241 protein-coding genes and 7 tRNA genes (2 of these 248 only partly in view) are annotated in these 219,435 nt (G+C 70.3%); 129 read left to right on the top strand and 119 right to left on the bottom strand.

Translation table 11 applies throughout. The features are described from left to right. A protein-coding gene (locus tag K6T36_RS18925; RefSeq protein ID WP_225935129.1) for a helix-turn-helix transcriptional regulator crosses the window boundary here: on the bottom strand, positions 1-1,208 show its 5' portion. Its footprint begins 265 nt before the window's first position; 1,208 of the gene's 1,473 nt are visible here — the first part of the coding sequence; its start codon is at positions 1,206-1,208; its stop codon lies off the left edge, out of view. A gap of 178 nt (positions 1,209-1,386) precedes the next feature. On the opposite strand from K6T36_RS18925, the gene K6T36_RS13065 reads away from it, so the two are divergent. Together K6T36_RS13065 and K6T36_RS13060 are read left to right on the top strand one after the other, a co-directional pair. Beyond that, on the top strand, positions 1,387-2,730 hold the full coding sequence (locus K6T36_RS13065) for a DUF7094 domain-containing protein (protein WP_222921657.1): 1,344 nt from the start codon (positions 1,387-1,389) through the stop codon (positions 2,728-2,730). Between the two features lie 72 nt (positions 2,731-2,802). Beyond that, complete coding sequence (locus K6T36_RS13060) at positions 2,803-3,360, top strand: type IV pilin (protein WP_225935128.1); 558 nt, start codon at positions 2,803-2,805, stop codon at positions 3,358-3,360. Positions 3,361-3,380: 20 nt separating this feature from the next. Here the strand turns inward: K6T36_RS13060 and K6T36_RS13055 are convergent, their stop codons facing one another. Further along, entirely contained in the window at positions 3,381-4,022 is a 642-nt protein-coding gene (locus K6T36_RS13055; RefSeq protein WP_222921656.1) for a methyltransferase domain-containing protein, read from the bottom strand. Positions 4,023-4,150: 128 nt separating this feature from the next. Here K6T36_RS13055 and K6T36_RS13050 point away from each other — a divergent pair, with 128 nt between their 5' ends. Then, entirely contained in the window at positions 4,151-4,915 is a 765-nt protein-coding gene (locus K6T36_RS13050; RefSeq protein ID WP_222921655.1) for a creatininase family protein, read from the top strand. A gap of 55 nt (positions 4,916-4,970) precedes the next feature. On the opposite strand, the gene K6T36_RS13045 is transcribed toward K6T36_RS13050, so the two are convergent. Together K6T36_RS13045 and K6T36_RS13040 are read right to left on the bottom strand one after the other, a co-directional pair. Further along, complete coding sequence (locus tag K6T36_RS13045) at positions 4,971-5,414, bottom strand: DUF5790 family protein (RefSeq protein WP_222921654.1); 444 nt, start codon at positions 5,412-5,414, stop codon at positions 4,971-4,973. Between the two features lie 93 nt (positions 5,415-5,507). Continuing rightward, entirely contained in the window at positions 5,508-5,858 is a 351-nt protein-coding gene (locus K6T36_RS13040; protein WP_222607024.1) for a dihydroneopterin aldolase family protein, read from the bottom strand. Between the two features lie 147 nt (positions 5,859-6,005). Here K6T36_RS13040 and azf point away from each other — a divergent pair, with 147 nt between their 5' ends. Continuing rightward, complete coding sequence (gene azf, locus K6T36_RS13035) at positions 6,006-6,809, top strand: NAD-dependent glucose-6-phosphate dehydrogenase Azf (protein WP_222607023.1); 804 nt, start codon at positions 6,006-6,008, stop codon at positions 6,807-6,809. Between the two features lie 40 nt (positions 6,810-6,849). Here azf and K6T36_RS13030 read toward each other — a convergent pair whose 3' ends face one another. Both K6T36_RS13030 and K6T36_RS13025 read right to left on the bottom strand, forming a co-directional pair. Continuing rightward, on the bottom strand, positions 6,850-7,587 hold the full coding sequence (locus tag K6T36_RS13030; RefSeq protein WP_225935127.1) for a DUF309 domain-containing protein: 738 nt from the start codon (positions 7,585-7,587) through the stop codon (positions 6,850-6,852). Positions 7,588-8,369: 782 nt separating this feature from the next. Beyond that, a tRNA-Arg gene (locus K6T36_RS13025) sits at positions 8,370-8,442 on the bottom strand. A gap of 130 nt (positions 8,443-8,572) precedes the next feature. Between K6T36_RS13025 and K6T36_RS13020 the strand changes: the two genes are divergently transcribed. From K6T36_RS13020 to K6T36_RS13005, 4 genes are all read left to right on the top strand, one after another. After that, positions 8,573-9,091, top strand: coding sequence for a hypothetical protein (locus K6T36_RS13020; RefSeq protein ID WP_222921653.1), 519 nt, complete (start codon positions 8,573-8,575; stop codon positions 9,089-9,091). A gap of 158 nt (positions 9,092-9,249) precedes the next feature. After that, positions 9,250-10,701, top strand: a complete 1,452-nt coding sequence (locus tag K6T36_RS13015) for a single-stranded DNA binding protein (RefSeq protein ID WP_222921652.1) — start codon at positions 9,250-9,252, stop codon at positions 10,699-10,701. A 99-nt stretch (positions 10,702-10,800) separates the two neighbouring features. Beyond that, entirely contained in the window at positions 10,801-11,235 is a 435-nt protein-coding gene (locus tag K6T36_RS13010) for a histone family protein (RefSeq protein ID WP_222921651.1), read from the top strand. A 2-nt stretch (positions 11,236-11,237) separates the two neighbouring features. Continuing rightward, on the top strand, positions 11,238-12,251 hold the full coding sequence (locus K6T36_RS13005) for a histone deacetylase family protein (RefSeq protein ID WP_222921650.1): 1,014 nt from the start codon (positions 11,238-11,240) through the stop codon (positions 12,249-12,251). Positions 12,252-12,306: 55 nt separating this feature from the next. On the opposite strand, the gene cca is transcribed toward K6T36_RS13005, so the two are convergent. Further along, positions 12,307-13,776 (bottom strand): CCA tRNA nucleotidyltransferase, encoded by a 1,470-nt coding sequence (gene cca, locus K6T36_RS13000; protein WP_222921649.1) that lies wholly within the window; start codon positions 13,774-13,776, stop codon positions 12,307-12,309. 159 nt (positions 13,777-13,935) lie between these two features. Here cca and K6T36_RS12995 point away from each other — a divergent pair. Together K6T36_RS12995 and K6T36_RS12990 are read left to right on the top strand one after the other, a co-directional pair. Next, positions 13,936-14,038: transfer RNA gene (locus tag K6T36_RS12995), tRNA-Asn, on the top strand. A 105-nt stretch (positions 14,039-14,143) separates the two neighbouring features. Further along, a tRNA-Ile gene (locus K6T36_RS12990) sits at positions 14,144-14,247 on the top strand. A gap of 256 nt (positions 14,248-14,503) precedes the next feature. On the opposite strand, the gene K6T36_RS12985 is transcribed toward K6T36_RS12990, so the two are convergent. Beyond that, on the bottom strand, positions 14,504-15,379 hold the full coding sequence (locus tag K6T36_RS12985) for a DUF6663 family protein (RefSeq protein ID WP_222921648.1): 876 nt from the start codon (positions 15,377-15,379) through the stop codon (positions 14,504-14,506). 84 nt (positions 15,380-15,463) lie between these two features. On the opposite strand from K6T36_RS12985, the gene K6T36_RS12980 reads away from it, so the two are divergent. Genes K6T36_RS12980 through K6T36_RS12970 form a run of 3 tightly spaced genes read left to right on the top strand, consistent with a single transcriptional unit; the run spans position 15,464 to position 17,060 of the window. Next, entirely contained in the window at positions 15,464-15,961 is a 498-nt protein-coding gene (locus tag K6T36_RS12980) for a phosphate-starvation-inducible PsiE family protein (RefSeq protein ID WP_225935126.1), read from the top strand. 58 nt (positions 15,962-16,019) lie between these two features. Next, the gene (locus K6T36_RS12975; RefSeq protein ID WP_222921647.1) at positions 16,020-16,760 is read left to right on the top strand and encodes a metallophosphoesterase; all 741 of its coding nucleotides are present in this window, start codon (positions 16,020-16,022) and stop codon (positions 16,758-16,760) included. 60 nt (positions 16,761-16,820) lie between these two features. Then, positions 16,821-17,060 (top strand): hypothetical protein, encoded by a 240-nt coding sequence (locus K6T36_RS12970; RefSeq protein WP_222607016.1) that lies wholly within the window; start codon positions 16,821-16,823, stop codon positions 17,058-17,060. On the opposite strand, the gene K6T36_RS12965 is transcribed toward K6T36_RS12970, so the two are convergent. Next, positions 17,061-17,969, bottom strand: a complete 909-nt coding sequence (locus K6T36_RS12965) for a metal-sulfur cluster assembly factor (protein WP_222921646.1) — start codon at positions 17,967-17,969, stop codon at positions 17,061-17,063. Next, the gene (locus tag K6T36_RS12960; RefSeq protein WP_222921645.1) at positions 17,969-19,039 is read right to left on the bottom strand and encodes an amidohydrolase family protein; all 1,071 of its coding nucleotides are present in this window, start codon (positions 19,037-19,039) and stop codon (positions 17,969-17,971) included. The genes K6T36_RS12965 and K6T36_RS12960 overlap by 1 nt, the downstream gene beginning before the upstream one ends. Positions 19,040-19,225: 186 nt before the next feature. On the opposite strand from K6T36_RS12960, the gene K6T36_RS12955 reads away from it, so the two are divergent. From K6T36_RS12955 to K6T36_RS12945, 3 genes are all read left to right on the top strand, one after another. Further along, a complete protein-coding gene (locus K6T36_RS12955; protein ID WP_222921644.1) occupies positions 19,226-20,266 on the top strand; it encodes an NAD(P)-dependent alcohol dehydrogenase in 1,041 nt (346 codons plus the stop codon). A gap of 87 nt (positions 20,267-20,353) precedes the next feature. Next, positions 20,354-21,553, top strand: a complete 1,200-nt coding sequence (locus K6T36_RS12950) for a thiamine pyrophosphate-dependent dehydrogenase E1 component subunit alpha (protein WP_222921643.1) — start codon at positions 20,354-20,356, stop codon at positions 21,551-21,553. Positions 21,554-21,655: 102 nt separating this feature from the next. Next, positions 21,656-23,341, top strand: coding sequence for a potassium channel family protein (locus K6T36_RS12945; RefSeq protein ID WP_222921642.1), 1,686 nt, complete (start codon positions 21,656-21,658; stop codon positions 23,339-23,341). Positions 23,342-23,439: 98 nt separating this feature from the next. Here K6T36_RS12945 and K6T36_RS12940 read toward each other — a convergent pair whose 3' ends face one another. Then, positions 23,440-24,759, bottom strand: coding sequence for an FAD-dependent oxidoreductase (locus K6T36_RS12940; protein ID WP_222921641.1), 1,320 nt, complete (start codon positions 24,757-24,759; stop codon positions 23,440-23,442). Between the two features lie 196 nt (positions 24,760-24,955). On the opposite strand from K6T36_RS12940, the gene K6T36_RS12935 reads away from it, so the two are divergent. The 5 genes from K6T36_RS12935 to K6T36_RS12915 all read left to right on the top strand — a co-directional run bounded on the left by K6T36_RS12935 (position 24,956) and on the right by K6T36_RS12915 (position 29,819). Continuing rightward, on the top strand, positions 24,956-26,134 hold the full coding sequence (locus tag K6T36_RS12935; protein WP_222921640.1) for a threonine synthase: 1,179 nt from the start codon (positions 24,956-24,958) through the stop codon (positions 26,132-26,134). Between the two features lie 155 nt (positions 26,135-26,289). Next, positions 26,290-27,039 (top strand): metal-dependent transcriptional regulator, encoded by a 750-nt coding sequence (locus K6T36_RS12930; protein ID WP_222921639.1) that lies wholly within the window; start codon positions 26,290-26,292, stop codon positions 27,037-27,039. After that, the gene (locus K6T36_RS12925; RefSeq protein WP_222921638.1) at positions 27,036-27,737 is read left to right on the top strand and encodes a TMEM165/GDT1 family protein; all 702 of its coding nucleotides are present in this window, start codon (positions 27,036-27,038) and stop codon (positions 27,735-27,737) included. The genes K6T36_RS12930 and K6T36_RS12925 overlap by 4 nt, the downstream gene beginning before the upstream one ends. Before the next feature lie 75 nt (positions 27,738-27,812). After that, the gene (locus tag K6T36_RS12920; RefSeq protein WP_222921637.1) at positions 27,813-28,499 is read left to right on the top strand and encodes a LysE family translocator; all 687 of its coding nucleotides are present in this window, start codon (positions 27,813-27,815) and stop codon (positions 28,497-28,499) included. A 273-nt stretch (positions 28,500-28,772) separates the two neighbouring features. After that, positions 28,773-29,819, top strand: coding sequence for an NAD(P)-dependent glycerol-1-phosphate dehydrogenase (locus K6T36_RS12915; RefSeq protein WP_222921636.1), 1,047 nt, complete (start codon positions 28,773-28,775; stop codon positions 29,817-29,819). A 57-nt stretch (positions 29,820-29,876) separates the two neighbouring features. On the opposite strand, the gene K6T36_RS12910 is transcribed toward K6T36_RS12915, so the two are convergent. Further along, the gene (locus tag K6T36_RS12910) at positions 29,877-30,656 is read right to left on the bottom strand and encodes a M48 family metallopeptidase (protein ID WP_222921635.1); all 780 of its coding nucleotides are present in this window, start codon (positions 30,654-30,656) and stop codon (positions 29,877-29,879) included. A 111-nt stretch (positions 30,657-30,767) separates the two neighbouring features. Further along, positions 30,768-31,283 carry an NUDIX hydrolase gene (locus tag K6T36_RS12905; protein ID WP_222921634.1) on the bottom strand — a complete coding sequence of 172 codons (516 nt, stop codon included), beginning with the start codon at positions 31,281-31,283 and terminating at the stop codon, positions 30,768-30,770. A gap of 109 nt (positions 31,284-31,392) precedes the next feature. Here K6T36_RS12905 and K6T36_RS12900 point away from each other — a divergent pair, with 109 nt between their 5' ends. From K6T36_RS12900 to K6T36_RS12880, 5 genes are all read left to right on the top strand, one after another. Continuing rightward, positions 31,393-32,034, top strand: a complete 642-nt coding sequence (locus K6T36_RS12900; protein ID WP_222921633.1) for a DUF420 domain-containing protein — start codon at positions 31,393-31,395, stop codon at positions 32,032-32,034. A 105-nt stretch (positions 32,035-32,139) separates the two neighbouring features. Then, the gene (locus K6T36_RS12895; protein WP_225935125.1) at positions 32,140-33,486 is read left to right on the top strand and encodes a M28 family peptidase; all 1,347 of its coding nucleotides are present in this window, start codon (positions 32,140-32,142) and stop codon (positions 33,484-33,486) included. Between the two features lie 55 nt (positions 33,487-33,541). Then, positions 33,542-34,267: an NAD(+)/NADH kinase gene (locus K6T36_RS12890; RefSeq protein ID WP_222921632.1), complete on the top strand. Its 726-nt coding sequence runs from the start codon at positions 33,542-33,544 to the stop codon at positions 34,265-34,267. A gap of 64 nt (positions 34,268-34,331) precedes the next feature. Further along, positions 34,332-34,784 (top strand): DUF7313 family protein, encoded by a 453-nt coding sequence (locus K6T36_RS12885; RefSeq protein WP_222921631.1) that lies wholly within the window; start codon positions 34,332-34,334, stop codon positions 34,782-34,784. A gap of 123 nt (positions 34,785-34,907) precedes the next feature. After that, entirely contained in the window at positions 34,908-35,900 is a 993-nt protein-coding gene (locus K6T36_RS12880) for an NAD-dependent epimerase/dehydratase family protein (protein WP_222921630.1), read from the top strand. Between the two features lie 121 nt (positions 35,901-36,021). Here the strand turns inward: K6T36_RS12880 and K6T36_RS12875 are convergent, their stop codons facing one another. Continuing rightward, positions 36,022-36,717 (bottom strand): HD domain-containing protein, encoded by a 696-nt coding sequence (locus K6T36_RS12875; protein WP_222921629.1) that lies wholly within the window; start codon positions 36,715-36,717, stop codon positions 36,022-36,024. A gap of 180 nt (positions 36,718-36,897) precedes the next feature. Between K6T36_RS12875 and K6T36_RS12870 the strand changes: the two genes are divergently transcribed. From K6T36_RS12870 to K6T36_RS12855, 4 genes are all read left to right on the top strand, one after another. Then, complete coding sequence (locus K6T36_RS12870; RefSeq protein ID WP_222921628.1) at positions 36,898-37,638, top strand: alanyl-tRNA editing protein; 741 nt, start codon at positions 36,898-36,900, stop codon at positions 37,636-37,638. A 133-nt stretch (positions 37,639-37,771) separates the two neighbouring features. Next, positions 37,772-38,230: a FlaD/FlaE family flagellar protein gene (locus K6T36_RS12865; RefSeq protein ID WP_222606997.1), complete on the top strand. Its 459-nt coding sequence runs from the start codon at positions 37,772-37,774 to the stop codon at positions 38,228-38,230. Between the two features lie 2 nt (positions 38,231-38,232). Further along, on the top strand, positions 38,233-39,306 hold the full coding sequence (locus K6T36_RS12860; protein ID WP_222921627.1) for an actin-like salactin: 1,074 nt from the start codon (positions 38,233-38,235) through the stop codon (positions 39,304-39,306). Between the two features lie 7 nt (positions 39,307-39,313). Beyond that, positions 39,314-40,192 (top strand): hypothetical protein, encoded by an 879-nt coding sequence (locus K6T36_RS12855; RefSeq protein ID WP_222921626.1) that lies wholly within the window; start codon positions 39,314-39,316, stop codon positions 40,190-40,192. 129 nt (positions 40,193-40,321) lie between these two features. Here the strand turns inward: K6T36_RS12855 and K6T36_RS12850 are convergent, their stop codons facing one another. Then, positions 40,322-41,464 carry a CBS domain-containing protein gene (locus K6T36_RS12850; protein WP_222921625.1) on the bottom strand — a complete coding sequence of 381 codons (1,143 nt, stop codon included), beginning with the start codon at positions 41,462-41,464 and terminating at the stop codon, positions 40,322-40,324. A 272-nt stretch (positions 41,465-41,736) separates the two neighbouring features. After that, positions 41,737-42,156, bottom strand: a complete 420-nt coding sequence (locus tag K6T36_RS12845; RefSeq protein WP_222921624.1) for a CopG family ribbon-helix-helix protein — start codon at positions 42,154-42,156, stop codon at positions 41,737-41,739. 208 nt (positions 42,157-42,364) lie between these two features. Between K6T36_RS12845 and K6T36_RS12840 the strand changes: the two genes are divergently transcribed. Next, the gene (locus K6T36_RS12840; RefSeq protein ID WP_222606992.1) at positions 42,365-42,727 is read left to right on the top strand and encodes a response regulator; all 363 of its coding nucleotides are present in this window, start codon (positions 42,365-42,367) and stop codon (positions 42,725-42,727) included. A gap of 14 nt (positions 42,728-42,741) precedes the next feature. Here K6T36_RS12840 and K6T36_RS12835 read toward each other — a convergent pair whose 3' ends face one another. Both K6T36_RS12835 and K6T36_RS12830 read right to left on the bottom strand, forming a co-directional pair. Then, on the bottom strand, positions 42,742-43,458 hold the full coding sequence (locus tag K6T36_RS12835) for a M48 family metallopeptidase (RefSeq protein WP_222921623.1): 717 nt from the start codon (positions 43,456-43,458) through the stop codon (positions 42,742-42,744). Between the two features lie 236 nt (positions 43,459-43,694). Continuing rightward, a tRNA-Val gene (locus K6T36_RS12830) sits at positions 43,695-43,769 on the bottom strand. Between the two features lie 103 nt (positions 43,770-43,872). On the opposite strand from K6T36_RS12830, the gene K6T36_RS12825 reads away from it, so the two are divergent. Then, positions 43,873-44,124, top strand: coding sequence for a ribbon-helix-helix domain-containing protein (locus K6T36_RS12825; protein WP_222921622.1), 252 nt, complete (start codon positions 43,873-43,875; stop codon positions 44,122-44,124). A 52-nt stretch (positions 44,125-44,176) separates the two neighbouring features. On the opposite strand, the gene K6T36_RS12820 is transcribed toward K6T36_RS12825, so the two are convergent. After that, complete coding sequence (locus tag K6T36_RS12820) at positions 44,177-44,443, bottom strand: DUF7553 family protein (protein ID WP_222921621.1); 267 nt, start codon at positions 44,441-44,443, stop codon at positions 44,177-44,179. A gap of 202 nt (positions 44,444-44,645) precedes the next feature. On the opposite strand from K6T36_RS12820, the gene K6T36_RS12815 reads away from it, so the two are divergent. Continuing rightward, complete coding sequence (locus K6T36_RS12815; RefSeq protein WP_222921620.1) at positions 44,646-45,650, top strand: hypothetical protein; 1,005 nt, start codon at positions 44,646-44,648, stop codon at positions 45,648-45,650. 21 nt (positions 45,651-45,671) lie between these two features. Here K6T36_RS12815 and K6T36_RS12810 read toward each other — a convergent pair whose 3' ends face one another. Beyond that, entirely contained in the window at positions 45,672-46,208 is a 537-nt protein-coding gene (locus K6T36_RS12810) for a cob(I)yrinic acid a,c-diamide adenosyltransferase (RefSeq protein WP_222921619.1), read from the bottom strand. A gap of 11 nt (positions 46,209-46,219) precedes the next feature. Then, positions 46,220-46,459 carry a glutaredoxin family protein gene (locus K6T36_RS12805; RefSeq protein WP_222921618.1) on the bottom strand — a complete coding sequence of 80 codons (240 nt, stop codon included), beginning with the start codon at positions 46,457-46,459 and terminating at the stop codon, positions 46,220-46,222. A gap of 151 nt (positions 46,460-46,610) precedes the next feature. Between K6T36_RS12805 and K6T36_RS12800 the strand changes: the two genes are divergently transcribed. After that, a complete protein-coding gene (locus K6T36_RS12800; RefSeq protein WP_222921617.1) occupies positions 46,611-48,809 on the top strand; it encodes a S9 family peptidase in 2,199 nt (732 codons plus the stop codon). A gap of 65 nt (positions 48,810-48,874) precedes the next feature. Here K6T36_RS12800 and K6T36_RS12795 read toward each other — a convergent pair whose 3' ends face one another. Both K6T36_RS12795 and K6T36_RS12790 read right to left on the bottom strand, forming a co-directional pair. Next, positions 48,875-49,738, bottom strand: coding sequence for an isocitrate lyase/PEP mutase family protein (locus tag K6T36_RS12795; RefSeq protein ID WP_222921616.1), 864 nt, complete (start codon positions 49,736-49,738; stop codon positions 48,875-48,877). Between the two features lie 141 nt (positions 49,739-49,879). Then, entirely contained in the window at positions 49,880-50,074 is a 195-nt protein-coding gene (locus K6T36_RS12790; RefSeq protein ID WP_222606984.1) for a cold-shock protein, read from the bottom strand. Between the two features lie 368 nt (positions 50,075-50,442). Between K6T36_RS12790 and K6T36_RS12785 the strand changes: the two genes are divergently transcribed. From K6T36_RS12785 to mobA, 6 genes are read left to right on the top strand one after another with little or no spacing between them, the layout of a single operon-like run. Next, positions 50,443-52,209: a nitrite/sulfite reductase gene (locus tag K6T36_RS12785; protein ID WP_222921615.1), complete on the top strand. Its 1,767-nt coding sequence runs from the start codon at positions 50,443-50,445 to the stop codon at positions 52,207-52,209. Continuing rightward, positions 52,202-52,396 carry a hypothetical protein gene (locus tag K6T36_RS12780; RefSeq protein WP_222921614.1) on the top strand — a complete coding sequence of 65 codons (195 nt, stop codon included), beginning with the start codon at positions 52,202-52,204 and terminating at the stop codon, positions 52,394-52,396. Before K6T36_RS12785 ends, K6T36_RS12780 begins: the two co-directional genes overlap by 8 nt. Continuing rightward, a complete protein-coding gene (gene nasA / locus K6T36_RS12775) occupies positions 52,393-54,621 on the top strand; it encodes an assimilatory nitrate reductase NasA (RefSeq protein WP_264083992.1) in 2,229 nt (742 codons plus the stop codon). The genes K6T36_RS12780 and nasA overlap by 4 nt, the downstream gene beginning before the upstream one ends. Next, a complete protein-coding gene (locus K6T36_RS12770; protein ID WP_222921613.1) occupies positions 54,614-55,972 on the top strand; it encodes an MFS transporter in 1,359 nt (452 codons plus the stop codon). Before nasA ends, K6T36_RS12770 begins: the two co-directional genes overlap by 8 nt. Beyond that, complete coding sequence (locus K6T36_RS12765) at positions 55,972-56,190, top strand: hypothetical protein (RefSeq protein ID WP_222921612.1); 219 nt, start codon at positions 55,972-55,974, stop codon at positions 56,188-56,190. Before K6T36_RS12770 ends, K6T36_RS12765 begins: the two co-directional genes overlap by 1 nt. Beyond that, positions 56,187-56,864 carry a molybdenum cofactor guanylyltransferase gene (mobA, locus tag K6T36_RS12760; protein WP_222921611.1) on the top strand — a complete coding sequence of 226 codons (678 nt, stop codon included), beginning with the start codon at positions 56,187-56,189 and terminating at the stop codon, positions 56,862-56,864. Before K6T36_RS12765 ends, mobA begins: the two co-directional genes overlap by 4 nt. Positions 56,865-56,888: 24 nt before the next feature. Here mobA and K6T36_RS12755 read toward each other — a convergent pair whose 3' ends face one another. After that, positions 56,889-57,275, bottom strand: a complete 387-nt coding sequence (locus K6T36_RS12755) for an acyl-CoA thioesterase (RefSeq protein WP_222921610.1) — start codon at positions 57,273-57,275, stop codon at positions 56,889-56,891. A 106-nt stretch (positions 57,276-57,381) separates the two neighbouring features. On the opposite strand from K6T36_RS12755, the gene K6T36_RS12750 reads away from it, so the two are divergent. Next, a complete protein-coding gene (locus tag K6T36_RS12750; protein WP_222921609.1) occupies positions 57,382-57,552 on the top strand; it encodes a DUF7838 family putative zinc beta-ribbon protein in 171 nt (56 codons plus the stop codon). Positions 57,553-57,752: 200 nt separating this feature from the next. Here K6T36_RS12750 and aceA read toward each other — a convergent pair whose 3' ends face one another. Both aceA and K6T36_RS12740 read right to left on the bottom strand, forming a co-directional pair. After that, on the bottom strand, positions 57,753-58,790 hold the full coding sequence (gene aceA / locus K6T36_RS12745) for an isocitrate lyase (RefSeq protein WP_222921608.1): 1,038 nt from the start codon (positions 58,788-58,790) through the stop codon (positions 57,753-57,755). Further along, positions 58,790-59,005, bottom strand: a complete 216-nt coding sequence (locus tag K6T36_RS12740; protein ID WP_222921607.1) for a hypothetical protein — start codon at positions 59,003-59,005, stop codon at positions 58,790-58,792. The genes aceA and K6T36_RS12740 overlap by 1 nt, the downstream gene beginning before the upstream one ends. A gap of 361 nt (positions 59,006-59,366) precedes the next feature. Between K6T36_RS12740 and K6T36_RS12735 the strand changes: the two genes are divergently transcribed. From K6T36_RS12735 to K6T36_RS12720, 4 genes are all read left to right on the top strand, one after another. Continuing rightward, the gene (locus K6T36_RS12735; RefSeq protein ID WP_222921606.1) at positions 59,367-59,759 is read left to right on the top strand and encodes a fluoride efflux transporter FluC; all 393 of its coding nucleotides are present in this window, start codon (positions 59,367-59,369) and stop codon (positions 59,757-59,759) included. Positions 59,760-59,833: 74 nt separating this feature from the next. Then, positions 59,834-60,196 carry a fluoride efflux transporter CrcB gene (gene crcB / locus K6T36_RS12730; RefSeq protein ID WP_222923456.1) on the top strand — a complete coding sequence of 121 codons (363 nt, stop codon included), beginning with the start codon at positions 59,834-59,836 and terminating at the stop codon, positions 60,194-60,196. An 80-nt stretch (positions 60,197-60,276) separates the two neighbouring features. After that, a complete protein-coding gene (locus K6T36_RS12725) occupies positions 60,277-60,717 on the top strand; it encodes a universal stress protein (protein ID WP_222606972.1) in 441 nt (146 codons plus the stop codon). A gap of 99 nt (positions 60,718-60,816) precedes the next feature. Next, positions 60,817-61,011 carry a cold-shock protein gene (locus tag K6T36_RS12720; protein WP_222921605.1) on the top strand — a complete coding sequence of 65 codons (195 nt, stop codon included), beginning with the start codon at positions 60,817-60,819 and terminating at the stop codon, positions 61,009-61,011. A 190-nt stretch (positions 61,012-61,201) separates the two neighbouring features. Here the strand turns inward: K6T36_RS12720 and gcvPB are convergent, their stop codons facing one another. Next, positions 61,202-62,764 (bottom strand): aminomethyl-transferring glycine dehydrogenase subunit GcvPB, encoded by a 1,563-nt coding sequence (gene gcvPB, locus K6T36_RS12715; RefSeq protein WP_222921604.1) that lies wholly within the window; start codon positions 62,762-62,764, stop codon positions 61,202-61,204. 52 nt (positions 62,765-62,816) lie between these two features. After that, positions 62,817-64,157: an aminomethyl-transferring glycine dehydrogenase subunit GcvPA gene (gcvPA, locus tag K6T36_RS12710; RefSeq protein WP_222921603.1), complete on the bottom strand. Its 1,341-nt coding sequence runs from the start codon at positions 64,155-64,157 to the stop codon at positions 62,817-62,819. A 177-nt stretch (positions 64,158-64,334) separates the two neighbouring features. Between gcvPA and K6T36_RS12705 the strand changes: the two genes are divergently transcribed. Next, a complete protein-coding gene (locus K6T36_RS12705; protein WP_222921602.1) occupies positions 64,335-64,532 on the top strand; it encodes a hypothetical protein in 198 nt (65 codons plus the stop codon). 9 nt (positions 64,533-64,541) lie between these two features. Here the strand turns inward: K6T36_RS12705 and K6T36_RS12700 are convergent, their stop codons facing one another. The 5 genes from K6T36_RS12700 to K6T36_RS12680 form a co-directional block, all read right to left on the bottom strand. Beyond that, a complete protein-coding gene (locus K6T36_RS12700; protein ID WP_222921601.1) occupies positions 64,542-65,570 on the bottom strand; it encodes a hypothetical protein in 1,029 nt (342 codons plus the stop codon). 136 nt (positions 65,571-65,706) lie between these two features. Beyond that, entirely contained in the window at positions 65,707-66,081 is a 375-nt protein-coding gene (gene gcvH / locus K6T36_RS12695; RefSeq protein ID WP_222606967.1) for a glycine cleavage system protein GcvH, read from the bottom strand. A 166-nt stretch (positions 66,082-66,247) separates the two neighbouring features. Continuing rightward, the gene (gene gcvT / locus K6T36_RS12690; protein ID WP_222921600.1) at positions 66,248-67,372 is read right to left on the bottom strand and encodes a glycine cleavage system aminomethyltransferase GcvT; all 1,125 of its coding nucleotides are present in this window, start codon (positions 67,370-67,372) and stop codon (positions 66,248-66,250) included. Between the two features lie 158 nt (positions 67,373-67,530). Beyond that, the gene (gene gap, locus K6T36_RS12685; RefSeq protein WP_222921599.1) at positions 67,531-68,589 is read right to left on the bottom strand and encodes a type I glyceraldehyde-3-phosphate dehydrogenase; all 1,059 of its coding nucleotides are present in this window, start codon (positions 68,587-68,589) and stop codon (positions 67,531-67,533) included. 25 nt (positions 68,590-68,614) lie between these two features. Further along, positions 68,615-70,561 (bottom strand): histidine kinase N-terminal 7TM domain-containing protein, encoded by a 1,947-nt coding sequence (locus K6T36_RS12680; RefSeq protein ID WP_222921598.1) that lies wholly within the window; start codon positions 70,559-70,561, stop codon positions 68,615-68,617. Between the two features lie 129 nt (positions 70,562-70,690). Here K6T36_RS12680 and K6T36_RS12675 point away from each other — a divergent pair, with 129 nt between their 5' ends. After that, positions 70,691-71,068 carry an Hsp20/alpha crystallin family protein gene (locus tag K6T36_RS12675; RefSeq protein WP_222921597.1) on the top strand — a complete coding sequence of 126 codons (378 nt, stop codon included), beginning with the start codon at positions 70,691-70,693 and terminating at the stop codon, positions 71,066-71,068. A gap of 63 nt (positions 71,069-71,131) precedes the next feature. Here the strand turns inward: K6T36_RS12675 and K6T36_RS12670 are convergent, their stop codons facing one another. Together K6T36_RS12670 and K6T36_RS12665 are read right to left on the bottom strand one after the other, a co-directional pair. Continuing rightward, a complete protein-coding gene (locus K6T36_RS12670; RefSeq protein ID WP_222921596.1) occupies positions 71,132-72,076 on the bottom strand; it encodes an ATP-grasp domain-containing protein in 945 nt (314 codons plus the stop codon). A gap of 127 nt (positions 72,077-72,203) precedes the next feature. Continuing rightward, on the bottom strand, positions 72,204-72,509 hold the full coding sequence (locus tag K6T36_RS12665; RefSeq protein WP_222921595.1) for a hypothetical protein: 306 nt from the start codon (positions 72,507-72,509) through the stop codon (positions 72,204-72,206). A 143-nt stretch (positions 72,510-72,652) separates the two neighbouring features. On the opposite strand from K6T36_RS12665, the gene K6T36_RS12660 reads away from it, so the two are divergent. From K6T36_RS12660 to K6T36_RS12640, 5 genes are all read left to right on the top strand, one after another. Continuing rightward, a complete protein-coding gene (locus K6T36_RS12660) occupies positions 72,653-73,306 on the top strand; it encodes an HVO_0476 family zinc finger protein (protein ID WP_222921594.1) in 654 nt (217 codons plus the stop codon). A 223-nt stretch (positions 73,307-73,529) separates the two neighbouring features. Next, a complete protein-coding gene (locus K6T36_RS12655; RefSeq protein ID WP_222921593.1) occupies positions 73,530-74,705 on the top strand; it encodes a sensor histidine kinase in 1,176 nt (391 codons plus the stop codon). Positions 74,706-74,927: 222 nt separating this feature from the next. Continuing rightward, complete coding sequence (locus K6T36_RS12650) at positions 74,928-76,004, top strand: hypothetical protein (protein WP_222921592.1); 1,077 nt, start codon at positions 74,928-74,930, stop codon at positions 76,002-76,004. A 57-nt stretch (positions 76,005-76,061) separates the two neighbouring features. Next, positions 76,062-76,718 (top strand): protein-L-isoaspartate(D-aspartate) O-methyltransferase, encoded by a 657-nt coding sequence (locus K6T36_RS12645; protein WP_222921591.1) that lies wholly within the window; start codon positions 76,062-76,064, stop codon positions 76,716-76,718. 98 nt (positions 76,719-76,816) lie between these two features. Continuing rightward, complete coding sequence (locus K6T36_RS12640; RefSeq protein ID WP_222921590.1) at positions 76,817-77,755, top strand: class I SAM-dependent methyltransferase; 939 nt, start codon at positions 76,817-76,819, stop codon at positions 77,753-77,755. 36 nt (positions 77,756-77,791) lie between these two features. Here the strand turns inward: K6T36_RS12640 and K6T36_RS12635 are convergent, their stop codons facing one another. Further along, positions 77,792-78,745, bottom strand: a complete 954-nt coding sequence (locus K6T36_RS12635) for an ABC transporter permease (protein ID WP_222921589.1) — start codon at positions 78,743-78,745, stop codon at positions 77,792-77,794. Positions 78,746-79,067: 322 nt separating this feature from the next. Here K6T36_RS12635 and K6T36_RS12630 point away from each other — a divergent pair, with 322 nt between their 5' ends. From K6T36_RS12630 to K6T36_RS12615, 4 genes are all read left to right on the top strand, one after another. Then, on the top strand, positions 79,068-80,264 hold the full coding sequence (locus K6T36_RS12630; protein WP_222921588.1) for an ABC transporter permease: 1,197 nt from the start codon (positions 79,068-79,070) through the stop codon (positions 80,262-80,264). Continuing rightward, positions 80,261-81,502, top strand: coding sequence for an ABC transporter ATP-binding protein (locus tag K6T36_RS12625; protein WP_222921587.1), 1,242 nt, complete (start codon positions 80,261-80,263; stop codon positions 81,500-81,502). The genes K6T36_RS12630 and K6T36_RS12625 overlap by 4 nt, the downstream gene beginning before the upstream one ends. Then, positions 81,499-82,815 (top strand): ABC transporter ATP-binding protein, encoded by a 1,317-nt coding sequence (locus K6T36_RS12620; RefSeq protein WP_222921586.1) that lies wholly within the window; start codon positions 81,499-81,501, stop codon positions 82,813-82,815. Before K6T36_RS12625 ends, K6T36_RS12620 begins: the two co-directional genes overlap by 4 nt. Positions 82,816-82,908: 93 nt before the next feature. After that, a complete protein-coding gene (locus K6T36_RS12615; RefSeq protein WP_222921585.1) occupies positions 82,909-83,220 on the top strand; it encodes a hypothetical protein in 312 nt (103 codons plus the stop codon). A gap of 64 nt (positions 83,221-83,284) precedes the next feature. On the opposite strand, the gene K6T36_RS12610 is transcribed toward K6T36_RS12615, so the two are convergent. Then, positions 83,285-83,590 (bottom strand): MarR family transcriptional regulator, encoded by a 306-nt coding sequence (locus K6T36_RS12610; protein WP_222921584.1) that lies wholly within the window; start codon positions 83,588-83,590, stop codon positions 83,285-83,287. Positions 83,591-83,749: 159 nt separating this feature from the next. On the opposite strand from K6T36_RS12610, the gene K6T36_RS12605 reads away from it, so the two are divergent. The 4 genes from K6T36_RS12605 (at position 83,750) to K6T36_RS12590 (ending at position 87,606) form a co-directional block, all read left to right on the top strand. Further along, positions 83,750-84,523, top strand: coding sequence for a protein-L-isoaspartate O-methyltransferase family protein (locus K6T36_RS12605; protein ID WP_225935123.1), 774 nt, complete (start codon positions 83,750-83,752; stop codon positions 84,521-84,523). Positions 84,524-84,603: 80 nt separating this feature from the next. After that, positions 84,604-86,337 carry an alpha-amylase family glycosyl hydrolase gene (locus K6T36_RS12600; RefSeq protein WP_222921583.1) on the top strand — a complete coding sequence of 578 codons (1,734 nt, stop codon included), beginning with the start codon at positions 84,604-84,606 and terminating at the stop codon, positions 86,335-86,337. 105 nt (positions 86,338-86,442) lie between these two features. Further along, a complete protein-coding gene (locus tag K6T36_RS12595; protein ID WP_222921582.1) occupies positions 86,443-86,925 on the top strand; it encodes a MaoC family dehydratase in 483 nt (160 codons plus the stop codon). Between the two features lie 90 nt (positions 86,926-87,015). Further along, positions 87,016-87,606, top strand: coding sequence for a flavin reductase family protein (locus K6T36_RS12590; RefSeq protein ID WP_222921581.1), 591 nt, complete (start codon positions 87,016-87,018; stop codon positions 87,604-87,606). 40 nt (positions 87,607-87,646) lie between these two features. On the opposite strand, the gene K6T36_RS12585 is transcribed toward K6T36_RS12590, so the two are convergent. The 6 genes from K6T36_RS12585 to K6T36_RS12560 form a co-directional block, all read right to left on the bottom strand. Further along, complete coding sequence (locus tag K6T36_RS12585; RefSeq protein ID WP_222921580.1) at positions 87,647-87,904, bottom strand: hypothetical protein; 258 nt, start codon at positions 87,902-87,904, stop codon at positions 87,647-87,649. Positions 87,905-87,978: 74 nt separating this feature from the next. After that, on the bottom strand, positions 87,979-88,167 hold the full coding sequence (paaE, locus tag K6T36_RS12580) for a 1,2-phenylacetyl-CoA epoxidase subunit PaaE (protein ID WP_222921579.1): 189 nt from the start codon (positions 88,165-88,167) through the stop codon (positions 87,979-87,981). After that, positions 88,167-88,664 carry a 1,2-phenylacetyl-CoA epoxidase subunit PaaD gene (gene paaD, locus K6T36_RS12575; RefSeq protein ID WP_225935122.1) on the bottom strand — a complete coding sequence of 166 codons (498 nt, stop codon included), beginning with the start codon at positions 88,662-88,664 and terminating at the stop codon, positions 88,167-88,169. Before paaD ends, paaE begins: the two co-directional genes overlap by 1 nt. Beyond that, complete coding sequence (gene paaC / locus K6T36_RS12570; protein WP_222923453.1) at positions 88,665-89,534, bottom strand: 1,2-phenylacetyl-CoA epoxidase subunit PaaC; 870 nt, start codon at positions 89,532-89,534, stop codon at positions 88,665-88,667. A 68-nt stretch (positions 89,535-89,602) separates the two neighbouring features. Beyond that, on the bottom strand, positions 89,603-89,944 hold the full coding sequence (gene paaB / locus K6T36_RS12565) for a 1,2-phenylacetyl-CoA epoxidase subunit PaaB (protein ID WP_222921578.1): 342 nt from the start codon (positions 89,942-89,944) through the stop codon (positions 89,603-89,605). Positions 89,945-89,946: 2 nt separating this feature from the next. Continuing rightward, positions 89,947-90,885 carry a Phenylacetic acid catabolic protein gene (locus K6T36_RS12560; protein ID WP_222921577.1) on the bottom strand — a complete coding sequence of 313 codons (939 nt, stop codon included), beginning with the start codon at positions 90,883-90,885 and terminating at the stop codon, positions 89,947-89,949. Between the two features lie 95 nt (positions 90,886-90,980). Here K6T36_RS12560 and K6T36_RS12555 point away from each other — a divergent pair, with 95 nt between their 5' ends. Next, positions 90,981-91,619 (top strand): helix-turn-helix domain-containing protein, encoded by a 639-nt coding sequence (locus tag K6T36_RS12555; protein WP_222921576.1) that lies wholly within the window; start codon positions 90,981-90,983, stop codon positions 91,617-91,619. Between the two features lie 149 nt (positions 91,620-91,768). Further along, positions 91,769-91,945 carry a hypothetical protein gene (locus tag K6T36_RS12550; RefSeq protein WP_222606941.1) on the top strand — a complete coding sequence of 59 codons (177 nt, stop codon included), beginning with the start codon at positions 91,769-91,771 and terminating at the stop codon, positions 91,943-91,945. A 28-nt stretch (positions 91,946-91,973) separates the two neighbouring features. Here K6T36_RS12550 and K6T36_RS12545 read toward each other — a convergent pair whose 3' ends face one another. Next, entirely contained in the window at positions 91,974-92,645 is a 672-nt protein-coding gene (locus tag K6T36_RS12545; protein ID WP_222921575.1) for an alpha/beta hydrolase, read from the bottom strand. Beyond that, positions 92,645-93,670 carry a ring-cleaving dioxygenase gene (locus tag K6T36_RS12540; protein ID WP_222921574.1) on the bottom strand — a complete coding sequence of 342 codons (1,026 nt, stop codon included), beginning with the start codon at positions 93,668-93,670 and terminating at the stop codon, positions 92,645-92,647. Before K6T36_RS12540 ends, K6T36_RS12545 begins: the two co-directional genes overlap by 1 nt. A 340-nt stretch (positions 93,671-94,010) precedes the next feature. On the opposite strand from K6T36_RS12540, the gene K6T36_RS12535 reads away from it, so the two are divergent. Further along, complete coding sequence (locus K6T36_RS12535) at positions 94,011-94,316, top strand: HalOD1 output domain-containing protein (RefSeq protein WP_222921573.1); 306 nt, start codon at positions 94,011-94,013, stop codon at positions 94,314-94,316. A gap of 16 nt (positions 94,317-94,332) precedes the next feature. Here K6T36_RS12535 and K6T36_RS12530 read toward each other — a convergent pair whose 3' ends face one another. Both K6T36_RS12530 and K6T36_RS12525 read right to left on the bottom strand, forming a co-directional pair. After that, a complete protein-coding gene (locus tag K6T36_RS12530) occupies positions 94,333-95,265 on the bottom strand; it encodes a hypothetical protein (RefSeq protein ID WP_222921572.1) in 933 nt (310 codons plus the stop codon). Positions 95,266-95,380: 115 nt separating this feature from the next. Continuing rightward, a complete protein-coding gene (locus K6T36_RS12525) occupies positions 95,381-95,854 on the bottom strand; it encodes an Ig-like domain-containing protein (protein WP_222923452.1) in 474 nt (157 codons plus the stop codon). Between the two features lie 123 nt (positions 95,855-95,977). Here K6T36_RS12525 and K6T36_RS12520 point away from each other — a divergent pair, with 123 nt between their 5' ends. Both K6T36_RS12520 and K6T36_RS12515 read left to right on the top strand, forming a co-directional pair. Then, the gene (locus K6T36_RS12520) at positions 95,978-97,108 is read left to right on the top strand and encodes an ATP-binding protein (protein WP_390182337.1); all 1,131 of its coding nucleotides are present in this window, start codon (positions 95,978-95,980) and stop codon (positions 97,106-97,108) included. Between the two features lie 22 nt (positions 97,109-97,130). Next, positions 97,131-97,295: a hypothetical protein gene (locus K6T36_RS12515; RefSeq protein ID WP_222921571.1), complete on the top strand. Its 165-nt coding sequence runs from the start codon at positions 97,131-97,133 to the stop codon at positions 97,293-97,295. A gap of 43 nt (positions 97,296-97,338) precedes the next feature. Here the strand turns inward: K6T36_RS12515 and K6T36_RS12510 are convergent, their stop codons facing one another. The 3 genes from K6T36_RS12510 to K6T36_RS12500 form a co-directional block, all read right to left on the bottom strand. Beyond that, complete coding sequence (locus K6T36_RS12510; protein ID WP_222921570.1) at positions 97,339-98,295, bottom strand: GAF domain-containing protein; 957 nt, start codon at positions 98,293-98,295, stop codon at positions 97,339-97,341. 82 nt (positions 98,296-98,377) lie between these two features. Then, positions 98,378-98,809 carry a group I intron-associated PD-(D/E)XK endonuclease gene (locus K6T36_RS12505; protein WP_222921569.1) on the bottom strand — a complete coding sequence of 144 codons (432 nt, stop codon included), beginning with the start codon at positions 98,807-98,809 and terminating at the stop codon, positions 98,378-98,380. A 295-nt stretch (positions 98,810-99,104) separates the two neighbouring features. After that, positions 99,105-99,177, bottom strand: a tRNA-Asp gene (locus K6T36_RS12500). Positions 99,178-99,467: 290 nt separating this feature from the next. On the opposite strand from K6T36_RS12500, the gene K6T36_RS12495 reads away from it, so the two are divergent. From K6T36_RS12495 to K6T36_RS12455, 9 genes are all read left to right on the top strand, one after another. Further along, positions 99,468-99,698 carry a DNA-directed RNA polymerase subunit H gene (locus K6T36_RS12495; RefSeq protein WP_222606934.1) on the top strand — a complete coding sequence of 77 codons (231 nt, stop codon included), beginning with the start codon at positions 99,468-99,470 and terminating at the stop codon, positions 99,696-99,698. Beyond that, the gene (locus K6T36_RS12490; RefSeq protein WP_222606933.1) at positions 99,695-101,260 is read left to right on the top strand and encodes a DNA-directed RNA polymerase subunit B''; all 1,566 of its coding nucleotides are present in this window, start codon (positions 99,695-99,697) and stop codon (positions 101,258-101,260) included. The genes K6T36_RS12495 and K6T36_RS12490 overlap by 4 nt, the downstream gene beginning before the upstream one ends. Before the next feature lie 3 nt (positions 101,261-101,263). After that, positions 101,264-103,093 carry a DNA-directed RNA polymerase subunit B gene (rpoB, locus tag K6T36_RS12485; protein ID WP_222606932.1) on the top strand — a complete coding sequence of 610 codons (1,830 nt, stop codon included), beginning with the start codon at positions 101,264-101,266 and terminating at the stop codon, positions 103,091-103,093. A 2-nt stretch (positions 103,094-103,095) separates the two neighbouring features. Further along, positions 103,096-106,047, top strand: coding sequence for a DNA-directed RNA polymerase subunit A' (locus K6T36_RS12480; RefSeq protein ID WP_222921568.1), 2,952 nt, complete (start codon positions 103,096-103,098; stop codon positions 106,045-106,047). Further along, positions 106,040-107,287 carry a DNA-directed RNA polymerase subunit A'' gene (rpoA2, locus tag K6T36_RS12475; protein WP_222921567.1) on the top strand — a complete coding sequence of 416 codons (1,248 nt, stop codon included), beginning with the start codon at positions 106,040-106,042 and terminating at the stop codon, positions 107,285-107,287. The genes K6T36_RS12480 and rpoA2 overlap by 8 nt, the downstream gene beginning before the upstream one ends. Before the next feature lie 2 nt (positions 107,288-107,289). Further along, the gene (locus K6T36_RS12470) at positions 107,290-107,715 is read left to right on the top strand and encodes a NusA-like transcription termination signal-binding factor (RefSeq protein WP_222921566.1); all 426 of its coding nucleotides are present in this window, start codon (positions 107,290-107,292) and stop codon (positions 107,713-107,715) included. Positions 107,716-107,808: 93 nt separating this feature from the next. Continuing rightward, positions 107,809-108,765: a mechanosensitive ion channel family protein gene (locus K6T36_RS12465; protein WP_222921565.1), complete on the top strand. Its 957-nt coding sequence runs from the start codon at positions 107,809-107,811 to the stop codon at positions 108,763-108,765. 228 nt (positions 108,766-108,993) lie between these two features. Next, on the top strand, positions 108,994-109,422 hold the full coding sequence (locus K6T36_RS12460) for a 30S ribosomal protein S12 (protein WP_073306653.1): 429 nt from the start codon (positions 108,994-108,996) through the stop codon (positions 109,420-109,422). Continuing rightward, positions 109,422-110,066 (top strand): 30S ribosomal protein S7, encoded by a 645-nt coding sequence (locus tag K6T36_RS12455; RefSeq protein ID WP_222921564.1) that lies wholly within the window; start codon positions 109,422-109,424, stop codon positions 110,064-110,066. Before K6T36_RS12460 ends, K6T36_RS12455 begins: the two co-directional genes overlap by 1 nt. Before the next feature lie 92 nt (positions 110,067-110,158). Here the strand turns inward: K6T36_RS12455 and K6T36_RS12450 are convergent, their stop codons facing one another. From K6T36_RS12450 to K6T36_RS12435, 4 genes are all read right to left on the bottom strand, one after another. Next, positions 110,159-110,494 carry a DUF7344 domain-containing protein gene (locus K6T36_RS12450; protein WP_222921563.1) on the bottom strand — a complete coding sequence of 112 codons (336 nt, stop codon included), beginning with the start codon at positions 110,492-110,494 and terminating at the stop codon, positions 110,159-110,161. A gap of 99 nt (positions 110,495-110,593) precedes the next feature. Continuing rightward, the gene (locus K6T36_RS12445) at positions 110,594-110,743 is read right to left on the bottom strand and encodes a zinc ribbon-containing protein (protein WP_222921562.1); all 150 of its coding nucleotides are present in this window, start codon (positions 110,741-110,743) and stop codon (positions 110,594-110,596) included. A 134-nt stretch (positions 110,744-110,877) separates the two neighbouring features. Further along, positions 110,878-111,534 (bottom strand): ribulose-1-phosphate aldolase, encoded by a 657-nt coding sequence (locus K6T36_RS12440; protein WP_222921561.1) that lies wholly within the window; start codon positions 111,532-111,534, stop codon positions 110,878-110,880. After that, positions 111,531-112,253 carry a ribulose-1,5-bisphosphate 5-phosphatase gene (locus tag K6T36_RS12435; RefSeq protein ID WP_222921560.1) on the bottom strand — a complete coding sequence of 241 codons (723 nt, stop codon included), beginning with the start codon at positions 112,251-112,253 and terminating at the stop codon, positions 111,531-111,533. The genes K6T36_RS12440 and K6T36_RS12435 overlap by 4 nt, the downstream gene beginning before the upstream one ends. 165 nt (positions 112,254-112,418) lie before the next feature. Between K6T36_RS12435 and K6T36_RS12430 the strand changes: the two genes are divergently transcribed. Then, positions 112,419-113,045 (top strand): GNAT family N-acetyltransferase, encoded by a 627-nt coding sequence (locus K6T36_RS12430; protein WP_222921559.1) that lies wholly within the window; start codon positions 112,419-112,421, stop codon positions 113,043-113,045. A 158-nt stretch (positions 113,046-113,203) separates the two neighbouring features. Here the strand turns inward: K6T36_RS12430 and K6T36_RS12425 are convergent, their stop codons facing one another. Continuing rightward, positions 113,204-113,740, bottom strand: coding sequence for a hypothetical protein (locus K6T36_RS12425; RefSeq protein WP_222921558.1), 537 nt, complete (start codon positions 113,738-113,740; stop codon positions 113,204-113,206). A 109-nt stretch (positions 113,741-113,849) separates the two neighbouring features. Beyond that, positions 113,850-114,614, bottom strand: a complete 765-nt coding sequence (locus K6T36_RS12420) for a DUF5781 family protein (protein WP_222921557.1) — start codon at positions 114,612-114,614, stop codon at positions 113,850-113,852. A 166-nt stretch (positions 114,615-114,780) separates the two neighbouring features. Here K6T36_RS12420 and K6T36_RS12415 point away from each other — a divergent pair, with 166 nt between their 5' ends. From K6T36_RS12415 to K6T36_RS12375, 10 genes are all read left to right on the top strand, one after another. Further along, positions 114,781-116,973 carry an elongation factor EF-2 gene (locus K6T36_RS12415; protein ID WP_222921556.1) on the top strand — a complete coding sequence of 731 codons (2,193 nt, stop codon included), beginning with the start codon at positions 114,781-114,783 and terminating at the stop codon, positions 116,971-116,973. A gap of 412 nt (positions 116,974-117,385) precedes the next feature. Continuing rightward, positions 117,386-118,015: an amino acid-binding protein gene (locus K6T36_RS12410; RefSeq protein ID WP_225935121.1), complete on the top strand. Its 630-nt coding sequence runs from the start codon at positions 117,386-117,388 to the stop codon at positions 118,013-118,015. Next, a complete protein-coding gene (locus K6T36_RS12405) occupies positions 118,012-118,986 on the top strand; it encodes a homoserine dehydrogenase (protein ID WP_222921555.1) in 975 nt (324 codons plus the stop codon). The genes K6T36_RS12410 and K6T36_RS12405 overlap by 4 nt, the downstream gene beginning before the upstream one ends. A 249-nt stretch (positions 118,987-119,235) precedes the next feature. Next, the gene (gene tuf / locus K6T36_RS12400; protein WP_222921554.1) at positions 119,236-120,501 is read left to right on the top strand and encodes a translation elongation factor EF-1 subunit alpha; all 1,266 of its coding nucleotides are present in this window, start codon (positions 119,236-119,238) and stop codon (positions 120,499-120,501) included. After that, positions 120,502-120,816, top strand: a complete 315-nt coding sequence (rpsJ, locus tag K6T36_RS12395) for a 30S ribosomal protein S10 (RefSeq protein ID WP_073306642.1) — start codon at positions 120,502-120,504, stop codon at positions 120,814-120,816. Positions 120,817-120,954: 138 nt separating this feature from the next. Continuing rightward, positions 120,955-121,563 carry a rhomboid family intramembrane serine protease gene (locus K6T36_RS12390; RefSeq protein WP_222921553.1) on the top strand — a complete coding sequence of 203 codons (609 nt, stop codon included), beginning with the start codon at positions 120,955-120,957 and terminating at the stop codon, positions 121,561-121,563. A gap of 63 nt (positions 121,564-121,626) precedes the next feature. After that, positions 121,627-121,698: transfer RNA gene (locus K6T36_RS12385), tRNA-Ala, on the top strand. 177 nt (positions 121,699-121,875) lie between these two features. Next, the gene (locus K6T36_RS19080) at positions 121,876-121,998 is read left to right on the top strand and encodes a hypothetical protein (protein ID WP_264083989.1); all 123 of its coding nucleotides are present in this window, start codon (positions 121,876-121,878) and stop codon (positions 121,996-121,998) included. A 178-nt stretch (positions 121,999-122,176) separates the two neighbouring features. After that, the gene (locus K6T36_RS12380) at positions 122,177-122,689 is read left to right on the top strand and encodes a PD-(D/E)XK family putative nuclease (RefSeq protein ID WP_222921552.1); all 513 of its coding nucleotides are present in this window, start codon (positions 122,177-122,179) and stop codon (positions 122,687-122,689) included. Then, on the top strand, positions 122,686-124,359 hold the full coding sequence (locus tag K6T36_RS12375; RefSeq protein WP_222921551.1) for a DUF7845 domain-containing protein: 1,674 nt from the start codon (positions 122,686-122,688) through the stop codon (positions 124,357-124,359). The genes K6T36_RS12380 and K6T36_RS12375 overlap by 4 nt, the downstream gene beginning before the upstream one ends. A 975-nt stretch (positions 124,360-125,334) precedes the next feature. Here the strand turns inward: K6T36_RS12375 and K6T36_RS12370 are convergent. From K6T36_RS12370 to K6T36_RS12355, 4 genes are all read right to left on the bottom strand, one after another. Then, positions 125,335-125,802: a hypothetical protein gene (locus tag K6T36_RS12370; protein ID WP_222921550.1), complete on the bottom strand. Its 468-nt coding sequence runs from the start codon at positions 125,800-125,802 to the stop codon at positions 125,335-125,337. A gap of 86 nt (positions 125,803-125,888) precedes the next feature. Continuing rightward, the gene (locus K6T36_RS12365; protein WP_222921549.1) at positions 125,889-126,038 is read right to left on the bottom strand and encodes a hypothetical protein; all 150 of its coding nucleotides are present in this window, start codon (positions 126,036-126,038) and stop codon (positions 125,889-125,891) included. Then, a complete protein-coding gene (locus K6T36_RS12360) occupies positions 126,035-126,409 on the bottom strand; it encodes a DUF7718 family protein (RefSeq protein WP_222921548.1) in 375 nt (124 codons plus the stop codon). The genes K6T36_RS12365 and K6T36_RS12360 overlap by 4 nt, the downstream gene beginning before the upstream one ends. 72 nt (positions 126,410-126,481) lie before the next feature. Next, positions 126,482-126,721: a type II toxin-antitoxin system HicB family antitoxin gene (locus K6T36_RS12355; protein WP_222923486.1), complete on the bottom strand. Its 240-nt coding sequence runs from the start codon at positions 126,719-126,721 to the stop codon at positions 126,482-126,484. On the opposite strand from K6T36_RS12355, the gene K6T36_RS12350 reads away from it, so the two are divergent. Beyond that, entirely contained in the window at positions 126,714-126,986 is a 273-nt protein-coding gene (locus K6T36_RS12350) for a hypothetical protein (protein WP_222921547.1), read from the top strand. The two genes, K6T36_RS12355 and K6T36_RS12350, sit on opposite strands and share 8 nt — an antisense overlap. 77 nt (positions 126,987-127,063) lie before the next feature. Here the strand turns inward: K6T36_RS12350 and K6T36_RS12345 are convergent, their stop codons facing one another. Continuing rightward, entirely contained in the window at positions 127,064-127,735 is a 672-nt protein-coding gene (locus tag K6T36_RS12345; protein WP_222921546.1) for an HAD family hydrolase, read from the bottom strand. A 174-nt stretch (positions 127,736-127,909) separates the two neighbouring features. Here K6T36_RS12345 and K6T36_RS12340 point away from each other — a divergent pair, with 174 nt between their 5' ends. Next, entirely contained in the window at positions 127,910-128,092 is a 183-nt protein-coding gene (locus K6T36_RS12340; RefSeq protein WP_222606859.1) for a hypothetical protein, read from the top strand. A 69-nt stretch (positions 128,093-128,161) separates the two neighbouring features. On the opposite strand, the gene K6T36_RS12335 is transcribed toward K6T36_RS12340, so the two are convergent. Both K6T36_RS12335 and K6T36_RS12330 read right to left on the bottom strand, forming a co-directional pair. Continuing rightward, a complete protein-coding gene (locus tag K6T36_RS12335; RefSeq protein WP_222921545.1) occupies positions 128,162-129,493 on the bottom strand; it encodes an RNB domain-containing ribonuclease in 1,332 nt (443 codons plus the stop codon). Between the two features lie 361 nt (positions 129,494-129,854). Next, positions 129,855-130,184, bottom strand: a complete 330-nt coding sequence (locus K6T36_RS12330; RefSeq protein WP_222921544.1) for a DUF7562 family protein — start codon at positions 130,182-130,184, stop codon at positions 129,855-129,857. 148 nt (positions 130,185-130,332) lie between these two features. Here K6T36_RS12330 and K6T36_RS12325 point away from each other — a divergent pair, with 148 nt between their 5' ends. After that, positions 130,333-130,827 carry an RNA-binding protein gene (locus K6T36_RS12325; RefSeq protein WP_222921543.1) on the top strand — a complete coding sequence of 165 codons (495 nt, stop codon included), beginning with the start codon at positions 130,333-130,335 and terminating at the stop codon, positions 130,825-130,827. A 67-nt stretch (positions 130,828-130,894) separates the two neighbouring features. On the opposite strand, the gene K6T36_RS12320 is transcribed toward K6T36_RS12325, so the two are convergent. Beyond that, on the bottom strand, positions 130,895-131,632 hold the full coding sequence (locus K6T36_RS12320; RefSeq protein WP_222921542.1) for a DUF1028 domain-containing protein: 738 nt from the start codon (positions 131,630-131,632) through the stop codon (positions 130,895-130,897). Between the two features lie 206 nt (positions 131,633-131,838). On the opposite strand from K6T36_RS12320, the gene K6T36_RS12315 reads away from it, so the two are divergent. After that, the gene (locus tag K6T36_RS12315) at positions 131,839-132,195 is read left to right on the top strand and encodes a cell division protein SepF (protein ID WP_222606853.1); all 357 of its coding nucleotides are present in this window, start codon (positions 131,839-131,841) and stop codon (positions 132,193-132,195) included. 30 nt (positions 132,196-132,225) lie between these two features. Here the strand turns inward: K6T36_RS12315 and K6T36_RS12310 are convergent, their stop codons facing one another. Next, the gene (locus K6T36_RS12310) at positions 132,226-133,242 is read right to left on the bottom strand and encodes a PrsW family intramembrane metalloprotease (RefSeq protein WP_222921541.1); all 1,017 of its coding nucleotides are present in this window, start codon (positions 133,240-133,242) and stop codon (positions 132,226-132,228) included. A 190-nt stretch (positions 133,243-133,432) separates the two neighbouring features. On the opposite strand from K6T36_RS12310, the gene K6T36_RS12305 reads away from it, so the two are divergent. After that, positions 133,433-133,807, top strand: coding sequence for a DUF7532 family protein (locus K6T36_RS12305; RefSeq protein ID WP_222921540.1), 375 nt, complete (start codon positions 133,433-133,435; stop codon positions 133,805-133,807). Continuing rightward, positions 133,804-135,306 carry a ribonuclease FAU-1 family protein gene (locus K6T36_RS12300; protein ID WP_222921539.1) on the top strand — a complete coding sequence of 501 codons (1,503 nt, stop codon included), beginning with the start codon at positions 133,804-133,806 and terminating at the stop codon, positions 135,304-135,306. The genes K6T36_RS12305 and K6T36_RS12300 overlap by 4 nt, the downstream gene beginning before the upstream one ends. Before the next feature lie 22 nt (positions 135,307-135,328). On the opposite strand, the gene K6T36_RS12295 is transcribed toward K6T36_RS12300, so the two are convergent. From K6T36_RS12295 to K6T36_RS12265, 7 genes are all read right to left on the bottom strand, one after another. Continuing rightward, positions 135,329-135,883: a sugar O-acetyltransferase gene (locus K6T36_RS12295; protein WP_222921538.1), complete on the bottom strand. Its 555-nt coding sequence runs from the start codon at positions 135,881-135,883 to the stop codon at positions 135,329-135,331. A gap of 48 nt (positions 135,884-135,931) precedes the next feature. After that, positions 135,932-136,252 (bottom strand): NifU family protein, encoded by a 321-nt coding sequence (locus K6T36_RS12290; RefSeq protein WP_222606848.1) that lies wholly within the window; start codon positions 136,250-136,252, stop codon positions 135,932-135,934. 113 nt (positions 136,253-136,365) lie between these two features. Continuing rightward, positions 136,366-137,937 carry an LVIVD repeat-containing protein gene (locus K6T36_RS12285; RefSeq protein WP_222921537.1) on the bottom strand — a complete coding sequence of 524 codons (1,572 nt, stop codon included), beginning with the start codon at positions 137,935-137,937 and terminating at the stop codon, positions 136,366-136,368. A 146-nt stretch (positions 137,938-138,083) separates the two neighbouring features. Beyond that, entirely contained in the window at positions 138,084-139,049 is a 966-nt protein-coding gene (locus K6T36_RS12280) for an ROK family protein (RefSeq protein WP_222921536.1), read from the bottom strand. 93 nt (positions 139,050-139,142) lie between these two features. Beyond that, on the bottom strand, positions 139,143-139,586 hold the full coding sequence (locus K6T36_RS12275) for a universal stress protein (RefSeq protein WP_222921535.1): 444 nt from the start codon (positions 139,584-139,586) through the stop codon (positions 139,143-139,145). A gap of 260 nt (positions 139,587-139,846) precedes the next feature. Next, positions 139,847-140,230, bottom strand: coding sequence for a DUF5611 family protein (locus K6T36_RS12270; protein WP_222921534.1), 384 nt, complete (start codon positions 140,228-140,230; stop codon positions 139,847-139,849). A gap of 146 nt (positions 140,231-140,376) precedes the next feature. After that, positions 140,377-141,720 carry a DUF7093 family protein gene (locus K6T36_RS12265; protein WP_222921533.1) on the bottom strand — a complete coding sequence of 448 codons (1,344 nt, stop codon included), beginning with the start codon at positions 141,718-141,720 and terminating at the stop codon, positions 140,377-140,379. Between the two features lie 139 nt (positions 141,721-141,859). On the opposite strand from K6T36_RS12265, the gene K6T36_RS12260 reads away from it, so the two are divergent. Both K6T36_RS12260 and ygfZ read left to right on the top strand, forming a co-directional pair. Continuing rightward, on the top strand, positions 141,860-142,159 hold the full coding sequence (locus K6T36_RS12260; protein ID WP_222921532.1) for a DUF6432 family protein: 300 nt from the start codon (positions 141,860-141,862) through the stop codon (positions 142,157-142,159). A 76-nt stretch (positions 142,160-142,235) separates the two neighbouring features. Beyond that, entirely contained in the window at positions 142,236-143,345 is a 1,110-nt protein-coding gene (gene ygfZ, locus K6T36_RS12255) for a CAF17-like 4Fe-4S cluster assembly/insertion protein YgfZ (RefSeq protein ID WP_222921531.1), read from the top strand. 289 nt (positions 143,346-143,634) lie between these two features. On the opposite strand, the gene K6T36_RS12250 is transcribed toward ygfZ, so the two are convergent. From K6T36_RS12250 to K6T36_RS12240, 3 genes are all read right to left on the bottom strand, one after another. Then, positions 143,635-144,714 (bottom strand): geranylgeranyl reductase family protein, encoded by a 1,080-nt coding sequence (locus K6T36_RS12250; protein WP_222921530.1) that lies wholly within the window; start codon positions 144,712-144,714, stop codon positions 143,635-143,637. Between the two features lie 235 nt (positions 144,715-144,949). Continuing rightward, positions 144,950-145,951, bottom strand: coding sequence for a WD40/YVTN/BNR-like repeat-containing protein (locus K6T36_RS12245; protein WP_222921529.1), 1,002 nt, complete (start codon positions 145,949-145,951; stop codon positions 144,950-144,952). A gap of 57 nt (positions 145,952-146,008) precedes the next feature. Then, positions 146,009-147,142 carry an RNA ligase gene (locus K6T36_RS12240; protein ID WP_222921528.1) on the bottom strand — a complete coding sequence of 378 codons (1,134 nt, stop codon included), beginning with the start codon at positions 147,140-147,142 and terminating at the stop codon, positions 146,009-146,011. Positions 147,143-147,254: 112 nt separating this feature from the next. On the opposite strand from K6T36_RS12240, the gene K6T36_RS12235 reads away from it, so the two are divergent. Then, positions 147,255-147,998: an RNA ligase partner protein gene (locus K6T36_RS12235; protein WP_222921527.1), complete on the top strand. Its 744-nt coding sequence runs from the start codon at positions 147,255-147,257 to the stop codon at positions 147,996-147,998. Positions 147,999-148,061: 63 nt separating this feature from the next. Here K6T36_RS12235 and uvrA read toward each other — a convergent pair whose 3' ends face one another. From uvrA to K6T36_RS12220, 3 genes are all read right to left on the bottom strand, one after another. Next, complete coding sequence (gene uvrA / locus K6T36_RS12230) at positions 148,062-151,088, bottom strand: excinuclease ABC subunit UvrA (RefSeq protein WP_222921526.1); 3,027 nt, start codon at positions 151,086-151,088, stop codon at positions 148,062-148,064. A gap of 258 nt (positions 151,089-151,346) precedes the next feature. Beyond that, the gene (locus K6T36_RS12225) at positions 151,347-151,664 is read right to left on the bottom strand and encodes a hypothetical protein (RefSeq protein WP_222921525.1); all 318 of its coding nucleotides are present in this window, start codon (positions 151,662-151,664) and stop codon (positions 151,347-151,349) included. Then, positions 151,661-154,111: a penicillin acylase family protein gene (locus tag K6T36_RS12220; protein WP_222921524.1), complete on the bottom strand. Its 2,451-nt coding sequence runs from the start codon at positions 154,109-154,111 to the stop codon at positions 151,661-151,663. The genes K6T36_RS12225 and K6T36_RS12220 overlap by 4 nt, the downstream gene beginning before the upstream one ends. A gap of 91 nt (positions 154,112-154,202) precedes the next feature. On the opposite strand from K6T36_RS12220, the gene K6T36_RS12215 reads away from it, so the two are divergent. From K6T36_RS12215 to thsB, 3 genes are all read left to right on the top strand, one after another. Further along, entirely contained in the window at positions 154,203-154,379 is a 177-nt protein-coding gene (locus K6T36_RS12215) for a hypothetical protein (protein WP_222921523.1), read from the top strand. A 55-nt stretch (positions 154,380-154,434) separates the two neighbouring features. Beyond that, a complete protein-coding gene (locus K6T36_RS12210; protein WP_222921522.1) occupies positions 154,435-154,842 on the top strand; it encodes a DUF7383 domain-containing protein in 408 nt (135 codons plus the stop codon). 210 nt (positions 154,843-155,052) lie between these two features. Further along, on the top strand, positions 155,053-156,696 hold the full coding sequence (gene thsB / locus K6T36_RS12205) for a thermosome subunit beta (protein WP_222923449.1): 1,644 nt from the start codon (positions 155,053-155,055) through the stop codon (positions 156,694-156,696). Between the two features lie 139 nt (positions 156,697-156,835). On the opposite strand, the gene K6T36_RS12200 is transcribed toward thsB, so the two are convergent. Continuing rightward, positions 156,836-157,345, bottom strand: coding sequence for a hypothetical protein (locus tag K6T36_RS12200; RefSeq protein ID WP_222921521.1), 510 nt, complete (start codon positions 157,343-157,345; stop codon positions 156,836-156,838). A 178-nt stretch (positions 157,346-157,523) separates the two neighbouring features. Then, on the bottom strand, positions 157,524-157,826 hold the full coding sequence (locus tag K6T36_RS12195) for a hypothetical protein (RefSeq protein ID WP_222921520.1): 303 nt from the start codon (positions 157,824-157,826) through the stop codon (positions 157,524-157,526). Positions 157,827-158,077: 251 nt separating this feature from the next. Between K6T36_RS12195 and K6T36_RS12190 the strand changes: the two genes are divergently transcribed. After that, positions 158,078-159,070 (top strand): ornithine cyclodeaminase family protein, encoded by a 993-nt coding sequence (locus tag K6T36_RS12190; protein ID WP_222921519.1) that lies wholly within the window; start codon positions 158,078-158,080, stop codon positions 159,068-159,070. A gap of 22 nt (positions 159,071-159,092) precedes the next feature. On the opposite strand, the gene K6T36_RS12185 is transcribed toward K6T36_RS12190, so the two are convergent. Then, positions 159,093-159,350 carry a DUF7535 family protein gene (locus tag K6T36_RS12185; RefSeq protein ID WP_225935119.1) on the bottom strand — a complete coding sequence of 86 codons (258 nt, stop codon included), beginning with the start codon at positions 159,348-159,350 and terminating at the stop codon, positions 159,093-159,095. A 108-nt stretch (positions 159,351-159,458) separates the two neighbouring features. Between K6T36_RS12185 and K6T36_RS12180 the strand changes: the two genes are divergently transcribed. Continuing rightward, positions 159,459-160,727: an ATP-binding protein gene (locus K6T36_RS12180; RefSeq protein WP_222921518.1), complete on the top strand. Its 1,269-nt coding sequence runs from the start codon at positions 159,459-159,461 to the stop codon at positions 160,725-160,727. A gap of 94 nt (positions 160,728-160,821) precedes the next feature. Here the strand turns inward: K6T36_RS12180 and K6T36_RS12175 are convergent, their stop codons facing one another. Together K6T36_RS12175 and K6T36_RS12170 are read right to left on the bottom strand one after the other, a co-directional pair. Beyond that, positions 160,822-161,418 carry a hypothetical protein gene (locus K6T36_RS12175; protein WP_222606826.1) on the bottom strand — a complete coding sequence of 199 codons (597 nt, stop codon included), beginning with the start codon at positions 161,416-161,418 and terminating at the stop codon, positions 160,822-160,824. A gap of 471 nt (positions 161,419-161,889) precedes the next feature. Beyond that, on the bottom strand, positions 161,890-162,360 hold the full coding sequence (locus tag K6T36_RS12170) for a hypothetical protein (RefSeq protein WP_222921517.1): 471 nt from the start codon (positions 162,358-162,360) through the stop codon (positions 161,890-161,892). 142 nt (positions 162,361-162,502) lie between these two features. Here K6T36_RS12170 and leuS point away from each other — a divergent pair, with 142 nt between their 5' ends. Further along, on the top strand, positions 162,503-165,202 hold the full coding sequence (gene leuS / locus K6T36_RS12165) for a leucine--tRNA ligase (RefSeq protein ID WP_222921516.1): 2,700 nt from the start codon (positions 162,503-162,505) through the stop codon (positions 165,200-165,202). A gap of 59 nt (positions 165,203-165,261) precedes the next feature. Here leuS and K6T36_RS12160 read toward each other — a convergent pair whose 3' ends face one another. Both K6T36_RS12160 and K6T36_RS12155 read right to left on the bottom strand, forming a co-directional pair. Then, on the bottom strand, positions 165,262-165,738 hold the full coding sequence (locus K6T36_RS12160; RefSeq protein ID WP_222921515.1) for a hypothetical protein: 477 nt from the start codon (positions 165,736-165,738) through the stop codon (positions 165,262-165,264). 238 nt (positions 165,739-165,976) lie between these two features. Next, positions 165,977-166,432: an Hsp20/alpha crystallin family protein gene (locus tag K6T36_RS12155; protein ID WP_222606822.1), complete on the bottom strand. Its 456-nt coding sequence runs from the start codon at positions 166,430-166,432 to the stop codon at positions 165,977-165,979. A 188-nt stretch (positions 166,433-166,620) separates the two neighbouring features. Here K6T36_RS12155 and hisH point away from each other — a divergent pair, with 188 nt between their 5' ends. Continuing rightward, positions 166,621-167,265: an imidazole glycerol phosphate synthase subunit HisH gene (gene hisH, locus K6T36_RS12150; protein ID WP_222921514.1), complete on the top strand. Its 645-nt coding sequence runs from the start codon at positions 166,621-166,623 to the stop codon at positions 167,263-167,265. 236 nt (positions 167,266-167,501) lie between these two features. On the opposite strand, the gene pheA is transcribed toward hisH, so the two are convergent. The 4 genes from pheA to K6T36_RS12130 form a co-directional block, all read right to left on the bottom strand. Then, positions 167,502-168,323: a prephenate dehydratase gene (gene pheA, locus K6T36_RS12145; RefSeq protein ID WP_222606820.1), complete on the bottom strand. Its 822-nt coding sequence runs from the start codon at positions 168,321-168,323 to the stop codon at positions 167,502-167,504. Between the two features lie 90 nt (positions 168,324-168,413). Continuing rightward, positions 168,414-168,755, bottom strand: a complete 342-nt coding sequence (hisE, locus tag K6T36_RS12140) for a phosphoribosyl-ATP diphosphatase (RefSeq protein WP_222921513.1) — start codon at positions 168,753-168,755, stop codon at positions 168,414-168,416. Beyond that, positions 168,752-169,435 carry a pyridoxal 5'-phosphate synthase glutaminase subunit PdxT gene (gene pdxT, locus K6T36_RS12135; protein ID WP_222921512.1) on the bottom strand — a complete coding sequence of 228 codons (684 nt, stop codon included), beginning with the start codon at positions 169,433-169,435 and terminating at the stop codon, positions 168,752-168,754. The genes hisE and pdxT overlap by 4 nt, the downstream gene beginning before the upstream one ends. Positions 169,436-169,529: 94 nt before the next feature. Continuing rightward, positions 169,530-169,691, bottom strand: coding sequence for a preprotein translocase subunit Sec61beta (locus K6T36_RS12130; protein WP_073306607.1), 162 nt, complete (start codon positions 169,689-169,691; stop codon positions 169,530-169,532). 134 nt (positions 169,692-169,825) lie between these two features. Between K6T36_RS12130 and K6T36_RS12125 the strand changes: the two genes are divergently transcribed. Further along, positions 169,826-170,092 (top strand): thioredoxin family protein, encoded by a 267-nt coding sequence (locus K6T36_RS12125; RefSeq protein ID WP_222606817.1) that lies wholly within the window; start codon positions 169,826-169,828, stop codon positions 170,090-170,092. A 75-nt stretch (positions 170,093-170,167) separates the two neighbouring features. Then, on the top strand, positions 170,168-170,317 hold the full coding sequence (locus tag K6T36_RS12120; protein ID WP_222606816.1) for a 50S ribosomal protein L40e: 150 nt from the start codon (positions 170,168-170,170) through the stop codon (positions 170,315-170,317). Between the two features lie 117 nt (positions 170,318-170,434). Here K6T36_RS12120 and K6T36_RS12115 read toward each other — a convergent pair whose 3' ends face one another. Then, entirely contained in the window at positions 170,435-171,061 is a 627-nt protein-coding gene (locus K6T36_RS12115) for an MBL fold metallo-hydrolase (RefSeq protein WP_222921511.1), read from the bottom strand. Positions 171,062-171,213: 152 nt separating this feature from the next. On the opposite strand from K6T36_RS12115, the gene K6T36_RS12110 reads away from it, so the two are divergent. The 3 genes from K6T36_RS12110 to K6T36_RS12100 all read left to right on the top strand — a co-directional run bounded on the left by K6T36_RS12110 (position 171,214) and on the right by K6T36_RS12100 (position 172,780). Next, positions 171,214-171,384, top strand: coding sequence for a DUF5786 family protein (locus K6T36_RS12110; RefSeq protein WP_222606814.1), 171 nt, complete (start codon positions 171,214-171,216; stop codon positions 171,382-171,384). Positions 171,385-171,445: 61 nt separating this feature from the next. Further along, complete coding sequence (locus K6T36_RS12105) at positions 171,446-172,141, top strand: endonuclease dU (RefSeq protein ID WP_222921510.1); 696 nt, start codon at positions 171,446-171,448, stop codon at positions 172,139-172,141. A gap of 30 nt (positions 172,142-172,171) precedes the next feature. Next, positions 172,172-172,780 (top strand): uracil-DNA glycosylase, encoded by a 609-nt coding sequence (locus K6T36_RS12100; protein ID WP_222921509.1) that lies wholly within the window; start codon positions 172,172-172,174, stop codon positions 172,778-172,780. 31 nt (positions 172,781-172,811) lie between these two features. On the opposite strand, the gene K6T36_RS12095 is transcribed toward K6T36_RS12100, so the two are convergent. From K6T36_RS12095 to K6T36_RS12085, 3 genes are all read right to left on the bottom strand, one after another. Further along, on the bottom strand, positions 172,812-173,498 hold the full coding sequence (locus K6T36_RS12095; protein WP_222921508.1) for a rhomboid family intramembrane serine protease: 687 nt from the start codon (positions 173,496-173,498) through the stop codon (positions 172,812-172,814). 120 nt (positions 173,499-173,618) lie between these two features. Next, on the bottom strand, positions 173,619-174,209 hold the full coding sequence (locus K6T36_RS12090) for a 50S ribosomal protein L15e (protein ID WP_222921507.1): 591 nt from the start codon (positions 174,207-174,209) through the stop codon (positions 173,619-173,621). Positions 174,210-174,425: 216 nt separating this feature from the next. Next, the gene (locus K6T36_RS12085; protein ID WP_222921506.1) at positions 174,426-175,349 is read right to left on the bottom strand and encodes a serine/threonine-protein kinase RIO2; all 924 of its coding nucleotides are present in this window, start codon (positions 175,347-175,349) and stop codon (positions 174,426-174,428) included. Between the two features lie 339 nt (positions 175,350-175,688). Between K6T36_RS12085 and K6T36_RS12080 the strand changes: the two genes are divergently transcribed. After that, positions 175,689-176,561: a lipoate--protein ligase family protein gene (locus K6T36_RS12080; protein ID WP_222921505.1), complete on the top strand. Its 873-nt coding sequence runs from the start codon at positions 175,689-175,691 to the stop codon at positions 176,559-176,561. 31 nt (positions 176,562-176,592) lie between these two features. Here K6T36_RS12080 and K6T36_RS12075 read toward each other — a convergent pair whose 3' ends face one another. Next, entirely contained in the window at positions 176,593-177,141 is a 549-nt protein-coding gene (locus K6T36_RS12075; RefSeq protein ID WP_222921504.1) for a peroxiredoxin family protein, read from the bottom strand. A gap of 102 nt (positions 177,142-177,243) precedes the next feature. Next, the gene (locus tag K6T36_RS12070) at positions 177,244-177,945 is read right to left on the bottom strand and encodes a DUF4396 domain-containing protein (protein WP_222921503.1); all 702 of its coding nucleotides are present in this window, start codon (positions 177,943-177,945) and stop codon (positions 177,244-177,246) included. 146 nt (positions 177,946-178,091) lie between these two features. Between K6T36_RS12070 and K6T36_RS12065 the strand changes: the two genes are divergently transcribed. The 6 genes from K6T36_RS12065 to K6T36_RS12040 all read left to right on the top strand — a co-directional run bounded on the left by K6T36_RS12065 (position 178,092) and on the right by K6T36_RS12040 (position 184,681). Further along, positions 178,092-178,943, top strand: a complete 852-nt coding sequence (locus K6T36_RS12065) for a deoxyribonuclease IV (protein WP_222921502.1) — start codon at positions 178,092-178,094, stop codon at positions 178,941-178,943. 58 nt (positions 178,944-179,001) lie between these two features. Beyond that, complete coding sequence (locus tag K6T36_RS12060; protein WP_222921501.1) at positions 179,002-179,421, top strand: hypothetical protein; 420 nt, start codon at positions 179,002-179,004, stop codon at positions 179,419-179,421. A 95-nt stretch (positions 179,422-179,516) separates the two neighbouring features. Beyond that, a complete protein-coding gene (locus K6T36_RS12055) occupies positions 179,517-181,046 on the top strand; it encodes a carboxypeptidase M32 (protein ID WP_222921500.1) in 1,530 nt (509 codons plus the stop codon). A 201-nt stretch (positions 181,047-181,247) separates the two neighbouring features. After that, the gene (locus K6T36_RS12050; protein WP_222921499.1) at positions 181,248-181,436 is read left to right on the top strand and encodes an HVO_0416 family zinc finger protein; all 189 of its coding nucleotides are present in this window, start codon (positions 181,248-181,250) and stop codon (positions 181,434-181,436) included. A 143-nt stretch (positions 181,437-181,579) separates the two neighbouring features. Next, positions 181,580-183,439, top strand: coding sequence for a UvrD-helicase domain-containing protein (locus K6T36_RS12045; RefSeq protein WP_222921498.1), 1,860 nt, complete (start codon positions 181,580-181,582; stop codon positions 183,437-183,439). After that, on the top strand, positions 183,440-184,681 hold the full coding sequence (locus K6T36_RS12040; protein ID WP_222921497.1) for a M24 family metallopeptidase: 1,242 nt from the start codon (positions 183,440-183,442) through the stop codon (positions 184,679-184,681). A 9-nt stretch (positions 184,682-184,690) separates the two neighbouring features. On the opposite strand, the gene K6T36_RS12035 is transcribed toward K6T36_RS12040, so the two are convergent. Together K6T36_RS12035 and K6T36_RS12030 are read right to left on the bottom strand one after the other, a co-directional pair. After that, positions 184,691-184,948 carry a DUF7533 family protein gene (locus tag K6T36_RS12035; protein ID WP_222921496.1) on the bottom strand — a complete coding sequence of 86 codons (258 nt, stop codon included), beginning with the start codon at positions 184,946-184,948 and terminating at the stop codon, positions 184,691-184,693. A gap of 69 nt (positions 184,949-185,017) precedes the next feature. After that, a complete protein-coding gene (locus tag K6T36_RS12030) occupies positions 185,018-185,668 on the bottom strand; it encodes a DUF502 domain-containing protein (RefSeq protein WP_222921495.1) in 651 nt (216 codons plus the stop codon). 84 nt (positions 185,669-185,752) lie between these two features. Here K6T36_RS12030 and K6T36_RS12025 point away from each other — a divergent pair, with 84 nt between their 5' ends. Continuing rightward, positions 185,753-186,427 (top strand): riboflavin synthase, encoded by a 675-nt coding sequence (locus K6T36_RS12025; protein ID WP_222921494.1) that lies wholly within the window; start codon positions 185,753-185,755, stop codon positions 186,425-186,427. Positions 186,428-187,216: 789 nt separating this feature from the next. Here K6T36_RS12025 and K6T36_RS12020 read toward each other — a convergent pair. From K6T36_RS12020 to K6T36_RS12000, 5 genes are all read right to left on the bottom strand, one after another. Further along, positions 187,217-187,298 (bottom strand) — tRNA-Ser (locus K6T36_RS12020). A 28-nt stretch (positions 187,299-187,326) separates the two neighbouring features. Next, a complete protein-coding gene (locus tag K6T36_RS12015) occupies positions 187,327-187,530 on the bottom strand; it encodes a DUF7981 family protein (protein ID WP_222606795.1) in 204 nt (67 codons plus the stop codon). 3 nt (positions 187,531-187,533) lie between these two features. Continuing rightward, positions 187,534-187,914 (bottom strand): Rid family detoxifying hydrolase, encoded by a 381-nt coding sequence (locus K6T36_RS12010; RefSeq protein WP_222921493.1) that lies wholly within the window; start codon positions 187,912-187,914, stop codon positions 187,534-187,536. A 92-nt stretch (positions 187,915-188,006) separates the two neighbouring features. Next, the gene (gene ilvA, locus K6T36_RS12005) at positions 188,007-189,218 is read right to left on the bottom strand and encodes a threonine ammonia-lyase (protein WP_222921492.1); all 1,212 of its coding nucleotides are present in this window, start codon (positions 189,216-189,218) and stop codon (positions 188,007-188,009) included. Between the two features lie 282 nt (positions 189,219-189,500). Next, positions 189,501-189,965, bottom strand: coding sequence for a gamma-glutamylcyclotransferase family protein (locus K6T36_RS12000; RefSeq protein WP_222921491.1), 465 nt, complete (start codon positions 189,963-189,965; stop codon positions 189,501-189,503). Positions 189,966-190,063: 98 nt separating this feature from the next. Between K6T36_RS12000 and K6T36_RS11995 the strand changes: the two genes are divergently transcribed. Continuing rightward, positions 190,064-191,467 (top strand): MATE family efflux transporter, encoded by a 1,404-nt coding sequence (locus K6T36_RS11995; protein ID WP_222921490.1) that lies wholly within the window; start codon positions 190,064-190,066, stop codon positions 191,465-191,467. A gap of 99 nt (positions 191,468-191,566) precedes the next feature. On the opposite strand, the gene K6T36_RS11990 is transcribed toward K6T36_RS11995, so the two are convergent. The 4 genes from K6T36_RS11990 to ubaA all read right to left on the bottom strand — a co-directional run bounded on the left by K6T36_RS11990 (position 191,567) and on the right by ubaA (position 194,570). Beyond that, positions 191,567-191,827: a hypothetical protein gene (locus K6T36_RS11990; protein ID WP_222606789.1), complete on the bottom strand. Its 261-nt coding sequence runs from the start codon at positions 191,825-191,827 to the stop codon at positions 191,567-191,569. Between the two features lie 109 nt (positions 191,828-191,936). After that, complete coding sequence (gene citZ / locus K6T36_RS11985) at positions 191,937-193,073, bottom strand: citrate synthase (protein WP_222921489.1); 1,137 nt, start codon at positions 193,071-193,073, stop codon at positions 191,937-191,939. 137 nt (positions 193,074-193,210) lie between these two features. Then, entirely contained in the window at positions 193,211-193,651 is a 441-nt protein-coding gene (locus K6T36_RS11980) for a PaaI family thioesterase (protein WP_222921488.1), read from the bottom strand. Between the two features lie 103 nt (positions 193,652-193,754). Beyond that, positions 193,755-194,570, bottom strand: a complete 816-nt coding sequence (gene ubaA / locus K6T36_RS11975; protein ID WP_222921487.1) for an SAMP-activating enzyme E1 — start codon at positions 194,568-194,570, stop codon at positions 193,755-193,757. 171 nt (positions 194,571-194,741) lie between these two features. On the opposite strand from ubaA, the gene K6T36_RS11970 reads away from it, so the two are divergent. After that, positions 194,742-195,089 carry a hypothetical protein gene (locus K6T36_RS11970; RefSeq protein WP_222921486.1) on the top strand — a complete coding sequence of 116 codons (348 nt, stop codon included), beginning with the start codon at positions 194,742-194,744 and terminating at the stop codon, positions 195,087-195,089. A 34-nt stretch (positions 195,090-195,123) separates the two neighbouring features. Here the strand turns inward: K6T36_RS11970 and K6T36_RS11965 are convergent, their stop codons facing one another. Then, positions 195,124-195,792, bottom strand: a complete 669-nt coding sequence (locus K6T36_RS11965; RefSeq protein WP_222921485.1) for a helix-turn-helix domain-containing protein — start codon at positions 195,790-195,792, stop codon at positions 195,124-195,126. 139 nt (positions 195,793-195,931) lie between these two features. Between K6T36_RS11965 and K6T36_RS11960 the strand changes: the two genes are divergently transcribed. Beyond that, the gene (locus tag K6T36_RS11960) at positions 195,932-197,602 is read left to right on the top strand and encodes an NADH-quinone oxidoreductase subunit D (protein ID WP_222921484.1); all 1,671 of its coding nucleotides are present in this window, start codon (positions 195,932-195,934) and stop codon (positions 197,600-197,602) included. 96 nt (positions 197,603-197,698) lie between these two features. After that, positions 197,699-198,712 (top strand): NADP-dependent oxidoreductase, encoded by a 1,014-nt coding sequence (locus tag K6T36_RS11955; RefSeq protein ID WP_222921483.1) that lies wholly within the window; start codon positions 197,699-197,701, stop codon positions 198,710-198,712. Between the two features lie 47 nt (positions 198,713-198,759). On the opposite strand, the gene npdG is transcribed toward K6T36_RS11955, so the two are convergent. Then, complete coding sequence (gene npdG / locus K6T36_RS11950; RefSeq protein WP_222921482.1) at positions 198,760-199,428, bottom strand: NADPH-dependent F420 reductase; 669 nt, start codon at positions 199,426-199,428, stop codon at positions 198,760-198,762. A 144-nt stretch (positions 199,429-199,572) separates the two neighbouring features. On the opposite strand from npdG, the gene K6T36_RS11945 reads away from it, so the two are divergent. Next, positions 199,573-200,052 carry a hypothetical protein gene (locus tag K6T36_RS11945; RefSeq protein WP_222921481.1) on the top strand — a complete coding sequence of 160 codons (480 nt, stop codon included), beginning with the start codon at positions 199,573-199,575 and terminating at the stop codon, positions 200,050-200,052. Positions 200,053-200,076: 24 nt separating this feature from the next. Here K6T36_RS11945 and K6T36_RS11940 read toward each other — a convergent pair whose 3' ends face one another. The 3 genes from K6T36_RS11940 to K6T36_RS11930 form a co-directional block, all read right to left on the bottom strand. Then, complete coding sequence (locus K6T36_RS11940; protein ID WP_222921480.1) at positions 200,077-200,388, bottom strand: DUF7534 family protein; 312 nt, start codon at positions 200,386-200,388, stop codon at positions 200,077-200,079. Between the two features lie 7 nt (positions 200,389-200,395). After that, positions 200,396-201,262, bottom strand: coding sequence for a TIGR01548 family HAD-type hydrolase (locus K6T36_RS11935; protein ID WP_222921479.1), 867 nt, complete (start codon positions 201,260-201,262; stop codon positions 200,396-200,398). A gap of 126 nt (positions 201,263-201,388) precedes the next feature. Continuing rightward, positions 201,389-201,853 (bottom strand): UPF0146 family protein, encoded by a 465-nt coding sequence (locus K6T36_RS11930; protein ID WP_225935118.1) that lies wholly within the window; start codon positions 201,851-201,853, stop codon positions 201,389-201,391. 40 nt (positions 201,854-201,893) lie between these two features. On the opposite strand from K6T36_RS11930, the gene K6T36_RS11925 reads away from it, so the two are divergent. Further along, positions 201,894-202,415, top strand: a complete 522-nt coding sequence (locus K6T36_RS11925; RefSeq protein WP_222606778.1) for an archaemetzincin family Zn-dependent metalloprotease — start codon at positions 201,894-201,896, stop codon at positions 202,413-202,415. A 196-nt stretch (positions 202,416-202,611) separates the two neighbouring features. Next, entirely contained in the window at positions 202,612-203,064 is a 453-nt protein-coding gene (locus K6T36_RS11920) for a ferritin-like domain-containing protein (RefSeq protein WP_222921477.1), read from the top strand. 383 nt (positions 203,065-203,447) lie between these two features. Here K6T36_RS11920 and K6T36_RS11915 read toward each other — a convergent pair whose 3' ends face one another. Next, positions 203,448-205,277, bottom strand: a complete 1,830-nt coding sequence (locus K6T36_RS11915) for a ribosome biogenesis/translation initiation ATPase RLI (protein ID WP_222921476.1) — start codon at positions 205,275-205,277, stop codon at positions 203,448-203,450. Next, positions 205,278-205,595 (bottom strand): EMC6-like membrane protein, encoded by a 318-nt coding sequence (locus K6T36_RS11910; RefSeq protein ID WP_222606775.1) that lies wholly within the window; start codon positions 205,593-205,595, stop codon positions 205,278-205,280. It abuts the gene before it with no gap. Positions 205,596-205,710: 115 nt separating this feature from the next. Here K6T36_RS11910 and K6T36_RS11905 point away from each other — a divergent pair, with 115 nt between their 5' ends. After that, positions 205,711-205,989: a MarR family transcriptional regulator gene (locus K6T36_RS11905; protein ID WP_222606774.1), complete on the top strand. Its 279-nt coding sequence runs from the start codon at positions 205,711-205,713 to the stop codon at positions 205,987-205,989. 214 nt (positions 205,990-206,203) lie between these two features. On the opposite strand, the gene K6T36_RS11900 is transcribed toward K6T36_RS11905, so the two are convergent. After that, positions 206,204-208,096: a PINc/VapC family ATPase gene (locus K6T36_RS11900; RefSeq protein WP_222921475.1), complete on the bottom strand. Its 1,893-nt coding sequence runs from the start codon at positions 208,094-208,096 to the stop codon at positions 206,204-206,206. Positions 208,097-208,282: 186 nt separating this feature from the next. Here K6T36_RS11900 and K6T36_RS11895 point away from each other — a divergent pair, with 186 nt between their 5' ends. From K6T36_RS11895 to K6T36_RS11875, 5 genes are all read left to right on the top strand, one after another. Then, positions 208,283-209,458, top strand: coding sequence for a M20 family metallopeptidase (locus K6T36_RS11895; RefSeq protein ID WP_222921474.1), 1,176 nt, complete (start codon positions 208,283-208,285; stop codon positions 209,456-209,458). Between the two features lie 63 nt (positions 209,459-209,521). Further along, positions 209,522-211,051, top strand: coding sequence for a carboxypeptidase M32 (locus tag K6T36_RS11890; RefSeq protein WP_222921473.1), 1,530 nt, complete (start codon positions 209,522-209,524; stop codon positions 211,049-211,051). 675 nt (positions 211,052-211,726) lie between these two features. Beyond that, positions 211,727-212,560: a class I SAM-dependent methyltransferase gene (locus tag K6T36_RS11885; protein WP_222923447.1), complete on the top strand. Its 834-nt coding sequence runs from the start codon at positions 211,727-211,729 to the stop codon at positions 212,558-212,560. A gap of 47 nt (positions 212,561-212,607) precedes the next feature. Then, positions 212,608-213,240, top strand: coding sequence for a hypothetical protein (locus K6T36_RS11880; RefSeq protein WP_222921472.1), 633 nt, complete (start codon positions 212,608-212,610; stop codon positions 213,238-213,240). Next, complete coding sequence (locus K6T36_RS11875; protein WP_222606768.1) at positions 213,233-213,397, top strand: hypothetical protein; 165 nt, start codon at positions 213,233-213,235, stop codon at positions 213,395-213,397. The genes K6T36_RS11880 and K6T36_RS11875 overlap by 8 nt, the downstream gene beginning before the upstream one ends. 4 nt (positions 213,398-213,401) lie before the next feature. Here K6T36_RS11875 and K6T36_RS11870 read toward each other — a convergent pair whose 3' ends face one another. Together K6T36_RS11870 and K6T36_RS11865 are read right to left on the bottom strand one after the other, a co-directional pair. Further along, positions 213,402-214,049, bottom strand: a complete 648-nt coding sequence (locus K6T36_RS11870; RefSeq protein WP_222921471.1) for a DUF7095 family protein — start codon at positions 214,047-214,049, stop codon at positions 213,402-213,404. A gap of 83 nt (positions 214,050-214,132) precedes the next feature. Continuing rightward, positions 214,133-214,594 (bottom strand): DUF4442 domain-containing protein, encoded by a 462-nt coding sequence (locus K6T36_RS11865; RefSeq protein ID WP_222606766.1) that lies wholly within the window; start codon positions 214,592-214,594, stop codon positions 214,133-214,135. Positions 214,595-214,718: 124 nt separating this feature from the next. Between K6T36_RS11865 and ncsA the strand changes: the two genes are divergently transcribed. Further along, positions 214,719-215,690, top strand: coding sequence for a tRNA 2-thiolation protein NcsA (gene ncsA, locus K6T36_RS11860; protein WP_222921470.1), 972 nt, complete (start codon positions 214,719-214,721; stop codon positions 215,688-215,690). Between the two features lie 196 nt (positions 215,691-215,886). Here the strand turns inward: ncsA and ftsZ are convergent, their stop codons facing one another. From ftsZ to K6T36_RS11845, 3 genes are all read right to left on the bottom strand, one after another. Then, positions 215,887-217,092, bottom strand: a complete 1,206-nt coding sequence (ftsZ, locus tag K6T36_RS11855) for a cell division protein FtsZ (RefSeq protein ID WP_222606764.1) — start codon at positions 217,090-217,092, stop codon at positions 215,887-215,889. Between the two features lie 2 nt (positions 217,093-217,094). Then, the gene (locus K6T36_RS11850; RefSeq protein ID WP_073306558.1) at positions 217,095-217,286 is read right to left on the bottom strand and encodes a ribbon-helix-helix domain-containing protein; all 192 of its coding nucleotides are present in this window, start codon (positions 217,284-217,286) and stop codon (positions 217,095-217,097) included. Between the two features lie 212 nt (positions 217,287-217,498). Further along, positions 217,499-218,161, bottom strand: coding sequence for a CopG family transcriptional regulator (locus tag K6T36_RS11845; protein ID WP_222921469.1), 663 nt, complete (start codon positions 218,159-218,161; stop codon positions 217,499-217,501). A 319-nt stretch (positions 218,162-218,480) separates the two neighbouring features. On the opposite strand from K6T36_RS11845, the gene K6T36_RS11840 reads away from it, so the two are divergent. Next, positions 218,481-219,435 carry the 5' portion of a metal ABC transporter substrate-binding protein gene (locus K6T36_RS11840; RefSeq protein WP_222921468.1) on the top strand. It continues 152 nt past the right edge of the window, so the window shows 955 of its 1,107 coding nt (coding positions 1-955); the start codon lies at positions 218,481-218,483; its stop codon lies beyond the right edge, outside the window.

The raw sequence follows: 219,435 nt of genomic DNA, 5'->3' as shown, positions 1-219,435 counted from the left end.
ATGGTTCCCTGGCGCATCCGGCCGCCGTGACCGTCGAGGAGCCGTTCGACGCGTTCCTCGTCCGAGAGGAGTTCAAGGTCCTCCTCGGGTTCAGTGGCGCCGTCGTCCCGTTCTTCGCCTGCGGCGGCAGTACCGTCGCCGTCCGTTCCGTCGGCCGTCGTCCCGTCGCCCGCGGCGGTCGCGCCGACGGCACCGCCGGTCGATCCCTCACCGGTCTCCGCTCGATCGGGCGCGGCGCCCGCGGATCCGCCATCGCGCCCGTTGCCGTCGTTCGGACCGGGGTCGGCGGCGGCACCCTCGGTCGACCCACGGGCGCCCCCGGGCGTCGATCCCGTCCCGGCGTCGGCGTTGGCGTCGGCGCTCCCGCCGGCACCGGCGCCGGCGACGTTGCCGCGGCGGTACGCCAACACCGCGACGACGAACAGCAACACGACGCCGGCGCCGGCGAGCAGTTCGAGCAGGAACGACGACTCCGGCTCGGGATCGCCGGGCTCGTACCGGACCGAGATGTCCCCGGCCTCGAACCGCTGGGGACCCTCGGCGACGATCCGGCGGTCGCTGATCGAGTAGCTGAACCCTTGCGATACGTCGCTGACCTCGTAGTCCGCGGGCGGCTCGATGACGAGCCGCTGGGAGGCCGACAGCGAGCCGAACCACGTGCCGTTGCTCGGTGTCCGGAACGCGTCCCCGAGCGCGAGGACGCCGTCGTCGCCCGGTTCGAGGAAGTTCGTCCAGGTGAACCGGAGCCGGAGGACGCCGGATCGGTTCGTCAGCGTCGCCGTCCGGTTCACCCGCTCGATCGACATCTCGCGGCCGGTCGCCTCCGCGGCCGCGGCCGCGGCGTTCTCGAACGGCTCGACCGTCGGTCCACCCTCCGCGTCGCCCGCCTCGTACTCGCTGGCGTACTCACGGAAGGCGTCGCGGGCGTGCTCGTCGTCGAGCCGGACCCGCGTTTCGACGGTCCACCGGGCCGAGCGGTCCTCCCGGAGGGAGACGGTGAAGTTCGTTCGCGGCGCGCCGACGGTCGAGGCGAGTTGGGGGGACGCAGCGCCAGGCGACGACGCGATCGCCTGACCGGTATCTGCCCCGCCGACGGGGAGGTCCGCGGGTGACGGCGAGTTCGCCGACTGGACGGCGCCCGCGGCCGTCGCGCCCGCGGCAAGCGAGACGATGAGGGCGAGCGCGGCGAGGAGGGCGACGTACCGCATGCTGTGTATGCGACTCTTGGCGTTTTGGCAAAACCCTTTCCATCGGGGGTCGCGATCGCGGCGCCAGCACCGACTTCCGGGCCGCGGTCGGGCCGTCCGTCGCCCGGCCGTCGGTCCTCGCAGCCACACCCGTTCGTGTGGACCGGTTTTTTATCGGATGGCTCGGTACTCACCAGCGATGCGAGTCATCCCCGTCCTCGTTGCGGTCCTCCTGGTGTCCGTGGCCGTCGGCGGCGCGCTCGCGGTCCCCGACCGGGGTGGAACGACGCCCACGGTCCCCGACAGCTCCGCCACGACAACGGCGACCGATACGCCCGCCGCCGCCGGATCGGCGTCCACGGCAACCGTGGCCGCGATCAACGGGACGGCGCCGATACGGGTCCTCTCGCTGGAGGGCAACGGCAGCGTCGCCTCCGACATCGACGTGGTGACCGTCGACGCGGGAACCGCGACCACCTTCGGCGCGAACGCCTCGGCCGCACGCATCGAGACGATCGCGTTGCGCGAGCGGATCGATAGCGCGAACACCAGTGACGAGCGGCAGATACGGATCCTCGACGGGCTGAACGAGGTCGACAAGGACCTCATCAGCCTCCACAGCCGTCACCGCGAGGCGGTCGCCGCCTACCACGCGGGCGAGATCTCCGCGCGGGAGTTCCTCGTCGAGCTGGCGCGGATCCGCGCCAGCGCGGCGGTTCTCGAGGAGCGTGTGCTCATGCTCGACCGGCTCGCCGAGGGGACGGACGACTTCGCCCTGGACGACAGCCGCGTGTTCCCGGTGGTGTACGATCTCCGCACGTTCGACGGGCCGGTTCGCTCGCGGACCGCCGCGGCGCTCGACGGCGAACCCGGTGCGTCGACGCGGGTGTACGTCGAGGCGACCGAGTCGGGGATCGTCCTCTCGACTGTTTCTGACGGCCAGTTCGTTCGTGAGGCGTTCCGCGGGGACCTCCGCGAGCGCGACGACACGAGCATCGACGAGGAGACCGCCCAGAACGTCACGGCGCGGAGCTACCCCGAGGTGTGGGCCGCGACCGGCGGCTCGGTCGCCGGGCAGGGGTCGGGCGGGACGTTCCTGTTCGATCTCGCGTATCCGAACGGAACCTTGACCGCGTTCGTCGGCGGCGGGACCGAGCGGGTGTTCATGGAGCACCAGCGCGTCGACCTCGCGGCGGTCTCCGGCGGCGAGGCCGTCACGAGGACGCTCGATCTCACGCTAACCGTGAACCGGACGTTCCCCGGCGGCCCGCTGCGCGTCGCCGTCACCGACCCGCAGACCGGCGAACCCGTCGACGCGGTCGTGAAGATCGGCCGCGAGGGCGGCGAGAGCACCGACGTCGGGACGACCGGCGAGGACGGCATCCTGTGGACGGTCTCCCCGCGTGGGGAGTTCGTCGTCACCGTCGTCGAGGTGGGCTCGACCGAGGTGTCGACGATCAACGTCGCGCCGACCGACGACGTCACCGTCGACGAGGCGTTCACCTCGGCCGACGATTCCGGGTCGTCGAACGCCACCGGGTGACGATCGGCGCCCGGTCGCTCGTCGTCCGCGGCGATCGTTTATCACCGATAGCGGCACCACCTTCCGCCGTCGATGGATCGAGACGCCACGGCGGGATCGACAGCACGCGGTTCCGCGGGCGACCGTGACCGGCGAGCCGCCGCTTCTTCGATCGGCGTCGTCCTGTTAGTGCTCGCCGCGGTCGCGCTCTCGGCGACGGTCGGGGCGGCGACGCTGTCGACCGCCGGGGTGACGGAGCCCGGCGCGGGCCCACAGGACCCGTCTACATCGGAACCGCGGTCGGCGCCGGTCGCCGCCGTCATCGGGCTCACGGTCGCGGACGGAACGATTACACTCACCCACCGCGGCGGCGACACGCTCGACGTGCGCCGACTGCGCGTCGTTATCCGCGTCAACGGGTCGAGCATGCGCCACCAGCCGCCGGTCCCGTTCTTCGCGGCGCGGGGGTTCGCGAGCGGGCCGACGGGGCCGTTCAACCTCGCGAGCGATCACGCGTGGTCGGCCGGGGAGTCGACGACACTGACGCCCGCCGGGACGAATCGACCGCGGATCCGGCCGGGATCGACCGTCGAGGTGACGGTGTTCGTCGGGTCCCAGCGGTTGGCCGCGCCGACCGCGGCGGCGACGTGAGCGAACGCGCGACGGGTAGTTCAGTCGTCGTTCGGCTCGTCCGACTCCGGCACAGTCGCGACGGACGTTATCGCCCGCGGGGAGCCGCGGTGGCGCTGCTGGATGAAGTGACGGGTCCCCTCGAAGCCGGCCTCGCTGAACATCTCCTCGGCTTCCTCGGCGTCGTAGAACAGCATGATCGCGTCGGCGAGCTTCTGGAAGACGCGCAGCTTCGGGTAGTCGGGGCCGACGACGAGCACGGTGCCGCCGGGCTTGACGACGCGGCGGAACTCCCGCAGCGCGGCGACGGGGTCGGGCCAGTACTCGATCGAGCCCGACGACCAGAGCTTGTCGAAGCTGTCGTCCGTGAACGGGAGGCGCTCGGCGTCGCCCATGTGGAAGTGGACCTTCCCGTGTTTGCCGAACTTCCGGAACGCCTGCTCGAACTGGCCGCGCGACTGGTCGAGCGCGTACACCTCGTCCACGTGATTGAGCAGCCCCTCGGTGGCGAACCCGGTGCCGGCGCCCACGTCGAGCACGCGGTCGTCGCGGTCGGCGTCGAACCACTCCAGCGCCTGGTTTCGCATCCGGTCGTCCCAGATGTAGGGGTTGATCGTGTCGTAGACGCGCGAGAAGTACCGGTAGAACAGCCGCGCGTTGTCCTTGTCCTCGAGGATACCCATTGTGCTCGCGTTGGGACGCGCCGGTCATAACCCCCACGGAACCCCGTCCGGGCGAGGGAACGTGAGCTATCGGCGGCTCGCACGTCGGCATAGCCGGCTACAAGTCGGACCGGGACGGAGGGGTAGTCATGAAGCTCTCGGAGGCGACGTGGACGGCGGTCCGCGACGCCGACCTCGCCGCCGCGCTGCTCCCCGTCGGGAGCACCGAACAGCACGGCCCGCACGCGCCGCTGGGGACCGACGCGCTGACCGCGGAGGCCGTCGCCGACGCGGCCGCCGACCGGTGGGCGGACGACCGCGCGAGCGACGCGGACGACGCCGTCGCCGCCGGCGACCTGCTCGTCGCGCCGCCGGTCCACGTCGGCGTCGCCGAGGAGCACCGCGCGTTCGACGGCACGCTGTGGGTGTCGCCCGACACGTTCCGCGCGTACGTCCGCGAGACCGTGGAGAGCCTCGCGAGCCACGGGATCGACCGGGTCGTCCTCGTCAACGGCCACGGCGGCAACGTGGAGGCGCTCGCGGAGGTCGCCCGCCGCGTCTCGCGCGACGACACGACCGACGCCTACGCGGTCTCGTTCACGTGGTTCGAGGCCGTCGGCGAGCACGCGAGCAGGATGGGCCACGGCGGGCCGCTGGAGACGGCAATGGTGCGCCACGTCGCACCCGATCTCGTTCGCGAGGACCGGGTCGAGGAGGCGCGCGACGGGGGGAGCGACCGCTGGGGGGAGTGGGTTCGCGGGGTGAACCTCGCGCACGACAGCGACGAGTTCACCGGGAACGGCGTCGTCGGCGACCCGACGGAGGGGACGGCCGAACTCGGGGCGGAACTGCTGGAGCGCGCGAGCGACGCGCTGTGTGACGTCGCCCGCGCGGTCGTCGACCGAGAACGCTGAGAACGGCGGGGAGGGCCGGCTGAGATCGTCGGGAACGGCCAGCCGAGGTCGACGGTTACGCCTCGGCCTCCTCCGCGTCGTCGGCGTCCGCGTCCGGGTCGACGCCCTCGGCGTGGGCGTCCTCCAGGTCGCCTTTGATCTGCGGGACGACGCTCGTCAGCTCGCCGACCTGCTCGTGTGCCTCCTCGAGGGTCTCGACCAGTTCCTGGAGCTCGTCGATCTCCGCGGCCAGTTCCTCGTCGTCCTCGAACGCGCCGGCGCGCTCGCCCAGCACGTACTGCTTTTTCGCCTGCCGGAGCTCCTCGACGGCGTCGCCGGTGTCCAGCGCCGACCGGAGCCCGTTGAGCGCGCCGAGCACGTTGTCGGCGTCCGTCTCCCAGACGGCGTCGGCGTCCGGCAGCGTCGCCTTCGCGGCCCGGAGGTGCGTCTCCACGTCCTCGCGCATCTCGTCGGCCGCCTCCCCGAACAGGTCGTCGTCGTCGAAGGTAGACTGCGGCATACCTCCGGATTCGCCGGGGACCTTCTTAAGCGGTCGCCCGAAAGTGAAAGTGAAATCGGCGGCGGCGCGGACCGAGCCGGTCGAATCCGGCCGTCAGTCGTCCGGTTCGACGACCTCGACGAGCTTCATCAGCGGGTAGCCGTCCTCCATCTCCATGCGCGTGCGGACGGTGACGCCCTCGTACGCGACGCGCATCTCGACCTCCATCAGGTGCCCGGACAGCTCGGTGTAGCCGTTCTCGTGGTCGATGTCCGCCGCGACGGCGTCGTCGTCGATGGCGACGGTCACGGACTCGCAGTACGGCTGGTTCTCGATCGACTCGGCGATCGCCGTCTCCAGCGAGCGTGTGCTCCGGGGAGAAACGGGCGTTCCCGCGAACTGATGGTACAGCGAGCCGAACTTGATGCCGGCCTCGAAACACGCCTGCTGGGCGTCGGTAGCCATGGCAGACGGTGGACGGGGCTCGGGCAAAGGCGTACCGAGTGACTGCGTCCGAACCGCGGGTCGTCCGTCCGAGCGACGTGTCAGCCGGGATGAGAACGCCGGTCGAACCGCACCTTACTTACCCGCGCTCGTCGGATATCTCACCGAATGGACGAACCGGTACTGCTCACCGGGGCGGGCGGCCGCGTCGGCCGCGCTATCCTCGCCGGCATCGGCGAGGCGTACGACTGGCGACTCCTCGACCGCGAGCCCGTCGCCGCCGACGCGCTGCCCGACGGCGTCACGGACGACGACGTGTTCGTCGCGGACGTGACCGACGACGCCGGCGTCCGCGAGGCCGTCGAGGGCGTCGGCGCGGTCGTCCACCTCGCTGGCGACCCGCGGCCGAACGCCCCGTGGGACTCCGTCCTCGCGAACAACATCGACGGCACGCAGACGATGTTCGAGGCCGCCGTCGACGCCGGCGTCGACCGGTTCGTCTTCGCCTCCTCGAACCACGCCGTCGGCGCCTACGAGACCGACGACCGGACCCCCCACATGTACCGCAAGGACGACGAGTTCCGCCTGGACGGCTCGGAGCTTCCCCGACCCTCGAACCTCTACGGCGTCTCGAAGGCCGCCGGCGAGACGCTCGGACGCTACTACCACGACACGCACGACCTGACGGTCGCGTGCGTCCGCATCGGCAACCTCACGAAGGGCCACCCGCCGAAGGAGTACGAGCGCGGGCAGGCGATGTGGCTCTCCCACCGCGACTGCGCGCACCTGTTCGACCGCTGTCTCGCGGCCGACTACGGCTACGAGATCGTCTACGGCATCTCCGACAACGACCGCAAGTACTACTCCATCGAGCGCGCCCGTGAGGTGCTCGGCTACGACCCGCAGGACAACTCCGCGGAGTACACCTTCGGCGGGGAGCCGCGGGAGGAAGTCGAGCCGGACTCGGCGTAGTCGCCCTCGATCCGCGCCGCCGTCCCCGACGCGACGACGCTCAGAACAGCCCCTCCACGTCCTCCTCCTTGCGCCGCTCCTGTTCGACCAACCCCGTGAGCCGGTCGTACACGATCCCCCGCGATCCCGCGTCGCCGGCGCGGACGAAGTCGAACAGCAGCGCCGCGAAGCGCGAACGGCCGGCCGCTTCCTCCTCGCTGGCGAACCGCGCCGCGTCCGCGACCGCGTCGGCGTCGAGCCCGTGCTCCTCCGCCAGCGCCTCGGCCGCCAGCGCGACCGCCTCCAGCGACAGCGATTCGGCGGCGACGCGCTCGCCCTCGTGGGTCAGCGGCGGCGCCGGCTCGCGCTCGACGCGTTCCGGGTCGGCCCGCAGTCGGGCGAGCGCGTCGCGCGCGGCCGCCACGTCGACGCCGCGGTAGTTGTCCGGCACGTCGGCGAGGTACCCGCGTCCGCTCTCGGCGAGGCCGACCGCGCCCGACCAGTTGCGCTCGCGGGCGTGGTACTGGGCGGCGGTGAACTGGATCAGCCCGTGAAACAGCGCCTCGTCGCGAACGAGGGTGTCGGCCGCCGCGTCGTCGGCGGTGTCGATGTCGGCGGACGCGTCCGGGTCGCCGGCGCCGTCTCCCGCGGCGGCGACGGCGCTCCTGATGTCGAGCCACACCGCCTCCCACGGGTCGTGGGCGGCGTGGTACTCGCCGGCCGCGTACAGCGCGAGGCCGGCACGCAGCGCCGCGACGCGGGCCGAGTCGTCCGGTGCCGGGGCGTCGCTGGTGGTCACAGCGGAACTCGGACGGGCGCGCGTTTCAGTCTGTCCGTGGCGGTCGCTCGCTGTGCAATTGTCCGTATGCAGAGCGACAACCGCGCCGCGTCGTGCGAGCGACGGAAGTCGCTCGCGGTGTGGCGGCGCGGTAAGAACGTCCGGACGGAGTTCACGCGAGCGGTGCGCGGTCGAACGAAGTGAGACCGCGACCGTGAACGGGGAGCGAAGCGACCCGTGAACGAGCGAGTGTGAACACGGCCGGACGTGACTGAACGAACGAAGTGAGTGAAGGAACGTCCGGACGGAGATTTGAACTCTGAACAGACGGTCCCGCTCGCTTCGCTCGCGGGCTGCGACTGTTCGATTCAAATCTCCGTGTATAGACTGAAATTCGGCGCGGACGACTCGCTTCGCTCGTCGTCGTTGCGCCTCGAAAACGTCCGGACGGAGATTTGAACTCACTCACTTCGCTCGCTGACGCTCGCTCGTTCGCTGCTCAAATTTCCGTATGCAGAGCGATAACCGCGCCGCGTCGTGCGAGCGACAGAAGTCGCTCGCAGTGTGGCGGCGCGGTAAGAACGTCCGGACGGAGTCCACGCGAACGAAGTGAGCGTGGGCACGTCGGACGTGACTGAACGAACGAAGTGAGTGAAGGAACGTCCGGACGGAGATTTGAACTCTGAACAGACGGTCCCGCTCGCTTCGCTCGCGGGCTGCGACTGTTCGATTCAAATCTCCGTGTATAGACTCCAATGGCGACACTGCTCCTCGCTTCGCTCGTCGCGTTGTGTCGCCGAAAACGTCCGGACGGAGATTTGAACTCCGGTCCCTGGCTCCGCAAGCCAAGAGGATAGTCCACTACCCTACCCGGACTCAACTCAACCGACGCCGGGGCCACGTAAAGGGATTCCGATCCGACCGACCCGTGCGACCGACCGCCGTGGCACAAAGGCCCGCTTGTGTCTACGTCGAACTTTTGCGTTCAGCCGAGGACCGGTGAAACATGGACAGACGCACCGTCCTCACGCTCGTGGCCGGTGCCGGGTCGACCGCGCTGGCGGGCTGTACCGGCGGCGGTGGATCGGGCGGCGGCGACGAACCGACGACCGAACCGTCGGAGACGCCCACGAAGACGCCAGCCGGGACGGGGCCGCCGACCGACACGGGGACGGGATCGCCGTCGGTCGTCGACCGGTCGTTCGCTCGCACCGGCGACGCGAGCGAGCCCGGTGAGTCCGCAAGCGTCGCGTTCGGCGGCGACGCGGTGACGGTATCGGGCGTCATCTCGGGCAAGAACGGCTGCATGCAGGCGTCGCTGAAGTCGGTCGAGTACGATGCCGACGCCGACGAACTCCGCGTCCGCGTGGAGACGGTCCGGGAGGGCGGGGACGTCTGCACCCAGCAGATCGTCTACCGCGAGTACGAGGCGTCCGTCACCTTCGAGGGCGGCCTCCCGACGAGCGTCGTCGTCGAACACGAGTCGATGGACGAGGTCCGAACCGTGACCGACGTGACGCGGTGAGCGCGTAGCCTCAAATACGATCCCGACACAGCCCGCGTATGACCGACGAGTCGCCGAGCGCGGGGGGCACCGACGACGCCGGGACCGGCAGCGCGAGCGAGGGATCCGGACGAACGAGAACCCTTATGCGCGGGAGTTGCCTGGGTCCCGGTACGACTATGGGCGCTATCGAGGACGTCTACGACGACCTGGACGCCGACGTCCCCTTCGAGGAGTTCGAGGCCGCCGTCGAGCAGAAGGTCGAGGACATGGGCGGGCTGGCCGACGAGGAGACCGCGGCGATGCTCATCGCCCACGAGCTGCGCGACGAGGAGGTCAACAGCGTCGCCGACATCGAGCCGGGGATGGACGACGTGAAGTTCCTCGCGAAGGTGATGACCGTCGGCGAGGTGCGCACCTTCGAGCGCGACGGCGAGGACGAGGACGGCCACGTCCTCAACGTCGAGGTCGCCGACGAGTCCGGCCGGATCACCATCTCGCTGTGGGACCAGGTCGCCGTCGACGCGAAGGAGAACCTCCAGGCGGGCGACGTGCTCCGGATCATGGGTCGCCCGAAGGAGGGGTACAGCGGGCTGGAGGTCGCCGTCGACAAGGTCGAACCCGACCCGGACGCCGAGGTCGACGTGGAGGCGGTCGAACAGTACCGCGTCGAGGACCTCACGATGGGCGCCTCCGACGTGGACCTGCTGGGCGTGATCCTCGACACCGACACCGTCCGGACGTTCGACCGCGACGACGGCACCGAGGGGAAGGTGTCGAACATGACCGTCGGCGACGAGACCGGTCGCGTGCGCGTCACCATGTGGGACGAGATGGCCGACCGCGTCGAGGAACTGGCGGCCGGCACGACGGTCGAGGTCGTCGACGGCTACGTCCGCGAGCGCGACGGCGACCTCGAGCTCCACGTCGGCTCCCGGGGCGCCATCGAGGAGGTCGACGAGGACGTGGAGTACGTCCCCGAGACGACCGACATCGACGACCTGGAGCTGGAGGACGTGGTCGACATCGCCGGCGGCGTCATCGAGACGAGCGAGAAGCGTACGTTCGACCGCGACGACGGCTCGCAGGGACAGGTCAGGAACGTCCGCATCAAGGACGACACCGGCGAGATCCGGGTGGCCCTGTGGGGCGACAAGGCCGACCGCGACATCGACCTCGCGGACCGCGTCGTCTTCACCGACGTGGAGGTCCAGGACGGCTGGCAGGACGACCTCGAAGCCTCCGCCGGCTGGCGCTCCTCGGTGACCGTGCTGGAGGACGCCGCCGGCGGAACCGCCGACGACGCGGCCGGGGCGAGCGGCCGCGACGCGGGTCAGGGCGGCCTCGATTCCTTCGAGTCGACCGGTTCGTCCGCCGACAGTTCGTCCGAGTCGACCGCCGCGGCGACGGCCGAGGCCGACGGCGACGAGGCGACCGGCGCGGACGCGAGCGACGACGGCGGCGTCGTGGAGTTCACCGGGACGGTCGTGCAGGCGGGCGACCCGGTCGTCCTCGACGACGGCACGGAGACGCGGTCGGTCGAGACCTCGGCGAACCTCCGCCTCGGCGAGGAGGTAACCGTCCGCGGCGTCGAGCGCGACGGGACCATCGACGCCGACGACGTGTTCTGACGGGAACTTGCGGATCGCCGCGCCGGATCCGCGGGCCGCGTGGGGGCGGTAACCACGCCAACGGAAAGCGTTATACACGCCACACACCGGCGTATGTGTATGACTGTCGAGTTGCCGTTCGCACCCGTCGACGACGTCATCCGACGGAACGCGGGTGACCTCCGGGTCAGCGCCGGCGCGGCCGAGGAGTTGGCCGGACGCGTGCAACGGCACGGGGCGTCGCTGGCGGTCGACGCGGCCGAGCAGGCAGCCGAGGACGGGAGAAAGACGCTGATGCCGGCCGACTTCGGCGTCGAGCAGGTGGTCGAGCGCTCGACGCTGACGCTGCCCATCGCGCCCGTCGACCGGATCGCGCGCCTCGACATCGACGACTCCTACCGCGTCTCGATGGACGCCCGCATCGCGCTCGCGGACATCCTCGAGGACTACGCCGACAACGTCGCCCGGGCGGCCGCCCTCCTCGCGCGCCACGCCGACCGCAGAACCGTCCAGGCCGACGACATCGAGACGTACTTCGCGCTGTTCGAGGGGTAGCGATGCGGTTCGGCTACAGCGAGGCGTGTCTCGACCACGACACCGGCGACCGACACCCCGAAAATCCGGACCGTCTCCGCGCGATCAGGGAGGGGCTCAAGCGAAAACACGGCGTCGAGTACGTCGAGGCCGACCCCGCCTCGCGCGCCGCCATCGACGCGGTCCACGAGTCCGGCTACGTGGACGAGGTCGTCGACTTCTGCGAATCGGGCGGCGGCAACTGGGATCCCGACACCGTCGCCTCCGGCGGCACCTGGGACGCCGCCCGCGCGGCAGCCGGCCAGGCCCAGTGGGCCGCCGAGGAGGCGCTCGCGGACGCCGGCGCCCCCGGTCGCGACACCCCGTTCGCGCTCGGCCGGCCGCCGGGCCACCACGCCGTCTACGACGACGCCATGGGCTTCTGTTTCGTCAACAACGCCGCCGTCGCCGCCCAGTCCGCGCTCGACGACGCCGGCGCCGACCGCGTCGCGATCTTCGACTGGGACGTGCACCACGGCAACGGGACGCAGGACATCTTCTACGACCGCGGCGACGTGCTGTACGCGTCGATCCACGAGGACGGCCTCTACCCCGGCACCGGCGACGAGACCGAGGTCGGCGAGGGCGCCGGCGAGGGGACGACCCTGAACGTCCCGCTGCCCGCCGGCGCCGGCGACGCCGACTTCCTGCTCGCGATCGACGACCTGCTCGACCCCGTGCTCGATCGGTTCGATCCCGACCTCCTGATCGTCTCCGCCGGCTTCGACGCCCACCGCCACGACCCGATCTCGCGGATGCGGGTCTCCTCGGAGGGGTACGCGCTGATGGCCGACCGCGTGCGCACCATCGCCGAGGAGATCGACGCCGGCCTCGGGTTCGTGCTTGAGGGCGGGTACGGGCTCGACACGCTGTCGGAGGGCGTCGCGATGGTCCACGAGACGTTCGACGGCCGCCCGCCGATCGACCCGGACAAAGACCCCGAGGAGAAGAGCGTCCCGATAGTCGCGGAGCTTCGCGAGCGGTTCGACCTGGACTGAGGACCGGTGATCGACGCGGGCACACCGCGATGGACAGACCCGGCGGTCGGGGGTCCTACACCGACGGCTCGAAGTACTCGCGCAGGTCCGCGCCGAACTCGTCGGCCAGGGTCGCGACCGCCTCGCCGGCGAGGACGTCGTACCCGCGCTCCAGCGCCGACTCCACGCGCGCGCCGAGGGCGGCCTCAAAGATCCGCTCGGATTCGAGGACCGCGACCGCGTCGCGCTCGGCGGGGTCGCGCTCGCGTTCGACGACGTAGCGGCCGTCGGCGACGAACGGGCCGTACGCGTCGGGGTCGTCGGCGTACTTCCCGTAGAAGCCGGCCGCGTGCTCGCGGACGTGGACCGGCGGCCCCTCGTGACGTTCGACGGCGGGGAGTTCGCGATCGGCGAGTTCGACGAGCAGCACCGCACGCCGGTCGCGTTCCCCCTCGTCCCCCTCGTCGCGCTCGGCCGCGAACGTCGCGGTCCGGAGCACGTCGAACCCCAGCCCGTCGAGTTCCCGCTCGATACCGGCCAGCGACCGGCGGAGCTGGGGGTACAGCTGGTCGTCGACGATGTCGGGCGCGTCGAACGCGACCGCCAGGGGGGCGGTGCCGCGGCGGCGGACGTGCTCGCGGACCTCCTCGGGCGAGATCGGCTCGGCCGGCTCGGGGAAGAACGGGTCCGTCCGCGGGTCCGCGAGCAGGTCGCGCGCGTGGTGCTGGAGACGCGCGAGGTTGTCGCCCGAGAGCACGGCCGCGACGTTGCGCTCGGGGTCGGTCGGGTCGACGACGACGAGCGGGTCGTCGAACTCGGCGGTGCCGTGGTCCTCCGGGTCGAACCGGACCGGCGGGTGCCAGTCGGCGACCGCCTCCAGCGTCCCGCGGGCGCCGCCGTGTTCGAGAACGAGCAGCTCGGTGAGATACCCCGAGAATCCCCGGGTCCGGAGGTCGCTGCCGTAGACGCCGACGCCCTTCAGGAACGCCTTGAGGACGCGAACGTCGTCCGCGAGGTCGTCGGTCAGCCGGTCGAGAAGGTACTCGTTGTGGAACGGCGTTCGGTCGACGGACGTTCGGATCTCGGTGGCGGCGTCGACGTCGTAGCAGGGGACCAGGTCCACGTCGAAGCCGTCGACGGCGCCGACGACGTACGGGTGTTCGGCGTACTCCTCCTCGCCGTCGGGGAGCACCGCGTGGCCGACGCGCAGGCCGAGCCGCTCCAGGTCCTCCCGGGAGAGGGCCGTCGGGAACCGGACGAACAGGTCGATGTCGCGGTCGCCCGCGAGCCACGTGCCGCGGGCGGTCGACCCGACGGTGAGCACGTCGGCCTCGTCGGCGGGCGACGGGAGATCCGCGACGGCGTCGCGGGCGCGCTTGGCAAGGTCGGCGGCGGCCGCCTCCATCCGCGCGCGCTCGTCGGCGTCGGGCGTGACCCGCTCGCACACCGCCGCAAGCACCGCGTCGAGGTCGTCGCCGGCGGCGGGTTCGTCGCCGGGATCGTCGGCGTCCTCGTCGCCGTCGGCCTCGGCGTCCGGGTCGGTCATACGACGGGGTTCCGCCGGACGGGTAACGAGCGTGTCGGTCGCGCGACGAGGGACACACAGTCCGTTGAACCCGGGGACCGAATCGGTGTGCGAATCACCCGCTCGCGTCGGGGCGAAACGAAAGCACTTTCAAATTCACTCCAGTACATGCAGGTGCGAGCCGAAGTAGCTCAGCTGGTAGAGCGCCTCGCTGTTACGGGATTCAGGTCCCCTGTTTCCCGCAGAAACGAGGTGGTCCCAGGTTCGAGTCCTGGCTTCGGCGCTTCCTCGATTTCGTTCCGACCCGTGAGCCGGAGGTAAGCCGACACGCGCACGCGCTCGCCGGAAGGGAAACTACTTGACTGCGGCCCGACAACGACGGCGACGAGGGCCCATAGCTTAGTCTGGTATAGCACCCGGCTCATACTCCGACCGGTTTCGGCCGTCGGATGGGACACCGGGCGGTCGAGGGTTCGAATCCCTCTGGGCCCAGTTGTAGCGGCACAACGACGAGGAGCGTGCGGCCGCGAGGCCGCGATGCGAACGGCGAGTGCAACGAGCCGTGAGCGAAGCGACGAGTCCGTGCCGCGTCTGTGGCATGGGAGGGATTCGAGCCAGGGAGGTCGCGCGCAGGCGAACGCAGTGAGCCGAGCACGTCCGACGGTGGTTCGAATCCCTCTGGGCCCAGTTGTAGCGGCGCAGTGCGAGGAGCGTCAGGCCACCCCTGCTTCGACGCAGCCGGCGACGCTCACAGGTACGTGTCGCGGACGGTCCGCGCGAGCAGGCCGTCTCTCTCGAAGGCGATGTAGACGGCGACGAACGCGCCGTCCGGCGGGCGGAGGACGAACACCTCGCGTGGGTCGTCGTCGTCCAGGTCGTCGTTCACGCGCTCGACCAGCGGTTCCAGCGGCGTCGTCCCCGAGCGGAACTCCCCGAACAGGTCGCGGGCGCCGGCCTCGCCGAACACGTACAGCGCGCCGTTGGGCTCGCCGTCGGTGTCGCGCGTGACCCGCGAGCCCATCCCGTCGCCGGCGGCGCTGGCGTCGCGCCACGCGTCGCGGGCGGCCTCGAACATCGGCTCCGCGTCGTCGATGAAGCGGTAGCGGCTCTCGCGCTCGACGGTCAGCGACTCGACGCGCGCGAGGGGGCTGTCGCCGTCGGCGGCCCCGTCGCCACCGGCCGTCGAGTCGGGCCACCGCAGCGTCGCGGTGACGACGTACCCGGGTTCCAGCTCCGCGACCGCGTCGGCGACGGACTCGTCGTAGCCGTCGGCGGCGTCGCCGTCGGCCGCGACGCGGACCGGCTCGAACCCCTCGTCGGGTTCCGGTCCCGGTCCGGGTTCGGGGGTGTCGAGGTCGACGAACACCAGCGACCCGTCGGCCCGGTCGAGCACGCGGTAGCATCGGGGGCCGAGGCCGTCGGCGTCAGTCGAGGCGGCGGGGTCCGAGCCGGCGCCGGTCGAACCGTCGGCGACGTCCTGCGCGCCCGCGGCGTCCGAAGAGCCCGCGTCGGCTGCGGTTCCGTCGGTGTCGGTCTCCGCGTCGTCCGCGGTTTCGACCCAGTCGTCGTCGCCGTCGCCGGCCCACGGGTCGACGGGGGCCGATTCCTCGTCGTGCTCGTCCATGCTCGATGCAACCGGCCCGAGAGGCAAGCGCGTGTCGCTTCGGGGAGCCGTAGCGTTTACTCGCGGGGCGTTCGATGGGCCCGTGTGCGGATCGAAGACGCCGTCGAACCGTCCGAGCGCGGGATGAAGCTGCTCGAGGTCGGTACGGCGTACTTCCTGCTGGCGCTGTTCGCCATCGGGTTTCTCGATCTCATCCTCGTGCTCGTCGAGCTGCTCGCCAGCGGCGAGTTCACGGACCCGAACCAGGTGATCGACATCATCGACACCGTGCTCGTGTTGCTGATCATCGTCGAGATCCACCAGACCGTGGTGGCGTTCTCGCGCGACGAGCCTGTCGTTCGGATCGTCATCAGCGCCGCGCTGATCGCGATCACGCGGAAGGTGATCTCGTTTCGTCCCGGCGAGTACGCCAACATCAATGACGCGTTCGTCGCCGCCGTCGCGTTCGCGCTGCTGTTGGGCGTGCTCGTCGCGGCGTACTTCGTCGTCCGCCGGGTCGACACCGACGCGGTGACGCGCGACTCGCTCGCCGGCGACGGCGGCGACGACCGACCCGGCGCCGGACGGGAGCGCGAGGACTGAGCCGCTGCCGTGACCCGAAGCCGTCAACGCTACCCCCGAGCGCGCCCGACGGTGTCCCGTGTTGAACGCCGCCTTCCACGACCGCGGCGCGTACCTCCCGGCGGCGGACGCGCTCGTCGTCGCCGACCTCCACGTCGGCCGCGCGGAGGCCTCCGACGTGTCGTATCCGCTGGGGGAGGCGTCGGACCTGTCGGGGCGGCTCCGATCGCTGCTCGACCGGTTCGAGCCGAGCGAGGTCGTGGTCGCCGGCGACGCGCTCCACCGCTTCGATCGCGTCTCGGTCGCGGCCGAACGGTCGCTCGCCGGGCTCGTCGACGCCTGCCGCGACGCAGGCGCGCGACCCGTGTTCGTCCGCGGCAACCACGACGGGGCTCTCGGCGGGACGGCCGTCGGCGACGCGACGGCCTCGAACGGCTGGGACGCCCCCGTCCACGACGCGTACGAACTCGACGCGAGCGTTCGCGGTGCTCCCGTGGTCGTCCGCCACGGGCACGAGGCGCCGCCCGAGGACGAGTCCGCGGGGCTGTACGTCGTCGGCCACGACCACCCGACCATCGAGATCGAGGGGAAGCGCCACCCCTGCTGGCTCTACGCCGAGCGCGGGTTCCGCGACGCGGACGTGCTCATGCTCCCGGCGTTCACACGCCTGGCCGCCGGCGTCGCGGTGAACGGCATGACCGCCCGGGAGTTCCAGTCGCCGTTCGTCACCGACGCCGGCGCGCTGTGCCCCGTTGTCGCCCGCGAGGACGGCGAGGCGATGACGTTCCCGCCGCTCCGCGAGTTCCGGCGACTGTTGTGATCGTCGGTGAGCGTGCCGTGCGAGCAACGCTTTTGCGTCGAGGCGTGTGACGAGCTACCGATGGCCGCGATCAACGAGTGCCTCGGGTGCGGCGTGGACTTCGACCACAGCGACGGCGACTGCCCCGAGTGCGGGTGGAGCCCGGCCGAGTTCAGCGAGCGCGGGCGCTACGGGCTGGCCAAGGAGGGCCACGGCGAACCGGAGGACGGGGGCGACGCCGACCGTGACGGCGCGGGCGACGACCGCGACGGGGGATCGCGCGGCCCGCCGCCGGGGCCGAAGGGACTGCTCGGCTTCTGATCAGTCGGCGTCCGCCCGGTCGTCCTCGCCCGGGGTGACCGGCGCGCCCTCACGCGTCGACAGCGGCGGTCGGTCCTCGGCGTGGCGGGCGTCGTTGAGCGCGTCGCAGACGGTCCCCTGTCCCCCCATGTTGACCCCGGCGAGCCGGGTCCGCTGGCGCACGAGCTCCACCTCGTCGCCGTCGAAGGGCTCCTCCTCGGGCGTCCGGAACAGCTCGGGGTGTTCGTCGTCGAGCACGCCGGTCGCCTCGGCCTTCCGCAGGTATCGCTCGACGGGGTCGGCGTCCGTCTCGACCGCGACCGCGCCCTCGCGGACCCACACGCGGACCCTCCCCTCGGGCGCGCCCTCGAAGTCGAGATCCGAACGGGTCACCCCGGCGAGCTGCTCGCGGGTCAGTCCCGCCTCCAGCAGCGCGCCCGTGGCGTCGTGTTGACGGGCGGTGCGTGCCTTGCGGTCCAGCTCCAGCCGGACGGACTCGACGCCGCCGTCGGCGTCGGGGAACGCGTCCTCGAAGGGAAGCCCCTCGTTGATGCCGCGGTTGATCTCCCGCTCGTGCATGTGGTCTCGGAGTTCGATCGCCGCGCGAGCGACGCCGGGAAGCGATTCGACCTCCCTGCGGGCGTCGCCGGCCATCATCCAGGCGAACGCTGGCGAACACCACGCGGTCGGGAGCGTGAACGCGACGAACACCTCGTCGCCGTCGGCGTCCCCCGTGCGGTCGGCGTTCCCCTCGTCGCCGGCGGGGTGGATTTGGATCTCCTCGACGTAGTCCAGCTCGACGATGGAGGTGTCCAGCTCCGGGTCGGTGACGCGGTCGAGGCGCTCCCGGACCGCGGCGGGCGTCGTCGCGCCGGCCGGCTCCGTGTTCGTCGACGACGAGTGATCGGACGCCGAGTGCTCCGACGGCATCAGTCGTCCGCGGGCGCGGCGCTCGTTCCGCCCGCGTAGTGGTCCGCGAGCCCGAAGTCGTCCGCCACGCCGTCGGTGCGGAACTGTTCTTTCTTCGCCTCGATGTCGATGTCGTACAGCTCGGCCGCGTTCTCGCCGAGGATCTTCCGTTTGGTGTCGACATCGAGCTCGACGCCGTACTCGTCACGCTGCTCGTCAGTGAGCTCGGCGTTCATGAACGTCTCGACGAGCCAGTCGGGGTTCCACAGCGCGTAGTCGGAGCCGAACAGCAACCGATCCTCCCCGAGCCAGAAGAGGAGTTCGCCCATGATCTCGCCGAACTTCCGCGGCCGGTGGACCGCCAGCGGCGCGGCGACCGCGAGCCCGCCGTAGACGTTCGGCTCCTGGGCGGCGATCCAGCAGAAGTCGTCGAGCCTGGGGAGCCCGACGTGCTCGACCACGAAGTTCAGCTCCGGGAACGAGGTCGCCGCGTCGTCCACGTCGGCCACGTCGAAGGCGTCGCGGTTGAGCGGGCGGATCGTCGGCCCCTTGTGCGGGTGAATGTTCTCGATGCCCAGCTCCGAACACTTCTCCAGGAACTCGAACGACTCCTCGCTGTCGAGGCGCCACCCTTTCGAGTCGCCGTTCCACTCGGCGGTGTACAGCTTCACGCCCTGGATGTCGTACTCCTCCTTCTGGCGCTCCAGCTCCCGCATGCCCGCCTCGCCGTCGCGGGGGTCGAACCGTCCGTTGAGCACGAACCGCTCGGGGTATCGCTCGGCGAGCTCGGCGTTGTCGTCGATCGTGTTGAACCCGTCGGCGTAGAAGTCGTTCAGGTACGTCGGCTGGAAGATCCCCATGTCGACGGCGGCGTTGCCGAACAGGTCCTCGGCCATCCGGTCGGCGCCGTACTGCCGGTACTCGTCGAGGTCCCACTGCTTCTCCTCCGGCGTGAACCCGGTGTGGTAGTCGTAGAAACACTGGATGAACTGCTCGCCTCCCTCGTGGGTGATGTTCTCCTCGCTTGCGTCCCACAGGTGCAGGTGCGAGTCGATCACGAACAGCTCCTCCCCGTCGTCGGTGACGTACATGGTCCGTGTGGGACTTGTTTCCATACATCATGATTGTTTCGCACAGTTATCGGGGCGGACGCCCGTCGCCGACGCTCCGACCTCGTCGGCCGGGATCGCGACGCCCGGGAAACGACGCTGACGCGGGTCACACGACCGCGAGGCTTTTTGGTCTCAGCTTTCGAACCCCTGATAGGTGCTAACAGGATGCAAGCAGCCAGACTCCACGAGTACACCGACGACATGGCGACCGCCCTCAGCATCGACGAGGTGGATCGACCGACCGCCGAGGCGTCCGACGACGTGGTCGTCGAGGTCGAGGGCGCGGGGTGGTGCCAGACTGACAACCACATCATCGAGGGGATGTGGCAGGAGTACGTCCCGCAGGAGCTTCCGCTCACGCTTGGCCACGAGAACGCGGGGACCGTCGTCGAGGTCGGCTCGGAGGTGAACACGGTCGAGGTCGGCGACAGCGTGATCTGTCACCCGGTGATGACCTGCGGGACCTGCCGGCCGTGCCGGCAGGGCGAGGACATGTACTGCGAGAACGTCCGCTTCCCGGGGCTGACACACGACGGCGGGTTCGCGGAGTTCCTCCACACGAACGAACGCGCGGTGATCCCGCTCCCCGGCGACGTGGACACCACCGACATCGCGCCCCACGCCGACGCCGGGATCACGGCGTACCACGCGACCAAGAAGGCGGTCCGGGAACTGAACCCCGGCGACACCGCGGTCGTCATCGGCGTCGGCGGCCTCGGCCACATCGGGCTCCAGTGCCTCGACGCGATGAGCGCGGCCGACATCGTCGCGCTCGACCTGAAGGAGTCCGCGCGCGACCTGGCCGCCGGGCTGGGCGCACGCCACACCGTCGACCCCGCGAGCGAGGACGTGCCGGGCGTGATCGCCGACCTCACCGACGACGTGGGCGCCCAGCAGGTGCTCGATTTCGTCGGCGCGGACCAGACGACCGCGCTGGCGCCCGACATCGTCGCCGCCGGCGGCGACCACCACGTGATCGGTTACGGCGGCCACATCCACGAGCCGGCCCAGTCGCTCGTGGACGGCGAGTTCAGCTACAAGGGGACGCTCGTCGGCCGCTACACCGAGCTGCAGGAGCTGGTCGCGCTCGTCGACCGCGGCGAGGTCGACCTGCACACGAGTCGCTACCCGCTGTCGGAGATCAACACCGTCGCCGAGCGGCTCGAACACGGCGAGATCGAGGGGCGGGCGGTCATCACGCCCTGAGGCGAGGCACCCTCCCGGAGGGTGCCGCCGCCGATCCGTCGCTGCCGCTGCCGAAACGGCTACCCTGTTGCACTCTGACACGCCCGTATGAGCGACGCCGACGCCGGATCCGGCTCGGGCGGGGAGACCGACGCCGACGCCCCGCCGGACCCGATGGGCGACGTGTACCGCGTGCTGGGTCCCGACGGCGAGGTCGTCGGCGAGGTTCCGGACCTCCCCGAGGGGACGCTGGTCGACATCTACCGCGACATGGTGACCGCGCGCCGCTTCGACGAGCGGGCGATCAGCCTCCAGCGACAGGGACGGATCGGCACCTACGCCGCCATCGAGGGACAGGAGGCCAGTTCCGTGGCCGCCACGCACGCCCTCCGCGAGGACGACCCGGTCTTCTACCAGTACCGCGAACACGGCGCGGTGATCGCCCGCGGGTTCCCCGCCGAGTACCTCGCCTACTGGATGGGCCACGAGTCGGGGACCGCCGGCCTCGCGGACATCGACGTGTTCCCGCTGAACATCGGCATCGGCGCGCACCTCCCGCACGCCGTGGGCGCGGCGATGGCGTTCGACTACCGCGGCGACGACCGCGTCGCCTGTGCCCACTTCGGCGACGGCGCGACCTCGGAGGGCGACTTCCACGAGGCGCTGAACTTCGCGGGCGTGTTCGACGCCCCGAGCGTCTTCGTCTGTCACAACAACGGCTGGGCCATCTCGATCCCCCGTGACGAGCAGACCGCGAGCCCGACGCTGGCGGAGAAGGCCGAAGCCTACGGCTTCGAGGGCGTCCGCGTCGACGGGATGGATCCCCTCGCCGTGTACGCGGTCGTCGCGGAGGCGGCCCGGAAGGCGCGAGCCGGCGGCGACAGCGTGGGTGACACGGACGCCGATGACGCTCCCGCCGACCCCGACGCCGGCGGCTACGGCCACCGCCCGACGCTGATCGAGACGGTCGAGTACCGCTTCGGCGCGCACACGACCGCCGACGACCCGAGCGTCTACCGCGACGACGAGGAGTCGGAACCGTGGCGCGCGTGGGACCCGATCCCGCGGATGGAGGGGTTCCTCCGCCGTGAGGGGATCGCCGACGACGACCTGATCGAGTCGGTGCGCGAGGCGGCGGACGACCGGGTCGCCGAGGTCATCGACGCCGCCGAGGACTTCGAGGCCGACCCCGCGGACATGTTCGCGGACGTGTACGCCGAGACGACGCCCGAGTTGGAGCGTCAGCGGGAGGGGCTGCTCGCGGCGATCGAGCGCCACGGCGAGGACGCGTTCCTGCGCGAGGAGTAGTCGAGGGGCCGGCGACCGAACCGACCCCCGGGGCGACGACCGTGCCGGGCGGATCGACAGAAAACGTTTCGTGGCCCCACCCGGAAGCGAGGGCAACGCGTCATGGCGCTCCTCCCTCGCTCGATCCGGACCGGCGATCTCTCGCGCCGGCACCGGCTCGTCATCTACTACCTGATCGGGCTGACCGCGCTCGTCCTGACCTACACCGTCCTCTACAACACGGGAATGCGCGTGTTCGAGGGGCGACCGCAGTCCATCTTCCGGTCGTTCCAAACGGTCACCGAGACGATGACGACGACGGGGTACGGCGCCGACTCCCCGTGGGAGACGCCGATCATGAACCTCTTCGTCGTGTTCATGCAGCTCAGCGGCATCGGCGTCGGCTTCTTCACGCTCCGGGTGATCGTCATCCCGCTGTTCACCGGCGCCGAGGTCGACCTCGACAGCCGGCTCTCCCCGAAGCGCGATCACGTCGTCATCTGCGAGTACGACCGGGACTCCGCGGTGCTGCTCGACGAGCTCGAACAGCTCGGGATCGACTACGTGCTCATCTCCTCCGACGAGGAGGAGGCGATCGATCTCTCCGACGAGGGGTACTCGGCGATCCACGGATCGCCGCAGGAGGAAGCCACGTTCGAACGCGCGACCATCGCCAGCGCCCGGGCGGTCATCACCGACGCCGACGAGGCCAACGTCGACACGATCCTCACGGTTCGGTCGGTCCGCTCCGACGTGGAGATCATCACGCTGACCGACGACAGCACCCTGCGGGACGTGCTCCTCGCGACCGGCGCCGACAGCGTCGTCTCCCCGCGTGCCGTCCTCGGCCAGCGTCTCGCGCGGAAGGCAATGTCGCTGTACACCTCGGAGCTGCACGACACGGTCGGCATCGCCGAGGGGCTGGAGGTGACGGAGATCTCCGTCAGCCGCGGGAGCCCCCTCGAGGGGACGAGCATCCGGAACTCGCGCATCCGGGAGCGGACGGGCGCCAACGTCGTGGGCGCGTGGATCGACGGCGAGCTCCAGCTCCCGCCGGACCCCGACGCGGTCATCGGCGCGAACACGGTGCTGCTCGTGTCCGGCGACCACGAGGCGCTGGAGGAGCTCGGGGAGACCGCCCGCCCGGTCCGGTCGCGCGGCCGCGACGAGGGCGTCGTCGTCGCGGGACTCGGCGAGGTCGGACGGGCGGCGCTGTCGGTCGTCGAGGAGGAGGGCGACATCCCGGCCACGACGATCGATATCGCCGACGGTCCGGACGTCGACGTTGTCGGCGACGTGAGCTCCCGCGACACGCTCCGGGAGGCGGGCATCGAGGACGCCGGGGTGATCCTCGTGTGCGTCCCGAACGACTCGACGGCGCTGTTGACCGCGGTGCTCGCGCGGTCGCTGAACCCGGACATCGAGATCCTCGTGCGGATGAGCGACGCGAAGGCGACGACAAAGGCGCTTCGCGCCGGTGCCGACTACGTGCTCTCGGTCCCGCGGATCAGCGCCCGGATGGTCGCCCGGGAGCTTCGCGGCGAGGAGGTGCTCGGCGCCGGCAGTCAGATCCGGATCGACCGGGTGTCGGCCGAGCCGTTCGCCGGGAAGACGCTCGCCGAGAGCGGGATCTACGAGCGAACCGGCTGTCGCGTCATCGCCCTCGAACACGAGGGCGAACTCACCACGAGCCTCGATCCCGATCGGACGATCGCGGCCGAGGACCGGCTGGTGATCGTCGGCACCGACGAGGCGGTGCAGCGCTTCCTCACGACGTTCGACGTGTCGCCGCGGCCGATCGAGAAGTAGTCCGGCTCGGTCCGGTCGGATACCCGGCCCGAGCCGGTCCTCGCCGGTCGGGAGCAGACCGGGCCCGGACCGGGGCGGTCCAGCGCGATCCCCTCGCGTTATCTCCCGTCGAGAACCGCCTCGGCGGCGACGCGCCCGCTCTTCATCGCCCCCTGGATCGACGACCACTCCGTGTAGTCGCCGGCGAGGTACACCGGCCCCTCCGGCTCCGTCGCCTCCGGCAGCTCCGGGTGGACGCCCGGCGGCTGGGCGAACTGGGCGAACTCGATGCGGTCGGTGTGGATCGCCTCCAGGCCGCCGAAGCTTCGCTCTGGGTACCACGCGGACAGCGCCGCGCGCGTGTCGGCCGCGAGGTCCTCGGCGTCCCGGAAGCGCGCGTCGTCGCCGAGGAACGTCGCACACAGCAGTTGTTCGCCGTCGGGCGCGTACTCGGGAGCCACGTCGGTGAGCGGGACGACGACGTTCGGCGACGCCTCGTCGCTGTTGAGCAGGATCTTCCTACCCGTCGAAACCGGGGTCGCGTCCGACAGCCGGTAGTACTGCGTCGTCGACGGGACGCCCTCGGTCGGGATCGCGTCCACGTCGGTCAGGTCGCGGGCGGCCTTCGGGTCGGTGGCGACGACGACCGCGTCGGCGTCGACGGCGCGGTCGGTCGTCTCGACGGTGACCCCCGCGGCACCGCCGCTCCCGGCACCCGCACCCGAACCGGTCCCGCCGCGTTCGATCCCCTCGACGCCCTCGCCGGTGACGACGGTCGCGCCGGCGGCCTCAGCCGAGGCCCGCAACTGCTCCGGGATCGCGCCCATCCCCTCGGCCGGGACGCCGATCCGGCCCTCCGAGAGCGCGCGGAAGGTGTACGCGAAGACGTGCTTCGAGGTCGACAGCGAGCGGTCGAGCGTGATGCCGCCGTAGAAGGGCGCGACGAAGTTCTCGACGTACCGTTCGGAGAACCCCCAGTCGCGGAGGTACTCGCGGATGCTCGCGTCCGGGCCCGAGAAGAACCACGACTCATCGCGACCCGAGAGGTCCTGGCGGAGCGCGAGCGTCCGGAGCTTGTCACTCGTCGTTACCCGGCGGTTGAACGCCGACTCGACCAGCAATCGGGGGTCCCGGAGGGGGTCCGAGAGGACGCTTCGGGTCCCCTCGCCCGTCGAGCAGATGACGGCGCCGGGGCGGAACTCGCGGAGGTCGAGCGCGCCCACGTCGAGCTCGCGCCGCACCGCGGGGTAGCCGGTGAACAGCACCTGGAAGCCGCGGTCGAGCGTGAACCCGTCCTCGTGTCGCGTCCGCACGCGGCCGCCGACCTCGGGGCGGCGCTCGTAGACGGTGACCTCGGCGCCCGCGTCGGCGAGGTGCCGCGCGGCGACCAGCCCCGCGAGCCCCGCGCCCGCGACGGCGACGTTCGGGGAATCCGACATACCCGCGCTTGGACCGGGTGACACATAGGCGTACCCGGTCGCGTCGCCGGATCCTCGGGTTGCCTCGCAGGATCGTTCTCGGCTGGCCCGCCTGATCGTTGCCGTCGCGTCGCCGCCGCGTCACCGCGTCGTCGACCCTTCCCGATCCGGCCCCGAACCAGCACATCCATGCGGCGGCGGTCCCAACCGCGGGCAAATGCAGACGACGGACGCGTTCGACGGCCTGTCGTGCACCGGCTGCGGGGAGTCGTTCGGCGTCGGCGAGCACGGCCGCTGTCCCGACTGCGGGGCGCCGCTGTCGCCGACGTACGACCTCGACGCGGTCGACGCCGACGCCCTCGGCGACCGCGACGGCCCGGGACAGTACCGCTTCGGCGACCTCCTCCCGTTCCCGGCGGACGCGGCGATCACCGCCGGCGAGGGCGCCACGCCGCTCGTGGCGACCGACCGCCTGGCCGACGAACTCGGCGTCGCCGCCGCGTACGTGAAAGACGAGGGGCGCAACCCCACGGGAACGTACGTCGACCGCGGAATGAGCCCCGCGGTGACGGCCGCCGCGGAGCGCGGACTGGAGCCGCTGGCGCTCGCGGCCGCCGGCAACGCCGGGCAGTCGGCGGCCGCCTACGCCGGCCGCACCGACCTGCGTTCGTACGCGTTCGTCCCCTCGCGGACGGCGTTCTCGAACAAGGCGATGGTGAACGTCCACGGCGGGGAGATGCGCGTCGTCGGCGGGCGCTACGGCGACGCCGCCGCGGCCGTCGACGAGCAACTGGCCGCCGAGTACCACTCGCTACAGGAGTTCACGACGCCGTACCGCCACGACGGGGCGAAGACGGTCGCGTACGAACTCCTCGATGCGGTCGACTCCCCGCTCCCGGATGCGGTGGTCCTCCCCGCGAGCACCGGCGAACTCGTCGTCGGGGTCGTCCAAGGGCTGGAGGACCTCCTCGACCTCGGACTCGCCGAGGCGGTCCCGGACGTGTACGCCGTGCAGGCCGCCGGCTGTGCGCCGATCGCGACCGCGTTCGAGTCCGGCGCGGACGCGGTCGAGGCCTGGACCGGCCCCGACACCATCGTCGGCGAGCTGGAGATCGAAGAACCCGCCGGGGGCGACCTGGCGCTCGCGGCGCTGGACCGCGTCGACGGCGACGCCCTGACCGTCGAGGACGACGACGCGCTGGAGAGCGCCGTCACCGTCGCGCAGACGGAGGTCATCGAGGTCGGCGGCGCCGGCGGCGTCGCTCTCGCAGGCGCGTGGCAGCTCGCGGAGTCGGGCGCACTCGGCCCCGACGACGAGGTCGTCGTCGTGAACCCGGACGCGGGCGTGAAGACGCCGGACGTGCTCCGAAGCCACCTGATGGGCAAGGGGATCTGACCGGGAAATCGACGACCGCCGGATTTCCGCCGATCCGCAGGACGCCGGTCGTCTACCGCCGGCTGCCGTCGACAACCGACCGCCGGCCGTCGGCCGCCGTCCGTGTATTCGAGCCACAGCATATATCAGTTAGACACGTCTAATTTCCGCAACCGATGTTGAGCGACGTGATGGAGGATTATCTGAAGGCCATCTACGTGCTCCAGACCGAAAACGGGCCGCCCGTGTCGACCTCGGCCATCGCCGAGCGCGTCGGGAAGACGCCGCCGACGGTGACGAGCATGCTGGAGACGCTGGAGGAGCGCGGGCTCGTCGAGCGCGAGAAGTACAAGGGGACGGAGCTGACCGAGGAGGGGCGGACCGTCGCGCTGGAGGTGCTGCGGCACCACCGCCTGCTGGAGGCGTATCTCGCGGAGCACCTCGACTACTCGTGGAGCGAGGTCCACGAGGAGGCCGACGCGCTCGAACACCACATCAGCGAGGAGTTCGAGCGTCGCGTCGCCGCGGCGCTGGGCGACCCCGCCGTCGACCCGCACGGCGACCCGATCCCGGGTGCGGATCTCGAGCCGCCGGCCGACGACGACGCCCGCCCGCTCACCGAGGTCGCCGTCGGCGAGCGCGTCGTCATCGCACGCGTCAGCGACCGCGACGACGAGGAGTTGGAGTACCTCGACCGCGCGGGGATCACCCCCGGAACGACCGTCGAGGTGGTCGATATCGCGCCGTTCGGGATGGTGACGGTCGCCGTCGAGCCCGTCGGAGAGTCGCACGGCGGCGACGCGGGGGATGACGGCGACGACCGCGAACAGAGCCTCCCCGAGACGATCGCCGCCGCAGTCCGTGTCCGCCCGGTCGAGGAGGTGAACGGCACCGCCGCGACCGACGCGGGGGTGGGCGGGGCGTGAGTTTCTGGGAGATCGTCGTCGTCGCGGCCGTCGCGCAGCTGGCGGTGCTCCCCGGCGAGAAGGTGCAGTTCATCATCGCCGGGCTGTCGACCCGGTACCGCCCGGCGATCGTCGTCGGCGCCGCGGGGACGGCGTTCGCCGGCTGGACGGCGCTGGAGATCTGGTTCGGCGCCGCGCTCCAGTCGATGCTGTCGGGAGCGATGCTGGACGCGTTCACGGCCGCGATGTTCCTCGTGTTCGCCGTGTTGCTGTTCCGGTCTGCGCCCGGTGCCGGCGCCGGCGTACACGCCGTCGAGACCGACGGCGGGGAGGTGTTGCCCGGAGTCGACGGATCTGTGAGCCTGTTCGGCCACGAGATCTCCGGCCGACTCGGGAGCTTTCTGTCCATCTTCTCGATGATGGCCGCCGGCGAGTTCGGCGACAAGACGCAGCTGGTGACGATCAGCCTCGCCGCGCAGTACGGCGCCGCTCCGGCGATCTGGGTGGGAGAGATGGCCGTCATCATCCCGGTGAGCCTCGCGAACGCGTATCTGTTCCACCGGTTCAGTCACTGCTTCGACGTGCGGAAGGCGCACCTCGCGGGCGCCGCGCTGTTCGCGTTCTTCGGGCTCGACACGGTGTTGGCGCTGGCGACCGGGTTCTCCGTCTGGGAGACGGTCGTCGGTGCCGTCTCGTCGGCCGTCCTGGCGCTCGTGTAGCGCGGTCGGAGCGTGTCGAGGCGGGGCGAGCACGAACCGGCGCATTGTTCACGGCAGCGCGCCTCGATACCGGACGTGACAGTCGTCGCCTCGCTGGCCGCCGGCGTCGTGTTCGGCCTCGCGTTGGCCGCGCCGCCGGGGCCGATGAACGCCGTCATCGCCGAGGAGAGCGTGCTCCGCGGGTGGACCGCCGGCGTGCGTGCCGGCCTCGGAGCGGCGACCGCGGACGCGATCTTCCTGGTGCTGTCGCTCGTCGGCGTCGTCGGGTTTCTGAACGACGCGCCGCTCCTCCGTGGCGCGATGGTCGGGGTCGGCGGCGTGCTCATGCTGTATTACGCCTACGGCGCGGCCCGGGAGATCGGCGGCTCCTTTCTCAGCGTCGACACCGACATGGTGGACGACGAGTCCGCGGGGTTCCGGAAGGCGCTGGCGCTGGCGCTGGCGAACCCCTACCAGGTGCTGTTCTGGCTCACCGTCGGCGTCGGACTGCTCGAACCCGGGGAGATCGACGTGTTCGGCGCCGCCGAAGTGAGCGAGCTGGCGGGAACGCTCGTCGTCGAGACCGGAAGCCCCGCGCTGATCGTCGGCTTCTTCGGCGGCATCGGGCTGTGGGTGACGGGGTTCCCGGGAGCGCTCGTCGCGGCCAAGCGGCGCGTCGAGGCGCTCGCGCCCGCGGTCGCCGCGCTGTCGGCGCTGCTGTTGGCGGGCTTCGGCGTCGCGTTCCTACTCGATGCGACGCGCACGCTCGGCCCGCTGGTGTGACCTGACGCGGGTGGTGTGACGTGATGGTTGTGGCGCGGGCGCCAGCGCCGTCGCTGCGTGGGATGGGGGGCGAACAGGCGACCGGATCGCCCCGACGCGCGTGGTCGCACACCCGCTGGCGCGCCGGGTTGCTCGTTACCGCATCGGCGACGCTGGCCCCGTCATCGTACATGAACTCTCGCCCGTGACGGTCGTTCGTGCCGTCGACGGCCGCGGTCGAGGAGTACCGGCGACACGGCAACCCCTTTACACCCCCACGCGGAACCACCGTCCATGTTCGCGAAGTCGACGTGGATCAAGCTCCCGCGGAACGTCCTCGTCGGACACGGCGTGCTCGACGACGTGGGGACGGCCGTCGCGGAGCTGTCGCTGGGCGGGACACCCCTGCTGGTCACCTCGCCGAGCCCGAACGAACTCGCGGGCGACCGCCTGCGCGCACAGTTCGACGGCGCGGAGACCGTCACGGTCGATTCGGCCAGCTTCGGTGCGGTCGCGGAGATCGTCGAGGCCGCCGAGGACGCCGGGGCGACGTTCCTCGTCGCGCTCGGCGGCGGCAAGCCGATCGACCTCGCCAAGATGGCCGCCGACGAGTTGGGCGTCGGCTTCGTCTCGGTACCGACGGCCGCGAGCCACGACGGCATCGTCTCCGGCCGGTCGTCGATCCCCGAGGGCGACACGCGCCACTCGGTCGCGGCCGACCCGCCGCTGGCGGTCATCGCCGACACCGAGATCATGGCGAACGCGCCGTGGGACCTCACGACCGCCGGCTGCGCCGACATCATCTCCAACTACACCGCCGTCAAGGACTGGCGCCTCGCGCGCCGGCTGAAGAACGTCGAGTACAGCGAGTACGCGGGCGCGCTCTCGGAGATGACCGCCGAGATGCTCGTCGACAACGCCGACTCGATCAAACAGGGGCTCGAGGAGTCGTCGTGGATCGTCTCGAAGGCGCTGGTCTCCTCGGGCGTCGCCATGTCGATCGCGGGGTCCTCGCGGCCGGCGTCGGGTGCCGAACACCTCTTCTCCCACCAACTGGACCGGATCGCCGAGTCGCCGGCGCTACACGGCCACCAGGTCGGCGTCGGATCCATCCTCACGGAGTTCCTCCACACCGGCGAGAACGGCCAGTGGCGCGCCATCCGCGACGCCCTGGAGGCGATCGGCGCCCCGACGACCGCGACCGAGCTCGGGATCGACGACGAAACCGTGATCGAGGCGTTGACCACGGCACACACCATCCGCGACCGCTACACGATCCTCGGCGACGGCGTCAACGAGGACGCAGCCATCGAGGTCGCGTCGTTCACGGGCGTCATCTGAGGTTCGGCGGTCGAGCGAGGGCGAGGAGAGGGGACGCGGGCGCGAGACGCCGGCGACTCAGTCGTCGCTGCGGGTCGCACGCGTCCTCGGGCCGGTCGGGATCCGGGCGTCCGCGCGGCTGCCCGGCGGTTCGTCCAGGCGGTCGAGCCGCTCCCCCAGCGGCGGATGCATCGACAGCGCCGCGAGCAGCCGGCGGAGCCGTCCCCCTGCCGGGGCCGTCCGACCGAGGTGGCCGGCGGCGGCGAGCCGGGCGAGCGCCTCCCGGTAGTCGTCGCCCGTCCCCCGGGCGGCGACCGCGTCGGCGTCGTACTCGGTCCACCGCGCGACCCGCACGGAGAGGTACGCCAGCGGGATCGCCAGCGCCGCGCCCGCGACGAGCCCCGCCTGCCCGAACAGCGTCGCGTCGACGGCCCACGCCACCGCGTACGCGCAGGGGATGCCGACCCGAAGCGGGACGTGCCCCCGGCCGAGGTGGGCGTGCTCGTGGCGGACGACCGCCGCGACGCCCTCGGGATCGAGCTCGCGGAGGAGGCCCGTCGAGACGAACACCCGGCCGTGCCCGGCCGTCAGCCCGGCGGCGTACGCGACCACCCGCCCGTCGCGTCCGAGGACGCCGACCCGGTCGGGGGGGACGCCGGCGCGTTCGACCGCGCGGGCGACCTCCTCGGGGAGCGCGTCCGGACGCTCGGCTCGCGAGACCAACACGGGCGCGAGGCGAACCCCGAGGAAGCCGGCCGCGATGAGCGCCCACAGCTCCCACCAGTCGGCCGCCCACGAGAGCGTGGCCGGCAACGGGGACGGGAGGGCGGGCGACGAGATCGGAGGAGCGGGGGACACAGCAGTCGGGTCCGTGCCGGCGCGTGTAGGCTTTTCCCCGGAATCGGGATCGCGGTCGTCGGAGCCGCGACCACGGTCCCCGGAGACGGGTCGCGGTCGACACCGCGACGGTCACAGCGGATACTCCGCCACCTCCGGGTACATGAGGTCGTCCGGGTGCTCGTGCACCCACCGGACCGCCGCGATCTCGCCCTCCCGTGGCTCGGGGTCGCCGGCGACGTAGTCGGCGTCGAAGGTGGCGATCAGCCGGAACAGCCTGGGCCTGTCGGGGGCGTCGACGGCGACCCGGTGGAGCATCACCAGCCCCCGAAGGTTCACCTCGACGCCCGCCTCCTCGCGGGTCTCCCGGACGGCCGCCTCGGCGAGCGACTCCCCGGGCTCGTCCTTCCCGCCGGGCTCGGACCACGTCGACTCGCCCTCGTGTCTGACCACGAGCGCGGCGCCGTCGCCCCGACGAACCCACGCGCCGGCCCCCCCGAGGGTGTCGGCCTCGAAGCGCTCGCGGCCGCGGTCCCACTCCGGCGGGGACATTTCCCAGCGGGGCTCCGCCAGGGGGCAGTCGCCCCACTCCTCGCGCAGGCGGGCGATCGCGTCGTCGACGGCGGCGCGGGAGGCGTCGGTGAGCATGCACGCCGGTGACGGCCGGGATCACAAAAGCGCCCCCGTGTCGCCCGGGGCGGTCGACGCCGGGCCCCGAACCCGAAGACGCAAGTCGGTGCCGACCCAACCCCGTGCAATGGCAACAGCGGACGCGAGCGGCCCGCTCGGCACCGTGAAGGAGTACCCGCGCGCGACGGTCGCGGTGGTGTCGGTCGTCGGCTACGCGCTCGTCATCGGCACGTTCGCGGGCGTCGTCCCCGACTCCGTGTTCCCGTCGCTCACGCAGGGCGAGGTGAACCTTCTCAGCCACGCGATCGCGGCGGTCAACACCGTGACGACGGTGCTGCTCGTGCTCGGGTGGCGCTGGATCCGCGCGGGCGAGGTGCGCAAGCACGCGGCCGCGATGAGCACCGCCTTCGGCCTCATCATGGTGTTCCTCGTCATGTACCTCGCGCGGGTCGGCGGCGGCCCGGGGGAGAAACACATCGTCATCCGCGAGACGGCGTTCCTCGGCGCGTACGCGGGCGCCGTCGAGGTCGCGTACCTCGCGATGCTCGCGATCCACATCCTGCTGTCGGTGGTGACCGTCCCCGTCGTCCTGTACGCGATCGTGCTCGGGTGGACCCACACCCCGGAGGAGCTGCGCACGGAGACGCCACACAGGCGTGTGGGGCGGTGGGCCGCCGGGACGTGGATCGTCTCGCTGACGCTCGGCGTCGTCACCTACGTGCTGCTCAACTGGGTGTACGCCTACGAGTTCGTCCGCGTCGCGCGGTAGTCCCGCAGGGGCGCCCGCCACCCCCACCGTCGACGGCTCCCGCGACTCCCGGCCCGGCCGGCCGGCTTCCGAACCTCTTTGCCCGGACACGCGGAGGGAGCGAGCGTGACAGACCTCAGCGAGCGGACGGACTGGATCGGCGACGCGTTCACGAGCGATGCCGGGTGGAACCTGCTGGAGGACCTCGTCGACGTGGGCAACCGGATGGCGGGCCAACCCGGCGAGCGCGAGGGACTCGAACTCGTACGCGACGCCCTCGCCGACGCCGGCTGTCGCGACGCCCGGATCGACGAGTTCGACCTGCAGGGGTGGGAGCGCGGCGACTCGGGCCTCCGCGCCGCCGGCCGCGACGAGCGCTGCATCGCGCTGCCGCGCTCCCCGGCGGGCGAAGCGACCGCCGATCTCGTCGACCTCGGCTACGGCCTCCCGTCGGACTTCGAGGAGGGCGACGTGGACGGCAACGTCGTGATGGTGTCCTCGGACACCCCCGACGAGTTCGACCGGTTCATCCACCGCACGGAGAAGTACTACTACGCGGTCGAGCACGGCGCCGCGGCGTTCGTCTTCCGCAACCACGTGGAGGGGTGTCTCCCGCCGACCGGCTCCGTCGGCACCGACGACGACCCGATCGGCGACATCCCCGCAGTCGGCGTCTCGGCTGAGGTCGGCGGGCGCCTCGCGCGCCGCTCGACCGGCGAGCCCGTGACCGTCTCCGTCGACTGCGAGACGCCCGAGGCGACCAGCGGCAACGCGATGGCCGAGTTGGGTCCCGACACCGACGAGGAGATCCTCGTCTCCTCGCACGTCGACGCCCACGACATCGCCGAGGGCGCGATGGACAACGGGGCCGGCACCGCCACGATCGTCGAGGTGGCGAACGCACTCGCCGGGATCGAGGACGAACTGGACACCCGGGTTCGATTCGTCGCCTACGGCGCCGAGGAGGTCGGCCTCGTCGGCTCGTCGGTGGAGGCGGACCGGGCGGACCGCGACGCCATCGCTGCGATCGTCAACGTCGACTCCAACGTCTTCGGCCGGACGCTGTCGCTGTCGACCCACGGGTTCGACGACCTCGCCGCGGCGGCCGATCGCCTCGCCGACCGGTTCGACCACCCGATCTCGACCAGCGAGGAGCTGGTCCCCCACAGCGACCACTGGCCGTTCGTGATCCACGGCGTCCCGGGCTACATGGTCGCCGGCGAGACCGAGGGGAGCGGCCGGGGATGGGGTCACACCGAGGCGGACACGCTGGAGAAGCTGGAGGTCCGGAACCTCCGCGAGCAGGCGATCCTGCTGACCGCGCTCGTCGCCGATCTCGCGGATGCCGACACCGAAATCGCGCGCCGCGATCCGAGCGAGATCGCCGCCGCGCTGGAGGCGGAGGACAAGGCGGCCGGGATGAAGGTGATCGGCGACTGGCCCTACGACGACGACGGGAACGTCGTCGGGTGACCCGTCGCGGGGATACCCCGTCGGTTAAGTCCACACCCGAACTACCCCCGACACCATGACCGACTTCCGCGCGGCGCTGGCCGGCGACGACGGGACCCTTCGGGAGGCCGTCGAGGCCGCCGGCAGCGCGGTCGTCGCCGCCGACGCCGACCCGGACGCGGTCGTCACCCTCGGCGAGCGCGCGCTCGTCGAGGCGGCGCTCGGCGACCCGCGGGCGCCGATCCTGCCGGTCGACGGCGGCGGCGGCCGCCACTCGATCCCGCGGGTCGACGCCGAGGCCGCGCTCGCGGCCGTCGCCGAGGGGGCGGGCCGGACGGAGTCGCGAGCGACGCTGTCGGTGACCGTCGGCGGCGACCGACGCGCGCGCGCCGTGCTGGACGCGACGCTGATGACGGCCGAGCCGGCGCGCATCTCCGAGTACGCCGTCCGCGCGGACGACGACCCCGAGCCGGTCGCCCGCGTCCGGTCGGACGGGGTCGTCGTCGCGACGCCGGCGGGGTCGAGCGGATACGCGCGCGCCGCCGGCGGCTCCGTGCTCTCGCCCGGAACCGGACTGTCGGTGGTTCCCGTCTCGCCGTTCGCGACGACGGTCGACACGTGGGTGCTCGACGACGAGGTCGTCCTGCGCGTCGAGCGCGACGACTGCGACGTGCGCCTGATCGTCGACGGCGAGGCCGTCGGCGTCGTCGAGCCGAACGCGGACGTCCGCGTCGCCGTCGACGGCGCCGTGCCGTTCCTCCGGGTGCCGCTCCCCGATCGGCCGCGACGGACGCGGCGCTGAGGGGGACGCGTCCCCCCGCACGGGATTGGAAAGCTTCTAATGAGTCGTGGACCGATTTCCCTCTATGTTACCGTCACCGCTGGAGTTCCTCGTCCCGCTCGGGGCGTTGGAGTCCGTGGCGGATGTGCTGCCGTTCGCCATCCTCGCGGTCGTGCTCGTGAACGTGGTCACCAGGCTGCTCGCACAGCGGAGCTTCGAGCGGGCCGCCGCCGAGGGGGACGACGACGAGGCGCTGAGCCGGTACCTCCCCCACGAGATCGTGAACGTGCTGCTCGTCCTGCTGTCGTTCGCGTTCATGGTCGTCGAACCGCACGGGGGGATGGTGCTGTCCGTGCTCGTCGTCGGGATGGTCATCTCCGACTTCTTCGAGTACGAGTCCCGCCGCGTCGAGGCGCGCAACGACCTGGAGATGGACAAGCCCAACAGCGCGATCGTCGCCTCCGCGCTCGTGATCGCGTACGCCGGCTACCAGGCCCTGTTCTTCCTCATCGAGCCGATCTGGAGCTCGATCATCTGAGGCTCCGACGCCGGTCCGCGGGACGCCCCCGCGGCCGACTCGCCCCGCCGACACGACCACGGCGAACCGGCGAGCCCGCCGGGGATCGCGGCCTTTTCGACCGCCGCGCGCGACGTCCCGCGTATGGTAAACACCGCGCTCGTCATCGGCGGCACCCGATTCATCGGGCGACACGTCGTCGACGACCTGCTCGACCACGACTACGAGGTGGCGATCTTCAACCGCGGCAACCACCAGAACCCGTTCGAGGAGCGCGAGGAAGTGACCCACGTCGAGGGCGACCGCCGCGACGACACGGACCTGAAGGCGGCGGCCCTCTCGGTGACGCCCGACATCGTGATCGACTGCGTCGCCTACTACCCGGAGGACGTGCGCGTCGCCACGGACGTGCTCTCCGATGTCGACGGCTACGCGTACATCTCCTCGGGGGCGGCCTACGGCGTCGAGGAGATCCCGAAGCGCGAGGGCGAGACGGAACTGTGCGAGTGCACCGACGAGCAGGCGACCGACGACTCCCACGACTCCTACGGCCCGCGCAAGGCCGAGGGCGACCGCGCGATCTTCGCGGCCGCCGAGGACGGCGTGAACGCGATGGCGGTCCGCCCGTGTATCGTCTACGGCCCGCACGACTACACCGAGCGGCTGGACTACTGGATCGACCGCGTGCTGAACCACGACCGCGTGGTCGTCCCCGGCGACGGCCAGAACCTCTGGCACCGCGCGTACGTCGAGGACGTGGCGAGCGCGCTGCGGATCGTCGCCGAGGAGGGCGAGGCCGGCGAGGCGTACAACGTCGGCGATCGCCGGCTCGTGACGATGGAGGAGATGGTCGACCTGATCGCGGACGCCGCCGACGCCGACGTGGAGGTCGTCCACGCCGGCGCGCGCGAGCTCGCGGCGGCCGACCTCTCGCCGGACGACTTCATCCTCTACCGCGAGTACCCCCACGTCCTCGACACGAACAAGCTCGCGGCGCTCGGCTGGGAGTCGACGCCCCTCGGGGAGGCGATGGAGCGGACCGTCGCCGAGCACCGCGAGAGCGACCGCGACGGGAGCGAACACGACCCGGGCCGCGATGCCGAGGAGCGCGTGCTCGGCGTGCTGGACACGCTGTGAGTGCAGTGCCGTCACTTTCGGCGTCGCTTCCGGCGGCGCTGACGACGGCAGGCTCGCGGTACAGGGAGCTATAGGGACCGTGTGCGTGCGCGGTCGCCTCCGCCTCGCCTCCGTCGCCGCCTCAGACGTCGTCGAACTCGCGCTCGTGGCTCATCTCCCTCACCTCGTCCTCCAGCCACTCTCGGAACCACTTCACGCGCTTGATGCGCTCGTGGGCGATGGACTCGGCGGTGTCGCTCTCGACGCGTGAGGCGTGCTCGCGACCGCGCTCCAGCACGCGCTGGACCATCTCGGCGGCGTCCATGTGCGTGCGCGCCTCGTAGCCCATCCGGAGGATCATGAGCGCGGTGCCGTTGGCGCCGACCTTGTCGAGCAGGTCCGCCTCGATGAGACACTGCGTCTCCAGCGACAGGTCCGACAGCGGCCCCTGGTAGGAGTGGTCCTCGACGGACGAGCACACCTCGGCGACGAACGACTCCGGGTAGTCGCCGTGGGTTTCGAGGTACTGCCGGGCGACGCGGGCGCCCTCCTCGGCGTGGACGTCCTGGTCGGCCTCCAGCTTCGACACGTCGTGAAACAGCGCGGCCACGCGCACCACGTCGGCGTCGGCGCCCTCCTTGGCCGCGATCCGCTCGGCGATGTCGACGACGTTCAGGATGTGGTTGAATCGGTACTCCGCGGAGTGCCACGGGTACCACCGCATGCGGCCGCCGTCGTCCTCGCTCTCGACGGACGCCGCGAGGTACTCGCGGACGAAGTGCTCCATGTCCGCGAACTCCTCGGCGGTGACGCGCGAACCCTTTATTTCGACGCCCACGGCGGCCACCCCCTGTGAAGATCGAGTCGGGAAGAGACGAATGTCGTTCTCATTACGGAACGATACGGCCTGTTTCGTCCTTAGTCGTTACGACAGGTCGGACCCGGCGAATCGAAGCCGGCGGCGGCCCGGACGGCCGCCTCGCGAACCGCTAAGTGCGCCCGTCGCCCACGTCCCGACGTGACCGAACAGCTGTATCTCGCAGACAGCACCGTCGGGGAGTTCGAGGCGACCGTCGAGCGCGCGCTCGACGAGCGCGTCGTGCTCGACCGGACGCACTTCTACCCGACCGGCGGCGGCCAGCCCAACGACACGGGAACGGTGCGCGTTCTCGACGGGAGCGACGAGACGGCCGACGAGTTCGCCGTCACCGACGTGGAGAAGACCGACACCGTCTACCACCACCTCGACGGCGCGGCGCCGCCCGAGGGTACGCGCGTCCGCGGCGTCCTCGACTGGGACCGTCGGCGCGCGCACATGCGCTATCACACCGCACAGCACCTCCTCTCGGCGGTCCTGCTGGACGACTTCGGCGCGCGGACGGTCGGCAACCAACTGTACGCCGACCGCGCGCGCCTCGACGCGGAGCACCCGAAGTTCTCCGAGACCGACCTGGCCGACATCGAGGCGCGCATGAACGCCCTCGTCGACGACGCGCTTCCCGTGCGCCACTACACGATGGACCGGGAGGTCGCTGAGGCGGAGCTCGACACCGAGCGCACGCGGATCGACCTGCTTCCGAGTTCGATCACGGAGCTTCGGATCGTGGAAATCGGTGACGCGGACGACCCGTTCGACCGCACCGCCTGCGCGGGCACCCACGTCGGCGCGACCGACGCGATCGGCGAGGTGACCGTCGAGGGCCGGACGACGCAGGGCGGCGAGAAGGAACGCGTGGAGTTCACGCTCGCGGACGCGTGAGGAGAGTCGGGAGCGGCGACAGGTCGACGCACCCTTCGTTCCGGTTTCAACCGTGATATTCGGGAGGGTACATATTTACACCGTTTCCGGATAGGGGAGGGTAGCGGCACAGGGAGTGCGGACGAACCAGGACATGCTCAGACCGAGCGATTACGACCCGAAGGAGTTGCGAGCGTTGACGGGAGCGGCGGCGCCGACGCACGCCGACGAGGAACCCGACCGGTGGACGCAGCCGGACGATTTCCTCGGTCGAGCGGACGCGCGCGTGCGGGCGGCGCAGGTGGAAGACGCCTTCCTCCTTCAGGCGGCGGCCGGCGGCGCGAGCAGGCCCTACCTGCCGAGTCTTCCGGACTCGGTGGTCGGGACCCAGCTCGTGCTCGACTGGTTACGCTACCTCGTCGGCGTCGGCGGGCGCGAACGCGCCCGCGAGGCGCTCGCCTTCTATCGGGACGTGGAGTGGCTCGACGAGTCCGTCGAGGACGCCCTCGCGGCGTACCTCGAGGCCTTCGACGACACCGACGGCTCGCGGCTCACCGTCGGCCACCATCGCACGAGCCTGCTGTTCGTCGCCCGCCTCGCCGCGCTCCGATAACCATGGCAGCAGAATCCGAATCCGCAGACGACGACAGTTTCGAGTCGAGTAATCCGACCCCCATCGGCGTGAAGCTCGGGTCCACGCGGACCGTGCTCCGGTACCCCGAGGAGCCCGAGAGCGACGACCTCACCACGGTGCGAACGCTCACGTGTCTCGCGCTGTACGAGGACGCGATCACCGGGAGCGAGAAGGCCCTGTTCGGGGAGCAGGCAGCCGCCGAGTACCCCGACCGCGTCGAGTACATGCTCCGCTCCGGGCTGCCGGAGGACGACGAGCGCGCGGAGCTCGCGGGCCGGTTCTTCCGCGAGCTGCTCTCGGCCAACGGCGTCCCCTCGGACTCGGCGGTCGTGTACGCAATCCCGACGATGGACAACGACGCCGGGCTGGAGAACCTCACCGAGGTCATCGAGTCCTCGGACATCGGCGCCCACACCATGCGCGCGTACCCCGAGTCGCTGTGTGGCGCCATCCCCGCGATGGGCGGCGGCGTCGAGGCCGTCGACGACGTGTTCATCTCAGTGAACATGGGGTCGACGAACCTCGAGGCGTGCGCCTACCGCCGCGGCGATCAGCTCGTGCCCTTCTCCACCGGCTCGGTGACGGGCAACGACGTGGACCGCCGCATCGTCGCCAACGTCGAGGAGGAGACGCAGGGGCGCGTCCACGTCGACCTGACGACCGCCCGCGAGTACAAGGAGGACCACGGCAACGTCGGGGACTTCGAGCCGTTCTCGGACGTGATCCAGCAGCCCGGCGGCGGCTCCCACGAGTTCACCATCGAGGACAGCGTCGTCGACGCGCTCGACTGGTACCTCGACGCCGCCGTCGACGAGGTCGCCAACGAGTTCCTCCCCGAGCTCGCCAACGACTACATGAAGGTGTACCAGCTCTCGCTGAACAACGACATCGCCGTCACCGGCGGCATGGCGTGCATCCCCGGGCTCGCCGAGGAGTTCGAGCGCCGGCTCAGCGCGGAGCTCGACCGCGACGTGAACGTGGTCGTGCCCGACGAGCCCGACCTCGCGGCCGCGGAGGGCGCTCGGCGCATCGCCGACAAGCTCGCCGGCCAGTAAGGGGTCGATGGGCGGCTTCGACTTCGGGGGCGACGCGGACGACGACCGCGACCCGCCGACCGACGACGGCGTCTCGTTCGGTGCCGACGGCACCGACGGCGCCGACACGGTCGTCTCGCCCGCCGAGCCGTCGCCGCTCGATGACCCCGGTTCTCTCGGTTCGACCGACGACACCACGAGCGACGGCGCCGGAACGGAGGACCGGTTCGACGATAGCGGCGACGGAACCGACGACAGAACCGGCGACGAGATCGGCGACGGTGCGGTACCGACCTCGGGCACGGACCCGATCGAGCCGCTGCTGTACGCCGGGGAGGAGGTCCGCGCGAGCCTCCCCGTGGCCGACGGACGGCTGGTGGCGACCGACCACCGCGTGCTCGCGTACGCGCCCGACGCGGACCCGGACGAGCGCGCGACCCTCCGCGCGGTCCACCGCGTCAACGTGACGGACGTGTCGCCGTCGTCGACGGCGACCGACTGGCTCGTTCGCCCCATCGCGTACACCGTCGTCGGCGGGCTGGCGATGGTCCTCGGCGGCTCGGTCGTGTCGTTCGACTCGATGGGCGCGTCGATGCCGGATTCCGCCGGAGCGACCGGCCTCGGCGGGCTCCTCTCGATGGTCGGCGGCGTGCTCTCGGTCCTCTCGATCGTCGACGACGCGCTCCGCGTCGCCGGCGCGGTCTCGCTGCTGCTGGGGGTGGCGCTGATGGGCGTGTACGCGGCCACCCGCGGCCGCGAGGTCGTCGTCGAGACCGAGGGCGAGGCCGATACGCTCCGCGTCGACGCCGCCGGCGTCGACGACGACGCGGTCGAGCGGTTCCGTGCGGAAGCCGGGGTCGGGGACGAGCGGACGAGCGGGACGCTTCAGCGGTTGTTCGGTCGGTAGGGCGCGAGGCAACGCGAGGACACGGATCCCTCGGCGGACGCGAGACCGAGAGAGCGAGAAAGCGAGAGACGGCGGGGACCGTGCCGCCGCGGGTTCGGCGTGCTGGTTCGGCTCGTGGGGGCTACCGGCTTACAGCTCGCCGAGCTTCCGGAGGAGCTGACCGCGGTAGCGCTCGTCGGCGGTGACGCCCTTCACTTCGAGGACGTTGCGCTCCAGCTTGTCGAGCGCGACATGGAAGGCGTGCTCGGCGCCGTACCCCTCGCCGGAGCCGGCGACCTGGCCGTGGGTGGTGCGCAGGCGGATCTGCGCCTGGATGAGCGGCGTGCCCCGGAGCTTCTCCTTGTGCTCGTGGAAGCGGACGTGCGCGTGAAGCACGCGCATCTCCTGGTACTTGTCCGACACCTGGCCGATCGAGTTGCGGATGTCCTCGCGCGAGAGCGTATCGAGCAGGCGGACGTTCGTCACCTGCACGTCCATCGCGTCCTCCTCGGTGAACGTGAGCGCGCGCAGCACGTCGGTCTTGGTGAGCACGCCCGCGACGAGGTCGTCGCGCTCCTCGGGGGTGACGACGAGGCCGCTGATGTCGTTGTCCATCATCAGCTCGACCGCCTCGCGCACCGACTTCGCGGCGGTGACGGTGAGCACCGGCGACGACATCATGTCGTACACCGGCAGGTCGAGCATGCGGTCGAGGTCGCCGCGCCGGTCGCCGCGACCCTGGCGCTCGCCGTCGCGGACGACGAAGTCCACGATGTCGTGGGTCGTGAGGATGCCCTCCAGGCGGCCGCCCTCGTTGACGACCGGGAGCCGCGAGATGCCGTTCTCGCGCAGGCGGTTGATCGCCTGGCCGACGTGTGCGTCCTCCGTGACGGTGACCACGTCCTCGGTGTAGATGTCCTCGACGGTCAGCGCGTCCAGGTTGTCGAGAACCGCCGAGAGGATGGCGTCGACGGTGACGATGCCGTACAGCTTCTCGCCCTCGTAGACGGGCGCGACCTTGACGTTCCCCTCGACCAGCACACGCGCGACCTCGCGTACGTCCTCGGTGCGGGCGACCTCCGGGGCGGACTTCATCAGCGCCGCCGCCCGCGTGTCGTCGTCGACGCGGGAGTTGATCAGCTCCCGTTCGCCGATGACGCCCGCGTATTCGCCGTCCTCCATCACGATGATTCCCTTCGGATTCTCGCGTTCGAAGATGGCGCGGATCTTTCCGAGTCGTTTGCCCGCGTCCACCTCTACGAACTCCGGCACGGCGATGTTTGAAATGTCCATAACTCCATCACGGGGATACGATCCCCCAGGTATTGAAGGTTGGTTCGGATCCCAGCAACTGACGGTGTGTGATCAGATATCAATGCGCTCGCGACGATCGGGCGACAGCGACCTGATCGTGGCGGATATCTCGGGGCATATCATACGGAACCCGGACACTACCGCGTGTGAACCGGATCGGAGATGACCACGAGAACTCGTCGCACGCGGACGCAGTTATTCGTCAAATTCACAATCCTCTCCCCCCACACTCGTCCCGTCGGCCCGCGCGCTCAAACGATCCCCTCGGCGTCGCCGATGGGCGTGACAGAGTAGTCGACCGTCTTGGTGTCGGTCGTCGCGCGGATCTTTCCGACGAACGTCGAGATCTGCTCCAGGTTCCCTTCGAGGATGAACAGCTCCATGCAGTTGTGATCGCCGACGTGGCTGTGGAAGTTCGAGGCGACGATCTCCTCGTGCTCGTGGCGCAGCCGCATCATGCGCTCCTCGACGGCCGTCCCCTCGTAGTCGAACACGACGGTGACGATCCCCATCAGCTCGCGGTCCTCGAGCTTGCGGTCCTCGAACTCCCCGAGGAGGTCCCTGGCCGCCTCCCGGAGGAACTCGCTTCGTCCGGTGTAGCCGTGTTCATCGGTGAACTCGTCGATCCGGTCGACGAGGCTGTCCGGCATCGAGACGCTGACGACGCCCATGTATTAACTGAGGGCAGTTGAGTTACTAAGCTTTCCGTATCATCTGCCCGAACCGTCCGTGAGCCGGCCGACCGAGTCGCCGACGCGGTCGAGTCACGTGCCCGTTCCAGCCCGGCCCGACCCGACTCGTCCCGACCCGACCCGTCCAAAATCTCACGCCTGGATCCGCCGGGTGAACGCTTATCCGCGGGACGGAGGAGTGTCGGCCATGGCGAGACGGATCCTCATCGTGGACGACTCCGGGTTCCAGCGCACGCTCATCCGGGGGATCCTCGAGGACGACTTCGAGGTCGTGGGAGAGGCCGAGAACGGGTCGGAGGCGGTCGAGCTGTTCGAGGAGACCAGGCCGGACCTGGTCACGATGGACATCATGATGCCCGAGGTGAACGGCATCGAGGCGACCAGCGACATCAAGGAGCGCGACCCCGGCACGTGCGTCGTGATGTGTACCAGCGTCGAACAGCGCGATCAGATGAAGCAGGCGGTGAAAGCCGGCGCCGACGGTTACGTCACGAAGCCGGTCGAGGAGGATACGCTGCGCTCGGAAGTCGAGAGCGCGCTCGCGTCGTAGTCGGGCACTCGGAGTCACAGGTCGGACGGATCGAACACCAGACGGAGGCCGTTCTCACGCAGCCACTCGCGGTGGGCCTCGTACGCCGGGTCGTGTTCCTCGACGATCGCCCAGAACGCGTCGGAGTGGTTCAGCTCCCGACGGTGCGCGAGCTCGTGGACCACCACGTACTCGCTGATCCGCGGCGGCGCGAGCATCAACCGCCAGTTGAGGCTGATCGTCCCCGTCGTCGAGCAGCTTCCCCACTTCGTCCGCTGGTTTCGCACCTCGATCCGGTCGTAGTCGACCCCCATCGCCGCCGCGTGGCGCTCGGCGAGCGCCTCGAACCGCTCCCGGGCGAGCCGTCGATACAGCGTCTCCAGCGCGCGCTTCACCGAGGTCTCGTCCACGTGGTGGGCCGCCAGCCGGATCGCGTCGCCGTCGACGACCGAGTACGGCCGCGTCTCGACGGCGACCTCGCGGTCGACGCCGAGGTACGGGAACGCCGCGGCGGCCTCGAAGCGGCGCTCGGGGAGGTCCGCCCGCCGGGCCGCGGCCTCGCGCTCGCGGTCGACGACCCACTCGGCGTGCGAGGTGAGCACCTCGGCGGGGTCGACGACCGCGCCGTCCGGGATCACGACGGTCACGCCGTCGAGCCCCACGTCGATGCGGGAGCGCTCGGCGCGCGAGCTGTATCGGACATCGTAGGCGACGGTCTCGCCCGCGAGATCGATCGTCGACGGCCCGGGCATCGTGCGAACTCACCGGGACCGGGGTAGTAAATCCCGCTGACGCGACGGCGCTGTTGTGGGTGAGTCGCCTCGGGAGGACGAGTGGGTCGGGGCGGATTTGAACCCCGGTCGGACGTGCTCGGCTCACGCGGTTCGCCCGCGCGCGACCTCCCTGCTTCGAATCCGCCGGACACCGCCCGGCGGCACGGCTCCTCGACTCGCGAGCGAGTCCTCGTCGCGACGTGCCGCCGCAGAACTGGGTTGGGGCGGATTCGAACCGCCGACCTGCTCCGTGTGAAGGAGCCGTCATAACCGGACTAGACCACCAACCCGCATCGAAAGGTATCCCGGTGGCACGCTTAAGGCTTACCGTCCGTGGCCGCGTCGCCGCGAGCGACCCGAGGATTAATCCCGTCCGACCACCGACGAGCGGGCGTGACGAAGATCGAAGTCGACCTGCCCGATCGAATCGACAGCGAGATCTCGCGGCTCGCCGAGCAGGGGGAGTTCCTCAACCGCAACGAGGCCATCGAGGACTTCCTCACCCGCGGTCTCAAGGCGTACGACGTGGAGAACGATACGACCGGCGATGGGGAGGCCGACGGCGACCTCTTCACCGACGCCATCGACGAACAACAGGACCCCGCCGCCCTCGACGACGACATGGGCGACGAGCCGACCTTCTGATTTTCGACCGACCGATCCGAGTTCGACGCCGACCGCGAAACGGGCGCCCGCGTTACTCCGAGCTTCGCCCGGACCGATACTCGTCGAGGCGCTCGCGCGCCTGCTGGACGGCCTCCTTCGCCTCGCCCTCCGCCTTCCTCGACAGCTCCGTCAGATCGGCTTCGAGCCGGTCGAGCCGCGATGGCTCCGGCTCCTTCTCGCGCCCCACGAGTTCGCGAACCCGCTCTTCGACCGGTTCGAGCTCCTCCTTTACCCCCTCCTTCGCGTGGTCCGCCGCACGGCCGAGGTAGTATCGCGCGTCCTCGAAGTGCTTGGACATATCTGTCCGTTGCGGGAGGACGAATAAATCGTTTGTGGGGAGAACGATGTCGAAGCAAACAGTCGATGTCGTCAGCCGATCCGTATATACGGCTTTCGTATTGAAGGATCAAATCTATGATCACCGGCACGTTTAAACACATATGCCAGCTAGATTGGACAAGGTTTTATCATTCGTTGATGAGGACACTCGCCGGTCATTCATGCGGAAGAGCGCCGGCGCACTGGCCGCCGGAGGCGGCGTTGCCGGATTCTCCGAAACGGCCGCCGCGACGCCCCACGAGAGTGGCGAGGGTAGTGGACGAGGAGACTCGTTCTACTTCCCGGATATCAACCTGCGGGTCCAGCAGACGCCGAACCGGAGCGTCCACTGGATCCGGCCAGGGAAGCGTCGGCTCAGCGAGTACACGTTCGGGACGCCGGACGACCCCTACATGTTGCCCGATCACTGGATCGATATCGCCGACGGAGATATCGCGGACCTGCTCGAGGAGAACCAGGAAGAACTCCCCGTCGCGGGTGTCCCCCTGGAAAGCCGTGTCGAAGACGGAAGCGAGTTCGTCGAGACGGACTTCGACACGCCGTTCAGCGACGATACCGAGGAGGTCGACGGCCGACTCCGGGTCGTTTATCGGGATCGCCAGCCGTACGACCTGGATCAGGATCCGGGTGATTCGGACGACGAGTCCGATATCGCCGTCGAGTTCGAGGATCCGAACGACACCGAGTACGAGATCGACTTCAAGTCGGTCTATGAGCCACCGTACCCCAACTACGAGACCGGAGGCGGCGTCCTGCTCGGTAACTACATCAACGGGATAACCGGAACGGGGACGCCCCTCGAGCCGCGCCAGCTCGCCCTCGGCGCGGTTTGGGGGATCTGTGACCTACTGATCGACGGCGACGTGGAAGACGAGGACCGGCTGGTCCGAATCAAGACCAGTCAGAGCGTGCGCAACGAAGACTACGAACTCGCGATCACGCCTGACCTCCCACTGTCGGAAGACGACGCGTACCTCGGACGTGACCACCAAACCGACCTGCTCTTGCCGCCCGTGAAGCTCGACGATGACGGCGCCCCGACCTTCGATCCGGTTTCGACCGAGTACAGCGATCAGAACTTCATCCACGTCGTGTTCGACGAGGACAGGATAACGGCAGTCACCGGAAAGAGGGGACGGCCGGACGACGTGCCGGGGGACGACTGACTCCCCTCGCCCGGGCGCCGGCTACTCGTAGTCCGGGGCGTCCTCGGGGACGCCGTCGCGGGCGTTGACGACCCGCGCGAACGTGAACAGCGCGTCCGACAGGCGGTTGAGGTACGCCACTGCCTCGGCGTTCACCGGCTCGTCGTCCGCCAGATCGACCGCGCGGCGCTCGGCCCGGCGCACGACCGTCCGCGCGTGGTGGAGCTTCGCGCCCGCCTCGCTTCCCGAGGGGAGCACGAAGCTCCGGAGCGGCTCCAGCTCCTCGTCCAGCTCGTCGATCCAGTCCTCCAACTGGTCGGTGTGGCGCTCGCGCACCACCGGGTCGCCCTCGTCGGGGTCGGGGTTTGCGAAGTCCGCCTGGAGGACGTGGAGGTGGTCCTGCACCGCGCGCAGCATCTCGTCCACGTCGTCGTACCCCGTCGGGCGGATCGTCCCGATGAGCGCGTTCGCCTCGTCGACGGTGCCGTACGCCTCGATTCGGGGGGAGGTCTTCGACACCCGCGACATGTCGCGGAGGTCGGTCTTCCCCTCGTCGCCGCGGCCGGTGTAGATGGGCATCGGATCGGGGCTCAGGCGAGCGTTCGCTCGACGTACTCGAGGATGTTCGCCGACTCGTTCATCGTCACGCCGTGCTCGTCGTCGACGAGCACGGGGACGCCGCGCTGCCCGCTGACGCGGGCGACCTCGTCGCGCTTCGAGTGCAGGGCCTCGGTCCAGATCGTCTCGTACTCGACGTCGGCCTCCTGTAGCGCGTCGTGGACCTTCTCGCACCACGGACAGCCGTCCAGCGCGTACAGCGTAATGGACATGTCCGGACCGTGGGTCGCTGCCGGCAAGTAGCTTGTCACGGCCGGCGTCCCCGACGGCATCGCAGACGAGGGCGACGGCGGCGTGGCGCCGGCCGACCGCGCCCCCGGCCGGTTCCCGAACGGTGAAGTGGTCCTCACCACACCGGCGCGTATGCAGCACGGGATCGATCTCGAGTCGTACTACGACCTGCGACAGCTCTCGGAGGTGTCGGTCTCGCCCGACGGCGAGCGCGTCGCGTTCACCGCACAGGAGTCGGACCCGACGGCCGACGAACACCGGACCGGCCTGTACGTCGCGCCGGCCGACGGGAGTCGCGACCCGCACCGACTCACCCGCGCGTCCTCCGCCTCGTCGCCGACGTGGGGACCAGACGGCGACACGCTCGCCTTTCTCGCCGCCCGCGACGACGACCTCGACCGCAAACGCGGCCGCGACGACGACGGGGACGACGGGACGGACGAGGCTAACGAGGCGGAGTCCGACGGGGACGACAGTGACGACGGAAACGGTGGCGACGACGGCAACGGCGGCAACGGCGACGAGAAGCCGAAGCCGCAGGTGTGGGCCTTCGATCTCGCGCTCGGCGGCGACGCGCGCCAGTTGACCGCTTTCGAGCGCGGCGTCAAGGAGTTCGACCTCGCGCCCGACGGCGAGCGCCTCGTCGTCGCCGCGCGCGATCCGACCGACGAGGAGGAGGAGTACCTCGACCGCCGGGAGGACGGCGGCCCCATCGAGGTGACGCGGCTCCAGCACAAACGTGACGGCGCCGGCTGGCTCGACGACGTGACCACCTACCTGTTCGTCGGCGACGTGGACGCCGACGGGGCCGACGCCGCCGACTTCGAGCGCCTCGACGACGCCTACGGCGCCGGCTCCGCGGAGCCGCTCGCGGGGCTCCAGCCCGCCTGGGGACCGACCGACCGCATCGCCTTCACCACCTGCGTCGACGACGACGACCCCGACGATTCGGGCGCCTACGACGTGTGTACCATCGCCCCCGACGGCTCCGACCGCCGTGTCGTCACCGACGGGAGCCTCCGGTGTGCCTCGCCGACGTGGTCGCCCGACGGCGACCGCCTCGCGTTCGACGGCAGCAACTACGACAACTGGTACGAGCCCAACGAGGCGTACGTCGCGCCCGACGAGGCCGACGCCGACTTCCGGTCCGTCTCCGGCGCGTTGGACCGGACGCTCGCGCGCGGCGCCGCCCCCCGCTGGCTCGACGGCGACACCGTCGTCGTGCCGATCGCCGACGAGGCGTGGACCCGCCTCGCGGTGTGCCCGCTGGACGGCGAGCCGCGGCGGGCGTTCTCCCGGCAGGGTCGCGACCGCACGATCGTAGCGTTCGACATGGCCGGCGACACCGTCGCGCTCGGCCTCACGGGCGCCGACCAGCCCCCGGACGTGTACGCCGTCCCCGGCGCCGAGTTGCGCGAGAACGACGCCGGCGGCCCGACGAAGCGCCTCTCGGCGCTCAACGCCGAGTGGCTCGAGGAGCGCGCCGACGCGCTGCCCGACTGCGAGGTCGTCGCCTACGAGAACGCGGACGTTCGCGGGAGCGAAGCTCCCGAGAGCCAATCGGAAGCGGACGCTTCCGATGACGGCGAGGAGATCGAGGCGGTCGTCTACTACCCCGCCGACTTCGACGCCGACGTGGACGACCCTCGGCCCGCGATCTGTGCGATCCACGGCGGGCCGATGAGCTACGACGCCCCCGGCTTCCGGTTCGACGTGACCTACTGGACGAGCAAGGGGTACGTCGTCGCGAAGCCGAACTACCGCGGGTCAACCTCCTACGGTCGCGCGTTCTCGGAGTCGCTGAAGGGGACGCGCGGCGAGTTGGAGTCCGACGACGTGATCGCGGCGATGGACCACCTCGTCGACGAGGGCGTCGCCGACCCCGACCGGCTGTTCTGCACGGGGTTCAGCTACGGCGGGATCACGACCGCGCACGTCGTCACCCGAACCGACATGTTCGCGGCCGCCGCGCCCGAGCACGGCATCTACGACTTCTACAGCAACTTCGGCACCGACGACAACCACAACTGGCACCAGTGGGAGTTCGGGATGCCGTGGGAGAACCCGGAGCTGTACCGCGACATCTCCTCGATCACTCGGGTCGACGAGATCGACACGCCCCTCCTGATCACCGCCGGCGAGGAGGACTGGCGGTGTCCGCCGACGCAGGCCGAGCAGCTGTACGTCAGCGTGCGCAAGCAGGGGGTGGACGCGAAGCTCGTGATCTACCCGAACGAGCACCACAACATCGGGACGCCCGAGCGGGCGACCCATCGCATCGAGGAGTTGACGGAGTGGTTCGAGACGCACCAGCCGGACGCGGACGAGTGAGCGAGCCGAGCGACTGAGACGAACCACGCACGGCGGCGACACCGGATGCCGGCCGATCCCGCCGCCTACTCCTCGCGTCGCGCCCGCGCCGCCGACAGCAACTCCGCGAGGTCGCCGTACGGCACCCCGCCCTCCATCCCCTCGTAGGTCCCGGTTTCCAGCAGTTCCTCGCCGATCGACTCCAGCTTCCCGAGGGTCGCGCGCATCGGGCCGGAGCCGACGCTGACGCGCGCGACGCCGAGGTCGCCGAGCTCGGGAACGGACGGCGCGCCGGGGCCCCCGAGGACGTTCAGCGGCGCGTCGATCCGGGTTGCGAGCGCATCGATCGTCTCCGCGTCCGCGACGCCGGGGACGAACACGCAGTCGCTCCCGGCGTCGACGTAGGCGTTCGCGCGCTCGACCGCGCGGTCGAGCCGGTCCGCCTCGTCGCCGACGCCGGCCCAGAACACGTCCGTGCGGCCGTTGACGACCGCCGGGATCCCCGCGTCGTCGGCGGCCTCGCGGGCCGCCCGGATCCGGGCGGCGTGCTCGGCCGTCGGCCGCAGCGGGTTCTCGGGGTCGCCGGTGCCGTCCTCCAGGTTGACGCCGACGGCGCCGGCGTCGAGCGTGCGCGCGACCGTCTCGGCGACGGCCTCGGGCGTGTCGCCGTAGCCGGCCTCGATGTCGGCGCTGACGGGGACGGCGACGTTTCCGGCGATCCGCTCGATCGCCGCGATCATCTCCTCGCGCGGGACGTGCTCGCCGTCGGGGTAGCCGAGCGACGCCGCGACGCCGGCGCTGGAGGTGCCGACGGCGGCGACGCCGAGGCGCTCGAACACGACGGCGCTGGCGGCGTCCCACGCGTTCGCGAGCAGGAGCGGTCCGTCCGTCGAGTCCGTGTGCAGGTCCCTGAGCGTCCGTGCGCGTCGCCGTTGTGTCTCGCGGCTCATGGTCGGTCGCGTACACCGTCGCCGTCGCTCGCGATAACTGTATGGCCGGCGTCGAAGCCGCCGAGCGAGCCGCTGCTGTGGAGTGTGAAAGAACCGAAACGTGGGTCGCGCCCGAGAGCGCGGTCGTTCGTAGTGTGTGCCTTACAGGCGGGTAACGTTCGTCGCGCGCGGGCCCTTCTCGGCCGTCTCGATGTCGAACTCGAGCTCCTCGCCCTCCTCCAGATCGCCGCCCTCGATGTCGTCCATGTGGACGAAGACGTCGTCGTCGGAGTCGTCAGTCGCGATGAAACCGTAGCCGCCGGTGTCGTTGAAGAAGTCGACCTTCCCTTTCGCCATACCCGTTCGAGACGAGGTGTACTGATAACCCTTCCGTACCGCGGTTCCGTGCGTCACTGAGCGTCGTGGGTCCGGGACACACGGGCGCGGTCCGTGCCGTCGACGGCGTCGACGGCGGCCGGATCCAACGGACGGTCGCGAACCGGCGGTCGGTTCCCTCAGGAATTGGACGATCCATGTTCATCACCGACTAGTCATGGTAATACGTATCGTTGATCGTCCGTTCGGTGGCGGATCACAAGTCATCGGATGTAATTAAGGACGGTACAGGACAGGACTTTTTACCGACGATCGTGCTCGAATCATCCGTATATCGAATACGTTCGGGCGCGATAGCGCTTGATTCCCGACTATTCGGGCACTCGACCATGGCAAACAAAAAAGAACGCTGGAAGGACGAGTTGTACGGCGACGCGGTGCGCGAGAAGATCGAGGAGTTCGCCGAGCGGGGGTGGGAGTCGATCCCGGAGGAGGAGCGCGAGGAGTGGTTCTCGCGGTTCAAGTTCTGGGGGGTGTTCCACCACCGCGGCGGCCAGGAGAGCTACTTCATGATGCGGCTGACCAACTGCGGGGGCGTGTTGGAGCCGGGGCAGCTGCGCGCCATCGGCGAGGTGGCCCGCGAGTACGCGTCCGGGCCCGTCTCGAACCCGGAGTTCGGCGACGCGTGGGTCGACCTCACGACGCGCCAGTCGATCCAGCTCCACTGGCTGAAGCTGGAGGACATCCCGGAGATATGGGAGAAACTGGAGGCGGTGGGCGTCTCCTCGCGCTCGGCCGGCGGCGACACCATGCGCAACGTCACCGGCTGTCCGGTCGCCGGGAAGGACGCCGGCGAGTACGTCGAGACGCGGCCGCTGCTCGAGCGCATCCAGACGGACCTGCGCGACGACGACGCGCTCGCGAACATGCCCCGGAAGTTCAACATCTCGGTGACGGGCTGTCGCGAGGGCTGTGCGCAGGACGCGATCAACGACGTAGCGCTGGAGCCCGCGCGGAAACTGATGGGAGGAGAGGAGATCCGCGGCTTCAACGTCCGCGCGGGCGGCGGCCTCGGCGGCCGCGAACCGCGTCGCGCCCGGTCGCTCGACGTCTTCGTCCGGCCCGAGCACGCTTACGAGGTCGTCCGGACGTTCGTCGAGTACTACCACGAGGAGGGGAACCGCGAGAACCGCAACAAGAACCGCGGCCGCTTCTTCGTCGACGAGCACGGCACCGACGCGATCCGCGAGGCGCTCGCCGAGCGCGTCGACGTCGAGTTGGCCCACGCGGGGACGAACCTCCGCGACGAGTACACCTACAACGCGGGGCGGTCGCCCGCGCGCGGCAAACACGACCACGTCGGCGTCCACGGGCAGGCGGACGGAGGCAACTACGTCGGCCTGTCGGTCCCCGTCGGCCGCATGGGCGCCGAGGAGGCCATCGAACTCGCCGATCTGGCCGACGAGTACGGCTCGGGCGAGGTGCGGCTCACCCGCCGACAGAACCCCCTGATCGTGGACGTGCCCGACCACGCGCTCGACGACCTGCTCGACGAGCCGCTGTTGGAGACGCACACGCCCGATCCGACGCTGTTCGACCGCGGCGCCGTCGCCTGCACGGGGACGGAGTTCTGCTCGCTAGCGCTCACCGAGACGAAGGCGCGGATGGCCGTGATGCTCCGGTGGCTCCGGCGCAACGTGGAGGTACCCCAGGATGTGACACAACTGAAGATCCACTTCTCGGGGTGTACCGCCGACTGCGGGCAGGCGATGACCGCCGACATCGGCCTGCAGGGGATGCGCGCCCGCAAGGACGGCGAGATGGTCGAGGCGATGGACGTGGGCGTCGGCGGCGGCCTCGGGCCGGAGCCGTCGTTCATCGAGTGGACGCGCCAGCGCGTCCCCGCCGACGAGGTACCGGGGCTGATCCGGAACCTCGTGGAGGCGTTCGCCGCGCTGCGCACCGAGGGGCAGTCGTTCCGCGAGTGGGTCGACGCCACCGGCCACGAGACGCTGGTCGAACTCGCCGAGCCGGAGGAGACCGACTACGAGGACCCCTGTCTCGCCGACGCGAAGCAGTCGTGGTACCCCTTCGCGGACGGCGAGAGCCCCGCCCCGACGGACGCCAGCGGCGAACCCCTCCCGAGCGATGACTGAGGACGACGCGCCGGCGGCCGACCCCCACGCGGCCGGCAGCGACGGTGGAGCGCCCACGAACGCGCCCGCGGACGCGGCGCCGGAGCTGTTCGGCGCCGACGCGGGCACGACCGCCGCGCCCGCGGAGACGACGACCGCGGCGGCCGCGTCGGCGCAGACGACCGCGACCACGGAGGAGGAGCCGTGACCGACCCCGTCCCGACGACCTGCATGCGGTGTGCGGTCGGCTGCGGACACCTCCAGATCGGGGTCGACGCGGGCTACGGCGTCGACTCCGTCCGCGGCGACGTGTCCCACCCCGTGAACCGTGGCCTCGCGTGCCAGCGCGGGATCAGCGAGTCGGCAGACCCCGACGGCGAGTGGCTCACCCGGCCGCTCGTGCGCGAGGACGGCGACCTGCACCCGACGACGTGGGACGTGGCGCTGGACCGCGCGGTCGCGGGCCTGCGTGCGGCCGCCGCGGACGACCCCGACGGCGTCGCCGTGCTCGGCAGCGGCCAGCAGACCAACGAGGCGGCCTACGCGCTCGGGAAGCTCGCGCGCGGCGGCCTCGGCACGCGCTACTACGACGCCAACACGACGCTGTGCATGGCGAGCGCGGTGACCGCCTACTACGACGCCTTCGGCAGCGACGCGCCGCCGTGCACCTACGACGACATCGACGACGCGGTCACTCACGTGGTTTGGGGCGCCAACCCCGCGGTCGCCCATCCGGTCATGTTCCGGTGGATCGAACAACGCGCCCGCGAGGACGACGCCCGGCTGATCGTCGTCGACCCGGTGGAAACGAAGACCGCGGGCGTCGCCGACGCGCACGTCGCCCCCGATCCCGGGACGGACCTCGCGCTCGCCCGGGCCGTGCTCGCCCGGGTCGTCGAGCGCGACGGGGTCGACGAGGGGTTCGTCGCCGGGGCGACGGAGGGCTTCGAGTCCCTGCGCGAGTCGCTCCCGTCGGTCGGGTCGGCGGCCGCGACCGCCGGCGTCGACCCCGCGGTCGTGGACGACCTCGCCGCCGCCCTGGCCGACCCCACCCTGATCTACTGGGGGATGGGCGTGAACCAGAGCGTGCAGGGCACCGACACCGCCGCCGCGCTGATCGATCTCTGTCTCGCGACGGGGAACCTCGGCCCCGGCACGGGGCCGTTCTCGCTGACCGGACAGGCGAACTCGATGGGGACGCGGATCTGTTCCTCGAAGGGGTCGTGGCCCGGCCAGCGCCCGTTCGACGACCCAGTCGAGCGCCGCCTGCTGGCCGAGGCGTGGGACGTGCCCGTCGACCGCCTGCCGGACGACCCCGGGCCCGGCCCGGTCGGAACCGTCGAGGCCATCGAGGACGGCCCCGTCGAGGCGGTGTACGCGGTCGCGACGAACCCGGTCGCGGGGATGCCCGACGCGGGCGCGGTGCGCGAGCGCCTCTCGAACGCTTTCCTCGTCGTGCAGGACGCATTCCACACCGAAACGACCGCCCTCGCGGACGTGGTGTTGCCGGCGGCGACGTGGGGGGAGTCCGCGGGGACGACGACGAACATGGAGCGGCGGGTGTCGCGGGTGCGGTCCGCGACCGCCCTCCCGCCGGACGTGCGCACCGACCTCGACACGATCACGACGCTCGGGGAGCGGCTCTCCCCGGGACTGTTCCCCGCGACCGAACCCGAGGCGGTCTTCCATGAGTTCGCCGCGCTGACGGCGGGCACCCCGGCCGACTGTTCGGGTATCTCCTACGACCGCCTCGACGACGCCGGCGCGGTGCGGTGGCCCGCACCCGACGCGCGCTCGGAGGGCGGCTACCGCTACCGCGACGGCGACGGAAACGGGGACGGCGACGGCGACGAAGGCGGGGTCGAGGACCCCGGAAGCGACGACGCCGGCTGGGCGTTCGAGACGCCCTCGGGTCGCGCGCGCTTCTCCTCGGCCGTCGACGGCGCGCTGGCGGAGCCGGTCGACGATGACTACCCGCTCACGCTGACCACCGCCCGCGAGGCCGACGGCTACAACACCGGCGTCCGCTCGCGCGGGGACGTGACCGACCCCGCGCCGCTCGCGCGGGCCCATCCCGACACCCTCGCGAAGGCGGGGCTGGACGGGGACGCGACAGTCGACAGCGATGCGACCGCCGACGGCGACGATACCGCCGAGGGCGACGCGACCGCGACGGTCGCCTCGCGCCGCGGGGCGGTGCCGGTGCGGCCGGAGGCCGACCCCGCGGTCCCGCGCGGGCTGGTCTGGCTCCCGATCCACCACCCGCGCACGAACGAGCTGACGCTGCCGGAGACGGACCCCAAATCGGACGAGCCGAACCTGAAGCAGTGTGCCGTGCGGCTGGCACCGGCGACGGCCGGGACGGGCGAGTCGACCGACGCCGCCGCGCGCGACGCCGCCGCGGCCGACCCGGAGGTGATCGGCGATGACTAACAAGATCGAGCAGCTGATCCTGGCGACGGTCGCGTTCTTCTGGGCCTTCCTCATGTGGTTCTCGACGGCCGCGTTCTCGCCCAGCATCGGCCAGTTCTACGGGCTGACGACGGGACAGCTGGCGCTGCTGGCGAGTTCGGCGATCTGGCTGTCGCCGCCGGGGCGCGTGCTCGCCGGCTGGGCCGCCGACCGCTTCGGCGCGCACAACGTCTTCGCGTTCGTGCTGGCGGCGACGGGCGGCGTCTCGGTGCTGTCGGCGTACGCCTCGGAGGTGGCGTTCCTCTCGGCGTTCGAGGTGCTGTTCGTCGAGCGGATGGTCGTCGCCAGCGCGGGTGCGACCTTCGTCGTCGGCATCCAGCACGTCGCCCAGTGGTTCGACGAACACGAGATCGGCACCGCCGAGGGGCTGTACGCCGGGACGGGCAACGTCGGCGCCGGCGTCGGCGCGCTGCTGCTCCCCCGGATCTACGGGACGAACTTCTCGGAGGCGTTCCTCCATCTGGGGCTCGTGGCGATCGGGATCGCCGTCGTCTACAAGTGGCGCGGGCGGGCCGCCCGCGACCGCGCGACCGCCGAGACCGCCAAGGCGAACACGTCGCTCGGGGACACGCTGTACGTCTGGACGCGCTACGCCGCCGTCGGGCTGATGCTGGCGTACGCGATGTCGTTCGGGCTGGAGATCGCGATGAACTCGTGGCTCCCCACCTACTACGCCGACGGGTTCGCCGGCCCCATCTCGGATCTGGGCTTCGAGGGCGTCGCGGCCGTCCAGACAGCTGCGGGGACGTTCGCGGCGGTCCAGTCGTTCAACGCCTCGCTGTTCCGGCCGTTCTCTGGGTACATGTCCGACCTGTGGCAGCGCAAGGGGTGGACGCCGTACCCCGTCCTCTCGACGAGTCAGGAGTACTCGCCGCGGGTCCACTGGCTGATGACGGCGCTGATCTGTATCACGGTCGCGATGCTGGCGCTGACGGCCGCCGGGTTGGCTGGTCTGCTGCCCGTCTCCGTGGTCGTGCTCGCCGTCTTCGGCGTGACTGTCAGCTTCGGCACCGGCGGCGTGTTCGCCATCGTGCCGGTGCTCTTCGAGGACCGCCCGGGCACCGCCTCGGGGTTCGTCGGCGGGGTCTCCACGAGCGGCGGGATCGTCTACCCGCTCGTGTACGGCTACGTCCCGAACATCCACGCGGGCTACGCCGTCGTGGCGGTGGTCTTCTTCGTCCCGATCATGGCCTTCTACCTGTGGGCGATGCGCCACGACGACGACCCGCGCGACCACGGGATCGGCTCGGCGCGGCGCTGGCTCGGCGACCGCGGCGGCGACGGCGTCGCAGCCGCGGGGGGTGACGACTGATGGTCGACGTCGAGTCGGGGCCCGAACGGGACGCCGAGTCGGGCCCCGAACGGGACGCCGAGTCGGGCCCCGAACGGGACGCCGGCTCCGCCCCGGAGTACGACGACTGGTACCGGTGGGGGCGGGTCGTGTTGTACGCCGAGATGGTCCTCGCGATCCTCATCACGGCGTTCTCGCTGTACCTCGCGTTCACCGGGCGGGCGGGGTTCATCGCGTGATCGACGCGCTCGTGGTCCTCGCCGGCGGGCGGTCGACGCGCTTCGGCGACCGCGAGAAGGCCGTCGCCAAGGTCGCCGGCGCGCCGATGATCGTCCGTGTAATCGACCGCCTCGCGTCGGCGGTCGGGAGGACGGTCGTCAACTGCCGGCGCGACCAGCGGCCCGTCATCGCCGACGCGCTCGGGTCGCGGCCGGTCCGGTTCGCGATCGACCCCGTCGCCGACGCCGGCCCGGTCGCGGGGATGGCGACGGGGCTGGAGGCAGCGGCCGACGCCGGGGCGACCCGAGCGCTCGTCGTCGGCTGCGACATGCCGGGGCTCGACGCCGCGACCGCGTGCGCGCTTGCGGCGCGCCTCGACGGCGGCGATAGCGACCACAACGATAGCGGCGGCGGTCATCGTGACGCCAACGACGCCACCGGCGGCGGCGGGTCCGACGCCGACGCGGTCGTTCCCGTCGCGGACGGCCGTCGCCAGCCGCTCGGAGCGGTCTACCGTGTCGCGCCGGCGGTCGAGGCGTGCGCGGCCGTCCGCGACGACGGCCCCCTGACGGCGGTGCTCGACCGCCTTCGAACCGTCGAGGCCGCCGTTCCCGCCGAGCCGTTCGTCAGCGTGGACACGCCCGAAGCGGTCGCCGCGGCGGCCCGGCGGCTCGGGGAACGGACCGGACAGTAGACGGGCGCGACGGCGCGACCGTCGTCACTCGGTCGCGTGTCGCTGTGCGGCCGTGCGGACCGGGTCCGGAAGCGGCTCGGGGCCGTCCTCGCCGATCGCGACCTGGACGGTCTCGCCCTCGGCGACGAGACGGTCCTCGTAGTGCAGTTCGTACCCGAACGTGAGGCTGGTCGTCCCCACGTCGGTCACCTCGAGGACCGCACGGACGGTGCCGGTGCCCTGAATCGGCGCGCGAAAGTCGATCGAGAGCGACGCCAGCGCCGCCTGCGAGTCCGCCAGATCGATGCCGACCTCCTCGCGGAAGAAGGCGGTTCGTACCTCCTCGAAGTAGGTCGCGTAGACGGCGTTGTTCACGTGGCTCATCGGGTCGAGGTCGCGATAGCGGACCGGAACCGTCGTCTCGAAGGTCATACGCGGTGGTCGGCTGCCGGGGATTTCGGGCTATCGTTCCGCGACCGTGGGCGCGACGCCGCCGGGGACCGGAGTCTTGAAAGTGTCCGCCCACACACCGGGAAATATGAGCCTCGAGATGGAGTTCCACTGCCCCGACTGCGGCGAGACGCAGGACTTCTGGCGCGTCGCCGCGATGACGCTGCACCTGGGCGAGAAGACGAAGTGGCGCTGCAACCACTGCGACTACGGCCTCACGCGGATCAACGGCGACCGCGCCGACCCGATCGAAGCGTAAGCGCGAGGCAGTTCTGACCCTTCCGTTCGTTCCCCCGTTCCGACCGCCCGGAGCGACTCGTCCGTCGTGAGCGGCGGAGTTCCACCGCTCCCGAGGTCAGTACCCCCGGATCCGGCGCTCCCGATCCCAACGCTCCCGGTTCCGGTGGGAGTCACTCAAAAAATGGAGCGGCGGTTCGGTCGCGGCGGACGGCGCGTCGATCAGTCGTCGTCGTTCGAGGTGATCGGCTCCGAGCGGTCCTCAGCGAAGCCGGCGGACTCCTCGATGCGCTCCTCGGCATCGGGGTCGAACTGCGTCTCGATGTCCTGGTAGCGGTCGACGAACGAGAGCGCGTGGTGGCTCTCGGTCTCGTGGCCGATGTAGCGCTCCTCCAGGTCCCACTGCGCCTCGGCGCCGTTCTCGGCGATGTTCTGCATGTCCTCGTAGACCGCGTGGGCGCCCGAGTGCAGCGCGTAGAGGGTGATGAACTGGTACGTGTAGCCCAGATCGCCCAGCTCCTCGAACGTGAGCGGGTCCTCCTCGGCGCCCCACTCGAACGAGGACGAGTAGTTGAACGCCAGATCCAGGTCGGGGTGCGTCTCGTGGATCGTCTCGGCGTACTCGACGGCGTCCTCGCGCGAGGGGTCGGGCATCTCGGGCCAGACGAGGTCGACGCCGGCGTCGGCGTATATCCGGCCGCGCTCGAGGTGCTCCTCCCAGTCGCCGTTGGCCGAGCCGTAGGCGTCGGTGCGGGCGATGACGACCGTGTCCTCGCTCTGCTTGGCGTCGACGGCCGCCTCGAAGCGCGAGCGCGCCTTCTCGCGGGAGACGATCTGCTTGCCCGCGATGTGGCCGCAGCGCTTGGGCGTCGTCTGGTCCTCGATGTGGACGGCGGCGACGCCGGCCTTCTCGTACTCGCGGACGGCGCGGCGGACGTTGTGGGTGCCGCCGTAGCCGGTGTCGCAGTCGGCGATGACCGGCAGGTTCGTCGCCTCGACCATGCGTTTGGCGTTCTCGACCATTTCGGTCATCGTCACCATCTCCAGGTCCGGGAAGCCGAACTGGCCGAGGACGGTGGAGTAGCCCGACATGTACGCGGCGTCGAGGCCGGCCATCTCCGCCAGCCGGGCGTCGAGCGCGTGGTACATCCCGGGGGCGAAGACGTAGTCCTGCTCGTCGAGCATCCGGCGCAGCTTCGCGCCCTGGGGGTTGTCGATGTCCTTCGTGAAGACGTCCTGGTCGAGTTCTGAGGGGTGCATTATTCGGAGTCCTCCATGAGCGCGATCTCGAACGGGTCGCGGCGACGGCGGCGCTCGGCGCGGTCGCGGCGGCTGTCTGCGGTGTCGGCGATGTCCGCGGTGTCGGTCGTCGTATCGGTGCGGCCCGTTCGCGTCCCCAGGTCGGGAACCAGCGGCGCGTCGGTCTCCCGGGACGGCCGGGTGCCGGCGGTGGGGCGGGTGGCGCGACGGCTCATCGGTCGTCGCCCTCCGTGGAGAACAGGCTCAGTTCGCGGTCGTCGATCTCGTCGAGGTCGGTCTTCGGATTCGGGTTGAACGTCATGGTGTGGGTCGTTCGGGTGGTGTGGGTGGCGTCGGCGGGTCGCGGTCGGTCGTAACGGCCTGTGCGTGTCCTGCTGCGGATTTGCGGTGATGTACACCCATGCTGTGTCGCCTCACCTGCGTCGAGTCGGGAGGACACAATAAATGTAACGAACTATAATGATAATATTCTATAACGGGTTTTTACCCCTGAGAAGCCCTTATTTGGTATTAGTTGCCACACGTTGCGGACGCCGAACCGACAACCCGATACGACCCACGCGAGAGGCGACGCGTATGTCGCGGGACCCTCGGGTGCTCACGCTCGCGCTCGTCGCCGTCGGCGGCGCCGCGGGCGCGTCCGCCCGCCACGCGGTCGGCGTGGCGCTCCCGGGGCTGTGGGGAACGCTCGCCGCGAACGTCTCGGGGAGCCTGCTGCTGGGCTTTCTCCTGTACGAGGCGCTTCGCACCGATCGCCTGGGCGACCGCACGCGAACGCTGCTGGCGACGGGGGTGCTCTCGTCGTACACGACCTACAGTACCTTCGTGGTCGAGACGGCGCGCGCGGATCCTGTCGTCGGCGTCGCGTACCTCCTCGGCAGCTACGGACTGGGGATCGGGGCGGCGGTCGTCGGTCGCGACCTCGCCGGGCGGGTCGACCCGCGGGACGACCGGGTGGTGCGGGTGTGACCCCCGCGACCGCCGCCGTCGCGCTCGGGGCAGCCTTCGACACGTTCGCGCTCGGGGGCGTCCTCCAGACAGCCATGCTCGCCGCGGTTCCCGACCCCGCGCTCGTCGCCGGCGGCGGCGCCGTCGGCGCCGTCGCCCGGTACCTGGTGGGCTCGGCGGTCGACCGCGAGTCGTTCCCGCTGGGGACGCTGACGGTGAACGTCCTCGGGAGCTTCCTGCTCGGACTGCTCGTCTTCCATCCCGTCGGCGGCGACGTGCTCCTGCTGGTCGGGACGGGCGCCTGCGGCGCCTTCACCACGTTCTCGTCGTTCTCCGTGGCGACGGTGCAGTTGTGGGACCGCGGCGACCGCGGACGCGCCGTCGCCTTCGTCGCCGGCAACACCCTCATCGCGGGCGGCGCCGTCGGGCTCGCGGCCGTCCTCGTCGGCGCGGTGTGAGCGCCGGGCGACCCCCGAAGACAGCCATCGACGCCGTCGCGACCGAAACGCCCGAGTCCCTCCCCGGCGTCGTCGCGGGTATGTCACGACGCGTACTCGTCGCGCTCGATCAGTCCGATCAGTCCACGAAGGCGCTCGACCACGCGCTGGCGGTCCACGGGGACGAGACGCTCGTGCTCGTCAACGTCGTCGACCCCACGCGATGGGTGTCCGCCGGCGACGGCGAGGGGATGGACCCGTACTACTCGAAGGAGTTGGAGGAATCGGCGAAGGAGGCGAGCGACGAACTGCTCGAATCGGCCGCCGAGCGCGCCCGCGACCGCGGCGTCGACGTGGAGACCGTCCGGCTGGTCGGCGGACCCGCCCAGTCCATCCTCGAGTACCTCGACGACGAGGGCGACGACATCGATCAGGTGGTGATGGGGAGCCACGGGCGCAGGGGGCTCACCCGCGTGCTCATGGGCAGCGTCGCCGAGAAGGTGACGCGGCGGTCGTCGGTTCCGGTGACGGTCGTTCGCTGAGGCGACGGCCGCGGACGGCGTGATCGGATCGGGTCGAACCCTCGTGGTACCACGACCCTCGGAAGGGTTATCCCGCGGTCGACCATACGTTTGTTTGCAATGGCAAACGGAAAGGTTGACTTCTTCAAAGACACTGGCGGCTACGGTTTCATTTCTACCGAGGACGAGGACGACGACGTGTTCTTCCACATGGAGGACGTTGGCGGTCCGGATCTGACGGAGGGTGAGGAGATCGAATTCGACATCGAACAGGCCCCGAAGGGCCCGCGCGCGACGAACGTCGTCCGCAACTAAGCCGATTTCGCGTCGCCCTCGGGCGACGGTGAACGGTTACTTCGATTTTGGCGCGACACACCGCTTCGCCTCCGAGCGTCGCGGCCGGCGGTCGTGGACGGCTCGTCACGTCGAGCGGCACGTCCGAACCCGGGAACCGTGGGGTGAGCGGCGAGGTCGGTACCCGTCCTCGCCCTCACCGCCGGTCGTGTCACTCCCCGTTGGCGTTCTCCGAGGCGTTGCGCGACTCGTCCAGCGCGTGCCAGGAGAGCCGCGGGTTCCGCGCCGCTGAGGTCTGGTCGACGCGACGCGACGCCGTCTTCGTCGGCGCCGCGTGCAGCTCCTCGTCGGTGTCGGCGAACGCCTCGTTGAAGGCGTTCGCCAGGTCCTCCAGCGAGCGCTTGTTCTCGACCTCGGTCGGTTCGGTCAACATCGCCTCCGGCACCATCTCGGGCCACTTCGTCGTCGGCGGGTGGACGCCGTAATCGAGCATCCCCTTCGCCACGTCGGCGGCGTCGCGCTCGCCCGCGGTCGCGGCGAACTCGTGGTGGAACGGCCCGTACGGCACATCCAGGTCCAGCAGGCTCGCGAGGTAGTTCGCGTTGAGTACCGCCTTCGCCGAGGCGTCGAGCAGTCCCTCGTCGCCCAGCCGGCGGATGTACGCGTACGCCCGGATCAACACGAGCCAGTTGCCCGAGAAGCCGTGCACCTTGCCGATGGAGTGTTCGGGGTCGAATAGCTCGTACTCGACCTCGTCGTCGTGGTCGTCCGCGTTGCCGTGGTCGTGGTCGTGACCCGCCAGGGCGCCCCCGTCGGCGGCGGTGGCGGTATCGGATCCGTCGGCGGCGCCGACGCGTCCCGCCTCGCCGGCTTTCCGCACTCTTGGCCGGGGGAGGAACTCGGCCAGTTCCTCGACGACGCCGACCGGCCCGGCGCCGGGACCGCCGCCGCCGTGGGGCGTGGCGAACGTCTTGTGGACGTTGTAGTGCATGATGTCGAAGCCCATGTCGCCGGGACGGGCGCGCCCGAGCAGCGCGTTGAGGTTCGCGCCGTCGTAGTAGAGCAGCCCGCCCGCGTCGTGGACGATCTCGGCGATCTCGACGATGTCGCGCTCGAACAGCCCCACGGTGTTGGGGTTGGTGAGCATCAGCGCGGCGGTGTCGTCGCTCACGGCCGCCTCCAGCGCCTCCACGTCGACGCGGCCGTCCTCGCCGGAGGGGAGCTCGACCACGTCGTAGCCGGCCATCGCCGCGGTGGCGAAGTTGGTGCCGTGGGCCGAGGCCGGGACGATCACCTCGCTGCGGTCGTTGCCGTTGCGCTCGTGGTACGCCTTCGCGACGGCGATGCCCGTGAACTCGCCGGCGGCGCCCGCGGGCGGCTGTAGCGTCACCGCGTCCATCCCGCCGATGGTCGCGAGGTACTCCTGGAGCCCGTAGAGGAGTTCGAGGTTCCCCTGCACCGTCTCGGGGTCGCGGTCTGGGTGGACCGCCGCGTTCGGGTCGGCCGCAACGTCGTCGGCGAACGAGGGGTTGTACTTCATCGTACACGACCCCAGCGGGTACGGCCCCGCCTCGACGCTCCAGTTCATCTGCGACAGGCGGGTGTAGTGGCGCGCCAGCTCCGGCTCCGAGAGTCCGGGGAGCTCCAGCGAGTCGCGCGTCAGGTCATCCGGGAGCGCGGAGCCCTCGCCGGGGTCGACCTCGGTCGAGTCCTTCTCCGACAGCAGCGGCTCGTTGCGGTCGTCGTCGCCGTAGCGAGCTTGGTCGTAGTTCACGCGAGCCACCTCCGTGGCGAGCGTGAGCTCGTCGGACGGAGTCCGACGTAGTTCATGCTGTCACCTCCGCGAACGCGGCGACCAGGTCGTCGGCCGCGTCGACGTTCAGGTCGGTCACGCACACCTGCAGCGTCCCGTCGTCGAGTGTGTGGACGGCGAATCCGTGTTCTTCGAGCCCTGCGGCGACGCCGGGCGCGTCGTCCACGCCGACCGTGAACTCACGGAAGTGATGGCGGTCGTCGAGCGGCGCCTCGACGCCGTCGAGCGCGTCGAGCGAGGCCGCAACCGAGGCGGCGTCGCGGACGCAGTCCTCGGCCAGATCGACGAGTCCGTCTGGGCCGAGGTACGCCGCGTGCATCGCCGCCCGCAGCGCCACCCACGCCTGGTTCGTGCAGATGTTCGAGGTGGCCCGCTCCTTGCGGATGTGCTGTTCTCTGGTCTGCAGCGTCAGCGTGAACGCCCGGCGGTCGTCGGCGTCCTCGCTCTCGCCGACGAGCCGGCCGGGCACCTGCCGGAGGTACTCCTCGCGACAGGCGAACAGGCCGAGGCCCATGCCGTAGCTCGCGGGTAGGCCGAGCGCGCCGGCCTCGCCGACGACCACGTCCGCGCCGACGGACGCGGGCTCCTCGAGCAGCGACAGCGCGACCGGGTCCGAGCCGACGCAAAAGAGCGCGTCGTGCTCGTCGGCGAGGTCGCCGACGGCCGCAAGGTCGGGCTCGATGGCGCCCGTCACGGTCGGCGTCTCGGCGTACACGAACGCGGTGTCCTCGCCGACCAGCTCCCCGAGCGCGTCGAGGTCGGCCGTGTTGTCGGCGTAGGGATACGTCTCGACCGAGAGGTCCGAGCCGTCGACGTAGTTATCGAGGGTGCCGCGCTTACCGTCGCGTAGGTTCTCGGGGACGAGCACGGTCGACCCGGAGGTCGAGCGAAGCCGGTCGGACAACAGCGCCGCCTCCGCGAGCGCGGTCGCGGCGTCGTACATCGAGCAGTTGGCGACCGGCAGCCCCGTCAACTCGACGAGGATCGACTGGTACTCGAACAGCGCCTGGAGGAACCCCTGGGTGATCTCCGGCTGGTACTGCGTGTAGCTCGTGAGGAACTCCGAGCGCGAGGAGAGGTCGTCGACGACCGCGGGGACGTAGTGGGAGTAGTGCCCGCGACCGAGGAACTCGGTGAGGTCGTCGTTGCGCGCGAACGTCTCCCGGAGGTCGCCGACGACCGCCCGCTCGCCGCGCTGTGGGATGCCGAACTCGCCGTCGAAGGCGACCTCGTCGGGGATGTCGAACAGGTCTGCCTCCTCGTCGACGCCGAGCGCGTCGAGCATCGCCGCCGTCTCGTCGGCGGTGTGGGGGGCAAACGGCGAGCCGCTCACTCCCGCGCTGCGTCCGCTCATCGGGGGACCACCTCGGCACGTCCGTGCGGGGCGAACGGCGTCGCGTGTCCACGTCTGTCCATACACGTGCCTACGACGCACCCACCAAGAGTCGTTCGTTCCCGGGCGGTGCGGCCGGGAGACGAAGGCCGAGGGTGCGGCCGGGGGACGTATCCGGCGGCGACGCCGAGCGACGGCGTGGCCGATCCCGTCGATCCTCCGAAGGCTGACCCGCTCGACGTGGACGACGACGCCTCGGTGTCGCCGCGGCCGTACGCCGACCTCGTGGCCGGCGTCATGGAGGCGCGCGGGTGCTCGAAGCCCGACGCCGAGGACTGGGTGGACGAGCACGGGCCCGAGGCGAGCGAGCGGTTCCTGCTGGCCCGGTGGGCGTAGGTCGGGCGGTCAGGACTCGCCGCCCGTCGGCGTCTCGGTGAAGGCCGACTCGTCCACGACCAGCCGCGTCCAGTAGGTCGTCCCGTCGTGGGCGACGACGTAGTCGCCGCTGGCCTCCCACTCCTCGTACGCCTCCTCCTGCCAGTCGTGAACGACGACGCGGTCGTGAGCGCGGAACCGCTCCACCAGCGACCGGAACGCGTCGCTCGGCTCCTCGTCGTGGGCGACGTGGTAATCGGCACCCGCGCGGGGATTCGGTCCGCCGTCGGGGTCGGCCGTGCCGGTAGCGGTGGCCGTCTCGACGATCTCGCGTTCCTCGGCGGGGAGCCCGTCGAGTTCGAAGCCGAACCGCTCGCGCACGTCGGCGCCGAAGGCGGCCGCCGAGGAGACGCGCTCGGCCGTCAGCTCGTACGTGTAGACCGTGTACGTGTTGTCGCTGTCGACCTCGAAGCGCGCCGGGCCGTCCGACCACACGATCACGGGGTACTCCGGCTCGGGAACCAGCACCGAGTCGGGCACGGTCTCGGGGCGGTACGACAGGCTCGTCCCGATCCCGACGGGGCGGCCGTCGTCGTAGCCGCGGCCCGCCAGCACCTCCCGGTCCACCGCCGGCAGGTCCTCGTATCGGATCCGCTCGCTGGGGCCGGGCGTCTCCTCGCCCTCCGTGACCCGGATCGGGTTGATCGTCACGCCGAACGAACGCATCTCGCGGGAGTCGACCCGTTCGGCGTCGAACCGATAGACGCCGTCGTCGACGACGACCGGTTCGTCGATCGGGAGGGGCTCGTCGGTGTCCTCGACGGTCGCCGATCCGGTCTCGACGACCTCGCGGGCGAGCGCGTCCGGGTTCCCGGGGTCGTCGTCGGCACCGTCGCCCGCGCCGAACGTGTGGAGGGCCGCGCGGGCGATGCCGGCGTCGTCGGCTGCGGCCATGCGGAGCGAGGCGGTCGGGGAGGGCGCACAGCCGGTGCAGCCGCCGGTGGCGGTCACGGCCAGCGTCGCCGTCGTCGCGAGGAACGACCGGCGGTCGAGTGGCATGGCCGCCGGTACACGACTGCCGGGCAAGAAGTATCCGGAGGCGAAAAGCGCGATTGTAGCGACCGACGGGAGCTCGCGGGGCGGCTGTCGGTCGGGGGGCCGACGACCGATCGCGGGAGTCGACGGTCGGCGGTCGTCAGGCGATCTGGTCGCGGTACTCGTCGGCCGAGAGGAGGTCGTCGAGTTCCCCCTCATCGAAGTCGAGTTCGAGCATCCAGCCGTCGCCGAAGGGGTCGTCGTTGACGAGTTCGGGCGCGTCGAACAGCGCCTCGTTGACGGCGACGACCTCGCCGGAGACCGGCGCGTACAGGTCCGAGACGGCCTTGATCGACTCGACGACGCCGAACTCGCCGCCGGCCTCCACGGCGTCGCCCTCGCCCGGAAGCTCCACGAAGACCACGTCGCCGAGTTCGTCCTGTGCGAACTCGGAGATGCCGACGCGGCCCGTCTCCGGGTCGATCCACTCGTGTGACTCGCGGTAGCGCAGGTCCTCGGGAACGTCGAAGCTCATCGTCTATCGGAGTTGCCGGGGCGGGGGTACTTGGGTGTATCCGAACCGGCGCGGGTTCGCCGGGGGCGACGGGCCGACTCCGGCACCGCGCCGGTGACTCCGACACCGTGCCGGCGACTCGCGGGTCGCGATGGCGACTCGGCTCGTTACTCGAAGGCGTGGAGCGTTACTCGAAGGGAACCGAGACGACCTTCGCGCGCTTCTCGCGCCCGCGAACGACCACGCTGACCTCGGTGCCGGGGTCGGTGAGGTCGACCGGGAGGTAGCCGAGCGCGATCGGCTTGTCGAGGCTCGGGCTCATCGTCCCCGAGGTGACCGTCCCGACGACGTGGCCGTCCTCGTTTGTCACGTCGTAGCCGTGGCGCGGGACGCCGCGGTCGAGCAGTTCGATGCCGACGAACGTCTCCTCGACGCCCGCCTCCGCCTGTGCCGCGAGCGCGTCGCGTCCGACGAACTCGGCGTCCAGATCGACCGCGAACCCGATGTCGGCCTCGTAGGGCGTCCGCGGCTCCTCCTCGGGGTGGAAGTCCTGCCCCGAGAGGAGGAAGCCCTGCTCGATGCGCAGCGTGTCGCGCGCGCCGAGCCCGCACGGCGTCGCGTCGTCGGCGAACAGCGCCCACACCGCCTCGGCGTCGGCCCACGGGCACAGCACCTCGAACCCGTCCTCGCCGGTGTAGCCGGTGCGTGCGACCCAGCACTCGACGCCAGCGAACGGCGCGAACGTCGCCGAGAACTTCGGGAGCTCGAGCACGTCGGGGCCGCCGTCATCGACCGCGCTTGCGACGAGGTCGGGCGCCTCGGGGCCCTGCACCGCGAACATCGCCCAGTCCTCGGTGACGTTGCGGACCTCGCAGTCGAGGCCCCACTGGTCGCGGTGGTCGACCCACCGCTCGTGCATCTCGGCGTCGTGGCCCGCGTTCGGGATGAACAGGTACGCGGGGACCGTCCCGAGGGTCTCGTCCGTCCGCTCCTCGTCGGGGAGCCGGTAGACGACGGTGTCGTCGAGCATGACGCCGTCCTCGCGCGTGATCGCGGCGTACTGGGCGTCGCCCGGCGAGAGGGCGGTCACGTCGTTGGTGGTGAGGCGGTTCAGGAGGGCCGTCGCGTCGGGGCCGGCGACCTCGATCTCGCCCATGTGCGAGACGTCGAAGACGCCGGCTGCCTCGCGCACCGCCGCGTGCTCGGCGCGGATCGAGTCGAACTCCACGGGCATGTCCCACCCGCCGAACTCGGTGAACTTCGCGTCGCGCTCGGCATGGACCTCGCGCAACGGCGGGTTCCGGAGCGTCATACCCGACCCGTCGGTCGCTCCCGAGTAATCCTTTGGTATTCACCGTGACCGTCGACGCCGAACACGACGGCCGGTCCGGGTAGCGATGGAGAACGCTGTCCGGAGCCGACGCTGTTCATCCCGCGGTCGGCGGCGTGTGAGACCGCCGCCCCGTCGGCTCAGTAGGCGTCGACGTACGCCGCCACGTCGAGCAGCCGGTTCGAGAAGCCGTACTCGTTGTCGTACCACGTCAGGATCTTCGCGACGCCCTCGTCGTTCTCGCCGACGACGTTCGTCGAGCGCAGGTCGACGTACGAGGAGAACGGCAGCCCGAGGATGTCGCGGCTGACGACCTCGTCGTCGGTGTAGCCGAGCACGCCCGCGAGCGGGCCCGAGTCGGCCGCGTCGCGGAACGCCGCGTTGATCTCGTCGGCCGACGGCGCGTCCTCCAGGTCGACGACGAGCTCCGTGAGCGAGCCGTTCGGGACGGGCACGCGCATCGCCATGCCGTCGAGCTTGCCCTGCAGCTGCGGCAGGATCTCGGTGGCCGCCTGCGCGGCGCCCGTCGAGGTGGGGACGATGTTCTCGGCGGCCGCGCGGCCGCGGCGGGTCTTCGCCTTCGGCCCGTCGACGAGGTTCTGGCTGCCCGTGTACGCGTGGACGGTCGTCAGCGTCCCCGACTCGATGCCGAACTCCTCGTCGAGCACCTTCGCGACCGGCGTCACGGAGTTGGTCGTACAGGAGGCGTTCGAGACGACCGACTCGCCCTCGTACTCGTCCTCGTGGTTGACGCCGTACACGAGCTGTTTGACCGGCTCGTCGCCCTTCGGCGGCGCGGAGATGACGGCCACGTCGGCGCCCGCCTCGACGTGTCGCTCGGCGTCGCCCTTCGTCCGGAAGACGCCGGTACACTCCAAGGCCACGTCGACGTCCAGTTCGTCCCACGGGAGGTCCGCGGGGTCCTGCTCGTCGAGGATCGGAACGGCGGTGTCACCGATGGACAGCTCGCGCGCGTCGGCGTCGTAGGTGACGCCGTCGAGACGGCCCATCACCGAGTCGTAGGAGGCGAGATAGCGCATCTCCTCGCCGTCCATCACGTCGTTGATGCCCGCCAGCTCGATCCGCGGGTCCTCCAGGACGGCGCGGAAGACGTTGCGGCCGATCCGTCCGAACCCGTTCAGCCCCACCCTGACCGGCTCGTCGACATCGGCGCCAGCGTCGAGGTACGATTTACTCATATCCGAATTACTGCTGTCCGGGGCCTTATCGCTTGCGGGTGCGTCGGATCCGCGGTCCGACGTGTCGACCGTCGCCGGCGACGCCGGCTGAGTCGTCTGGTCCGACGCCCGCGTCGCCGTCACCGCCGGAGGCTCGGGGAAGCGACAGCACCGCGTCGGGGGCGCCGTCCGCGTCGACCACGCCGCCGTCGCCGCCGCCATCGCCGCTACCACCGCTACCGCCGCTACCGCCGTCACCCCACGCGCCATCGGCGCCGCCGTTCGCGGCCGCGGGGCCGCCGTCGGCGACGGTGCGGGAGCCGCCGTCGGGGGCGAACGACAGCGAGGCGCCGATCGCGTCGGCGCCCCAGCGGGCGACCCAGAGGTCGAGGTCGTCGGCGTGTTCGAGGGGCGTCTCCCTCCCGTTCGTGAGGGCGTCGATCTCGTGGGCGGGGACGCTCCCGTCGCCGCGGAACGCGACGGCGACGGCGTCGGGACCGGCCGCGCCCGCCGCGACCGCGATCCGGCCGTCGAGTCGGTCGACGAGCGCCGACACCGTCCGGGCGACGACCGTCCGAAGCGCCTCGGGGTCGACCGCCGCCGCCGGACAGTTCGACTCGACCGACACCGTCACCGATCGCTCGGCCTCCGCCTCGGCGACGGCGTCGGCGAGCGCGTCGGCGACGGACACGGGGACCGGATCGTCGGTCCCTCCGACGAGTTCGTCGACCACCCGCGCGTCCTCGGCGACCGATAGGAGATCCGCCGCGCGTCGCTCGGCGGCCGCGAGGTCGGCGCGGCCGGACCAGTCCTCGTCGCTCCCGTTGCCGTCGCTGTCGCCGCCGTCGTGGGCCGTCTCGTCGTCGCCGGCGGCGGCCTCCCGCGCCAACTGCACGTTGCCGAGCACGACGTTGAGGTCGTTGCGGATGTTGTGACGCAGCACGCGGTTCAACACCGCCAGCCGTTGCTGTCTGGTTCGTTGGGCGGTGATATCCTGGAAGACGACGCTGTAGCCGACCACGCCGCCGGTTCCGTCGCGAACCGCCGTCGGCGACACCGCGAACGTGCGCCGGCCGTCGCCCGCGTGAACCGAGACGGTCTGATCGTCGCGGTTCGGGTCGATATCGGTGCCGACCACGTCGTCGACCCCGCGCTTCAGCGTCGCCGACGGGTCGACGTCGAAGGCGGTCGCCGCCGCCGGGTTGACGCGGACGATCCGCCCGGCGTCGTCGACGAGCACGACCGGCGAGTCCAAGTGATCGAGCGTCGCCGCCTCGGTGAGCCGCCGCGCGGTCGGGTCGACCTCGAACATGTCCGTGACGTGGATCGCGTAGGCGTCGACGGCGACGTGCGCGGCGAACGCGACCGCGAGGAGGTTCAGGTACGGCAGGTCGCCGACTCCGAACGACCACAGCAGCGCCGGGACGACCGGCGGGACGGTGCTGGCGACGATCGCGGTGATCTCCGTGCGGTACAGCTCGTAGCGTCGGGCGGTGTCGAGCAGGACCACCGTCCCCGCCGCGATGATCCCGATGCCGGCGAGCCACACCGCCTCCCCGACCGGCGTGAGGTCGTAGCGGACGGTGACGAACGCGCCGGTCGGCACCGTTCGGAACCCGCGCCACAGCGCCCCGGTCGCGGGCGTCACGACCGCCAGCGAGACGATCGTCGCCGGGAACAGCCACAACAGCCGGTAGGCTCGCCTCCTGACCAACGCGCCGCGGCCGCTGTACGCGAGCGCGAACGTGAGAAACGGGACCGCCAGCCCGGCGATCCCCACCCACGCCACCGCCTCGATCGCGATCCGAACGCCGCGGTCGGGACCCAGCATCCCGACCGCCGTCGCCACGCAGAACACCGCCTGACCCGCGAACACGACGGCTAACCACGTCGCTCCCGGCCGCGACCGGTACCGGAACAGCAGCCGAACCAGCGCCGCGGAGCCGACGCCGGCGAGTATCGCCCCCGCGAAGAGCCCCAACCCCACACTCATTCGGTCGGAGTCGATCCCGTCCCGAGTTAATCGGTTCGCCCCCGAAATCACGAACGATACTGCGGCGGGCGGACGGACGCTGCCGGGGGGAGAAGGCTTATTCGGGGGAGCGAACTACCTCGGGCCAGCATGCGCGACGACCGCGACGATCCGTTCGGCGACATCTTCGATGAGATCGAGCGGATGATGAGCGAGATGGCCGACGCGGCCGGCGAGCCCGGCGGCGACGCCGGCTTCGGCGACGAGACCCACGTGTCGGTGTACGAGGAGGGCGAGACGCTCCGACTCGTCGCCGACCTCCCCGGGGTCGACAAGGAGGGGATCGACCTGCAGTGCGACGGCCGAACGCTCACGATCTCCGCGGAGGGCACCGGCCGCCGCTTCGACGAGCGTGTCCGCCTTCCCGTCCGCGTCGACGAGCACTCCGCGTCGGCGTCGTTCAACAACGGCGTCCTCGAGGTCACCTTCGACGCGCTGGAGCCCTCCGCCGACATCGATCTGGAGTAGCTTCCCGCGCCGGTTTCCCAACCCTCCGTACCGTCCCGCCTCGCCCTCTCCGGTCCCGGTACGCTACCGCGTCGCCGTCCGCCGGACCAGCGCCGCCAGGTCCGCGTCGAACCCCTCGCGGTACTTCTCGGCGGCGTCGATCGTCGGCCGGGCGTTCGTCTCGGAGACGACGAACCGGCCGTCCGACTCCAGCAGGTCGACCCCGAGCAGCGGGATCGAGAGCGCCTCGGCCGCGCGCTCGGCGAGCCGACGCGCCTCCTCGGGGAGGTCGACACGCTCCGCGACGGCGCCGCGGTGGACGTTGTGCTTCCACTTCCCCTCGGCCAGCGCCGCCTCCGGGAGCCGCCGCTCAACGGCGCCGGCGTACTCGCCGTCGAGCACCATCGCCCGGTAGTCGGTCGCGTCGGGGAGGAACGCCTGCAGCAGGTACGACTTGTCGCCGGTCGCGCGGTAGTCGTGGACGAGGTCGAGGTAGTCGGTCACGCCGAGCAGCGAGTCCGGATCGGACACCTTCGCGACGCCGACGCCCCGGGTCGTCGAGTTGGGCTTGACGACCAGGGGATAGCCGATCTCCGCGGCCGCCGCGAGCACCGCGTCGTCGTCGACGGGGTTGGACACGAGCCGCGTCTCCGGGGTCGGGAGCCCGGCGTCGGCGAGGCGAGCGAGCGACCCCGCCTTGTTGCGCGAGGCGAGCACCGCCTCGCGGTCGTTGACCCACGGGACGCCGAGGCGGGTGTCGATCACGGCGCCCTCCATCAGTCGCGACGGGTACACCCAGCCGGCGTCGAACCCGGCGAACTCGTCGGGCAGAGCGTCGCCGGCGCGGTCGCCGGTCCCGCGGTCGGGGTCGTCACTGTCCGCGCCGGCGACCCGGAGCACGCGCTCGTCGGGTCGGACGTGTTCGACGGCGATACCGTGCGGGGCGAGGCGCTCGCGGAGGCGCTCGAACGTCTCCGCGCGCGTCGTGACGGCGAGCCGGAGGTCCGGGTCGGCCGGAGGCGTCGTCATCTGGCTACCGGTACCAGGGTCGCCCGGCGTATAGCGGTTCGGCTCGTTGGATGTCGACGGGTCGTGAGGGAGAGCGGAGAACGCGACGAACGCCGGGACGCGTCCGCCCCCGCCGCCCGTCGGCCCCTCACGGGTCGTGCGAACAGCGGTCGCCGCAGTCGCCCGTACAGCCACAGTCGGACGTCCCGCAGTTCCCGCCACAGCTCCCCTTCCGGAACACGAGGAGCGCAACCGCGAGGCCGACGGCGCCCGCCGGCGCCCCCGGGACCGACCCGAGGAGCGGAACGGCGACCGTGCCCTCGCCGATCGTCACGAGACTTGCCCCGGCGAGGAGTCCGGACAGCAGCATCACGATCCCGCGCATTCCGAACAGGGTCCGTGTGAACGAGGCGAGCCGCCGCCTCGTTGTCACGCGATCCGACTCGGAGGGCATCGTCGACACTTCTCGAAGGTGACACATATAGCTGGGGGAACGCCGGTCGGACCACCCCGAGCAGTCGGCGGAGACCCCGACACGCTCCCACACGCGCACCCGGAGAAACGAGGCTTCTTACGGCGCGACGCGGTAGCGAGGGTATGAGCGATCCCGACGTTCCCTCGCAGGTGCCCGCGGAGTGCCCGGGCTGTGGCGAGGAGACGCCCCACGAGGTGCTGAAGCCCGGCGGTCACGCCACGGTGCAGTGTACGGTCTGCGGCCACACCCACAAGGTCGAGGTGCCCGAGCCGACCACCGTCGACGTGGACGTGGTCGTCTCCCAGGACGGCGAGTCGTACACCGCGACGCTGGACGGCGAACCCGAGCAGGAGGTCGCGGTCGGCGACGAGTTCATCGTCGAGACCGAGGAGGCGATCCAGCAGGTGCGCGTCACCTCCATCGAGCTGTCGGGCGACCGCCGCGTCGAACAGTCCGACCTCGACCACGCCGAGACCGTCTGGACGCGCGTCGTCGACAACGTCGCCGTCAACATCACCGTCCACCCGAAGGACGGCCGTCGCGACGAGACCCGGAGCCTGAAGGTGTACGTCCCCGGCGACTACGAGTTCACGGTGGGGAAGACGGTCTCCTTCGGCGACGACGAGATCGAGATCGAGGGCGTGCAGGTGCGCGACGAGGCCGCCGACGCCTACCGCCACGAGAAGTTCGATCACGAGGGCGACATGGTGTACGCGAAGGACGTGAAGCGCGTGTACGCCCGCGACACGAAGACCGCCGCCTGGTCCGCCTGGTAGGCCCCGCGCCGGATCGGGACGTTCGAAACCGACAACCGTCGGATCCTCCGGACCTCGCTGGGGTCGACCAACGGCGCCCATCTGTCCGTGGCTGCGGGCACGTAATTGATAGCCACCAGATACTTATCTCTCTCAACACGTCTGTGTAACACGAGAGCGGACCTGCTCGCCACAGGGAGCCGTACCTCGTTGGGACACGTCATCCGGGTTCCGCCGGCAACACATGAGTGAGTCCACATTTGCCGCCTCCGAGGCGAGAGCAGAGCTCTACGAGTGCATTCGCAGGAACGTTCCCTTCGATCGGAAGGCCGAGGACGCACTGGAGCTGGGCAAGCAGTTCCTGGGCGTGGAGAACGGCCATCTCACACGGATCGACCGGGAGACCGACTACTGGGGAGCGATAGCCAGCACTGATCCGGACGACGGCCGGTTTCACGCCGGGTTGGAGCTGGATCTCGGGCGGACCTACTGCCGTCGAACCGTCGAGTCGGACGGCCAGATCTCGCTCCACGACGCGCCCGAACAGGAGTGGGAGGACGACCCTGCGTTCGAGACGCACGGCCTCCACTGCTATCAGGGGACGACCCTCGTCGTCGACGGGGAGCCCTACGGGACGGTCTGTTTCGTCGCCGAGGACGCGCGCGAGGCGTTCGCAGACGACGAACTGTTGTTCTCCGAACTCCTCGCCCGGCTGCTCGAACGCGAACTCGAACGGTATCGACACGAGGCCGAACTCGAACGACAGACCGACCTCGCCACCGTGTTGAACCGCGTTATCAGGCACAACCTGCGGAACGACATGTCCGTCATCCGCGGCCACGCGCGGCTCATGGCCGAGGAGTTGGATGACGACTCTGCGGGCGACGTGGTACTCGACCACGTCGACAGTCTCCTGGAACTGAGCGAGAAGGCACGCACGTTGGACCGGATCAGGGCTGCCGAGCCGGATCACGAGTCGATCCAGGTGTCGACGCTGGTCGAACGCGTGGCGGGGGGCGTCGCCGCCAGATACCCCGCGGCATCGGTCTCCGTGAAGTCCGACACGGCGGTGACGGCCGACGTGCTGCCGAGCTTCGGCCGCGCCGTCGAGGAACTCGTCGAGAACGCCGTCGAACACGGCGGCGAGGAGCCGACGGTCACCGTCGCCGTCGAGACGAGTCCGGGCGCCGTCGAGGTACGGGTCGTCGACGACGGCCCCGGCCTCCCGGAGTACGAGGTGAACGTGCTGAACGCGGGGAGGGAGAGCCCCCTCCTCCACGGGAGCGGCCTGGGACTGTGGCTCGCACGGTGGGTCGCGACCGGACACGGCGGGTCGCTCGAGGCGACCGACACCGACGGCGGGACGACGATGACGGTCACGGTCCCGCGGACGGCCCCCACGGGCGAGCGCCGCGGCTGACGGGCGGACGCGACTCGACCGGTTGCGGGCGACCGTCGAGGCCCGTCCGGTTCCGGCGGTTCGACCGACTGTGACTGGGGCGAGAAGTGTTAGCTGGCGGATAAAAACGAGCTTCAGCGAGCGCTTTTGGTCCGACCGCCGGATCCGTTCGCCGATGCGAGCCAGTCCCCGACCGTCCCCGAGCCGGTTCCGATCGACCCGAACCCCCTCGGAGGGCCGACGATGAGCGAGTGGCGCGTCGCCGACCCGACCGCCCGCCTGACAGACCCCGACGCGGCCGAGGTGCCCCGCGAGACGACCTTCGCCGACGCCGCCGCGCACGCGAACTTCGTCGTCCACGAGCCGACGACGCTCCCCGACGACTGCGCCGTCGAGACGGTGACGTACCGGCCCGAACAGCCGCCGGGGCGCCCCGACGGCGTGAGCGCCGAGGAGTTGGGCCAGACGCCCTGGAGCGACGGCAACCCCGCAAGCGTCCGCGCCGTCGTCCGCGGCGACGACCGCGCGTTCCGGATCAAGCAGTTCCTCTACGACTGGGCGCCGCCGGCCGCGAGCGTCGCGCCGCTGTGGCGGACGCCCGACCCCACGCCGGTCAACTGCGGCGACGCGGTCGGGTGGCTCGGCATTGACTACCAGGACAGACGGGGCGCGTGCCTCCAGCGCGAGCGGGCCCAATTCGAGGTGTCGGTCACCGACGGCGAGTTCACGGACGACGAACTCACGGCGGTCCTGCGCGGGGTCGCGCCCGCCGACGCCGCCGCCAGCGCCGGGGTCCGCGGGGCGCCGTTTCACGCGCTGAACTACTGGGTCCGCTACGGCTGCCGTCCGCCGGGCGTTCCCCACGGCCTGTGGGACTACTCGAGCCCGCGACCGTACGACGGGAGCCGTCCCGTCTCGTTGGCGTCGCTCGCGTACGATCCGCCGGTGCGGCCGTTGGTTCCCGACGGCGACGCCGTCGTCCTCGACTCGGCGCTCGCGTTCCCCGACGCCGACGCCGTCGAACTGGTGTTCCGAAACCGCGCGAACGCGAGCGACCACCTCTGGATCACCGCGGCCGCGCCCGACAGCTCGCTCGCCCCCGATATCCCGCCGGAGCCGGCCGACCAGTCGGCCGAGACGCGCGAGCGGATCGACCTCCGCGGGACCGACGCGTACTACGCCGCGCTCACGGAGGAGCACGGCGCGTGGGAGGCACTGTGGGCAGAGGACGGCGTCCGGTACGCCGCCTGGGCCGGCGCCTCCGCGGCCCTGGACGGCGCGGCGTTCCGCGAGCTGATCGACGGCCTCCGGGAGCCGTAGCCGCACGGGGCGCCGAGCCGGACAAGCGATTTTGCGGTCGGCGCCCGAAGCACCGGTATGGACCCCGAGACAGCCCGCGAGCGCATGGTCGACCGGCTGGGCCGGCGCCCGGACATCGACCCGACGGCCCTCGCGGCCCTGCGGGCCGTGCCGCGCCACGAGTTCGTCCCCGAAGACGGCGTCGAGGCGGCGTACGCCGACCGTCCCGTGCCCATCGGCGACGGGCAGACCGCGAGCGCGCCGTCGGTGGTGGGGCTGATGTGCTCGCTGCTGGAGGTCGATGAGGGCGACGACGTGCTGGAGGTCGGAACCGGCTGCGGCTACCACGCCGCCGTGACGGCCGAACTCGTCCGTCCGGCACGGGTGTACTCCGTCGAGTACGACCCGGACCTGGCGGCGGACGCGCGCGACCGGCTCTCGCGGCTCGGCTACGACGCCGTCCGCGTCCGCGTCGGCGACGGCCGGGAGGGGTGGCCCGAGCACGCGTCCTACGACGCGGCGTATCTCACCTGCGCAGCCCCGGAGATCCCCGACCCGGTGGTCGATCAGGTTCGCGAGGGCGGCCGGGTCGTCGCGCCCGTCGACGCCGACGGCGGACGGCTCGGCGGCGGCCAGCGGCTCGTGTCCCTGCGGATCGACGGCGACGGCGTCGAGCGCGAGGACCACGGCGGCGTCCGGTTCGTGCCGATGCGCGGGGGCGACGGCGAGGGCTGAGTCGGCGGCTGGCGCGTCGGCGCCGGGGCGCCCAGCGCGTCCGCGACGGGCGGAGGGACGCCCTTATATATTCGCCGTCGAAGCATCGGGAACGAGTCATGCCGACCGACGAGCGGACGGGGCCGGGGACCGAGGCGTTGCTGCTGCTGCGGGCAGCCCGCCGAACGGGCGTGCTGGAGGCGCTGCTGTCGAGCGCCGGTACCCCGGCCGAGGTCGCCGCCGAGACCGAGGTCGCCGAGCCGGAGGCGCGGCGACTGGTCGGGACGCTCGCGGACCTGGGCTTCTTCGAGGTCGTCGGCGACGAGTACGAGCCGACGAACCGCGCGCTCGGCCTGCTCGCCAAGCGCGACGTGCGCTCGATCGGATCGATCCCCCACGAGCTCGACCGCCTCGACGAGCTGGTGGGCCTGCCCGAGACGCTGGAGACGGGCGTCCCGCCCGAGCGCCACGGCGACTGGGAGGCGAACGCGCTGGGCGCCCACTACGCCACCGACGAGGCGACCGTCCGCGCGTGCGTCACCGCGGCCGTGCGGGCCGCCGCCGACGCAGAGTCCGTCGTCAACCTGTGCGGCGGGTCGGGCGTGTACGCCCGGGAGTTCGCCGCCCGCGGCCTCGACGCGACGCTGGTCGCGTCGCCGGCGACAGCCGAGCGGCTCGGCCGGGTCCACGGCGACGACGTTCGGGTCCACGAGGGCGTCCCCGCGACGCTGGATCCCGGCTTCGACGTGGCGTTCCTCGGCGACGCGCTCTCGGCGATGGATCCGCCCGAGGCGCGCGCGACCTGCGCGGTCGCCGCCGACCTCCTCGGCGGCGACGGCGCCGTCGTCGCGACGGACGTGTTCGACGCCGGCGACGCCGGCGACGACCGCGGCGAGGCGGCGGTCGCGGCGGCGGTCCACGGGCTCGCGAGCGGCCACGGCGGGGCCCACCCGCCCGAGGCCGTGCGCGACTGGTTCACCGAGGCCGGGCTGTCCGACGTGCGGGTGTCGGCGATCCCCGGGACGGACCGCCACGCCGCCGTCGGCGACATGGGCTGAGGAGGGCTCTCGATCCCGGTCCCGACCGAGGACCGATCACTCCGATCCCGAACGGGGGTCGATCGTCACGGTCACGACGTCCTCGACGAGCGTCCCGAACACCCCCAGCAGCGTCGTGATCAGCGTGGCCGCGAGCACGACGGCGATGTCGCGGTCGCGGATCGCCGTCAGCGTCACCTCGCCGAACCCGGGGATCCCGAGCGCCGCCTCGACGAGGTAGACCCCGAGCAGCAGGACCGCGAGCACGCGGATGGAGAACAGCGCGACCAGCGGCGGGGCGGCGTTGCGGAGCACGTGCGCGGCTATCCGTCGCGGCGGCGCGCCGTTGGCCCGGAGGCGCTTCACGAACGGCGTCCCCGCCACGGAGTCGGTCTCGGCGGCGGCATACTGCAGCAGCGTCGCCCCAAGCGTCGTCGCGACGACGCCGACCGCGACGGCGAGGACCGTCGGGTTCGACCCCGCGAACGCGCCGACATCCGGGTTCCAGCGCGCGATCGCGCCCGCCTCGCCGGCCGCCAGCAGCGCGAGCGCCTCCGCGAGGAGGAACGCCGGGAAGGCGGCGCCGAGGTGACCGAACGCGCTGGCGACGCGGCCGACGGTGCCGCGCCACAGCGAGGCGGCCAGTCCCCCGAGAACGCCCGCCAGCGACGCGAGGGCGACCCCCGGGACGAGATACAGGAGGGTGAGCCGCAGCGCCGGCGCGAGGATGGCGTTCACCGGCCGACCCTGGACGTACGACCGGCCGAACTGGAACGTCCCCAGCTCCCACATCCAGTGGGCGTATCGCCGAAGCAGCGGCTCGTCGTAGTGCATCCGCTCGCGGTACTGCTCGGCGACGCGGCGGGCCTCGTCCGCCGGGAGGCCGTACTGCAGGATGCTGAGGTTGTGGTCCGGGGCGGCGACGAGCGCGAGGAACATCCCGGTGATCACGACCCAGGCGACGAACACCGCCCAACCGATCCGACGAACGAGGAAGGCGCGACGGCTCACGGACGACCAGCTCCGTCGGGGCCGGCAGTCTGGGGGCGTCGGCGGGGTCGCCGACGGGGCTCGTGGCACGGGCGAGGACCGACGCGTTCGTGGCACGAGCCGGGGACGACGAGCGCCATCCCCGGGCGGAACGCTGAGTGCACACCGGGCGGATCCCGTCGACAGGAGTATAACTGTACCGTGGCTGATACGGTCGTTTCATCCTCCGCTACGCATTTACTGTCCCCCTCTGTGGGGCCGACATATCGATGGTCACACCCCGCCGACGGCCCGTGGCGACGCCCCGCGGGCGCGACGTGCGGATCGACACGGGGGGAGCCCCGTGAGCGGGACGCACGACCCCTCCGAGGACCGATTCGCCGTCGAGACCGGCGACCGCAGGCTTGCGGACCGGGCCCCGATCACCCCGCGGACGGCCGCGCTGTTCGCCGCCTGGGCCGTGCTCGCGGCCGCCGCGCTGTGGGAAGCGTTCGTCACCCCGACCGGGCTCGTCCCCTTCTGGGGCGTCTCGACCGGGATCATCGAGTACCTCTACTACGCGTCGCTGGCGGTCGTCGGCTGGGCGCTGGCGCCGCTGGCGCGTCGACCCGACCTGCGGCGACGCTACTGGCGGCGGCTCCGCCGGAAGCCGGCGGCGCTCGCGTCGGCCGCGTACCTGCTGGTCCTGTGGTACGCCGCGACGTTCGGCGTGTGGACGCTGTCGGTGCTCGGGATCGAGTCGACCGATGGCATCCCCTACGGCGTGCCGGCGGCGCAGCCGCCCGCCTGGACCGGCATCGAGATGTCGCCGACGATCCCGTACTGCCTGGCGTCGCGCGACGGCGACATGTGCCCGGGAACGTGGCACTTCCCGCTCGGGACGACCGTCGACGGCCACGGGATGATCCACCTGATCGTCGAGGGCGCCCGCGTCGCCGTCCAGGTATCGCTGGTCACGGCCGCGCTCGTCGTGCCGGCGGCCGTCCTCGTCGGCACGGTGGCGGCATACTACGGCGGCCGGGTCGACGCCCTCCTGATGCGGTACGTGGACCTCCAGCGGGTCGTCCCCGCGGTGTTCGTCGTCCTGCTGGTCCAGGAGTCGTTCAGCCGGAGCCTGGTGACGATCGTCGTCGTGTTCGGGCTGTTCGACTGGGACGGCACCGCCCGCCTCGTCAGGAGCGCGGCCGCCTCGCGGGTGGACACGGGGTACGTCCGCGCCGCCCGCGACGCCGGCGTGAGCGACCCGCAGATCGTCCGCCGGCACGTCGTGCCGAACGTCTCCGACACCGTCGTCGCCGCCGTCGCGAACCGGATGCCGACGCTCGTGCTCGTCGAGGCTGGGATCGCCTACCTCGGGTTCACCAACCCCCTCGCGCAGTCGTGGGGCTCGACCATCGCGATCGGCTTCTCGCGGTTCCCGGAGCTGTGGTGGACGGTCCTCTTCGCCGCGATCCCGCTGGTGTGTACCGTCGCCGCCATGTCCGTGCTCGGCGACGCGCTTCGCGACGTGCTCGACCCCACGGCGGAGGTGCGACGATGAGCCGCGGCGACGACCGCTCCGCCCGCGGACGCGACGGCGACGGTCGGCCGGACCGCGGACGCGACGGCGACCACCGGGCCTCCGGACGGGACACCGACGCGCCCCCGCTGCTGTCGGTTCGAGACCTCCGGACGCAGTTCCCCACCGTCGAGGGGACCGTCCGCGCGGTCGACGGCGCCTCCTTCGACGTGTACCCGGGCGAGACGGTGTGTCTCGTCGGCGAGTCGGGCTCGGGCAAGACCGTCGCCTGCGAGTCGATCACGCGGCTGGTCGACTCGCCCGGCGAGGTCGTCGACGGCGAGGTGCGATTCGACGACCGCGACCTGCTCGACCGCTCCGAGCGCGAGCTCCGCGCGGTCCGTGGCGACCGCATCGCGTACGTGTTTCAGGACCCGCAGGGGTCGCTCGACCCCGTCTACACCGTCGGCGAGCAGGTCGCCGAGGCGGTGCGGGATCGCAACGACGTGGGCAAGCGCGCGGCCCACGGGCGCGCCGTCGAGTTGCTCGACCGGGTCGGCCTGCCGAACCCGGCCTCGCGCGCCGACGACTACCCCCACCAGCTCTCGGGCGGGATGAAACAGCGCGTCGCCATCGCGGCGGCGCTCGCGGGCGACCCCGACCTCCTGATCGCCGACGAGCCGACGACGGCGCTGGACGTGACGATCCAGGCGGAGATCCTCGACCTGTTCGCCGAACTCGGCGCCGAGGAGGGACTCGCGACGCTGTTCGTCACTCACGACCTCGGCGTCGTCGCCGGCATCGCCGACCGCGTCGTCGTCATGTACGCCGGCCGGGTGATGGAGCGCGGACCGGTGACGCGGGTGTTCGAGCGGCCGGCCCACCCGTACACCCGCGGGCTGCTCGACTCGCTTCCCGGCCGCGGGGGCGAGCGGATCGGCGGCGAGCCTCCCGAGCCCCTGAACCAGCCCGACGGGTGTCCGTTCCATCCCCGGTGTCCCCACGCGGTCGGGGAGTGCCGGAGCGGCGACGGACCGCCGCTGTACGGCGTCGACGGCGGCGGCGAGGCCGCCTGCGTGTTCCACGACGGCGTGCGCGACCCGACCGTCCTCGACTCGGCTCCCGAATCGAATTCCGACCCCGAATCGGACCCGGAGTCCGAATCAGATCCCGAGCCCGAACCGAATTCCGAGGCCGAGCCGACGACCGACGGCGCTCCGCGCGGAGCGACGCGCGAGGCCGACGCGTCGGCGAGCGACGCGGACGGGGGGAACCGATGAGCCGGCCGGACGACCCCGCGGACGGGGAGCCCGGCGACGCCGATCCGAACCGGACCGCCGGCGGCGCCGGCGTCGCCGGCGGGCCCGAGCGGGAGCCGCTGGTGGTCGTCGACGGGCTGGAGAAGCACTACCCGGTCCGGTCGGGGGTGTTGCGACGGCGGACCGGGTCGGTCCGCGCGGTCGACGGCGTCTCCTTCGAGATCGGGCGCGGGGAGGCGTTGGGGCTCATCGGCGAGTCGGGCAGCGGCAAATCCACCGTCGCGGAGACGCTGTTACACCTGCAGGAGCCGACCGGCGGGACGGTCCGCTTCGACGGCACCCCCGTCGGGGACGGGGCCGACGGCGTCGAGGAGCTCCGCCGGCGAACCGCGATGGTGTTTCAGGACCCGTCGTCGAGCCTCGACCCCCGACTGACCGCCGGCGAGTCGGCCGCGGAGCCGCTGCGGGTTCGCGGGTTCGCCCGCCGGCGGCGACGCGAGCGCGTGGCGACGCTGTTCGAGCGCGTCGGCCTGTCCGCCGACCACCGCGACCGCTACCCCCACGAGCTCTCGGGCGGACAGAAGCGCCGCGTCGGCATCGCCCGGGCGCTCGCGCTCGACCCGGCGTTCGTCGTGCTCGACGAGCCGACCGCCGCCCTCGACGTGTCCGTCCAGGCGGAGATCCTCGACCTGCTCGGGGAGCTCCGGGAGGCGTTCGACCTCTCGCTGCTGTTCATCAGCCACGACGTGAGCGTGGTCCGCCGGGCCTGCGACCGCGTCGCGGTGATGTACGCCGGCGAACTCGTCGAGGCGGGACCGACGGCGGCGGTGTTGGACGACCCGGCCCATCCGTACACGCGCGCGCTCGCCGCGGCCGTCCCGACGCCGGACCCCCGCGCCGGCCGCCCCGAGGGGTCGCTCTCGGGGGCCGTCCCCGATCCCGCCGACCCGCCCGGCGGCTGTCGGTTCCACACGAGGTGCCCGGAGGTGATCCCGCCGGACGGGAGCGGCCTCACGAGCGCAGAGTACGGTGCCGTGATCGACCTCCGCGTCGACCTGGCCGCCGGGGATGTCGACCTCGACCACCTCGGGGAGCGCGCCGACGGGACCGACCCGGACGCCCTCGCGCGGGCGCTGCGGGCGGAATACGACCTCCCTGACCCCGACGGCGACGCCGGACGAGCGCTCGCGGCGGCCGTCGACGACGCCGTCGCCGGCGACGACGCGGCCGCGGCCGATCGGATCCGCGAGGCGTTCGGCTCGCCGTGCGTCCGCGATCATCCCGAGCTCGAGCACGGCGAGCACGTCTCGGCGTGTCATCTCCCGACGGAGTGAACCGCGCGCTCTGCCGGTCGACGGACCGCCGCTGCCGAGGCGGCAGAACGCTCCCCCCGCACAGCTTTGTCCCCTCGAAGCCACGCCGAACCAATGGCGCTCCGATACGTCCCTCCGGCCGTTCGAGCGGCGACGACGGCCCGCCGGACGGTCCTCGCGGCCGCCGCGTTGGTGGCGACCGTCTGGCTCGCACGGCTCACGCCGCTGCCGGACGCCCTGAGCGTCGTCGCGTGGCCGGCGCTTGCGGCGGCGTTCCTGCTCGATACGGCGCTGTACAACGAACTCGGCGTCGCCGTCGGCGACGCGGGGTTCTGGGCGCTCGCCGTCGTCGGCTGTTACGTCGAGGCGGTCGCGGTCGTCGCCGTCGCGGACTGGATACGAAGCCGCGTCGGATCGCCGTTCTGATCGTCGTCTCGACCGGCGACCGGTCCGGCGGACCGACGAGCCGGGGCGTCGACCGGGGTGGCCCTCAGCGGGCCGACGCCGACGGTTCCGACGCGATCCCGACCGCCGGATCGTCCGCCGTGTCGTCCGCCGACTCCTCGGCGTCGGCGAGCGAGTAGAAGCGCTGGCGGGCGTCCATGATGTTCAGCTGCTCGTGGAGCACGCCGGCCTCCCGGAGTTCGTCGAGCGCGTACCGCACCGTGCGCTGGGGGAGCAGCGTCTCCTCGGCGAGCGCCGACTGGGTCAGGCGCTCGTGGTTCTCCAGCACGACGAAGACGAGCTTTGCGCTCGGCGGGAGATCGGCGACCGCCTCGCGAAGGTCCGAGTTCATGTCTCCGTCCACAGTCGGCACCCCAAAGACGCTCGCCGTCGGATGCGCGGGTCGCGCACAACCGGTTCCGGACCGTCCGGGGTCGTCGACCGTACGCGGTCGGTCGGTCGGCCGGCGCCGAGCGTGCGGTTCATATTCCGCGAGCGTCTTCGTCCGACAATGGACGGACCCGATCCGGCGCTGCTGCGCGAGGACATGCTCGACTCGGTCGAGCACACCCTCGGGCGGCCGATCGCGCCGGCGGTTCGGGAGGCGATGGCGACGGTGCCCCGCGAGGAGTTCGTCGCGGAGGCGCCGTACGCGAACCGCGCGGGCGAACAGGGCGGCACCCGGGTGCTCGCGCCGGCGACGGTCGCGCGACTGCTGTCGGCGCTGGACCCCGAGGCGGGCGAGGAGACGCTCGTCGTCGGCGCCGGCGTCGGCTACACCGCGGCGGTGCTCGCGGAGGTCGTGGACGCGAGACACGTCCACGCCGTCGATATCTCCCGCCGGCTGGTGTACGACGCGCGACAGAACCTCTCGGCGGCCGGCTACGACGCGGTGCTGGTCGACCGCGCCGACGGCGCGCGCGGCCTGCCCGCGTACGCCCCCTTCGACCGGATCCTCGTCGAGGCCGCGGCCGTCGAGCCGCCCCGCGACCTCGTCGACCAGCTCGCGCCCGACGGCCGGCTCGTGCTCCCGCGCGGCCGCGGCGCCGACCAGACCGTCGTCGCCTACGAGCCAGACGAGTCGGGGGAGCTGCGCGAGGCAGAGACGGCCGGGCCGGTGTCGCTGTCGCCGCTGCTCGTCGAGGGCGAGCAGGCCGGCGCCGGCGTCCGGAACCGGACCCGCCGGGAGGACGCGGAGTTCTCCGAGCAGGGCTACTTCGCGAAGACCGGCTGGGAGCACGAGTGGATCGACTGGGACGACCGGCTCACCGGAACCGATCGCTGACTTCCGACCGCCGGCGACGACGGGGACCGCCGTCCGGCTTCGGGAGGTTTTACCCCCGCCCGCACCGACGACCGACAGCCATGGATGCCGACGCGGGTTCGGGCGAGCCGGGAGGGGGGCGGGACGCGGGCGCGGGTGTCGCCGCCGAGGTGTTCGCCGACGGCGGCCACCCCGAGTGGTATCGTGACGCGGTCGTGTACAGCCTCGACGTGAAGACGTTCCGGGACGCCGACGGCGACGGCTGGGGCGACTTCCGCGGGCTGATCGACCGCCTCGACTACCTGGAGGAGCTGGGGGTCGACTGCCTGTGGATCCGGCCGTTCTACCCCAGCCCGCTGCGGGACAACGGCTACGACGTGGCCGACTACCGCGACGTGGACGACCGGCTCGGATCGCTCGACGACTTCGACGCGCTCGTCGACGAGCTGGACGCGCGCGGGATGCGGCTGATCGTCGACCTCGTGCTCAACCACACCTCCGTCGACCACGAGTGGTTCCGGCGCGCCCGCGAGGACCCCGAGTCGACGTACCACGACTACTACCTGTGGACGAGCCACGTCGAGCGGGCGTACAACACGTCCAACATCTTCCCCGAGTTCGAGGACGGCATCTGGTCGTACGACGAGGTCGCGGACAAACACTACTTCCATCAGTTCTATCACCACCAGCCCGACCTCAACGTCGCCAACCCCGACGTGCAGGAGGAGCTGTTCTCCGTCGCGGAGTTCTGGCTCGAACGGGGCGTCGACGGCTTCCGCATCGACGCTGCCCACCCGATGATCCTGCCGAAGGGCCACGACGCCCACCGGATGGACGACCCGCAGTGGCTCTTTCGCGAACTGAAGCGGCGCTGTCGCGCGGTGAACGACGAGGCCGTGCTGCTGGCGGAGGCCGACGACGAGTCCGACCGGCTGGACTTCTACTTCGCCGACGGCGAGGGGTTCGACGCGCTGTTCAACTTCGTCGGCAACTCCCACGTCACCTACGGCGTCGGCGTGGGCGACACCTGGCCGCTGTACCGCATGTTCGAGCAGATCCCTGACGCCGAGCCCGACGGGCACGTCTGGTGGGCGAACTTCCTGCGCAACCACGACGAGTGGAACCTCCTGAAGCTCCCTCACGAGGCGCTGGAACACGCCCGCGAGGAGTTCCGTCAGGGCGGCGACGGCCGCGACTCGTGGATCTTCGGCCGCGGCCACCGCCTCCGGCTGGCGGACCTGTACGACGGCGACCACGACCGGATCGCGATGGCCCACTCGCTGCTGGTGTCGCTGCCGGGCACGCCGATCGTCAACTCCGGCGACGAGATCGGCATGCACGCGGACCTGGACCTGCCGGAGCGACAGGCGGTCCGGACGCCCATGCGCTGGGACGACAGCGAACCGAACGCGGGCTTCTCGACGGCCGATCCCCAGGACCTCGTGATCCCGGTCGACGGCACCGGCTGGCCGGGCGTGTTCCAGGCCGACGCCGCGAGCCAGCGCGGCGAACCGGGTTCGCTGTTCGAGCGCGTCGCGGACGCGGTCGGCGCCCGAAAGCGGTGTCCCGAGATCGCGCGCGGCGACTGCTCGATCGTCCACCTGGAGCCGGGCGACGTGTGGGCCCATCGCTTCGACCACGACGGCCGGGTCCTCCTCGCGGTTCACAACCTCGCGAGCGAGCCCCGCGAGGTCGTCGCCGGCGTCGACATCGACCCGGCGGACGCCGAGCGCGTCATCGGCGACGCCGACTACCGCGTCGCCGAGGGCGGCGTCGCGACCTCGCTCGACGGGTGCGGCTACCTCTGGCTGCGCGGCGAGCGACGAACGCGGTAGCGACGCGGACGCGGTGCGGCGAGACGGGGTCGACGGCGGCGGTAGCGCCGGCGGCACGGGCCGGACACGCGAAACGACTTTCACGCGATCCGGCGACACGCCGACATGGCATACAGCTACGAGCCGCACTACTTCGAGGACTTCGAGGCGGGACAGGAGTTCGTGAGCGTCGGGCGCACCGTCACCGAGTCCGACTTCGTGATGCACTCGGCGCTGACGGGCGACTGGACCGAGCTCCACACCAACGCCGAGTACGCCGAGGACAACGCCTTCGGCGAGCGCATCGCCCACGGCCCCATGACGTTCGTGCAGGCGACGGGGTTCGTCTACCGGACGGGCATCGTCGAGCGCACCGCGCTGGCGTTCCTCGGGATGAACTACATGGACCTCCCGAACCCCGTCTTCATCGGCGACACCATCTCGATGGAGATGGAGGTCACGGAGACGAAGGACGTGTCCAGCCGCGACGACGCCGGCCTCGTCGTCATCGACTGCGAGGTGACCAAGCAGGACGGCACCGTCGTGCTCCAGGGCGACATGAAGTTCCTGATCAAGACGCGCGCTGAAGCGGACGACCCGCACGCGTGAGCGGTCGGTAGCGGGACGACCCGTCCGCGGTAGCGGGGCCAACCGCCCGTACCCGCGGGTATTTGTGCCGGGTCGTTCCAGGGTACGGCGATGGAAACAGCCGTCTCCGACCGGACGCCGCGGGAGATCGCACGGATAATCAAGACCGCCGTCTCGCCGCGTCCGATCGCGTGGGTCAGCACCGTCGGCGGGGACGGCGCGGACAACCTCGCCCCGTTCAGTTCGTACAACTACGTCTCCTCGCGGGAGCCGGTGGTGCTGTTCAACTCCCCCAACGAGGCCAACGGCGGCCTGAAGGACACGCCGCGCAACGCGCTCGACACCGGCGAGTTCGCGGTGAACGTCGTCACCGAGCCGCTCCTGGATCGGATGGACCACAGCGCCGAGTCGCTGCCGCCCGAGGACAGCGAGTTCGACTCCGTGGGCGTGACGCGCGCCGACTGCCGCCGGATCGACCCCCCGCGCGTCGCCGAGGCGGCCGTCACGATGGAGTGCACGCTGTACGACTCGCTGGAGGTCCACGACCGGCTGATGGTGCTCGGGGAGGTCGAGTACGTCCACGTCGACGACGACGTGCTCACCGATGGCCAGATCGACCAGCGGAAGCTCCCGACGGTCGGTCGCCTCGGCGGACCCTACTACACCGTCTCGGATATCACCGAGTTCGAGCGACAGTTCTGAGCCCCCGGGGGAGTTCGGAAGCCGGCGCCGATGCTGGCGGTCAGGCCGACCGGGCGTAGCGAACGCCCAGGTAGAAGGCGACGGCGGGAACCACGAACGTCGAGAGGAGGCTCAGTGGGAGCAGGTACGCGGTCACGGTCTGCCCGATCGTCCCGACCGTCGGCAGCCATGTCGAGCCGGCCTCGACGTACCTGTTCAGCGTGACCTCGACGACGAACTCCAGGAGGAGCACGCCGACCACGACCGCGAGGAGGGCGAGCGGGTAGCGCATCCGTCCGGCGGGGTTCCGTAGGGACATCGCGTTCGGTAGTTGTAGCAGATCGTCATAAACCTCGGCCACGAGCGCGCGGTCGCCGCCGCGTGCGACCGCGATTACCCGAACCGCTCGAACGGCTCCCCGCACTCGGTGCAGAAGTGCATCGACCGGCACAGCCCCGGGCCCTTCGGGTGCTCGCGCTCGGTGTCGGTCGACCCGCAGTACGGACACTCCGCGGGGTCGTCCTCCGCGTCGCTCCCGGCGACCCCCGCGGCGACGCTCGGGTCGGGCGCGTTCCGACGCATCACACGCTCAACCCGAACTCGCGCAGAGCCTCCCGCCCCGCGTCGGTCACCATCGCGACGGTCCACTCCGGCGAGTACCGCAGGCGTACCTCGGCCTCGTCGACGCCCGGGGCGGTCTCGGCGGCGCAGCGCACGTCGTTCGTGAGCATGTCGCGGGCGGGACAGCCGGTGTACGTGAGCGTCATCGCCACCTCGCAGCGCCCGTCATCGTCGACGGCCACGTCGTAGATCAGGCCGAGGTCGACCACGCTGACTGGCATCTCGGGGTCCTCGACCCCGTACAGCGCGTCCCACACGTCGGCCTCGACGCCGGTCGCGCCCGCGCCGGTCTTCGGGTACTCCTCGGGCGCCTCGCCGTCCTCGTAGGCGGTGTAGGCGCACGCATCGGCGCCGGCTGCGGCGGCGGTGTCGTCGTCTATGGCGGTGCTGTCGGGTGCGTCGTCCGCGGCGCCGTCCGGGGAACCGCCGGGCACGTCCGTCGGCATGTTCGTCGGCATCTACGCCTCCTCCCCGCGCAGGCGTGCGGGCGTCTCGAAATCGACCTCGCGGTGCGTCTCGGTGAACGCCTCCCGCAGGTCGAACCAGTCGTCGGTGTGGCTCCCGTCGCGGCCGCGGGCGTCGGGGCGGTCGACCTCGTCGGGCTCGGGGACGACGAGCCCGTACCCCTCCAGCGACGGGACGACGGTGTCGAGCCACTCCTCGCGCATCGAGGCCAACGATTCGCGACGGAAGCCGGCGGCCCGGATCTCGGCCTCGCGCTCGCCCGGGTAGAACAGCGACAGCGCGTGCGGGAACAGGTCGTCGACGGCGGCCTGCAGGCGCTCGCGGGCGTCGTCGTCGCTCGCGAGGCGTTCGAGCCAACTGAGCGCGTGCTCGCGGTGGTACTCCTCCTCGGCGAGCGCCTTGCCGACGCGGTCGGCCAACGGGGCGTAGCTGGTGTCGACGAGCGCCTCGAGCCGGATTCGCTCGGCCACGTCGTACAGATAGGTGCGGACGATGGCGTCGCCCCAGCCGTCGTCGGCGAACGGCCGTTCCACCAGCGTCGCGTGGGTCCAGTCGTCGGCCGGCCGGCGCCAGATGCACTCCTCCTCGGAGTAGCCGAGTTCCTGCAGAAGGTCGTACCACAGGCGTGCGTGGCCGAACTCGTCCTGCGCGACGTTGGCGAGCGCCAGGTCCGACTCGATGGTCGGCGCGAAGATCTGCCACTCGGTGAGTCGCTCGGCGTGGACGAACTCGTCGTCCGCGAGGCGGAAGAGGAGCTCCTCAAGCGCCACCTGCTGTTCGGGGGACAGGTCGCCGCGGTCGAGGGAGGCGGCCGCGGGCGCGTCCGCGGATTCGTCGTTGGCGTTGTCGCCCGTGTCGCCCATGCCGCCGGCGTCGTCGCCCGCGCCGTCGGTCGCGACGCGCTCGGCCTCGTCGCCGTCGAGTCCGTCGCTCATGCTTCTCCCTCGGATTCCAGCTGCTCGCGGCGCTTCTTGGCCGCCTCGCGCTGTTCGGCCTCGCTGTCGGCCACTTCCTGGGCGAACGACGCGTCGATGTCGTTGTACGTCATCGCCCAGCGGTAGGACTTGTCCGTGCGGCCGCCGAAGGCGGCCTCCTCGGCGTCGACCTCGCCGATCTCCGACTGCGGGACCACCCACAGCGAGTTGGTCTGCATCCGGCGGGCGTGCTGGATCTGCGCGAACAGCTTCGCCATCTCGCGGTCGGGCGCGTGGACGTTGCCGACGTGGCGGTGGTAGTCGCCCGGCTTCTCCTGTCTGAACACTTCCCAGATCATGGTCAGTCGGCCGCCTGCGGCGTTCCCGCGGCGCTTCCCTCCCAGCTATCCAGACTCTCGCGGACCCACGCGACGGCCTCCTGGCGGCGGGCGCGCGAGCCGATCTGCTCGTGGCTCCCCTCGTAGTCGTTCTTCGCGATGGTCCAGAACTCGTCCCAGTCGAGGTCGTCCTCGCGGACCGCCATCGTGCCGTCGTCGCGCTCGAAGATGCGCGGGTACTCGGGGATCTCCAGCCCGTACTTCTCGGCCTTCGGGACGTACATGTTGAGGAACGAGTTGCGCAGCTCGTCGTTCGAGGTCGTCTTCAGCCCGACCTCCTGGGCGAAGTCGTTGTGGGTGGACTCGTCGTTCGTCGGCCCGAAGAACTGGAGGATGCGCGGCCACCACTCCTCGAACGTCTCCTGGGTGCGCTCCCGGGTCGCCTTCGACCCGCGCATCAGCTCGCGCAGGATCGACTCGCCGTGTTTCACGTGGAACCCCTCCTCGAAGCACACCTTGTCCATCGCGTGGGCGTACGGCGTCCAGCTCGTGGACTTCAGGGTGGCCTGCCGGCGCATCGCGCCCCCGTCGACGAAGAAGTCGATCATCGGCGCCTCGTACCACGAGTCCACCGGGTAGTGGAAGCAGTTGAGGAACTTCCCCTCGCCGTTCTGCAGCTCGTCGAGCATCTCCTCGCGCGTCTTCACGCCGAGCGTCTCGGCGGCGCGGTAGAGCAACTGCGCGTGGCCGATCTCGTCTTGCACCTTCGCGGTGTTCGCCAGCTTGCGGTCGAGCGACGGCGCGTGGCGGGTGAACTCCTTGTCGAGGTACCCGCCCATCACCTCGCTGTTGGCGTGAAACTGGATCATCCGCGTCGCCGCCCGACGGTACTCCTCGGGCATGTCGTCGCTCGGACCGAACTGCCGCGGTCCGGCGCGCTCCTTCACCGTCTCGATGTCCATAACGATCGATCCTTCGCGTTGTGCGGCTTACCGGTTCACCCGTACATACGCGTGTTTTAATTATAGAGTGCGCTAACGTTCCGCACGATTCGCGAATGATCGAGGAGTGTCTCGTCGTGGAGGTGCGCGTGAGCGGCGACGACTGCCCGCTCGCGGAGGCGACGGCGGCGACGCGAACGCCGGTCCGGGCGGAGCCGCCGCAGTTGCGCGCCGACGGCAACGTCCTGTTACGCTTCGGCGCGCCGCGCGACGACGACCTCGCCGCGCGTCTCGACGCCGACGATCGGATCCGCTACCTCCACCGGTCGCGGGCCGGGGAGCGCGACACCTACCGGTGTCTCTCGAAACAGCCGTGTGTCGTCCACGAGCTGGTGTCGGCCGGGCTGCTCGTCGAGGCGGTGACCTACCGCGACGGCGACGCGACGGTGACCGGCGCCGTCGTCGGCCACGAGGTGCTTCGGGGAGTGATGGAGACGGCCGGCGAGACGGTCGGGGTGGAGCTGACGCGGACGTATCCGCTCCGGGAGGAGCCCGCCCCGGTCGCCGGCCGGTTCGGGCTCACGCCGCCACAGACCGAGGCGCTGCGCGCGGCAGTCGAGGCGGGGTACTTCGCGGTGCCGCGGGAGGCCAGCTCCGAGGAGGTAGCCGCCGAGTTGGGGCTGTCGAAGAGCGCGTTCCTCGAACGGCTCCGGCGCGCGGAAGCGACGCTGTACCGTGATCTGTTCGGCGAGTGACTGGTCCGCGGTCACGGCGACCGATCGTGATCGCACTCGGGCGGCGACTCGGCGATTTCTGCCGATTCTCGAATCGCTGTAAAGCGGCGTGTTCGGGGCTGAGATGCTCGAATCGCGCCAGTTATACCCGCGCGACCGAAACCGTGAGTGTGACGCGCACCGACGTCGATACAGCCGACCGTCCCGTCTCCCTCTCGAGCCGCGCCTACCGCATCACCGTCGACGACGGGCGAGAGACGTTCGACGCCCTCGAGATCTGCGACGAGCAGCGTCCCGAGGCGTACCTGATGTCCGACACGGTCCGCTCGCTGGACGCGATGCGGTGAGGCGACCGCCGCGATCTGCTTCTCGCGCTCACTCGACCATCAGTTCCGCGAGCAGGTTCACCAGCCACGCGAACTCGTCGTCGGTGACCTCGTGGCCGACGCCCTCGTAGACGCGCTCGGTCACGTCGCCGCCGAGCGACTCGAACGCCCTCGCCGTCGCCGCGAGGCGCTCGATGGGCACGCGCTCGTCGTCCGCGCCGCCGGCGACGAGGACGGGCGTCCCCCCGAGATCACCGCCGTACTGCCCGGGGTCGACGGTCGGCCCGAGCAGCCCGCCGCTGAGCAGCGCGAGCGGGTGACGACCGCCGGTCCCGGCGGCGTACTCCGCGGCGACGGCGGCGCCCTGGGAGAACCCGGTGAGGACGACCGCCTCTGCGGGGAGACCGAGCGCCTCCCGCGTCCGGTCGAGGACGGCGTCGACGACCGCCACGGCGGATGAGACGTGCGGCTCGTTGCGCTCGCGCGGCGCGTCGGCCGCGTGCGGGAACCACCGGCTCCGGGTCGCCTGCGGGGCGACGAACGCGACGCCGTGGCGCGCGACCGGCTCGTAGAGGTTGATCGCACCCTGCGCGGTGGCGCCGCGACCGTGGAGACACACGACCGCCGCCTCCGCCGCGCCCCGCGGCGCGCCCGCGGTGACGACCGGCTGCCCGGCGTGCGGGCCGGGGAGGTCGTCGGGCAGCGTCCCGCCCGGGAACATCAGTCGAGATCTCCGTCGTCGCCGGCGCCGTCGCTGGCGCCGTCGTCCGCGCCATCGGCGCCTCGGCCGACGCCTCGGTAGCCGTCTCCGCCCGAGCTCGAGGCCGAACCGTCGAGCGGCGGGAGCTGTCCCTCGATCATCTCGCGGTCCTCCTCGGCCCACGGCGGGAGCACCAGCGACTCGCCGAAGCTCGCCTCGTCCTCGTCGACCCCGAACCCCGGCCCCTCGGTCGACAGCTCGATCAGGATCCCGCCCGGCTCGCGGACGTAGATCGCCTTGTAGTAGTACCTGTCGCGGATGCGCGACACGTCGATGTCGCGCTCGCGGAAGAGATCGTGCCACTCGCGAAGCTCCTCCTCGTCGGCGACACGGAACGCCACGTGGTGGATGCTCCCCGTTCCTTCCCGGGCGAAGTCGGCCTCGCGGTCCAGCAGGTCGACGACCGTCGCGTGATCGCCGCCCGCACGGTAGCGGACGCGGTTGCCGTCCTCGCCGACGAGGTCGAGCCCGAGCGTGTCCAGCACGCTCGCGGTCGCGAACGGGTTCGTCGGCAGCGCGGTCACGCCGTGGATCCCGCGGATCGCGGCCCGTTCGGGAACCGACCCGTCGGTCCACGGGTCGACCGGCTGGTCGGCGGCCACGAGCTCCAGCCGAGTTCCCGAGGGATCCTCGAACCGGAGCGCCGCCTCGTCGAAGCGGGCGACGCGCTCGGCGTCGACGCCGCGGTCGTCGAGTCGGTCGCCCCAGTAGTCGAGCGAGCCCTCCGGGACCGCGAACGCCGCCGCGGTGATCTGCGGGCGCCCGCGGCGGCCGGGCGGCTCGTTCGGGTACGGGAAGCAAGTGTAGACGGTGCCCAGATCGCCGGCGCCGTTCCCGTAGTAGAGGTGATGGCGGAGCACGTCCTGATGGTTCACCGTTCGCTTCACGAGCCGCAGCCCGAGCGTCCCGACGTAGAAGTCGCGGTTCGCTTGCGCGTCGCCGACCATCGACGTGACGTGGTGAATGCCGAGTGTGTCGGTGAGCATTCGAACAGTCCTCGTTCGCGGGCCGCCGTGTTAGCCCTCCCGGCGTCGGAGATCCGAACCGTGGTCGAGCCGACGCGGGGCGAGAACGGCTCGGGAACGGTTCGATGACGCCTCTGGACCGCCTCGGCGGCGCCGGCTGTACCGAACGAAAGAATAAATCACCAGTCGCGCGTTTCATATGATATGGACCAGGACGACGTCGATCAGGGGAGCGCCCTCCGCCACGGTCGGGACCCGCAGTCCGTCCGGCAGATCGGCGGCGACGAATTAGCTCCGGACTCGCCCCCAACCCGCCGGGTCCGATCGGAGGACACCGACAGTGCAGTGCGGGGGGAGATCAGTGAACCCCGACCCCGCCGAATCCGTCTCCGTCTCCCACGATCCGGAGACTGGGGAGTACAGCGCCACGTTCGACCCGGACGCGATAGACGCGAGCATCGCCGTGGTCGAGGCGACCGCGGCGATCCGACGGGAGGACCCCGAGCGACACGCGCCGCTGTTCGAGGTGGTCGACCCCGACGCGCTCGATCTGCTCTGTAGCCACGGCGGCGACGCCGATACGCTCGTCGAGTTCACGTACCTCCGCCACCGGATCCGTGTTCGCGCCGACGGACACATCTCCGTGGTCCCTCTGTCGAACGACTGAGCGGCGGCCCCCACCCCTACTCCTTCCATTGGTGCGGATCGTCACCGCCCGGAGACGGCGTGTTATCCTCGCCATCGTCTCCATTGTTGCCATCGTCGCCCGCATCCCGTCGCCCGTCGCTGTGTACACCCGGCCGGTTCCCGTCCCGGTCGAACCCGTCGCTCTCGGGGTCGATGTCGGCGACGAACCGCATCGTCGCGAGGTTCCCGGCGAGTCCGAGAACCGCACCGACGGGGATGCCCACGGCGAGCCCGACGACCGGAACCGAGACCGTGATCGCCGAGAGCACCGGCGAGACGACGACGACGACCGCCACGAATCCGAGCGCGTACGAGAGGTACGCTCCGCCGTCGACGGCGAGGGCGTAGGACGCGCGCGCCGCCGTGAGGAGGTCGGTCTCCCGAAGGACGAGGAGGTACGGCGTCGCATAGAGGAGGTACGTCGCGACCAGAATCCCCGCCAGCGCGAGCGCGATGACGGCGATTCCGATCGCGGACGGCGCGCCCGCGAGGAGGACCAGCGGCGAGAGCACGACGACCGGTGCGACGGTGAACACGAGGAACGCCGGCAGGTACCGGCGGACGTTCTCGGCGAACCGATACGGCTCGCCGGCGAGCGCGTTCGCCAGCGACCCGAAGTAGCCCGCCGCCAGCGCACTCGTGACGAGTAGTCCGCCGACCGCGAGCGCGAGAACCGACGGCTCCGCCAGCGCGCTCGGCGGGATGCCGGCGGAGACGGTTCCGTCGTTCGGAACCGAGACGAAGCTCCAGGTCGAGAGCACCGACGCCGGGAGCGTGAACCGGATGCCGACGTGAACGCCGTCGAACGCGAGCACGGACCGGATCTTGCCCGCGTCCAGCACCGCGATGACGAGCGGAACCACCGCGAGCGGGAGGTGTGTGAGCGCGTCGTCGACGCCGGCGGAGAGGCGCGTCGTGATGGAGGGCACGGGCGGCCGTGCTCGATCCGACGCGATAGTCCTTGCGGCGGCGACCGCCGTCGCGTCGCCCGGCGGATCCACGGCGCTCACTCGGGATCACAGCGCCCACTCGGGATCACAGCGCTCACTCCGCCACGACGAGCACGCGGGTGTTGCCCCGCCTGTCGACGTACTGCCCGCCGGCCGGCGGCTTGATCGAGACGGAGAGCGTCCCCTGTTCGCGGTTCGGTCCGAGCGTCGGGGCGACGGTCACCGTCGCCGTGCCGTTCGCCCCGGTTCGCCCGGTCGCGACGCCGTCGAGGCGGGCCGTGTCGCCGGCGACGACGACGGTCGCTCCGGCGACGGGCCGGCCGTCCGGGTCGACAACGGTGAGCGCGAGTTCCTGCTCGCCCGGCGTCGTGACCTCCGGCGCCGGCCGCACGTCGAGCTCCGAGACGGCCAGCCCCTCCACCCCGCTGACCATGTTCAACATCACGCTGAGGCTCGCGACGCCGACGACGAGCGCGATGACGAGGCGGACCGGGAGTCCCTCGATGGCACGGTCGTCGCGGCGGAGTTCGGCGAACCGGCGGCGCTGGGTCGCCGCGAGCGAACGGATCCGTCCGCGGACGACACCTCGAAACGGGCGGGAGCTGTCGGGTGACACACGTCCCGGTGGTTCCGGTTTCGTATTTGAACGCTCGCACGAGGGTTCATCTCCGATGACGGGGGCATCCCCGCCGTGCACGTGATCGGCAACGAGGGCGAAGGAATCCGATTCCCGGAGAAACCGGGAGATATCGACGGGTCCGGGTCGGGCGAGCGACGAACCGGCGGGCCGGTCGCGCCGCTGGGCCGGTATCGCGCCCCAGACGACAGCGTCGGCGCGCGAGTCGGCGTCGACATCGACCGGCCGCACGCCGCGCTCGTCGTCGGCAAGCGCGGCGCGGGGAAGACCCACACCCTCGCGGTGCTCGCGGAGGGCGTCGCCGCGGCCGACGGGCTCGCGCCCGTGGTTGTCGATCCGATGGGCGTGCTCGACGGCCTCGCGGCCGACGGCGGCGTGGTCCACCGACGCCCGCGGGTTCGACCGGACGCCGTCCCGCCGGCGGCGTGGCCGGCGCTGCTGGACCTGGACCCGGCGGGCGCGGTCGGCTCGCTCGTGTGGCGCGCGGTCGCCGAGGCAGCGACGCCCTCGGTGGCAGGGGCGCGCGAGTACGTCGCCGACGCGGACGCCGAACGGGCGACCCGCCGGGCCGCGGACGCGCACCTCGCGCTCGCGGCCGAGTGGGACGCGTTCGACCCCGACGGACTGACGCCCCGGGCGCTCGCTTCCGACGAGCCGACGGTGCTCGACTGCTCGGGGGTCCCGGCACCGGCCGCCGGCGCGGTGTGTGCCGCGGTCGCCCGCGGGCTCTACGAGGCACGCGTCCGTGAGGAGATGGACCGGCTCCCGTGGCTGTTCGTCGACGAGGCGCACGCCTTCTTCGACGGCGTCGCCGGCGACGCGCTGGCGACGATCCTCACCCGGGGGCGCGCCCCGGGCGTCTCGCTCGCGTGTGCGACCCAGCGGCCCGCGGCGCTGCCGGCGGTCGCGGTGTCGCAGGCGGACCTGTTGGTTGCCCACCGGCTCCACAGCCGCGCGGACATCGACGCGCTCGCGGCGGCCAGACCCCTCGCGGTCGCCGACAGCCTCGCCGAACGGCTCCCGACGGGAGTGGGCGAGGCGCTCGTCGTCGACGACGCGAGCGAAACCGCGAGCACGGTCCGCGTGCGCGAGCGTCGGACGCCGGACGGCGGTGCCAGTCCCCGTGCGAGCGATCGGCCGCGCGATGGATGCGACCGCTCGCACGGCGGGTGCCGCCAGGAGTGAAGCGTTATCCGCAACGCTCGCCATGCGTAGGCATGGACGTGATGCGGTCGTGAGCGCCGACGGCGGGTCGATCCGAGAGAAGCTCGTCGCCGGCGCCGTCGAGAAGCCGGTGCTCGGCGTGTTCGTCGTGTTGATGCTGCTGATGTCCGCAGGGTTCCTGCTCGCGTTCCTGTTGTTCGTCGTCTGAGTTCCCGATCCGTCCGCAGAACGAACCGCCCGCGGTCCCGCGGCTACTCGCGATTTCGAGCCTGGAGCCGCGTCTTCTCGCGGTCGTGGGACAACTCGCGGCCGAGCCAGCGGGCCGCGAGTTCGATCCCGGTCCGCTCCCACCCCGCGAACCCCTGCCTGCGGGAGCGGTCGACGACGCACAGCGTCCCGAACAGCTCGTTCTCGACGGATACCGGTGTTCCGAGGTAACACTCGATCCCCAGCCTGCGACCGATCGGCGGGCGGCCGCGGTCGGCGACCTCCCCGTCGGGGCCCGACGCCACGGTACGCCGCTCGCCGACGGTGGTCGCGCAGTACGTCTCCTCCAGCGGGATGGTCCGGTCGAAGGCGGCACACAGCTCCTCGGTGCCGTCGCCGGCGACGAACCGGAAGTCGTCGCCGGCGATCCGGGCCAGCCCGGCGTAGTCGACCTCGTAGGTCGCGCGAACCGCGGCGAGCAACCCCTCGACGGCGCCGTCCAGGTCCGTCGGCGCGCCGGCGATCGCCTCGCCGAGCCGACGGAGCGCGGCCGCGCCCCGGTCCGTGCGCTGGCGGTCGTGAAACACCTCGACGGCGCCGTCCAGCCGGTCGATCAGCGCGGCGGTCGCGGCGCCGACCCCGTCGGCGGACGCGACGCCGGCCCCGTCGGCGGTCGCGTCGTCGATCACGATGTGGTCGGTGATGCCGGCGCGAAACAGCGCGCGGAGCGTCTCCCCGTCGGCGGATCCCCCGTCGCCGTAGGCGACGATCGGGAGGTCCGGATAGCCGCCGCGGACGCGGCGGACGAACGCCGCGGTCCCGTTCGGAAGCGGCTGTCCGACGGCGATGGCGTCGTACGCCTCGTGCCCGAGGGTGTCGAGCGCCGCCTCGCCGCACGGCTCCGGCTCCGCCGCGAACCGGCCGTCCGCGTCCACGCGGTCGCCGAGCGCCCGCCGACGGTCGCGGTCGGCGTCGACGTGGAGCAGGCGGTTCGCGGTCATCTGTCTCACGGCGGGAGGCCGTGGGCTAAGAGGTTGTTGGCCGAGTAATTAGAACCAAAATTGCGTCAAGTCCCGGTTGTTCCTACGAGATGGATCCGTCGAACTCGAATTCCCCTGCCCAGTTGATCGAAGGGTGGTCGATGTTCGCTTCCTCACGGAGATCCATGCTGTGTCCGGACACTTCGTCGATGTCGATCCAGTAACACGTACCCGTTGCCGGATATCTAACAAAGAACGCGTCCACTTCGCCGTCGTAGGTCCGTTCGCGGTATTCACCGTCCGTGGTCGTCTGGGAGTGGGTATTGAATCGAATCACGCGAGAGTCGATGGACCACGCGGTCTTACACTGGATTCGAAGGAATCCGTCGTCGACCTCGACGAGCAGGTCGTAGCCGTCGTTGTCGCCGAACGGCACGGCGATAGTGTGTCCGGCCTTCGTGAGTTCGAAAACGGCACGCGCTTCCGTCACGTCGCCGATGTCCTTCGAATTCTTCGGGTTGTCAGTCGAAGTCATACCATGGTTGCTTCGCTATCGTATTTGAACTTCGAAGTGGAGCGTTCAGAGCCAGACCGCCGAGCAGAACCGCGCCCGGCTTCCTGCGGCGAGGCCTCCGAAGGCTGCTTGAACGCAGATACCCGTGGAAGACAACCGGGGAGGGATTTGAACTCCGGTCGTTCCGCTCACTACGGTCGCTTCACTCCCTGATTCAAATCCCGCTATACGGCGTTTTCCGAACCACGGTTCACTCGTCGCTGCTCGCGGCAAGGCCGCTCGCAACGCTCCTCGTTTACGGAGTGTTCGGAAGAAGCGCCCGGAGCGGGATTTGAACCCGCGTCACGACCGTGACAGGGTCGTATGATGGGCCACTACACCATCCGGGCATGCATCGCGTCGGCGGGTTTCCACCTCGCCTCTGCGCATCCATTCCTTTCCCGGGTACATAATTAAGACTTCTCATCCGATCGCGCCGTGTCCCGCGATACCGTGCGCCGTAACGTTCATATCCACGGAGCGGGATCGATGATTCGTGCAAGCGGTGTGGTGACCAGCGACCGGTCCCCAACTCGTTTGACAAGCGTTATGTGGCCGGGTCGTATAGACCGCCGTAGTATCTCGTGAAGACTTCTCCCCAGCAAACACGGCCGCGCGCGACCACGAATCTCACCAAGCCATGGTAAACGTAAGCGAACACGAACTCGTACCCGATCACACGCTCCTCGAGGAGGAAGGCGAACTCGAGGAGGTGCTCGAGGAGTACAACGTCAAACGGACCGATCTCCCCAAGATCAAGCGGACCGACCCCGCGATGCCCGACGAGGCCGAGGCGGGCGACGTGGTCCGCGTCGAACGGGACTCGCGAACCACCGACACGGCGGTCGTCTACCGCCTGGTGGTAGAATGAACAGAGAGGCACGCCGCTCCGTCTCGCGGGAGTACTTCTCCCAGGAGCGGCTCGCGGAGCACCACTTCCGCTCGTTCAACAACTTCCTCGACCGCGGCATGCAGCGCGTGGTCGACGAGAAGGAGACGATCGAGACGGACATCGGCGACAAGGAGGGGCAAGAGCCCGTCTACGTCGAACTCGGCGACGTGCGGATGACGACCCCCCGCGTCCGCGAGGCCGACGGCTCCGAGGAGCTGCTGTACCCGCAGGAGGCGCGCCTCCGGAACATCACCTACGCCGCGCCGGTCTTCATGGAGATGAAGATCATCCGCGGCGGCGAGGAGGAACCCGAGACGGTCGTCGACCAGACCGAGACGAAGGTCGGCCGCATGCCGATCATGGTCGGCTCGAACAAGTGCAACATCTCCGGCTTCTCCGACGAGGAGCTCATCGAGATCGGCGAGGACCCCGTCGACCCCGGCGGCTACTTCATCGTCAACGGCTCCGAGCGCGTGCTCATGACCAGCGAGGACCTCGCGCCCAACAAGATCCTCGCGGAGTACGACTCGAAGTACGGCGACGAGATCCAGGTCGCAAAGACGTTCTCCCAACGGCGCGGCTACCGCGCGCTCGTCCTCTGTGAGCGCAACCGCGAGGGGCTGCTCGAAGTGAGCTTCCCCTCGGTGTCCGGCTCGGTCAACTTCGTGACCCTGGTCCGAGCGCTCGGGCTGGAGTCCGACGAGGAGATCGTCCACCGCGTCTCCGACGACCCGGAGATTGTGAAGTTCATGCTGGAGAACCTGGAGGAGGCCGACGTGCAGACCGAGGAGGAGGCCATCGAGACCCTCGGCGAGCGCGTCGCCTCCGGCCAAGGGAAGAACTACCAGCTCAAGCGGGCGAACTACGTCATCGACCGCTACCTCCTGCCGCACCTCCACGAGGAGGGCGTCGACGAGGAGGACGTCCGCATCAACAAGGCGTACTACCTCTGCCGGATGGCCGAGGCGTGCTTCGAGCTCGCGCTCGACCGCCGCGAGTCCGACGACAAGGACCACTACGCCAACAAGCGCCTCAAGGTCTCCGGCGACCTGATGACGGACCTGTTCCGGACGGCGCTCAACAAGCTGGCGCGCGACGTGAAGTACCAGCTCGAGCGCGCCAATATGCGCAACCGGCAGCTCACCGTCAACACGGTGGTTCGCTCGGACGTGCTGACCGAGCGCCTCGAGCACCCCATCGCGACGGGGAACTGGGTTGGCGGCCGCTCGGGCGTCTCCCAGCTCGTCGACCGGACCGACTACATGGGCGTGCTCTCGCACCTGCGTCGCCTCCGCTCGCCGCTCTCGCGGTCGCAGCCGCACTTCGAGGCGCGCGACCTGCACGCGACCCAGTGGGGTCGCATCTGCCCCTCCGAGACCCCGGAGGGCCCGAACTGCGGGCTGGTGAAGAACTTCGCGCAGGCGATGGAGCTCTCCCAGAACATCGAGGACGAACAGGGACTGAAGCGAGAACTCGCGTCCATGGGTGTCGAGGGCATCCCCGGCATCGAGGGCGTTGACCGCGCATCCGCGGACGACTAACACATGGCAAGCCAACAACGAGAAGCGAAAGTCTACGTCAACGGGAGCCTGGTGGGGACCCACCCGGACCCCAACCAGCTCGCGTCACAGATCCGGGAGGCGCGCCGCCGCGGCGACGTCTCCGACATGGTGAACGTCTCGGTGAAGGACCGGACGAACGAGGTCATCGTCAACGCCGACGCCGGGCGCGCCCGGCGCCCGCTCATCGTCGTGGAGAACGGGGAGCCGCTCCTCGACGACGAGACGATCGAGGCGCTGGAGAACGACGAGATCGAGTTCGAGGACCTCGTCGACCACGGGATCGTCGAGTTCATCGACGCCGAGGAGGAGGAGGACATCTACGTCGCCACCGACGAGGAGGACGTCAACTCGCGGACGACGCACCTGGAGATCGACCCGCAGCTCATCTTCGGCATCGGCGCGGGGATGATCCCCTACCCCGAGCACAACGCCTCTCCGCGCATTACCATGGGCGCGGGGATGATGAAGCAGTCGCTCGGGCTGCCCTCGGCCAACTATCGCATCCGGCCGGACACCCGCCAGCACCTCCTGCACTACCCGCAACTGTCGATGGTCAAGACGCAGACCACCGAACAGATCGGGTTCGACGAGCGCCCCGCGGCGCAGAACTTCGTCGTCGCGGTCATGAGTTATGAAGGGTTCAACATCGAGGACGCGCTCGTCATGAACAAGGGGAGCGTCGACCGCGCGATGCAGCGGTCGCACTTCTTCCGCACCTACGAGGGCGAGGAGCGCCGTTACCCCGGCGGTCAGGAGGACCGCTTCGAGGTCCCCTCCCAGGACGTGCGCGGCGCCCGCGGCGAGGACGCGTACACCCACCTCGACGAGGACGGCCTCGTCAACCCCGAGACGAAGGTCGACGAGAACTCCGTCCTGCTCGGGAAGACGAGCCCGCCGCGGTTCCTCGAGGAGCCCGACGACATGGGCGGCCTCTCCCCGCAGAAGCGACGCGAGACGAGCGTCACGATGCGCTCGGGCGAGTCGGGCGTGGTCGACACGGTGACGCTGATGGAGGGCGAGGACGGCTCGAAGCTCTCGAAGGTCTCGGTGCGCGACGAGCGGATCCCCGAGCTCGGGGACAAGTTCGCGTCCCGCCACGGCCAGAAGGGCGTCGTGGGCCACCTCGCGCCCCAGGAGGACATGCCCTTTACCGAGGACGGGCTCGTGCCCGACCTCGTGATGAACCCGCACGCGCTCCCGTCGCGCATGACGGTGGGCCACGTGCTGGAGATGCTCGGCGGCAAGGTCGGCTCGCTGGAGGGCCGCCGCGTCGACGGGACGGCGTTCCAGGGCGAGGGAGAGGAGAAGCTCCGCTCGTCGCTGGAGGAACACGGGTACAAGTCCTCCGGGAAGGAGGTCATGTACTCGGGCGTCACCGGCGAGAAGATCGAGGCGGAGATCTTCGTCGGGACGATCTTCTACCACAAGCTGTACCACATGGTGAGCAACAAGCTGCACGCCCGCTCGCGCGGGCCGGTGCAGGTGCTCACCCGGCAGCCGACGGAGGGGCGCGCCCGCGAGGGCGGCCTCCGCGTCGGCGAGATGGAGCGCGAGGTGCTCATCGGCCACGGGGCCGCGATGGCGCTGAACGAGCGGCTGCTCGACGCCTCCGACAAGGAGACGGTGTACATCTCCGAGGAGACGGGGATGGTGGCCGTCGAGGACGTGGAGCAGCGTCGCATCTACGACCCCATCACGGGCGACGAGGACGACATCCACGAGATGGAGATCAGCTACGCGTTCAAGCTGCTGCTCGACGAGATGAAGGCGCTCGGCATTCGACCGACCCTCGAACTTGAGGACGCAGTCTAACTATGGCAGGCCAGACACCCAAAGAGATCGGCGGCATCAACTTCGGGCTGATGGACCCGGAGACGTATCGGGACATGTCCGCGACGAAGGTCATCACCGCGGACACCTACGACGACGACGGCTACCCCATCGACATGGGGCTGATGGACCCGCGCCTGGGCGTCATCGACCCCGGGCTGGAGTGTCGCACCTGCGGCAAGCACTCCGGGTCCTGTAACGGGCACTTCGGCCACATCGAGCTGGCCGCCCCCGTCATCCACGTCGGCTTCACGAAGCTCATCCGTCGGCTGCTGCGCGCGACGTGCCGCAACTGCGGCCGCCTCGCGCTCACCGCCGAGGAGAAGGAGGAGTACAAGGAGAAGCTTCAGCGGACGAAGGACCTCGGCGGCGACCCCACCGACGTGCTGAAGTCGGCCGTCCGACAGGCCCGCAAGGCCAGCACGTGCCCGCACTGCGGCGAGCCGCAGGCGGACATCAAACACGAGAAGCCGACCACCTACTACGAGGTGCAGGACGTGCTCTCGGGCGACTACTCCGAGCTCATCACCCGGGCGATGCAGCCGGACGAGCCCGAGGACGAGGACGAGGAGGTCGACGAGAGCGAGGCGATCTCCCCGATGGATCTGGCCGACGAGACGGGCATCGCGCTCGACCGCATCAACGAGATCCTCTCGGGCGAGTTCCGCCCGCGCAAGGAGGACCGCAAGGCGATCGAGAAGGCGCTCGGCATCGACCTCACCGTCGAGGACATGAACAAGCTGATGCCGAGCGACATCCGCGACTGGTTCGAGGACATCCCGGACGAGGACCTCGAACCGCTCGGCATCCACCCGCAGAAGTCCCGGCCGGAATGGATGATCCTGACCGTGCTTCCGGTGCCGCCGGTCACGACGCGCCCCTCGATCACGCTGGACAACGGCCAGCGCTCCGAGGACGACCTCACGCACAAGCTGGTCGACATCATCCGGATCAACCAGCGGTTCATGGAGAACCGCGAGGCCGGCGCCCCGCAGCTCATCATCGAGGACCTGTGGGAGCTGCTCCAGTACCACGTCACCACGTTCGTGGACAACGAGATCTCCGGCACGCCGCCCGCGCGTCACCGCTCGGGCCGCCCGCTGAAGACGCTCTCCCAGCGCCTCAAGGGCAAGGAGGGTCGCTTCCGCGGTTCGCTGTCCGGAAAGCGCGTGAACTTCTCCGCGCGGACCGTCATCAGCCCCGACCCCACCCTCTCGCTGAACGAGGTCGGCGTCCCCGAGCGGGTCGCCGAGGAGATGACGCAGGTGATGAACGTCGCCGAGCGCAACATCGACCGCGCCCGGCAGTACGTCCGCAACGGGCCCGAGGCCCACCCCGGCGCCAACTACGTCAAGCGGCCCGACGGCCGCCGGCTGAAGGTGACAGAGAAGAACTGCGAGGAGCTGGCCGAGAAGGTCGAGCCCGGCTGGGAGGTGAACCGCCACCTCGTCGACGGCGACATCGTGATCTTCAACCGGCAGCCCTCGCTGCACCGGATGTCGATCATGGCCCACGAGGTCGTGGTCATGCCGTACAAGACGTTCCGCCTCAACACCGTCGTCTGTCCGCCGTACAACGCCGACTTCGACGGCGACGAGATGAACATGCACGCGCTCCAGAACGAGGAGGCCCGCGCGGAGGCGCGCGTCCTCATGCGCGTCCAGGAGCAGATCCTCTCGCCCCGCTTCGGCGAGAACATCATCGGGGCCATCCAGGACCACATCTCGGGCACCTACCTGCTCACCCACGACAACCCCGAGTTCACCGAGACGCAGGCGCTGGACCTGCTTCGGGCGACCTCGGTCGACGAGCTGCCCGAGCCCGACGGCACGAACGACGCCGGCGAGCCCGTCTGGACGGGCCAGACCGTGTTCTCGGAGCTGCTGCCCGACGACCTGAACCTGGAGTTCACGTCCTCGGCGGGCGACACCGTTCGCATCGAGAACGGCCAGCTGGTCGAGGGGACGATCGACGAGGACGCCGTGGGCGGCTTCGGCGGCGAGATCGTCGACACGCTCACCAAGGTGTACTCGAAGACGCGCGCCCGCGTGTTCATCAACGAGGTGGCGTCGCTGGCGATGCGCTCGATCATGCACTTCGGGTTCTCGCTGGGCATCGACGACGAGTCGATCCCGCCGGAGGCGACCGAGCAGGTCGACGAGGCGATCGACTCCGCCTACGAGCGCGTCCAGGAGCTCATCGAGACGTACGAGCGCGGCGACCTCGAGAGCCTACCGGGCCGCACGATCGACGAGACGCTGGAGATGAAGATCATGCAGACGCTCGGCAAGGCCCGCGACAGCGCGGGCGAGATCGCCGAGGACCACTTCGCCGACGACAACCCGGCGGTCATCATGGCGCGCTCGGGCGCCCGCGGGTCGATGCTGAACCTGACCCAGATGACCGGCTGCGTCGGCCAGCAGGCGGTTCGCGGCGAGCGGATCAACCGCGGCTACGAGGACCGCACGCTCGCGCACTACGAGGCCGACGACCTCTCGGCGGAGGCCCACGGCTTCGTGGAGAACTCCTACCGCTCGGGGCTGACGCCCGAGGAGTTCTTCTTCCACGCGATGGGCGGCCGCGAGGGGCTCGTCGACACTGCGGTCCGGACCTCCAAGTCCGGGTACCTGCAGCGTCGCCTCATCAACGCCCTGTCGGAACTGGAGACGCAGTACGACGGCACGGTGCGGGACACCTCCGGCACTATCGTCCAGTTCGAGTTCGGCGAGGACGGCACCTCGCCGGTGAAGGTGTCCTCCAACGAGGACACCCCCATCGACATCGAGCAGATCACCGACCGCATCGTCGACGCGGAGTTCGGCTCCGAGCAGGAGAAGGAGCGCTTCCTCGGCCGTCGCGAGGCGCCGACGAACCTCTCGGAGTACGCCGGGCCAGGCCTCGACAAGGCCGGCGGCATGGGGGTGAGCGATGACTGACGGCGGGTCGGTCGACCGCTTCGTCGACGCCCACGAGACGGTCACCGAGGACATCGCGCTGGTCGTCGAGGACACGGAGCTGCCGCGACGCCTGAAGGACGAGATCTACGGGAACATCGACGGCCGCGGCGGCGTGACGGCCGAGCAGGCGAACGAGATCGCCCAGGCCGCGGAGTCGCGCTACCTCGACACGCGCGTCGATCCGCTGGACCCCGTGGGGACCGTCTCCGCGCAGTCCATCGGTGAGCCCGGAACACAGATGACCATGAACACCTTCCACTACGCGGGCGTCGCGGAGATGGACGTGACCCAGGGGCTCCCCCGGCTCATCGAGCTGGTGGACGCCCGCAAGACCCCGGACACGCCGATCATGGTCGTCCACCTGGACGACGAGCACGCGACCGACCGCGAGAAGGCCCACGAGGTCGTCTGGCAGCTCGAGGCGACGAAGATCCTCGCGCTCGGCGACGTGTCCACGAACGTCGCGGACATGATCGTGCGCGTCGACCTCAACGAGGAGACGCTGCTGGAGCGGTGGCCCACCCACGAGGAGCCGACGGAGGTCGCCGGCATCGTCGCCGACATCATCGAGGACTCGCTGGGCGTCTCCACGCGCCACTCGGGGACGACGATCGAGTTCGGCCCCGACGAGCCGAGCTACCGCGAGCTGCTCCAGCTGGTCGAGGAGCTCCGGGACATCGTGTTCAAGGGGATCGAGGAAGTCTCCCGCGTCGTCATCCGCAAGGAGGAGGTCGAGGACGGCGAGGAGGAGTACGTCCTCTACACCGAGGGGTCGGCGTTCGCCGACGCCCTGGAGATCGAGGGCGTGGACGCCTCCCGGACCACGTGTAACAACATCCACGAGATCTACCGGACGCTCGGCGTCGAGGCGGCCCGCGAGACCATCATCGACGAGACGATGGAGACGCTCGAGGAACAGGGGCTCGACGACGTGAACATCCGCCACCTGATGCTCGTCTCGGACATCATGACGAACCGCGGCACCGTCGAGTCCATCGGCCGCCACGGCATCTCCGGGTCGAAGGACTCCGTGCTCGCGCGCGCGGCGTTCGAGGTGACGGTGAACCACCTGCTCGACGCGGCGATCCACGGCGAGGCCGACGACCTCAACGGCGTCATCGAGAACGTCATCGTCGGGAAGCCGGTGTCGATCGGCACCGGCGACGTGGACCTGCGGATGGGCTCGGCCCCCGACCCGGCGCCCTCCGCGGACGACTGACGGTGCGCGTGGAGATCACCGACGAGGCGCGGCGGTACATCGGGACGTTCGACGAGCTCGTCGGCGTCGCGCCGACGGACTGTCTCGTGTTCGAGGACGGCGACCGGGTCGTCTTCCTCATCCCCGCCGGCGAGATGGCCGATGCCGTCGGGCCGGGCGGGACGACCGTCGAGCGCGTCGAGGAGCGGCTCGGCGCCTCCGTCGAGCTGGTCGAGGACGCCGACACGCCCGAGGCGTTCGTCGCGAACGCGCTCGCGCCGGCGGCGGTGCGTGGCGTGACCGTGAGCCGCCAGAACGACGTCGTCGCGTACGTCGAGGTCGTCGACGCCGACCGCGGCGTCGCCATCGGCGCCGACGGCCGCAACATCGAGGTGGCGCGGGCGCTCGCGAGGCGCCACTTCGACATCGACGACGTGCAGTTGGCCTGACGCGGACGGCGACCCACGGCTCGACCCCGACCGCGTCACCGCGGGCTGCGAATCTGCCGCACGCTCTTTTCGAATCCGACCGTACGCTGCCCTGTGTCCCGAACGTCCGCGCCGGTCGGGATCGCCGCGGGTCCCGTCCCCGAGGAACTCCTCGCGCCCGCCGACGCGCTCGTCGATGTCGCGGTGTTCACGGTCGTGACCGTCGCGGTGTACCTCCTCGCGCGGGCGACGGTGTTCCCGCTGGCGGTCCGGGCGGTCCGGTCGCGGAACCGCAACAACCCGACGATCCAGTCGGCGACCGAGACGTACCTGGCGGTGCTGCTCGCCGCAATGGCGACGGTGGCGGGCATGCTGGCGGCCGGGTACGGCGCCGTGTTCTCCGAGTCGGCGCTGCTCATCGCGGCGCTCACCTTCGCCGTCGGCACCGCCGGCCGCGACGTGCTCGGGTCGCTCGTCAGCGGGCTGTTCCTCGTCGCGGATCCGGACTTCAACGTCGGCGACTGGATCCGATGGTCCGGCGGCGAGGGCGTCGTCGAGGCGGTCGACTTCCGCGTGACCCGGATCCGGACGCTCGATTACGAGACGCTCACCGTTCCGAACACGGAGCTGACGGGCAACACGATCACCCGCCCGTACGGCCGCGACCGCTTCCGGATCACCGAGACGGTTCACCTCGCGTACGACGACGACATCGACCGGGCCCGCGAGCTGATCGTCGAGGCCGCCGAGGCCGAGCCACGGGCGCTCCCCGACCCGGCCCCGGAGGCGCGCGTTGCCGACCTGGGCGAGGGGACCGTCGCGCTGCGGGCGGAGTTCCTCGTGCGCGAGCCCGCCGACGGCGACCTCCTCGGGATCCGGTCCCGGTTTCGCGCCCGAGTGATCGACCGCTTCGAGGAGGCCGGGATCACCCTCGGTCCCGCCAGCGACCGGGAGCTGTCCGGCCACGTCGGCGTGACGGTCGCCGACGGCGACGGGAATCGCGGCGCCGGCGGAGACCGCGGCGGCGACGAAGACCGCGGCGGCGACGCTACCACGGGACCCGCGGAGTGAACGGAAGCGCGAGTCCAGGGTGAGGCCGCTCGGCGTCGCCGCGTCGCTGCGGCGACCAGCGACGCCCGGAGAGCGACCGACGCGCGCCGAAACCGTCGCTGCGGCCGCGAGAGGCCACCACGAGACGCGCTCAGATCCCGCGAGAGGTACCGCTAATCGCTTCTCCGCCCGTCTCGCCGAGATCGAAAGGGAACCCTTACGTAGCACGGCCGAAAACGGGGGTGTACGATGGCCAACGGCAAATACGCCGCGCGGAAGCTCAAGAAGGACCGCCAGAAACGGCGGTGGTCCGACTCCGAGTACGCGCGACGCGAGCGCGGTCTCTCCGAGAAGTCCGACCCCCTCGAGGGCGCCCCCCAGGGTCGCGGTATCGTCCTGGAGAAGGTGGGCATCGAGGCGAAGCAGCCCAACTCGGCGATCCGGAAGTGCGTCCGGGTCCAGCTCATCAAGAACGGGAAGCAGGTCACCGCCTTCTGTCCCGGCGACGGCGCCATCTCGTTCATCGACGAGCACGACGAGGTCACCATCGCGGGGATCGGCGGCGCGAAGGGTCGCGCCATGGGCGACCTCTCCGGCGTCAACTACAAGGTCGAGAAGGTCAACGGCGTGTCGATGATCGAACTCGTCCGCGGCAACGCGGAGAAGCCCGTCCGATAATGAGCGAGTCAGAGCAAGACGCCGACGTCGACGACGAGGCCGAGGCACCGGACCCGGACGCGCCCGCCGACTCCGAGCAGGCCGCGGAGAACGCCCTGCTGTTCGGCGAGTGGGACGTCTCGGAGATCGAGTACTCCGACCCGTCCACCCGGAAGTACATGAACGTGACCCCCATCGCGCACACGCAGGGGCGTCACGCGTCCAAGCAGTTCCAGAAGTCCGAGATCTCCCTGGTCGAGCGGCTCATCAACCGCCTGATGCAGACCGAGGAGAACACCGGCAAGAAGCAGCAGGCCCAGCGGATCGTCCGCGACGCCTTCGACACGATCCACTCGCGCACCGAGGACAACCCGGTGCAGGTGCTCGTCGAGGCCGTCGAGAACGCCGCCCCGCGCGAGGAGACCGTCCGCCTGAAGTACGGCGGCATCTCCGTCCCGAAGGCCGTCGACGTGGCCCCCCAGCGCCGCGTCGACCAGTCGCTGAAGTTCATCGCCGCCGGCGTCCGCGGTTCCAGCTACAAGACGACGACCAGCGCCGCCGACGCGCTCGCCGACCAGCTCATCGGCGCCGCCCGCTACGACGTGCAGACGTACTCGATCTCCCAGAAGGAGGAGACCGAGCGCGTCGCCGCCGCCGCGCGCTAACCGCGCCACGGCACCGACGATCGCGCGCCCCCCGGGGCGTTTCTCGCGTTCGTTCCGATCGCCGACCGCGAGCGACGGCGTTCGCCGCGTGCTCAGCGCTCGGCTCGACCGATGTCGTCGATCGATCGGACCGACCGGATGACCGGTCGGATCCGGTCGAACGCGAGGCCGTGAGAGACGGTCCCCGCGTCCCGGTTCCAGTCGATGACGTTCGAGTCGGCGAGCTTCGGGAGGTGGACGTGGCGGAGGTGGAGCGACAGCGTGTCGGCGTCCTCGTTCGGTCCGACGATGTCATCGGGGACCGACACGATGGCCCCCGAGGACGACCGGTCCGCCAACTCGAAGAGGAGCCGTCGCCGGAGTTCGTCGGCGAGGAGTTCGAACCACGTGTCGTACGTCTCCGGCGACACGCGAGCGTCCTCGGACATGATTCCGAGATTACATTCTGACTACTTTGTCGTTTCGGCTGTCCCGGGGGCCGAAGCGACGCGATCGCGCCGAGCGATCTCCGGTCGACCGTCGCCGGGTCAGCCGCGATTGTGAACGTTCGTGCTCCCGCACTCGGGGCAGCGGGTGAGCCTGCCGAGCCTCGGATCGGTGACGTGCTCCCACGCGTCGTTCCCCGTCGGTGCCTCGAAGCCGCAGCCGTCGCAGGTGAGTACGCTCGCCGGCGGCATGGGGGACGGTACAGCGTCCGAGCGCATAGTCCTTACCGACGGTGTGTGCCGTATCGGCGCTCGGGGGTCGCCGCCGGCCGAGGGAGACGCCGAGACGCCGCGGCGACGCCGGCGGCGACCGATCGCGGCGGCTCTCAGTCGCCCTGGCCGTAGCCCTCGAACTGTTCGATGGCTGTGTCGAGCTCCGCCTCGGGCAGTTCGGTCGGCTCGCCGACGGCCGACGACTGGAGGTACAGCCGCGAGAGGTCCTCGACGTGGGTGGTGTGCTCCAGGGCGGTCTCGATGTCGTCGGCGGTGACGACGAGCCCGTGGTTCTCGATGAAGGAGGCCGTCGCGTTCGCCTCCTCCATGGCGGCCACGACGTTCGCGGCCAGTTCCTCGGTGCCGTAGGGGGCGTACTCGGCGACGGGGACGCGCTTGCCGACCGTGACGATCATGTAGTGGATCGGGGGCAGCTCCTCGTGGAGCACGGCCATCGATGTCGCCCACGGCGAGTGGGTGTGGACGATGGCGTCGGAGCCGTAGCCGCGGTAGATGTGTCGGTGCATCGGCACCTCGCTGGAGGGTTTCATCCGCCCGGCGACGCGCTCGCCGTCGAGGTCGACCACCGGCACGTCCCCGGTGTCGAACGCGTCGTAGGCGACGCCCGTGGGCGTGACGGCGAAGCGGTCGCCGTCGCGGACGCTGAGGTTCCCGGTGCGCCCGGGCGTGAGCCGCGCGAGTTCGGGGGCGTGCTCGACCACGGCCTCGCGGGCCTCGCGGAGGACCGACGGGCTCGCGTCGTCGCTCACAGCGCCACCTCCGTCACCGCGGTCAGGGAGTCGAGGCGGTGATCCGGCGTCCGGAGACTCTCCGGGTCGCCGGCGTCCCCGACACCCTCGCCCTCCTCGGGTCCGTTGAACAGCGCCGTCTCCATCCCGAGCGCGTTGCCGCCCTCGATGTCGTTGGCGGGGGAGTTGCCGACGACGAGCGCCTCCGACGGTGCCCGGTCGAGTCGCGCCAGCGCCGCGGTGAACACGGGGGCGGCGGGCTTCTCGCGGCCGACCTCCTCGCTGGTGACGAGCGCGTCGAGGTGCGCGTCGACGCCGAGTTCGGCGAGCTTGCGAAGCTGGACGCGCGTCGTGAGGTTCGTCACGACGGCCACGTCGACGTTCGCCTCCCGGAGCGTCGCGAGCGTGTCGAGTGCGTCGTCGAACGCCGCCATCTCCGCGAGGTACGCGTCCCAGTAGGCGTCGCCCAGCGCGCGAGCGAGGTCGGCGTCGAACGGCCCCGGCAGGTCGGCGACCAGCCGCGTGTAGTAGATGTGGCGGCTGTGACTGCTCGCGGTCGCGGGGACCTCGCGTTTGGTCGCGCGGCGGGCCCGGGCGCGTCGCGCCTCGAACGCGTCGGCGTCGAGGTCGCCGCCGCGGTCTCGGTACGTCTCGAAGGCGGCGCGCGTGCCCGCCTCGTTGCACGGATCGTACGGGTAGAGGGTGTCGTCCAGATCGAACAACACGGCGTCGACGGCCATGTCGGGCGCTCGGCCCCCCGCCGCATAGGTGTTCGGTCGTGTCGATCGGCCGTGCCGACGGAGCAGTCCCGAGCGTCGGCGGTGGCGCCGAGCCGCCGAGCCGCGTTCGCGACGCGGTGTCGAACCGGGGGAACGGCTTTGTCCACGGCCGGCGACGCCGGGGACGTGTTCCCGGAGGTCATCGAGACGGAGCGCCTGCGGCTCGAACGGTGCTCGCGCGAGCACGTCTCCGCGCGAGCGCTGTACGACGCCGCGTCCGACCGCAACCCGACGATCGACGAGGAGACGGAGTACCTCCCGTGGTCGCCGCTCGACACGCTCGCCGGCGCCGAGGAGCGCCTCGCCGAGTTCGAGCGACAGTGGGACGAGCGCGAACGGGCGGAGTGGGTCGTCCGCCCTCGGGGCGACGAGCCGGGCGCCGGCGAGTTCGCCGGGACGGCCGGGCTCATCTGCCGGTGGGACCGCGACCTCGCGCTGCCCGCGATCTGGCTGCGAAAGCCGTTCTGGGGGCGGGGCTACTCGGGCGAGCGCGCCGACGCGCTGCTCGCGGTGGCGTTCGACCGACTGGACGTGGGCGTCGCCGCGGTGCCGATCCACGGCGACAACGAGCGGTCCCGCCGCGCCGTCGAACGGTACGTCGACCGCCACGGGGGCCGGTACGAGGGACTGCTCCGCAATCACGCGGGACGCTACGACGAGCCCGCCGACCACCACCGGTTCTCGGTGAGCCGCGAGGAGTGGCGCGCGGCCGACGGCGCCCGAACCCCCGTTCGGTACCCCGATGACGAGTGACGCACCCGGCGGCGTCGGACGACCAAGGCGGGCGAGCGTTCAAATACGAAGCCGGCACCAGCACGCCCACGGGCGATGGACCGCGCCCGTCCGGCTCGCGAGCCGTTCCCGGTCCCGAACGCGCGGAAGCAAAACGCGCGTGCGCCGTCCGATCGCCGTCAGGCGAGACGGCGACCGAACCGACCCACGGCGAGGTAGCGCCCGGCGAACAGCAGTAGGACGGTCGTCGCGCCGACCACGAGCAGCGGCGTGTAGTCGCCCCCGGCGAAGCGGAGGAAGACGGTCGACCAGAGGGCGGCTCCGACGACGCCGACGACGGTGACGGCCGCGCCGGCGGCGACCGAGCGCCCGCCGGCGGCCCCACGCGACCGCGACCACGACGCGCCGAGGGACGCGACGACCGCCAGCGTTCCGAGGAAGCCGGCGAAGGCCGCGTCGTACGCGGTCGAACTCGAGAACGCCGGAAGCACCGTCTCAAGTCGGTCGAACGCCACGATCAGGAGGTAGCCGGGGACGCCGAACGGCGGGACCGGGATCGCGTACAGGAGTCCGTACAGGCCGGCGACGACGGCGACGGCGACCACCCAGTCGCGCAGAAGCGTCGCGACGGCGTACGGTCGGCGGTGGGGAGCGCACGCGTCGTTGGTATTCCGGTCGCCGGCGCTCGTGGACTCCGTGGAGGGCTCGGATCCCATAGTCGACCGTTCGCGGTCGCCCGCGAAGTAGCTACTGGCGACTCTCGTTCCTGCTACTGACGACTCCCCTCCCCGCCGGTTCGGTCGCGTCGGGAACGCCCCTCGGCAGTCAGTCGGCCGCAGCGGATCCGCCGCCCGCGTTGACGGCGTACAGCCTGGCGGCGTCGACCAGCGCCTTCCGGTACTCCGACTCCGAGGGGTCGGCCGCGAGCGACCGGAACAGCCGCGTGAACCCCTGCACGTCGACCGCCGGAGCGTCGTCCGCGGCGGCGTGAACCAAGTCGTACAGGCGGTGCCCGTCGCCGACGAGCCCGTGCCGCTCGCACATCGCGAGCGCGAACGCGGCGTTGACGGCCGTGATGTCCGGGTCCGAGCCGGGCGTCATTCGCTGTGAGTCGGGGTGGGGGTGATCGCGCGGACGGTCCGCGACCGCGGCGGCCAGCTGCGACTCGAAGAAGGTGACGAGCTTCCCGCCGGGACCGACGGAGAGGGTGATGTCGTCGGCGTACACGTCCTTCATGTGGTTCGCGATCTGGTAGCAGTGATGGACCTTCCGTCGCTCGACCGACGACCCCGACAGCGCGAGGAACAGCGCCTCGTCGGTCGACTGGTGGTGTGAGGGATGCGGCTCCTCGTATCGGGCCATGTGCGACAGCTCGTGGAGGGCGAGCTCGCGCGCCATCGCCGAGGTCGCCGCTTTCCGGGAGATGTTGAGGACGTGGCGGTCGTCGTAGTGGGCCGCCCACGTCCGTTCCTCGGGGTTGTCGCGAACCTGGACCTCGACCGGGAGCGAGAGGTCGTGTTCGGTCTCGAAGAGCGTTGCCGCCCCGAGAAAGGGGTCGGGCGGGACGGCGCCGCGGACTCGGATGTCCATGTGTAGTGTTGGCACGGGATGTACCGGTTTGACTCTTGTGCCGGTCGGCCCCCGGCTGCGGGGCGATCCACGAGACGGCGTACCACGCTGTGTGGCCCCCGGATTCGGAGGTTTCGGCGCCGGCAAAGCACTACCCTTTTGACCGGGCGGAGAATACCGGTCGGTAATGGGCCGACGAAAGAAAATCGTACAGGAATGTGAGGAGCTGATGGACGAGCCGGAGCAGATCCGGAACATCGCCATCGCCGCTCACGTCGACCACGGGAAGACGACACTGACGGACAACCTGCTCGCGGGCGCGGGCATGATCGCCGACGCCGACGAGGCGACCCAGCTCGTGATGGACACCGAGGAGGACGAGCAGGAGCGCGGGATCACCATCGACGCGGCGAACGTCTCGATGACCCACGAGTACGAGGGGGACAACCACCTCATCAACCTCATCGACACGCCGGGCCACGTCGACTTCGGCGGGGACGTGACCCGCGCGATGCGCGCCGTCGACGGCGCGCTCGTCGTGGTCGACGCCGTCGAGGGCGCGATGCCCCAGACGGAGACGGTCGTCCGGCAGGCGCTCCGCGAGGGCGTCAAGCCGGCGCTGTTCATCAACAAGGTCGACCGCCTCATCTCCGAGCTCCAGGAGGGGCCCGAGGAGATGCAGCAGCGCCTCCAGGACGTCATCGCGGACGTGAACGAGCTCATCCGCGGGATGACCGAGGAGATGGACGACATCGACGAGGACTGGACGGTCTCCGTCGAGGAGGGCACCGTCGGGTTCGGCTCGGCGCTGTACAAGTGGGGCGTCTCGCTCCCGTCGATGCAGCGCACCGGCATGTCGTTCGCGGACATCATCGAGCTTGAGCAGGACCACAAGCGCCAGGAGCTCCACGAGCGCACGCCGCTTTCGGACGTCGTGCTCGACATGGTCGCCGAGCACTTCCCGAACCCGCTGAAGGCGCAGCCGTTCCGCATCCCGCGCATCTGGCGCGGCGACGACGACTCCGACATCGCCGAGGACATGCGGACGGTCAACCGCGAGGGCGACATCGTCTTCATGGCGACCGACATCGGGATGGACCCCCACGCCGGCGAGATCGCGACGGGTCGCGTCTTCTCCGGCACGCTCGAGAAGGGCCAGGAGCTGTACGTCTCCGGCACCGCGGGCAAGAACCGCGTCCAGTCGGTCGGGATCTACATGGGCGGCGAACGCGAGGAGCTCGACCGGGGCGTCCCCGCGGGCAACGTCGCGGCCGTCACCGGCCTGAAGGACGCCATCGCGGGCTCCACGGTCTCCGACAAGGAGATGACGCCGTTCGAGTCGATCGAGCACATCTCCGAGCCGGTCATCACCAAGAGCGTGGAGGCGAAGTCGATGGACGACCTGCCGAAGCTCATCAAGACGCTCCAGCAGGTCGCCAAGGAGGACCCGACCATCCGCGTGGAGATCAACGAGGACACCGGCGAGCACCTCATCTCCGGGCAGGGCGAGCTCCACCTCGAGGTCATCACCCAGCGGATCCAGAAGAACCAGGGCATCCCCGTTCAGACGGGTGAGCCCATCGTCGTCTACCGCGAGCAGCCGCAGGAGGCCTCCCGCGAGGTCGAGGGCGTCTCGCCGAACCGCCACAACAAGTTCTACATCACCGTCGAGCCGATGGCGGACGACATCGTCGAGACGATCCAGCGTGGCGAGGCGTCGATGAGCATGCCCGAACTGGAGCGCCGCGAGGCGCTGCAGGAGGCCGGCATGGACAAGGACACGTCCCAGAACGTGGAGCACATCCACGGGACGAACGTCCTCATCGACGACACGAAGGGGATCCAGCACCTGAACGAGACGATGGAGCTGGTCATCGAGGGCCTCGAGGAGGCGCTCGACGACGGTCCCCTCGCGGCCGAGCCCGTGCAGGGCGCGCTGCTGCGCCTGCACGACGCGCGGCTGCACGAGGACACCATCCACCGCGGTCCGGCGCAGGTCATCCCCGCCGTCCGCGACGCCGTCCACCGCGCGCTCATCGACGGCGAGGTGCGCCTCCTGGAGCCGATCCAGGACGTCCGCATCGACGTGCCCAGCGAGCACATGGGCGACGCCTCCGGCGAGATCCAGGGCCGCCGCGGCCGCGTCGACGACATGTACCAGGAGGGCGACCTCATGGTCATCGAGGGCATCGCGCCCGTCGAGGAGATGATCGGCTTCTCCAGCGACATCCGCTCGGCCACCGAGGGCCGCGCCTCCTGGAACACGGAGAACGCGGGCTTCCGCGTGCTCGTGGACAACCTCCAGCGCGAGAAGATCATGGAGATCCGCGAGCGCAAGGGCATGAAGCTCGAGCTGCCGCAGTCGATCGACTACATCTGAGGTCCCGCGCCGACCGCCGCGGTCGGTCTCGGTCTGTCTTTCTCTCCGGCGCTCTCCCGCTGGCTCCCCCAACGAGCGGTGCTGCCGGCGAACGAACCGTCGACGCGGCCGACGAACCGTCGGCGAGACCCTCGATCCGCCGAGAGACCGTCGGAGATCTCACAGGATCGTTCGAACACTGGCAAGCATCGCCACGGTGGAAGGCTTATCACCTCCCCGTCTACACAGGACAACTATGCCAAGTGGCACGACCCACGGTCGGCGCGACGGCTGCGAACGAGCGACCCAGCCCCGCACGCCGATCACAATTATCGGGTCCACGACCACACCCCCCGACGGAACACGCTCGACGGCGGCGGCCGACGACGCGGCGCCGACGGGGACGCGCGCGGACGAACGGAGGGCCCGATAGATGCCCTCGGAGTCGACGCCAGCCCCCGACGAGCAGCCGGTGGACGCGGCGGACGACGGCGGTACCGAGAGTGACGGCGACGACGCGGCGGAGACGGACGGCGGCCACGAGACGGAGCTGCAGGCGCACACGATCCGGCTCGAGCTGGTCGACGAGCCGGGGCAGCTGCTCGGGGCGCTGAAACCCATCGCCGACAACGGCGCGAACCTGCTGTCGATCTTCCACGAGCGCGGGAGCCTCACCCCGCGGGGACGCATCCCCGTCGAGGTCGACATCGAGTGTCCGCCCGACCGGTTCGAGGGGATCCTCGATGACCTCCGGGAGCGCGGCGTCAACGTGATCCAGGCCGACGCCGAGGAGTACGGCGACGAGGTGACGGTCGTCCTCGTGGGCCACCTCGTGGACACGGACCTGTCGGACACGCTCAAGAAGATCCAGGACTGCTCGGGGGCGTCCGTGGCCGACATCGACCTGTCGGCGCCGGCGGGCGCCGGGTCGTCGGCGCACTCCAGCGCCCGGCTTCGCCTGCGGGCACACGCCGGCGAGACCGCCAGCGTGATCGAGACGGTCCGGGAGGTCGCCGCCGAGAAGGACATCGACGTGATCGCGCCGCTGGAGGGCCGCCGATGAGGCTCTGTGTCCTCGGCGCCGGCGCGGTCGGCCGGGCGGTCGCGGAGTTGGCCCCCGAGTACGACAACGAGGTGACCGCGCTGGCGGACTCGTCGTCGGCGGTCGTCGACCCCGACGGCGTCGACGTGGAGGCCGCCCTCGCGCGCAAGGACGCCGGGGAGGCGCTCGGCGGCGCCTCGCCGGGCGACGCGCTAGCGGCCGAGTACGACGTGCTCGTGGAGGCGACCCCGACGACGCTGGGCGACGCCGAGCCCGGCTTCTCGCACGTGCGCACCGCGCTGGAGCGCGACAAGCACGTCGTGCTCGCGAACAAGGGGCCGGTCGCCGAGCGGTACGCCGAGGTGCGCGCGCTGGAGGCCGACTCCGCGGGCGAGGTGTACTTCGAGGCGACCGTCGGCGGCGCCATTCCGGTGTGCGCGACGGTCGACGACCTCGGGGCGAAGCACGTCTCGGCGGTTCGCGGCGTGCTCAACGGGACGGCGAACTTCGTCCTCTCGCGGATGGCCGCCGAGGGCCTCGACTACGACCACGTGCTCGCGGAGGCCCAGGACCTGGGCGTCGCGGAGGCGGACCCCTCGTTCGACGTGGAGGGAACCGACGCGGCGCTGAAGTGCGTCATCCTGGCGAACGTGTTGCGCGAGGCCGACTGCGACACCCTCGACGAGCTTCGCGAGGCCGCGGTCACGCTCGCGGACGCCGACGTGGAGGGGATCCGCGACATCCCGGGCAGCGCGCTGGAGCTGGCGGCCGAGGACGGGCGGACCGTCCGGCTCGTCGGCGAGGCGACCCGCGACGGCGTCAGCGTCGGCCCGCGGCTGGTCCCGGAGAACGGCACGCTGTCGGTGACCGGCACGCGAAACATCGTCGAGATCGACCACGAGTACGCGGGGGGGCTCGCCATCTCCGGGCGCGGCGCCGGCGGCGAGGAGACCGCCAGCGCCGTGCTGGCCGACGTGGCTCGACTGGAGTAGTTCGCTCCGTCGGCAACCGCCATTCGGTCGGTGTCGACCGATCGTTTCGAACCGATCGTCGAGGATCAAACGCCCGGAACGGGGGTCCGGCGCGGTCGGAGACGACCCGTGTAACCACCACACACGGGAGGGGTACACACGACCTAATCGCAAGCAAGCGTCGGGGTGGGCTGCCTGACGTATCGAAATGGTTTTAGGGCGTTCGGACGTTATACGTCCTTACAGAGCGCCTCAGCGCTTGATTCAACAATGAGCGACAAACCCCACCAGAACTTGGCCATCATCGGCCACGTCGACCACGGGAAGTCCACGCTCGTCGGGCGGCTCCTCTTCGAGACCGGGAGCGTCCCCGAGCACGTGATCGAACAGCACCGAGAGGAGGCCGAGGAGAAGGGCAAGGGCGGCTTCGAGTTCGCCTACGTCATGGACAACCTGGCCGAGGAGCGCGAGCGCGGTGTCACGATCGACATCGCCCACCAGGAGTTCGACACCGACCAGTACTACTTCACCATCGTCGACTGCCCGGGCCACCGTGACTTCGTGAAGAACATGATCACGGGCGCCTCGCAGGCCGACAACGCGGTGCTCGTCGTCGCGGCCGACGACGGCGTCGCGCCCCAGACCCGCGAGCACGTCTTCCTGGCCCGCACGCTGGGTATCAACGAGCTGATCGTCGGGATCAACAAGATGGACCTCGTCGACTACTCGGAGGACTCCTACGACGAGGTCGTCTCCGAGGTCGAGGACCTGCTCAAGCAGGTCCGCTTCGGCACCGAGGACGCGAGCTTCATCCCGATCTCGGCGTTCGAGGGCGACAACATCGCCGACCGCTCGGACAATACGTCGTGGTACGACGGCGAGATCCTTCTGGAGGCCCTCAACAACCTTCCGGAGTCGGAGCCGCCGACGGACGCGCCGCTGCGTCTGCCCATCCAGGACGTCTACACCATCTCGGGTATCGGGACGGTCCCCGTCGGGCGGATCGAGACCGGCGAGATGACCCCCGGTGACAACGTCTCCTTCCAGCCGTCGGACGTCGGCGGCGAGGTGAAGACGGTCGAGATGCACCACGAGGAGGTCGACTACGCGGGCCCCGGCGACAACGTCGGCTTCAACGTCCGCGGCGTCGGCAAGGACGACATCCGCCGCGGCGACGTCTGTGGTCCCGCGGACGACCCGCCGACGGTCGCCGAGACCTTCCAGGCGCAGGTCGTCGTCATGCAGCACCCGTCCGTCATCACGGCCGGCTACACCCCCGTCTTCCACGCCCACACGGCGCAGGTCGCGTGTACGGTCGAGTCGCTCGACCAGAAGCTCGACCCGTCCTCGGGCGAGGTCGCCGAGGAGAACCCGGACTTCATCAAGTCCGGCGACGCGGCCATCGTGACGGTGCGCCCGCAGAAGCCCCTCAGCATCGAGCCGTCCAGCGAGATCCCGGAGCTGGGCTCCTTCGCCATCCGCGACATGGGTCAGACCATCGCGGCCGGCAAGGTGCTCTCCGTCAACGAACGGTAAATGCCCGGACAGCAAGCGCGCGTCCGACTCGCGGGCACGAGCCCCGACGACCTGGACGACATCTGCGACGACGTCCGCGAGATCGCGGACAAGACCGGCGTGGCGCTGTCGGGTCCCATCCCGCTCCCCACGAAGACCCTCGAGGTCCCGTCGCGAAAGTCCCCCGACGGCGAGGGGACGGCGACGTGGGAGCACTGGGAGATGCGCGTCCACAAGCGGCTGATCGACATCGACGCCGACGAACGCGCGCTCCGTCAGCTCATGCGGATCCAGGTCCCGAACGACGTCTCCATCGAGATCGTCCTCGAGGACTGAACTGAGGCGCACCGGACCCGTACGGGTCCCCCGTCACCGACGACCGTTCTCATCGTTTTTCACACACGCCAGCGGCGGCGCCACCGACGGCCGCCGCCCGGCGGCACGGCTTTGTCCGCACGTCACGCAGTACTCGGCATGGCCTCCGTCCGATCGGCGACCCGAACCGGGCCGCTCCGTCCGGTCGCCGAGACGCTCGCGCTCATGGCCGCGGTGTCGGCGGCGTTCTGGGTCGTCGGGCTGCTCGCGCGCCCGCTGGCGGCGTTCCTGTTCGTCCTGTCGGCGCCGACGGTCGTCCAGCCGTGGACGCTTGTGACCAGCGTGTACGCCCACGCCGGCGTCGGCCACCTCCTCTCGAACGCGGTCGTGGTCGTCGTCGCCGGCGTTCCCGTGGCCGCCTCGACGACCCGTGCCCGGTTTCACGGCTTCGTCCTCGCGACGGGGGCGCTCGCGGGGCTGGCGCAGGTGTGGCTCGGTGGCCTGCTCGTCCCCACGGGCGTCGTGGGCATCAGCGGCGCCGCGTTCGCGCTCGTCGGCTACGTCGCCGCCGCCAATCCCGCCGCCGACGCGCTCGGGCGCGCGGCGCGACGGCTCGACGTGTCGCCGCGGGTTCTGGTCGTCGCTGTCGGGGGACTCGCGCTGGCGGTCACGGTCGTGTTCAGCCCCGCCGGAAGCGCGCTGATCGCGCATTTCGTGGGGCTGCTTCTGGGCGTCGGCGCCGGGAGAGCCCGACTGCTGCGTGTGTGACAACCGCGCGAGGGCGGGTCGAAACGGAACCCTCAAGTGTCGGCCCGGGCTTTCAGCGAGTGCGGGCTCGTAGATCAGTGGTAGATCGCTTCCTTCGCAAGGAAGAGGCCCTGGGTTCAAATCCCAGCGAGTCCACTACCCTTCGCGGTTCTCAAGAAGGTCTCGTTATTCCGGTAGTGACCGGTCTCTCTCCGCCGTTTCCGTCATAGAGTCGCGTAATAATACCCCCCTGCGCGGGAGAGTTCACAACGGGGAGTCTTCCGGGTCGCCGGAGTCGCGCGATTACAGCGAAGGATTCGGGGGGTGGTCGGCGTGAAACCGTTCGTCCGCGCGTCCCGCCTATACGACGCCGCGACCCGCGAACGGATCGCCCACCCCGCGACTGAGGCGACCGACGCCGAGGTCCGCGCGGCGATCGCGGAGGTCGAGCGATGAGCGGTGACGGCTCCCTCGCCGACTTCGGAGCTGGCACCCCAGTTCCCAAGGACAACGCCGACGGGGACGCCCCGACCGAAGACGCCGACTCGTTCGCCGATCGAGACGGTCCCGAGTGCGTCGACTGCGGCCGCTCGACTCCGACCACTGCCGAGCGACCACCGTACGGAGAGGTTCTGTGTCCGCGCTGTTGGCTCAAACGGGAGGGGTTGAAATGAGTCGGGCAACCTCCGGCGTTCCCTCGCCGAAAGAATCCGGCGAAGCCGTCGAAGCCGAGGTTATCGACCGCTTCCCCGCGCTCGAATACATCCCGGATTCCGCAGCCACGTGGTACGACGCCGAGACCACCACGGCGCTTTCACCGTCCGATGCGCTCCCGTTCGCCTCAGTTCCGATCGTCGCTACCGGAACGCCTATCGAAATCAAGTCGGCGCAGGTACGCCACAACGGTGGGGAACGCGGCCGTTTCTACCTTCGCGAACAACAGCACCGTGCGCTCCTCGATGCCGCCGGGTTCTACCTATTCGTCGTCTACGACCCCCGGCACGGCCACCCTCACTTGGGGCGGTTGCTCATCCCCGCGTCGATCGTCGACGAGTTCGTCCCCTCGTGGATCGAGGTCACCGACAGGCTGACGCACGCGAAGCTCGCGTGGTCGCGGCTTCTCGACCCCGCGGAGGTTGAAAGATGAAAGGCGTCACGCCGGCATGGCACGAGTTCGCCATGCAACTCAACTTCTCCCGCGGGCTCGATCCCTACTTCGCCGCGCACGCCGTCGTCCGCGCCTCCGGCGGCTCACGTGAAATCGAGTTCACCCGCGACGGCGAAACGTGGCTCGCGAAGCTCTACTACCAGAGTTCTGGGATTCAGCATCCCGGCGCTCGACTCCCGACCGGCACCGAGTGGGAGCTAGACACCGTTCGCGAGTTCCGGGTCACGGTCAAGCGCCGCGGCGACGAGGACGAGCCCGGCCAGCAGTCCTTCAACGCGCACCTCCGGCCCCGCTGGAAGGGGATGCGCGTCGAGAAATCGAACGGCGAGACCACCGAGCTACCCCTTCCCAGCGGGATGCGCGAGGGAGTGAACATCCGTGTGAACGGATCGAACATCCGCCCGACGCGCTACCTCCCGCTCCTGCGCGACGCCGCCCGAGCGCTCGATCTGAATCCCGACTACTTCACCGAGCCCGACGAGACGAGCACGGTCCGCGACGCCGAGCGGTACGTTCGCCTCCTGGAGGACGCGAGCGGTCCCGTTCACGCCCGCGACGGTCCGATCGCGAAGCTCGGTCATCTGCTCGAAAACGACCGGAGCGGCTACCGCAAGGTCGTGCAGAACGACACGGACGGCGAAGGCAACGACGTTCCGGGGTACTATCACACCGTCACGCTCGGTCCGGGGCGCGTCGCTGAAGCGTGGCCCAACCACGAACTCCCGAAAGAGATCAAGCACTACCGCGCCCGTCACGCCGAGCCGCTCGACGAGGACAACCCGCTGCGACACCCGAAGGTCGGCGCCTCCTATCAGGTGAACCGATGGGATGGATCGCTCGGTGTCACCGACGACGATCTCGCTCGCCTCGAACGCGAGCTAGATCAAGCGCTTCACTCGGTGCTCCGGGAAGCCGGTGTGCCGCTCGACCCGCCGGGCGGTGACGGCTCTCCTCCCTACCAACCCGATCCGTACTTCCCGGCCGAGATCGGCGACCACACTGAGCCGCCGAAACTGAATCTCACCGAGCTCGAATCTGAGCAAGAGCACGTCGTCGTTCGTGAACTCGCCAAGACCGGCGGCGTCTCACCCGTGGAAGGGGAGGTTATCGAGTACCTCCTTGCGGACGGTGGGACCGCCAGCGCCGCCGATATCGCCGAGGAACACGGCCGTCATGTCGGGTCGGTCCGCCGCGCGCTCCGGCGCATGGACGACCTGATCGATCGGAAGTACGGCGAGGTCGCACTTGCGTCTAACCACATCGCTGAGATGCTCCACAGCGCGGTTTCCGAACTCCGCGACGCGAGTACCCGCCTCTCGGAAGCGACCGGCGAGGCGCTCGTCTCGGCGACGCGCGGGCTCGATGAGACGACGAGCGCGCTCCGGACGTGGCTCGCGAAGCACGGCTGCGAAACCGAGTCTCGCGGACAGGCGATCAAGAAGCTCCGGCTCGGCGAGTTCGATCCGTCCGGACTGAGAGGGTATCAGAACGTGAAGGACGAACTACGCCGCGGACTGAGCCTGTGGACCGACGCCGGCCGAAACCCCGCTGACTTCAAGAACGCCGCGGTGATGTTCCGCAGATCTGACCGCCGGAGTCCCCAGGTGATGGACGCGACCCGTCTCCTCGAACTCCGCGAGCACGTCTAGCCGACGATCGCCCCGGCCGGCGGCCGATACGCGGCGCCGGCCGGGTAGTGGCGACTCTCTCCCGAACCCCCGAATACCGGCGATTTGAGCCCGTTTCTCCCCGAACCCTCGTTTCGTTTGGAATCTTCGAGTCGACGAGCGATCGCTTCGAGCGCGAGCGTCGACGCCGAACCGAACGGGAGGGGTTCGGTTCGCCGTTAGGGGTGTGGCTAAGGCCACCCCATCAACAGACCACCGCCCCCGCAACGCGAGCCGCAGGCGAAGCGCCCCCTCGGGGCGCGCGAAAAATTTCGGCGGAAGAAAAGAGAAACGGCGGTTAGGAAGGGACTGCGTAGTTCACACTGCTCTCGATTGACCGATACGGAGAAAGCATTTACCTAAGACGGCATCTGCGTAATTTATGAATCGTCGACAGTTCTGTCTTGGAGTAAGTGTTGTTCTTACAGCTGTTTCGGGCTGCTCAGGCAGAGAAACAGGTTCGACACCGGGAGCAGTGGCCGAATCCGGCCCTGAATCCTACCTGCCAGATTCAACCGATGTGTGGGAGTATCAGGGCACTCAAGAACACGAACCCGCTTGGTCACCATTGGGAGCGACTGACGGTGCTATCGGCCAGTACCAAGGACCAGACGGGTATTCCTACGAGTTCGTGGTGATGGATTCGGAAGAAGGATTCTCAGAAGGAAACGCGCGGAGTTTGGCTTGTGCGGGTTGGCAGATAGCGATCGCCATAGATGGGTACGCGATTGCGGCGAGTACAGGCACAGAACAGCGAACATTCACACCAGAAGCGCCACCAACGATGACTCAGTCAGCTGCCCCCGAGACGGAAGACAGTGTGCGAGAATTACTGGCGCTCTCTCCTCGCCTTAGCGAAGCAGACCTTAACGAACACAGAATCAACTGTTAATTACAGTGCCTGCACCGATCAATCAGGCGACGGTGCGATCTACTCGTTGCATGAATTTGAATGGGCTATTCTGCTTGAGGGTTATTGTCTGTGTCTCTATTCATCATCAGGTACTCGTTGAGCAATGAGCCTGCACCAACGAGTACAAAGAGGAGACCACTCACAAGTAGAACGAACAGTCCCGACTCAACTTCATACCGGACAACTGACTGGTAGGTGAGGAAGCGGTTAGTGAATACAACAAGTAGCACCGCTCCGGTGCCGATGAGTGCGAGATCGCGTTGCCACGAGAGCGAAGTTATTCCTGCGACGATGACGACACCGACGACGCCGAGAAGAAGAAAGAGTAGGGCAGGGTCAAGGCCGTCCATTCCGAATTCTAATCCCCAGACGCCTTCTGACGTATAATACGCCTGCCCGTCAGTGTAACCGGCAGGAAGCTTTCGAACCCACGGAAGCAACAACCCAACGACTCCCAAAACCGCCGCACCGATCGTCGCAGAAAGATACGCAAACTCCGATCTGTATTTCATCAAATACAGTCCGCCCTGTTCCGGTAAATGCTTTCTCTGTATCTATCGCTGTCAGATGTAAGGTCGAAGCACAAAACCGAGCGCTTCTACTCCTCGTCGCCGCCGTCCGCGATCCGCTTCCCGCCGGCACGGTAGTCCTCGGGGTCGCCGCCGAGATCCTCGGCGAGCGCCTCCCGCAGTTCCTCGCCCTGCTCGTCCATCGACTCCTTGAACTCCGCGAGTTCCTCGTCGGTCATTGGTTCCGTATTCCGTGCCATTCCTCGTACCTCTTGACATACCGTTCGCCGTGTTCGGATAAGTGTTCTTCGGCGAACGACAACGCCTCGCTCGGCGGCATCGGCGGGAACACCTCGCCGCCGTCTATCTTCTCGCCGTCACGGTACACGTCCATGTGGACCCCCTCTTCTAGCACGTCGTGCCCGAAATCCGATTCGGGGTCATGGTCAAAGCGGACGACGGGTTCCCACTCGTCGCCGCGGTCGTACTCGATCTGCACGACGAAGCGGGTTATCGTCCCGTTGTCGGAGGTGTAGCCGATCCGCCGCCGAACGCGGCACTGGAGCGGCGTGGTGAACTCGCGGTCGTACTCGCGCGGCCCGTCACTCATCGTCGCATTCGAGGTCCGAGGCGTCGAGGACAGCCGCGACGAATACGTTCGTGTCCAGAAAATACCGCATCGCTACGTTCGCTCGCGGATCTCGCGGACGGATTCGACGGGGTCCACGTCGAGGTCTCCGGCCATGCCGCGGAGGCGATCTCCGAGCGCCGCGTCGTCGTCGGGAGTCGAGGTCTCGGCGTCGAGGTTTGATAGCGCCTCTTCCCGGGTCATCCCGGTTCCGGTGACGCCGGATTCCTCGTCGACGGCGGCGAATTCGCCGTCGTCCGTCTCGATGAGACGGATGTCGCGCTTCGTGCTCATGCTCGGTAGTTGTCCGAAATCGGGCAAAAGCCTTCGGTCAGTCCCCGTCGTCGAGTGGATCGTCTATCACGGCGTCGAGGTCGTCCGCGTCCTCGCATCTATCGCTATGCTGACTAATCCGTCGTCCGTCGACGCAGAAATGCTCACGGCGGTCGGCGGCTCGATCGCCTGGTTCGCCGCTGGCGTGCTCGCGTTCCAGATCAGGGTGTTCAGCCTCCCGCCGGCCGTTCACGCCCTCGAAGTGACTTACACGAATGCGCTGTGAGCAGTCGTGCGTTGTGAATCCGCAAGACAGGCGTAGTGGAACGTTCCCAGCGAGTCCACTCCCGATTCTCCCGACGCCTACGTCCCGGAGACGAGCGTCTCGCGCAGCTCGTGCAGCGAGTCGACGTCGAACGTCGGCTCCGGGTCGAGGTCGTCGTCGGTGTTGAACTCCCGGCGGACGAACGCGGCGTCGATACCGACGTTGTGCGCGGCGGCAACGTCGGAGGAGCGGTCCCCGACGTACACCGCCCGGTCGGGCGCCAGGTCCGCGAGCGCCCGGTCCATGTACCGCGTTCCCGGCTTCTCGGCGCCGACGTCCTCGACGCCCGGACCGAGGCCGTAGTAGGTGTCGAAGCGGTCGTCGAGACCGAACTGTTCGAGAACGCGCTCGACGGCGCCGTGCTGGTTGTTGCTCACGATACCGCGGGCGGCAGGGAGATCGAGGAGGGCGTGGGCGTCGTCGTACAGCGCCTTCTCGCCCTCCGTCATCGCGGTCACCTGGTTCTCCGTGACGAGTTCGTTGCGGCGGCGCCACAGGTCGTCGAAGGCGACCCCGTGGGACGACTCGAAGAGCTCGCGGGCCGTCTCGAGCCCGCCCTCCAGCGTCCGGACGACCCGGAACTCCCGGGCGGTCGGGTCGTCGATGCCCGCCTCGGCCAGCGTCCGCTCGGCAGCGTCGTCGAACACCCACGACGGCGACCGCTCCACCAACACCCCGTCCATGTCGAACACGACGGCGTCGTACTCCATGGCACCTCCAACGGTCCCGGCTCCATGAGGCTGACGGGTCTCCCGCGACCTCCGATCGGGAGGTCACGGTCCCGACGGGCGCACCGACCGAATCGCTACCTCGGCACCGTACCCCGGTTTCACTTTCACTCCGCATGGCTCGCGTACAAGTCCCCTCCGTACACTGTAGTGTGTATGAGCACGAGTTCGCCGGTCGCCCACCCGGAACGCGTCGACATCGAGACGAGCAGTCGTGCCCGCATCGACGTGACGGAGACGAGCGTCCACGAGGTCGAGGCGTTCCTCCGACGCAACGAGTGTCGCGTGCACTTCGAACGCCGCGGCGCGACGACCGACCTGGTCGTCGTGACGGAGTAGCCGACGGGATTCGGGACGGGAACGGAGGGAAGGGATAGTGCGTCGAACGGCGAGGGATCGCCGGCGCGATTACTCCGGGACGGTGTCCGGACGGTCGTACTGTGCGTCCTCGGGGTCGTCCATCACCTCGACGCCGCGGTTGTTCACGGCGTAGGGGTCGAGCCCGACCTCCTGCATGAACTGCTTGTAGAGGCGTTCGGCCGTCTCGGCGTCCTTCTGTTTGTCCGAGGCGCTGTCGCACAGTTCGACGAGGTGCTCGGGCACGTCGTTCTCGTGGACGATCCAGTGGTTGATCAGGTCCGACAGGCGGCGGATGGGGCTGGTGAAGTGGCCGTAGATGTCGAAGTTGAGCGCGTGGTGGCCGCCGAACGGGTCGTTCATGTACTTCGCGCGGGGCATCACCTTCAGCACCGCGCGCTGGATCTTGTTGAGCTGCCGGTCGGGCGCCTCCTCCAGGGCGGCGTTGACGGCCATGCGGGGGTCGTCGCCCCACGCGTCGCCGGGGATGGAGACGCCGTCGAGCTCCTGGATCTCCTTGAGCGCCTCGTTCCACTGCTCGGGCGTCGGCTGCGGGTGGACGCGGTACATCGCCTCGACCCCGCGGTTCCACATCAGCTCGTGGGTGACCGCCTTGTTCGCCTTCAGCATGCACTCCTCGATGATGGTGTGTGCGCGGTCGCGACTCGGGTTCAACACGAGCGAGCCGTCCGCCTTGCGCTGCTCGTGGAGCTGGTCGGCCACGTCGTACGCGAGGGTGCACTTCTCGTGCAGCGGCGCGTCGGGGTCCTCCAGGCGGCGCTCGCACTGCTTGTAGGTGAGGCGCTCGTCGGAGTTGATGACCGACTTGTAGATGTCCAGCTCCTCGAACGAGAGCGTCTCCTTGTCGAGGCGCATCTCGACGGTGTGGGCGAGGCGGTCCTCGTTGGGCACCAGCGAGCACACCGTCTCCGCGAGGATCGGCGGGAGCATGTGGATGGTGTAGCCCGGCAGGTAAACGGTGTTGCCGCGCTCGACGGCCTCCTCCCACATCGCGGAGTCCGGGTGGACGTAGTGGCTCACGTCGGCGATGTGCACCCACAGGTGGTACTCGTCGCCGTCGTCCTCGATGGAGATGGCGTCGTCGAAGTCCTGCGCGTCGGCGGGGTCGGTCGTCCACGTCGTCAGCTCCCGGAGGTCCCGTCGCTCGTCGACCTCGTCCTGGATCTCCTGTTGAACGCCCTCGGTGCGGTCTTTCGCTTCGCGTCGTACCTCGGGCGGGAACTCGTCGCGGATCTCGAACTCCGCGAACAGCGACTCGCGTTTGTCGGCGAGCGCGTCCGCGAGGCCCTGCGTGATGGTGACCGGACCCTGGTCCTCGGCGGTCCCCTGGGCCGGCTCCTCCTCGGGCGTTGCGTCACTCATGGCGCGGGGTACGGTAGTGTGGTACGTGAGGGTTTCGGGGAGTGCGTCGGCGAGCGAGTGAGCAACGCGAACGAGCGAGCCGACGGACGGACGGCGGCGCGCTTGCGTGCGCGCCGCCCACAGAACGTGCGCGGTTCGAGGAACGAACGAAGTGAGTGACGAGAACCGCGGAGAACCGGCGGCGAGGTCTGGGGCCGAGCCGCCCATCGAAAGCGCGTCGGCGAGCGAGTGAGCAACGCGAACGAGCGAGCCGACGGACGGACGGCGGCGCGCTTGCTGGCGCGCCGCCCATCAAACGCGCGGTTCGAGGAACGAACGCAGTGAGCGGCGAGAACCGCGTCAGCAACGGAGCGAGGTCGGTTCAGTCCCTCCGACCTTCGGTGTCCTCGGCGTCGGCTTCCGTCCCGCCGTAGCGACGGGCGACCTCGCGCTGGTACGCCTCGACGTACGCCTCCTGTGAGTCGCCGCCCGCGTCCGCCTCCACGTCGACCAACAGCGCCTCCAGGTCCTCGCGCGGCTGGTGTGAGATGTCGCGATAACACTCCTTACAGAGGTACTCGAACTCCTTGTCTCGGCGGTCCCACCGATTCCCCTGCTTGTCGTACTCGCGGGCGTCCTCGCGCGAGAGGGACTCGCCACAGGCGATACAGACGACGGCGGACCGGTCCCGGTCCCGCCGGGATCCCCACATGATTCGTGATCCGGCGTCGGTGGACTTAGCGTTTATCGTGGGAACGTCGCACACGCCCACGCCCGAAAGCCGTCCACCCGGGCCGGAGCCCGGGGGTCGGTGCGGCGCCGAGCGGGCGATTTATCCGCCGACGCGCGGAGGAGACCACATGGAAGTCAAGTCACGCCACCACCTCCGGAGCGACGCCGTCTCCGAGATCCGCGACGCGCTCGCCGACCGCCTCGGCGTCGATCTGGGGGGCGACTCCTTCGAGCTGGTCGAGCTCACCGACTCCCCGTTCGATCTCGTGCTCGTCGACGGCGAGCCGGACGTGCTGTACTACGAGGGCGACGGCCGCGACCGAGAGCCGTTCCTCACGGTCCGAGGGGCCAACGACCACCCGCCCGAGCGCGGCGTCGTCACCGTCGACGCCGGCGCGGTGTCGTTCGTCTCCGACGGCGCCGACGTGATGCGCCCGGGCATCACCGAGGCCGACGGCTCGATCGCCGAGGGCGACCTCGTCGCGGTCGCCGAGGAGACCCACGGGAAGGTGCTCGGCGTCGGCCGCGCGCTCGTCGACGGCGACGAGATGGTCGGGGACGCCGGGAAGGTCGTGAAGTCGCTGCACCACGTCGGCGACGAGCTGTACGAGTTCTCGGTCTGATCGGTCGGCTGTCGGCCGAACCGTCGAGGCCGAACTCGGGGTCGAGTTCGGGGGCGACGGTCGGTCGTCACTCCCGGTCGTCCGTCGCGTCCTCGCCGGCGTCGAGGTCGTCCTGATCTTCCTCCAACTCGTCGGCGTACTCCTCCATGAGGATCTCCCGCCCGCGTCGGGCCTCCTCGAACGTTTCGCGCAGGTCGGCGACGGGCGTCTCGCTGGCGTCGACCCGCAGGTCGTCGTAGTAGGTGCCGACCTCGCGCTCCTCGGTGGTCTCGACCTTCAGCGCGGCCGACTGCACCGGGAGGTGCTCGCGCTTGTCGCCGCCCTCGGCGTGGCCGGCTTCCAGCGCGTCGATCAGCCGCTCCGCGAGGGGGGCGTCGCCGAAGGCGTCCGACTCGTAGGCGCTCGCGACGGCGTCGATCACCGCCTCGCCCGTGAGGAGATTTCCCGCGACGGTGTAGTTCTCCCCGCTCGTGTGGCCGTACCAGCCGTTGCACTCCTCGCCCGAGAACGTGAACGTCCCGTCGGCGTCGACGCCGTGGAGCTGGCGCTGCGGGGCGCCGTCGTCGGCGTTGAGCAGCGACTGGAGCGCGTCCTCGACGGCGAGCCCGTCGTCGATGTACTCGATGCCCTTGCGGCCCAGCTCCACGTTCACGAGCGACTGCGTCGCGACCGCGCCGTTTTCCGAGGCGAACGGACAGAGGGTGCCGACGCCGGGCAGGCGGGTGGTGACGGCGACGCCGAAGCGGGTCTGCCGGTCGCCCTGCTCGTCGGTGTACTCCTCGCGGACGCAGATGCTGAAGGTCATGTCGTGCGTCGCTGGGTCGGGTCGGAGCAAAAAGGCGGGGTTCCCGGAACGCGGCGGCGGGGCGAGACGGGACAGGTCAGGACACCGCGACGGCGACCGGAATACCCTGACTGGGGCGACGCGGCGACCGAACCGACGCAGTGTGACGGACGTGTGCGTCGCGTCCGACGTACAGACTTATGGGTGGAGGGAGTTTGGTGGCGTACATGGGCATCATGAGTAAGATCCTCGGGGGCGGGGGGACCCACAGCGCCGAGGACTACGTCGAACTGGACCTCGACGACTTCGAGAACGCCCGGGGCGGTGCCGGGATGCAGGTCCACATCGCGGAGATCTCCGACCAGCGCGACGTGATCGACATCAAGGACGCCGTCTACGACGGCGACTTCGTCATCGCGGACATCACCCGCCACTCGACGACGGATCAGACGGTCGAACGCATCATCGACGAGCTCCGGCAGGTCGTCGGCGAGGTCGACGGCGACATCGTCCAGAAGGGCGACGACCAGCTCGTCATCACGCCCACCGGCGTGACGGTGAGCCGCGAGAAGCTCGGCGACTGACCCAGGTCGACGCGCCTCTTCTCCGAACAGTCAGGCGTCGAACTCGGTCAGCTCCGAGCGCTGTTCCTCCTCGGCAGCGGCGTCCGCCTCGTGAGCGTCGTTGTACGCCGCCCGGTACCGGTTGATCTTCCGCACGAGGATCAGCCCGAACACGCCGTCGAACAGCGCGATGTAGACGAACGAGGCGGCCAGCGGCGGCAGCCCGCCGAACACGTTCAACACGCCCGACCCGATGCCGACGGTGGAGTTGTACGTCGCGTGGATGAGCGCCGCGATGATCAGCCCCTTCACGACGATGGGCCCGCGGTTCTCGGGGTTGAACTTCGCCAGGCCGAGGTAGTAGCCCGCGAACGCCGAGTAGATGACGTGTCCCGGCCCCGCGAGCGCGCGGGTGAACGTGATCCCCCCGCCGATCCCGATCAGGCCCAGCCCGAGGTCGAGTCCGGTCTGCTCGATGCCCCGTGAGATGTACAGCGCGTTCTCGATGAACGCGAAGCCGAGGCCGGCCATCGCGCCGTACACCGCGCCGTCGAGGACCGAGTCGAAGCTGTCGTGGCTGTAGGCGTACAGCCTGACCGCGAGCAGCTTCACCGTCTCCTCGACGGGGCCGACGATCAGGAAGAAGAACGCCACCGTCCCGAGGAAGCCGATCGGGCGGAAGTACGGCTGGGCGACGGAGTTGAGGATCGCCGCGAAGTTCGCGGTGAGCACCCCGAGCAGGAAGGTCGCGACCAGCAGCCCGAGCGGTTCGCTCGTGGTGATGTCCGAGCGGTACACGTACGCGGCGAGCGCGAGCGCCGGGATCGCCGACAGCAGCGTGAGCGCGCCGATCGCCGGGTTCGTCACCGCCGAGAACCCGCCGATCCCGATCAGCAACAGCGCCGCGACGATGATCGTCCCCCACCGGGCCGAGCCCGAGAGGAGTCGATAGATGGCGACCGAGAGACCGTCGAGCGAGGTTCGCTCCTCCCAGGTCGCCACGTCGTACAGATCCATCGAGGAGTCCGCCGCCTCCTCGATCGGATCAGTTCGCTCCTTCTTACCCATCGTGTGTGGGTGGCGAGACGCGCCGACGCCTTGTGTCTTGTTGCAGGCCGGAGCCGCCGGTCGGATCGCGGGATCAGGCCCCGTGGCCGGCCCCCGTGGTCGACGCGTCGGCCGGCCTGCTGGATCGGTAGCGGGTCCCCTCGCTTCGCAGGACCGGTACGTTTGACACGTGCCCCGCCGAAGCCGCGGTATGCACTTCGACCCGCGCGAACAGGCAGCGCTCCGCGAGGTCGGGCTCGACGCCGACGACCTCGACGCCGCCTCCGACCTCGTCGCCGACGCGGTCGACGAGGCGGCCGCCGACCTCGCCGACTTCTTCGAGGGCGGCGGGACGTACCACTCGGACATGAGCACCGCCCACAGCGACGGCGGGCTCCGCGAGCACGACGTGGATCACCTCGACGTGTACACCCACGCGGCGGACCTCCGAGGATATCTGAAGTTCGACCGCTGGGGCGTCCCCGTCGAGGACGGCCGCGTGCTGAACGACGAGGTCGTCGAGCTGACGCTCGGGCACACCGTCAACGACCGCGTTCGCTTCGCCCGCGACCCAGAGGCGCTATGAGCGGCGGCGGGGGCGACCGCGGCGAGAACCCCGGCGGCGACGACGGCGCAGGTGCCGGGCCCGCGAGCCACCGCGTTCGCGTCCGCGGCATCTACACGACGGCGCTCACCCGGTCGCTGCTTTCCGCCGGGCACAGCGTGGTGCAGGCGAGTCCCCCGATCCGGCGGCGCTTCGACGCCGACCTCCCCGCCGCCGACCACGACGCGAGCGTGGAGACGACCGAGGACCGCCAGGGGGTCGGCGTCGCCGGCGACCCGGACGCGGTGGCGACGCTGCGCGAGCACCTGCTCGACCTGGGCCTGGACGCGCTGGCGTGGGACGACCTCGCGCCCCTCGGCGCGGTGTTCGACGGCGTCGTGAGCGAGACGCTCGGGGGCGGGGCCGTCGTCGATCTGGGCGAGTCGGGCGCCGAGGGGTACCTGCCGTTCGACAACGCCGACGGCTACGTCGGCGAGGACGACACCCTCCGCGTGCAGGTGCTCGACCCGGCGGCCCCCTGGGAGGACGACCGGCCGGTCCTCGACACGCGGATCCGCGCGATGGCCGGCCTCGCGACGCTCGTCCCCGGCCGCGAGGGCGTCCGCGTCGACGGCGCCGACGACGCGGCGGCGCGGGAACTGGCGGGGATGACCGACCTGCTCTCGGTCGACGTACCCGACGGCTGGGGGATCGAGTGGGGCCGGGACGCCCGCGACGCCGACATGGACGCCCTCGGCGACGCGCTGGCGCGAGCGAGCGACCACGCGCGGACGCTCGACGACGCGCTGGAGGAGCCGCAGGGGGAACCGGGACCGCTCGCCGCCCCGACCGCCGGCGCGTGGGTGTGGTTCGGCCGGGACTGTCGCTTCGCGCTCGACGACCTGCGCCGCGAGGTGACGACGACGATGCCCGGCCACCACCGCACGAAGGCGGCCTCGCGATCGGCCTCCGCCGGCGTCGACCTCGCGGAGGCGCTCGTCGCCGCCGGCGGGTTCGCGCGCGACCCCGACGACGACACGGACTTCCCGTTCGGCGTCGTCGCCGACCAGTTCGGCCCGCACGTGGGCGACCGGATCGCCATCGGTCACGGGAAGCCCGACGGGCGACTCATCGTCCTCGGGCGCGGCGAGGTGACCGACCTCGACCCATCGGACGGCTCGGTCACGGTCGAGCGGCGGATGACCGCCGGCGGCAGCTACGACGCGCTCGACGCCCGACGCGAGGCCGGCGACGTGGCGACGACCACGTTCCGCGAGGGTCGGTGGTGGTACCCGACCGTCTACCGCGACGAGGACGGCGAGCGCAAGGGCACGTACGTGAACGTCTGCACGCCCGTCGAGGCGTTCCCCGAGGCCGTGCGCTACGTCGACCTCCACGTCGACGTGGTCAAACACGGCGACGGCCGCGTCGAGCGCGTCGACGACGACGAGCTCGACGATGCGGTCGAGCGCGGCGAGCTCACCGAGGAACTGGCCGAGAAGGCCCGCAGCGTCGCGTCGGCGCTGGAACGGGCGCTGTAAGTCGGTTCGGCTGCGACCTCGCTCACTCCAACTCTCGGATCACCCGCGCCGGGTTGCCGCCGACGAACGTGTCCGGCGGCACGTCCCGGGTGACGACCGCGCCGGAGCCGACCACCGCGCGGTCGCCCACGGTGACGCCGGGATTGATGACCGCGTTGCCGCCGATCCAGACATCGTCCCCGACGGTCACCGGCTCGCCGGATTCCCTTCCCCGTCGCTCCTCGGCGTCCATCGGGTGCGTCGCGGTGTAGACGTGAACGCCCGGTCCGAGCTGGCAGTGGTCGCCGAACTCGACCGGCGCCACGTCGAGGATCACGCAGTCGAAGTTGGCGAAGAACTCGTCGCCGACGGCGACGTTGTCGCCGTAATCGCAGCGGAACGGCGGTTCGACGGCGACGCCGTCGCCGACCGCGCCGAACAGCTCCGCGAGGAGGTCGCGGCGGCGTTCGGGCTCCTCGGGTCCGGTGTCGTTGTACTCGCTCGTGAGGGTTCGCGCGCGCCGGCGGGCGGCGACCAGCTCGGGGTCGTCGGGGTCGTACGGCTCGCCGGACACCATCCGCTCGCGTTCGCTCGGCACGCGTGAACCGGCGGCGGCCGGGATGAAAGCGGTACCGCCGCGGCCGCCTCAGAAGTGGTCGGACGACTCCGTCGAGTACTGGAGGTCGCCGCCGCGGCCGCCCTCGACGGTGCTGGAGCCCATCTCGCCGGTATCGGGCACCTTCACGTGGACCTCCTCGACCTCGTCGAAGTCCATGATCAGGTCCCGTTTGATGTTCTGTGCGGTGATGTCCGAGATGCCACAGCCCGAGCAGGTGCCGCCGAGTTCGACCACGACGACGCCCTCTTCGGCGTCGGCCTCGCGCACGACGCTCGTCCCGCCGTGCATCTGGATGATCGGCATCTGTCCGACCATCCACGTCTCGACGCGCTCCGCGAGGTCGCTCATTACTTCGAGTTGGTGGCCGGAGGGTTGAAAGCTTGCGGTTGCGGGACCCGCCGACCGCCCGAAAGAAACACCCTCACGGTCGTTGTGGACGGATCGCGCCTCCGGGGGGCGAGTCACTCGGTGTCGCCCGGGCCCTCGTCCCCCTCGTCGCCGCGGCGAGCCGACCGCCGTCCGGCGAGCGCGGCGGCGACGCCCGCACCCGCGACCGCGCTCGCGACGCCGAAGCCGGGGGCAGCCGCGCTGGAGTCCGACGACGTGTCCGGCGACGATTCCCCTGTCCCGGACGCCGCGTCGGTGTCCGTCGGCGTCGACCCAGTCGCTGCCGGCGCGGTCCCGGCGGTCTCCCCGTCCAGCCGCGAGCGGTCGCCGCCGACGCCCGCGCGGTCGGGGAACGTCCACAGCCCCGCGGGTGCGCCGTCGCGGGTCCCCATCGACGGCGCGACGAAGAACTCGCCGGGGACCGCGAGCACGGCGCCCCAAAAGCGGGTCGCGTCGGGGTCCGCCCACCACGTCTCCTCGACCGGGTTCGCCGGGTCGGACACGTCGTGGCGCTTCACGCCGCCCTGATACCACGAGGAGTACAGCGTGTCGCCGGTCAGGTCCAGGTTGTGCGCGGTCGTCCACGTCCCGCCGAACCGCGGGTCGGGCGACGGCGGCGGTTCGATGCTCGACAGGTGGGTGGGGTCGCCCGTGTCGGACACGTCGTACAGGTCGACGCCGCTGGGCCCGCCGATCAGGTCGCCGTCGTGCTCGACGGCCCAGCTCTCGCGGCCGACCGCGAGGACGTCGCCGCCGGGCGCGAGCACCGCGACGTGGTGGTTGCCGGGCGGCACGGTCCCCGAGCGCGGCGGCGGGTCGCGCAGGTCGGCGGGGTCGCCGGGGTCGACGGCGCCCAGCAGGGCGGGGCTCGACGGCTCGGACACGTCGAGCAGGTACGTGCCGGCGTCCCAGTAGGCGACGGCGGCGACGCCGTCGCGGACGGTCACGTCGTGGATCGGCCGGAGCGCGCGCGAGACGTCGCGCCAGGAGTCGTCGGCGTCGAACAGCGACCAGCGGGCGACCTCCTCGCCGGCGGCCACGTCGACGACGACGAGGGCGTTGTCGGCCGCGCCGTTGCCCGTGAGATAGCAGTGGGGGCCGTCGATGTCGGCGTTGTGGATCGGGAAGTCGGTGTCGTAGAAGCCGGTCTCCCGGGGGTCCGCCGGGTCGGAGACATCGACGACGAGCACGCCCGACGGAACACCGTCGCGGGGGTTCGCCGGGCCGACGACCGCGATCCGGTCCCCCGAGACCGCAACGTCGTCGAGGCCGCGCAGCGGGCCGTTCTCGCGCTCGGCGAGGCGGTCCCGCCGCTCGGCAAGCACCGCCGGGGCCGACGGATCCGAGACATCGACCGTGGCGTAGCCGTCGCCGAGCGCGAGGTAGGCGACGCTCCCGTCCTCGGAGACGACGGCCTCGCGCGTGCCGGCGACCTCGACGGATCCCATCGGGCCGTACGCCCCCCCGTCGGAACCGTCCCCTGCAGCGTCGCCGGAGCCGTCACCGGTACCGTCTGCGGTGCCGTCGCTGTCGGGCGTCGAGTGTGCGCCCGCGACGGCGACGGGAGGGGACCGACCGGCCGAACTGGCGATGGCGCCCGTGCCGAGGGCCGCCCCGGCGGCGCGGAGGACGCGACGGCGTCGCATACCGTCCGGTCGGGGCCGAGCCGGATATGGCTAGCGGCAAGCGTCGTCGGTCCGAACGAAGCGCCACCCTCTGGGCGAACGAAGCGTCACCGTCGGGGCGACTGAAGCGTCACCGTCGGCCCGGACGAAGCGATCGAACCGGGGAGCTACGCCGTGCGATCGCCGGTGCCGCCGGTGATGGCGGACGCGAGCGCGCCCTTGACGACCACGTCGTCGCCCATGTCGGTGAGGCGCACGTCGGGGACGTTGACGAAGGTGGTCTCCTCCAGACGCTCGCGGACGGGGTCGAGCACGACCTCGGGGTTGTTGAGCGCGACGGCGCCGCCGACACGCACCACCAGCGGCGCGTACGCGTTCGCGAGGTTCGTGAAGCCGATCACGTTCCAGTCGGCGACGCGGTCGATGACGCGGTCGGCCAGCGGGTCGGAGCCGTGCGCCTCGAACACGTCGACTGCGGAGAAGTCGGGGTCGTCGATCGGGAGGTCCGTCGGCACGTCCGCGGCCTCCGTGTGGCCGAGGTGTCTGGCGTACTTCGGGATGTTGTTCCCCGAGCAGTACGCCTCCCAGTGGCCGTCCCGGCCACAGCCACAGGTCATCCTGCCGTCGGGGTCGACGACCATGTGGCCGACCTCGCCCGCGTTGCCGTCCCACCCCGAGAGGACGTGGCCGTCGACGCAGACGCCGGCGCCCAGCCCCGAGGAGATGGTGACGTACGCCATGTCGTCGGGGTTGCGGTCGCTGTGGAAGCGCTCGCCGATGACGCCCGCGATGGTGTCGTTGTGGAGGTGTACCCGCTCGGTGTCGAGCAGTTCGCGCAGCGGGCCGACCAGCGGGACCTGTCCGATGCCGGGGACGTTCGCCGGACCGTCGATGATCCCCTCCGCGAGATCGAGCGGACCGATGGAGGCGATCCCCGCCGCCGTCGCGTCCCCGGGGTCGAGGCCGACCTCCGCGCACGCCTCGCGGACGACGCGCAGGACTGCCTCGGTGATCGCGATGCCGGAGGTTCGCGGAGTGGCGGTCTCCGCACGCGCGAGAACCTCCGCCCGGTCGTCGCCGACGACGGCGCGGAGGTTCGTGGCCCCCAGGTCCACGCCCACGTAGTAGGCCATCGTTCGTGTGTCCGAGCGCCCGCACTTACGGATACCGCTTTCTCACACGGCCGCGAGTGGATCGCCGACGGGAGCGCCCGAGACGGGCTGGCGTTACTCCTCGCGGACGAACGTCACGGGACACGGCGCAGACAGGAGGATCTGCTGGGCGGTCGACCCGAAGACCGCCTTCCCCGTCGGCGAGCGGCTGCGACCGCCGACGAACACGCGGTCGGCGCCGACGCGCTCGGCGAGGTCCGCGATGGCCTCCCCGGGGTCGCCGACGACGCCCTCGACCTGGAACTCGACGCCGGCGGCCTCGATCGCCTTCGTCGCGCGGCGGACGCCTCCGAGGCGACGGGCCACGTCGTTGGGAGTGCCGTCGACGCCCTCAAGCCGCGTGAGCGCCTCGTCCACGTCGGACTGGCTCTCGAACGCGTGCCCGACGACGATGTTCGCGCCGGTCTGTTCGGCCAGTTCGATCGCCTCCCGGGTCACGTAGTCCAGTCGGTCGCCGTCGTCTCGCTTCACCGTCAGCAGTATCGTCTCGATGCTCATACGGCTCGATACGAGCCCGGGTGTAAAAAACCTATCGCGAAACTTTACTCGATATCGAATGAACGATTATGACGCGTCGAGCCGGGCGATCTCGGAGTCGAGGAGGTTCAGTCGATCGACCGAGGACAGAATTCAGCGGCGGCGCAGGCGGGGGACTACTCGGCGATCGAAACACGGCACAGTGACCGGTCGAGGACCGGACAGGAACGGTCGATGTCGACCTCGACGACGGTCGGCCCCCGGGCGGGGAACGGGGAGAATCAGTAGTCGGGTGCGTCGTCCTCGACCTCGCGTTTCAGCGATTCGCGACGCGACTTGGCGTCGCGGCCGGTCGCATCGAGCAGGAACGAGTTCTTCGCGTCGACCGCGTCGGCGGCGGCGTCGGCGTTGCCCTCGGCGATGACCTCCTCGGCGGGGCGCTCCTCGAAGTGGACGGCGAGCTTGTCCTTCTTGCCCGAGTACGACGCCGCGCCGGCGACGATGCGCTCGAACACGGGGTTGTCGGGGTCCTCGACGACGTACAGCTCGTGGCCGTCGAACTCCTCGGTGCCCGCGACCGGGCCGAACCGCTCTTCGATCTCGCCCTTCAGGTCGGGCATCCGGTCCTCGAGGTGCTCGCCGCGACGCATCTTGTACTCCTTCATGCCCGCCCGTTTGCCCGGGTCCGGTAAACACGTTTCGTCAGACGGCGATCGGACGCGTCCGTCCGTGACGGCCGTACGACGCCCGATATCGAGCGTCTCGGAACGCCCGACGCGCGGACGGCGAGGTCCCTGTCGAACGGACCGGGCTACCGGATCTCGCGCTCCTCGATGTACCCGCGCTTGCACTCGGGACAGATGTCGCCGGCGCGCATCGAGGAGGCGCCGACGGGCTCGTTGTTTCCGCAGTCGGGGCAGACGTAGACGGTGTCGACGTTGTCGACGGTCGTCCGTAGCTCGACGTTGGACGCCGAGGGACCGGAACCGCCGGTGTTCGACCCGCGCTCGGTGCCACCGGCGTCCGACGCGGGCCCGGTGCCGCCGGCGACCTCGTCGGCGCCGGTGCCGCCGTGCGCGTCGTCGGCCGAGGCCGGAGCGGCGGATCGCTCGTCGACGGCCGCCTCGGCGTCGGCCTCGATGAACTCCACGTCCTCCCGTTCGCTGACCTCGGGGTCGACCTGCGGGGTGAGGTTGCCGTCGACGGAGACCCCCTCGTCGTCGCCGCCGAGCTCGGCGTCGTAGCCCTCGTCCTCGCCCGCCCGCTCGGGCCAGTCGCCCGGGCCGTCGCTGTCGATGAACTCCGCGTCCTCGTCGGTCGGGTCGGCGGCCGCACCCGGCTCGTCGGCTCGCTTCGCGTCCGGAACCACGTCCGTCCGGGCCTCGCTCGCGGCGTCGTCCTCGGGTGCCGGGTCGTCGTCGCCGATGAACTCCACGTCCTCGTCCTCGCCCTCGGCGGGACGGGGGGCGCCCTCCGCGTCGGGCCACTCCGCCGAGTCGGGATCGCCCGACGGGTCGTCGCCGCGGCGGTTCGCGTCGGCGTCCGGCCACTCGCCGTGCCCGCGTTCTCTCGTCTCCGGCTCCGGGGTCCGGCTTTGGGCGGGCTGCCCGCTGGCATCGCCCTCGGCGTCGATGATCTCGGCGTCCTCGTCAACGTCCGCGTCGACGGCGCCGTCGGCCGACTCCGCCGTCGGGTGGTCGAAGCCGTCCTCGGGCGCCGCGGTTCCGTCGGCGGCGTCACCGTCGCCGGCCTCGCCGGCCGCGACCGTCCCGTCGGCGGGCGCGTCCGAGCCGACCGCCCGATCGTCGAGCGTCGCGTCGGCCGTCGTGGCATCGGGCGTCGACTCGTCGGGCGTCGCCGCGTCGGACATCTGCCCGTTCGGGGTCGTCGCGTCCGGGGTCGCATCCGGTGTCGCGTCGTCGATGCCGTCGGTTCCGTCGGCCGCCGATCCCGCGGACCGAGCGCTCGCCGCGTCCGCCCGACCCCGGCCGGCCGAGGTCACCTCCTTGTTCTCGGAGACGACGCGCGTCTCGCCGCAGCGCCCGCACTCTTTCACCTCCGTGATGGTGGTGATGACCTCGTCCCCCCGCACTTCGCGGTCACGTTCCGTCCTCGGCTCCGAGAAGTCGTGGCCGAGGAGACATCTGAGTCCCATTGTGCCTACGAATCGCTCAAACCCATAAAAGGGTTCGCTCGCGTCGGACGCCTGGCACGCGCGCCGCCGGCGGCGACGAGCCCGGCTGCGGGCCGTCGACGCCGGTACACGTAAGCCACACCCGAGCGATCGCTCGTCCATGAGGGTGCCGCCCGAGTTCCGCGACAGGGACGACACGGAGGTGGCGGTTCTCGACGCGCTCGTCGGCCGCGCCGACGACGGCATGACGGTGCTGGAGCTCCGGTCCGGCGTCGACGCGACGATCGACGAGGTGGAGGAGGCGCTGTCGGCGCTGAAGTCGGCCGGGCTCATCGAGATCGAGCAGGCCGACGGGCGCGTGCGCATCTACCCCGACGACCGCGTCGTTCCCGACCCGGGCGAGCAGGTCGACGGCGATCCGGGGCTCCTCGATGCGATCCGCCGTCGACTCGGGCTGTAAGCGCTTCCCGCTCGGGCGTCGACACCGACCCACCGCTTCCGCTCCCCTTTTGGCGTCCGCGGGTGTGCGTACGCGTATGAGTCTCGTCGCCGACGTGCACGCCGACCACGGCGCCACCTTCACCGACCGCGGCGGCCGCGAGGTCGTCGCGGACTACGGTCGGCCGGACAGCGCCGCCCGCGCCGTCCGCAACGGCGTGGGCGCCATCGAGATGGGCTACGGTGTCGTGATCGTCGAGGGCGACGACCGCGTCGAGTTCGTCGACAACGCCGTCTCCAATCGGGTCCCGAGCGCGGACGGCGAGGGCTGTTACACGCTGTTGCTCGACCCACAGGGCGCGATCGAGACCGAGCTGTTCGTCTACAACGCCGGCGAGCGCCTCCTGCTGTTCACGCCCCCCGACCGCGCCGAGCCGCTCGTCGAGGACTGGGAGGGGAAGGTCTTCATCGACGACGTCCAGTTGCGCGACGCAAGCGACGAGTTCGGCGTCTTCGGCGTCCACGGCCCGACCTCGACCGAGAAGATCGCCTCCGTCCTCAACGGCGCCGGCTCCCCCGAGCCCGAGCTCACGTTCGTCCGCGGGCGGATGAACGACGTGGGCGTCACGGTGATCGCGAGCGACAACCCGACCGGCGAGGAGGGGTACGAGGTCGTCTGTGCCGCCGACGAGGCCGAACGCGTGTTCGACACCCTCCTGACGCGCGGCCTCAACGCCGCCCCGTTCGGCTACACCACCTGGGGCATGCTCACCGCCGAAGCCGGCACGCCGCTGTTCGACACCGAACTCCGGGGTCGCCTGCCGAACGTCGCGGGCGTCCGCTCGGCCGTCGACTTCGAGAAAGGCTGTTTCGTCGGCCAGGAGGTCGTCTCGAAGGTGGAGAACCGCGGCCGGCCGAGCAAGCGACTCGTCGGCCTCCGCCCCGATGCCCTCCCGGAGTCCGGCGCGGCCGTATTCGACGGCGACGCCTCGGTCGGCGAGATCACTCGCGCGGTCGAGTCACCGTCGCTCGACGCGCCGATCGCGCTCGCGTATCTCGACTTCGACGCCGACGCTGACGCCGGCGACCTCGCGGTCCGCGTCGACGGCGACGAGGTCGCCGCCGAGCGCGCCGACCTCCCGTTCGTCGAGGGGGGCGCGCGGTCGCTGCGGCTACCTACGTACCCCGAGGCGACCGAACAGACGTAACGACGGGCAAGCCGGACGCGACGATCCTCGACTCCCCGAAGCTGCACGGGCGGGAGTCCGGGTTCGACGCTCGATCGACTTTCTGCCGGGTGGGACTGGAAGGGGCCGCGTCGCTCGCGGGAGACTCCGATGTAAGCACCGCAGGCGAGCGACCGAAGGGAGCGAGCCGAGGAGCACAGCGAGGATTCGACCGCGAGCGACGCGGGGGCTTCCGCGGTCGTCGTCGCGGTCAGATCGGTCGAGTCGGGTACGAAGGCACCGAAGTCAACGACAACACGAACAGCGCCGACTACGAGAACAGCTTCCGCAGGTGCTCGCGCGAGAAGAACGAGCTCGGCTCGTCCATGTGGACGCCGATCTCCCCGGAGAGCGCCCACAGCCCGGCCCGCTGCACCGGCTCCGGAAGTGAGTACGCCCGCCGGATCCAGTGACCCAGTCGGATCTCCCTGCTCAACTCCTCGCGCCACCCCTCCTCGTATCGGGGGAGCGTGTTCGGGTCCTGGGGATCGATGACATCGGCGGCCACGTCGGCTGCGCGCATCCCGTAGAGGATGCCGCCGCCGGTGAACGGCTTCGTCTGGGCGGCCGCGTCGCCCAGCAGGAACCCGCGCTTCGCAGTCGTCCGCGCGGGCGGGCCGATGGGGATCGCTCCCGAGCAGAAGCGGTCGGTCTCCACGCCGTACTCCGCGGTGAGGCGGTCGAACAGCTCGTTGACCTCGTGGCCCGGCGGCGCCGCGAGCCCGTACTCGACGCCGGCGTCGCCGCGGGGGATGCGCCACGCGAAGAAGCGCGGGGCGGTGAGGTGCACGCTCACGTAGTCGCCGTGGTCCGCCTCGTCGGTGAACGCGAGCACGCCGTGGAGCGTCTCCGTCGGTTCGGGAAGGTCCAGTTGCTTGCGGACCCGGGAGACGGGCCCGTCCGCGCCGGCGACCATCCGCGCCTCGAACGTCTCCTCGTCGCCGCCGACGCTGGCGGTCACCTCGACGTAGCCCGGCCGCTCCTCGACCGACGTGACGGTGTGGCCCTCTCGCACGTCGGCGCCGGCGTCGCGGGCAGCGTCCGCTAGCGTGTGGTCCAGCTCGACGCGGTCGATGACGTTCGACACCTCCTCGCGCTTGTAGAAGCGGTCGCTCGACGACTCGGGTCCGCCGACGTGGAAGTCGGCGCCGTACACCCGGTTCTGGAGCAGCCGCTCCTTCGCGTCGGCGGGGACGTAGTTCCAGATGTCGGTGGAGACGTGCCCCGAGCAGGCCAACGGCTCGCCGACCGTCCCCTTCTCGAGGGCGAGCACGTCGTAGTGGGCCTCCGCGGCCCGCCGGGCGAAGCGCGCGCCCGCCGGACCCACGCCGACCACGACGAAGTCGTACATACTTCGGAGTGCACGCGGACGGAGATATATCTCGTGGGTCCTCGATGGCTGACAGGCGGCCGGGTCCTACGCACGACGGGTGACCACACGCGCTCACGGCTCGCGCCGCTCGCATCGAGGTCTCCGATTCGTCGACCTCGCACCCGCGGACCGCCGCGCGGCGAAGGTCAGGTCATAGGGTGGCTGGCCGCGTCATGGCGTATCAACCCTCGTCCGAGCCAGGATGGACGACGGACTACGGGAGGACCGCCAGCCCGCGAGCGGTCTGGTCCGCGATCCGATCCGGCCAGTCGACCGCGACTTCGTCCCACGAATCCCCCGCGTCCGGCGTGCGGTACAGCCCGCGATTCGAGAGCGCGTAGAACTCCCCCGGATCGCCGGCCGCGAGGACCGGCCGGGTGACGCCCTCGCCGAGCGGCAGGCCGCGGCCGTCGAGGCGTTCCCAGTCGGCGTCGCCGACTCTGCGATAGACGTACGTCTCCGCGCTCGCGGCGGTGTGTGCCTCGCGTGCGCCGCGGGCGGCCGAGACCAGTACGCGGTCGGGGTCGCCGGCGTCGACGGCGACGCTCCAGCAGTAGGTTCGATCGAGACCGGTCTGTGGGTGGCTCCAGGTCTCGCCCCCGTCGGCCGTCTCCGCGTAGCCGTCGCCGGCGGCGCCCCACGCCCGGTTCGGGGCGTCCGGATGCGTCGCCATCGAATGCGTGTCTCGCCGCGATCCAGGCACGCGGTCGTCCCACGTCTCGCCGCCGTCGTCAGTCGTCACGAGCGCGCCGGCCTCGACGGCGACGTACAGGTGTCCGGGGTCGTGCGGGTCGGGTTCGATCCAGCGGACATGGTGGGTGTGCGGTCGCGGCGGGAACGCCCACCCGTCGCTGGAGGGCAGGTCGACGAGGCCGTCGCGGTGTTCCCACGTCTCGCCGCCGTCGGTCGAGCGGTACACCCGTGAGGGCTCGGTCCCGGCCCAGATCACGTCCGGGTCGTTCGGGGAGACGGTCACGGCCGTCACCGCGTCCTGTTCGAGCGCGTCGGCGCCGACGCGCTCAAACCGCTCGCCGTCGTCGGTCGATCGCCACAGCCCCGACTCGAACGTGCCGACGAACACGCGGTCGGGGGCGGCGGGGTGAACCGCGACGCATTCGAGCGCGCGGCCGTCGAGGTCGGGGGCCGCGGCGACGGTTCCGGCTTCCGGGTCGACGACACGGACGTGATCGCGCATCGCGGCGTGGACGGTGGCCATACCGAACGCGTCGGGCGCTCGCGGGAAATCTGTACCGTCGACCGGAACGGTCCGCGGTCATTCGTCGTACGTGCCGCCCGAGAGGTAGTGACGCGTCCGGTCCCGGGTCGCCTCGGCGACCTTTCGGAACCGGACGACCCGATCGTCCCCGTCGGTCTCGTCGGCGATCACCTCGAGTTCGACGCCGAACGCCCGGAGGTGATCGAGCAGCGCGCCGACGTGCTCGGGATCGCCGCGGGCGACGTGTTCGTCGCCGACTCCCCCGTCGGCGGCGACCTCGCGGATCGTCTCGACGAACGGCACCAGCAGCGACTCCCCGAGGTCGTGTGCCCGCTCGCGCAGCCGGTCGCCGTTCTCGTCGAACTCGTACGCCTGGAACGCCTCCCGCATCACCCGCGAGAAGAGGAAGTCCCGCCCGCGCTCGAACGGGGTTCCCGCCGCGTACGCCACCTCCGCGTGGTGGTGTGTCTCGGTGGTGTACTTCAGCGCCGTCGTCGCGTCCGGCGACTTCATGACGACGCCCTCGCGCCCGTGCTCGTCGAGGTCCTCGATCACGCGTCGGACGTGCCTCGGTGCCGACTCGGGCCCCCACGCCCCGAACACGCGCGGTTGCGGGAGTCCGTAGGACGCACACCGCTCGCGTCGCCGGTCGACCGGGAGCGGTTCGCCCGTGACCCGGTCGCGAACGTCGAAGACGCGCAACGCGTGGGAGTCGACGCCGTCGTAGTCGTGGGTCGTGTACGGCGTCTCCGGCCCGATCAGTTCCGCACACACCATCGCCCGAGGGTGATCCCGAAAGAACGCCCCGAGGTCGAGCAGCGTCCGCGCGCGATCGGTCGTGTACGGACAGAGGTAGCCGCTCCGGGTGAACGCCAGCGGCTGGCCGTCCCCGAGGTCGACGATCCGAACGTTGAACCCGTTGAGCTTCTCCTCGACGACGACCCGCTCGGCGTCGAAGTGCTCGGAGACGGTCGGATCGAGGACGAGCGCGCGGGGGACGCTCGGGTAGCCGCGGACGACGGCGTCGCCGTCCACGACGACCGTCCCGCGTTCGAGCCCGTGGCGCGCGTCCGGAAGCGCCGCGCACTCGCGCCCGAGCCGCTCGTGGCGTTCGAGGTGCTCGCCCAGGTCCGCGGGGTCGGTTACGTCGGGATCCAGCCGGTCGTACAGCGTCTCCGCTGCGTTCCCCATGTGTGAGAGATACGCACACGGTGCCCGAAAAGCCGGCGACGACTCCGACGGGACGCGAGCGCCGACGATGACGACGCCGGGGTTTTTGCCGCTCGCCCGGGTATCGCCGGGTATGCCGGCGACGCCGCCGCGCCAGCAGTTCGTCCTCGACACGTCGCTGTTCATCACCGAGGGGATCCGTCGTGAGGACGAGTCGGTCGAGGACGCGGTGCTGCGACTGCTCGACCTGATCGCGACCGCCCGTCTGGAGCTGAACGCCTCCTGCTACGTGCCGCCGTCCATCCACGACGAGCTGGCGACGATGCTGCGGGACCGGGACGTGAGCGACGAGGTGTTCTCGAAGCTCGACACGTGGGTGATCCGCAAGAGCCCCGACCGCTACGGCGTCCAGATCCCCGCCGATATCGTCTACCAGTTCGTCGACGAGATGAACGACCGCGTGGACCGGGGACTGCGCGTGTCCGAGGAGGCCGTTCGGGAGGTGGAAGCCCTCGACCCGGAACAACTCACCGCCGGGGAGCCCGCCGGCGACGACGACCACGAGTACATGTCCGACGCCGACCGCGTCGTCTCGGACCTCCGTGACAAGTACCGCCGCGCGCTCCGACAGGGGGTGCTCGACTCCCGCGAGGACTTCGACCTCCTCGTGCTCGCGCGCGAACTCGAGGCGGGCGTCGTCACCGAGGACCGCGGCATCATCTCGTGGGCCGACCAGTTCGGCCTGCGGTACGTCCGCGGGCGACAGTTCCCGACGCTGCTTCGCGAGTACCTCCGCGCGTCAGGGGTCGAGGGGTACGCGGACCCGTCTCGGTTGCCGGAGACGCCGGAGGACGGCGACGAGGGCGAGGAGGGCTGATCGTTCCTCCTCGCCCGACGACCGTCCGAAACGGCGTCCGCCTCGCCGGCGTTCGGCCTCGCCTCAGTCGTCGGTCGCGGGCGCCTCGACAGCCTCGCCCTCGTCGGCACCCTCCTCGCCGTCCGCGTCGGTCGCGTCCGCCGCCAGCGCCGGCATCCGACGGTCGCTGCGGGGGCCCTCCATGTCGACCTCCGGGAGGTAGTCACGGAGGTACCGACCCGTATGGGACGCCGCGACCCGGGCGACCGCCTCGGGGGTGCCCTCGGCGACGACCTCGCCGCCGCCGTCGCCGCCCTCGGGACCCAGATCGACGATGTGGTCGGCGTTCTTCACCAGGTCGAGCTCGTGCTCGATGACGACGACCGTGTTCCCCTTGTCGGTGAGCCGGTGGAGCACGTCGATGAGCTTGCGCTCGTCGGCCTTGTGCAGGCCCGTCGTCGGCTCGTCCAGCAGGTAGAGGGTGTCGCCGGCGTCCTTCTTGCCCAGCTCCTCGGCGAGCTTCACGCGCTGGGCCTCGCCGCCAGAGAGCGTCGTGGACGGCTGGCCGAGCTGCATGTAGTCGAGCCCCACGTCCTTCAGCAGGCCGAGCCGGCGTTCGAGCCCGGAGTGGGACTCGAAGAAGTCGTACGCCTCCTCGACGCTCATGTCGAGCACGTCGGCGATCGTCTTCCCCTTGTACGTCACGTCGAGCGTCTCGTCGTTGTAGCGCGCGCCGCCGCACTCCTCGCAGGGCACGTGCACGTCCGACAGGAAGTTCATCTCGATCTTGACGGTACCCTGCCCGCCGCACTCCTCGCAGCGTCCGCCCTTCACGTTGAACGAGAAGCGACCCTTGTCGTAGCCGCGCTGGTTCGCCAGCTTGGTCTCCGCGAACAGCTCGCGGATGTAGTCGAACACGTCGGTGTACGTCGCGGGGTTCGAGCGCGGCGTGCGGCCGATCGGCGACTGGTCGATGAGGCGCACGCCCTCGATGTTGTCCATCCCCGAGATGCGGTCGTGCTCGCCCGGGTCGACCTCGGTGTTGTCGTTCATCTCGCGGGCGAGGCCCTTGTACAGCACGTCGTGCATGAGCGTCGACTTCCCGGAGCCGGAGACGCCGGTAATGGCGGTGAACTGCCCGACCGGGATGTCCACGTCCACGTCCTTCAGGTTGTGCTGGCGCGCGCCCTCGACCGTGAGCGCGGCGTCGCTGTCGCGACGGCCGCCCGGCACCTCGACGACCTCGCGGCCGGCGAGGTAGTCGCCCGTGACCGACTCGTCGGTGTTCACGATGTCGTCGAAGTCGCCCTGGGCGACGATCTCGCCGCCGCGCTTGCCCGGCCCGGGCCCGATGTCGATGATGTTGTCCGCCCGGCGCATCGTCGCCTCGTCGTGCTCGACGACGAGCAGCGTGTTCCCGAGGTCGCGTAGCCCCTCCAGCGTGTCGAGCAGGCGGTCGTTGTCGCGCTGGTGGAGGCCGATGCTCGGCTCGTCGAGGACGTACAGCACGCCTACCAGTCCGGAGCCGACCTGCGTCGCCAGCCGGATACGCTGGCTCTCGCCGCCCGACAGCGTCGACGCCTCGCGGTCGAGGGTGAGGTACTCCAGCCCGACCTCCTCCATGAAGCCGAGGCGCGCGCGGATCTCCTTGAGGATCTCCTCGGCGATGGTCCGCTCGCGCTCGCTCATCGTCTCCTCCATCCCCTCGAAGTGCGTCAGCGCGTCGCCGATCGACAGCTCGTTCACGTCGGTGATCGACGTGCCGTCGACGTAGACGGACCGCGACTGGGGCTTCAGGCGCGTCCCCTCGCACTCGGGGCAGGTGGTGACGGCCATGAACTCCTCGATGTGCTCGCGCGTGCGGTCGGAGTCCGTCTCGACGTGACGCCGTTCGAGGTTCGGGATGACGCCCTCGAACCGCTGGGTCTTGCGACGCACGCCGTTTCGCGTCTGCTGTTCGAACTCAACCTCCTCGTCGGTGCCGTAGAGGAACTGTCGCTGCTCCGAGTCCGACAGCTCCTCGAACGGCGTCTCCACGTCGACGCCGAAGTGCTCGGCGACGTTGTCGAGGCGGGTGCGGTAGTACGACCGGTTGTAGCTCCACGGCTCGAACACGTGCTTGATCGGCTGGCTCGGGTCCGTGACGACGAGGTCCTCGTCGACCTCCTTCGTCGACCCGATGCCCTCACACTCGGGGCAGGCGCCGTGCGGGGAGTTGAACGAGAACGAGCGCGTCTCGATCTCCGAGAAGTCGATGCCGCAGTGGGTGCACGCGAGGTCCTCGGAGAACTCCACGACGAGGCGGTCGTCCCCGTCGCCGGCGAGGTCGCCCGTCGAGCGAGACTCGTTGCCGCCGAAGTCCACGTCGAGGTCGTCACCCTCGGGCGGGTCCGGCAGGATCAGCTTCAGGACGCCGTCGGCCTCCTCCAGCGCCGTCTCGACGGAGTCGGTGATCCGCGAGCGGTCCTCCTCGCGGACCTTCACGCGGTCGACGATCACGTCGATCGTGTGGTCGTAGTTCTCGTCCAGCTCGGGGCGCTCCAGCGAGAGGTCGTACTGCTCGCCGTCGACCTCGACGCGGGAGTAGCCGTCGGCGACGAGCTCGTCGAAGAGGTCCTCGAAAGCGCCCTTCTGGTCGCGCACGACCGGCGCGGCGATCATCGCGCGGGTGCCCTCCGGTAGCTCGAACACGCGGCGGACCATCTGCTGAGCCGACTGCTCGCCGACCTCGCGGCCGCACTCGGGGCAGTGCGGGTGGCCGACCCGGGCGTACAGCAGGCGGAGGTAGTCGTGCAGCTCCGTGACCGTCCCGACGGTCGATCGGGGGTTGTTAGCGGCGTTCTTCTGGTCGATGGAGATGGCCGGCGAGAGCCCCTCGACGCTCTCGACCTGCGGCTTGTCCATCTGTCCGAGGAAGTTCCGCGCGTACGCCGACAGCGACTCGATGTAGCGACGCTGGCCCTCGGCGTAGACGGTGTCGAACGCGAGCGAGGACTTCCCCGACCCCGACAGGCCGGTGACGACGTTGAACTGCTCGCGGGGGATCTCCACGTCGAGGTCCTTGAGGTTGTTCTCCTCGGCGCCGCGAACCTCGATGAACTCCTTGGGCACTACCGTTCACCCCGTCCGGGGGCGACGACTCGGTAACGCACGGCTCTGCCACTCATTATCCCGACCTGGGTTCGGAACCACTTAACGGGCGCGTCATCGGACCCACGCGTCGCTCGCGAGGGTTCAAATACCGGAACGGGACCAGTCGCCGTGTGACCTGAATCGGGTCGTCGGGGACCCAGGCGGGTGTGTGGTCCACCCCCGACGAAGACACGGTGAGCCGGGCGAAGCCGTGACGCGAGGACCGCCTGTCAGCCCCTACACTACGCCGCGAGCGAGGCCGCCGACGGCACCCCCCACGACGGCGACGCCGACCGCGACGCCGAGCGGTTGCGTCATCGCGAGCGCCACGTCGAGTCCGCCTGCCAGCGACAGCGACGCCGCGGTCGCCGCGAGCGCGAGGAGGCCGAAGCCGACGCCGGCGGCGACGCCCCGGGCCGTCGTCCGCTGCGGGAGCGCGACCAGCGCCGCGCCCGCGACGAGGCCGATCCAGTGAACCGACGCGAGACCGAGACCGGCGATCAGCGCCAGCGCCGTCGCGATCCAGCGCGTCGGGCGGTCGCCTGCGGCGGTCACTCGTCGTCACCTCCGGCGAACCGGACCGCGAGGTCGCCGCGCATCTCCCGGTCCATCGGCTTGTACTCGCCGTCCGCCCAGCGACGCAACTGGCCGTCGTAGTCGTCGGCGTAGACGTTCCCGTCGTTGCCCCCGGGGAGGATGCACCGCGATGTCGTGGCGTCCATCGGGCACACCTGTCGCCAACTGCTGCCGGCGCTGGACTCGACGCGGAAGTTGAACAGCGTCGCCGCCGAGCCGTCGATCGGATAGCGCGGGTAGTTGAGGAACGACTGGTCGAACGGGTGATCGATCGCGGTCCGGTTGTAGTCGCCGTAGGTCTCCCAGCCGCCGGCGTCGACCTGTTCGCGTGCCGTCTCGAACGCGTCGGCCGCGGCGCTCGCGCGGTCCGGCTCGAACCACTCGTCGCCGAGCGTCGCGAGCACCCACTGGTTCGGGGCGTACGCGGACGGGTCGCGACGGTCGTCGAGTTCCGAGAGCCCGTCGGCGACGAACCGCCCCTCGTAGGCGTCGAGGAAGCGGACGAACAGCAGCGGCTCCCGGGCGTCGCGCGCTGCCTCGCCGTCCCAATCGAGGACGGCATCGATGTCCGAGCGCGCGTCGCCCGAGAGTTCGCCCCTGGCCTCTTCCAGCACCGGACGAAAGTGGTCGAGCCGACCGTCGCGCACGTCGCGCTGGAGGTCGCGCATGTCGGCGGGAGTCACGTTGCCGCGGTCCACGAGCGCGTCGAGCCGCTCCCATAGGCGGAGCCCCCGGAACGGCTCGCTGTACGCCTCCGCGAGGTAGTACGGGTAGTCCGCGTCGTCGACGACGCGCTGGTTCGCGGTGCCGACGTAGTCGGGGTCGTCGTCGTGGGGCATCTCATCGTACGGGATGAACCCCTCCCACGACGACTCGCCGTACGGCGTGTAGCCGACCCACTCGCCCTCGCGGGCGGAGCCGTCGAACACGCGCGTTCCGGGCACCATCTCGCCGTCGGTTCGCCGGATCGGGACGCGGCCGGTGACCCGGTAGCGGACCGAGCCCTCGCGGTCGGCGTAGACGAAACACTGCGTCGGCTCGCCGAAGTCGCGCAACGCCTCGTCGATGTCCTCGGCGCCTCGCGAGCGGTTGATCCCGAGGATGCCGTTGGTCGCGTTCGTCGCCGAGAGGCCGGTCCACGCGACGCCGAGTTCGCTCCGGAACTCGTCGCCGCCGGCGTCCGCGCCCAGCACCGCGCCGTGGACGGACTTCTTCACCTCGACCTCGCGGTCCGACGCGCCCGCGACCCCGATCGTCCGGGTCTCGGTGTCGAAGGACCGCCAGCGGTCGCCGTGACGGTACTCCGTGCCGTCGTTCCGGGTCTCGTACTCGTAGAAGTCGATCACGTCGCAGCCGGCGTTGGTGAACCCCCACGCCCCGCGGTCGTTCTCGCCGATGATCACGAACGGGACGCCCGGGAAGGTGACCCCCCGGACCTGATAGTCCGGATGACGGAGCACCTGCTCGTACCACACCGGGGGCGCCATCAGCGAGAGGTGCGGGTCGTTCGCCACGATCGGCGCGCCGCCCTCGGTGTGCTCGGCGCCCACCGCCCACGAGTTGGACCCCGCCCACTCCGGGGGCTCGGCGGCCGAGAGCCGGCGGTCGAGTTCGGGGTCGGTCCCGATCGCGGCGCGACTGCTCCCGTCGCGGGCGTCGTTGGTCGCCGGAGGACGCCGTGCTGCATCGCCGTCGGGGACCTCCCAGTCGTCAGTCGCCTCGGCGTGGCCGAGGATCGCCGCGTCGTGGTCCAACCGGTCGGGCATGAGCGCCTCGGCCGCCTCGGCGCCCATCTCCGCCCGGAGCGTCTCCGTGCGGAGCGTCCCAAAGCTCCCGGTGAGCGTCCACGCGATCTGCTTCTCGGCCAGCATCACGTCCGCGGGCGTCCACGGCGCCGGCTCGTAGTCGAGGAGTTCGAACTCCACCGGCGCCGGGAGGTCCTCCCGGGCCCGGTTCACGCCCTCGCAGTACGCCTCGACGAGCGGGGCCGCCTCGGTGTCGCGCACGAGGTCCCACGTGGCGTCGGCGGCGGCCGCGAAGTCCATCCGGACGTGAAAGCGGTCGGACTCGAGCGTCGCCTCGCCGACGACCTCGGAGAGCTGCCCGCGAAGCTGGCGTCGTTGGAGGTCCATCTGGAACAGCCGGTCGGCGCCGTGGGCGTAGCCGGCGGCGAAACACAGCGCTGCCTCCTCGTCCGCCTCGATACGGGGGACCGCCTCGTCGTCGTAGCGGAGAGTCGCCTCGCCGTGGGGGTTCCGGACGCGGGAGGGCGGATCGTCGCTCGCGGCGTCCCACGCCCCGCCCGACAGCGGCGCGAACGTCGAGAGGTAGCCGCGAACCGGACCGAGGGCGCCGCCAGCCGTCGCGCCGCCGGCGACGGCCGCCAACAGCGCCCGCCTCGTGAGATCGCCTGAGCGTTCGGTCACACGCCCCGACGGGCGCGGGCTGTGATAAGTCCCGTCGGTGTGGGCGCCCCGGAAAGATTCATAACCATGGGTGTAGTTGTCACGGTTGTCAATGCCAGACACGAAGCGCGGACGCGAACGGCAGGGGCGCAAGAAGCTCGAGCAGTTGGAGCAACACCTCACCGAGCGAGAGATCGAGACGCTCGACGACGACGACGCGCTTCCGGACTATCCCCCGGAGGACACCGGATCCGATCTGCTGTCCGCGCCACCGCAGGAAGCGGAGTGACCGCGGGACTGCGCGAAGAGCCGTCTTTTTGCCGCGCGGTCGCCAACTGCGGCCGATGACCGAACGCGCGACGTACGCCACCGTCTACCTCGGCGCACAGCTCTCGCCGACGGATTCGGAGCTGGATCTCGACTGGGCCGACGGCGCCGGCGATCGGACCGACGATCACGAGTTCGAGGTGTCGACCGACGACCCCCGCGAGGCGTACCTCGAGATCCAGGCGTTCGACGTCGCGGAGTACGGCCACGAGGTGCTCGTGAACGGCGAGCCGCTGTCGGGGTTCGACATCCCGCCGAACGAGGGATGGCAGCTGTGGACCGACACCGTGACAGGCGCCGACCTCCGCGAGGGCACGAACACGCTCGCGGTCTCGCGCGACACCGACACCGACGACGCGTTCGCCGTCGGGACGGTCCGCGTCCACTGGAAGGAACCCGTCGACGCCGCCGACGATAGTATATAAACCACGCTTCCTGACCCGACGGATCGGTCGGATGTTTTACGGAGATTGTCACCAGTTGGCACGGAACATAGGTCCGTAGTCGTGCGGTTCTCTCGATTGGCCGAGCCGAGCGCGCGGTGAACCGCAACCACAGTCGAACCAAGGTTTTATGTAGAATCACAACCTCACTGACTCCCGTACATGAGCCAGCGACGAATGCAGGGACAGCCCATGATCATCATGGGTGAGGACTCCCAGCGGGTGAAGGACAAGGACGCGCAGGAATACAACATCTCCGCGGCGCGTGCCGTAGCCGAGGCCGTTCGTTCGACGCTCGGCCCGAAAGGGATGGACAAGATGCTCGTCGACTCGATGGGCGACGTGACCATCACGAACGACGGGGTCACCATCCTCCAGACGATGGACATCGACAACCCGACGGCCGAGATGATCGTCGAGGTCGCCGAGACCCAGGAGGACGAGGCCGGCGACGGGACGACGACGGCCGTCGCCATCGCGGGCGAGCTCCTCAAGAACGCCGAGGACCTCCTCGAACAGGAGATCCACCCGACGGCGATCATCAAGGGCTTCCACCTCGCCAGCGAGCAGGCCCGCGCCGAGGTCGACGAGGTCGCGACCGCCGTCGACCCCGACGACGAGGAGCTGATCACGAAGGTCGCCGAGACCTCGATGACCGGCAAGGGTGCGGAGCTGGAGAAGGAGGTCCTCGCGGACCTCATCTACCGCGCCGTCAAGCAGGTCACCGTCGAAGCCGACGACGGCTCCCACGTGGTCGACCTGGAGAACGTCGCGATGGAGACCCAGACCGGGCGCTCGGCCGGCGAGTCCGAGCTCCTGCAGGGCGCGGTCGTCGACAAGGACCCGCTCCACGACGACATGCCCTCGGAAGTCGAGGACGCGAACGTCCTCCTGCTCAACGACCCCATCGAGGTCGAGGAGGCCGACGTGGACACGCAGGTGTCCATCGACTCGCCCGACCAGCTCCAGCAGTTCCTCGACCAGGAGGAGGACCAGCTCAAGCAGAAGGTCCAGCAGATCAAGGAGACGGGCGCGAACGTCGTCTTCTGTCAGAAGGGCGTCGACGACCTCGCCCAGCACTACCTCGCGAAGGAGGGCATCCTCGCGGCCCGCCGCGTGAAGAAGTCCGACCTGGGCTTCCTCAAGAACATCCTCGGCGGCAACATCGTCTCGGATCTGGACTCCGCGACCGCCGACGACCTCGGCCGCGGCTCGGTGTCGCGTGACGACGCCGACGAGCTGTTCTACGTCGAGGGCGGCGCGGACGCCCACGGCGTCACGCTGCTGCTGCGCGGCTCGACCGACCACGTCGTCGACGAGCTGGAGCGCGGCGTCCAGGACGCGCTGGACGTCGTCTCCACGGCCGTCTCGGACGGCCGCATCGTCGCCGGCGGCGGCGCCATCGAGGTCGAGTTGGCCTCCCGCCTCCGCGACTTCGCCGACTCCGTCGAGGGTCGCGAGCAGCTCGCCGTCGAGGCGTTCGCCGACGCGCTGGAACTGGTCCCGCGCGTCCTCGCCGAGAACGCCGGGCTCGACTCCATCGACACGCTGGTCGACCTGCGCGCCGCTCACGAGGCGGGCGACGAGACCGCCGGCCTGAACGTGTTCTCCAGCGAGATCGAGGACACCTTCGAGTCGGGCGTCGTCGAGACGGCCCACGCCAAGGAACAGGCGCTCTCCAGCGCCACCGAGGCCGCGAACCTCGTCCTCAAGATCGACGACATCATCGCCGCGGGCGACCTGTCCACCGGCGGCAACGACGACGAGGAGGGCGGCGCGCCCGGCGGCGGCATGGGCGGTATGGGCGGCATGGGCGGTATGGGCGGCGCGATGTGAATTCGGGTACGGCCTAACTACACTCACGCGCGCACCCGACCGCCGAACCGCTTTCGACCGAACCTTCGACTTCTTTCGACGCCGCGACCCACCAGCGACGGCGCCGTCGTCGTTCGGCCCCGCGACGATGACCGCGGGATCAACAGATCGCGTAGTACGGGTACAGTTCCCCGTCCGGCGTGATCTCGACGTACACGTTCCCGTAGCACTTCGACGTCTCGATCGTGACCGACTCGGTCGCGTTCAGCGCGGTCGCCTCGACGGTGAACCGTTCGATCCCGTCGGGGTTCGCGTCGGCGGTGTCGTAGACGGCCTGTTCCCCGCCCGCGGCGACATCGTAGGTCCCCTCGTGGACGGTCTCGTTCGTCGCCTCGCGGACGACCGTCACCTGAACCGTCACACTCCGATTCCACTCGTTCGCCACGGTGACGGAGTGGCTGGCGTCCGGCTGTTCTGAGGCGTACTCCGTCCCTGGCGGCGTGTACGTCGGCGTCTCGTCGGGCGGCGTCGGCGACGCTGTCGGGGTCGGCGAGGCCGTCGGCGTGCCGTCGGCGGTCGGGTCCGTTCCCGGCGCCGGACCCCCGAGACAGCCGGCCGTGACGATCACGACGACGAGCAGGGCCGCCAGCGGACTCGATCTGGAGGGCATACCACGCCGTCGTACAGCACAGCCCGGAAAGTGTCTTCTGGAGGGACAAACGGTCGTCTGACCGTATCGACGTCCGCGAAAACGAGGTCAGGCCGCGTGAGGGCCGGGCGGGTCAGCGAACAGTTTCCACACGTTACGCGTCCGCGGCGTCGTCGGTACCGTCGTCAGCACCGTCGCCCTACGCGTCCGCGGCGTCGTCGGTACCGTCGTCAGCACCGTCGCCCGCGTCGCCGCCGGCGATGCCGGAGACGGCCTCGCCGAGGTTCTCGACGTTACCGTCGATGAACGAGCTGATCTGGTCGTGGATGTCGCCCACGAAGTCCGGGACGGGATCGGGCAGTTCCGAGGGCGGGCCGGCCTGGCCGACCGCGCCGTCGTTCGAGCCCGCGTCCGCGGGGGCGTTCCCCGGGGCCGCGGCGGCGACACCGGTCACTGCGAGCAATGCCGCGAGTGCGATCGCGGCGAGTTTGGTTCGGCTCATGTTGCGCTCGTCCTTGTGGCCTCCGGGGTAAAGAGGGGTGCAGACCGGAAAGCCGAATTCGGGCGTTTCGGCCCTCGATAAGCCCGATTAAGTCGGCTTAATGCGAGAGATGCCGTCACCGCCGGGGTTCGGCGCAGGAGCCACCGTCGCCGCCGTCGCGATCCCCCGTCGTTGACCCGACGCGCGCGGTGTCCCCGGGACCCCGACGCCGTACCGGTGGCTTCTAATCGGCCCGCGCAATTCTTGCGAGCATGAAGACGCTGCTGCTCAACAGCGACGACGTGCACGAGAACGCCGCGATGGACGAGCTCGTGCCCGCCATCGAGGACGCGTTCGCCGCCTACCAGCGCGGGGACGCGCAGATGCCCCCCAAGAGCTACATCGACCTCCCGACGTACAACGGCGACTTCCGGTCGATGCCCGCCTACCTCGACGCCGGCGAGTGGGACGCGGCGGGCGTGAAGTGGGTCAACGTCCACACCGACAACGAGGAGCAGTACGACCTCCCGACGGTGATGGGGACGATGATCTACTCGGACCCGAAGAACGCCTTCCCGCTGGCGATCCTCGACGGCACGGAGCTGACGATGAAGCGCACGGGCGCGGCCGCCGCCGTCGCCACCGACCACCTCGCGGTCGCGGACGCCTCCTCGCTGGGGATCGTCGGCGCGGGCGCCCAGTCGTACACCCAACTGGAGGCCATCTCCGCCGTCCGCGACATCGAGGAGGTCGTCATCTCCGACCTCTCGGAGGAGCGCGTCGCCCGCTTTATCGACGCGTTCGAGGACCGCTTCGACGTGCGCGCCGGCTCCGTCGAGGAGGCCGCCGCCTGCGACGTGCTCTCGACGGTGACGCCCGTCGAGGATCCCATCGTCTCGCGCGAGGCCGTCGGCGACCACACCCACATCAACGCGATGGGCGCCGACGCCGAGGGGAAACACGAACTCGCCGACGAGGTGTTGCTGGACGCGAAACTCGTCATCGACGACTACGAGCAGACGACCCACTCGGGGGAGATCAACGTCCCCTACGCGGCGGGCGTCCTCGGCGACGACGACATCTACGGACAGATCGGCGAGATCGTCGTGGGCGAGAAGGACGGCCGAGTCGCGAGCGACGGGATCACGGTCTTCGACTCCACGGGGCTCGCGATCCAGGACGTCGCGGCGGCCCACGTCGTCTACGAGCACGCGGACGAGCGCGACAACGGCTACGCGTTCGACCTGCTCGGCCTCGCCGAGTAGCGGTCCGCCGACTCGCTCCGGATCAGATCTCCTCCGCGTCGGCGTCGTCCGATCCCGTGATCGCGTCGATCCCCTTGCTCACGAGCCAGACGATGGCGACGAACGGGAGCAGCGGGAACAACAGCGCCAGCATGCCGATGAAGACAGCCCACCCGATCGCGTTCATCTCGTCGTCCGAACGCGAGCGATACCCCGGGGTAACCGTGCGGTAGGCCGTCGTCAACGGACCCGGGTCGGCTCCCTCCGCGGACTCCTCTGCGGTGTCGATGTCCGTACCCATGTGCGTTGATAGGCTCGCTGACAGGATACCTGTTACGGGGCGCGGTGTCGGAGGTGACCGGCGCCGCGCCCCTGAAGGCTTATGTCTGTGTCGTCGGTTCCTCCGCTCATGCCGGACCGTGACGCGCCGATCGCGCCGACAGTCGACGGGTTCGAACTCCCCGTCACCGAGGTGTTGACCGGCCGCGGGGCGGTGTTCGGGAAGAGCGGGTCCGGAAAGAGCAACACCGTCACCGTGATCCTGGAGGAGCTGCTCGAGCGCGACCTCGGCTGTCTGGTCGTCGACTCCGACGGGGAGTACTTCGGCCTCAAGGAGTCGTACGAGGTCGTTCGCGCCGGCGACGGCGACGACTGCGACGTTCGCGTCGGCCCGGGGGACGCGGAAGCGCTCGCGCGACTCGCGCTGGACGAGTCGGTTCCGGTCGTTCTGGACCTCTCGGGGTACCTCGACGGCGACGTCGTCGATGCCCTCGTGGAGGAGACCCTGAAGCACCTCTTTCACCTGGAGAACGAGCGGAAACAGCCCTTCCTCGTGGTGCTGGAGGAGGCCCACGAGTACGTCCCGCAGTCGGGACGCTCCGACGACCTCGCGGAGACGGTCATCCGGGTGGCGAAGCGCGGTCGCAAGCGCGGCCTCGGGATGCTCGCGGTGAGTCAGCGACCCGCGGCCGTGGACAAGGACTTCATCACCCAGTGCAACTGGCTCGTCTGGCACCGCCTCACCTGGAACAACGACGTGGAGGTCGTGCGCAAGCACCTCGACGCGTCGTACGCGAACCGCATCGAGTCGCTCGACGCCGGCGAGGCGTTCGTCGTCGGCGACTGGGCCGACGGGGTCCACGAGGTCCGGTTCCGCCGCAAGGAGACGTACGACGCCGGGGCGACCCCGGGGTTCGAGTCGACCGACCCGCCGGAGTTGCGACCCCTCCCGCCGGGACTCCTCGACGGGATCGGCGGCGACGCCGACCCGGAGCGATCCGGGGCGGGAACCGATCCCGGATCGGACACGGACGCGGGCACGGGCACGGTCACACCCGAGACGGACGACTCGGGGGCGACCACCCGGACTGGCGGCACCCGGGACGCTGACGCGGGCGACACCGGCCGTTCCGGATCGAGAACGACGAGCGAGCGGGACGACATCGTTTGGGAGGCCGGGCAGCTGGTGACCTACCTCATTCGAGTCGGCTATCGCGGCTCCCGGACGGCGCTTCGACGGCTGTCGGCGACGACGGCGCGGACGACGCGTCGCGTCGGCACCGCCACGGCCGCCGGTCTCCGGTCCGACGACGACCGTCGAGTGTCGACCGACCCCCAGGTGGTCGTCCTCCTGCTGCTCGTCGCGTTGGCGATCGTCGTGGGCGTCTGGCTCGTCTGAGTCCGGGCGGGGCACGCCGGTCGGAGACGACCAGCGATCGCGGGATCCGGCACCGATCCTCGGAACCCCGCCGAGCGACGCCGGCGGGACGGACTCACTCGAGGCCGATGTGCCGGTATCGACGGAACAGGTAGACCGGTCCGGAGACGGCCGAGGCCGTCGTCATCCCGACGATCGCGGCGCCCGCCAGCGCCGGGACCGTCAGTGACCCGGGCGAGAGCCCCCCGCCGGCGGCCAGCAGGACCGCCGTCGACACGGTGCCGCCGCCCGCGACGTACGGGAGCGCCGTCGGCTGCCACGTCGAGCCCTCGCCCGACACGGTCCGGGCGTCGGCCACCATGAAGTAGGTCCCCGTGCCGGCCGTCAGGACGAAGAACACGCCCGCGCTCGCGGCGACCTGCGGGCCGTACGCCGGCGGCAACCCGGCGAAGACGTCCGCGGCGATGGCGACGAGGAGAACGGTCCCGAGCAGCGTCGGGACGTAGAGGAACCACCAGGGGCTCGCGAACAGCGAGGGGTCGCCACGGAGGTCCTCCTCGACGACGTCCACGTCCCTCGCGGTCAACTGCCCGTCCTCCGGGATCACAACGCGCGGTCGTCCCTCCTCGATCCTGACCTCGATCCTGTCGTTCAACGCTCCGGTCACGATCCGCTCCTCGCCGGAGTCGTCGCTGATCCGTATCTCTCCCATCAGGGCGGCACCCCCGGCGCCGCCGCTGTGGCGGGGCGGTCGCGGCGGACGCTGGCGGCGACCGCGTCCGTCCGGGTCCGTCTCGTTCGTGTGTGAACGTCTGTCATGTGTTGGCACGTCCGTCATCGGTTGAACGCGGTGACACCGGTCCGCGCGAGCCGCCGAAGCAGCGTTCCCACTGGGGAAACGTTTATCCGCTTCGGAAGAGAACGTTCGGTTGTCCTACGACCTCCGTTCTCCGTGCAGTTGTCCTCTGTAGCGACTCGCAGGTCGGCGGGAGCCGGTATTAGTCTTGTGACGAGCCACAGGTTCGATCCGCGGATCGGGTTCGATCAGCTTCGTCTGCAGTGATTTCGGGGTTTTCAGGTATCGGAAGGGATCGGTGCCAGCGAGACGACCCCCTCGCTTGCGGCGTATCTCTCCCCCCGCCACGGCGCCGCGGCTGCGACCCGATCGCTCCGGCGACCGCGATCACTCCGACGACTTCGATCGCTCCGGCGACTCCGAGCCCGCGAGGAACGGATCCCCGATCAGTTCGCGCCAGTGGGTGACGAGCCAGAAGCCCACGCCGGTCACGATCATCCCCGCGGACAGGAAGTAGATCACCAGGTGGGAGCCGAACACGGCCGCCGGGGACCGAACCGCGTAGACGACGCCCTCGGCGCCGAGGCCGAACAGCACGAACGCCACCGCCCCGAACCCGAGCCCGGAGAACAGCACCGTCCTCGCGTCGGCGCCGTACCGGGAGAACAGGTAGATCGCGGCGACGAACGTCACCGCGAACGCGAGCGTGTACAGCGGGAGTCTCGACCCAGTGTCGGTGACGCTGCCCCGAAGCAGTCCGAGGATCCCGACGAACGCGGCGGTCAACACCGCCGTGAACGACAACACGACGCCCCCCGCCCGGATCCATCGACGACCGCTCACAGGACCCCTCGCCATGAGGTGGGGTGAGAGGCGACCGAGAAAAAGCCTCCGTCGGTGCCGGACCGCGGGAGGACGTTCGCATGTCACGTGCTGGCAACTACCGCCGTGTTCGATGGAAAGGTATAGGGGCGGAAGCGGCCGAACGAGGAAGTAAGAAATGTCCGAGGAGGGTTACGACCACGCGGCGGTCGAACGACGCTGGCAGGAGGCGTGGGCGGAGGCCGACGCCTACCGGACGCCGGACGACGCCGAGGACCCGACGTACGTGCTGGGGATGTTCCCGTACCCGTCGGGGAAGCTCCACATGGGCCACGTCCGCAACTACACCATCACGGACGCGTACGCCCGCTACCGGCGGATGCAGGGCGAGGACGTGCTCCACCCGATGGGGTGGGACTCCTTCGGGCTGCCCGCCGAGAACGCCGCCAAGGAGCGCGACTCGAACCCCCGCGACTGGACGATGGACTGCATCGAGACCATGCGCGGGCAGATGGAGGCGATGGGCTTCGGCTACGACTGGGAGCGGGAGATCACCACCTGCGAGCCGGAGTACTACCGCTGGAACCAGTGGCTGTTCCAGCAGTTCCACGAGGAGGGGCTGGTCGAGCGTCGCGCCGCCGAGGTCAACTGGTGTCCCTCCTGTGAGACGGTACTGGCCGACGAGCAGGTCGAGGGCGAGGAGGAACGCTGCTGGCGCTGTGACACGCTGGTCGAACAGCGCGAGCTGGACCAGTGGACGCTGGGTATCACCGAGTACGCCGACGAGCTGCGTTCGGCCATCGACGACCTGGAGGGGTGGCCCGACAGCGTCCGCGAGATGCAGCGCAACTGGATCGGCAAGCAGGAGGGCTCCCGCGTCGAGTTCGACATCGGGAACCACGGGCCGGTCGAGGCGTTCACCACCCGACTGGACACCATCTACGGCGCGACGTTCTTCGCGCTGGCCCCGGACCACCCCATCTCCGAGGAGCTGGCCGCCGAGGACGACGAGGTCGCCCACTTCATCGAGGAGGTGGCCGACCCCGACGGCGACGAGCCCAACGGCGTCGAGACGGATCTGACCGCCACCAACCCCGCGACCGGCGAGGAGGTGCCCGTCTTCGTCGCCGACTTCGTCCTCTCGGACGTGGGGACGGGCGCGCTGATGGGCGTCCCCGGCCACGACGAGCGCGACCACGCGTTCGCCGAGCGCATGGGCGTCGACATCGTCCCCGTCGTCGCGCCCGATCCGGAGGAGGACGGCGACGGCGACGCCGAGCCGGAGGCGCCTGACGTGAGCGAGGGCGCCTACACCGAGGACGGCGTGCTGGTCAACAGCGGCGAGTACGACGGGCTGACGAGCGCCGAGGCGCGCGAGGCGCTGACCGAGGACATCGACTCCGCGGCGTTCCACACCCAGTACCGCCTGCGCGACTGGCTGATCTCCCGCCAGCGCTACTGGGGCACCCCGATCCCGGTGATCCACTGCGACGACTGCGGCCCCGTGATGGTCCCCGAGGAGGACCTGCCGGTCGAGCTGCCGGAGTTCGTCAACACGACGGGGAACCCGCTGGACGAGGCTCACGAGTGGAAACACACGACCTGTCCCGACTGCGGCGCCGACGCGGTGCGGGAGACGGACACGATGGACACGTTCGTCGACTCCTCGTGGTACTTCCTGCGCTACGTCTCGCCGGACCTGGACGACGCGCCGTTCGACGCCGAGCGCGCGAACGACTGGATGCCCGTCGACCAGTACGTCGGCGGGCTGGAGCACGCGGTGATGCACCTGCTGTACGCGCGGTTCGCCACGAAGGCCATCGCGGACATGGACATGCTGGAGCACCGCGAGCCGTTCACGAACCTGCTGGGGCAGGGGATGGTGCAGCTGGAGGGCGAGAAGATGTCCAAGTCGAAGGGCAACACCGTCTCCCCGCAGCGCATCGTCGACGAGTACGGCGCCGACACCGCCCGGCTGTTCATGATGCAGGCGGCCCGCCCGGACACGGCGTTCGACTGGTCCGAGGAGGGCGTCAAGTCGACCCACCGGTTCCTGGGGCGGCTGGCCGACACCGTGCGCTCGTTCGCCGGGGGCGACGCAGGCGGCGTCGACGCGGGCGGCGCCGGCGGGGACGACGACGCCGATCCGGCCGCGCGGTACGTCCGCTCGGAGGTCGACGCCGCGGTCGCCGTCGCCACCGAGAACTTCGACGACCTGGGCTTCGACCTGGCGACGCGGGAGGCCCAGCAGCTGGTCGGCACGCTGCGCAGCTACCGTGCGTACGTCGACGAGGTGCACGCGACGACGTTCGAGCGCGGGCTGACGGTCGCGCTGAAGCTGCTGGCGCCGGTCGCGCCGCACCTGACCGAGGAGCTGTACGCGGAGCTGACCGACGAGGACGAGGGCATGCTGGTCGAGGCCGACTGGCCGACCGCCGATGTCGACACCGACGAGGCCGAAAAGCGCCGCCAGCTGGTCGAGAACACCCGCGAGGACGTCCGCAACATCGTCGACGTGGCGGGCATCGACGACCCCGAGCGAATCGACGTGGTCGTCGCCCCCGAGTGGAAACACGAGGCGCTGGCGATCGCGATCGACAGCGACGCCGACAACCTGGTCGGCGAGTTGATGCAGACGCCCGAGATCCAGCGCCACGGTTCCGCGGCGTCCGACTACGCCAAGGACCTGCAGGCCGAGCGCGAGGCGCTGCGTCCCGCGCTGGCGCCCGACCGCGAGCACGAGGCGCTGGAGGCCGCCGCGTGGCTGATCGAGCGTGAGTTCGAGTCCCCGGTTCGAGTGCTGTCGGCCGAGGAGGCCGACGACGCGGTCGCGAACAAGGCCGAGCCGGGCCGCCCGGCGATCGACATCGCGGAGTAGGGAGGCGCCGCGGGCGAGACCTCGCACGGAGCCGGTCCCGCGCCTCGCGGTCCCGCGCGTCAGTTCCGTTCGTTCCAGTCAAGGTCCACGTCGCGGCGGGCGTCCTCGCCGGCCGCGAACGGGCCGAAGCCGTACACGACGACCAACACCGCCAGCGCCGGCAGCGCGTTGGCCGCCAGCGGGAGGAGGTCGAACGGGACGCCGGCGAGAACGTTCCGAGGGACGAACGCAATGAGCAGCGCGACCCACGCGCCCGGAAGCACGACGAGCCCCCCGGCGAGTTCGACCCGCCGGGCGCGTTCGGTCGTCGTCGCCGGGAGCCCGCCGCGCCACGCGCCGACGGCGCCCGCGAGGGCGGCCGCGACGGCGATCAGGGCGCCGTCCGCCGGTCCCGCGAACCCGCCGGTCCAGCCCGGAGCGTCGAGGAACGCGGCGAGCCCGGCGAGCGAAATCCCGAAATGGACCGTCGCGAGCGCGTACGCGGCGCCGGCGACGGCCCGGTCGCGGACGGTTCCGGGTCGGCGATCTGTGGACACGGCCGGAGCGACGGTCGGCACGGGCAAGTCGGTATCGGACGACCGGAGAGGGGTGCCGGCAGCTTACGGAAGGCGGTTGGGAGGCGGGATGAGGGAAGTAGACGGGAAGGAAGCAGAGGACGAGGGCAGAAGACGAAGCGAGGGCAGGAAACGAGGGAAAACCGGAACGGGAACGAGCGGGCGCTCGGGCGCTGCGTTTCCCCGTCGGTAGCGGTGTCCCGTCGGTATCGGTGTGAACTCAGTCCGACTCGTTCACTTCGATGTGGTGTCCCTCGTCGCCCTCCTCGTCCATGTGGACCTTGGGCAGGGTGACGGTGAGCACGCCGTTCGAGTAGGTCGCGCTCGCGTCGTCCTCGACGACCTCCGCGGGGAGGGTGATCGAGCGGCGCAGCGACTCGGCGCGGCGCTCGCGGCGGAGGTACGCGCCCGTGTCGCCGTCGTCGCCGTCGTCGCGGGTCAACTCCCGCTCGGCAACGATCGAGAGCACGTCGTCGCGGACGGTCAGGTCGATGTGCTCGCGGTCGAACCCGGGGAGGTCCGCCATCACGACGATCTCGTCGTCGTACTCGGCGATGTCGACGTCGATGCCCGACCGTCGCATCGCGTCGAGGTCACCCCAGTCCATCCGCCCGACGTTGCGGGACATGCGGTCGAACATCCGGTTCATCTCGTCGAAGGGAGCGATGTTACTCATTGAATCTCACCGACACGTAGTACGCTCGCTGAGATATTAAACGTCGCTGAACGCGTGATAGCCTAGCTCACGCCGCCGGATTCGACACATCTGCGAGTTTCGGTTGGTCGATGAGCCGAAGCACGTGACCGTGCGGCGCACGCCGCCGGACGGGCAACCGTTTTCACCGCCCGCCCCGCAGATCGGGTATGAACGTCACCGTCATCGACTACGGCGTTGGCAACCTCCGGAGCCTCCGCCGCGGGCTCGAACGGGCCGGCGCGGACGTGAGCGTCTCCAACGACCCCGACGCGATCCGCGACGCGGAGGCGCTCGTGTTGCCGGGCGTCGGCGCGTTTCGGGAGTGCGTGAACAACTCCGAGCCGTTCCACGACGTGCTCGTCAAGAAGGCCGAGGACACCCCGATCCTCGGCGTGTGCGTCGGGCTCCAGCTCATGTACGAGGAGAGCACCGAGGGCGCGCCCGAGGGCGAGACCGTCGAGGGGCTCGGCCTCATTCCGGGGCGCGTCGAGCGGCTCCCCGATTCCGTGAAGGTGCCGCACATGGGCTGGAACGAGCTCACGCCCGAGCGCGACCACCCGATCACGGACGGGATCGAGGCGGGCGACTACGCGTACTTCGTTCACTCCTACTGCGCGGACGTGACCGAACGCACCATCGCCTCCTGCGAGTACGGTCGGCGCTTCGCCGCCGTCGCCGCCAACGAGGCCGGAAACGTGATCGGCACGCAGTTCCACCCCGAGAAGAGCGGCGAGACCGGGCTGCAGATTCTGAGCAACTTCGTCGACTACGCGGAGGCGTACCACGCCGGCGAGGTCGCCGCCGCCGAGTGACGGACGGTCGCGCCCCGCGACGAGGCGGCGATCGCGCGACCCGCCGACCGACCATAGACGACGGCGGATCGACTCGTTCTCGCGAACGTTGAACCCGGAAGCCGGGACCAGTGCCGCCGTGCGGTGAGAACGACCCCCGGCGGGCAGCGGGTGCGCGACGCCGGCGTCGGGGCGCGGACGCGGGGCGTCGCCTGTTCGCCAGCCGAATGCGTCCTGTCCGACCGGGTCGCCGCCCGTCAGTACACCACGTGCTCGGTGTCGTACGAGCCGAGGACGCGGACCCAGCCGTCGCCGACGAGCTCCTCGACATCGCCGAGCGCCGCCTGCGCACGCTCCTCGTAGAGGCCGGCCTCGAAGTCGATGTGGAACAGGTAGTCGCCGAGGCGCTCGCCGCTCGGGCGCGACTCGATGCGCGAGAGGTTCACGTCGCGGTCGGCGAACGCCTCGAGCAGCTCCAGCAGCAGCCCCGGGTAGTTGGCGTCGGGGTAGACGACCACCGAGGTCTTCCCGCCGGCCTCGGTCCGCTCGTCGTCGCCGGCGACGACGAGGAAGCGCGTCGCGTTCGACGACTGGTCCTGGATGTCCTCGGCCAGCACCCGCAGGTCCACGCCGCCGTCGTCGGACGCCGCGTTGGCGGGGTGGCCGATGCCGGCGACCGACGGGTCCTCGCGGGCGCGCTCGACGCCGCGGGCGGTGGAGGCGACGGCCTCCCGCCGCGCGTCGGGATACTCGCGCTCCAGGTAGTCGCGACACTGCGCGAGCGCCTGCGAGTGGGAGGCGACCACCTCGAACGTCTCCGCCTGCGCGAGCAGCGCGTGGCGGATCGGGGTGACGATCTCGCGGACGACCGCCACGTCCGCCTCGGTGAGCGCGTCGAGGCTCTCGGTGACGCTCCCCTCGATGCTGTTCTCGACGGGGACGACCCCGCGGTCGTACTCCCCGCCGGCGACCGCCTCGACGATGGCGGTGACCGACTCGCGGAAGGCGACATCGTCGGCGACGGCCCGCGCGGCGCGGTGTGAGTACGTACCGGCGGGACCGAGCGTGACTGCCTGCATACCCCGCCGTGCGCCGTCGACCCCGATAAGGACACCGGGTTCGTCAGAACTTCCACACGATCGCGGTCGCCCACGATCGGGAGTCACGCGTCAAAAGCGATCGCGCAGCTCCGCCTGCAGGTCCGCCACGTCGAGGTCCTTTCGCGCGAACAGCACGAGGAGGTGGTAGACGAGGTCGGCCGATTCGGCGGTCAGCTCCTCGAGGTCGTCGTCCTTGGCCGCGAGGATGGTCTCGGTCGCCTCCTCGCCGATCTTCTCCAGCACCGCGTTCTCGCCTTTCTCGTGGGTGAACAGCGAAGCGGTGTAGGAGCCCTCGGGGAGGCGCTCCTTGCGGTCCTCGATCGTCGCGAACAGCGCGCCGAGCACCTCCTCGTCGGGAACCGTCTCCGACTCGGGTTCGATGTCATCGCCGGCCGCGGCGTCGTCGCTCACGCGTCGACCTCCGCGTCGGCGTCGGCACCGGAATTTGCGTCAGCGTCCGCGCCGGAACCTGAGTCCGCCTCGGCATCGTCGTCCGTCGGGATCGCGGCGTGCTCCTGCCCGAAGAACGCCAGGTCGTGGATCCGCGAGTCGGGCGTCAACTCGGGGTGGAACGACGTGGCGATCACCGAGCCCTGCTTGACGGCGACGGGATCGCCGTCCCACTCGGCGAGCACCTCGACGCCCTCGCCGACCTCGTCGATGACCGGAGCGCGGATGAACACCGCGGGGAACGGCTCGTCGAGCCCGGTCACCGACAGCGGCGCCTCGAAGGAGTCCGCCTGCCGGCCGAACGCGTTGCGGTCGACGCTCACGTCGAGCACGTCCAACGTCGCCACCCGGTCGTCCTTGGCGTCGCGGGAGGCGACGATGAGCCCCGCACACGTCGCCAGCAGCGGCTTGTCGCCGGCGACGTGGTCGCGGATCTCCTCGTCGATCCCCTCCTCGCGCAGCAGCCGGGAGATCGTCGTCGACTCGCCGCCCGGCATCAGCAGAACGTCGCACTCCGGGACGACGCCGGCGTCGCGGATCTCGACGACCGCCACGTCGACGCCGTGGCTCGCGGCCGCGCGGCGGACCGCGTCGGCGTGCTCGGAGACGTCGCCCTGGACGGCGATAACGCCCGCTTTCATGGGGGAGAATCGACGGGCTGCGGGTGAAAAGGTGTCGTTCGGTCGGAGCGCCGATCGGCGGTGTGTCGTCCGCGGGTGCGTCGTCCGCGGAGCCTCAGAACGCGAACCCGAGGATCAACACGAGGATCCCGAAGAGGAGCCCGAAGGCGACGACGGTCTTCGGGTCGATCCGGATCGCGTTTCGGTCCTCCGCGTCGAAGTAGCGGACGAGCCCCGCGCTGGACATCAGGCCGCCGCTGTTCTGGCCGCTGCTCATACACCGGTGATCGCGAGTCCCCCGCCTAAGCCTTTCGACCGGCGGTCGATCGCGGCCGCCGACCGGAACCGATTGCCCGGGGGAACGGCCAGTGAGTAATCCTTATGCGCGGCCCGTCGCAACGGGCGGTCGGTATGAGCGTCCGACTCAAGGACTTCTACGCGGACTGGTGTGGCCCCTGTAAGACCCAGGACCCGATCCTCGACGAGCTCGAGGAGGACTATCCCGACGTGGACTTCGAGAAGGTCGACGTCGAGGAGGAACAGGAGATCGCGAACCAGTACCAGGTGCGCTCGCTTCCCACCCTCATCGTCGAGAACGACGACGGCGTCGTCGACCGGTTCGTCGGCGTCACCCAGCGCGAGGACCTGGAGGAGGCGCTCGCGCAGGCCGGCGCGTAAGGCCCCCGCACGTCGCAGCGACGGCCCGGATCCGACTCGCAACCGTTAACACGCACGGCGCCGCTTCCCACACGTATGGCTCAATTCGACGCGGCCGAGCGCCGCACGCTCAACAAGCTCATCTGCATGCGGTGCAACGCTCGCAACCCCCAGCGCGCGGAGAACTGTCGCAAGTGCGGCTACGGGAACCTCCGCCCCAAGGCGAAGGAGCCGCGGACCGCATAACGTCGCGGGTCGCCGTCGCGCCCGCGGACACCGTCTTCTGTTTCGGCCCGCAGCGTCGCCAGCGACAGCGGCGCCGGACGCGGCTCCCCGGTCCCCGCAGCCGCCGTCGACCGCGCCCTACTCCTCCGGATACTTCGGCTCGCGGCGCTCGGCACGCGCGAGCGCCCGCTCGATCACGTCGCGCACGGAGTCGCCGCCGGGGTCGGCGTGGAACGCGTCGCCGTGGCCCGCGTACATCGACTCGACGGAGTCTGGGAGCCGATCGAGAAGCTCTCGAAGGCTCTCGACGAGGCGCTCGCGCGACTGGCCGGCCATGTCGGTTCGACCGAACGAGCCGTCGTCGAAGGCGCCGTCGTTGTACACGACCACGTCGCCGGAGAACAGCGCGGTCTCGGCGACCAGCGAGACGTGGTCGGCGGCGTGGCCGGGCGTGTAGACGACCTCGGCCGTCTCGTCGCCGATCGCGACCTCGTCGCCGTCGGCGAGCGCGTGATCGCGGCGCGGGTGGTCGCCGTACGCGTACAGCTCGGCGTCGAACGCGTCGAGCACGGCGTCCAACTCGCCCACGTGGTCGTGGTGTTGGTGGGTGAGGATCACCCGGTCGAGGTCATCGGCGTGCTCGGCCACCACGTCGACGACGCCGGGCATCGTCCCCGCGTCGACGAGCGTCGACGCCGCGCCGTCGACGAAGTACGCGTTGCAGGTGAACTCATCGGCGTCGGCCGTGACGTTGACCGCGTCCATGTCCGGGCACTGGGGAGCCGCGCGTAAAAGCCGACCTGCCGCGGCAGCGACGCGGCCGCGCGTCCGTCGGGCCGTCGTCGCGTGTTCGTCCCGTCGACCGACCTCCGCCGGCCCACAAATATTTCTGTCGGTACCGGCTACGTACACACGGTATGGGCTTCGGAAGCTACGACGAATCCGAACAGGAGAACCAGCAGCTCGATTCGGATCTCGACCAGGACACCGTCGGCGGCGGCGAGGCCGACCACGACGGCGACGTCGAGTTCGAGTTCGAAGCCTCGAACGACGAACTCCTCGACAAGCTCGAGCAGATCAAGGACTGACGGGGCTGCGTTCGTCGGACGTCACCGCATCGCGCCATCGCACTCACTCTCGCACCACCTCGTGACCTCCGGAACCCGCGCCATCGGCGTCGCCGTCTCGGCCGACGGCCGGTCGGACGCCGACCCGCCGGCGCGCGCGACGGTCGCGGCGGCGGTCGTCCGCGGGGACCGCGTGGTCGACGGACTCTCGTTCTCGACGTGTACCGTGGGCGGCAGCGACGCGACCGCCGCCGTCGTCGACTGCCTCGACCGTTTGGACCGGCCGGACGCCCGCACCGTGCTGATCGCGGGCGTCGCCCCCGCGTGGTTCAACCTGATCGACCTCCGCCGGGTGCACGAGGCGGCCGATCAGCCCGTCGTCGCGGTCTCGTTCGAGGCCAGCACGGGGCTGGAGCCGCATCTGCGCGAGCACTTCGCCGGCGAGGCACTCGACCGTCGGCTGGCCGTCTACGGGTCGCTTCCCGAGCGCGAACCGATCCGCCTCGACGGCGAGGCGACTCGCGGCGAGCGGGCGGGCGACGAGCCGGGTGACGACCCCGACCTCTGGCTTCGCTCCGTCGGCGTCGACGCCGGGACTGCCGCGCAGGTCGTCGCCGCACACACCCCGGACGGGCAGGGTCGTCCGGAGCCGCTTCGGGTCGCCCGGCTCGCGGCACGCGCCGGACGGTCGTACGTCGAGCGCCGGACGGGGACCGTGTCGGGTGGCGCGCCGGACTCGGCGCCGGACTCGGCGCCGGACGAGGCCCGAGACGGGTAAGTTTACCTCCGCGGCGGGTCGCGTTCGCGTATGAGCGAGCAGTCGCTGGACGCGGACCTGTGCGTGTCCGACTGCGAGCGCTGTCCGGCGCTCGTGGAGTCGCGATCGCGGATCGTCAACGGCACCGGCCCGACCGACGCCGACCTCGTGTTCGTCGGCGAGGCGCCGGGAGCGAACGAAGACGAGGAGGGCGAGCCGTTCGTCGGCCGCTCGGGGACGGTGCTGGACGACGCGCTGCGCGACGTCGGGCTCGCGCGCGCCGACGTTCGCATCACGAACTGCGTGCGCTGCCGGCCGCCGGACAACCGCGACCCCCACAGCGAGGAGCTGGACAACTGTCGCGGCTACCTCGCCGAGGAACTCGCGCGCGCCGACCCCGAGCTCGTCGTCACGCTCGGGAAGGTCCCCTCCCAGCACCTCCTCGGACGCTCGGTCGCCGTGACGAAGGAGGCCGGCGAGGTGTTCGACGCCCGCGTCGGCGACGCAGCGGTCCGCTTGCTGGTGTGTCTCCACCCGGCCGCGACGCTGTACGACCGGAGTCAGGCCGACGCGTTCGAGGAGACGATCCGGACGGCGGCTGAGCTTGCGGGGCTGGCGGACGGGGAGTCGGGCGGGCAATCCTCCCTGGGGGACTACTGAGCGCGTCGGCGACGCCGAGCGCTGCGGGAGCCTACGACTCGTCTTCGGTTCCCGACACGCCGGGCGTCCCGCGCCACAGCGCGCCGACCAGCAGGCCGAACACGAGCCCCGAGAGATGGCCGCCGTTCACCGCCGCGGGGGCCCCAGGGAGGTTCGTGAGGAGGTCGACCGCGACCGTGAGGACCGACGAGCCGCCGATCACAGCGGCGAGGAGGTCCAACTCGGAGAGGTCGTCCGTGCGCCCGACCGCCCGCGTCAACGCGAACCCCCCGAGCGCGTAGCCGAGCCCGCTGATCCCGTAGACGGCGACGTTCGATGCCGGACTGTACGCGAGCAGCACCGCGTAGCCGACGCCGAGCGCGAGCGTCGCCCCCGCGACCAGAAAGAGCCAGTAGCCGCCGGGGGAGAAGTGCCGCTCCTGCGGTGCGAGCACGAGCAGGACGAGCACGTTCGTGAGGAAGTGGGGGACGCCCCGGTGCAGGAACGGCGAGAGGAGGAACACCGCGTCGCCCCCTTCGAGGTACAGCAGCGCCGTCAGCGCCCGCACCGACGGCGCTCCCGTGGCCCACGCCGCGACCACCTGCAGGAGAAACACCGTCGACGTGAGCGCGACGACCGTCAGCGTCGTCCGCGTGCGTGCCGCACGGTACTGACGACGGAGCGTGGAGACGAACGCGCGCCAGTCGGCGGTCGAGGCCGGTCGGTCCGCTGGCTGCATCGAGCGGTGCTCGGAGACAGACGCCCTTAGCACTTCCTCGGGTCCGGCTTCGATGTGGCTGCCGCTGTCTGGGTAGCGTCGGCGAAAAGTTCGAGTTCGGTCTCGGGGGTGCGGGCGACGTTACTTTCCGCCGCGGTCGCCGCGCGACACCGACGGGCGGGTCTTCTCGGTGCCCTTGCCGCGCTGGCTCAGGCCGCGGTTGCGCTTGCCGGCGTTCGTGAGGCCGCGGAACGCGCGGCCCTTCTGGGAGTCGTCGCAGATCCAGTTGAGTTCGTCGTCGTTCTGGATCGCGGGATGTTCGGGGTCGACGAGGATCACTTCGGTCCACTTCTGGGAGCCGTCCTGGCCCACCGGGTAGGAGGCGAGCACGCGGAGGTTCGGGTACTTCCGCGAGACGCGCTCCTCGCCGATGCGCTGGATGGACTTCCGGCGACCGATGCGGTTGACGCCCTGGCGCTTCGTTCGGCGGCCGGCCTTGTGGCGCTGCTTGCGCGCGCCGCCCTTGCGGACGGAGACGCGCGCCATCACGACGCCCTGCTTGGCCTTGTAGCCGAGTTCGCGCGCCTTGTCGAGGCGGGTCGGCCGGTCGATCCGGACGATGGCGCCCTCGTCGCGCCACTCCTGCTTGCGCTGCCACTGCAGTTCCGCGAGCTTGCCCTCGTCCTGGTTCCGCCAGGCTTCCTTGATGTGGGAGTAGAAGCTTCGTGCCATTGGTGGTCTCCGCGGGCGCTTGCGATTCAACCGCGTCGGGAACCCCGAGCGGTCACATTTCGTCCCGGCGTACCGGGTGCCCACTGGCGGCCCACCTGCCAGCGAGTTACCAGTAGTTCCGGACAGGCGCTTGTAAGGGCTCCGTTTCGGCTCGTCACTGTGCGGACCGGTCACACTGCGAACCCGCTGGGACCGGCGGAGGCGACCCCCTCGTGCCTACGCTTCCGGCTCCGACCCGGCGAAGGCGCGCACCGACTCGAACTCGCCGTCGACGATCGCGTCGGCGACCGCGTCGGCGTCGACGTCGGGCGTCTCGCTCGGGTACTTCCGGCCGAAGTAGCTCACGATGTTGCCCACGTCGCGCGCGAGCAGTTCGTCGGCGTTCTCGTGGTCCGTCTCGACCGACTGGGGCCAGTCGAAGATCACGATCCCGTCGTCGCTGACGGCGACGTTGTACTCGGAGATGTCGGCGTGGACGTAGCCCGCGCGGTAGGCCAGATCCATCTCCCGGAGCACCAGATCGAGCACCCCCACCGCCTGCTCGGATCGGAGCTTCGCGTTCGCCAGCTCCGGGCCGGGGAGCTTCTCCATCACGATCGCGTGGCGGTTGTGGTCGATCGGCCGGGGAACCGACACCTGGGGGTACAGGTCCTCCAGCGCGCCGTACTCGCGCTCGGCGGCCTTGCGCGCGGTGTACTGCCAGGAGACGTGGTTGTTGTCGGCGGTGTAGTCGCGCTCCTTGTTCACTTCGCGGAAGTTCGTGTACCCCTCGCGGTGGAACTTCAGCGCCATCGGGCGGTACGTCTCCACCTCGTACACGTCGCTTTCCTTGCCGACGCCCAGGGACGACCCCATCCCCGTGACCGTCTCGCGCTCCGCGAACGTGTGCAGCGCCAGCGCGTCGTACCCCTCGAAGGTGAGCTGGTACCCCTCGTACTGGATCGTCTTGCGCCGGATGAGGTCGCGATCGGCACACCGGTCGATCCGGTACTCGGCGTTCTCCTCGGAGAGCCCGGCGTACTCCGGGATCTTCTCGACGTTGACCCACTCCGAGAAGCGCATGCCCTGCTCGACGCCCGAGAGGAGATAGAAGTCCTCGGGCTCGAGTTCGGCCATCGTCTCGGCGACGTTTCCGACCATTACCCGTGTGTCGTCGCCGCGAGGTGAAAAGGGGTTCGCGGCGATCCTGAGCGGCGGGTGTGCACGGGATCGTCGGTGTGAGGTCGGACCGGAACGGTTCGAAAGCCCCCGCGACGCTCGGGTCGGTGCGGCCGCTGCGCTCCCTGGCTCGCTCCCATCAGGTCGCTCCCCTGCGGTGCTTGTCGGTCCGCGCCTTCCCCGAGCGTCGCGGCCCCTTTCAGTCCCACCCGGCGGCTGTCCCGTCGAGCGTCGCGGCCGTCTGCTCGGTGTGCGCGCGAACCGGGGCCGCCCGGCGCGGACGACCGGCGGCTCTTTCACTCGCGGCGACGGATCGCGGGTATGAGCGACACGGACGCCGACGCCGACGCCGACGCGGGGACGGGCGACGGCGCCGCCGGCCCACTCGCCGACCGCGAGTGGCGGCTGATCCGCGAGGAGGCGCGCCCCGGTCCGCTGAACATGGCGCTCGACGAGGTCGCCGCCGAGACCGCCGCCGACGGCGGCCCGCGGACGGTCCGCGTGTACCGCTGGGAGCCCTCCTGTCTCTCGATGGGGTACGCCCAGGACCCCGAGTCGGTCGACTGGGACCACTGCGCCGACGCGGGCGTCGACGTGACGCGCCGCCAGACCGGCGGCGGGGGCATCTACCACGACCGCGACGGCGACATCTCCTACTCGATCACGGCGCCCGCCGAGGAGCTGCCCGGGAAGTTGCTCGACGCCTACCACCTGCTGTGTGAGCCGGTGCTGTCCGCCTTCCGGGCCCTCGGCGTCGACGCCGACTACGCCGACGAGGAGCGCCCCGCGATCTATCGGCCCGCCTGCTACCTCCGGGGGCTCCACCCGGCCCACGACGTGTGCGCCGACGGCGGCGCCGGCCGGAAGCTCTCGGGCAACGCCCAGTACCGACGCGACGAGAGCGTCATCCAGCACGGCTCGGTGACGTTCGACGCGAAGCCCCGCGAGCACCTGGCGGTCTTCCGCGACCACGGCGTGGGCGAGGAGCGGTTCGCCGAGCGCGTCGGCGGGATCACGGACTACGCGGACGCGACGCGGGGGGACGCCGTCGCCGCCTTCGAGGAGTCGCTGGCGGGGTGGGCCGACGCCGAGGCGGGCGAATGGACCGACGCGGAACTGGCGCGGGCGGAGGAGATCGCCGACGAGAAGTACCGATCGGACGACTGGGTGCGCGAGCGGCCCGGGAGTCGCTGACGGCGGCGCCGACGGCGAGCACCCGGTCGGGTCAGAAGCCGAACGTCTCGGGCTCGTCGCCCAGTTCCGCCCGCACCGCCTCGTGGAGTTCCGCGACGGGCGGCGTGTCGCGCGTCGGGTCGAGCCAGTGCTCGCCGAGCCAACGGTAGCGGATCTCGCCGTCCTCGTCGATGAGGAAACACGAGCGGCGCGAGCGGCGGAACACCCCGAACGTCCGGTAGGCGACGCCGAACGTCTCCGAGATCGCGAGGTCGGTGTCGGCGTACAGCGGGAAGCCCAGATCCAGGCGGTCGATGAACTGGCGATGCAGGCGCGGGCCGGACTTCGAGACGCCGACGACGTTCACCTCCTCGCCGGAGGCGAACCAGTCGAAGTCGCGGAAGGCGCACCACTCCTCGATGCAGTCGGGGCTGAAGTCGACGGTGTAGAAACTGAGGAGGACGGGCCTGTCGAGCAACTCCGAGAGCGACGCCTCCCGCGTCTCCCCCTCGGGAGTGACGAGCGTCGCGGTGAACTCGGGGGCGGGATCCCCCACGTCGAGCGGGTCGCTCGGCCGATCCTCGGGATCCGACCGTGGCATGTAGCGGTCCGGACGGCGGTCACGTCAATAAGCGTGCGGTCCCCGCTGTCGGGGGTGATAATCGAGCGCGACGGGCGGGGTCGCGGGCGGCGTCGGCTCCCGTTACAGCTCCGCGGGGTTCGCCATCCCCTCCTTGACGCCGACGCGGACGAGCGCGACGTTCACCGGGTACGCGGCGAGGTAGCCGATCGACAGCGAGAACGCCAGCGCGCCCCAGAACAGGAGGTCGCCGACGTGCGCGTCGGCCGCGAGCAGGAGGTCCGTGCCGATCGCGACCACCTCCATCACCGTGATCGACGGCGTCTCGCTGTAGAACGCGTCGGCGACAGCCTCGCGGAGTCCCACGCCCTCCTGCATCAGGGGTCCGACCGTCAACGAGAAGCCGAACAGGTACGCGAACCCGAACGTCGCCGCCGCGACCCAGCCGACCGCCAGTCCGAGCAGCCCCTGTGCCAGCAGGATACCCGTCACCTCGCCGGCGCCGCAGCCGGAGTAGCAGTGGGCCGTCGACCGGAAGCCGCGTCGCGCGAGCGAATCGCGCGGGATCTGCGTACGGCCGGCGTACCAGTACACCGCCAGCCCGAACGGCCCGGAGTACAGCACCGTCAGCGTCCAGACGCCCCGCATCAGCGACGGGATCGACTCGTTGCGCTCGCGGAGGTCCCACAGCAGCACCGCCGTCGAGACCGCGACGACGACGGCCCACGCACCCATCACGTGCGGGTCCGACAGCGGGGGAACGAGCAGCTCGCGGGCGGGCTCGAACGCGCGTTCGAGGCGGCTGACGACCGTGTCGACCTGCATGGCGTGTGCCCGTCGGCTAGGCCGTTGGGACGGAAAGGGGCGGTGGCCGCGTGGTCGCTGGCGACGACGGGGGACCCCCGGAGGTCCGCCGCGACGCGGCGGCCGCTTCCGAAGCCGCTTTGCCCCCCGCCTCGTGACCGGAGGGTATGAGCGCAGACAGCGACCCGACGCTGCGCGTCGGGGCACACGAGTCCATCGCCGGCGGCACGTACAACGCGGTCGACGCGCTGGTCGACGACGGCGGCAACTGCGGCCAGATCTTCACCCACTCCCCGCAGGTGTGGCAGGACCCGAACATCGACGACGACGAGGCCGAGCGGTTCCGCGCCGCCAGCGACGACCACGGCGTCGGCCCGTGGGTGATCCACTCGTCGTACCTCGTGAACCTCTGCACGCCGAAGGACGACCTCCGCGAGAAGTCCGTCGACTCGATGCAAAAGGAGGTCGACGCCGCCGACAAGCTGGGCATCCCGTACGTGAACGTCCACCTGGGCGCCCACACCGGCGCCGGAGTCGAGCAGGGCCTCGACAACGCAGCCAGCGCGCTGGACGAACTCGACATCCCGGACGGCGTGACCGTCCTCGTCGAATCGGACGCCGGCTCGGGCACGAAGCTCGGCGGCGACTTCGAGCACCTCGCGGCGGTGCTGGAGCGCTCCGAGCAGGACCTCGACATCTGTCTCGACACCGCCCACGCGTTCGCCGCGGGCTACGACCTCTCGACGGCCGAGGGCGTCGAGGAGACGATCGCCGAGCTCGACGAGGTCGTCGGGCTGGAGCACCTCCGGTGTGTCCACCTCAACGACTCCAAACACGAGTGCGGGACGAACAAGGACGAGCACGCCCACGTCGGCGAGGGGCTCATCGGCGAGGAGGGCATGCGCGCGTTCGTCAACCACGATGACCTGCGCGACGTGCCGCTCGTGCTGGAGACGCCGACGGAGGACGGCAAGTCCTTCGCGTGGAACATCCAGCGCGTGAAGGAACTGCGGAAGTAACCGCGCCCGCGCTCCCGGTACCGCCTCGGCGACAGTGCCCGCGAGCCCGCCGGATCCGATGACACGAAGTCCCCGCTCCCTGATCGCGCAGTTCGCTCTCTGGACCGCCGGCGCCGTCGGAGTGCAACTGGTCCTCGGCGTCTCGTGGGGGTCGCCAGCGAGCGCGCTCGACCCGCCGGCGCTCGCGGACGCCGCGCTCGTCGGCACCTGCGTCGCCGCCGGCGCCCTCGCGGCGTCGCCGCTGTCCGTCTACGGCCGGGACATCGTCGGGGTGCTCGTCGGCATCGCCCTCCTCACCCTGCTGTCGACGGCCGCGTTCGGCGCCGACGCGTCGACGGTGAACGAGGTCGTCTCGCTCGCCGGGGGCTACGGCGTGTTCGTCGCCCTCGCGTACACGGTCGGGTGGGCCCTCGACGGCGTCGTCCGCCGGGGCGTCGTCGTCGAGGACGGCGCGGCGACCTTCGCCGGGGATCGGTAGCCGTCCCCGGCGACGGATCGCGCCACGACGGCCGAGAGTCGGCCATCCGTGCGGGCCACCCGGAGGTTGATACCGCGGGACACGGAGCCTCTCGCATGGCACCGCCGAACGCCGACCTCGACTCGACGGCCTCCGACGACGCGCCCGACGCGTATCGGGACTTGATGGACAGATACGCCCGCATCTCGCACCTCGAAAGCGGCAGCGGCGTCCTCTACTGGGACCAGCAGGTGACGATGCCGACCGGCGGCACCGCCGCCCGCGGGAAGCAGCTCGCGGCGCTGTCGGCGACGACCCACGAGAAGCTCACGGGCGAGGGGATCGCCGACGCGCTCGATGCGGCCGAGGACGCCGGTCTCGACGGCGATCGCACGGCGAACGTCCGCGAGATCCGCCGGCGCCACGAGCGCAACCGCAGCGTCCCCGAGGAGCTGGTGGAGGAGCTGACCGAGCAACAGTCCGCCAGCCAGCAGGTGTGGAAGGAGGCGAAGGCCGACGACGACTTCGACCGCTTCGCGCCGACGCTGGAGACGCTGCGGGACCTCCACGTCGAGCGGGCCGAGGCGATCGACCCCGACCGCCCGGCCTACGAGGTCATGTACGAGGACGGCGAGCCGTACCTCCCGCTGGAGCGGCTGGAGGAGGTCTTCGAGGAACTGAAGGCGGGGCTCGTCCCGCTCATCGAGGAGATCGAGGCCGCCGACGTCGACCTCGCGTCGCCGTTCGTCGCGGCGGGCCCCTACGACGACGCGACACAGCGCGACCTGTCGGAATCCGTGCTCGACCTGCTGAACTACCCCGACGACCGCGGCCGACTGGACGTGTCCGCGCACCCGTTCACCTCCGGCAACCAGTTCGACGCCCGCATCACGACGCGGTTCAAGCCCGAGGACCCGATGGACGCGTTCACCGCCACCGTCCACGAGTTCGGCCACGCGAGCTACGAGCTGGGGCTGCCGGACGGCCGCTTCGGCGAGCCGCTGGGGGCCTCGCTCTCGTCGGGCGTCCACGAGAGCCAGTCGCGGTTCTGGGAGAACCACGTCGCGCGCACCGAGCCGTTCTGGGAGGGGTTCGTCGACGAGGCGAACGACCACCTCGGCACCGACGCCACCGCGCGGGAGGCGTACGAGGCGGTGAACCAGATCTACCCGGAGAATCTTATCCGCGTGGAAGCGGACGAGCTCACCTACCACCTGCACATCATCCTCCGGTGTGAGATCGACCGCGCGTTCGTCGAGGGCGATGTCTCCGTCGAGGAGATCCCGGCCGTCTGGAACGAGAAGATGGACGACTACCTCGGCGTCGTGCCCGACACCGACGCCGACGGCTGTCTGCAGGACATCCACTGGAGCAGCCGCTTCGCCGCGTTCCAGGGGTACACAATCGGCTCGGTGCTGGCGGCACAGCTCGATCACGCGATGCGCGAGGACCTGGGCGACGTGGACGCGCTGATCCGCGAGGGCGACCTCCAGCCGCTGTGGGAGTGGATGACCGAACACGTCCACCGCCACGGCCGCCGGTATCCGACCGACGAACTCGTCGAGGTCGCCACCGGCGAGCCGCTGACGGCCGAGTACTTCCTCGACTACGTGGAGGAGAAGTTCGGCGAACTGTACGATCTCTGAGCGACGATCGCCCACCGACGATCGCCGAGAGACGAACGCCGTGAGACGGCCCCCGAGGACGAACCGAACGCGGCCCGCGTCCGAACCGCGATCCGACTACTCCGCGGCCGGTGGGGACGCTCTCCCGTCGCCGTCTGCCGATTTCACGAACGAGAGAGTCGCCACAAGCTATATCACCCGCCATGGTATAGCGTACCATGTATGGCGTCGGCACCGAGCCCCGATGGCGACCTGTTCGACGAGTTCCTGACCAGTCGCGGCCACGACGTGGAGACGGCCCGATGGGAGGAGTCGTATAACAAGAAACAGTGTCCCGACTGTGGCGGCCTTCACGACGGCGACGCGTCCGAGTGCTCGGTGTGCGGCTGGCGACCGGAGGCGGTGAACTGACCGGCTGACGACCGACCGATCCGCGCGCTCGTCGCCGCCCGCTCGCGGCGCGAGCGCGTCGAGACGACCTTCTCCGTTCCGAACACGTCCGTCCGCGAGCGCGAGCCACGGCGCTTATGAGTCGTGGACGAGAGGACACGGTAATGAGCGACCCGACGGTGACCCGCCTGTTCGGTGGCCCGGGCAGCGGGAAGACGACCGCGCTCCTCGACCGCGTCGAGGGGCTCATCGACGAGGGCGCGGACATCCGTGACATCCTCGTCGTCTCGTACACGCGCGCGGCGGCATCCGAGGTGCGCGAGCGCCTCGCCGAACGTCTCGACACCACCCCGCGTCACCTGCAGGGGAACGTCGCGACGATGCACGCGAAGGCGTACGAGCTGTTGAACCTCTCCCGGGGCGACGTGGTCGGCGAGGACGACAAGGAGGCGTTCTGCGACGACTACGGCGTCGAGTACGAGGACGAGTACTCAGGCGGCGGCCGCCGAACCGCGCGGTCGACGACGCTCGGCAACAAGGTGATCGCCACCTCGCAGTGGCTCCAGCGCACCAAGCGTGACGTGGCCGACTGGTACGACGTGCCGTTCCAGTGGGACGTCGAGGAGGTCCGGCTCCCGCCGGAGATCGACCCGAACGCCCAGGAGGGGAACAAGTACACCCCGACGTGGCCCGGCGACGACGACCGCCTCGACGTGCCGGAGGCGATCCGGGCGTGGCGCGCCTACAAGGGCGACAACGGGCTGGTCGGGTTCGCCGACATGCTCGAACGGGTGAAACAGCGCTCGCTGCTCCCCAGCGTCGACCACCTCGTGATCGACGAGTTCCAGGACATCACCACGCTGCAGTACGAGGTGTTCGAGGAGTGGAAGCCGCACATGGACTCGTGTCTCATCGCCGGCGACGACGACCAGGTCGTGTACGCCTGGCAGGGCGCCGACCCCGCGCTCTTGCTCGACACCGAGGTCGACGAGGACGAGGTGCTGCCGAACTCCTACCGCCTCCCCTCGAACATCCTCAACGTCGTCAACACGGAGATCCGCCACATCGACAAGCGCCAGGAGAAGGACCTCAAGCCGCGCAAGGAGGGCGGCGCGGTGGAGGCGGTCGACTCCCCGTCGATGCTCGACCTCGTGCGGAACGTCCGCCACACCGTCCAGAGCACGGACGACGAGACGGTGATGGTGCTGTTCCGCGCGCGCTATCAGATGTTCGACTTCATCGACGAGTTCATCTCCGAGGGGATCCCGTTCTCGTGTCTCACCGACCAGCGGATGTGGACCGACCGGCTCACCGACTACGTCCGGGCGGTCGAGGCCGTCGACAAGGGCGAGGCGCTGACGGCGCTGCAGGCCCGTCGCCTCGCGGACATCCTCCAGGACTCGGCGTTCGGGAGCAACGACCGCGACGAGCTGTACGACTTCCTCGACGAGGTCGATGAGACCGCCGAGGAGGACGACCTCGCGGAGATCCCGCTGTCGCCGGAGGACGTGAAGGAGTACGTCCCGTTCATGCCCGACGGACCGTCCGCCGGGGACATGGCCCGCAAGATCACCAGCTTCCAGCGGAAGTCGGTGAAGGCGTACTTCGCGGGCGGGTACGCCGGCGAGGACCCCGACCGGGTTCGCCTCGGCACGATCCACTCCGCGAAGGGTCGCGAGGCCGACCACGTGTTCGTCAACACCGACCTCACCGAGAAGGTCGTCGAACAGATGGCCGCCCAGGCCGACCAGCAGGGGCTCGACGTGACCGGCCGCGACGGCGAGGAGTTCACCAAGTCCACCAGCCCGGTGCCGGTGCTCACGGACAACGAGCGCCGGGTCTTCTATGTCGGCATGTCTCGCGCGCGCGAGCGGCTCGTCCTCATGCAGAACCTCGTCACCGGCGCGCCGACGCTGCCGATCTCGGTGGTCCTCCACAACGAGATCCGCGAGGGCGACCCCCAGGAGATCGTCGACGAGATCGTCGAGACGGTCGAGGCGCCCGACCCCGAAGTCGAGGCGTAGATGCCCCCGCAGCGAGACGGCGATACCGACGGTGACGACGCCGCCGGCGACGACGCGCTCGACACGAGCTACGCGCCGCTCGCGACCGAACTCGCCGACCGCGACGCCGCGGGGTTCGTCGCCGTCGGCGACCGCTTCGACGACGACCTCCGGTGGCTCACGCGCGTTTCGGGCCCGGATCGCGACTACGCGTTCGTGGCGACGCCCGCGAGCGGCGGCGACGGCGACTCGGAGGCGGACGGGTACCCCAACGGCGTCCACACGGCGCTGTGCGCGCCGGCGCTGTTCGACGAGCAGGCGCGCCGGGAGTTCCCCGGCGACGAGGTCCGCGTCGGCGACCAGGCGGATCCGGCCGGCGTCCGCGCGGCCGCCGCGCTCGACGACCGCGGCGCCGACGCCGGCTCCGTGCTCGTTCCGCAGGGGATCCCCCACGACGCCGTCGTGTATCTCGAACGGGCCGGCTACGAGGTCACCTCGACCGACGCCGTCGCCCGCGCCCGCGAGACGAAGACCGACGCCGAGATCGATCGCCTGCGGCGCGTCCAGCGCGCGGCGATCCGCGGGATCGCACGGGCCGAGGAGATCCTCGCCGAAGCGACCGTCGACGCCGACGCGGTCCGCTGGAACGGCGGCGTGCTCTCGACCGAGCGCCTCCGCCGGCAGCTGAACGAGACCCTCGCGGCCCATGGCGTCCGAGACGCCGGGAACACGGTTATCGGCGCGGGCGCGACCGCCGCCGACCTCCACTACACCGGCACCGACGTGATCCGACCGGGCGAGACGGTGCTGCTCGACGTGTCGCCCCGGGGGCCCGACGGCTACTACGGCGACGTGACGCGCACCTTCGCCGTCGACCCCGACGGCGGCTGGGAGCGCCGGGCGTACCTCGCCGTCGAGCGCGCCCGGGAGGCAGCCCTCGACGAGGTCGCCGCCGGCGTCCCGGCCTCGACCGTCCACGGGGAGGCCGCCGCCGAACTCGCGGCCCACGGCTTCCGCGTCGATTCCGACGAGGTCGGGTTCACCCACTCGACGGGCCACGGCGTCGGCGTCTCCCTCCACGAGGGGCCGTCGCTGGGGGGCGACGACGAACTCGAAGCTGGCAACGTGGTCACGATCGAGCCGGGCGTGTACGATCCCGAGGAGGGCGGAGTCAGGCTGGAGGACCTGATCGTCGTCACCGACGACGGCTTCGAGTTCCTCGGCGAGTACCCGTTCTCGCTGGTTCCGAAGCGCCGCGAGTAGTCGGGCAGGCTACCGGTCGCCGTCGCCGTCGGACCCCTCGGGCGTGTCGACCACGGCGTCGACGGCCGTCTCCGCCGCCTTCGCCGGCACGTCGTCGGGGCTCGTGAGCCGGCGGGGCAACACGACCATCAGGACCGCGATCAGAACGGTCACCGCGCCGAACAGCGTGCCCCCGTCGAGGATCGTCTGAACGCCGTAGACTGCGACCGGGAGCGCGAAGATCAGCGTCGCCGCGAGTCCGACCTGTTCGAGGATGCCGAGCGCCACGCTCGCCGGTAGACCGGCGGACGTTGAAACCCTGTCGCCCGCGCTCCAGTCGGGATAGATCGCGAGGAGTCACTCGCCGGCGTCCGAGGCGACCGCCGCGGGGAGCCGCTCGGGGTCCTCGACCGATAACCCCGTCGTGACGAGCAGCCGGAGGCCGCGGGCGACGCTCATATCGATCTCCGCGTAGTCGTCCGGGTGCATCATCGCCAGCTTTCCGGCGGTGGGGTTCGGGCTGTGCGGGAAGAAGACGGTCATCAGCTCCTCGCCGGCCGTCCGGCGAACGCTGCGGGGGGCGGGGTTCGTGACGAAGCCGATCGACCACGTGCCGTCGCGGGGGAATTCCGCGACGACGACGCGGTCGAAGCCGTCGCCCGGCGACGCCAGCGACTCGCTCACCTGTCGGACGCCGAAGTACACCGCCCGGACGACCGGGAGGAGCCGGACGCCGCGCTCGAAGCCTCCGAACAGCCGCCGGCCCGCCTCGTGGGAGGCGACGAACCCGACGACGGTGATCCCGAGCGCGATGAGCACGACCGCGAGCGCCGTCGCCACCGCCTCGTTGCCGACCAGCGCCGCCAGCCCCGTCCCGCGGACGGTCGGCGCCAGCGTCCCCGAGAGCCGGTCGACCGCCAGATCGAGCAGGAACAGCGTCACCGCCAACGGGAGCACGACGAACAGCCCCGCCACGAAGCTCGACCGAAGCCGCGCGATCGCGTCCATACCGGCCGACGGGTCGGGGGCCGACTTAACTCCTCGCGTCACGCTATCGGAACGCTTTCCGTTTGCGGGACACTCGGATCTGGTATGTTCACCGGAATCGTGGAGACCGCCGGCGAGGTCGTCGGGCGCGAGGAGACGCCCGACGGGCTCCGCCTGCGCGTCGCCGCCGAGGGGCTCGACGACCTCCACCACGGCCAGTCGATCGCCGTCAGCGGCGTCTGTCTCACCGTCGAGGAGTTCGGCGCGGTCGACGCCGCGGGGACCGGGGACGGCGACGCCGGCGACCGCTCGTGGTTCTCCGTGTTCCTCGCGGCCGAGACGGTCGCGAAGACGTACCTCGACGACCTGCGCGAGGGCGACGCGGTCAACGTCGAGCGCGCGCTCGCGGCCGACGGCCGCTTCGACGGCCACGTCGTGCAGGGCCACGTCGACACGACCGCCGAGATCACCGGCATCGAGCGCGTCGGCGAGGACTGGCGCTTCACGTTCTCGATCCCGGAGGGGTTCGGCCGCTACATCGTCGACAAGGGGTCGGTGGCGCTCGACGGCATCTCGCTCACGGTCGCCGAGAAGCGCGGCGACGAGTTCGACGTGGCGATCATCCCGACCACGTACGAGCTGACGACGCTCTCGGAGAAGGCGGTCGGCGACCCGGTGCACGTCGAGGTGGACGTGGTCGCGAAGTACGTGGAGAACATGCTGGAGGGGTACGCCGAGTCGCTGTCGGAGGAGCCGCCGACGCCGTCCGCGGACGACTGAGGCCGACATTCTACGGATGTCGCGTGCCGGCGGGCCTGTGTGCCCGCCGGGAGCGCGCGAGGGATGAGGGAGGAGCGGGTGCGAAGCGAGCGCGACGACCGAATCGGCTGGGGAGGTCGTGGCTGCGGTGCGGTCGCGGCGGGCGGGACTGAAAGGGGCCGGTTCGCTCGTGAGCCGAGGCGACGCAAGCACCGCAGGCCGAAGGCCGAGGAGCGCAGCGAGACGCAGGCCACGAGCGAACCGGGGGCTTTCGCGGTCTTCACTACGGTGTCAGTACCAACAGCGGTACCGGACCATCTCGTGGCGGGTTACCAAGTCTAAAGAGCCAGGACAGGGATTTGAACGCGGTCGTTCCGCTCGCTTCGCTCGCTTCACTCCCTGCTCAAATCCCTGCACGCGGGTTTCACGGAGCCACGGCTCGCTCCGCTCGCCGTGTGGCTCCGTCAGAAGACGCCAGGACAGGGATTTGAACCACGCCGAGACGGTCCTGCTCGCTCGCGTTGCTCGCTGCGCAGGCTGCGACTCGTCTACTTCAAATCCCCGTCGGAAGGGCACACACGGGTCGACGGCTCACTCGCTACGCTCGTTCGCGTTGTCGACCCGAGAAGTACGCCAGGACAGGGATTTGAACTCCTGAAGACGGTCGCCTCGCGTCGACCTCACTCCGTTCGGTCGCGCTCGGCGCTGCGACTTCCGTGTTCAAATCCCTGTCGTACAGGTCGTTCGCGCTCGCTGTGTCGCTCGCACACGCTACGCGGTGCTCGCGTGTGTTGCTCGCGCGAAAAACGACGCCAGGACAGGGATTTGAACCCTGGATCCCATAGGGGAACACGCTTTCCAGGCGTGCGCCTTACCACTCGGCCATCCTGGCTCGCACTGATCCTACCCCGCTGCGAGTTTTAAGCCTGTCCCTTCCGCGTCAGTCGATGCTCCAGACCGTACGACGCCGCGGCGACGACCGCGCCCACGACCGCCGCGAGCGCGAACAGCGCGGCGAACCCGAACGGCAGTCCCGGGCCGACCAGCACCAGCGCCTGCCCGCCGACGAGCACGACCAACAGGCCGATGGCGCCCCACAGCAGCGCCGACTTCTCGCGGGACACCGCCTACGACACGTCGACGACCGCCTCGATCTCGACGCCGACGCCCTTCGGGAGCGCGCCCGCCTGCACCGCCGAGCGCGCCGGCGGCTCCGACTCGAAGTAGGTGGCGTACGTCTCGTTCATCTCCTCGAAGTCGTCGATGTCCGCGAGGAACACCGTCGTCTTCAACACGTCCGAGGCGTCGCCCCCCGCCTCCTCGACGATCGCGAGGAGGTTGTCGAGCGCGAGCTCGGTCTGCTCGGCGATCGGGGCGTCCTCCTGCAACTCGCCGTCGGGCGTGAGGGGGATCTGCCCCGCCGTGAACAGGAGGTCGCCGTTCGTCGTCGCCTGGCTGTACGCGCCGACCGCCGCCGGCGCCTCGTCGGTGGAGACGATTTCCTTCATATCCGGGGGTCCGACCGGCCGGCGCATAAATCGCGGGGGAGTCGGTCGACGCGGTGGGGGCCCACGCCCCTCGCCGCGGCGACGGTGTCGCCTCAGGTTTCGACCTCGACCTCGTAGCCCGCCTCCTCCAGCGCGGCGACGACCTCGGCGGCGTGATCGTGGCCGTGGGTCTCCAACTCGATCTCTAAGTCCGCGGCGTCGACGGCGATGTCGCGGGAGGTGCGGTCGTGGCTCAGCGCGTAGACGTTCGCGTCCTCGCGGGCGATGATGCTCGCGACGCGCTCCAGCTCCCCGGGGCGGTCCTTCAGCTCCAGGGAGATCTTCAGGTAGCGACCCATCCGCACGAGCCCGCGGAGGATCACCGTGATCAGCGTGTTCATGTCGATGTTCCCGCCGCACAGCGCCGGGACGATCGTCTCCCCCTCCTCGTACTCGAACTTCTCCTCCAGCACCGCCGCCAGCGCCACCGCGCCCGCGCCCTCGACGACCGTCTTCGAGCGTTCCAGCAGGAGCGTGAGCGCCTCGGCGATCTCCTCGTCGTCGACGGTGACGACCTCGTCGACGCGCTCGCGGATGTACGGGAACGTGTGCTCGCCCACCTCCCGCACCGCGATCCCGTCGGCGACGGTGTCGACGCCCTCCAGTTCGACCCGCTCGCCCTCGCGCACCGACCGCGCCGCCGAGTCGGCGCCGGCGGCCTGGACGCCGACGACGCGCACGTCGTCGAGCGCGCCCTTCAGCGCCGTCGCGACGCCGGCGATCAGCCCGCCCCCGCCGATGGGGACGACCACCGTGTCGACCTCGGGGCACTGCTCGGCGATCTCTAAGCCGATCGTCCCTTGGCCGGCCATCACCAGCTCGTCCTCGAAGGCGTGGAGGTACACCTTGTCCTCCTCGCGCTCGATCTCGTGGGCGTGCGCCTGCGCCTCGTCGTAGTCGATGCCGTGGAGGACGACGTCGCCGCCGTAGCGTTTGGTCGCCTCGACCTTCGAGACCGGGGCGTACTTCGGCATCACGATGGTGGAGTCGACGCCCGCCCGCGTCGCCGCGAGCGCGACCCCCTGGGCGTGGTTGCCGGCGCTCGCGGTGACGACGCCCCGCTCGCGCTCCTCCTCGGTGAGCGCGGCGATGCGGTTCATCGCGCCGCGGATCTTGAACGCGCCGGTGCGCTGGGTGTTCTCCAGTTTCAGGCGAACGTCCGCCCCGGTCAGCTCCGAGAAGCTGAACGAGCGGTTCAGCGGCGTCCGTACGGCGACCTGGTCGACGTGCTCGCGGGCGGCGAGCACGTCCTCGTAGCTGAGCATACCCCGGCTTCGCCGGTCGCCGGTGTATCGGTTGTGATCGCCGCAGTCGACCGATCGGCGGCGGCGCCCGGAACACGACCGACCGATCAGATCGGCGTGCGTGCGAGCCGACGGCTCGCGGACGAAAAGTGGGGAAAGAGGGGGAATGCACGCGTGCGACGTGCAACAGCAGACAGGCACCCCGAGTATATAAAAGTAAGTCACGCGGAGTGAAAGTGAAATCGTGGGACAGCGGCCTCCTCTCGCCGGCGTCAGACGCTTGTCCGCCCACCGTCGCGCGCTTCAACCTTGCGGCTGAACTCGAACCGTGACGCCGCGTTCGCGGACCGTCCGCGCCACCCGCGCCTCGAAGGGTCCCGAGCCCGGCCAGGACGCCGGCGCGTCGAGCCGCTCGGGGTCGCCGACGTACACCGCGGCCTCGCCCCGGCGCTCGCCGTCGGGACCGACCAGCGGAACGGACACCCGGACGTACAGGCCGTCGTCGACCCGCTCGTAGGCGTCGAGCGCCTCGATCCCGTCGGTCCGGAGGAGTCGGCCGCCGACCGCGGCGTCGACGCCGATGCCGTCGATACCGTCGTCGGTCCCGTCCCCGGCGTCCCCGTCCTCGACGGGCGGCGCGAGCGTCGGGTATCGGCCCTCGACGACACGCAGGCCCTCCAGTCTCGCGGCGCCGACGAACGCGAACGAGTCGAGCACCTCGCGCACCCGGTCGGGCTCGGTCAACGTTCCGTACACGAACACGTCCATGGAGGCCACAGCCCGCCCGCGGGCTTGGCTGTTGGGGCGAGCGCGTCCGGCCGTGCCGCTTCCGGAACCGCCAAACCGCGGCCGTTCGAGGGCCCGATATGAACCGCGAGCGTCTGCTCGGCGTCTGGCGCCGCGTGCTCGCGCTCGCGTGGCCCGTCATGGCCGAGCAGACGTTCCGCACGGCGATGCGGACGACCGACATCATCGTCACCGCGCAGTTCTCGCCGGCGGCGGTCGTCGCCATCGGCCTCGCCGACCTGTACGCCCGGTTCCCGCTGCGCATCGGGCTCGGCCTCGGCGGCGGCGCGATCGCCCTCTCCAGCCAGGACACCGGCGCCGCCGCCGACGCCAACCGCGACGAGGCCGTGACACAGGCCGTCCTGATGGGCCTGCTCGCGGGTGTTCCCTTCGTGTTCATCGGCCTGTTGTTCGGCGAGCCGATCATCGCGCTGCTGGGCGCCGACGCGAACACCGCCGCGCTCGGGGGGACGTACCTCGCCATCGTGTTCGCCACCGCGCCCGCGCGCCACGTCGCGCTGATAGGGGCGCGCTCGCTGCAGGGCACCGGCGACACGCGCACGCCGATGTACGTGAACGTTCTCGCGAACGCGCTCAACATCACGGGATCGTTCGTCCTCGGGCTCGGCCTGCTGGGGGCGCCCCGGCTCGACATCGTCGGCGTCGGGGTCGCCACGGCCGGCGCGAACGTGCTCACCGCCGCGCTCCTGTTGGCGGCGATGGCGACCTCGTGGGCGGACGCGAGCCTCGTGCGCCCGCGCGACGGGGTCATCGCCAAACAGCTCGTTCGCGTCTCGGCGCCGCGGGTGCTGGAGGGCTTCTCCGCGACGATCGCCGAGTTCCCGTTCAACGCCCTGCTGCTCGGGTTCGGCACGGAGGTCAACGCGGGCTTCCAGATCGGCCGCCGGATGTACCAGCAGGTGACCGGCCCGCTCTCGCGCGGCTACAACGTCGCCGCCAGCGTCGTCGTCGGGCAGTCGCTCGGCGACGGCGACGCGGCGGGCGCCCGATACAACGGCTACGCCGTGACCGGACTGGGGCTCGCGACCGTCGGCGTCATCGGCCTCCTCCTGGTCGCGCTCGCGCCCGCGTTCGTCTCGGTGTTCACCGACGACGCCGGGACGGTCCCGCACGCGGTCGCGTTCGCGCGGGTGTACGGCGCCACCGCCGCGTTCCTCGTCGCCTTCACCGTGCTCTCGGGGGCGCTGCAGGGCGCCAGCGAGACGCGCGTTCCCCTCGTGGGACGGCTCGTCGGCACCTTCGGCTTCCTGCTGGGCACGACGTATCTCGTCGGCGAGGTGCTCGGCTTCGGCGCCCGTGGCGCGTACCTCGCGGTCGGCCTCCAGTATGTCTGCATGGCCGCCGTCGTCCTCTGGGGCTTCCGCTACACCGGGTGGGCGTCGCGGGCGGCGGAGATGATGGCCGAACGCGGGAGCGCCGACGCCGACGACGTGGACGGCGTGGAGGACGCTGACGGCGCGTGACGGCCGCGTCGCTCGGGAACTGCGTGTCCGAAAAGACGGTCCGTCCGCGGTCGGAACGGGCGGGGGCCGGTGTCCCCGGGAGCGGTGTGAGTCGTCGACTTAGCGGCGCGCGTACCGGACGAGTTCGCGGCCGAGGAAGCCGACGGCGATGCCGGCGCCGAAGGTGCGGATCAGCTCCTCGCGGCGACGCTCGCGGTACTCCTCGGGGAAGTACTCGGTCATGAGGTCGAACATGCGCTCGCCGACCTCGTGGCGGACGAGCTGGCCGCGCTCGCCGGCTCGGCTCCGGGCCCCGCTTCGGACCTTCTCGGCGTACTCGCTGTAGTCGTCGCTTCGGGGGGTTCTGATCTTCAGGTCCATACACATGATACTCCCGCTGAGGAGATAACCGTTTCCCGGAGGCGTGCGATCACGCGTCTCGGTCGGAATTGCAGCGAAAAATCGATCGGTCGTGGGGTATCGTCGGCGCCTACCGGTCCTCGATCGGCACCCACTCGGCGTCCGTCTCGCCGACGTACCGGGCGCGCGGCCGGATCAGCCGATTGTCCTCGTACTGCTCCATCACGTGGGCGGCCCAGCCGCCGACGCGCGAGACCGCGAAGATGGGCGTGTAGATGTCGATCGGGATGCCCATCTGGTAGTACGTCGTCGCCGAGTAGAAGTCGACGTTGGGCGCGAGGCCCTTCTCCTCGGCCATGTACTCCTCGATGGCGACGCTCATCTCGTACCACTTCATGTCGCCGGCGGCCTCGCCCAGCGCCTCCGAGCGGTCGCCGAGGATCTTCGCGCGCGGGTCCTTCACGTTGTACACGCGGTGCCCGAAGCCGGCGACGCGGCGACCCTCCTCGAGCGCCTGCGTCACCCACTCGACGGGCTCCTGGTCGGCCTCGTCGATCTCCTGGAGCATCCGCATCACGTTGGCGTTGGCGCCGCCGTGGAGGCTCCCCGAGAGCGTGCCGACGGCGGAGGTGACCGCCGAGTGCATGTCCGCGAGCGTCGAGGCGGTGACCGTCGCCGAGAACGTGGAGGCGTTGAGCCCGTGGTCGGCGTGGAGCACGAGCGCCTGGTCGAACACGTCCGCGGTGACCTCGTCGGGCACCTCGCCGTTGAGCATGTACAGGAAGTTCTCGGCGTGGTCCAGGTCCTCGCGCGGGTCCACGGGCTCCTCGCCGTCGCGGACACGGGCGAACGCCGCCAGCGCCGTCGGCAGCTTCGCCGTGATCCGGCGCGCCTTGCGGACGTTCGCCTCGGGGTCGGTCGGGTCGGCGTCGGTGTCGGGGTCCGCGGCCGACAGCGACGAGGCGGCGGTGCGCATCGCCGCCATCGGCTCCTCGTCGGCCTCCGCGAGGCGCGTGACCGTCTCAAGCGTGTCGTCGTCGAGGTCGCGCTCGGCGCTCATGGCCTCCTCGAACGCGGACAGCTCCGACTCCGTCGGGAGTTCACCGTTCCACAGGAGATACAGCGTCTCCTCGTAGGAGGCGTGCTCGGCGAGGTCCTCGATGGCGTACCCGCGGTAGACGAGTTTGCCCTCGTCACCGTCGATGAAGCTGAGGTCGGACTCGGCGACGAGGACGCCCTCCAGTCCCCGCTTGAGTTCGTCGGACATACCTCGGACTTCCGAGGGGCCGCCGAAAAGCGTTATCTTTCGGGAAGAACCCACACACTCCCCCGACCGGGGCCCGCGGGGACGGCCGCGCGTCCTCGCTCGCGACCGGGCGGCGTCGCCGGCGATCTCCCGACGCGCTACCCGTCGAGCGAGTCGTCGCCCGGCGTGACGCCCCACGCGCCGCCGTCGCCGCCGCCTCCGGTCTTGAACGTCCCGCGCGCGTCGGCGACGTGCGTGCCGTTCACGTCCTCGATCCGCACCTCCGCGGTGGCGACGCTGCCGCCGTCGCGGACGACGGTCGCCTCCGCGCGCAGGTCGGTCGTCGCCGGCGCGAGGTAGTCCATCCGCATGTCGACGGTCGGCGTCGGCTTGTGGTGCAGCGAGATGACCGCCGCCCCCGCGGCCGTGTCCGCCAGCGCGTAGGTGACGCCGCCGTGGGCGATCTTCCGCCCCGGCACCGACGAGAGGTCCTCGTGCATCGGGAGCTCGACGACGGCGCGGCCGTCGGCGGCCTCGACGACGTCGATACCCATGTGGTCGGCGAACGGCATCCCGTTGAGCAGGTCGGCGACGCTCATCTCCTCGGCCCCCGGTCGACTCCGGCGAACTGATGCATACCTCCCGCGTCGACACCGGGGAGCAAAAACGGACCGACCCGCCGCGACCGGCGCGGGCCGCCGGTCAGTCGGCCGTGACGCTGCAGCCGTGCTCGTAGTCGATCCCCTCGATGGAGTCGATGGCGTCGTCGCCACACACCGGGCAGTCGGGGTTCGGGCGGTACGGCACCGTCTCGAAGGTCATGTCCATCGCGTCGTAAAACAGGAGCCGCCCCTCCAGCACCTCGCCCGCCTCCAGCAGGAGCTTCACGGCCTCCGTCGCCTGGATGCAGCCGACGGTGCCGGGAAGCACGCCGAGCACGCCCGTCGTCGCGCAGTCGGGGATCTCGCCCGGCTCGGGCGCCTCGGGGAACAGACAGCGGTAGCAGGGCCCCTCGGGCACCAGCGTGGTCGCCTGCCCCTCGAACTTGTAGATGGAGCCGTGGGCGACCGACGTGTCGGTCAGCCGCGCCACGTCGTTGACCAGATAGCGCGTGCCGAAGTTGTCGGAGGCGTCGACGACGACGTCGTAGTCGCCGATCAGGTCCTCGGCGTTGCCGGCGTCGAGGCGCGTCTCGCGGGGCTCCACGTCCACGTCGGGGTTGAGCCGGCGGACGTACTCGGCGGCCGACTCGGCCTTCGGCCTGCCCACGTCGGCGTCCGCGTGGACGATCTGCCGCTGGAGGTTCGACCGCTCCACTTCGTCGTCGTCGACGATGCCGAGCCGCCCGACCCCGGCGGCCGCGAGGTACTGGACGACCGGTGAGCCGAGCCCGCCGGCGCCGACGACGAGCGCCGAGCCCTCCAGCAACGCCTGCTGGCCCGCGGGACCGACCTCGTCGAGGATGATGTGCCGCGAGTAGCGGTCGAGTTGGGTGGAATCGAGCGCGAGTCCGGTCATACACGGACGTACCTCCCGTGACTGTATAAGCGCCCTGCCGCCGGACAACCGTCGAGCCTCGACGGGTCGCCGTCGACTCCGGACGGGCGACCGTCGGGCGTCGATGGACGGTCCCCCGACGCCGACATGCGGCCGCCGAGCTTTCGTGTCCGCGGGCCCGATCCGTCCGGCGTGAGCGACCGGAACGGACGCCACGAGTCCGAGACGCAAAGCGCGCAGGGTCGGCCGTCGGACGCCGACGACGAGGTCGCGTTCGATCGGTTCCCGATCGGGGAGTGGGACGCGCTCCGCGAGCGCGTGCGCGACCTCGAGGCGACGGCGACCGACAGCGCCGACGAGATCGCCGTCGACGACGGGACCGCGCGGTTCGTCGTGACCCGGGAGGGCACCGTCTCGGGGTCGATGCCCCGCCACGAGTTCGCCCGCGACGGCGTCGACGCGGTGGAAGTCGCCGACGACGGTTCCGCCCTCCGAATCCACGACGCCGACGGCGCCGTGGAGTACGTGTTCCGGCTGTAGCGGGCGGGACCCGCCGCTCTCCGGACGGCACGTCTCAGGGGTCCTCGGTTCCGACCGCGCTCCGGACGAGCGTCGCCTCGGCGCGCCGGACGTGCTCCGCGGCCGTGCTCGGGGCACACCCGAGACGCTCGGCCACGTCCGCGAGCGTCGCGTCCCGGGGCTCCTCGTAGTAGCCGACGTCGACGGCGGCGGCGACGACCTCCCGCTGGCGGTCGGTGAGTCCCGCGCTCGGATCGACGGCGGCGCCGGCGCCGCTCCGGACTCGACGGACCGACACGTCCACGCCGTCGGGCGTTCTGTCGATCGCCCGTCCGAGCGCGTCGCCGGTCCCGACGACCGAGAACCGCATCGAGCCGTCGGTCGCGTACACGACCGGGGGGACGACCACGACGTTCTCGTCGGCGAACGCCTCGACGAGTCCGCGGTCGCGGTCGGTGAGGCGCTCGCGGACGTACAGGTAGAACCCGTCGACGGCCGACTCGGCCGAGGGCTCGACGACCTCAGCGGTGTCGACGCCCTCCAGCGCGGGGAGGAACGGCTCGGGCGGGCCGTCGACGTGGAACAGCAGGACGTTCGTCTCGCCGATCCGCGGGTTCCATTGGAGCAGTCGCGTCGGACCGAACTCCGGACGCTCGGCGACGAACGCGTGCATCGGGTGCGTCGACGCCTCGTCGGGGTCGAGCCGGAGGGCGAGCGTCTTCACGCCCGGACGGTTCTCACGCCGGCTTGATAAATGGCCCCAGATGTGCGGGAAAACGACCAGCAGTCCGGGAGATCGATCCCCGCCCACAACCGACGGTCCGCAGCCGTTCCCCCGCGGCGCCGTCGGGCACTCCCCATCCATGAGCACACAGACGCCCGCGGACCGACTCGACGGCGACGACGCGACCACGGCTCCCGACGAGCTCGCCGAGCTGCTGGGCGATCACGTGATCGGTCGCGAGGAGCACCTGAACGCGCCCGGCTACGTGATCCGGCCGGACGCGGTCCGGGACGTACTCTCGACGCTGAAGGCCGCGGCGGGGTACGACCACCTGTCGTGTGTCACCGCCCAGGAGTACGAGGACCGCTACGAGTCGATCTACCACCTGAAGACGTACGACGACCCGACCCGGGAGGTCAGCGTCGTCGTCCCCGCGGACACGGAGGTCCCCCGAATCGAGTCGGCCGAGCCGGTGTTCCGGACGGCCGACTGGCACGAGCGCGAGGCGTACGACCTGGTCGGCATCGAGTACGACGACCACCCCGACCTCCGCCGCATCCTCCTCCCCGAGACCTGGCAGGGACATCCCCTGTCGCGCGACTACGACCGGACCCGTCCCCAGATCGTCAGGTTCGACGAGAACGCGAACCCGCTGCAGGGGGACCGCCGGGGCGAGGACGACACGGACACGATGATGCTCAACATCGGACCCCACCACCCCGCGACCCACGGGGTGATGCACCTGGAGGCAACGCTGGACGGCGAGCAGGTGGTCGACGTGGAGCCCGACATCGGCTACATCCACCGTTGCGAGGAGCAGATGTGTCAAAACGGCACCTACCGCCACCAGATCATGCCCTATCCCGACCGCTGGGACTGGGGCGGCGGCGGCCTGCTCAACGAGTGGGCCTACGCCCGGGTCGCCGAAACGCTCGCGGACATCGAGGTGCCGGAGTACGCGCAGGTCGTCCGGACGATGAGCGCCGAGCTGTCGCGGATCCTCTCGCACCTGCTCGCGGTGGGGGCGTACGCGCTCGACGTCGCCGGCGACTTCACCGCGACGTTCATGTACGCCATCACCGAGCGCGAGACGGTCCAGAACATCTTAGAGGACCTGACGGGCCAGCGGCTCATGTTCAACTACTTCCGCCTCGGCGGCGTCGCGTGGGACCTGCCCGAGCCCCGCGGGGAGTTCTTCGAGAAGACCCGCGACTTCCTCGACGAGTTGCCCCGCCGACTTGCGGAGTTTCACGACCTGCTTACGGGCAACGAGATCATCCAGCTTCGGACCGTCGACACGGGTGTCCTCCCGCCGGAAGTCGCCAAGAGCTACGGCTGTACCGGTCCGGTCCTCCGGGGCTCCGGGGTCGACTACGACCTCCGCCGCGACGACCCGTACGGCTACTACGACGAACTCGACTGGAGCGTCGTCACCGAGGACGCCGGCGACAACTTCGCCCGACTGCAGGTTCGGCTTCGGGAGATGGAGGAGTCCGCGCGGATCATCGAGCAGTGCATCGACCTGCTGGAGGGCTGGCCCGAGGACGACCGAACGGTGCAGGCGAACGTCCCCAGAACGATCAAACCCGACGACGACACCGAGGTCTACACCGCCGTCGAGGCCGCGAAGGGCGAACTCGGCATCTACGTCCGGGCCGACGGGACGGACGAGCCGGCACGGTTCAAGATCCGCGGGCCGTCGTTCTCGAACCTCCAGGCGCTGCCCGAGATGGCCGAGGGCGAACACGTCCCCGACCTGATCGCGACCCTCGGGAGCCTGGACACGATCATGGGCGAGGTCGACCGCTGACCGGTCGGCCGACGGGAACGGCTCGGAGCGACAAACCGCCGGCGCGTCGTCGCCCGTTCCCGAACGGTTACACGACGCGGGGCCCTCACACGGTCCATGTCCGACAACAGGCGCTTCCACCTCGCGAAGCGACCCGAGGGCGTACCGAGCGCGGATACCTTCGACCTGCGCGAGGTCGACCGCCCCGAGCCGGGCCCGGGCGAGGCGCTCGTGCGCGTGCTGTACCTCTCGGTCGACCCGTACATGCGCGACCGGATGCGCGCCGGCGAGTCGTACGCCCAGCCGTGGGCGGTGGACGACCCGCTCCGCGGCGGCGCCGTCTGCGAGGTCGTCGAGTCCAACGGCGCCGGCTTCGAGCCCGGCGACACCGTCGTCGGCGAGTTCCCGTGGGCCGAGTACGCGACCGCAGACGGGTCGGATCTCACGCCCGTCGACACCGGCGGCCTCCCCGTCTCCACCGCCCTCGGCGTGCTCGGGATGCCCGGCCGCACCGCCTACTTCGGCGCCCGCGAGGTCGCCGAGCCGAAGGCCGACGACTGGATGGTCGTCTCCGGCGCCGCCGGCGCGGTCGGATCGGTCGTCGGCCAACTGGGCGAACTGCAGGGGTCGAACGTCGTCGGGATCGCCGGCTCCGACGAGAAGTGCGACTGGCTCACGGAGGAGCTGGGCTTCACGGCCGCGATCAACTACAAGCAAGAGGACGTGGGCAACCGCCTCGACGAGGTCGCCGACGGCGTCGACGTGTACTACGACAACGTCGGCGGCCCCGTCACGGACGCGGTGTGGGGACGGCTGAACGTCGACGCCCGCGTCGCGATCTGCGGGCAGATCGCCCTCTACAACGCCGAGGAGCTGCCCACCGGGCCACGGAAGCTCTCGAAACTCGTCGAGACCCGCGCCCGCGTCGAGGGGCTGCTCGTGCGCGACTTCGCGCCGCGGTTCCGCGAGGCGACCGAACACCTCGGCGAACTCGTCGCCGGCGGCGACCTCCAGTACCGCGAGACGGTCACGGAGGGACTGGAGAACGCGCCGGAGGCGTTCCTCGGGCTGTTCGAGGGCGAGAACGTCGGCAAACAGGTGGTGAAGGTCGCCGACGCGGACGGCGAGTAACGAGACGACGGACAGCCGTCGCGCGCCGGCCGGCCCGCGCGCGACGGTCAGTCGAACCGCACGCCCAGGTCGTGCAGGTCGTCGTTGTTCGTCGCGACGTTGATGAGCAGCGGCGTGAGCGACTCCACCTCGGCGGCGTTCGAGAGTCCGCCGGCCGACAGGGCGCGCAGCCCCTCGATCTCCTCGGCCAGCCGCGACACCGTCGCCGCCGCGTCGTCGTCGTCCGCGACGACCAGCGTGTCGATCCCCAACTCCTGCGAGAGGTCCGCGAGCCGGCCGGCCGCGAGGTTGTGGAACGCGCCGACGACCGGCACCTCGTCGGGGACCGCGTCGCGGACGAGCGCGGTGACGCTGCCCGCGCTCGGCGGGTGGTAGTGGAAGCCGTCGTCCTCGCGTTTCATCCCCGCGGCCGGCGTGACGACCACGTCGTCAGCGTCGAGGGTCGACTCGACCGCCTCGACCGTGTCGGCGACGTGGTACGGCGGCACCGCGAGCACGACCACGTCGGCGCGGTCGGCCGCCATCGCGTTGTCGAATCCCTTCACCGTCGCGTCGCCGCCGGCGTCGGCGACCGTTCCGGCGTAGCTCTCGGCGGCCGCGCGGGCCTTCTCGGGGTCCCGGGAGCCGACGAGCAGTTCGTGGTCCGTGTCGCGGCCCCAGCGCACGGCGAGCCCCTCGCCGATGTCGCCGGTGCCGCCGAGTAGCGCGATTCGCATGGACGGACCTGCGGGCGGGCCGGGAGTAAGCGTTGCGTGACCGGACAGGGCTGACGGTACCGGGAGGGCCGCCGCGTCCGGCGCCGGCGCCGGAAGCGATGTCGCCGGCGACGCGTTGATACGGTGGGGCCCGGATCCGACCCCATGGCCGGTCCCGACGCCGTCGACGTCCTCCTCCGCCCGACCCCCGAGGAGCGCGCCCGCCCGGGGCGGGCGTTCCTCGGCGACGACGAACTCCTGCTCGCGCCGACGCGCCACGGTCGCCTCATCCGACTGGTCGCCGGCGCCGCGAACGGCCTCTTCGGCGATCTACCGGAGGCTATGGGACTGTACGACCCACACGCGGTCTCCCGAACGGAGGCGGTCCACGACCCGGAAACGGTGCGGATCCGCTACGGCGACCTGACCGGACTCGCGCCGTTCGCGCGGCCGACCGGCTTCTCGCTGCACCTCCGCGTCGAGGGTCGCAGCGAGGACGTCCGGCTGGCGTTCCGGTCGGACGACGAGCGCGCGGAGGCCGTGTCGCTGGCGCGGGCGCTGCGCGACCGGGCGCGCGCCGCCGGCGGCGACCCGTCGGTGTTCGACCCCGGGGGACGGACGCGTCTGCTGTCGCTCGATGGCTGATTCGGTACTCCCTGCCGCGGTAGGCTAGCGCCCGCCGGCGCCGCCGCGCTTGTAGACGAACCAGTACGCCAGCACCGGCGAGACGACCAGCATCGGGCCGACCGTGATCGCCAGCGTCAGCCGGTCCGGCGGAACGAACTGGGTCGCCAGCCCGAGCGCCAACAGGTCGAGCAGCGCGACGAAGGTGAGAAACTGAACGATCCGGGCGACCCGGGTCCGGCGGGACGGAGACGACCGGCGGTCGCGGCCGTCTCGCCGATCGCTGCCGCCCCGCGGGTCGTTTCCGTCTCCCTCGTCCGTGTTGCCCCGCCGCTCCGTGCCGTCGCCCTCGCTCACGACCCGGTCACTCCAACAGGTCCGGCAGGTCGTTCACGCTCTCGATCACCGCGCTGGCGCCGGCGTCGGCGTACTTCGCGCGGCCCTCCTCGCCGGTGAGTCCGCCCGTCAGGACGCCGATCCCGTAGTAGGCGGTCGAGTCGTCCGCGGCGTCGGCGTTGACGGCGGTGCGCACGTCGTCGAGCGTGTCGCCGACGAACGCCACCCGATCGGCGTCGGTGCGCTCGGCGAGCGTCACGAGCGCCCGAGGGTGGGGTTTGCCTTCCTCCCAGTCGTCCATAGTGAAGCGGCGGTCGTCGGCCACGTCGAGGCCGACACGGTCGAGTGCGATGTCCGCCTCCGCGGCGGGGCGGCCGGTGAGGACGCACACCGGGTAGCGCTCTGTCAACGCGTCGACGGTCGCCTCGGTCACGAGTACCGGCTCGTCGTGGATGAACCCCGGCGCCTCGAACGGCGGCGCGTCGCCCTCGATGTCGCGGTACAGCTCGGCGCCGAGATACAGCGCCTGGAACGTCTCCCGGATGCGCTCGGGGTCCCACTCGGCCTCGATCGCGTCCGCCTCGTCGTCGCCGAGGACGTCGCGGACGGCGGCGCGGGCGCCGTCGAGCCCGGTTCCGTTGGCGGCGACGGCGTCGGTGAACGCGTCCACGTCGGCGTCGAGGCCGCGCTCGCGTGCGAGCACGTACAGCGCGACGGCATCGCTGAGTTCCCAGTCGTTGTTGAACCCGCCGGCGTCCTTGAACGCCTGGAGGTCCGGGCGGGCGAGGGTGTCGCCGTACAGCCGTTCGACGCTCTCGACGACCGCACGGCGGTAGGAATCGGCCACGTCGACGAGCACGCCGTCCACGTCCAACACGACCGTGTCGACTCGCATACCGACGGAAGGGGGTGGGCCGCGTATGGGCGTTGCGACTCCGGGCGGCGTGGGACGCCGGGGACGGGCAGCGCGGTGGGTCGCCTCCGCCGGGCGGTGCGGTGTCCCGACTCCGCGGCGCGTGCCTCACCCGAGGAGGACGCCCCCGGGGTCGCGGGCGACGTGGAGGGTGTCGCCGCCGGGCAGCGCCAGCGGCGTCGCGTCGACCGCGGGCGGGTCGCCGCCGAGCGTCGTGAAACAGCAGGCGGCGTCGACCGCGGCGGCGACGCGGACGAGCGGGCGGTGCAACTCCGGCGGGCAGTTGAGCGCGTACACGCAGTCGACGCGGTAGTGGTCTCCGAGGGCGTCGCCCGGATCGGACCGGTCGGCACCCGAACCGTCGGCCGCGCGATCCCCGGCGGCGACGATATCGTCACGGACGAACTCGACACCCTCCGGTGGGTCGCGATCGACCACGTCCGTCGCGGTCACCGCGCGGCCGTCGTCCGCGAGGCCCGCGGCCACCTCGTGGCGCACGCCGATTCCGACCTCACAGAGCCGTCCGAATCCGGCGAGTTTCCGACGGACCGCGGCCCGACGATCGTCTGACACGGTCGGGTAACTTATGTTCGCACCCGTCATAAACACGTGCATGCATGTCGACATCGTGCCCATCGGGGACGTCTCCGCGCAGGTGAAGCGCGAGGCGTCGGCGGGCCTCCGCTCGGTGTACGACTGCGACGTGACGGTTCACGACGAGCAGTCGATCCCCGAGGGCGCGTACGATCGCAGCCGCAACCAGTACCGGGCCGAGCAGTTCATCGAGCTCGTCTCGCGTACCGGCAACGGCGAGAAGAACATCGGTATCACCCCGCAGGACCTGTACTACCGGCGGCGTAACTACGTCTTCGGGCTCGCGTATCTCAACGGCAACGGCTCGGTCGTCTCCACCTACCGCCTGCAGACCTCCTCGGACGGCGGCGTCACCTCCAAGCCCTCCAGCGAGGTGTTCGCCGACCGCGTCCGCAAGGAGATCGTCCACGAGATCGGCCACACCCTCGGCCTGGAGCACTGCGACAACAGCAAGTGCGTGATGTCCTTCTCCCCGACGGTTCGGGAGGTCGACGTGAAGGAGGAGCACCTCTGTGGCACCTGCGCTCGCGAGTACCTGTAGCCGCTCCGCCGACGGTACTCCCCCACCCCGCCCCTCCGCTTCCATCCCTCCTCACCGCCTCCACTCCGCCACCTCGTCTTCCCGCTTCCACTCCGCCTCCACGCCCCTATCCCGGCGTCCTCGTTCGATCTCCCGTTCCGACGGTTCCGTTCCGGCGGACAGGTATATGTCCGCGGGGCGACGACATCGAGCCGTCATGTCCCGGGAAGTCATCGACCTGCTACGCAAGGCGTACGGCGACGAGATGGAGACGGTGATGAACTACCAGACGAACGCCATCGTCCTCGACGGCGTCCGCGCCGAGGAGATCAAAGAGAGCCTCCAGGCCGACATCCAGGAGGAGCTCACCCACGCCGAGCAGCTCGGCAACCGACTGAAGCAGCTCGATGCCCGACCGCCGGGGTCGGCGGAGTTCACCGCGAACCAGCACTCGCTGCAGCCGCCGGAGGACTCGACGAACGTGCTGTCGGTGATCGAGGGCGTCATCGACGCCGAGGAGGACGCGATCGCGACGTACCGCGACCTCATCGACGCGGCGGAGGCGGCCGACGACCCCGTCACCGAGGACCTCGCGGTGACGATCCTCTCCGAGGAGGAGGCTCACCGCTCGGAGTTCAAGGGGTACCGCAAGGAGTACAAGCGGGACTAGAGCGGGTCGTTTCGGTCGTACCTGTCGTTCTCGTCGTCTCGAACACTGTTTGTCGATATCGACGGTCCGCTGTCCGCGAAAGCCCCTGACCGGCTCGTGAGCCGGTCAGCCCCTTTCAGTCCCACCCGAGGGATGGACGCGCCGAGCGATCTGGCCGTTCGCACGGTGTGCACGCTCTGCGGGTGGTCGGCTGTCGGCGCGCCCGACGCAAGCGAAGCGAGCGCGCGCAGGCTGGTGGGGAGGGAGAGACCCGCGGGGGCTTTCACGGTCATCGCAGTCACCGTCCCCAGTCACGATCGTCGCAGTCGCTGTCGAGGTGGCGGTAGCGAAATCGAGAGCGGCATATACGCGCCGACCGAATCGACGGGGAACGGCCGAACGATCTACCCGGAGTAGTAGTACTCGCCTTCGCGCTTCTGCTCGCGGTCGAGCTGCGAACCGGGCTTGTTGATCCGCGGGCGCCCCGTCCGCTCGTCGCGGCGGAACGTGATGTCGAGGTCGCCGAGGAAGTCGTTCATCCCCGAGCGCATCTGCTGCGGTTGCGTCGCGTGGCCGTGCACGGCCGGCTCGCCGTCGAACACCATCAGGCGGTCGGCCAGCAGGTCGATCATGTAGATGTCGTGGTCGATGACCATCACCGTCGCGTCGTGGTTCTCGGCGTACCGGCGGATCGCGGTCGTCGCCTGCACGCGCTGCTCCACGTCGAGGTGCGCCGACGGCTCGTCCAGCAGGTACAGGTCGGCGTCCTCCGAGAGACACGCCGCGATGGCGACGCGCTGGCGTTCCCCGCCCGAGAGGTCGGTGAGGTTCTGCTCCATGATCGGGTTGAGCTGGAGCGGCCGGGCGATCTCGGTGTCCCAGTAGGAGGAGCCGAAGTCGTCGGCTATCGACGAGAGGAACGCGTCGACGCGCATCGGCTGGTCGATCTCGATGTACTGCGGCTTGTAGGCGATGTCGAGCCGGAAGTCGAGATCGCCCTCGTCGGGTTCGAGCTGCCCGGCGAACAGCTTCGCCATCGTCGACTTCCCGATCCCGTTGGGGCCGACGATGCCCAGCACCTCCGACTCGTGGACGGCGCCGCCGTCGACCTCCAGCGAGAACTCCCCCTCGCCGTAGGACTTCGACAGGTCGGGGTACTCGAACAGCACCTGCGAGCGCGTGATCTCCCGGGGCGCGTGCTCGTCGAAGGTGATCGTGTTCGGCCGGATCCGCATGTTCTCGTTGTCGAGGTACCCCTTCAGGTACTCGTTGATGCCGTTTCGGGTGGACTTCGGGTCCGTGACGACACCGTAGGCGCCGGGTTCACCGTAGGTGACGTGGAGCGTGTCCGCCAGCAGGTCGAGGATGGCGAGGTCGTGCTCGACGACCATCATCGAGCGGTCGCCATCGTCGGCGAGTTCGCGGATGAGCCGCGCGGCGGTCATCCGCTGGCCGATGTCCAGATACGGCGTGATCTCGTCGAGGAAGTAGAAGTCCGCGTCGCGCGCGAGCGTCGCCGCCAGCGCGACGCGCTGGAGCTCGCCGCCGGAGATGGAGTCGATGTCCTGGTCCATCACCGGCCCGATCGAGAGGCGCTCGACCAGCGAGTCGAGGGCGTCGCGCTCGTCGGTGCGCTCCAGCAGCTCCCGGGTGTTGCCGTCGAACTGCTTGGGGATCTGGTCGACGTACTGCGGCTTGCGGGCCACGCTGACCTCGCCGTCGATGACGCGCTCGATGTAGTTCTGCAGCTCAGTCCCCTTGAACCGCTCTAAAACGGCGTCCCAGTTCGCTTCCTCGGCGTGGTTACCGAGGTTCGGGATCAGCTCGCCCGAGAGCATCTTCACCGCCGTCGACTTCCCGATCCCGTTGGGCCCGAGGATGCCCGTCACCGTGCCGGGCTCGGGCACCGGGAGGCCGTACAGCCCGAACGCGTTGTCGCCGTAGCGGTGGACCGGGTCGTTCTCCAGCTCCGACGGGAGGTTGATGATCTCGATGGCGTCGAACGGACACTTCTCGACGCAGATCCCGCACGTCTCGCCCAGGCAGATCTCCTCGGAGATCCACACCTGGTCGGGGCCGCCGTCGTACGGCTCGTCCTCGGCGTAGTGGTCGCCGCGCTCGACGATGCAGTCCTTGCCGGTGCGGTTGGGCGGACAGAAGTTCGCACACTCGTAGTTGCACCTGTCGGGCTGGCATCGATCGAGATCGACGACCGCGATGCTGTCGTCGGCCATCTATTGGAGGTTCGCCGAGAGGATGACGCCGTAGGAGATGAACCACAGCGTGAAGGTCATGAACGCCACGTACAGGTTGTCCTTGATGCCGAAGTCCTCGACCTCCACCCCGAGGAGCTTCAACAGCGGTATCTGTATGAAGACCGCGGCCGCGACCACCAGAAGGGCGAGCCGGTTCGTCGCGGCGTCGACGCCGACCCCGAGGAACGGGAGGGAGGCGGAGACGAGCGCCGCGGCGATCCCCGCCAGACACGCGACGGTGGTGACGGTCACCCCGCGTAGGTGGTCGGAGAGCCCCGAAGCTGTTTCCGTAGCCATGGGCGTAGGTCCGCCAGCCGGCGACAAAAGGGGTTCGCTTGGACGATGGCCGAGCGCGGACACCGAACAGTGTTCGGTGAACCTTTATCAGGACGCGGTGTTTCGATTCGTAACGATGACCGGAACCGACGAGGAGTCCCTCGACGATCTCCCTCCCAGCGCGAAGCTCGTGTTCAAGGTACTGGAGTACAACGGACCGCTGACGCAGAAAGGCATCGTCGAGGAGTCGATGCTGTCGGCGCGGACCGTCCGCTACGCACTCGAACGGCTCGAAAACATCGGCATCGTCGACGAGGACGTCTACTTCGCCGACGCCCGACAGAACCTCTATCAGCTCGATGCCCCCCAGAAGGCCGAGGCCGACGGGGGGCGCGAGGCCTGCTGCGCTGAGTAACCTCGGGTCGACGGACTCGCCGACCCAAACGCCGTTCTTTCGGAGCCACTTCCCCCGAGCAGCGGCTGCGAACGTTGAAGTCGGAGGCCGGGACCACACGGCGCGTGCGGTGACCGCCGCCGCGCGCCGTCCCGCGAAACTCCGGGGTCCGACGGCGTGCGGGTCGACGCGACCCCGGTGTACGCCACTCCCACACGGTCGTCGAGTCGCCGGCTCAGGCGGGGACGACGGTGATCGTCCGCTTGCGGTCGATGGCGTCCTCCAGTTCCTCGGCGATGGCGCTCCCCCGCGAGACCTGGATGTCGCCGCCGCGGCCGACGGTCGCCGTGAACAGGTACTCGTCGTCCGCGCGCACCTCGACCGTCTCGCCGACGTGCTCGTCCATCCGGATCACGACGTGGCGGCTCGTGATCTCCGGCTGGACGACCTCGCCCTGCGGCTTCGGCGTCGATGCCGGACCGCCGGCGCCCGCGGCGCCGTTCCCGGAGCCGTCGCCCGCGCTCCCCGGTCGGTCGGCGTGGGTGCGCACGTCGATGTCGATGCCGAGGCGGTTCTCGATGTCGGTGATCCGGCCGCCGCCCTTGCCGATCACGTAGCTGATGTCGTCCTCCTCGACGTAGACGACGGCGTTGTTCTGGCCCTGCAGCTCCACGTCGACGTGACCGCGCGCGACCGACCGGATCTCGCGTTCGATCTCCTGTTTGGCGATGCGGCCGACGCCCGTCTCGCCGTCCCCGCCGTCGGCGCCGTCGAGCGGCACCGTGACGACCTGGTTGTTGAAGGTGTAGATCTCGTACTCCGGGGTTCCGGTCTCGAAGTCGACGACCTGTATCACCGGGCGAGAGAGGTCCTCGGCGGTGAGCCCCTCGGGCACCTTGACCTGCGTCGTCACGTCGTAGACGGTGTCGACGGCGCCGGCCTCGATGAACACGACGGTGTCGACGACCTGCGGGATCATCCCCAGCTCGACGCGGCCGACGAGCCGCTGGAGCGCGTCGATGGCGCGCGTCGCGTGGGTGACGCCGACCATCCCGACGCCCGCGAGACGCATGTCCGCGAACACCTCGAAGTCGTGGGTCTTGCGCACCTCGTCGTAGATGGTGTAGTCCGGCCGGACGAGCAACAGCGAGTCCGCGGTGCTGGCCATGTCGCCCCCGAGGGCGGTGTACTGGGTGATCTCGTCGCTCACCTGCAGGTCGCGCGGCTTCTCCATCGTCTTCACCGCGTAGTCGTTGTCGTTGAGGAACTCCGCGACCGCCTGCGCGAACGTGGACTTCCCGGCTCCGGGCGCCCCCGCGATGAGCACGCCGCGCTGGCGCTCGGTGAAGCGGTCGCGCAGCTCGTCGGCGAACTCGTAGTCGTCGAGCGTCGTCTTCGCGATCGGCCGGACCGCCGTGATCTCGATGGCGTCCGAGAACGGCGGGCGAGCGACCGCGATCCGGTAGTTGCGGTACTGGACGATCGTCATTCCGGGCTCGGACAACTCGATGAATCCCTGCCTCGACGTCCGGGCGGTCGCCTCGATCTCGTCGGCCCACGCGGCCATCTGCTCCTCGTCGCTGGGACCGTCGACGTCGTCGATGTGGACGTAGCGGAGGTCGGTGATGTCGCCGCGCTTCGCCTTCGGGTGGGTGCCCGTCTTGAGGTGGACCGACATCGTGTCGTCGGTGAAGAAGCGCTCGATATCGAGCCCGTCGTCCTCGGTGACGCCCCGCGGGACCGCCTCGACGTACTCCACGTCGAGCCCCGTTGCCTTCCCCGCCTCCGCCTGCACGAAGTCGGAGGTGAGCAACACGGCGTCGTGTTCGACCGCGAGCTCGCGGATCAGGGCGTCGATGTCGCCCTCGCCGGCGCCCTCCTGTTCGGCGACGGTCGGCCGACGGCCGACGAACTCGGCGGTGATCTCCCCCTCGTCCGCGAGCTCGGCGATGCGCTGGAGCTCGGCGAGGCCGTCCCAGCCGGTGTCGCGGCCGGCGTTGGCCTGGGCCTCTAACTCGCCGACGACGGCCTCCGGGACGAACACGGTCGCTCCCTGGTAGTCCCCGTCCGCGACGCGCTCCGACACGCGGCCGTCGATGACCGCGCTCGTGTCCGGCACGACGTTCATATCGGTCGTGCGGCCGCGAGCCGTTTAAGACTGCTTGCACGCGGTCGACCGTCCGGGCCGGCGACCGTCGGGCGGCAGGTCGCCGCCGGTTCCGTGCCAGCGTTTCCGCACCGTCGGTTCCGCACAGCCGGCGTCGCCGCCGGCCGCGACGCCGGAGTTATCCCCGCGCCGCCCGCCCGGTCGGATATGAGCGACCGCGACGCCGACGCCGACCGCGACACGACCGCCGCTCCCGACGGCGGTTCGACCACCCCGAGCACCGACGGCCTCCGGGCGCTCACGCGCGAACTGGTGTCGATCCCGAGCCACGAGGACGCGACCGCCGCCGGCGACGCCGTCGAGTCGTGGCTGCGCGCGGAGACCGACGCCGCCGTCGAGCGCGACGACCACGGCAACGTCTTCGCCCGCACGGGCGACCCCGACGCGCCCACGGTCGCGCTCGTCGGCCACCACGACGTGGTGCCGCCGGCGGAGTCGCAGACGACCGTCGGCGACGACGGCGAGGAGCGATACGTGCTCGACGAGCGCGACGGCCGGCTGTACGGCCGCGGCAGCGCCGACATGAAGGGCGCCGTCGCCGCCGCGATGTGCGCCGTGCGCGACGCCGACCCCGACGAGGTGGAGCTGTGCTTCGCCTCCTTCGTCGGCGAGGAACTGGGCGGCGTCGGCGCCCGCGCGGCCATCGAGGACGGCTTCGCCCCGAAGTTCGCCGTCGTCGGGGAGGGGTCGACGAACTACTCGGGCGAGGGCGTCACCGACGTGGTCGTCGCGCACAAGGGCCGGCGCGCGAGCACGCTCGTCGCCTCCGGCGAGAGCGCGCACGCGAGCATCCCCGATGAGGGCGTCAACGCCGTCTACCGCGCCTGCGACGCCGTCGACGTGGTCCGCGAACTGGACTTCCCCGAGACGACCGTCATGGGCGAGCGTGTGCGCGGGAGCGTCGCAGTCACCGAGATCGACGGCGGAACCGCGTGGAACGTCGTCCCCGACGAGTGCGAGGTGACCGTCGACGAGCGGACCGTCCCCGGCGAGCGCGCCCCCCTGGAGCGTGCCGAGTCGATCGAGGGCGTGGAGTGGACCGTCGAGCAGGACCTCCCGCCGATGGCCTGCTCGGACGACGACTTCGCCGACGCCGTGCTCTCGGCCGCCCGCGACGCCCAATCGGGAGCGCCCGAGCACGTCGTGAAGCCGCACGCGACCGACGCCGGCTGGCTGGCGGACGCCGGCACCGCCTGCGTGATCTGCGGCGCCGCCGAGTCCGGCGAGGCGCACACCGACACCGAGAGCGTCTCGTGGGCGGTGCTCGACCGCTGTTACCGGATCTATCGGGGCGTCGCGGAGACCGCGGACGCGTTCGCGTGAGCCACGGACGCCCGGGTTCGCCGAACGGATAGTTGAAAAGCGACCGGCGGCAACGTTTGCGCGATGGCTACCGACGCACACGGGAGCGAGGCAGAGCCGGCGGACGCGTACGCCGAACTGGTGGAGCGATTCGAACGGATCAACGGCGTGCAGGGCGCCGCCGGCGTCCTCGGCTGGGACCAGCAGGTGATGATGCCCGAGGGCGGTACGCCCGCGCGATCACAGCAGCTGTCGGTGCTGTCGTCGCTGAGCCACGAACTGCTCACCGACGACCGGACCGAGGAACTGCTCGAGGAGGCCGAGTCGATGGACCTGGACGACGACCAGCAGGCCCTCCTGCGCGAGGCCCGCCGTGAGTTCGAGCGCGCCGACGCGGTCCCGACCGAGCTCGTCGAGGAGATCTCCGAGACCTCGACGGAGGCGCTGGGCGCGTGGGAGCAGGCTCGGGCCGAGGACGACTTCGAGCAGTTCGCGCCGTACCTGGAGAAGTTGGTGGAGCTGAAGCGCGAGTACGCCGAGCACATCGACCCCGACCGCGACGCCTACGAGGTGCTGTTCGAGGACTACGAGCCGTGTCTCCCCCTCTCGCAGGCCGAGGACATCCTCGAGACGCTGAAGGACACGCTCGTCCCGATGATCGACGAGATCCGCGCGAGCGACGCGGCCGTGACCACCGACGCCTTCGACGGGGAGTTCCCCGCCGACGCCCAGGAGGACCTCTCGCGGGACGTGCTCTCGACGCTCGGCTACGACTGGGACCGCGGCCGACTGGACGTCTCCTCGCACCCGTTCACCTCAGGGAACGTGTACGACTGCCGGGTCACGACGCGGTACGACGAGACGGACCCGCTGGGCGGCCTGATGGCGACGGTCCACGAGTTCGGCCACGCGTTCTACAACCTCGGGCTGCCCGAGGAGCACTTCGGCACGCCGCGGGGCGAGTCGCGCGACCTGTCGGTCCACGAGAGCCAGTCGCGGCTGTGGGAGAACCACGTCGGCCGCTCGCCGGCGTTCTGGGAGCTGGTGACGCCGAAGTTCGCGGATCGCTTCGACACCGACGCGTCCGCGCGCGAGGCGTACGAGTCGGCCAACCAGGTGTACGAGGACAACCTCATCCGCGTCGAGGCCGACGAACTCACCTACCACCTCCACATCGTCATCCGCTTCGAGATCGAGAAGGCCCTCATCTCCGGGGACCTGGCGGTCGAGGACGTGCCGGAGGTCTGGAACGACAAGTACGAGGAGTACCTCGGCATCCGCCCGGAGACCGACGCGAACGGCTGTCTCCAGGACATCCACTGGAGCCACGGCAACTTCGGTTACTTCCCGACGTACTCGCTCGGCTCGGTGATGGCGAGCCAGCTGTTCAACGCCGCCGAGGACGACATCGGGAACATCTACGGGACGGTCCGCGAGGGCGACTTCGAGGCCCTCCAGGAGTGGCTCCGTGAGAACATCCACGAGCACGGCTCCCGCTACGAGACGAACGAGCTGGTGCGTGAGGCCACCGGCGAGGACTTCACCGCCGACTACTTCGTCGACTACGTGACGACGAAGTACGGCGACCTGTACGATCTGGCGGAGTCGGTCTGATCCGAGGCGAGAGCCGGTACCGTTCTTGAAGCGCATCGGGGCCCGTCTCGAACCGGACCGGAGACGGAACCGATCCGCCCCGGGAGAACTGTCCGGAAGCCCCCGCGACTCTGCGCTCGGGGGACTCGCTGCGCTCCTCACCTCGATCGCTCACTTCGTTCGCTCCTCGGTTCCGGTGCTTGCGTCGTCCACCTTCGCGCAGAGTCGCGGCCCCTTCCATTCCCACCCGTTGGTCGGACAAGCCGAGCGTCGGAGCCATATGCACGGTGTGTACGTAACCGCGGTTGGCGCGCGTCAGACCGCGCCCCGGTCACGCGAGTGAAGCGAGTGTGACCTCACGAGACCGGAGGTCTCGAGTAGTGCGCGGTCGCCTCGCGCGAGGGAGGAACGAGGGAGCGCGAGCGACCGAGTGAATCGGCTGGGGAGGAGGTGGCTGCGGTACGGTGTGGTGGTGTGGTGGGAATGAAAGGGGCCGGCGCTGTCGATAGGCGAGACGACGTAAGCACCGCAGCCGTGGGAGCGAAGCGACCGAGGTGAGGAGCGCAACGAGTCGCAGCCATCGACAGCGCCGGGGGCTTTCCTCATCGTATGTTGCTCGGGCAGACCGGCTGTGACGGCTCGATCGGATCCATCACCTTATCACCCCGAGCCGACCACGAACCCGACGACCGCTCGATGCGCCGCTTCACCGCAGACTACCTCGAACGCACGCGCCGCGGGATGTGGGAGTCGCGCGAGGCCCTCTCCCCGCTCGCGCTCCCCACCCGCTCGCGAGTCCTCGACGTGGGCTGCGGCACCGGCGAACTCACGCGCGTGCTCGCCGAAGAGGCGCCCGACGCGACAGTTGTCGGCGTCGACGCGGACACGGACCTGCTCGCGGCCGCCCGCGACGCCGAGGAAGCGCGCGTCGACCCCGACACCCGAACCGACCGCGACATCGCCTACTGCGCCGGCGACGCGACCCGCCTCCCGTTCCCGAACGACGCCTTCGACCTCGTGGTCTGTCAGGCGCTGCTGATCAACCTCCCCGACCCCGCCGCGGCGGTGCGGGAGTTCGCCCGCGTCTCCGCGGACCTCGTCGCGGCCGTCGAGCCCGACAACGCCGACGTGGCCGTCGAATCGACCGTCTGCTCCGAGGCGGGGCTGGAGGCCCGCGTCCGCGAGGCGTACATCGCCGGCGTCGAGACCGACGTGGCGATGGGCGACCGCGTGCGCGAGCTGTTCGCCGACGCCGGCCTCTCCGACGTCGACTCGCGACGCTACCGCCACGAGAAGCGCGTCGAGCCGCCGTACTCCGAGGCGGACCTCCGCGGCATCGCGCGCAAGGCCAGCGGCGACGGCATCGCCGACCACGAGGCCGAACTCCGGCGGGAACTCGACGACGACGGCTACGACGCGCTCCGCAGGGAGTGGCGCGAGATGGGTCGAACCGCCGCGGGGCAGGCGGCCGACCGCGAGTACGAGCGCGTCGAGTGGGTGCCGTTCGACGTGACCGTCGGCCACGTGTGATCGTTCCGGGATTTGAAACGGGATGACGAGCCAGTAGTCACCCAGGAATGGGCGAGAGGGACGACTTCGATCCGGAGACAGATGTACTCAACCGCTATGAGTCGATGGTCGAAACACAAATCGAGACGCTGAACGGGATCGATGAGAAAGCGGCCCGGATCATGCGCATAATCCCGATACTCTTGGGTGGATTTCTGACAGCTTTCTCGGTTTTGATCTCGGTGGATGGTATCCGAGTGTCTGATTCGGGTCCAGTTCCACTGATTGTACTCGCAGTCGGGCTCGGGACGTTACTCCTGTCGCTTGGATACAGCGTGATCACCTACCTCGGGAGTGTATTCGAGTTCGGCCCCACAGTCGAACTCGGCCGGTTCATGTCTAAGTATCAAGTAGACGGTCAGGAATACAGAGATCGGCTGTTAGACGGATACAGTAACAGTATTCAAAACAATCGGCGAGTTGTCAATGCAAACTCGCGTCGGTTTCGTCGGTCGCTGTTGAGTTTCCTCTGTTCGATGACCCTCGTGTCCGCGGGGATCACGGGAGTAGTGGTTGATCTCTCGACGCAATCGAACCTTGTTCTCACATTTTTGCTCGTTCTCGGACTTATCGGTCTCATTGAGTACGTAGAGCAGGAAGAGTATTTGACTCTGGAGCGACAACACGAGGACAATGAGTAGCGACGAAGGAGAGACGTACGAAAAGGAGAAACGCTCACTCGACGACTCCGACGCGGTCGTCGAAGAGGACGGCGAGAAACAATTGAAAATGGAGTCGCTGAGCAAGAGCGGCGGAAACGCCAGAAAGGAGTCAGATACGGACGACTCGGATCAGTAACTCCTCACACCACGTCGCCGCGGACGGTCGCGCCCTCCTGCCGGTCGCGGTAGGCCGCGACCGCGTCGGCGATCTCGGCGGCCTCCGCCTCGTCGACGCCGAGCATCTCCAGCGCCCCCGACAGCGTCGGGAACGGGAGCTCCCCGTTCCGGAGCTTCCCCATCGTCTCGGTCGCCCGCTTCCCCTCGCCGTACAACTGCACGCCGCGGGGGTCGAGCACCTGTTCGTACGCCCCGCGGTCGAGCGCGCCCTTCAGCCGCTGTCTGACGTTCCTGTCGAACGGCGCGTTGCACACCTCCAGGTGGATCGGCTCGTCGTCCGGCAGCAACTGGGCCGCGAGACACTTCTCGGGGGCGGCGTAGCCGTTGTCGTTCGCGCGGAGCAACTCGGGATGTTCGCGCGCCCACTCCGCGGAGACGGACTTCCCGACCCCCTTCACGCCGTGGGAGCGTTCGAACTCGGCGGCCGCGTCGGCGTCGTCGCTGCGCATGAGCAGGTCCTTCGTCACGTACACGTCCAGCCGGTCGATCGGATCGAGGCCGAGCGCCACGTCGCCGTACACCCACACCTCCCGCACCGGCACCGGCATCGGCCCCTCGTCGACGGCGTCGATGATCGCCTCCACGCGGTCGAGGGCCGCCTCTCGCTCCATGACGGGGCTTGGGTGGGCGACGGGCAAGCGTCTTACGCGTCGCGACCCGCTATCGGCGGCCGGTCGCCCCCCTCCCCCGGGTGTCACTCGTCCCGGCGGACGTAGACGGTCTTCTCGACCTCGGCGTGGACGACCCCCTCGTCGTCGGTCAACTCCACATCGTACACGCGATCGCAGGACTCCCCGGGCGCGAGCGACTCGCGGATGTCGCGGACCTCCTCGTCGGGCACGTCGACCGTCGCTGTCAACGTCGACCGCCCGGGCTTCCGAAATCGGATCTCGGCTGCCTTGTCCCAGACGGTGAAGCCGTCGCCGAGGCGGCGCTGGAGCAGGACCACGTACACCGGGTCGACCGCGCCGTAGATGCTGCCGCCGAAGAGCGTCCCCATCCCGTTGCGCGTACGCCACGTGAGCGGGAGTTTCACCTCCGCCGAGGAGAAGTCCGGCGCGAGCGACGTGACCGTCGCCCCGGTCATCCAGTACGACGGGTAGTGGGAGAACCCCAGGCGGAACAGCCACGCCCGAAGCCGGTCGAGTCGCGTCATACACTGGGTCAACGGGGCCGCGTGTTGAGCCTGTCCGTCCGCGACGAGCGGGTGGCCGCGCGTGCGAGTCACGAACGGCGTCCGTGCGAAACGGGTATGCCCGCGCCGCCGCAACCCGCCGGTAATGGACTGCGACAGGTGCGGCGCCGACGCGGTGATGCACGCCGCCTACTCGGGAGCACACCTCTGTGAGTCGCACTTTTCGGAGTCGGTCGAGCGGCGCGTCCGCCGGCGCGTCCGCGAGGACGACCTGCTGCCCGACGACGCGACCCCCGAGGACCCCGAACGCTGGGTGATCGGCCTCTCGGGCGGGAAGGACAGCGTCGTGCTCGCGACGGTGCTCGACGAGACGTTCGCCGAGGACCCCCGCATCGAGCTGGTCGCGCTCTCCATCCACGAGGGGATCGAGGGGTACCGCGACGAGTCGCTGGAGGCGTGCGAGGAGCTCGCCGCGGACCTCGACATGCGCCACGAGGTGGTGAGCTACGAGGACGAGCTGGGCGTCCGCATGGACGACGTGGTCGAGGACGACCCCGAGAACATGGCCGCCTGCGCCTACTGCGGGGTGTTCCGGCGCGACCTGCTGGAGACGTACGCCGAGGACCTGGGCGCCGACAAGCTCCTCACCGGCCACAACCTCGACGACGAGGCCCAGACGGCGCTGATGAACTTCCTCGAGGGCGATGTCGCCCAGATGGCGAAGCACTTCGACGCCTCCATCGGCCCGTTCCCCGAGCGCCGCGAGAGCGAGCACTTCGTCCCGCGCGCGAAGCCGCTGCGCGACGTGCCCGAGAAGGAGGTCGCCCTCTACTGCCATCTCCGTGATCTCCCGTCGCACATGGCCGAGTGTCCGCACGCCAGCGAGGCCTACCGCGGGGAGATCCAACAGCTTCTGCTCGACATGGAGGAGCGACACCCGGGCGTCCGCCACTCGATCATGGCGGGCTACGAGGAGCTGTCGGGCGTGCTCGCCGACGAGTACCGCGACGACGACGGCGACGGCCCCGACCTCTCGCCGTGCGAGCGGTGCGGGTCGAAGACCGCCCGGGACGTGTGTCGCAAGTGCGAGTTGATCGACGCCATCGAGGCGCCGTAAACGGCCGTGTGAGCCGGTTCAGTACTGTAATACGACTCCTCGGTCGCCGTCGATAGCGCGTGAAAAGTGCGACGCGTCGAAGCCGGCCCGAACGGAGGCACCCCACGCCGAACCGGACCGTGTGCCGTCCCGTTTTGTTCGTCTCGCCGCCGCCGCGTTCGGTCCCACCCGGAGAGGCCCGTCGTCGACGTCGCCGTCAGCGGATGACGTCGAGGCCGTTGCTCCGCTCGCTGGACTCCTCTCGGCCGCCGTCGGACTGCCAGGCGGCCTCCTGCCCGTTCTGGGCGCTCTGGGCGTTCGACTTCGCGTCGAAGTCGACGTCGTCGGCCGGCCCGCCCTCGATGGACGCGCGCGACTTGTCGGCCTGCTTCTGCGTGCTCGGCCCGAGCACCTGCGCGCTCTGGACGCCGGTCATGATCGCCATGACGCGGACCTTGCCCTTGTACTCCTCCTGAATACGCGCCCCCCAGATCACGTTCGCGCTCGCCTCCAGGCGCTCGGTGATGTTGTCGGCGATGCCCTCGGCCTCCTTCAGCGTGAGGTCGGGGCCGCCGGTGATGTGGACCAGCCCGCCCGACGCGCCGCGGTAGTCCACGTCCAAAAGCGGGTGGTTCATCGCGTCGTTGACCACCTCCTGGGTCTTGTTCTTGTCCTGGGTCTCGCCGACGAGCATCACCGCGACGCCGCCCTGGTTCATGATCGTGGACATGTCCGCGTAGTCCAGGTTGATCAGGGACGGCTGGGTGATGGTCTCGGAGATGCCCTTGACCGTCTCGGCGATGATCTGGTCCATCACCGAGAACGCCTTCCCGATCGGCAGGTTCGGGACGTAATCGAGGAGCCGGTTGTTGTCGAGGACGATGATCGAGTCGGCCTCGTTGCGGAGGTTCTCGAGCCCCTCCTCGGCCTTGACGGTGCGGGCGCGCTCGACGTTGAACGGCGTCGACACCATGCCGACGACGATGGCGCCCTGCTCCTTGGCGATCTTCGAGACGACCGGCGCCGCGCCGGTGCCCGTCCCGCCGCCCATACCGGCGGTCACGAACACGAGGTCCGCGTCGCCGAGCACCTCCTTGATCGTGCCCTGGGCCATCTCGGTGGCGCGCTCGCCCATCGAGGGGTCGCCGCCCGCACCGAGGCCCTGCGTGAGGGACTTGCCGACGAGGATCTTCGTGTCGGCCTCGATCATCTTGAGGTGCTGTTTGTCGGTGTTGATCGCCACCGTCTCGGCGCCGTCGACGCCGATGTTGTACAGCCGGTTGATGGTGTTGTTGCCGGCGCCGCCCGCGCCGACGATGACGATCCGGGGCTCCCCGAACTCGTCGTCGTCGCCGGCCGCCGCCTCCATGTCGCGCTGCTCGGCTTCCGCGTTCGCGAGCGCGTCCTGAACGATGTCCTGCATCGTTACACCTTGGCCCAGCTGCGCTTACTGCGCTCGCCGCGCGTGCGCTCGCCGGACGTGTCGGCCTGTTCGTTGAGCATGTCGCGGACGGCGGACCGAATCGCTTCGCTGCGATTCGGGAACTCCCCCGTCTCGACCATCTGTTCGACCTCCTCGATCTGCTGTTTCGGGATTCGTAGTGTCACACGCTCCATTGGTTCATTCCCCCGGTAAGACGACGGCACGCACACGCGTACCCTCACATCGGCGGCCGGAGTTTCCCCGCTCCGACGCCCCTGTAAGACAGGTCGTCTTACGCACCACTACCAATATACCGTTTGTATATAAAGATGTCGGCGGTTGTATGACCGATACGGCCACGATGTCTTACGCCGAAGGACCGACGTGGTCGACCCGGCGATGTGTCTTACGTCCTGTCGAGCACGTCGGCCGCCGGGGTTCGACGCCCACATCCCGGGCAAAACCCCCAGTCGGAGCGGAGCTCGTCGCCGCACTCGCAGAACAGGCGCCGGGTCGCCTTTTCCCCGCAGTTCGGGCAGTATACGTGCTCGGCGGACACCCCCTCGCCACACTGCGCGCAGCTTCGTTCGCCCGTATCCGACGCGCCGACGGCCGAACCCGCCGAACGCGACTCCCCGCCCGCGGTCCGGTCGGCGGGCTGTGGGTTGTCCACGGGCCGGACCTCGTCCGCCGACGACTCGACTGCGGTGTCGGCGCCGTCGACGTTCACCGTGAGGTTGACCGACGGGACGCGGTCGGCGGCCGCCCCCGGGACGCCGAACGGGCGCGCGCCGCCATGGGAGAACCCATTGTCGTGGCGCCGCCCCCCGAACACCTCGTCGAGTCGGGCCGTGACCAGCTCGTCGACGCGGGCCGCGAGCGCGTCGTCGAGCGACCCGGCGGTCCCGGCGTCGCCTCCGACCGGCTCTCGCGTCTCGACGTCGCTCCGCTCCTCTGTGGCGTCGAGGTACTCACGGAGCGCCTCCCGCATGACCTCGCTTTTCGACCCCTCGAGGCCCTCGAGGCGGTCGACGAGGTCCGCATCGGCGCGGAAGGTTATCTTGCTCATACCCGCCCCGTTTTCACAGGATGCATATCAATCTATCCCACGGATCCGCCCCCGCGTAGGACGCGCAAACGCCAGTTCGACCGGTGGAGCCCTCCCTTCGACCGGTAGAGCCCTCCCGCACCGACCCGATGGATCCCCTTCCCGATCCGCGTGGGCGGTCCCCGGCCCCGGGCCCCTCTCGGAACCCGCCGCCGCTCTCAGTACCGTATACGGGAAACTCGTCGCGATCACTCCCATGACCGCCACTGAATTAGACTAGTCTAATCTTTGGCTTCGGTCGCAACAACTATAACATTCGCTCACCCTCGTACAGGTGAGTATGACCGACACACGTGACCCGGCGGGTTCGCCGGGAACGACCAGACGGCGGTTCCTCGCGGGCGGGGGCGGCCTCGCCGCGGCGGGGCTGGCCGGCTGTCTGGGCGGTGCGGTGGGAAGCGGTACGAGCGACGGGAGCGACGACGACGCCGGCGGCGGGTCCGGTGGCGACGACGGGAGCGACGGCCCGGTCGCGGTCGCCTCCTTCTTCAGCTTCTACGATTTCGCCCGAGAGATCGCCGCGGACACCCCGATCACGGTACGGAACCTCGTCCCGACCGGCCTGCACGGCCACGGGTGGGAGCCGGACGCGAGCGTCACGCGCGACATCATCGACGCCGACGCGTTCATCCACGTCGGGGAGGACTTCCAGCCGTGGGCCGACCGCGCCATCCAGACGCTGAAGGACGACGACGTGGACACGCAGCTGATCAACGTCCGCCAGGGCGTCGAGCTCGTTCCCCTCGCGGACACCCTCGACCGCGACGAGGAGGGCGTCGGCGAGGGCCGTGGGCGGGACCCGCACTTCTGGCTCGACCCGCGGCGCGCGAAGATCGCCGTCGACAACATCACCGAGGGGCTCGTCGAACTCGCGCCCGAGCACGAGGACGCCCTCCGCGACAACGCCGAGACGTACAAGACTGAGGTACTGGACCGGATCGACGCCGACTACGAGGCGGTCTTCGAGGCCGCCGAACGCGACGTGGTCCAGCTGGCCGCGCACAACGCCTTCCAGTACATCGCCGACCGCTACGGGGTGCAGATGCGCCCCCTCGTCGTCAACCTCGCCGCCAGCGGCGACGTGAAGCCGTCGGACATCACCGAGGCCAAGCGCGTCATCGACGAGAACGACATCCGCTACATCGGCGCCGGCGTCTTCGAGACGCGCCGGCCCGCGAAACAGCTGATCGCCGAGACCGACGTGGAGGCGTACTACCCGGTGACCCCGTACGCGG

This window comes from Halobaculum roseum, from assembly GCF_019880245.1.
Lineage (GTDB): Archaea > Halobacteriota > Halobacteria > Halobacteriales > Haloferacaceae > Halobaculum > Halobaculum roseum.
This window is presented reverse-complemented; position numbering and strand designations above follow the sequence as displayed.

Coding starts and splice junctions, on each gene's coding strand:
- K6T36_RS13065 (WP_222921657.1), top strand. CDS start 1,387: ATGCGAGTCATCCCCGTCCTCGTTGCGGTCCTCCTGGTGTCCGTGGCC.
- K6T36_RS12625 (WP_222921587.1), top strand. CDS start 80,261: ATGAGCCGCGGCGACGACCGCTCCGCCCGCGGACGCGACGGCGACGGT.
- K6T36_RS12675 (WP_222921597.1), top strand. CDS start 70,691: ATGCGCGACGACCGCGACGATCCGTTCGGCGACATCTTCGATGAGATC.
- K6T36_RS12305 (WP_222921540.1), top strand. CDS start 133,433: ATGCACTTCGACCCGCGCGAACAGGCAGCGCTCCGCGAGGTCGGGCTC.
- pheA (WP_222606820.1), bottom strand. CDS start 168,323: ATGCAGGCAGTCACGCTCGGTCCCGCCGGTACGTACTCACACCGCGCC.
- cca (WP_222921649.1), bottom strand. CDS start 13,776: ATGACCGACCCGGACGCCGAGGCCGACGGCGACGAGGACGCCGACGAT.
- K6T36_RS12210 (WP_222921522.1), top strand. CDS start 154,435: ATGACCGAACGCGCGACGTACGCCACCGTCTACCTCGGCGCACAGCTC.
- K6T36_RS12095 (WP_222921508.1), bottom strand. CDS start 173,498: ATGCAGCCAGCGGACCGACCGGCCTCGACCGCCGACTGGCGCGCGTTC.
- K6T36_RS12075 (WP_222921504.1), bottom strand. CDS start 177,141: ATGCCACGGTCGGATCCCGAGGATCGGCCGAGCGACCCGCTCGACGTG.
- azf (WP_222607023.1), top strand. CDS start 6,006: ATGGACGAACCGGTACTGCTCACCGGGGCGGGCGGCCGCGTCGGCCGC.
- K6T36_RS12640 (WP_222921590.1), top strand. CDS start 76,817: ATGCCGACCGACGAGCGGACGGGGCCGGGGACCGAGGCGTTGCTGCTG.
- K6T36_RS11870 (WP_222921471.1), bottom strand. CDS start 214,049: ATGGAGCGAGAGGCGGCCCTCGACCGCGTGGAGGCGATCATCGACGCC.
- K6T36_RS12620 (WP_222921586.1), top strand. CDS start 81,499: ATGAGCCGGCCGGACGACCCCGCGGACGGGGAGCCCGGCGACGCCGAT.
- K6T36_RS12600 (WP_222921583.1), top strand. CDS start 84,604: ATGGATGCCGACGCGGGTTCGGGCGAGCCGGGAGGGGGGCGGGACGCG.
- crcB (WP_222923456.1), top strand. CDS start 59,834: ATGCTCGCCGCGGTTCCCGACCCCGCGCTCGTCGCCGGCGGCGGCGCC.
- K6T36_RS12320 (WP_222921542.1), bottom strand. CDS start 131,632: ATGACCTTCAGCATCTGCGTCCGCGAGGAGTACACCGACGAGCAGGGC.
- K6T36_RS12865 (WP_222606997.1), top strand. CDS start 37,772: ATGCTCAGACCGAGCGATTACGACCCGAAGGAGTTGCGAGCGTTGACG.
- K6T36_RS12195 (WP_222921520.1), bottom strand. CDS start 157,826: ATGAGCCGAACCAAACTCGCCGCGATCGCACTCGCGGCATTGCTCGCA.
- K6T36_RS12000 (WP_222921491.1), bottom strand. CDS start 189,965: ATGGACGTGTTCGTGTACGGAACGTTGACCGAGCCCGACCGGGTGCGC.
- K6T36_RS12240 (WP_222921528.1), bottom strand. CDS start 147,142: ATGGGGAACGCAGCGGAGACGCTGTACGACCGGCTGGATCCCGACGTA.
- aceA (WP_222921608.1), bottom strand. CDS start 58,790: ATGCACCCCTCAGAACTCGACCAGGACGTCTTCACGAAGGACATCGAC.
- K6T36_RS12045 (WP_222921498.1), top strand. CDS start 181,580: ATGAGCGACCCGACGGTGACCCGCCTGTTCGGTGGCCCGGGCAGCGGG.
- K6T36_RS12855 (WP_222921626.1), top strand. CDS start 39,314: ATGGGCGGCTTCGACTTCGGGGGCGACGCGGACGACGACCGCGACCCG.
- K6T36_RS12040 (WP_222921497.1), top strand. CDS start 183,440: ATGCCCCCGCAGCGAGACGGCGATACCGACGGTGACGACGCCGCCGGC.
- K6T36_RS12420 (WP_222921557.1), bottom strand. CDS start 114,614: ATGGACATCCGAGTCCGCGGCGCCGTCCCGCCCGACCCCTTTCTCGGG.
- K6T36_RS12915 (WP_222921636.1), top strand. CDS start 28,773: ATGTTCGCGAAGTCGACGTGGATCAAGCTCCCGCGGAACGTCCTCGTC.
- K6T36_RS12415 (WP_222921556.1), top strand. CDS start 114,781: ATGGGCCGACGAAAGAAAATCGTACAGGAATGTGAGGAGCTGATGGAC.
- K6T36_RS13015 (WP_222921652.1), top strand. CDS start 9,250: ATGGGCGCTATCGAGGACGTCTACGACGACCTGGACGCCGACGTCCCC.
- K6T36_RS12595 (WP_222921582.1), top strand. CDS start 86,443: ATGGCATACAGCTACGAGCCGCACTACTTCGAGGACTTCGAGGCGGGA.
- K6T36_RS12765 (WP_222921612.1), top strand. CDS start 55,972: ATGGTCGACGTCGAGTCGGGGCCCGAACGGGACGCCGAGTCGGGCCCC.
- K6T36_RS12285 (WP_222921537.1), bottom strand. CDS start 137,937: ATGCGACGCCGTCGCGTCCTCCGCGCCGCCGGGGCGGCCCTCGGCACG.
- K6T36_RS12315 (WP_222606853.1), top strand. CDS start 131,839: ATGGGCATCATGAGTAAGATCCTCGGGGGCGGGGGGACCCACAGCGCC.
- K6T36_RS12180 (WP_222921518.1), top strand. CDS start 159,459: ATGCCGGACCGTGACGCGCCGATCGCGCCGACAGTCGACGGGTTCGAA.
- K6T36_RS12155 (WP_222606822.1), bottom strand. CDS start 166,432: ATGAGTAACATCGCTCCCTTCGACGAGATGAACCGGATGTTCGACCGC.
- K6T36_RS12130 (WP_073306607.1), bottom strand. CDS start 169,691: ATGAGCAGCGGCCAGAACAGCGGCGGCCTGATGTCCAGCGCGGGGCTC.
- K6T36_RS12330 (WP_222921544.1), bottom strand. CDS start 130,184: ATGTGGGGATCCCGGCGGGACCGGGACCGGTCCGCCGTCGTCTGTATC.
- K6T36_RS12275 (WP_222921535.1), bottom strand. CDS start 139,586: ATGAGCATCGAGACGATACTGCTGACGGTGAAGCGAGACGACGGCGAC.
- ubaA (WP_222921487.1), bottom strand. CDS start 194,570: ATGACCGGACTCGCGCTCGATTCCACCCAACTCGACCGCTACTCGCGG.
- K6T36_RS11915 (WP_222921476.1), bottom strand. CDS start 205,277: ATGGCCGACGACAGCATCGCGGTCGTCGATCTCGATCGATGCCAGCCC.
- npdG (WP_222921482.1), bottom strand. CDS start 199,428: ATGCGAATCGCGCTACTCGGCGGCACCGGCGACATCGGCGAGGGGCTC.
- K6T36_RS12770 (WP_222921613.1), top strand. CDS start 54,614: ATGACTAACAAGATCGAGCAGCTGATCCTGGCGACGGTCGCGTTCTTC.
- K6T36_RS12610 (WP_222921584.1), bottom strand. CDS start 83,590: ATGAACTCGGACCTTCGCGAGGCGGTCGCCGATCTCCCGCCGAGCGCA.
- K6T36_RS12845 (WP_222921624.1), bottom strand. CDS start 42,156: ATGGGCGTCGTCAGCGTCTCGATGCCGGACAGCCTCGTCGACCGGATC.
- K6T36_RS12265 (WP_222921533.1), bottom strand. CDS start 141,720: ATGGGACTCAGATGTCTCCTCGGCCACGACTTCTCGGAGCCGAGGACG.
- K6T36_RS12115 (WP_222921511.1), bottom strand. CDS start 171,061: ATGGACGCGGTCAACGTCACGGCCGACGCCGATGAGTTCACCTGCAAC.
- K6T36_RS12945 (WP_222921642.1), top strand. CDS start 21,656: ATGGCGCTCCTCCCTCGCTCGATCCGGACCGGCGATCTCTCGCGCCGG.
- K6T36_RS11980 (WP_222921488.1), bottom strand. CDS start 193,651: ATGAGCGTCGCCGACCTGCTCAACGGGATGCCGTTCGCCGACCACATG.
- K6T36_RS12335 (WP_222921545.1), bottom strand. CDS start 129,493: ATGAGTGACGCAACGCCCGAGGAGGAGCCGGCCCAGGGGACCGCCGAG.
- K6T36_RS12660 (WP_222921594.1), top strand. CDS start 72,653: ATGAGCGATCCCGACGTTCCCTCGCAGGTGCCCGCGGAGTGCCCGGGC.
- K6T36_RS12245 (WP_222921529.1), bottom strand. CDS start 145,951: ATGGCCACCGTCCACGCCGCGATGCGCGATCACGTCCGTGTCGTCGAC.
- K6T36_RS11925 (WP_222606778.1), top strand. CDS start 201,894: ATGCATGTCGACATCGTGCCCATCGGGGACGTCTCCGCGCAGGTGAAG.
- K6T36_RS12345 (WP_222921546.1), bottom strand. CDS start 127,735: ATGGAGTACGACGCCGTCGTGTTCGACATGGACGGGGTGTTGGTGGAG.
- K6T36_RS12935 (WP_222921640.1), top strand. CDS start 24,956: ATGCAGACGACGGACGCGTTCGACGGCCTGTCGTGCACCGGCTGCGGG.
- K6T36_RS11935 (WP_222921479.1), bottom strand. CDS start 201,262: ATGCGAGTCGACACGGTCGTGTTGGACGTGGACGGCGTGCTCGTCGAC.
- K6T36_RS12460 (WP_073306653.1), top strand. CDS start 108,994: ATGGCCAACGGCAAATACGCCGCGCGGAAGCTCAAGAAGGACCGCCAG.
- K6T36_RS12215 (WP_222921523.1), top strand. CDS start 154,203: ATGCCAGACACGAAGCGCGGACGCGAACGGCAGGGGCGCAAGAAGCTC.
- K6T36_RS12455 (WP_222921564.1), top strand. CDS start 109,422: ATGAGCGAGTCAGAGCAAGACGCCGACGTCGACGACGAGGCCGAGGCA.
- K6T36_RS12170 (WP_222921517.1), bottom strand. CDS start 162,360: ATGGCGAGGGGTCCTGTGAGCGGTCGTCGATGGATCCGGGCGGGGGGC.
- gcvH (WP_222606967.1), bottom strand. CDS start 66,081: ATGAGCTTCGACGTTCCCGAGGACCTGCGCTACCGCGAGTCACACGAG.
- K6T36_RS12510 (WP_222921570.1), bottom strand. CDS start 98,295: ATGACCGCGAACCGCCTGCTCCACGTCGACGCCGACCGCGACCGTCGG.
- paaD (WP_225935122.1), bottom strand. CDS start 88,664: ATGCCGACGAACATGCCGACGGACGTGCCCGGCGGTTCCCCGGACGGC.
- K6T36_RS13040 (WP_222607024.1), bottom strand. CDS start 5,858: ATGGCTACCGACGCCCAGCAGGCGTGTTTCGAGGCCGGCATCAAGTTC.
- K6T36_RS12030 (WP_222921495.1), bottom strand. CDS start 185,668: ATGGACGCGATCGCGCGGCTTCGGTCGAGCTTCGTGGCGGGGCTGTTC.
- paaB (WP_222921578.1), bottom strand. CDS start 89,944: ATGATCTGGGAAGTGTTCAGACAGGAGAAGCCGGGCGACTACCACCGC.
- K6T36_RS12055 (WP_222921500.1), top strand. CDS start 179,517: ATGGCACCGCCGAACGCCGACCTCGACTCGACGGCCTCCGACGACGCG.
- K6T36_RS12555 (WP_222921576.1), top strand. CDS start 90,981: ATGATCGAGGAGTGTCTCGTCGTGGAGGTGCGCGTGAGCGGCGACGAC.
- K6T36_RS12025 (WP_222921494.1), top strand. CDS start 185,753: ATGTTCACCGGAATCGTGGAGACCGCCGGCGAGGTCGTCGGGCGCGAG.
- K6T36_RS12965 (WP_222921646.1), bottom strand. CDS start 17,969: ATGCCGTCGGAGCACTCGGCGTCCGATCACTCGTCGTCGACGAACACG.
- K6T36_RS12735 (WP_222921606.1), top strand. CDS start 59,367: ATGTCGCGGGACCCTCGGGTGCTCACGCTCGCGCTCGTCGCCGTCGGC.
- K6T36_RS12325 (WP_222921543.1), top strand. CDS start 130,333: ATGGAAGTCAAGTCACGCCACCACCTCCGGAGCGACGCCGTCTCCGAG.
- K6T36_RS11885 (WP_222923447.1), top strand. CDS start 211,727: ATGCGCCGCTTCACCGCAGACTACCTCGAACGCACGCGCCGCGGGATG.
- gap (WP_222921599.1), bottom strand. CDS start 68,589: ATGAGTAAATCGTACCTCGACGCTGGCGCCGATGTCGACGAGCCGGTC.
- citZ (WP_222921489.1), bottom strand. CDS start 193,073: ATGTCCGACGAACTCAAGCGGGGACTGGAGGGCGTCCTCGTCGCCGAG.
- K6T36_RS12615 (WP_222921585.1), top strand. CDS start 82,909: ATGGCGCTCCGATACGTCCCTCCGGCCGTTCGAGCGGCGACGACGGCC.
- K6T36_RS12790 (WP_222606984.1), bottom strand. CDS start 50,074: ATGGCGAAAGGGAAGGTCGACTTCTTCAACGACACCGGCGGCTACGGT.
- K6T36_RS12490 (WP_222606933.1), top strand. CDS start 99,695: ATGAACAGAGAGGCACGCCGCTCCGTCTCGCGGGAGTACTTCTCCCAG.
- K6T36_RS12390 (WP_222921553.1), top strand. CDS start 120,955: ATGGCCTCCGTCCGATCGGCGACCCGAACCGGGCCGCTCCGTCCGGTC.
- K6T36_RS12930 (WP_222921639.1), top strand. CDS start 26,290: ATGTTGAGCGACGTGATGGAGGATTATCTGAAGGCCATCTACGTGCTC.
- K6T36_RS12820 (WP_222921621.1), bottom strand. CDS start 44,443: ATGTCCAAGCACTTCGAGGACGCGCGATACTACCTCGGCCGTGCGGCG.
- K6T36_RS12355 (WP_222923486.1), bottom strand. CDS start 126,721: ATGAGCACGAAGCGCGACATCCGTCTCATCGAGACGGACGACGGCGAA.
- K6T36_RS12720 (WP_222921605.1), top strand. CDS start 60,817: ATGGCAAACGGAAAGGTTGACTTCTTCAAAGACACTGGCGGCTACGGT.
- thsB (WP_222923449.1), top strand. CDS start 155,053: ATGATCATCATGGGTGAGGACTCCCAGCGGGTGAAGGACAAGGACGCG.
- K6T36_RS11895 (WP_222921474.1), top strand. CDS start 208,283: ATGAGCGACCGCGACGCCGACGCCGACCGCGACACGACCGCCGCTCCC.
- ncsA (WP_222921470.1), top strand. CDS start 214,719: ATGGACTGCGACAGGTGCGGCGCCGACGCGGTGATGCACGCCGCCTAC.
- paaC (WP_222923453.1), bottom strand. CDS start 89,534: ATGGGCGACACGGGCGACAACGCCAACGACGAATCCGCGGACGCGCCC.
- K6T36_RS12340 (WP_222606859.1), top strand. CDS start 127,910: ATGAGCACGAGTTCGCCGGTCGCCCACCCGGAACGCGTCGACATCGAG.
- K6T36_RS11875 (WP_222606768.1), top strand. CDS start 213,233: ATGAGTAGCGACGAAGGAGAGACGTACGAAAAGGAGAAACGCTCACTC.
- K6T36_RS12090 (WP_222921507.1), bottom strand. CDS start 174,209: ATGGCACGAAGCTTCTACTCCCACATCAAGGAAGCCTGGCGGAACCAG.
- K6T36_RS12950 (WP_222921643.1), top strand. CDS start 20,354: ATGAGCGACGCCGACGCCGGATCCGGCTCGGGCGGGGAGACCGACGCC.
- K6T36_RS12840 (WP_222606992.1), top strand. CDS start 42,365: ATGGCGAGACGGATCCTCATCGTGGACGACTCCGGGTTCCAGCGCACG.
- K6T36_RS12050 (WP_222921499.1), top strand. CDS start 181,248: ATGGCGTCGGCACCGAGCCCCGATGGCGACCTGTTCGACGAGTTCCTG.
- K6T36_RS12795 (WP_222921616.1), bottom strand. CDS start 49,738: ATGAGCCGCGAGACACAACGGCGACGCGCACGGACGCTCAGGGACCTG.
- K6T36_RS11920 (WP_222921477.1), top strand. CDS start 202,612: ATGTCCCGGGAAGTCATCGACCTGCTACGCAAGGCGTACGGCGACGAG.
- K6T36_RS12410 (WP_225935121.1), top strand. CDS start 117,386: ATGCCCTCGGAGTCGACGCCAGCCCCCGACGAGCAGCCGGTGGACGCG.
- K6T36_RS13050 (WP_222921655.1), top strand. CDS start 4,151: ATGAAGCTCTCGGAGGCGACGTGGACGGCGGTCCGCGACGCCGACCTC.
- rpoB (WP_222606932.1), top strand. CDS start 101,264: ATGGCAAGCCAACAACGAGAAGCGAAAGTCTACGTCAACGGGAGCCTG.
- K6T36_RS12365 (WP_222921549.1), bottom strand. CDS start 126,038: ATGACCGACGAGGAACTCGCGGAGTTCAAGGAGTCGATGGACGAGCAG.
- K6T36_RS12960 (WP_222921645.1), bottom strand. CDS start 19,039: ATGTACGTCACCGACGACGGGGAGGAGCTGTTCGTGATCGACTCGCAC.
- K6T36_RS11960 (WP_222921484.1), top strand. CDS start 195,932: ATGAGCACACAGACGCCCGCGGACCGACTCGACGGCGACGACGCGACC.
- K6T36_RS13010 (WP_222921651.1), top strand. CDS start 10,801: ATGACTGTCGAGTTGCCGTTCGCACCCGTCGACGACGTCATCCGACGG.
- K6T36_RS12860 (WP_222921627.1), top strand. CDS start 38,233: ATGGCAGCAGAATCCGAATCCGCAGACGACGACAGTTTCGAGTCGAGT.
- K6T36_RS12605 (WP_225935123.1), top strand. CDS start 83,750: ATGGACGGACCCGATCCGGCGCTGCTGCGCGAGGACATGCTCGACTCG.
- K6T36_RS11865 (WP_222606766.1), bottom strand. CDS start 214,594: ATGACGCGACTCGACCGGCTTCGGGCGTGGCTGTTCCGCCTGGGGTTC.
- K6T36_RS12655 (WP_222921593.1), top strand. CDS start 73,530: ATGAGTGAGTCCACATTTGCCGCCTCCGAGGCGAGAGCAGAGCTCTAC.
- K6T36_RS12070 (WP_222921503.1), bottom strand. CDS start 177,945: ATGCAGGTCGACACGGTCGTCAGCCGCCTCGAACGCGCGTTCGAGCCC.
- K6T36_RS12755 (WP_222921610.1), bottom strand. CDS start 57,275: ATGACCTTCGAGACGACGGTTCCGGTCCGCTATCGCGACCTCGACCCG.
- K6T36_RS12190 (WP_222921519.1), top strand. CDS start 158,078: ATGAAGACGCTGCTGCTCAACAGCGACGACGTGCACGAGAACGCCGCG.
- K6T36_RS13060 (WP_225935128.1), top strand. CDS start 2,803: ATGGATCGAGACGCCACGGCGGGATCGACAGCACGCGGTTCCGCGGGC.
- K6T36_RS11890 (WP_222921473.1), top strand. CDS start 209,522: ATGGCTACCGACGCACACGGGAGCGAGGCAGAGCCGGCGGACGCGTAC.
- K6T36_RS12280 (WP_222921536.1), bottom strand. CDS start 139,049: ATGGCCTACTACGTGGGCGTGGACCTGGGGGCCACGAACCTCCGCGCC.
- K6T36_RS11880 (WP_222921472.1), top strand. CDS start 212,608: ATGGGCGAGAGGGACGACTTCGATCCGGAGACAGATGTACTCAACCGC.
- K6T36_RS12200 (WP_222921521.1), bottom strand. CDS start 157,345: ATGCCCTCCAGATCGAGTCCGCTGGCGGCCCTGCTCGTCGTCGTGATC.
- K6T36_RS12835 (WP_222921623.1), bottom strand. CDS start 43,458: ATGCCCGGGCCGTCGACGATCGATCTCGCGGGCGAGACCGTCGCCTAC.
- K6T36_RS12985 (WP_222921648.1), bottom strand. CDS start 15,379: ATGGACGAGCACGACGAGGAATCGGCCCCCGTCGACCCGTGGGCCGGC.
- K6T36_RS12450 (WP_222921563.1), bottom strand. CDS start 110,494: ATGTCCGAGGACGCTCGCGTGTCGCCGGAGACGTACGACACGTGGTTC.
- K6T36_RS12515 (WP_222921571.1), top strand. CDS start 97,131: ATGCGTAGGCATGGACGTGATGCGGTCGTGAGCGCCGACGGCGGGTCG.
- K6T36_RS12080 (WP_222921505.1), top strand. CDS start 175,689: ATGAGCGACACGGACGCCGACGCCGACGCCGACGCGGGGACGGGCGAC.
- K6T36_RS12750 (WP_222921609.1), top strand. CDS start 57,382: ATGAGCCTCGAGATGGAGTTCCACTGCCCCGACTGCGGCGAGACGCAG.
- K6T36_RS12445 (WP_222921562.1), bottom strand. CDS start 110,743: ATGCCGCCGGCGAGCGTACTCACCTGCGACGGCTGCGGCTTCGAGGCA.
- paaE (WP_222921579.1), bottom strand. CDS start 88,167: ATGCGTCGGAACGCGCCCGACCCGAGCGTCGCCGCGGGGGTCGCCGGG.
- K6T36_RS12885 (WP_222921631.1), top strand. CDS start 34,332: ATGTTACCGTCACCGCTGGAGTTCCTCGTCCCGCTCGGGGCGTTGGAG.
- K6T36_RS11910 (WP_222606775.1), bottom strand. CDS start 205,595: ATGGCTACGGAAACAGCTTCGGGGCTCTCCGACCACCTACGCGGGGTG.
- K6T36_RS12700 (WP_222921601.1), bottom strand. CDS start 65,570: ATGCCACTCGACCGCCGGTCGTTCCTCGCGACGACGGCGACGCTGGCC.
- K6T36_RS12805 (WP_222921618.1), bottom strand. CDS start 46,459: ATGTCCATTACGCTGTACGCGCTGGACGGCTGTCCGTGGTGCGAGAAG.
- K6T36_RS11845 (WP_222921469.1), bottom strand. CDS start 218,161: ATGAGCAAGATAACCTTCCGCGCCGATGCGGACCTCGTCGACCGCCTC.
- K6T36_RS12370 (WP_222921550.1), bottom strand. CDS start 125,802: ATGAAATACAGATCGGAGTTTGCGTATCTTTCTGCGACGATCGGTGCG.
- K6T36_RS11900 (WP_222921475.1), bottom strand. CDS start 208,096: ATGAACGTCGTGCCGGACACGAGCGCGGTCATCGACGGCCGCGTGTCG.
- K6T36_RS12670 (WP_222921596.1), bottom strand. CDS start 72,076: ATGACGACGCCTCCGGCCGACCCGGACCTCCGGCTCGCCGTCACGACG.
- K6T36_RS12270 (WP_222921534.1), bottom strand. CDS start 140,230: ATGAAGGAGTACAAGATGCGTCGCGGCGAGCACCTCGAGGACCGGATG.
- gcvPA (WP_222921603.1), bottom strand. CDS start 64,157: ATGAGCGGACGCAGCGCGGGAGTGAGCGGCTCGCCGTTTGCCCCCCAC.
- K6T36_RS12260 (WP_222921532.1), top strand. CDS start 141,860: ATGAGGGTGCCGCCCGAGTTCCGCGACAGGGACGACACGGAGGTGGCG.
- rpoA2 (WP_222921567.1), top strand. CDS start 106,040: ATGACTGACGGCGGGTCGGTCGACCGCTTCGTCGACGCCCACGAGACG.
- K6T36_RS13055 (WP_222921656.1), bottom strand. CDS start 4,022: ATGGGTATCCTCGAGGACAAGGACAACGCGCGGCTGTTCTACCGGTAC.
- K6T36_RS12250 (WP_222921530.1), bottom strand. CDS start 144,714: ATGTACGACTTCGTCGTGGTCGGCGTGGGTCCGGCGGGCGCGCGCTTC.
- K6T36_RS12540 (WP_222921574.1), bottom strand. CDS start 93,670: ATGCTCACCGACACACTCGGCATTCACCACGTCACGTCGATGGTCGGC.
- K6T36_RS12810 (WP_222921619.1), bottom strand. CDS start 46,208: ATGCCCATCTACACCGGCCGCGGCGACGAGGGGAAGACCGACCTCCGC.
- pdxT (WP_222921512.1), bottom strand. CDS start 169,435: ATGAAAGCGGGCGTTATCGCCGTCCAGGGCGACGTCTCCGAGCACGCC.
- hisH (WP_222921514.1), top strand. CDS start 166,621: ATGAACGTCACCGTCATCGACTACGGCGTTGGCAACCTCCGGAGCCTC.
- rpsJ (WP_073306642.1), top strand. CDS start 120,502: ATGCCCGGACAGCAAGCGCGCGTCCGACTCGCGGGCACGAGCCCCGAC.
- K6T36_RS12110 (WP_222606814.1), top strand. CDS start 171,214: ATGGGCTTCGGAAGCTACGACGAATCCGAACAGGAGAACCAGCAGCTC.
- K6T36_RS12435 (WP_222921560.1), bottom strand. CDS start 112,253: ATGGCCGTCGACGCCGTGTTGTTCGATCTGGACGACACCCTCTACCCG.
- K6T36_RS12940 (WP_222921641.1), bottom strand. CDS start 24,759: ATGTCGGATTCCCCGAACGTCGCCGTCGCGGGCGCGGGGCTCGCGGGG.
- tuf (WP_222921554.1), top strand. CDS start 119,236: ATGAGCGACAAACCCCACCAGAACTTGGCCATCATCGGCCACGTCGAC.
- ilvA (WP_222921492.1), bottom strand. CDS start 189,218: ATGCTCAGCTACGAGGACGTGCTCGCCGCCCGCGAGCACGTCGACCAG.
- K6T36_RS11955 (WP_222921483.1), top strand. CDS start 197,699: ATGTCCGACAACAGGCGCTTCCACCTCGCGAAGCGACCCGAGGGCGTA.
- K6T36_RS12645 (WP_222921591.1), top strand. CDS start 76,062: ATGGACCCCGAGACAGCCCGCGAGCGCATGGTCGACCGGCTGGGCCGG.
- K6T36_RS12300 (WP_222921539.1), top strand. CDS start 133,804: ATGAGCGGCGGCGGGGGCGACCGCGGCGAGAACCCCGGCGGCGACGAC.
- K6T36_RS12125 (WP_222606817.1), top strand. CDS start 169,826: ATGAGCGTCCGACTCAAGGACTTCTACGCGGACTGGTGTGGCCCCTGT.
- K6T36_RS11990 (WP_222606789.1), bottom strand. CDS start 191,827: ATGGACCTGAAGATCAGAACCCCCCGAAGCGACGACTACAGCGAGTAC.
- K6T36_RS11945 (WP_222921481.1), top strand. CDS start 199,573: ATGGCCGGTCCCGACGCCGTCGACGTCCTCCTCCGCCCGACCCCCGAG.
- K6T36_RS12890 (WP_222921632.1), top strand. CDS start 33,542: ATGACCGACTTCCGCGCGGCGCTGGCCGGCGACGACGGGACCCTTCGG.
- K6T36_RS12310 (WP_222921541.1), bottom strand. CDS start 133,242: ATGGGTAAGAAGGAGCGAACTGATCCGATCGAGGAGGCGGCGGACTCC.
- gcvT (WP_222921600.1), bottom strand. CDS start 67,372: ATGACGCTCCGGAACCCGCCGTTGCGCGAGGTCCATGCCGAGCGCGAC.
- K6T36_RS12590 (WP_222921581.1), top strand. CDS start 87,016: ATGGAAACAGCCGTCTCCGACCGGACGCCGCGGGAGATCGCACGGATA.
- K6T36_RS12650 (WP_222921592.1), top strand. CDS start 74,928: ATGAGCGAGTGGCGCGTCGCCGACCCGACCGCCCGCCTGACAGACCCC.
- K6T36_RS12665 (WP_222921595.1), bottom strand. CDS start 72,509: ATGCCCTCCGAGTCGGATCGCGTGACAACGAGGCGGCGGCTCGCCTCG.
- K6T36_RS12375 (WP_222921551.1), top strand. CDS start 122,686: ATGAAAGGCGTCACGCCGGCATGGCACGAGTTCGCCATGCAACTCAAC.
- K6T36_RS12010 (WP_222921493.1), bottom strand. CDS start 187,914: ATGAAGGAAATCGTCTCCACCGACGAGGCGCCGGCGGCGGTCGGCGCG.
- K6T36_RS12360 (WP_222921548.1), bottom strand. CDS start 126,409: ATGAGTGACGGGCCGCGCGAGTACGACCGCGAGTTCACCACGCCGCTC.
- K6T36_RS12970 (WP_222607016.1), top strand. CDS start 16,821: ATGGCCGCGATCAACGAGTGCCTCGGGTGCGGCGTGGACTTCGACCAC.
- K6T36_RS12405 (WP_222921555.1), top strand. CDS start 118,012: ATGAGGCTCTGTGTCCTCGGCGCCGGCGCGGTCGGCCGGGCGGTCGCG.
- K6T36_RS12175 (WP_222606826.1), bottom strand. CDS start 161,418: ATGGGAGAGATACGGATCAGCGACGACTCCGGCGAGGAGCGGATCGTG.
- K6T36_RS13020 (WP_222921653.1), top strand. CDS start 8,573: ATGGACAGACGCACCGTCCTCACGCTCGTGGCCGGTGCCGGGTCGACC.
- K6T36_RS12585 (WP_222921580.1), bottom strand. CDS start 87,904: ATGTCCCTACGGAACCCCGCCGGACGGATGCGCTACCCGCTCGCCCTC.
- K6T36_RS12905 (WP_222921634.1), bottom strand. CDS start 31,283: ATGCTCACCGACGCCTCCCGCGCCGCCGTCGACGACGCGATCGCCCGC.
- K6T36_RS11850 (WP_073306558.1), bottom strand. CDS start 217,286: ATGGAGCGTGTGACACTACGAATCCCGAAACAGCAGATCGAGGAGGTC.
- K6T36_RS12680 (WP_222921598.1), bottom strand. CDS start 70,561: ATGAGTGTGGGGTTGGGGCTCTTCGCGGGGGCGATACTCGCCGGCGTC.
- leuS (WP_222921516.1), top strand. CDS start 162,503: ATGTCCGAGGAGGGTTACGACCACGCGGCGGTCGAACGACGCTGGCAG.
- ygfZ (WP_222921531.1), top strand. CDS start 142,236: ATGAGTCTCGTCGCCGACGTGCACGCCGACCACGGCGCCACCTTCACC.
- K6T36_RS11995 (WP_222921490.1), top strand. CDS start 190,064: ATGAACCGCGAGCGTCTGCTCGGCGTCTGGCGCCGCGTGCTCGCGCTC.
- K6T36_RS12800 (WP_222921617.1), top strand. CDS start 46,611: ATGCAGCACGGGATCGATCTCGAGTCGTACTACGACCTGCGACAGCTC.
- K6T36_RS12955 (WP_222921644.1), top strand. CDS start 19,226: ATGCAAGCAGCCAGACTCCACGAGTACACCGACGACATGGCGACCGCC.
- K6T36_RS12085 (WP_222921506.1), bottom strand. CDS start 175,349: ATGGTCGGAAACGTCGCCGAGACGATGGCCGAACTCGAGCCCGAGGAC.
- K6T36_RS12480 (WP_222921568.1), top strand. CDS start 103,096: ATGGCAGGCCAGACACCCAAAGAGATCGGCGGCATCAACTTCGGGCTG.
- K6T36_RS12785 (WP_222921615.1), top strand. CDS start 50,443: ATGGCAAACAAAAAAGAACGCTGGAAGGACGAGTTGTACGGCGACGCG.
- K6T36_RS12120 (WP_222606816.1), top strand. CDS start 170,168: ATGGCTCAATTCGACGCGGCCGAGCGCCGCACGCTCAACAAGCTCATC.
- K6T36_RS12545 (WP_222921575.1), bottom strand. CDS start 92,645: ATGTTCCCGGGCGGGACGCTGCCCGACGACCTCCCCGGCCCGCACGCC.
- K6T36_RS12495 (WP_222606934.1), top strand. CDS start 99,468: ATGGTAAACGTAAGCGAACACGAACTCGTACCCGATCACACGCTCCTC.
- K6T36_RS12900 (WP_222921633.1), top strand. CDS start 31,393: ATGGCAACAGCGGACGCGAGCGGCCCGCTCGGCACCGTGAAGGAGTAC.
- K6T36_RS12740 (WP_222921607.1), bottom strand. CDS start 59,005: ATGAGCCGTCGCGCCACCCGCCCCACCGCCGGCACCCGGCCGTCCCGG.
- K6T36_RS12725 (WP_222606972.1), top strand. CDS start 60,277: ATGTCACGACGCGTACTCGTCGCGCTCGATCAGTCCGATCAGTCCACG.
- K6T36_RS12060 (WP_222921501.1), top strand. CDS start 179,002: ATGACACGAAGTCCCCGCTCCCTGATCGCGCAGTTCGCTCTCTGGACC.
- K6T36_RS12780 (WP_222921614.1), top strand. CDS start 52,202: ATGACTGAGGACGACGCGCCGGCGGCCGACCCCCACGCGGCCGGCAGC.
- K6T36_RS12850 (WP_222921625.1), bottom strand. CDS start 41,464: ATGGACATTTCAAACATCGCCGTGCCGGAGTTCGTAGAGGTGGACGCG.
- K6T36_RS13005 (WP_222921650.1), top strand. CDS start 11,238: ATGCGGTTCGGCTACAGCGAGGCGTGTCTCGACCACGACACCGGCGAC.
- K6T36_RS12235 (WP_222921527.1), top strand. CDS start 147,255: ATGCCGGCGACGCCGCCGCGCCAGCAGTTCGTCCTCGACACGTCGCTG.
- K6T36_RS12065 (WP_222921502.1), top strand. CDS start 178,092: ATGAGCGCAGACAGCGACCCGACGCTGCGCGTCGGGGCACACGAGTCC.
- K6T36_RS12290 (WP_222606848.1), bottom strand. CDS start 136,252: ATGAGCGACCTCGCGGAGCGCGTCGAGACGTGGATGGTCGGACAGATG.
- K6T36_RS12815 (WP_222921620.1), top strand. CDS start 44,646: ATGCGGAAGAGCGCCGGCGCACTGGCCGCCGGAGGCGGCGTTGCCGGA.
- K6T36_RS12100 (WP_222921509.1), top strand. CDS start 172,172: ATGAGCGAGCAGTCGCTGGACGCGGACCTGTGCGTGTCCGACTGCGAG.
- K6T36_RS12425 (WP_222921558.1), bottom strand. CDS start 113,740: ATGGGATCCGAGCCCTCCACGGAGTCCACGAGCGCCGGCGACCGGAAT.
- K6T36_RS13045 (WP_222921654.1), bottom strand. CDS start 5,414: ATGCCGCAGTCTACCTTCGACGACGACGACCTGTTCGGGGAGGCGGCC.
- K6T36_RS12505 (WP_222921569.1), bottom strand. CDS start 98,809: ATGACTTCGACTGACAACCCGAAGAATTCGAAGGACATCGGCGACGTG.
- K6T36_RS12880 (WP_222921630.1), top strand. CDS start 34,908: ATGGTAAACACCGCGCTCGTCATCGGCGGCACCCGATTCATCGGGCGA.
- ftsZ (WP_222606764.1), bottom strand. CDS start 217,092: ATGCAGGACATCGTTCAGGACGCGCTCGCGAACGCGGAAGCCGAGCAG.
- K6T36_RS12560 (WP_222921577.1), bottom strand. CDS start 90,885: ATGGACATCGAGACGGTGAAGGAGCGCGCCGGACCGCGGCAGTTCGGT.
- K6T36_RS11905 (WP_222606774.1), top strand. CDS start 205,711: ATGACCGGAACCGACGAGGAGTCCCTCGACGATCTCCCTCCCAGCGCG.
- K6T36_RS12185 (WP_225935119.1), bottom strand. CDS start 159,350: ATGGGTACGGACATCGACACCGCAGAGGAGTCCGCGGAGGGAGCCGAC.